Genomic DNA, 230686 nt, shown 5'->3' with positions numbered 1-230686 from the left:
AAGTGAAGGACGCTTGGCCTGTTGAGGGGTGCTCAGCGAACCGAAACGGTCACGGTTTTTATCACTCATAGCGGCGTCCTACCTTTCGAATGGGGGTTCCGTCATCGTATGTACGCCAGTCCTCTGGCAGAATCGCATCGAGAACGTCGTCAATAGTAATAGCGCCGACCAGGCGGTTAGCGTCGTTCACAACGGGGAGCAGAGTGAGGTCGTAGGTCGCCAAAATACGGGAGATTTCTTCCATCGACGACATATCTGAGACCGGCTCAATGGAGCTATCCAAGAGCGTGCCTACCTGAACGGACGGCGGAACGCGCAACAGTTGCTGCATGTGAACCATGCCCAAATATTTACCGGTGGGTGTCTCTAGCGGAGGACGCGCTACCAGAACCGCCGCAGCCATCGCCGGCGAGATTTCTTCTTGACGAATATGCGCCAGCGCCTCAGCTACGGTAGCCTCGGGTGGCAGGATGATGGGGACTGGGTTCATCAGTGAACCAGCAGTACCTTCCTCATATTCCAGAAGGCGTCGGACGTCGTCTGCCTCTTCGGGCTCCATGAGCTTGAGCAACTCTTCGCGCTGGTTGTCCGTCAGCTCGTTCAGAAGGTCGGCAGCATCGTCGGGTTCCATCTCTTCAAGCACCTGAGCCGCGCGTTCAACGTCAAGGTTCGACAGAATCTCAACCTGATCGTCTTCAGGCAGCTCCTGCATAACGTCTGCCAGACGCTCGTCTTGAAGTTCTTGCGCAATTTCAATCATGCGCTTGTCATTCATCTCGTGCAGAGCGTCCGCAAGGTCTGCTGCCTGGGTATCTTCGTGATTAGCCACGAAGGATGTTGCCGCCTGCGGCTCATGGTCGGTAGAGACAATTGCCTCGTGCCAGTCAATAATCATGGACTCTTTACGGCGACGCATCAGACCGGTGTGGCCGTTGCCTCGAGAAACAAAGAGCTCAGAAATAATCCAGTCACCGTTGCGACGCTGTTCCATCGCTACGTCCTCGATAATTGCCTCTTCAGAACCGTCCGTCATTTTGACGCGACGATCAAAAAGTTCAGCCACAACCAGCGCCTCAGAACCGCGCTGTTCAAATCGGCGCAGGTTCACCAGACCTGTCGAAATCACCTGGGTGGAATCAATTGAAGTAATGCGTGTCATTGGCACAAAAATACGTTTTTTGCCCAGCACCTCAATAACGATGCCGACCACAACGGGTTCTTTGCCAATAGAAGGCAAAGAACTAGAGACGGACGCTGCCGAACCAAAATTACGTTTGAGCACGACAACATCGCGTAATCGACCCAGGCGGTCGCCCATCGGGTCAAAAACGTCGAGGCCTAGAAGGCGGGCAATAAAAATCTTATTTGGTGCACTACTCACATCTATAAGACTAGGGGCAAGCAGTCACAAAATACAGTTGAGTTACAGAGTTTGTGGGGCAATACACCCGGTTAAACCTCCGCTGTTTTCACCGGTGGCGATAACGTGAGGTTTCTCCTGTGACAAAGAGCAAAAGTCCTGAAAAATAGAGGGCATGGAACAAGTTCACATCGAAAACGTAGCACTGAATGGAAATAGCATTCCGGACGGCCAGAAAATCGGTACTTTCAAGAACCGTGATGAGATCAATCAGGCTGTAGCTCGCCTGTCTGAAGCTGGCGTGCCGGTGCAAGGTCTCTTTATTGTGGGAAACAATATTCGCCAGGTTGAGTTGATTGCTGGCAAAATGACCTACCCTAAAGCCGCAATCTCAGGGGCTGTCTCAGGTGCTGTTTTCGGTGGTTTCATTTCGGTGATTATGGCACTTGTTACCAATACTTCATTCTTGGCAAATGCTCTGACCGCTATTCCGCTGGGTATAGCATTTTGGATGCTGTCAGGCGTTTTATCGGTCTCCCGCAACAAGAGCCGCGGATCCATTGTTACCCGCCCGCAGATGATTGCTGACTCCTATGACCTCATGGCGGTTGGTCCCATTGCGCACCAGGCACGTCAAGTACTGGGGGTGCCCGGATTCGGTGCACCTCAGCAGTTCAACTCGCAACACAGCGGCGGTCAAAACTACGGTGCACCCCATCACCCTGCGGGTCAGCCAAGCCAGTCGCACCAGCAGCCCAATGGTCCGGGATATCCTCAGTGGCAGCGTCCTACCAACTCGCCAGCACAGCCTTCACCGCATCACCAGCCTGAACCCTGGAATGCCAGCCCGCAAAATGACCAGCACGCGGCAGAACAGCACGGCTCGTATGTGGCTCCTGAGCAGTCCCAGCCTCGCGAAGAAACTCGCCAGAGCGCCGAATTCGCCCCTCCCACAGCGCAAGAAGGCAGCGCCTCTAAGTTCGGTTTACGCGTGAATAACCCCGCAGAATACGAGGCAATGATTCGTCAGGCACCGACTTCACCCGAAACAAACCCCGCTGTTGAAGCTGTACGCAATGAAAAGCCTTTGCAAAAGTACGGTAAGCGTATAGAAGACCCCGCAGAATACGAGGCAACTATTCGCAAGCCCGAGGAAAATCAAAACTAAGACTTTCCACTCATAGATAAAGGTGGCGTCCTTTCCAGTTCAAGGAAAGGACGCCACCTTTATATAAGGCGAACCTACCGCAGGTTATTTGAGGATGTCAGCCATCCACGCCTCAACATCCTCAACGGTGCGAGGTAGCGCAGCCGAGAGGTTCTCATTGCCGTCTTCAGTAATCAGAACATCGTCCTCAATACGCACGCCGATGCCGCGATATTCTTCAGGAATGCCGAGATCTTCTTCCTTGAAGTACAAACCGGGCTCAATGGTGAAAACCATGCCGGGTTCAATCACACCATCGATGTAGAGCTCTCGCTTAGCCTGTGCACAGTCATGCACATCCAAGCCGAGATGATGCGAGGTACCGTGAGGCATCCAGCGGCGATGCTGACCGCCCTGCTCAGACAAAGAAACCTCAGCAGAGACAGGCAACAGATCCCACTCTTCAAGGCGAGCCGCCAGAACTTCCATAGCGGCCTGGTGAACATCGCGGAACTTATTGCCCGGCACTGCCACCTTGAAGGCCGCATCCGCAGCCTCAAGAACAGCGTTATAAACCTTCGCCTGAACCTCTGAATACTTACCGTTGACAGGCAAAGTTCGGGTGATATCGGCGGTGTAAAGCGAATCATCCTCAACACCGGCATCCACCAGAATCAACTTGCCCTCATCGACAGTGCCGGTGTTATGAATCCAGTGCAGAATCGTTGCGTTATTACCGCAAGCCGCAATGGTGTCATAGCCCAAGTCGTTTCCCTCTGCACGTGCCTGCGCAAAAAATGCGCCTTCAACGATGCGCTCGCCGCGGCGGTGCGCGGTTGCCCGGGGGAATGACTCCACAATCTTTTCAAAACCAGCAATGGTGGATGCGACGGAGCGGCGCAGGTTTGCAAGCTCAACCTCGTCCTTAACCAGACGGATTTCGCTCAGTGCTTCGGTGAGCTCACCGTCGAGATTGTCGGACTGTTCCAAATCTACGCCGGTGTTGTAACGCGAAGTATCAATAAGGGCATCGACGTTGAGATCCACGTTGCGGACCAGGCGGATGCGAAGGCCGCCTAGAGCCTCGTTGCCTGCGTTCTTGGTGACAGCGACTTCGAGTTCAGCTAAATCAGCGGTTTTGATGCCGTATTCAGCTTCGATGCCGGCAAGCGTGGGGCGCGGACCAATCCAGAATTCGCCGTAGCGGGGGTCAGCATAAAACTTTTCGCTTTCGCGTCCTGCCAGCGGTGTAAAGTACAGGGTTGCCTTGTGATGCGAGCCGTTATCGCCTGTTCCCTCGTCAACGGGATCCAGCACGAGTACGGCGTCGGGCTCATGGTCTACACCTAAACCAGTGAGGTGCGCGAATGCTGAGTGCGGGCGAAAACGGTAGTCGGTGTCGTTAGAACGAACCTTGAGCGGGCCGGCAGGAATCACCAGACGCTCACCTGCAAAACGCTGGGAAAGAGCAGCGCGACGCTTCGCCGCAAAATCTGCAACCTCTGCGCGTTCGGGCAGGGTTGAATCGGCAGGCGCCCAGTTTGATGCCATGAAATCTTTGAAAGCCTGCGATGTAGGAGGTTGCGAACGGTTATTGACGCGTTCTTCAATATTTTGAGGGGTAGTTTCTTCAGTCATGCTCTCCACTGTACGACCTTGGGCGCGACTGTGCTAGCTACGCCCAACGTTCACTGGCTTTATGTGCCTCACCGGATGCGCGCCCACCATAAACTCCTCTGATTGGCTAAAGTGGAGCTATGGCATACGATCTTCACCTGCATTCTGTGCTATCGGATGGCACACAAACCGTGGATGAGCTTGTCCGCGAGGTTGCGGCTACGGGGCTCACAGGCTTTGCATTGACCGACCATGACACCACGGTGGGGTGGGCTCGCGCCCAAGAGCTTGCTGGTGAGCTTGAACTGGATTTCTTGCCGGGGATGGAGGTCTCGTGTGCAACGGCCGGGCTAAGTGTGCATCTGTTGTCGTACTGTCACGACCCGCGCAATGAGGCGCTGGTGGCTGAAATCGCTAAAGCCCGCGATTCTAGGATCACCCGTGCGCAGAAAATGGTGGAGCTGATTAGCCGTGATTACCCCATCACGTGGGAATCTGTTCAACAATGGGTGGGGGAAGGCGCGACCGTGGGGCGTCCGCATATTGCCGATGCCCTGGTCGAAGCAGGTGTTGTTGCTACTCGATCCGATGCCTTTGCTTCTTTACTGACTCCTCACGGCGGCTACTATGTTCCTCATTACGCAGTGCACCCGGTGGACGCGGTGCGTTTAGTGCGCGATGCCGGGGGAGTTCCGGTGATGGCCCACCCCAGGGCCCGATCTCGTGGAAAAGTTGCATCTGTAGAGCTCATTGAAGAAATGATTGATGCGGGTCTTGCCGGACTGGAAATCTATCATCGCGATAATTCTCCGGAAGATCGAAACGTGTTGCTGGAGATCGCGCGTCAGCATGATTTGTTGGTGACTGGTTCTTCTGATTACCACGGAACCGGTAAACCCAATGTCTTGGGTGAGAACACGACGAATGCGCAGGCAATTCAGAGAATACGCGAGCTGTCGACACGTAATAGACGCGAGGTAAATTCTTAGATCGTTAATAACAATGGTCTGGCGGAATCCTATAAATTTCGCCAGACCATTAACCATTTTACCGTACTACGGTTACTAACTTTTCTGAGACAAAGGTAGTTTTTCCAGAGCTTGTTCAGCTAACCGTTGCTGTTTGGCTCGCTTGCGTTCAGCCCGTTCTTTGCGTCGGGCTTCAAGAACAGCAGTCTCGGCTTCGATGCGTTTTTCAATAGCGCGAGCAGACTTGTGCTTGTCATAGACCGCACTGACGTTCTCACCCATCTCGGTGAGGAGCTTCGCTTTACGCACTCCCACGGTATTCAACCGTTTTTTCATGACCTTGATAGCGGGCGGGTTCTGATCGATACACACAAAACGTCGTCCCAGCTCTGCTGCCGCTGCACCAGTGGTGCCAGAACCGGCAAAGAAATCTAGTACCCAATCGCCCTCACGAGTAGAAGCTGCAATCATACGGCGCAACAGGCCCAGCGGCTTCTGAGTCGGATAACCCGTCTTTTCTTTACCGGTGGGGGAGACAATCGTATGCCACCACACGTCAGTAGGTAGCTTTCCACGAGCAGCTTTTTCAGCCGTGACCAGGCCCGGAGCCATGTACGGCTCACGGTCTACCTCATCGGTATTGAAATAATACTGATCGGGATTCTTCACGTAGACCAAGATATTGTCGTGCTTGGTCGGCCAACGTTTAGTCGACTTAGCACCAAAGTCATAGGCCCACACGATCTCGTTCAAAAAGCACTCGCGTCCAAAAATCATGTCGCACATGACCTTTGCGTAGTGCACTTCTCGCCAATCAAGGTGAAGATACAGGGTTCCATCTTCTGCCAACAGACGATGAGCCTCACGAATACGCGGCTCCAAAAAAGCCCAGTAATCCTCAAAAGTATCTGAATAACTCGACAGCTGAGCGAGCACCGAAGAATACGATTTTCCCGCGAAACCAACCCGGTCGCCCTCACCCTCTTCTACAGGTTTAGTGGTGAGGGTGCGACGGGTCTGAACCTTACCGGTATTAAACGGCGGGTCAATATAAATCATGGTGAAGGACGCGTCTGGAAGCTCGGCGAGGTACGCCAAGTTGTCAGCTTGAACCACCATGCAGTGGCCATCAACATCGAAACGAGTCAACAACGAATCCTATTCGGTCTCGGTGGCAGGCTTACGGCGGCGACGGCGTCGGCGGGCACCGTTTTCAGTTTTCTCTACAGACTTGGTACGTTCAGGCTTGCCCTCCCCACCGCGAGTGCGACGACGCGAAGAAGCTGATGATGAAGACTTGTGCTCAGCACTCTCGCGGTGCTCAGATGTCTGGGTGTTGTCACCGTTTTCGCCTGAACGGGTGCGACGACGGTTGCGAGAGGGACGCTCGCTTGAACGTGAGCTCTTATCGCGTGAACCGCGACCGCCTGTACGACCACCCGAGCGTGAATCACGGTTGGAATCGCGTCCGCCGCGTCCTTCGATGTCTTTACGCTGTGATCCAATGCCTTCGAGCGTCTGCTCTTCCTGAGGCAACTTACCCTTGGTGCCCTTGGGAATATCCAGGTCAGTGAACAGATGAGGAGATGAAGAATAGGTCTCAACCGGCTCAGGAACATTGAGCTCAAGTTCCTGGTTGATGAACTTCCAGCGCGGTACGTCTTCCCAATCAACGAAGGTTACTGCGGTACCCTTGTTCGCAGCGCGACCGGTACGGCCGATGCGGTGCGTGTAGGTTTTTTCGTCCTCAGGCATCTGGTAGTTGATGACGTGGGTGACGTCGTCAACGTCGATACCGCGGGCAGCCACATCCGTAGCTACCAAAATATCAATCTTAGAATCGCGGAAAGCCTTCAGCGCCTTTTCACGCGCACTCTGATTCAAATCGCCGTGCAAAGCAGCAGCCGCGAAACCGCGATTAATGAGCTCTTCAGACAGCTTTGCCGCACTGCGCTTAGTTTTGGTGAAGATGATGGTGCGCCCGCGTCCTTCTGCACGCAAAATACGCCCCACCATTTCATCTTTATCCAAAGGATGCGCGCGGTAGATGACCTGACGGATAGAAGCCTTGGTCTTTGAATCGTCGCCGGGTGCTTCTGCACGAATGTGCATGGGCTTATTCATATAACGGCGCGACATGGTGAGTACCGGGCTGGGCATAGTTGCCGAGAACAGCATCGTTTGGCGTACCTCAGGCAAAGCCGCCAACAGCTTTTCAACATCGGGCAAAAAGCCCAAGTCAAGCATTTCGTCGGCTTCATCAAGAACCACAATCTTCACCTGAGACAGGTTCAAATGGTGCTGACGGTGCAAATCAATCAACCGGCCGGGCGTGCCCACAATAATTTCAACGCCCTTTTCAAGAGCTTTGACCTGCGGATCGTAGGGAGTACCGCCGTAGAGAGTCTCAATACGAGCGTTACGCTGCTTAGCAGCTGCCTTCAGATCAGCACCCACCTGAACACACAGCTCACGGGTAGGCACCACAATCAAAGCCTGAGGAGCACCCGGAGACTTTAGCTTTGCCCAGCTTTCATCATCGCGTCCTACAACACGCTGGATAGCGGGAAGACCGAAACCCAGAGTCTTACCGGTACCGGTCTTAGCCTGACCAATAATGTCATGACCATCCAGTGCAACAGGCAAAGTCAGCGCCTGAATAGGAAAAGGGGTAGTAATGCCCTTTTCAGCGAGGGCAGCGGCGATATCTTCGCGCACCCCGTAATCAACAAAAGTCTTATTTTCTTCCGACACGTCGAAATTCCTTAGAAATGATAAATAGCGCTCTACAGCGCACAATACATACGAGGAAGCCGATCGCGGAAAATGCGTGATGGGCTCGTTATGAGCGAACACATCAAAATGTCTTTGGTGTAAATAATCTTAGAAACGACCGGGCAACCACATCAAGAGACTTCACTAGTCTATACGTTTCACCGAACAAAGAGCCAAAACCCCGGTAAAAATCACGCTGAAAAGTAGACAAAAACCGGTGGTGAGCGTAAAACTATTGACGCTCACCACCGGTTTAAAACCGAATATGTGAAATTCTATTCAGCGAAGCCGAAGCCAATACGACGCTTGTTCTCAGCGCCGAGCTCAACGTAACCAATCTGAGCCGCAGGAACCAGAGTCACTGAACCCTTGCTGTCGGTCAGTTCAAGGACGCCGCCTTCTGAAAGTGTCTGAGCTACCTGAGCCTTGATGGTCTCTGAAGACTCTTGGCTTTCAATAACAATTTCACGCTGAACGTGCTGAACGCCAATTTTGATATCCATCGGAAGTGTACCTTTCTGATGTATTGGATGTCGAGAGACAACGTACACTGTGAATCAGTCTACAGTTATCGGTTCGGCGGTGTATCGCCGCATCTCTAACAGAGAACAGAAAAACTTTTACATCCAGTCTTCGTCAATAATTGAGACGCCACCCCAGGCAAGCTTGAACACGAGTTTGCCAACCTGATCAAGTTCGGCGGGGCTCATGCCGCTTTGCAACGCGTGCTGGGTAGCACTCAGCGCCATGCCCGAGAGAGTGCGGGAGAGCAGAATCGCCTGTTCCTGCGCAAGACCGGCATTCGGTCCGAGAATATCTGCAATATGCTGCGCAATGGAGCGGTACAGTTCTTCGACGCGGTCTTGAACCATGAGATCACCGTGCACATCTGACTCAAAAATCAGACGGTAGCCCTGAGGATTTGAACGAGTGAAGTCGAAGAAAGCCACCAGCATGCCCTCAACACGGTCACGGTTCACTTCGGTTTCATACAGCGGAGATGTCACAGCAGAAACAAAATCTGAAATCTGCTCATCCAAAACCGCCAGATAAAGATCCTGTTTGCCGGTGAAATGCTGGTACAGCACGGGCTTTGAAACCTGAGCTTCTTCTGCCACATGTTCCATAGTGGTCACATGGTAGCCCTGCGACGAGAACACACGAAGAGCGCTAGCAAGCAACTGCTTGCGGCGAAGTGCCTTAGGTAGACGAACGGTGCCGCTACCTTCCTTAGAAGAAGTGCGGCGCGGTTTACGAGTTTTTGCTTCAGCCATTTTTAATATCCTGGTCTAGATGTAAATACATGCAAGATCAGCAGGAATTCGTTACACAGCGGGGGTTTGTTTAACGTCCTACCAACGAAGTCGCTAAGAAGCGTTACGCTTCTGCTCAGAGACTTGGGGCTGCTGAACATCAATGCCGTAGAGAGCATCGAGTGCAGCAATATAATCTGCTGTGCGACCTTCTTGAGCTAGCTCACGCGCGCGTACTGTTGGGGTGTGAAGCAAAGACTTCACCATGCGACGCATTGCAAACTCCACCTGTTCTGCGGCGGCGCCGCAACCAAACTGACCGCGAACTTTTTGCAGTTCGGTTTCAAGAACAGACATTGTGTGTGCTCGGAGAGCAACGATAGCAGCATCCACGTTTCTCGCCTTTTCTTTTTGCGCAAAGTCTGCGCTGGCGGCGTTAACGATGGTGCGTGCCGTTTCTACTGATTCCGCTGTTTCCTCGGGGGCAGCCAATCGGACAGACTCCAGGGTGATGAGGTCTATCTCTGGCATGTCAGCCACAGCGGGATCAAAATCTCGGGTGAGGGCAAGGTCTAGAATGACGCGCTTGCCCGCAGGAATTTCGTTGGGGTGCAGGGGAGTGGAACCTCCCGAGCAACCAATGATGACATCAGCTTTTTCCATGGCCGGATGTAGCTGATCAAGAGGAACAGGGGAGCCGCCGCGTTTTTCGGTGAACGTTTCTGCGCGGTTTGAACGGGAATACACATAAATTTCGGTGCATCCTCGATCGCGTAGAGCTGCCATCGTGGCGCCCGCGTATGCACCGGTGCCGAAGACCAGAGCGGTGCGGTGTGCCCAATCGCTGTCAGAAACTTCGTCAGCCAAATCAAGAGCCACGGAGACAACCGAGCGTCCACGTGAACCCAGGGCAGTTTGCTGACCCACCTGACGAGCGGTGTGCGCGCCCCTGTCGAAAAGTCGTACCAGATTACCCGTAGCGTAGCCATCGTCTTGAGCGGTTGAAATAGCGCGTCGTACCTGACCGGTAATTTCGCGCTCACCGACAACAGCCGATTCCAGGCCGGATGCCACCGTAAAGAGGTGGTGCGCGGCTCTGTCATCGATAAATGTTTCAAAGCTGGTAGCTACAACCGACAAAGAAAGCGATGACGTGCGAGCAATATAATCAAATATCTTTTCGCTGATAGTTGCTACCTGAGTAGCAATAAATTGCTCGGTTGAAGAAGGTGGGGTGGTTACCTCAACGTAAAGTTCAAGACGGTTGCACGTTGATAAGACCACAGATCCATCAATATTTTCTTCACGCAAATATTCAGGTAGACCAATAACACCGTTGCTCAACTGGGCAACGGTTTCTAAGTCAACTGACTGGTGCGATGCTACAAGGGTAAATATTGTCATGAAAATTTAGGTTCTTATTTCGAGAACTCATCAACAGTATCAAATATTTTGGGTTCTGCCCTATTAGATAGCTAATACAGGGAATGCTGTACCCATAAGAGGGAGCGAGGTGGGGTGCAGATTGCTAAAAATAGTGAAGGAATAAGGGGATTCTTACGTGCTCTGCGGGTAGCTATCGTATGTAGATGCTAGGGATCGATTTATCGGGAGTGTAAAGTCCTTCGCAAACACAGCGGCGGCAAACAGTCCTTCTCTCCCGGTTCGCTTCGCTCCCAGGACGATTCATGCCAGACCCAGCCAGTTTGCCGCCCGTTGTTTTTGCCGCCCGATTGTCACCGAGAGAAGTCTTTAAGACCGTTTGCAAAAAGAGCAACGGGCGAGTGCACTGCTTGTCCCTGAGGTGATTCGCCCTTTGTAAGCATAAGACATTGATGATGAAAGTGCCGTTAATTTGTGAGATAAGAGCGTCTGAAGCATTACCTAAATTTTTGTCAGGACGCATGTATGAAGGGTCCGAAAACCTGCGAGGCAGGGGACAAAACGCCATGCCGGTACTTTCGGTGACACTGTGTCTGCAAACTTCAGCTCATTAATTGGCACAATGGTGAATATGCCTAATTCTTTAAACCAGCGTCCGCTACTGACGGATGCACATCTCTCACTGCTTTCACCGCAGCATCCACTGCGCGCGGCGAACACCGCGGATTCCGCAATGTTGCAAGCTCTGACGGGGCGCGCCTCCGCACACACACCCGTGTGGTTTATGCGTCAGGCAGGACGCTCGCTACCTGAGTACCGTAAGGTACGCGAAGGTATTCCGATGCTGGACTCCTGCCTGAACCCTGAATTGGCTGCTGAAATTACGGTACAGCCCGTGCGCCGTCACCAGGTGGATGCCGGAATTTTCTTCTCGGACATTGTGGTACCGATGAAGCTTGCCGGCGTCAACGTTGATATCGTGCCCGGTCGTGGCCCCGTGCTTGATGTGGCAATCGATAGCATGAGCGATATCGATAAGTTACCTGAACTTGAAGACTCTGCTCTTGATGTTATCCGCGAAGCTGTGTCTAACACCGTCGAGCAGCTTGGGTCTACCCCGCTTATTGGCTTTGCAGGCGCTCCCTTTACCGTCGCGGCCTACATGGTAGAAGGCGGCCCCTCACGCGATCACCTCAAACCGCGCACCATGATGCACGCGAACCCTGAGGCGTGGGCAAAACTAGCCGCGTGGGCTGCTCGTACCTCAGGCCAGTTCCTGCGTGCTCAGATTGAAGCTGGCGCATCAGCAGTTCAGCTCTTTGATTCCTGGGCAGGTTCTTTAGGTGAGGCCGACTACCGCCGATTTGTGCAGGAGCACTCAGCAACCGCGCTGTCGATGGTCGAAGAATTCGGTGTTCCCCGCATCCACTTTGGAACAGGCACCGCGGAACTTCTACCCGCAATGCATGAGGCTGGCGCCGACGTCATGGGCGTTGACTACCGACTGAGCCTCTCCGAAGCTAACCGTCGACTGGGCGGCGGCATCCCTCTTCAGGGCAACATCGACCCCGCGCTGCTTGCCTCGGGAAGTGAAGCCCTGTTCGCGCACGTCGACCAGGTGCTTGAGTCAGCTCAGGCAGCTCCGACTCACATCGCTAATCTCGGTCACGGCGTACCGCCGAGCACCGACCCTCAGGTTCTCACCGATCTCGTTTCATACATCCATACGAACACAAAGAAGTAAGAATCATGGCAGTTTCACCCGCTTCATCATCAACCGAACAAAGTGTGCTCGTCGTAGGTGGCGGCATCGCCGGTTTGCTCTCTGCTCGCATGCTGGCACGCAAGGGCTTTAAAGTCACCGTTGTTGAGGGGCGAGCGCACTTAGGTGGTGCGGTGGGCTCCCACCAGCTTGCGGGTATGGTGCTGGATGCCGGTGCTGAATCTTTTGCAACGCGCTCTACGGTTGTCTCTGATTTGCTACAGGAGCTGGGGCTCAAAGATAAAATTGTGTTGCCGAATAGCTTGGGTTCCTGGCTGTATCTTCCCACGGGAGCTAAGCCTTCGCCCAGCACCGGTTTGATGGGTATTCCCGGTAGCTTTGATGATCCCGCCTTGAAAGCTACCCTGAGCGCCAGTGGTATTGCTCGCGCTCGCATGGATAAGTTTTTGACAGCATCCGTGGGAGCGAAGGCTAAAACGCTGGGTGAGCTGGTACGGGCACGTATGGGTCAACAGGTGCTGGATAATCTGGTAGCGCCTGTAGTTTCAGGTGTTCACTCGGTGCACCCCGATAAGCTCGATGTTGATGTTGTGACTCCTGGCCTCAAGGACGCAATGCTGCGCCTGGGTTCTTTGGCTGCAGCGGCGGGCTCCATTCGTAAAGCGGCTCCCGCGGGGTCTGCCGTTGCGGGTATCGAGGGTGGCATGAACCAGCTGTCTGAGGCTTTGGTGCAAGATTTGCAGCGCATGCACGTGCGCATCATGACGGGGTTCAACGTTATTGCTGTAGACCGTGATCCCGTGACAGGGGAGTGGACCTTAATCCAGCGCCGCTCGGATGTGGGGGCGCGTCCTATCGCTATCTCAGCACCCAATCTCGTCATGGCAACAGACGGTCCCACCGCTGTGCGTATTTTGGGCTCGCACCTTCCCGCACACGCGGTGCCCTCCATCAAGGCCGGGCCCGAAATTGCTTTGGTCTCACTGGTCGTTGATAAGCCTGAACTTGATCGCGCACCGCGCGGCACCGGCCTGCTCATTTCAGATCAGGTGACGAACGTTCGCGCAAAAGCCCTAACCCACGCATCGGCAAAATGGCAGTGGGTTGCCGACAAACTGGGCGAAGGACGCCACGTTGTCCGCCTGTCGTACGGCCGCTCCAGCGACGCCAACTCGCCGCTGAGCGAGGTAGCCTTGCACGATGATCAGCTCATTACGCTGGCACTGCACGATGCCTCAAAGCTGCTGGGCACTAATATCTCTCCCAAACAACTGGTGGACGCCGACGTTGTGCGTTGGCAGGGCGCGATGCCCGCGCCTAAAGCCGGTCATAAAGAAAAGATCGTTGCCTTTAGACAGTCACTGGACCAGCTAGAGGGGGTCTGCGCCGTTGGAGCATGGCTTTCGGGCACCGGACTTGTAGCGGTTACCAAAGACACTCACGCTGTCATCGAAGCATACGCCGATGAACTGTTGAACCACCACTAAAGACTTGCTGGTTGAGAACAACCGGCACACTATTAGCCCTGCACCGCAAAACGGTGCCCGGCAAACTCACGCACAAGCTGTGAAATGAAAGGAATTATTCACATGGCACACCACGGCAAGCCCGAAGAGCACGCACACGAAACCGCTGGCGGTTCACACCCCGCGTATTCTCACAGCGCACACGGACGTCCCGCTATGCCCACCGCCAAGGACGCTCACGGCAAGATCCAGGGGCAGCGCCCCGGTGAGGTAGCGGAGGGTGACAGCCAGTTCCACTACGCTCTTTACACCGTTTTTGCCCGCGAAGGCGCACCGAGTGCTACCGCTAACTCAGCAGAAGCAACTGCAGAGCTCAACGCTGTGGTCGAAAATTTGAAGTCTCGCGGAGTCACCGTTCGTGGCTTCTACGATGTTTCAGCAATGCGCAATGACGCTGATGTTATGGTGTGGGTTCACGGCGAAAAGCCTGAGGAACTTCAGGCAGCAATCCGCGATATCCGCCGTACCGATGCTTTCTTCGGCACCAAGATTGTGTGGTCAACAATGGGCGTGCACCGCGATGCTGAATTCTCAGCCGGTCACACTCCCTCCTTCGCTAAGGGTATTGACCCCGAGAAATGGGTCTGCGTTTACCCCTTCGTTCGTTCATACGACTGGTACACCATCAACCCCGAAAAGCGCCGCGAGATTATGAAGAATCACGGTATGAAAGGCATCGACTTCCCCGAGGTGTTGCCCAACACCATCGCAACCTTCGGCCTGAACGACTACGAGTGGCTCATTGCTCTTGAAGCTCCCGAACTCGTTCTGCTCGTTGATCTCATGCGTTCATTCCGCAACACCGAAGCGCGCCTCTACGTTCGTGATGAGCTGCCCTTCTACACCGGTCGCCGCATCGAAGCTGGCGAGGTCGCAAAGGTACTTGCCTAAATGACTGCAACCGTACCTAACGACGTTCGACCCAACCGCACTGACCCTCACAACACCGCGTCTAACGGACCTGCTGTGCTTGATGAGAACAGCGCACCGGATTTTCACGGCGAAGAAAACCTTGAGCGTGCGCGTTCACAGGCACCTGAGGATTACGACCTCGTGATTCTGTCATCGTTTGGCGGTCCTGAAGGTCAAGACGACGTGATTCCCTTTTTGCGCAATGTCACCGCAGGACGCGGGATCCCCGATGAGCGCTTAGAAGAAGTCGCTACTCACTACCGTGCTAACGGCGGTGTCTCACCGATTAACGAGCAGAACCGTGCCCTACTGGCAGCTCTGCGCGAAGCCCTTGAGACGCGCGGGCCCAACGTGCCTATCACCTGGGCTAACCGTAACTGGGAGCCCTACGTCAACGACGTGGTGCAAAAGGCATATGACGACGGCGCCCGCAAAATTCTGGTGCTGGCAACTAGCGCTTACCCTGGCTACTCATCGTGCCGTCAGTACCGTGAAGACTACGGTATGGCACTTGAGAAGCTCGGGTTAGAAGGCAAACTTCAGATCGATAAGGTGCGTCAGTTCTGGGATGCCCCCGGTTTTATCAAGTCATTTGTGGATGGCCTGGTGGACGGTCTGACTGAGGTGCGTTCCGGCATTGCCTCTGCAGAAAAAACAGCGGCTGGCAATGGACGCGTTCGCATCATGTTCTGCACACACTCGGTACCCACTAGCGCAGCGAATGAGGCTGGCCCCCGCGGGGTAGACTACGAAGGCGGTAGCGCCTATGTAGAGAAGCACCTTCAGGCTGCTCGCGCTGTACTGGCAGGTGTAGAAGCGGTTGATCCCGCTTTGTTGGATAACGTTGATTGGGAGCTGGTCTACCAGTCACGTTCAGGCCCGCCCAGCATGCCCTGGCTTGAACCAGACGTTAACGATGCCCTTGAAAAGCTTGAGGGTGAGGTTGACGGTATTGTACTGGTGCCTCTGGGCTTTGTCTCTGACCACATGGAGGTCAAGTGGGATCTGGACACCGAGGCTCTTGACACCTGCAAGAACCTGGGATTCATCGCCACGCGTACTCCCACCCCGGGTGTGCACCCCGAATACATCGAGTCCTTGCGTCAGCTCATTGCCGAACGCGTAAGCTCAACGGCAAGTTCTCAAGACCCTGCTGAGCTCGAACAAAACCGCGATTCCGTGTGCGGATCCCGCGGTTGGTTTGATGCCTGCAACCCCGATTGCTGCAAGTCAGCGCGGGCTAAGGTCGACCGTCCCGTGATCGCTAACTATCAGGGCGACGACGCTCAGGCAGGTGCTCGCTCATGAGCAAGTACCTGCTAGGCACCCGCGGATCAGCGCTGGCTCTCACCCAGTCAGGCATGGCAGGGGCACTCGTTGCAGAAGCCGGGGACTTCGACGTCGAGCTCAAAACAGTGAAAACTGAAGGGGACGTGCTCACCGGCCCGCTCTCGCAAATGGGCGGTACCGGCGTGTTCGCCGCAACCTTGCGTATGCGCATCCTTGATAGCACCGTCGACTTTGCGGTTCATTCACTCAAAGACCTACCCACCATGCCCGCTGAAGGCTTGGTCGTAGCCGCTATTCCCGAGAGGGAAGACCCTCGCGACGCCCTGTGCGCTCGCGATGGCCTGACCTTAGAGCAACTTCCTGAAGGTGCTCGCGTGGGAACCGGCTCGCCGCGTCGTGCCGCGCAGATCCTTGCTCTTCGCCCCGATATTGAGATTGTTGATATTCGCGGCAACGTGGGAACTCGCCTGGCGCGCGTGAAAGGTCTTGAAGAACACGGAATCGCAGCGCACGGTTTGCACGGTGAGAAAAAGCTGGGTGCCATTACCGGCGACTGCGATGCCGTTGTGCTGGCTGCGTCCGGCTTGATTCGTTTGGGCAAAGAGGACGCGATTACCGAGTACCTAGCGTGCGATAAGGTACTGCCCGCTCCGGGGCAGGGGGCTTTAGCCCTTGAGACCCGCTCCACTGAGTTCGGTGCTGAAGGCGATCAGCCCAGTGAACTGGCGAGGGCTCTGGTTGCCGTTGACCACCTTGAAACCCGTTTGGCGGTCACCGCTGAACGTGCGCTTTTGCGTCGTTTAGAGGCTGGATGCGCCGCCCCGGTAGGCGCTTACGGGCGAATTCAAGATGGTTCTTTGGTGCTCGATACTCTGGTCGCGCATCCGAATGGTACGCGCACCCTGCGTCATCAGGATTCAACGTCGGATATGAGCGTTGAAGCTGCCTACGAACTCGGCGTGCGAGTTGCTGAGGCACTGTTAGACCAGGGCGCCGCAGAGTTGGCTGGTCTAACCCTGTGACCTGTACAGACCGCAGGGTTCTTATCACCCGCACGCATGGGGCAGCTGGTGTGTTCGCGCAAGAACTTGCCAGCTGCTCTGGTCGGTTAGCGCCTGTGGAGCTTATCTATGCGCCTGTTCATGAGGCTGAGCTTTATCAAGGGGCGAAGGCTGAGCGTGAGGCATTTTTAGGTAAAAACTTTCGTTGGGTCACCTTTACCAGCGCTAACGGCGTTCTCGCAGCTGAGGCTGTTTTGCATCAACCGCTGAGTCAATTTTTAGCGTCGTTAAAAGTAGCTTGCGTGGGCAAAGCTACGGCTCGTGCACTGGAAGGCAGGGGAGTGAAAGTAGACTTCACACCCACAGTTTCCGATGCCGCCCACCTGGCGAGTGAATTGCCAGAGACAGCTGCTGATCACGCGAACCGTGCTGTACTGTGCGTTCAAGGAACGAACGCTCGGGCAACCCTTACGAAGGGGCTCACCTCAGCGGGGTGGGAGGTTACTCCGTGGAATGTCTACACCATGAGCCCGTACCCCTGCCAGAACCCGCTGAACACTCGGGAAGCAGACGCTGAACTTACCAATGTGCGGATTGACCAGGCCGTTGAAGAACTGCCGTCGGTAAGAGCAGTGGTCGCAACAGCTCCCTCCCTGCTAACCGGGCTTTACGAAAGTTGGCGTTTAGCGCAAAAGGAGCCCGACACCGAGTTTCCGCTGGTCATCGCCATTGGCGCAACCACTGCCCGCACCGCTGAGCAACTGGGACTACGCGTCGTGCAATCTCCTACACCTTCGCCCAGCGATCTAGCGCAGACAACCATTGACAGTATTGAAAAGGAAGACAACGCATCATGAAAAATCTTGATTTAGCTTTTCGACCGCGCCGCGCGCGTACCACCGATGCTATGCGAGCACTGACTGCCCAGACTTCGCTGGAACCTCGCAACATGATTCAGGTTCTCTTTGTGCGAGATGGCATTGATGCCCCGGTAGCCATCGAATCTATGCCCGGACAGTATCAGCACACCCTAGACAGCCTCAAATACGAGGTACGTCAAGCTATCGATGCAGGTATTGCGTGCGTTGACCTCTTTGGCGTGCCGCGCGATGAAGACAAGGACGATGAAGGTTCAGTAGCGTGGGCTGAGGACGGTATTCTCAACCGCGGTATTCGTGCTCTTCGCGAAGAATTCGGCAACGAGATTGTCATCATGGCAGATACCTGCTTGGATGAATTTACTTCTCACGGTCACTGTGGCCCGCTGGTCACCGATGAGTGGGGCAACGAGGTTGTTGACAACGATCGCGCTGTGGAATCTTACTGCAAGATGGCTGTTTCACAGGCGAAAGCAGGTGCGCATACTGTGAGCCCCTCGGGCATGATGGACGGTCAGGTCGGCGCAATCCGTGCGGCTCTTGATGATGCCGGATATCCCGATGTTTCTATCATGGCGTATTCTGCAAAATACGCATCAGCGTTCTTTGGTCCTTTCCGTGACGCCGTCGGTTCAACCTTTAAAGGCGATCGCAAGACGTACCAGCAGGACCCCGCTCAGCGCCGAGAGGCACTGTTGGAAGCTCAGCTGGATATTGAAGAGGGTGCTGACTTTGTGATGGTCAAACCCGCCATGGCCTACCTTGATATCGTGCGTGAACTTGCCGTTGTATCACCGGTTCCCGTCGCCGCTTACCAGGTCTCTGGCGAATACGCGATGATCGAAGCAGCAGCAGCTAAAGGCTGGATTGACCGTGAGCGCATTGTCACGGAATCGCTGATGGGCATTCGCCGCGCCGGCGCCGATATCATCTTGACCTACTACGCGACCGAAGTTGCTACCTGGCTGAACCAAACCAAGTAAGCTGACAACACCACTGTTTTCACCGTCGAAAGAAGATAACACATGACTCATAACGAAGAGCTTTTTGAACGTTCTCGTCGCGTAATCCCCGGCGGCGTGAACTCCCCCGTGCGTGCATTCAACTCTGTGGGCGGCACTCCCGCGTTCATGGTGGATGCCGAAGGCGCCTACCTGCGCGATGCTGACGGTAAAGAGTACGTTGATCTCGTGGGGTCTTGGGGACCTGCGATTTTGGGTCATAAGGACGCTCGCGTCATTGATGCTGTACACACCGCAGCTGATCACGGGCTATCCTTTGGTACCTCAACAGAATCTGAAACTCGTTTAGCTGAGCTGGTCATCGAGCGTATTAACGCTGTTACTCCCGGGGCTATCGACCAGGTTCGTATGGTCTCAACCGGCACCGAAGCCACCATGACGGCAGTGCGCCTGGCACGCGGTTATACGTCCCGCGACAAAATCATCAAGTTCGCTGGCTGCTATCACGGACACGTGGACGCCCTGCTCTCAGAAGCGGGCTCAGGCGTAGCTACCCTGGCACTGCCGGGTTCCGCAGGCGTCACCGCCGCAACTGCAGGGGAGACCATCGTCCTGCCCTATAACGACAAGGACGCCCTGCGCGCAGCTTTTGAAACCTACCCCGGTGAAATCGCAGCGGTCATCACTGAATCAGCGCCCTGCAACATGGGTGTTGTCACCCCTCACGAGGGATTCAACAAAACCATTCGCGAGCTCACTACCGCAAACGGTGCCCTCATGATTTTCGATGAAGTTCTTACGGGCTTCCGCGTCTCATCTGCAGGTTACTGGGGCTTTGCATCACCCAACGACGGCGGCTGGGTTCCCGACCTCTTCGCTTTCGGTAAGGTCATTGGCGGCGGTATGCCCATCGCTGCGCTCGCCGGAAAGCGCGAGATCATGGAATACCTCGCTCCCACCGGACCCGTCTACCAGGCTGGTACTCTCTCGGGTAACCCCATCTCTATGGCAGCGGGCATCGCCACCCTCACAGCCGCAGATGCTGCGGCGTACCAGCATATCGATGAACGCTCAGCTCAACTCCAGAAGGCTTTGACTGAAGCATTCAACGATGCCGGAGTGGACCACTCCATCCACACGGCTGGCAACCTCTTCTCGGTGGCTTTCGGTACCTCTGCCAACGGTGTTCACAACTACGATGACATCAAGGCAAGCGAGACCTTCCGCTACAACGCGTTCTTCCACTCCATGATGGAATCAGGCGTCTATCTGCCGCCGAGCGCGTTTGAGGCATGGTTCCTCTCCGCCGCTCACGATGATGCTGCGATGGATCGCATCATCTCGGCTCTTCCTGCAGCGGCTCAAGCAGCGGCATCAGCCACCGCATAAGCGTCACGACTCATCAGACAGGGCACCTGAAATTTTCAGGTGCCCCGTTGCTGTTTATAGATTTGTGCGCCATAGCGGTGTTGCGGCGAGGGCTGTAGATTACCGCGATTTTCTGTCTTTTACCGCTCTAACAGCTGAGCAAGCGTCTCTAAATCTGCAGCCACAGCACGACAATCGGCGGCGAACTGTTCATCGCTCATCTCTAGCTGTCGCACCGTAAAGATGATTTCAGAACCCTGCGGATGCGGTATGACGCGCATTGGGTTGTAGAAAGTTGCGCCGTTCTCGGTGATGACCTCGTGGTCTAGCACCCCAGAACTGTTGGTCTGCACAAAGCGTACCTGCACGCGTCCAAAAGGAGCCTGCGCAAAATACCTTCCGTTATCCTCAGTCACAGTTGAAGTCGCCAACCCCGCGGCCCAGAGCGGCAGGGTGAACGGATTACGCACATAGTCATACACCTTCTGCGGGGAGGTTCCGATGATGCGTGAAATATGTTGAGAGACCACGGCTGGTTGTTCCTAACGCATGTGTTGATCGGCTCTGAGAGAGCCAAGCTTTTGTGTATCGCGATCGTACAGCCAGTTTTTATCCATCATCAAACGAGCTGCGGCAAGTCCCATACCGATGGCGGCGAACACCAATATCACTTGCACCATTCCTGCGAGCGCCGAGGTGACATCGCCGTTACTAAAGTGAGCCATCGACATATAAAACAGCACGCCTGGAACCATGGTGACCACCGCGGGCACAGAGAGTGAAACGCGGGAGATTTGACGGTGATGAAGCGGCGCAATAACTTCTGCCAGCAAACCGGCGACAAACGCAGCAATAGCAACGGACAATTGGGGTGCTAAACCGGCATCCGTCAGCCACACGCGTGCGGGGTTAACCAGTGCAGCGATAACTCCTGCCCACGTGCAGGCCAGCGGAGTTGCATTGAACAGCATGGCAAAACCGACGGCGGCACAGAAGGACGCGATGATTTGCAAAGCTACGAGCGCAAGCACCGGAAGCCCCAAATCAGGGGCAGTTGATAGCGGCACATCAAAAAGAAAGGACAGGAGCCAAATCGCGAAGGACGCACTCATCAGCATCAGCACCACGTACGTTAGGCGCGAGAGCCCTGCTGAGATATCCATTCGCGCTAAATCCAGCATCCCGGTGACCAGCGGAAAACCCGGCACCAGAAACAGAACCGAAGAAATGAAGCCCACCATATGGTCGGCAGAAATAAGCCCAGCGGAGCTGAACCCCGTCATCACGGCGATATATAAACCGGCGGAGAGCACCCCGCACAGAATCCACACCGCCATATGGTTAATGTGCCGGTGAAGTAGCTGAGAGCGAAGAAACTGACCTGCGCAGGCGGCAAAAAACACCACGGTACACTCCAGCAAACCACCGCGGTTCATGAACGCAAAAGCCGCACACGCTATACCGGCAATCAAGGCCAAAAGCCACGGCGCATACAGCTTGGGCAACGCCTCAATACGGTCGAGAGTGCGGTTTGCAACCGCCGGCGAAATCTGAGAAGGCAAAGCAGAAACAAACTCGCCTAAAGCATCGATGCGATGCGCATTGATTCCCACGGCGCGCTGTTCGGAAATTTCAGTGCGGTAAAAACCCTTGGCATAGGACGTCGTAGAGATTTCAGTGAATGATACCTGCGCATGATGCTCGGTGAGTCCAACAGCACGAGCCAACCGAGCCATCGACGACTTCACTCGGTACGCGCTCGCGCCCGATGCCATCAGCATCATACCCAGGCGCATCACCACCGCAGACTGTTGAACGAGTTCCTCATGTTGTAGGCGAGAAGAGCCCAGAGTGATACTGCGGGTAAAATCATCCATCGCTATCTATCCTGAGTGTCGAGATACGAAAACAAGAAAATATCGGCCGCAGAATAACCTGCGACCGATACGTGAATCTGAGCTATCGAACAGGCCAGGTGCCGTCTATATCTGCCTGCTTTCCAATACGATCAAAGTACGCCTGAAGGTCAGCTGCTTGTTCCGCTGCCCAGCCAATCTGCGCATTGTGCAAGGTGACCGCGTCCTGCTCAAGTTCATCGGGGTACTCAAGGCTCATCGCGGTGAGAACACGTTCAGCGGCAATAGCATCTGCGGTTGATGAGTGCGCATTATCAAGCTCGACATTGTATTCTTGCGCCAGTACTTCTAAGGTGCGCTTGCCCTTTTTGAACTTATGTACCTGCTTGTTAATAACCAGCGGGTCAAGAACAGGGAAGGCGGTGAGCGGCGGAAAACCGTAACGAGAAAGCTCGTAGTGCATGACCGAAAAATCGTAAGCGGCGTTGAAAGCAATCACAGGCACACCATCAGCAAACAGACCGCCGAGCGCCATAGCAACTTCGTAGGCGACCTGCTGGCCGGGCTTACCGTTAGCCTTTGCGTATTCGGTGGTAATGCCGTGAACCTTAGAAGCTTCTTCGGGGATTTCTACGCCCGGATCTGCCAGCCACTCAGCCTGACGGATAACCTCACCTTCAGCATCCACCAGAATAAGGGATGCGGTGACGATTCGAGCGGTGCGCACGTCGATGCCGGTGGTCTCTAGGTCAAAGGTGGCGCGGGGTAGTTCAGTCCATGAAGTCATGTTCTAAGAGTACAACGCGGGGCAACTGTGGGCGAGTACATGCGAAAAGATGCTGTTTTGAGAAGGTGTCTTCACGAGAAGTTTTAAGTCACGGATGGTTGAGCAGACTATACTTATAAAGCGTACTTATTGTTGGAAGGGGGAAAGCATGGCTCAAAAATTTAGTAGCGGCTACTCGCATGGAAGGGGCAGCCGAGAAGAACAAATCATGCAAGCTATCAACTGGGGTTTGGAGTTTGCGGCTTCACGCAATCAGTCGAGTTCACATCGTAAAAAATCAAAGTTATCGCAGGCACTGTTTATCGCGCAGCAGGTCAACAAATTCAAAAATGGTTCAACGCGTGGCACGGGGTTTAGACGCGGTAAATCAGCGGACTACCATCAGGGGTACGACCGCGGTTTCCAAGACGGTATGCGCCAAGCCGGTGGATCGCGTCCGGGGTACTCCAAGCCAACCGGTGGGTTCTTTGGCGGATTCGGGCAGGGCAGTGCCCAGCAACAGAATCCCTACAGTCAAACGCATCACGGGTACAACCCCTCTAACGAGCACCAGCGTGGCACCTCATCGCAGAGCGCCGGCCTGTACGCGGCTGAACAGTTAGCCCGTCACTTGCCCACAGTGCTCAAAATGATGAAGAAAAAATAAAGCCGAGAGATCTCAAAAACGTTCTTATTTTGTCAGTGGGTGCTGAAAGAATAAGAACATGAGCACTTCTTTGCACAACACGATGGACGCCGCTAACCGCTTGAAAGAGGTGAGCGGTGTTCATTTTATTGCCGGAGCACCGGGCACGGGAAAGACGCGCGCGCTGATTGAACGAGCCGCGCAATTCATTGAATCCGGTGGTAATCCTGCGCGACTGCTAGTGCTCACCCCCTCGCGTGCTAGTGCAACTCGCGTCCGCGAAGAACTGACAGCCCGCGTGAACACCACCATGTCTTCAGCTCCGGTGCGCGCATGGCAGGCATACGCCTTTGATGTTCTACGCCGCGCTCATATTCTGGAGCTCCTACCGGGTCTAGAGTTTGCACCCAAATTGCTCTCAGGCCCTGAACAAGATGTGATGATCCGCGAACTTCTTGAGGGTCACAGGCAAAGCGGGTTTGGCCCTCACTGGCCTACGGACTTAAGTGAGGCTTTGCCAACCAACGGTTTTCGCCATGAGATTCGCGATTTCTTTGACCGTATGGCCGAGTACAATCTGGACGCGGGCGCCGTCCAAGAACTAGCCAGCCGGTATCAGCACCCTGAATGGGCAGCAGCTGCGCAACTTTACACGGAATACCGACAAATTCGTCGTTTGCGCGCCCCCAACGCCTTTGACCCTGCGGCACTCATCCACGAAGCCGCCCGGGTCTTTGTGGCTAACCCCGAGTTTTTAGCTGACGAACGCGCTGCATTTGACCTGATTCTAATTGATGATTTGCAAGAGGCAAGCCCGTCGATCTACAGGCTACTCAGTATTGTGTGCGGCCACCAGCTTTCCCTTGTTCTCGCTCAAACAGCGCAGAACATGACGGTGGACGCCGACGCCCTCGCGCAAGCTTTTACCGTTGAACCCACCGTGTATATGACCGCCTGCACTGACACCGTGGTCCAAGGTTTCCGCGGCGCGCGCCCCGACATGATTGCCCGCGTCCGCGATATTTTCACCGAGGTGAATGTTCACAAGCTCAAGACCTCGTATCGAATGAACGCTGAAATCGCGGGTGCCTGGTCTGCATTCGCTCACCGCATTCCACCTGCTGTAGCTGGTTTGGACGCCCCGCGCGTCCTTGAACAACCTGAAGAAACTGAACTGATACAGCAAGAACTTTTGCCACTGGGCGATGACCACGAGCTACTAGATCTTGAAAAATCAGCGGGAAATGACCTAGCTGTTGAAGCACTAACCGTTGATAGCCCGCAGCACGAAGGTGCCTTGCTGGCTCAGATGATTCTCGAAGACCGCCTCCACCGCGGTAGAAGCTACCGCCGCAGCGCCATTATCGTGCGTAACGGTGCCGATATCTCTCGTCTCAAGCGTGTACTAGACGCCCAGGGAATCCCCGTTGAAGTATCGGCTGCCGAGACTCCTGTGCGTGATGAACCTGCGGTACGTCCCTTCTTAGATGCCCTAGCGCTTATCATTAATGCCGCTGCTTCTCAGCCTGAGGATGATGCGGACGGCGCACTCACTATGAATACAGAGGGGAGCGCCGCGCACGATACCGAGGCTGATACCGCCGCTGAGAACGCGCAACCTTCATCGTCCTACGCCCTGGGCTATGAAAACGCCGTCGCGTTGCTGTCCTCGCGCTTGGGTGGAGCATCCACCATGGACATCCGTAACCTCAGGCAGCTGCTGCGCGGGCAAGAACTTCGTGCCGGTGGCAGCCGGAGCTCAGAAACCTTGCTAGTGGAGTGTCTGACTAACCTTCCTATGATTCCTCGCGGACGCGACGGCGCCGCCGCCCGGCGTGTAGCGAAAGTTCTGTCGGCGGGCACAGAGGCACTTCATGTTCCCGGGGCTACCGCCGAAACTGTGCTCTGGGCTTTGTGGGATGCCAGCGGCCTGGCTGAGATGTGGCGAGAAATTTCTGCAGAAGACAGCACCGCAGGCCAACGAGCACACCGCGATTTGGACGCCATGATCGGTCTGTTCGAGGCAGCCACCCGCTATGTTGACCAGATGCCAGGGGCTACGGCTGCGCAGTTCTTGGAGTACATTGATTCGCAAGATTTGCCCATGGATACCCTGGCAACCCGTTCGACGGCGCAGGACGCTGTGGCTTTGTTGACCCCGGCAACGGCAGCTGGACGCACATGGGACATTGTGTACGTTGCAGGTCTTCAAGACGGCGTGTGGCCCAACACGACAATTCGCGGTTCTTTGCTGAGCACTCAAGAGTTAATCGATACCGTTGAATTTGGTGGGGACATTGCCCGCACCATGACTATTTCTCAGCGGATTCGCGATACCCGATACGATGAATACCGCATGTTCTCCACCGCGATTTCTCGTGCTGAATACAGACTGGTGTGCACAGCGGCGTCCTCAGCAGACGATATGCCCTCAGAGCTGATAGATATTGTGGCACCTGCAGTGGGCGAAAAACGCGTCAATACTGAAGTTCGACGCCCGCTGACCCTGCGTGCCCTGGTGGCTGAGTTGCGTCAATGGGTCGCTGAAGAGGACCGCAACCCGGTGCGTGCCCATCACGCTGCTGTTTTGCTCAACCGCCTCAATAACCCGGAACAAACAGCCGGGGTAGAGGTTCCCGGTGCGCACCCGGCAAGCTGGTGGGGCCTGTTACCGCTCTCCTCAAGCGGGCCCATCTTCACCCGCGAAGAACGAGTGAGAATCTCACCGTCGCGCGTTGAAACAATTCACCGTTCGCCACTGGATTGGTTTGTTCAAGCCGCGCGCGCAGAAGCTCTCACTGACGTCTCACGCTCCATCGGCTCGCTGGTACACGCTATCGCTGAAGATCTACCGCAGGGCACTGAAGCGGAGCTCCTTGCTGAACTGCGTACCCGCTTTGAAACCCTCCATCTGCCCGATACCTGGGAAACTCAGCAACAGTTTGACCGCGCTCAAGAGATGATGCGTCGCTTCGCATCCTACGTGCAAGAACTCTCGACCAACGGACGCGAGCTCGTCGGCGTAGAAGGCTCCTTTAGCGTGATTGTTCCCGGACCAGCAAAAGACGCTATTTTGTCTGGACGCGTGGACCGCCTTGAGGTCGACCAGGCGGGTAAATTTGTGATCATTGACTTGAAAACTGGAAAGAGCAAACCCACCAAGAAAGACCTCGAGGTGCACCCGCAGCTGGCTGCTTACCAGGTAGCTCTCGAAGCCGGTGCTGGCCAGCAAATGAACGACGATATTGAGGCGATCCACGAAGGAAAAGACCACCCCTATATCGCCGAGGATGAAATGCCCGAGCTGGTAGGTTTGCACGAAATGACCGGTGGAGCGTGGCTCATTCAACTGGGCGATAAGAGCACCAAGGTCGATACCTTCAGCCAGAAACAAGAACCGCTGAACCCAGACACCGGGCAGTGGGCGATTGAGCTCATTAACCGTGCCGCCGAGCTGATCTCGCACGATACTTATCAGGCCCGTCATACTGCCGATGGAGGCTTTAGCATCGGCTGTAAGCTACCAGAAATCTGTCCCTTGTGCGCTCGCGGCCGTCAAGTAACGCAGTAGGGGAAAGAGAAAGAAAAATGACTAACGAGAGAATTCTGAGCCCCGAAGATATTGCTGATGTACTGGGCAGGCACCGTCCAACGCCTGAACAGTCGCAGATTATTTCTCTGCCGCTGAAACCTCGCCTGGTAGTTGCCGGTGCGGGTTCGGGCAAAACTGCCACCATGGTTGATCGCGTGGTGTGGTTGGTTGCTAATGGCTACGTTCGCGCTGATGAGGTGCTGGGCGTGACCTTTACCCGTAAGGCTGCCGGTGAATTGCGTGAGCGTATGCGTAGCGGGCTTGAGACTTTGCGGGCTAAAGGGCTGATGCGCGTGGCAGAGGGTGCGGAACACGAGGTGACGTCCACTGATCCGGTCGTGAGCACCTATCATTCCTACGCGAACACTCTGGTGCAAAACTACGGGTTGCGTATTGGCATTGAGCAAGACGCGCAGATGCTGGGACAAACCCAGTCGTGGCAGCTGGTGGCGCAACTGGTGGAATTCTATGAGGGCGAATTGCCCGAGAAAGCTATGGCGAAGTCTACGCTTATTTCTGCGGTGATGAAGCTAGCCGGTGACTGCTCAGAGCACCTGGTATCTACCGAGCACGTGCGTGAATTCTGTCTACAGCAACAAACTATATTAAAGAACCTGGAGAAGCCCGGTGCGGTTTCTAAACGTAACGGTGTGGCACAAAATATTCAGGCACGGCTGGTCGTAGCAGATTTAGTGGAGCGTTACGTCCGTCTGAAAAAGAGTATGCAGGTACTGGACTACGGTGACCTCATTGCCAACGCTGCTCGCATCGCCCGTGATGTACCGCAGGCAGCAGCCGCAGAACGAGACCGTTTCAAAGTGGTGCTACTCGATGAATTCCAAGACACTTCTCATGCTCAGATGAAGCTGTTCTCTGACCTCTTTGGCGCTACTCAACGAGCCGTTGATGCTGAACGACGCGCCGAACACCCCGTCATGGCGGTGGGCGATCCCAAGCAGTCTATCTACGGTTTTCGCGGAGCATCGGACGGTCAGCTCTTTAGCTTCTACGATTTCTTTCCAACTGATGACACTACACCCAGCTACCTGAGCGTTGCTTGGCGTAACGACACCTCAATTTTGGCAGCCGCTAACCGTGTAGCTGAACCGCTGAAAGAACCTGCTAAGTGGGTACGCGCGTCCAACACTATCGATTTACCTGACCTGAAAGCACGACCCAAGCCAGGCACCGGTCAGGTACTGGTGGGAACATACATCAGCGAAGAAACCGAGGCCGACGCTATCGCCACCTTGATTGCTGAACGTCGCGCGCCCTTTGCTGACAAACCGCTTCATCAGATGCCCACCATGGCGGTACTTACCCGCGCTAAATCGAGCATGGAGCCACTGCGTCAAGCCTTCGAACGCGCCGACATCCCTTACCAGGTAGTGGGGCTCGGAGGTCTTCTCGATACGCCCGAGATCGTTGATCTTGTCTCTATCATGCACGTGCTCTCTGATCCGGGACGATCCGATGCCCTCATGCGTATTCTCTCGGGCGCTCGCTGGCGTATTGGTGCCTCAGACCTGCTGGTGCTGGCTGAGTGGGCCCGGTTCTTAGAAAAACGACGCGAACTTTTAGTGCGCGAAGGCATTGAACTTGATATCGCTGCCATGGGCGAAGGCCTAGACCTCGAAGAGCTCTACACCGTTGCCACTCAAAGCGCGCAGAGCGCAGAAGAGCTCGTAGCTGAGCACTCGAGATCTAAGGCTGCCGCTTCACGCGTTAGAGATGAGCACACGCGTCGTCAAGCCCGCGAAAAATGGGCAAGTATTACAGCGGCTGCAGAGTCTGATATTGCAGATAACTCGTCATTGATTGAGGCAGTTGAAAACCTCCCACCGCAGGGCTGGGTATCACCGGCATCCGGACGTTCGTTCACCGATACCGGGTATGCGCGTCTGTCGCGTATCGCCTACGAGCTTGCCTACCTCCGAGAGTTTATGGCTGATGATCTCAATACCTTGATGTACCGCATCGAAGAGACAACGCTCATGGATATCGAGGTTGCCGCGAAATCGCCGGTGAACTCGCAGACTGCGCGCCGACACTTGGATGCTTTCCACGATGTCGCGTCCTCGTATCTTGTGAGTGCACCGCGCATTAACGCCACTCTTCTGGCCGGACGCGACGGCGTGGCAACGAGCGCGGATAGCGAAGGTGAGCAGGTGCAGTTCTCGCTCAATACGTCCTCGGCATCTGCTAACGGTGTGAGCGGTTTTCTTGCCTGGTGCGAGCAGGCAGCACAACAGGAAAACGGCCTTGAAACTGCGGGGGAAGAACCCCGTCACGATGCCGTTCAGATTCTGACCGTGCACGCATCGAAGGGGCTGGAATGGGATCATGTGTATATCCCGGCGATGTCCACGGGTAAATTTCCCTCCACAAAAGATAATCGGTGGACTCAAAACGCTGAGTCATTGCCGTGGGCCTTGCGCGGGGATCACAACTATCTGCCGCCGTGGGAAGCAACGCCAGGAACTTTGCGGGAGCTGGACGAAGAACTTGCCCTCTTCAAAGAACAAGCTGACGAGCACGCTCTAGGCGAAGAACGCCGTCTTGCCTATGTGGGGTTCACCCGCGCGCGTTCATTGCTAGTGCTCAGCGCAAGTAGCTGGATTGGCTCTACTCAAAAACCAGCTGAAACGTCCATATTCTTGCAGGAGCAGTTAGAGATCGCTGACTCTGAGAACGCTGAGGCCCCGGAGCTCATCGCCTACGCTACGCCCGAAGAAATCGGCGAAGAAAACCCGCAACGCGCAGCCATCACCACTGCACTGTGGCCGTTTGATCCTCTCGATGGTCCGGTGACACGTACTTGGGATTCCCAGGAAGACTTAGATGCAGCCGGTGCTGAGGCCGCGTTAGAGGGGCGGAACGTTGAACATTCAGCTCCTGCTCCTCATGATCCAGCCCTGCATTTTGCGCTCTCGCGTCGTGCCCGTTTAGAGCGAGCCGCGCACAACGTTTTTAGGGGAGGCTTAGAAGGCGGAGAACCGCAACCAGATAGCGACGATCCGCTGGACTACGTTCGCGATGAATCTGCTGAACAGGTAGCGGCGTGGCGTGATGAAACTGAGCTGTTGCTCAGTATCCTCAATGCTCCACAGCGTGAAAAAACTGTGGAGTTACCAGGCCATATGAGTGCTTCTCAACTGGTGTCGCTGAGCTCATCCCCCAAAGACGTTATTGAGCAGCTGAGGCGTCCTATGCCGATGCGCCCCACTTTGAGCGCACGGCAGGGTACAGCTTTTCACCTGTGGATTGAAAACCATTATGAGAGCGCCGCCATGCTTGATTTCGGGGAGGATATTTACGCCGATGACGAGGTTGAGGAGTCGCTTCAGCTAGAAATGCTCAAGAACAATTTCTTGGGCAGCCGTTGGGCTCACCTCACCCCGTGGGCCGTGGAGTACCCGATTGAAACTCCGGTTGACGGTATTTCGGTGCGCGGACGCGTGGACGCGATTTTCAAACATCAGCTAGAGAACGGTGAGGTTGAATGGGAGCTGGTGGACTGGAAGTCTGGACGCGTACCTACCGATAGTGAACTCAAGCATCGTGAAGTTCAGTTGGCTGTGTACCGTCTGGGGTTCTCGCGGCTGATGGATGTTCCGCTGGAGAACATTCGGGCGACCTTCTACTATGTGGCCCACGATTATGAGCATTCACCGGAGGACGTTCGCTTGGCTGATGAGAAGAAACTGACGCAACTGATCAAGAAGGCGCGTAGGCTCGGCGCATCCTAGAGCGAGTGCTTGCACCATCGCTGAGTCGGCGATTGTTAACAAAAAGGATGCTGGTGTGCACCTAGATGGTGGCCACCAGCATCCTTTCAGAGATCAACAGAAGCTCAGGTGCGCAGGGGTTTTAGACGCTTATGAATAAGTCTCTATGCCCTTACCGAACCGCCTGCTGGATCGTGGTGAGAATCTGTTGCGTCCAAAGTTTTTCGTTGCTGAGGTTGTGAAATCTGAGCGATATCGTCGAGCAGAGAGCTCTTGGGACGTGACGCGGAGGACGTCGTGCCCGCATCGGAATCAGCCTTTACTGAATCGGCGGAAGGCTGAGTCTTAGAGCCCTCAGCCTGAACTTCAACAGCGTTTGAGGCATCCTCAGCCGGTTTGCGCTCAGCGGCACCGGTTGACGGATTCCACGTGATGGTGGGGTCAGTATCGGGAATGTCAGAATCATCGACGGCAGCCGGTAGCGGCTGTTCAATTTTGAGCTCACCGGCATCGTACAAATCGCGTTCGAGCCCCTGAAGCATGCCAATGCCCTCAGCGATCATGCCGTCATCATCCAGCTCAATACCGCGAATCAGCCACTGCGCCAGCGCGAACTCTGCATAGAGATTCGCGCGACGCTGCAGGTTGCGATCAGGACGCTGCGGCATCTGCTCCGAATACACGTCAATGACCTTGTCTCCGAAACCTTGATCTGAGCAGGCGAGCAACCACGAGAAATCCACAGCGGGATCACCCACACAGACCTCAGACCATCCAGTAACTTCGCTGACCTTTTTCTTATCGATAACCAGATTGTCTTCGTTCAAATCGCCGTGAATTACGCGAGTGCGGAAAGACCACATCTCATCATCGTTGAGCATATCCGTCCAGCGTTTGAGCAGGGCGGTGGGTACCTTGCCGGTTTCGCGCGCGCGGGTCAAATCAGTGCGGCGACGTTCGCGTAACTCTTGCGCAGAATAGACCGGCAAATCAGCTTCATCAATGATGGTCTCGGGCATCACGTGGATGGTAGCAATAAGCCTGCCGAGCGCAGTGGCTAAATCTTCGGTGCCGGGTTTTGCCATCGCCGAGATTTCTGCGAGATCGTCGATGTCGTAGTGTTCACCGGGAATATGAGTGTAGATAAAGGTTTGCATACCGTTCAGCGGCACAGTACCCACGATGGTGGGTAGCTGGAACGGCAGACGAGCGCGCAAACCAGCAGAGAATGACTGCAAAATAACGTGCTCCGATTCAAGGCGCACACTAGCTTCAGGGTGGCGCGGCGAACGCACACGCCAACGCTTATTGGCGGAGTCGATGATAATTGCCGAATCGAAATCGGCAACGTCGTCGGCTGAAGGCAGGGCGGCTACGGGGTAGAGCCCCGGCACGCCTGCAGATACAAGAGCGGCAAGTTGAAGCGGAGTAACAGTCACCCTTTAAGGGTACTAGAGATAAACACCCACATGAATCGGCTGAAAGCATACGCACCGTTTTTTATGGGTTTTCTCGGCAGAACCCAAAAGAATGCATGTTTATGATGGAGGGAGTATTCGTCACAAAAAGGTTGAGACATGAATTTTTCACCGCTGGGCGCAACGCCCCTCTCAGGAACAATGATGCGCCGGTTCGATGAGCTACGCAACCGGGACGACTTTCTATCGCACCTGGTAGAAGCTGTTGCAGGAAAGACCCCGGATGCGGCTATTTACCCCTGGAGTGAAACCCCCGTGGTGATTGCGGTTCAGGGGGAGTGCATTCTCATGCAACGCAATGCCGCCGGACGCGTCGTGCCTCAAGAGCTCCAGCTAGAGCAGCTCAACCTTGAGGCGTTGCGCACCCCCGTCACCGACCAGCCCAGCACGTCCTCACTCATCTACAGCGGTGAACTCGTAGTGGACACCCTAGACTCTGCCCGCCCGGTCTTAGCAATTATCGGAGACCACGAGAGCCTGCTGAGCCACGAATGCTGGACCGAACTCAAGGATGCTCAGCGGGCGTCATCACTGGCTGATATAGAGAACACACCGGCCCTGGTGCACCTCAGAACTTTCGCTCCGCTCAGTTTTGACGTGCTGGCGGAGAACCGCGTTGAACGCGCTTGGGGAGATATTCTCAGCGCAACCATCGCGTTGAACAACTGGCATCAACGCGCGTCCTTTGACCCCGCAACCGGCCAGCCCACCCGCATCATCAAATCAGGGTGGGCACGATTGACGCCGGAAGGACGCGAAATTTTTCCGCGCACAGATCCGGCGGTTATTACCGTGGTCAGCGCAACTTTCGACGGCGAAGAACGCATACTTTTAGGTAACGCTCAAGCTTGGGGTAAGAACCGGTTCTCAACCTTTGCTGGCTTTGTTGAGGTTGGCGAATCCCTGGAAAATACTGTGGAGCGAGAACTTTTTGAAGAAGCCGGTGTGCGGGTTGAAGCCATGCAGTACATGGGCTCTCAGCCCTGGCCGTTCCCTCGCTCGCTGATGCTGGGATATAGCGCGGTCGCCGCTAACCCTCATGAGGTTCAGGCCGATGGTGAAGAAATCGCAGAAATCCGCTGGTTCACCCGCGATGAGTTGCGCACCGCTTGCGCAAGTGGAGAAATCAGCGTGCCGCAACGCAGCTCCATCTCCCGTAAGCTCATCGAACACTGGGTTGGGTGCCCCTTACCCGTGGAATAACCAGAGGTAAGCCCTCCTGTCGGGTGCTCTCACGCCTGAACCCCCATACAAGACTATGAGTTTTCGCACGCCCCACACCCGTGCGAAAAGCACTAAACTAAATGGGCAACGTTTGAAACTCGTAAGGGGCGCATATGTCACAGCAGGTAACCACCGCTTTACCCACCGCAGGCGCTCCCAGCCCAGAACAAATCCTTGAGGGCCTTGACCCGGAGCAGCGACGCGTCGCCACCGAACTTGATGGGCCTATGTGTGTTTTAGCGGGCGCGGGCACCGGTAAAACCCGCGCAATCACGCATCGTATTGCCTACGGTATTGCCATCGGACGCTACGTTCCCCAACGAGTTCTTGCATTGACTTTTACCACGCGTGCAGCTGACGAGATGCGCGTGCGTCTACGCCAGCTCGGCGCCGTTGGCGTGCAAGCACGAACCTTCCACTCGGCGGCACTGCGTCAGCTTCAGTACTTCTGGCCCCAAGCTGTGGGCGGCACACCGCCCACCATCATCCCCCACAAAGCACAACTCATCACCGAGGCAGCCAACCGTCTGCGCCTGTCAACAGACCGCGCTACTATTCGAGATCTTGCCGGCGAAATTGAGTGGGCAAAAGTCAAAATGCTCACCCCCGATACCCTGATGCCGCATCTAGCTGACCGCGCGCTACCTAACGACATCACGCCCATCAACATGGTGCGTCTCTACCGCACTTACGAAGAACTCAAAGACGAACGACACATCATCGACTTTGAAGATGTACTCATGCTGACAGTGGGCATCTTAGAAGAAGACGAAACCATTGCCGCCGCCGTTCGCGCTCAGTACCGTCACTTTGTGGTTGATGAATACCAGGACGTTTCACCTCTTCAACAACGTCTGCTCAACGTATGGATGGGCGGACGCGATGACGTCTGCGTTGTGGGCGATGCGTCGCAGACCATTTACTCATTTACCGGCGCAACCAGTCGGTTTCTCATGGACTTCAAACGTCGCCACCGTAACGCCAACGTGGTCAAACTCGTGCGCGACTACCGCTCCACTCACACCGTGGTAGAGCTCGCTAACAACCTACTCAAAGCGCGCAAGCCCGGCAAAGATTCAACACCCGGCGCATGGGCTCAGCCCCTCGAACTAGTCTCGCAACGAGGTAAAGGGCCGGACGCTGACTGGATTGAGGCAGCAGACGACGAAGACGAAGCGCACCGCATCGCCCGAGACATTAAAGAACTCATCCACCACAATGAAATTCCCGCATCAGAGATTGCCGTACTGTTTAGAACCAACGCGCAGTCGGCAGTACTGGAACAAGCACTCTCAGAAATCGGTGTGCACTACCAGCTGCGCGGTGCCGAGCAGTTCTTTGCCCGTCCCGAGGTTCGTAACGCAATGACCTTGCTGCGCAATTCAGCCAACGCCCAAACAGACGAAAAAACCCCGCAACTAGTACGCGATGTCCTCAAATCTTTGGGATACTCCGATCAAGCTCCCGCATCTAGCGGCGCAGTACGCGCAAAATGGGAGTCACTCGCGGCCCTGGTCTCCATGGCGGATTCGCTCAACGCCACCCGCGAAAAAGAACGCGCCCAAGCACGCGAAAACAACGCCAGCGAACTCCCTCAAGTCTTTAGCCTGCACGAATTCGCAGCCCACCTCGCCCAGCGTCTTCAAAACCAAGATGCACCCAGCATGGACGGCATCACGTTAGCATCGCTGCACTCCGCTAAAGGCCTGGAATGGGACGCGGTCTACCTCTGCGGACTCAACGAAGGGCTGATGCCTATCTCCTTCGCCAAAACAAGCGACGAAATCGATGAAGAACGCCGCCTGCTCTACGTAGGCATCACCCGCGCACGCAAATACATCACCTTCTCGTGGTCGCTATCGCGCACCCCCGGAGGCCGCGCCAACCGCAAACGCTCGCGCTTCTTAGATACCCTTGCACCCAAGAATATGTACAGGTAGGGCAACAGATGCCGCGAAAAACTGCTTCTCGCACCGGTACACCTCGCACTAGGAACACGAGAACTGAGTGGTGGGATGCCACAGCTGAGCATCCTGCCGTTGAAATTGTGCGTTCATCGCGTCGTACCAAGACAGTTAGCGGAGCCATGAACCCCGATGGCAGTCTGCGGCTACTCGTGCCAGCATCCTCTACCAAGCACGATATTGAAGAATATCTTCAGCAACTGGCACCCAGAATTATGGCGCGAGCGCAACAGCAAGGGCAACGCAAACGCAAGTTCTCCAGCGATGCCTATCTGGTCGAACGCGCTCAATACCTTATTGACACATATCTGCCCGAAACCAGCCTGCCCGATGAAATTCGCTGGGTCACCAACCAAAATACCCGCTGGGGTTCGGCAACCCCGGCGACCTCGCGCATCCGCATCTCTCATATGATCCAGGGCGCACCCGAGTACGTGGTGGACTACGTGCTACACCACGAACTCTGCCACTTTATGCACCTGGACCACGGGCCGCAGTTCAAAGCCCTCGAAAAACGCTACCCTCACCTTGAAAAAGCGCAAGGATTCTTGGACGGTGTGAGTTTTCAGCACCGTCAAGAGAGCTAGCGGTGTTTTGCAGAAAGACTCAGATTCTCTTGCTAGATAAGAAGAGCATCTAAATACACAAATGCCGGGAACACCCGTGAAGGGGATGTTCCCGGCATTTGTATGCACCAATATTTGCACTGGAATAAAAAGCTTGAAAAGATGCGCCGTCGCCAGCAGTCCCTCTCACGGATTCGCGCTGGGGCGCTCACCGTGATTCACGCCAGACCCGATGCCAGCTGGCGACTTGCGCATCTTATCAATCTAAGAGCAACTCATCATAATCTCAGTCACTTTTTATTTTTCTTGAGGACCGTCCTCAGGCTTTTCTTCGCCTGAGTCCTCGTCAGTCTTTTTCTCATCGGAGCTGCCCTCCGCGGGCTCGTCATATCCGCCTGCCAGAAGTTTCTCAAGCGCTGCATCGAACTCATCATCGGATGCGTTGAGGAATTCGCTGCGTTCTTCGAATGCTTGAGCGTTATCCATTTCTTCGCTGGTGGGCAGATTTTCGGGTGCTTCCCAGAGTCCATCGCGTGCTACTGCGCCGTGTTCTGATTCGTAGGTGCGCCAGAAATCGGTTGCTTCACGGAACTTTCGGGGTTGCACTTTGAGGCCCAGTAGGCCCTGGAAAACGTGCTGAACGGGGCCGCCGGATGCGCGTCGTCGAGCCATTGCTTCGCTCATGCGTGATGAACTGGGCAGGTTCTTGGTTGCTTGTTCGGTGACCACTGTTGCCCAGCCATCAATGAGCGCTAGCAGGTTTTCGATGCGATCGAGCGCTAGTTGCTGGTCCTCGGTATGCTGGGGTTCGAACATTTCGGCACCGAAGATTTCTTGCAGGTTTTCGGGATTAAGTGAATCAAGGTCAATCTCAACTGCCTGCGATTGGATGCGTTCGATGTCTACGTGGATACCGCGGGCAAAGCGCTTGATGAGGCTCATGATGTCTTCGCGTAGCCAGGGGTTTGCCTTGTGCAGACGAACGAGGGCAGCTTCACGAACAGCCAGGTAGAGCATGACTTCCTGGGCTGGGATTTCTAGATCGTCGGTGAAGGACTTGATGGCGTCGGGTAGTAGCGCGCTGCGTCCTGAGATCAGTGGGATGCCGATGTCGTTGGTAGAGAGAACTTCTTGCGCTAGCTGGGCAACTCCTGAGCCGACCTGCATGCCAAACATCATGGAGCCGATACCGCCGAGCAGATTACCGCCACCGAGCATTCCCTTCATTTCTTCGGGGATCTGCTGCTGAATGGACTCGTTCATAGCGTTGGTGGTCTCTTCAGCGACGGGGCTTGCGATTTCGGTCCAGGTGTCGAATGAGTTCTCTACCCATTCTGAGCGTGACCAGCTTTCGGTGGCGTAGTCGGGGCGTGAGAATTCAACGACGGGGTCAAGCCACAAATCTGCTAGTTGAGATGCGTCGCGTACCGCTGATTTCTGGTTGGCGGTGACTGAAGGATCGTTTTTAGCTGCAACAGTCTGACGCGCGTGCTGGCGAGCCATATCCCAGTTGACGCTACCGTCCTCACCCTGCCCGTTCATCATATTGGTGAACTGGGAAAAGATGCCTTGGAGCATTGAGGGATCGAGCGGGATTCCCATGCCGCGCAAGTCATCAGCGTTGAAGTTTGCGCCGCCGTTTTGGCTGAGTTTTTTGAAGAATTCTTCGAACGGGTCTTGGCCGTTTTCACCGAAGGGGTTGTTAGACATTGTGCACCTTTCGTTGCCTTACCAAAACAGGCTTACTGTCTCTACGTTACAGATTTTTGCTGGGAGTTGCGTAAGTGTTTAGCGCACAGCCGAGAAGAACCGGTTCCAAAGTGGTTCTTGTGACGGTGCTGGGCGGGTAGTGCCGTTATCAGCGTCTTTGCATGTTTTCGCGGTACTCTAGTACGCATGCACAGTGAGCGTCCTTCTTCTATTTCTTTTGCATCCGAGAATCAGTCCAAGCGAGCCCACAATTTGCGGCGCGCAAATCGTTCGCGTCGCCCGTGGACGCTTGCTCGCGCTTGCGGTTTTGGTACGGCGTTGTTGGCGCTTGGCTCGTTTGTGATTCCGGTGCAGTACATTACTGAGCAGCCCGGGCCTACCTTCAACACCATCGGTGAATATGACGGCAAGCAACTGATTACTATTGAGGGGGAGAAATCTTACCCGGTCGAGGGACAGCTAGATATGACCACCGTATCTGTTGCGGGCGGGCCTAATACCGATGTGAATTCGCTGTATGTGCTGGCGAATTTCTTTGATAAGGCATCCAACGTGGTGCCGAGCGCGCTGATGTATGCTCCCACCACGTCTTCTGACGAGGTGAGCGCACAAAACGCTGCCGATATGACAGATTCCCAGCAAAATGCTGAGGCAGCTGCATTGACGTATCTCAAGAAGGATTTCACTGAGAAACTTGTGGTTGCAGATTTGGCTGATGACAGTGCCAGCGCAGACAAGATTCAAGAAAACGACGTTGTTACCGCTATCAACGGTGAAAAACTTGAGCATTATGATCAGCTGAACAAACTGGTTGATGAATCAGACGGTAAAGAGATCACAGTAACGGTGGAACGCGATGGTAAGGAACACAACGTCGCAGTAACTCCTCGTTATAACGAAGATTCTCAAAAGTATCTGCTGGGGCTCTACATCAAGAAGGACTACACGTTCCCGTTTACCGTAAATTACGGACTTGAAGAGGTCGGTGGTCCAAGCGCAGGCATGATGTTTGCCTTGGGCATTATCGATGAGCTCAATGAAGTGAACATGACCGGTGGCAAGCATTTTGCGGGAACAGGTACCATCGATAGCGCCGGAAACGTTGGTGCTATCGGCGGGGCGCCGCAGAAACTGACCGGTGCTCAAGACGCCGGTGCCCAAATCTTCTTGCTACCTGCCGATAATTGTGCGGATATTGCCGAACGAATCCCCGAAGGCCTGACTGTTATTCCTGTGAAGACTCTGGATGAGGCAGCTCAAACAGTGCAGCAGATAGGGGAGGGCAGTAAAGATCCCTCAGACTTCGCATCCTGCCCGGCCCCGTAAGTCTGAATATTGACCGAACGTCAAAGATTTGGGGCTTAAAACCGCTTAACAAGGTCATCTCGCCTTATATCTGCAGGCGTGAGCTGGCACAATAGATAGTAATAATTTTTTCAAAATCGCACATTTTGAAATTCAAGCAGTGCCTGCCTACAAGGCATAAGGCAACGACATTACTATCGATGAGGAAAACGTGATAAACGGACCATCCAGCGTGCGGCCCGCCCCATCAGGTAAGCGCAAAAATAACACCCTCACGCTCACTCTTATCATCGTGGGCATTCTCATTGCACTCTTTGTGTTCGCCACCCAGGTGTACACCGAGGTGCTCTGGTTCAACCAGCTCGGTTTCGGCAACGTCTTTGTAACCGAGAACCTAGTGAAAATCGTGCTGTTTTGCGTGGGTACTTTGCTGATTGCCCTGCCACTGTGGGCTAGTATCCGGTACGCTCTTAAACATGCAGATCCGCAGGCGCAGACGACATCGCGTCCGCGTACTACTCACCAGCGTCCACAGCAGTTCGATGCTCAGGGTAACCCCATTCCGCAGCGTCCGCAGGATCCTTTTGTGGAACTGCAGGATATGTTCAACCAGAACCTTAACCGTTACCGCAAAGCCGGTGATTCCCTGAGCAAGACGTTGACGTGGGTTGTGCCGCTTATTGTGGGCGTGTTCTTAGCGTCTTCGTTGATGACTCAATGGAAAACTGTTCTGCTGTTTTTCAACGGCGTAGATTTCGGTCAGACCGACCCCGAGTTCAACAAAGATATCGGCTTTTACGTTTTTAATCTGCCGTTCTGGAACTTGCTCACAGGCTTTTTGAGCTCAGCAATCGTGATCTCAGCTATCGGCGCTATTGTGGTCCACTACTTCAACGGCGGCATCAAGGTACTCGACCGCGGTGTTGAAACCACTCGGCACTTCAAGCGTCATATTGCTGTTTTGATCGCCTTGTTTATCGTGGTGCGCGGCGTGCGCTATTGGCTTGAACGCTACACCGCGATTCAGAGCCAGTCCGGACGCTGGGCCGGTGCTATGTACACGGACGTCAACGCTATTATTCCCACGCGTGCAATCTTAGCGATTGCCGCTGTGCTGGTAGCCGCCTTGTTTATCTACGCAGCTGTCTCTCATCAGTGGCGCCTGCCTCTGATCGGCACCGCAGTCTTGCTGATAACCAGCCTTGTGGTAGGCGGTATCTACCCGTGGATTGTTCAGCGTTTTCAGGTCACCCCTAACGAGCAGGCCTACGAGAACGAGTACATTCAACGCAACATCGATATGACGCGTGCTGCCTACGGTCTCGATAAAATCGAAACTAGCGATTACGACGCGACTACCAACGCCGCATCCGGCGCGTTGAAAGGTCAGTCAGAGACCGTTTCAAACATTCGTTTGCTTGACCCGAACGTAGTGTCAGATGCTTTTGCGCAGCTTCAGCAGTTCCGACCCTACTACCGTTTTGAAGATAACCTGGCAGTTGACCGCTATGAGATTGACGGCGAGGTCCAAGATACCGTTTTGGCTGCCCGTGAGCTCAATCCCCAGCAAAACGCTGACTCATCGTGGCTGAATCAGCACGTGGTTTATACTCACGGCTACGGTGTTATTGCGGCCTCCGGTAACCAGGTTGAATCAGATGGCAAGCCGAAGTTCACTCAGTCGGGTATTACTGCGACCGGTGATATCTCTAAGGACTACGAGCCGCGCATCTATTTTGGCCAGTCTTCACCGGACTACTCCATTGTCGGTGGCGGCGAGGGAGACGAAGCTCTTGAGCTTGACCGCCCTCAAACTGCAGGTGATGAGAAGGGCGATGCCAAGTACACCTTCACCGGTAACGGTGGCCCTAGCATCGGTAATGCTCTGAGTCGTCTGGCGTACGCTATCAAGTTCCAGTCCACTGATATCTTGCTATCGGACGTCGTGCGAGATAACTCGCAGATTCTCTACAACCGCAATCCGTCAGAACGCGTTGAGAAGGTAGCGCCCTATCTGACCGTTGATGGTAACCCCTACCCGGCAATTGTTGACGGTCAGGTGCAGTGGATTGTGGACGCCTACACCACCTCTGACCAGTACCCCTATTCTGAGAATTCACAGCTGGATGCGGCTACTTCAGACTCAGAGACCGCAGCGGGTGTGGCGCAGGCACTGCCGCAGGATGAGGTCAACTACATCCGTAACTCGGTGAAGGCTACGGTCAATGCGTATGACGGTTCTGTCACCTTGTACGCGTGGGATGAAGAGGACCCCGTACTGCAGGCATGGCAAAAGGTATTCCCGAATAATCTGAAGAGCTACAAAGAAATGAGCTCCGAACTGCTGGATCACGTGCGCTATCCGCAGGATATGTTCAAGGTGCAGCGCGAGATGCTTAACACGCATCACGTGACTGACGCGAACAGCCTCTACGCAGGCGACGACGTGTGGGCAACTCCTAACGATCCCACCGTTGAGTCTGAGACTCCTCAGCCTTTGCCGCCGTACTACCTCTCATTACAGATGCCCGATGAAAAGAAGGCAGCGTTCTCGCTGACCACCTCGTTTATTCCGCAGCAGTCAGATTCCAACACGCGTAACGTGATGTATGGTTTCTTGGCGGCGAACGGCGATGCGGGTACCGGTAAGGATGGTGAACGTAGCGCGGACTACGGCAAGCTCAAGCTGTTAGAGATGCCACGTTCATCGGTTGTTCCTGGTCCCGGCCAGGCGCAGAATAACTTCAACTCTGATGCCGATGTGTCGACGGAACTTAACCTCTTACGTCGCGGTGCGTCCACTGTGATCAACGGTAATCTGTTGACCTTGCCCGTGGGTGACGGCATTTTGTATGTGCAACCTGTCTATGTGCAGTCATCCGGCGATTCTGCTTACCCGACCTTGCGTCGTGTGCTGGTCAGCTTTGGCGATAAGGTGGGCTTTGCTCCTACCTTGGATGAGGCGCTGAATGAGGTCTTCGGTGGAGATTCCGGGGCAAATGTAGCCGCTGACTCCGGAGTTGATGAGAAGAAGGCAGCTGCTGAGACCGGCACGGAGTCGGTTGATGAGAATAAGTCTGACTCTAATGATTCAGCTTCTTCTGCTGATACGCGTAGCCTGCAGCAGGCACTCGATGACGCTAATACTGCAATGAAGGACGCCGACGCTGCGATGAAGAAGGGCGACTGGGCTGCCTACGGCGAAGCTCAGAAACGACTTCAAGAAGCGTTGGATCGTGCTATCGAGGCTGACGGCGCGAACAAGTAGTTTACTCGCATCAAGTCAGCGTCATTGACCCCCTGCCGTACTGTTCTGTGCGGCAGGGGTTTTACTTGGGATGCGGTAGGGGAGTTCCTCAAAGAGCCTCTGGTTATCTACGCCCAATCGTGCTTATAATTGTGTTTTGAGTCTCAAACGGGCAAATTGGTTTGCAATGACTGTTTAAGGTGTGTAAAGTAAATATCAACGCCGCGGGGTGGAGCAGTTCGGTAGCTCGCCGGGCTCATAACCCGGAGGTCGCAGGTTCAAATCCTGCCCCCGCAACGATAAAGAAAAAGACCCAGTTCTTCGGAACTGGGTCTTTTTGCTTATCCACAATTAGCTGCGAGAAAGTTACCCGGTTTCCGCGCCACATCCACCAAAACCAGGGCATGAAGCGCGGAACCGGGTAATTTTTTATCTACTTAGTCTCGCACCTGTACAAGATCTCGATACACGGTCGGCTCAGAGACCCCCAAGCGCTTAGCGGCTGCCGTGATGCCACCCTTGAGAATAAAGAAACCCATATCCTCCAGGTCTTTTACAACAGCAAGTCGCTCTTCCTTCTGCATACGCTCTGGCGGAATACTTTGCTTTGACAGTGCCGTATTCAGCATTGAATCGATGAGGTTCTGAATATTGGAGCGCAGGCTTTCTGTAATGACTTCTTTCCCGTTTTCACCCACAGGAGCCGTTGGCGCCGCCGCCGCGGGAGCAGCCACCGGTAAGCCCTCGTCCGGAGCTGGAGGCTGCACGCTATCTACAAAATGCGAAACAACAGCGTCGGCATGGGCAGGGAGCGGCGTCCCCGGGTAGCCACCAAAGGCGTCAAATTTATCGGGAAGGGTTGTTTCTGAGCCACCCAACATTCCCGCGGCAACATCGCGCAGGTGAATCCACTCTGAAATATCAACGTTGATGCAGAGCATCCCCCGCATGACATCATTTTCATCGCGCAAGAAATAACTGGACGAGCGGCATACGCGACCTTCTGCATTGACCGCACGGTAGCCTGTCATCATGGGTACGTGGGCGGTGTTGCCCTGCTGCATAAACCAGAGGGCAAAATCTGTGACGGGGCCACCAATTTCACGACCGCTGATGTGGCTATTGGCGATGGCAATGATGGAGCGGTCAGGCACATCAAGATCATGCAGCACAATCTCAACGTTTGGTCTTAACGATTGGCCCAGAAAATCAACGAGAGGAATGTAGCGCTCAATAAACCTGCTGGTGTTTTCAACTGGTGTAGCCACATTTGCCTTCATTCTGCCGTGTGTTATGCAACTCATAAAATTTCATTTATTATGACACAAACTTTTTATAAGAATGGGGTGCATCCGCTTAGAATCAAGCGAAGCGCCCCCTAACTATGTACAGGTATTAGTTAACCGCAGGGAGCTACCTTGGGCTTGATAACGGAAGCTAAGCCGCCCAGCGAGGTCTCTCGGTACTTGCAATTCATATCTTTACCGGTCAGGTACATGGTTTCGATGACCTTATCCAACGAGACACTGGGCGTGGTTTCACGCTGTAGTGCCATGTTAGCTGCATTGATAGCCTCAACCGATGCCACACCGTTACGCTCGATACAGGGAACCTGTACCTGCCCAAGAACCGGGTCACAGGTAAGACCCAAGTTGTGTTCCATGCCGATCTCAGATGCAACGCAGACCTGCTCGGGTGTTGCTCCAAGAAGCTGGGCTAAACCGCCGGCCGCCATTGAGCACGCAACACCGATTTCACCCTGGCAACCAACTTCAGCTACTGAAATCGATGCATTCATCTTGTAGAGCGATGCAATCTGGTTACAAGCAAGAATGTAATCGGTCAGTATCTTCTCATCAACAGGAGCCACAAACTTGTCGTAGTAGTGCAGAACCGCTGGAACCACACCGCACGCACCGTTCGTGGGAGCTGTGACCACGCGTCCGCATGATGCGTTTTCTTCAGAAACCGAAAATGCGAACATATTGATCCAGCTCAGCACACTCATAGCATCGGTGGTCTCTTGAGCTTCTAAGCGACGACGCAGGGCTGCTGCGCGACGCGGAAGCAAAAGGTTACCGGGCAATGGCCTATCAGAGTGAGAGCCGCGTTCTACACCTGCGTGCCAGACTTCCCACACCTTATGGATATGAGCGCGAATCTCGTCCTCGCTTCGCACTGCTGTTTCATTAGCCCAGCCGAGCTCTGGAAGAGTGAGATTGTGCTTTTCGCACAGTTCCAGCATCTCTTCTGCATTGCTGAAATCGTAGGGGACCTCAGCCCCGCTCTCGCCGCGCTTTGCGAAGTTCTCTTGATCTACGATGAAGCCGCCACCGATGGAATAGTAGGTTTTGTGAAGAACCTCTGTCTCACCGTTGAAAGCGATGATGCACATACCGTTTTCGTGCATGGGCAAACATTCATCGCAGAAGAAGAATCCGCTGTCGCGGGGAAAATCAACAGGATGGGTGCCAGCCAACATGAGTCTTTCGCTGGAGCGAACCTCCGCCATGAACGAATCGATAGCGTCAGTGTCAACGGTTTCTGGAACCTCACCGGCGAGGCCGAGCAAAATAGCTTTGTCAGTTGCGTGGCCGATGCCGGTGAGGGATAGGGAGCCGTACACGTTCGCTTGAACACGAGTCACTTGCTCCAGTTTGTTTTCTTCGATGAGCTGATCGACAAAAGCTTTACCTGCTTTCATGGGGCCAAGCGTATGCGAGCTGGAGGGGCCAATGCCGATCTTGAACATATCAAAGATACTGATAAACATTTTTCATAGTCCTTGCCATGAGAATGCGCGAATAATATTCGCTAATAAATCATCGTTTAGAAGGCCTGAACGATGCTGTAGATAATGGTGGCTAGTGCAACTAGTCCCATGAAGAAGACGAAGTAGTTTGAGGCCTTACCCTTGTACTTCTGAAGTGCGGGCACCGTATGAATTGCCCACATCGGCATGAGGAAGAGCAGAATTGCGATGGTCGGGCCGCACAGGGTCTCAATCATGCCCAGAATTGAGGGGTCAGCCCATGCGACGAGCCAAGCGGTGATCAGCATGAAGAGCAAGGTTGCGGTTGAGAGCTTCTTGCTGTGTCCGATGGAGCGCTTGCCGCCTGCGTTTGCCCCCTTGATAACGAGGCCTTCGAAGCCTTCAGCTGCACCGAGGTAGTGGCCGAGGAATGACTTTGCAACAGCAATCATTGCGATGACGGGAGCAATCCACTGAATGATGGGGTTGTCGAAGTGGTTTGCGAGGTAAGAGAGGATGGTGACGTTCTGCGCTTTTGCTTCAGCCATATCTGCGGGGCTGAGTGCCAGCGCACAGGAGAAGACGAAGAACATTACAACGATGACCATCAGGCCTTCTGCGCGGCGCAGAATCTGACCGGTTTTTGCATCTGCGTGTTCGCCGTACTTTTGGCGGCGGTCAACGGCAAAGGAGGAAATCATGGGTGAGTGGTTGAACGAGAACACCATCACGGGAACAAGTAGCATGAGCGTGACAGCGAGTGAATGGCCGGACGCTTGTGCGGCTACCGCGGGGTCGAAGGTCTGGAAGATCGCACCGTTCCAGCTGGGGATGAGGTAGAGCGCTAGAAGAACCAGTACCGCGATGAAGGGGTAGACCAGGTATGACATGACGCGAACGATGATGTCTTTACCCATGCGAACAATCAAAATCAGGCCGCCCACGAGAATGAGTGACATGAGCCAACGGGGGAGCGGGGTGATACCCAGCTGGTGTTCTAAGAATGAGTTGACGGTGTTGGTGATGGTGACCGAGTAGACCAGCAGAATGGGGTAGACCGAGAGGAAGTACAGGACGTTGATGAAAGCGCCCGCTTTGATGCCAAAGTGTTCGGTGACGGTTTCGGTGAGGTCTGAATCCGCTGTTTTTCCTGACAGTACAAATCGGGTGAGGCCGCGGTGTGCCCAGTAGGTCATGGGGAAGGCGATGACCGCCATGATGATCAGCGGGATAATGCCGCCGATGCCTGCGTTAATGGGGAGGAAGAGGACGCCGGCGCCGATTGCTGTGCCGAAAAGGCTCAAGGTCCAAAGAGTGTCTGTTTTATTCCAACGGGGAACTGCACTGTGTGCTTCGGAATCTTGGGTTGCTGGTGACTGACCAGCGCGAGTAGATGCGCCTGATATGCGGTGTGAGCGCTTGGGTGACTCAGCGGTGAGTGCCATTTTTCTCTCCAGTTGTGGTGAAGTAACGGCCGAAGTCAGTGGGAGTTGGAATCCTCTGTAGGGTGAAAAATTTTTATCAGTGTCCGCGGGGTATTGCGGGATGATAAATTTTTCTCTCACTCGTGGATGCTGCGCTGCGGCAGATTTTCCTGATTTCCCGGTTCTTCGGAAGATGTAATCCATGTTACACGCTTAAAATCTGAAAATATATAAGAAATTATCAATCTGATAAATAATTTATTATCAAGTTGTGAAACTTAGGGTCAGAGCCTTACATGCGCCGCTTCTTGTGGCAATCTATCCCGCTAAAGACAGCATCAAAAACCGAGCAGTTACTGGCAAACCGGGTGAGTGCCTGCGCACAAAAACCAGACACACGCGTCCTCACACCGCAAAACATGGAAGAATAGAGCAAAACTTTTTATCAGTCACCAAACGCGCACGAACAGGGGATAGGGCATGAAACCGCTCGTCATGGGTATTGCCGGTGGTACCGGATCGGGAAAAACCACTTTAACGCAGGCAATCGTAGAATCTTTCGAAGGCCAAGTAGCTGTTGTCTACCACGACAACTACTACAAGCGAAACGATGGGCTAACCTATGAAGAACGCGAACTGCTGAACTACGATGCGCCAGAGGCCTTCGACAACGAACTGATGACCGCCCAGCTCGACGAGCTAATCTCCGGACAAGCCATTGAGACCCCGGTCTACGACTACACCGTGCACAACCGTAGCGAAGAAACCATTCCAGTTCAGCCCCGACCCATCATTATCGTCGAAGGCATCCTCATTTTCGCCGAATCTGAGATTCGCGAACGTTGCGATATCAAAATCTTTGTTGATACCGATGCCGATGTACGCATTCTTCGCCGTATGCGCCGCGATGTTGTGGAGCGCAAACGCACCATTGAGTCAGTACAAAATCAGTACCTTGCCACCGTCAAACCCATGCACGAATTGCACGTGGAGCCTTCAAAACGTTTTGCTGACATCATCATCCCAGAAGGCAAGAACATGGTAGCGCTGGATATGCTGATCCACCGTATTCACCGTCAGCTTGAACTGGGGCAAAACCCCACACCGACTGTCTAACCCACTGTCACAGCGCCGAAAATAAACCAGGCTAAGCTGACACAAGAAAAGGTCCCGCATCCTTAGATATCAAGGATGCGGGACCTTTCAGCTTCTTGGCCCTTATGCGGAAAACCAGACGCTATGCGTTCTTGTTCTTCAACGCTGCAAGGCGAGCATCAAGCTCTGACTGCTTGCCGAGCTCTTCAAGCTCGTTGAACTGAGCATCGAGTGAGGACGCTGCGAGCTCCTGCTGGCCGCGAACCTTCGCTTCTTCACGGCGAACCTTCTCTTCGAAGCGTGAAACTTCGCTGGTGGGGTCCATAACGTCGAACGACTTGAGAGCGTCGTTGACCTGAAGCTGAGCGGATGCTGACTTCTGACGAGCGTTGAGCTCATCGCGCTTGTTGGCGAGCTCAGTGAGCTTCTCATGCATCTTGTTCAGGCCGTCCTTGAGCTTTTCAACAACCTCGGTCTGAGCAGCAATCTGAGGTTCTGCTGCCTTAGCTTCGCTTTCAGCCTGAATCTGGCGTCCTAGAGCGACCTTTGCCAAGTTATCGAACTTGTCAGCATTTGCGGTATCGCCAGCGGAACGGAACTCATCAGCCTTATTGGATGCAGCGAGAGCCTTTGAACCCCATTCCTCAGCTTCGCGGAGATCCTCGGCGTGATCTTCCTCGAGCATACGAAGGTTGCCGATGGTCTGAGCCACAGCCTGCTCTGCTTCTGCAATGTTATTGGTGTAGTCGCGAACCATCTGATCCAGCATCTTCTGCGGATCTTCAGCGGAATCCAACAGTGCGTTGATATTCGCCTTGGTCAGCTGAGCAATACGACCAAAAATTGACTGCTTTACCATGAATTACCTTTACCTTTCGAGGTGAAGCTTCAAGCTGGATGCTTGGTGAGCTACATATATCTATTTTCTCACGGCGCCCTGACGTTGGGTAGGGAGGTTTTTGTGTGAAGGCTGAAAATCTGTGCGCTCTGCGCTGAATTTTCAGCGCAGGACGCAAGAGTACGCCGGACTTAGAAGTTGCCGCCTGCTCCGCCGCCATCGCCCCAGCCGCCATCGCCCCAGCCGCCGCCACCAAAGTCGCCACCGCCGAAACCTCCGCCGCCGAAGGAGCCTCCGCCACCCCAGCCGCCGCCGAATCCGCCGTGATTGCCTCCGTTGAGGATTCCGCCGAGCAAAATACCGCCGAGCATCGCCGAGTTGAAGTCAACGCCGCGTCCGCCACCGCCGCCGTAACGGTTGAAATCATCAACATCGTTCTGAGCGATGCGCTGCGCTTCGCTGGCAAGACGGATGGCGTCGTTAGCGTGCGACAAGGCGGTAACCGCGTCGGTGTTTTGAAGGGCCTGTGCGTCCTGAAGATGGCGTTCTGCTTCTCGCAAACGAGTACGCGCATCCTGGCGTACTCCACCGCGTCGAGCCCATACATAATCGCTAGCAGTTGAAACCTGAGCCTGCGCCGAGATCAATGCGTGTTGCAGGTTCTGACGCGCTGCATTTTGTTGGTCGTTGACTTCACGCACGGTGCCCAAGGCACGGTCAAGGTCGCTGCGAACAGCCTGTAAGCGCTCTGTGAGAGCCAGCGGGTCGGATTTACCGTTGGCGCTGGAGGCTCTAATCTCATCAAGAACCGCATTGACGCCAGCAGCAGCGGATGCGAGCTCAGCCGTATTGCCGCCGTGTCGGGAATATTCCTGAGCCTGAGCAACGTCGCGAGCTGCAACCAACAAAGCCTGATTGAGTGACTCTTGAGCCTGAGCCAATTCGATTTTGAGGTTGCGAATAGCGTTGAGCAAGCCCTGAGCCTGATCTTCTGCTTCCTCTGCCGCGCGCAATTTGATAATCGCCTCGGAGCGATTGGTATCTACTAGTGTGCGTGCTTCGGCCAACGTGGTACGGGCAAAATTCAAACGTCTGTGTGCCTGATCGATATTGTCAGAAACATGCTCTGAAGCGCTCGGCGCGTAATCGCGCTGCAACTGATCCAACGTTTGCTGCGCTTCTGGGAACGATGCCTCAACGTTTGCAATAGTTTGCTCAGCATGGTCAATGGCAGCAGGGGCATTCTGCTCCAGCTTGCGCAAAGCAGAAAAATTCTCATTTTGTTCATTGAGTGATTTCTGAGCGTCCTGCGAGCGCGCAATAATCTCGCCCAGCCAAGCGCGCTGATCCTGCTCGGTGTCGGGAATATCGTCGTCTAACTGTTTCTGAAGTTGGAACGAACGTTGAATGTGCTGCTTTGCTTCTGCAATAGCCGTAACGAACGGCGCCACCTGCTCTTCGCCGTACTGTGCACGAGCAAACTCAATTTCTTGCTCTGAGTGGGCAATTGCGTCATCGGTTTGAATCAGCAAAGCTCCGGCTTGCTTTCGTAGATCTTCAAGGGGCGGGAGAGGAGCGCCGTTAGCGTACGGCTGACTGTTGCCTTGTTGCGGTGCGTAAGATTTCTTTTTGCGACGCCCGCGAGTTGCAAGGTAAGCACCGCCAGCGGCTACCGCACCAACACCAACCAGTGTTGCTACGCCGGTGCCAACTCCGCCGTCTGAGGAGTTATTAGCAGAAGAGGACGAAGTGCCAGAAAGCTTGGCATCAATTCCTTCGATGGCTGCCTCAGCAGCACCTGCATAGTCGGAGCTACGCAGCTTGGGGAAGATGTAATTGTTGTAGATTTCTTCTTGCTGGGTTTGAGAAAGGACGCCGTTGCCACCTGCAGTGAAGTACGCCTGGCGGTCCTGAGTTGCAATGACAAGTACAGCGTCATTGGTACCCAGGTTATTGAGTTTGGCAAACTGGTCGGCCCACTGCTGAGAGTTGGTAGGGCTTTCAAAAGAATCTACTGTTACAATAAAAAGATTAACGTGCTCATTTGTGGCCAGCTGATCAATATCGCTTTGCAGGGTAGAGGTGTCACCAAGCGCTTTTGTGGTGTCGAGGATGCGCACACCCGGATCTAAATCCATGGGCGCCTCAGCGAACGCGGCGGTGGGCAAGGCCATCAGACCGAGCGCAGCCAAAGAGGCAAAGAGCGTACGATGCGAAGACTTGGGCGTCATGAAATGTCCTTACTGTCTAACTGCCGTGAGACGTGAGTACTCGAGAGCGGAGCGTCGTTTTAAATCATTGTAGGTGTCGGAGGGAACATCGAACAGGTGCGGCTAGCGGGTTCGCGGCAGGCACAACAAAAAATGTGGGTCAAACGTAACGAATACTTTCAGTGAACTTTCAGAATTGGTTCACGATTAGCACAGAACCGCAAGGCATAGTAGGTGCTAAGTAAAACTTTGACATGCACGCACGAAAGCGAGTTGTGATGACTAACAACCCCTGGGGACAGTCCCGCGACAACAACCCCGAATTCCAGCAGAATCCACCGGCCGGTGCTGGATCGTATCACCAGAACTCTTCACAGTGGGGTGCTCCCGGGGCAGATGCAGATGCAACTATTCCGCTTCAGGGACATCACACGGAGAACTCCCAGCAGGCATACAACCATCAGGCGTCCGGAAGCTATAGCTCCGCTCAGGGGCAAGCGTCCAACCCCTATGGCTACCCGCAGCAGGGCGCTTACGACAATTCTCACGGCTACTATGCGCAGCCTGGGCAAGAGCAGTACCCCGTAACTCACGAGAACCCGCGTAAAAAGCACACCACCCGATTGCTGCTCACCTCAGCAGCGCTCGCTGCTTTAATCGGTGGTGGCGTGGGCGGATGCGCCGCAACACTCGGTTCGCACGGCGGCAACGCCTCAACCGTTTCAAGCGGCACCACCATCGTGAACAACACCGATTCGGTCAACACCGTCACCGCGGCAGCTGAGAAGGCGACGCCATCGGTGGTCACTATTTCAGTTGCTGGTTCTGGTGCATCAGGCTCTGGCTCTGGCATTGTGTTTGACGATCAGGGGCATATTCTCACCAACACTCACGTGGTGACTCTTGACGGGTCAGCTGCCAACGCTGATGTTGAGGTGAAACTTTCTGATGGCACCGTTAAGAAGGCATCCATCGTTGGTACTGACCCCACCAGTGACCTCGCGGTGGTAAAAATTGATCCCTCAGGACTGAACCTGACTCCGGCTACCTTAGGAGATTCTGACAAGCTCAACGTGGGCGATATCGCTGTGGCTATTGGCGCGCCGCTGGGTCTGGATGGCACCGTGACGGACGGTATTATTTCAACGCTCTCCCGCACTATAGAAGTCGCATCCAGCGCAGCACCTGAAGGCGATCAAGAGACCAGCGGTTCTCAGAATTCGCAGCAGGATTCCCCTTTCCAGTTCGAGTTGCCCGGCCAATCCCAACAACAGCAGGCTCAGAATACTATCTCTTTGAACGTGCTTCAGACAGATGCTGCGGTGAACCCCGGTAACTCGGGCGGTGCGCTGGTGAACTCCCAGGGTGAGGTAATCGGCGTTAACGTTGCTATTGCGTCAGCTGGTTCTAGCTCATCCTCAAGCGAGGGTAGCACCGGCAACATTGGCGTTGGTTTCTCCATTCCGATTAACTACGCCCAGCGTATCGCTCAAGAAATTATTCGAAACGGTAGTGCATCACACGGCTACCTTGGCGCATCCGTTAGCAGCTCACCGGCAAACAACGATTCAAGCCAGAGCTTTGGCGACGGCGCTGTTATTCAGTCCACTGTTTCAGGTGAAGCCGCTGAAAAGGCCGGCCTAAAGGAAGGCGACGTCATCGTAGAGTTCAACGGAAAGAAAATTTCCGAGGCGAATGAACTCACCGCCGCTGTACGTCAGGCTGCCCCCGGCGACACCGTGAAGGCTAAAGTCCAGCGAGGAAACAGTACTGAGGAAGTTGAGATAACGCTCGGTAATTCTGACAACGCCAATAACTAATAAGGTTCGGCAAAAGCGCTGAGCTCACTAACAATGTCCCCGTAGCTGATGAGCTACGGGGACACTGTTAGTGTTACAGCGAACCTCCGGCAAAACCGTGTTGACGCCAGGCCTCGTACACCGCGATAGAGGCGGAATTGGCGAGGTTGAGGGAACGGCGGCCCTCAAGCATCGGAATCTTCACGCGCTCGGTAATATGAGCATCATTCTGCACCTCTGGCGGCAAGCCCACAGATTCAGGGCCAAACATCAACACGTCGCCTTCTTGATAGTCGATATCCGCAAAACTGGTGGTTGCCGTGGTGGAGAAAGCAAAAACTCGTGCCGGCATGAGGGCGTCCCACGCGTCTTCAAGAGTTTTATGAACTGTCATGACAGCTAGGTCATGGTAGTCCAGCCCGGCACGACGCAGATGCGCGGATTCAAAGTTAAAACCAAGAGGTTCGACCAAGTGCAATTCGGCACCGGTGATAGCTGCTAGACGAATAGCATTACCGGTATTGCCGGGAATTTCGGGAGTATAGAAAAGAATTTTGAACACGTAGGTAAGTTTAGTGCTCCAAAGCTGAAAACGCCCAGTACGCACTGAGACCTAGGGGATAGCCAACGGTTATTAAGTTCGTGGCATATCTCATGCGCATAAACACTGCGTGCACCGTAGAATAGTTCTCGCCCCTCGTCCCTAAATATTTGATGCGTAAAGGAATAATCGTGGCTCGTATCTACCTTGATCACGCGGCAACCACCGACACCTTGCCTGAGGCTGTTGATGCTGTTGTTGCTCAAATGCGAGCCGGTGGTAACCCTTCATCGCTACACTCTGCGGGACGTCGTGCGCGGTCTACCGTTGAAATGGCGCGTGAGAGAATTGCGCGTGTTGCCGGATGCGACAGCGCTGAGATCATTTTCACATCGGGCGGCACCGAAGCGGATAACTTAGCTATTAAGGGGCTGTACTGGAAGCGACGCGAAGCTAACCCTGCTGCCCGCAAAATTCTCGTGTCTTCTATTGAGCACCATGCAGTGGGCGACGCCGTTGAATGGCTTGAAAAATATGAGGACGCGACGGCGGTCTGGTTGCCGGTTGACGAGTTCGGCGTCGTGGACCTTGAGACACTACGCGCCGAGGTCTCCTCTGACCCCGAATCTGTAGCGCTGGTGACGGTGATGTGGGCAAATAATGAAGTCGGGAGCATCCAGCCTATTGCTGAAATCGCTGCAATCGCTCAAGAATTTGATATTCCAATGCATACCGATGCTGTTCAGGCATTCGGCGCTATTCCGGTGAATTTCCGTGAATCCGGCGTGACCACGATGGCGATTTCCGGCCACAAAATCGGAGGACCTATGGGCGTTGGTGCGCTGATTGCCACGCGTTCTGCGGCCATGATGCCTGTATTGCACGGCGGCGGGCAGGAACGTTCGGTGCGTTCGGGCACTATCGATGCGGCGTCCATCGCTGGTTTTGCCGCTGCAGCTACCAGCGCGGGGGAGAATCTCGCTGAAGAGTCAACCCGGATCGCTCAGCTTCGAAATACCGTGGTAGAGCGAGTACAGCAGCTGATTCCCCAGGCCACTTTGCGAGGCCCCCACCCCGAGAGTAACGAAGAGCTTGGTTCAATGCCGTGGCGTCGATTGCCCAATAATGCTCACTTCACCTTTGAAGGGTGCGAGGGAGATTCTTTGCTGTTCCTGCTAGATATGGCTGGTATTGAAAGCTCCACCGGCTCGGCATGCAACGCCGGGGTGCCGCGTCCTTCACATGTTTTGCTAGCAATGGGACTCGACGAGGTGACCGCGCGTGGTGCGCAACGCTTCACGCTGGGGCACAGCACCACTGCAGAAGATATTGAAGCTTTGATCAAGGCTTTGCCCGCGGCGTTTGAACAGGCCCAAAAAGCAGGCCTTGCAGCGCATACACCCGACGCCGCCTTGTGGCACTAACGCAATTTTTACGTATTTACTGATGATGTGTGCACGCGGATGCGTGATGAAGGATAGAAAATTATGAAGATTCTTGCTGCGATGAGTGGCGGCGTGGATTCAGCTGTAGCTGCCGCACGTGCGGTTGAAGCTGGTCACGATGTTGTTGGCGTTCATTTGGCGCTGTCTCGTATGCCCGGTACTTTGCGTACCGGTAGCCGTGGTTGCTGTACTATCGAGGATTCCATGGATGCGCGTCGCGTGTGCGATCAGCTCGGCATTCCCTTCTACGTGTGGGATTTCTCCGAGCGATTCAAAGAGGATGTTGTGGATGACTTTATCTCTGAATACGAGCACGGTCGCACCCCCAACCCTTGTATGCGATGCAACGAAAAGATCAAGTTTGCTGCGCTTCTTGAAAAGGCAGTGGCTTTGGGTTTTGACGCGGTGGTTACCGGTCACTACGCCAAAGTGATTACGAATGAAAACGGTAATCGTGAGTTGCACCGTGCAGCTGACTGGGCGAAGGACCAGTCGTATGTACTCGGTGTTCTGACTCATGAGCAGCTCAAGCATGCGTGGTTCCCCCTAGCTGATACTCCGTCTAAGGCTGAGGTGCGTGCTGAGGCTGAACGCCGCGGCTTCTCTGTGGCTAAGAAACCTGACTCCTACGATATTTGCTTTATTCCTGAGGGTGATACCCGCGAGTGGCTGGCTGAGCATATTGAGATGAACATCGGCGATATCAAAGACACTGAAGGCAACGTGCTCGGTCAGCACGAGGGCTCACAGGCATTTACCGTCGGTCAGCGTAAGGGGCTGAAAATTGGTCACCCGGCTCCCGATGGTAAGCCCCGCTTTGTGCTGGAGATCAGACCCAAGAGCAACGAAGTTATTGTAGGATCCAAGGAACTTCTTGCCGTTGAAGAAATCCGCGGCATCCGCTGCACGTGGGCGGGTGAACCCGTTGCTCAGTTCGCTGAATTCATCCAGCGCCCGGCTGAGGTTGGCGCAGCGAGTGCTGACATTGATATCACCTCTCAGGTGCGTGCCCACGCAGACCCTGTACTGTCTTCCGCGCATCTTGAATGGGTCAGCGACGATGAATCAAACGATGAAAACGCTCTGCGCCTTGAAATCGTCGTGCGTCTGAAAGAGGGGCTGCGAGGAGTAGCACCGGGGCAAACCCTCGTCATGTACCAGGACACCCGCGTCCTTGGGCAGGCAACGATCAACCGCGCGTACTCACTCGACCGCGCAGACGTCTAAAACCAACACAACACCTGTCTAAATGGTGGGCAAGCTATGAGACCCATTTCGCGAAGTGGGTCTCATAGCTTTTAGACTAGGTATATGACTTCAGCCGAAAACCCCCAAGACGTACAGGCACACCAAGAATTCGATGCAGAAGCGAGTTCTTTGCGTGGAACAGTAGATGAAGCCGTGTTGCAAGAGCTTTACTCTATTCGTCAGAGTATTGATAATTTGGATGCCGCTTTGGTGCATGTGCTCGCTGAGCGTTTTAGGGCTACTAAACGCGTGGGCTATCTCAAAGCAGAGCATAATCTTCCCTCTGGCGATCCTGATCGTGAAGCTGCCCAGATTGAGCGACTGCGCTCGCTTGCTGAGGTAGCTCATCTTGACCCCGAGTTCGCTGAAAAAATTTTGAACTTTATTATTTCTGAGGTGATTCGTCACCACGAAAGAATTGCTGAGCAGACACGAGAGAGCTAGCGTTGTGAACCGTCGCGTGGCCGATAGCTACAAGATTTTAGATGAAAACGAGCGGGCGTTGCTTGCCGATTTGCGCGCGCAAGCTTTGGAGCACGACATTAATTTTGAGCCAAAGTTTTTTGTTCAGGCAACTGCTTTAGGCAGGTGGCCCGGTGAAGACGCCGTGGACGCGGTAACCCGTGTTCGCGGGGAGTTAGGCGATCCGCATCTTTCGTACCTTCCGGAACTTTCGCAACGCGGTTTTCAAGCCACTACTCTGGCACGAACCATTGCAACGTTCGAGGGACTTGAAGCCGACGGAACATCAGCCGGCTGGCGTATTAATTCCGGCTTTTCGCAAGAAAGCCAGTGGGCGCGTCATACCTTTGCTTCTGACATTAATGTTCTAGCCGATGTTATTGGTAAAGAAAGCGCCAAGCCGCGTGAGCTGAAGATCCAGTTTGTGGGTCCGCTGAGTCTAAGCGCTCAGCTTTATCTGACGAACGGTGAGAGAGTGTTGAGCGATGTCGGCGCTCGCCGCGATGTGCGTGATTCATTGATTGCTGGTTTAGAAGATCAGCTCAAATCGCTCCGTGAGGCGGCTCCCGGCGCCAAACTCATTGTGCAGTTTGATGAACTGGATATGGTGAGTATTCTAGAGGGCACTATCGCCACATCAAGTGGCTATCGCACCTTGCGCGCATTGCGTCCTCACGAGGTTCACGAAAACTTTGATGTACTGACTCAAGCAGTGCGTCAGCAGAACGCTCAGCCTGTTATCAACGTGGGGCAACAGGTCGTTCCGGTTTCTTTCCTCCAGCCATTTGAGGCGGTTGCTCAGAGCGTCCAAGGTTACAAAGACTCCGACTGGGAAAAGATCGCGGCTCTAGTTGAAGCCGGCCAGCGTCTGTGGCTGGCAACCGTGAATCCTCACGCCAAACAATCGGTGAGGACGCTTGTTGATTCAATTTTTGGGCCGTGGCGACGCGTCGGCTTACCGGCGGCTCAGCTGTCGCAGATTAGCCTCACTGAATCCGCGTCCCTAGAACATTGCAGTCCAGCTCATGCCACAGCGGTGTTGGCCCACCTGACAGAAACCGCCACAGCGCTGTCTGAAACCGCGCAAAATTCTGAGTAAATGCACTAACCACCGGCAAAACACGTAATATAAAGAGTCAGATATTTTTTGCTCACGCGAGGAGGAGCATGAACGCAACGATTCTAGTTGTTGACGACGATGACGCTTTGGCAGAAATGGTTGGCATCGTCCTGTCTCAAGAAGGCTACGAAAGCGTATTTTGTACCGCTGGAGATCAAGCTGTAGAAGCATTTGAACAGCATCAACCCGAATTGGTTTTGCTTGATTTGATGCTGCCCGGTATGAACGGTATCGAGGTCTGCACTGAGTTGCGCAAGGTCACTGAAGTTCCGATTATCATGCTCACCGCTAAGTCCGATACCGAGGACGTCGTAAAGGGACTCGAAGCAGGGGCAGACGACTATATCGCTAAGCCTTTCAAACCTGCTGAGTTGCTTGCTCGCATTCGCGCTCGTTTGCGTCCGCGCGAAGACAAGAATAGCGAAATCATCAATATTGGTGGTCTCACTATTGATCTTTCGGGCCACAGCGTTACCCGTAACGGCGCCCTCATCGCGTTGACACCGCTTGAATATGATCTTCTGGTGAACATGGCCCGTCAGCCCGGCCAGGTTTTCTCGCGCGAAGCTCTGCTTGATAACGTCTGGGGCTACGGCAAAACCGTTGATTCTCGCCTGGTTAATGTCCACGTTCAGCGTCTTCGCGCAAAGATTGAGCAGGATCCCGAAAACCCTGAAATCATTTTGACGGTTCGCGGCGTCGGCTACAAAGCTGCTCCCGCTAACATCCGATAGTTCAGATGGCTGAAGAATCTCTTACACCCTCACCGACATCGCAACGCTGGTATAAATCACCGATTAAACAACTGGCGTGGCGATGGCAGCATTCCCTGCAGTTTCGCGCTGTGGCGATGGCAATCATTTTGCTCATGATTACCTTCGTTGTGGTGGGAACCTTCCTCTCTAGCCAGATTGCGTCATCGCTCTTTAACGGTCGGCTTGACCAGGCACTTGAGGAATCCTCAGCAGGGTTTACGAACGTGCAAAGTGTTATTGATTCTTCAGACGCGATTGATCGCACAGAGATTGAGTCGGATGTTCGTAGATTCTTGACGGTGCTTGAGACAGGTAGCACCGACTCTCAAAGACAGTGGATGCTGATACCGACTGAACCTGATAATTCTCAGAGTTTTATTCAACAACAGGCCCAATTTTCGTGGGCTAACCCCGATGATATACCAGAGGATCTGGTGCATACCGTCGCCGGGCAAGACGGTATTTATTGGCAATCTGCGCAGATGCCTGTTCAAGAAAACGGTAGTCCAGTTCCTGTGGTTGTCGTGGGCACTCGCATCAACATACCGCAGAGCCCCGAATACGGGCTGTTTCTCGTCTATGACCTCTCCAGTTCGCAACAGATCGCTCAGTACATCAGCCTGGTGCTGTGGCTTGGGTTCGCCATTATGCTACTGGTCGTTGTCTCTATCGTGTGGCTGATTACCCGTTCCGTGATTCGTCCTATCAGTCTGACAGCTGTTACTGCAGAAAAGCTGGCCGCGGGGGATCTCAATCAGCGCGTTAATGTTCAGGGGCTTAATGAGACGTCGCGACTCGGTGTTTCCTTCAATAAAATGGCTGATAGCTTGCAGGAACAGATTTCGCGTCTTGAGACTCTCTCTACGATGCAGCAGCGTTTTGTCTCTGATGTTTCGCATGAGTTGCGCACTCCGTTGACGACGGTTCGTATGGCAGCTGAACTTCTTCATGATGCTCGCGATGGTCTTGACCCTCTTCACCGACGTTCTACCGAGCTGCTGTATAACCAGGTCGATCGTTTTGATACCTTGCTTGCTGATTTGCTTGAGATTTCTCGTTTCGACGCGGGGTCAGCAACCCTGGATCTTGTGCCCGCTGATATTTTGACAGTGCTGAATGAAATCATTGATTCCGCTCAGCCTCATTTGGAGCGCGTGGGAGCACCCTTAGAAGTCCATACGGATATCGCTGAGCTCACCGTAGAGATGGACCACCGACGCATCGAGCGCGTCCTGCGTAACCTTATTTTCAACGCGATTGAGCACAGCGAGGGGCGTCCCATCGACGTCTATGTTGCTGCCAGCGATACCGCGGTGGGTGTAGCTGTTCGCGACCACGGTGTGGGGCTATCACCGGATGCTATTGACCATGTCTTTGACCGTTTTTGGCGTGCTGACCCTTCGCGCAAACGTACTTTGGGCGGTACCGGTCTGGGACTTTCAATTTCTGCAGAGGACGTGCATCTGCACAGAGGTACCCTTGAGGCCTGGGGACGCCCTGGTGAAGGTGCTTGCTTCAGAATGACTATTCCTTTGACCCAGGGAGCAGAATTGGGGGAGTCCCCGGTACTGCTGAGCGGTGAGCCCGATGTGAAGTATTTCGAGTTGGAGGCGCCGTCCACCGCATCGACTTCGATTCCGATTATCATGACAAGTGCTTCACCTATCGCTGAGGATGAAAAGTAGCCATGGCAAAGTTATCTCGTCTAACAGTTATCACCGTCAGTTCTGTAGCACTTTTGGCGTTGAACGCGTGTGCCGGCATTCCCACCAGCGGTTCCGTTAACCATTATGCGGATCCGCGCGCCACAGCATCCTCTACGAGTGAGAGCATCGAGATTGACGGCCCCGCTGGCGGTGCTTCACCTGAAGAGATTATTCGCGGCTTTTTAAACGCAGGAGTTGGCGTTCGCGATGACTATAAGGTCGCACGAGAATTTTTGACGGACGATTACGCTCAAAGTTGGGCACCAGATGATCACACCGTGGTTTATTCTGATCAGCCAAGCATCACTAATAGTTCTGGCGATAGCTATAAAGTGAGTGTGCCTGCAACTTCTGAGATTGATGACCGCGGCATTGCTACTTCTTTCAACGCCAATGAAACAAAAAACTTAGAGTTTGAGCTCAAACGCGTGGACGGCAACTGGCGTATTAGCTCAGCTCCGGGAGAAATAGTTCTTCAACAGAACCAGTTTGATCAGGTGTACAACCCGTTTACCCTGTATTTCTTTGACCCGACTTATTCGTATGCGGTGCCGGATGTACGCTGGTTTGCCGATCGCGATACTGTTGCTACCTCTTTGATTCGAGTTCTTTTGCAGGGGCCTGCACCGTATCTTAAGGACGCGGTGGTCTCGGCAGTGCCGGAGGGAACCAAGCTGACGCGTAACTCGGTGCCGGTTGACGGCGGTACCGCTGATATTGACATTTCTGGTGATGGAATTAGCAATAACCTCTCACAACTGACCATTGAGCGCATTAACGCGCAGATGAATGAGACTCTGACTTCGCTGGCAAATATTAATTCTGTGAAGCTTTTGTTGAATGGTCAGGCGGTGCAGACAGGCACCTTGTCTGAGGCAAATCCCATCGTTGATCCCTCGGTGCCTGATTCTGTGATTGGCACCGAAGACGGCTCACTCGTTACTCGCTCGCAAATTGACGATCCTGCTAGCCAGAGTACTGTTTATACGCCGCAGGGAGCGAATGCTACCTTGCCTGCTATGGGTATTGCGCGCGGTATTTACAGCTACCTGAGCGAAGATCGCAAGAACATGTGGCTGGTGCGTAATGGCGAAGCACAGCAGATCCTAACGGGTAACGATCTTTCCCAGCCAAGTTTTGATTACCTGCACTGGGCATGGGTAGCTCACGATAATTCAACGATCTCAGTTGTATCTTCGACCGCTGAAAATCCGGAGCCTGAAGATCTTGAGGTGCCGTGGCTCAACGGGTACTCCGTCCACTCAATTAACATCTCGCGAGGTGGCTCTCGCGCGGTGTTGACGGGAACCGATGGAACCTACTCGTACGTGTGGGTCTCTGGGGTGATCCGCGGCAAAGATGGTAAACCCACCGGACTTCAAGAACCTGTACGTATCGGTACCTCAATCATCCCTGATTATGCTGACTTCACCTCTGATCAGGAGATTGTGGTTGCTAATTATGAAGAAGGAACAGCGGAGATTGTTTCACTTTCTGGCATTAGTCGTTCCCTGGAACCTCTCAAGGGGCTGACAAAGCTTACCGTGGGTGGTGGCGACAACCAGATTATGGCTGAAACTAAAGATTCAACGCTGTATCGCCTCACCTCATCCGGGTGGACGCGCGTTGAGAGCAGTATGCACGATTTCAACTATTCAGGCTAGGGAATAGGTCGGCGTTATCCACAGACACACGATGTCCACAGTTTCCGGGTAACTCCAAGAAGCTACAAAAAATGCATCACTATATCTGATATGAACTTTTCAAGTATCAGAAAGAGTGTGTGGCAGATAGCGGAGCTTGCTGTACCTCAAACGTGTGCCAGCTGTCGCACCTATGGAATAGAGCTGTATAACAACAATGGCTTGTGTCCGGCTTGCTCACAGTTGGTAAGAATGAGCCTGCTAAATGTGCATGTACCTCACCTGCGTGTTCCTTTGAACAATGTGGTTGCAGCCGGGGTCTATGAACATGAGTTAGCCCGGACTGTCCTCGCCTTCAAGAACAAGGGCAGATACGATCAGCACAGGGTTCTTGGGGGAGGACTGGCTCGGTCGATACAACTTATCCTTGAAGCACATGAAAACCCGTCAATGTGCGTCCTTGTACCGGTTCCATCGTCCTCAAAGAACACGAAAAAACGAGGTTATTCCCCGGCTGAAGTGCTGGCCCAAACTGCCCATAGAGACCTCAAGCTGCAGGGTATTAACATCACCCGTGTTATCCCCGCTGTGTCGGTAGGTCGAAAGGTATCCCAGGCCAGCGGACAGAAAAATCTTGGCGCGCAAGCCCGCTGGGCACGCATCCATCGCAGCATGGTTCCGGCGACCTTACCGAGCATGTACCTGGGGTTCTCTATCGACCTACGCGATACCCCTTGCATCGTCTGCGACGACGTAGTTACTACAGGTGCATCAATGGCCGAAACCGGGCGAGTTTTAGCGGAGATGGGTGCACGCGTTATCGGCTATGCGAGCGTGGCTGCAGTGCCCCGCCGAAGTGAGCTTCTCCCAAAGCAGCTAGAGAACAAGAACTGCTGAGTACGCTGTGCAGGAGCAACAGACTTCAAGCAACAAACAATATGCTGAGCTAGAAAATAACGAGTGATTTTTGCCCGCTTGTCACCATTTTCCAACACTTCTGCAGTCAAGAACAAATATGTCGGCTACTAGGTGAAACAAACAAAAATGTGATGTAACACATGATTTTTGGTGCTTGAAAGGGCTACAGTTGAACTACGGAGCAAGAAACTCCCGGACATGAACCGCTTCATGGTCCTCGCCGCTAATGCTTTGGAGGCAATCGTGGAACTGAACATCTACGGACGCAACGTCAAAGTAACTGACCGACTGCATGAATACGTTGAAAGCAAGGCTGAAAAGTTTGAGCAACTCGGCGATCACGTATCTGACATCGAAGTCAAATTCACCAAAGACGGACGCACCGGCCCTAACACCATCCGAGTTGAAATCACCGTAACCGGCCGTGGTCCCGTTCTTCGCGCTGAATCAGTAGGCTCAGATAAATATTCAGTCTTTGACGATACTTACGGCAAGCTACTTGAACGCCTTCGCCGAGCCCGCGACCGCCGCAAAGACCAGCGTCATGGTGGACGCGCCCCCGTATCAGTTTCAGAGGCAACAGGGTCAAAGCCAATTGTCGGTGACCAGACCTCCGTCACCGAAATTCACTACGACGATGTACCGCTTGAAGAAGCAGCATTCGATAACCAATACGCACTGACCGATGAGGTTCAATCGCCCATCGAAATCCGCCGTAAGACCTTCCCCGCGGTCAAGCTCACCGCCGAAGAAGCTGTCGATCACATGGAACTCGTTGGCCACGATTTCTTCATCTACATTGATGCTGAAACCGGAGCGCCCAGCGCAGTCTACCGCCGTAAGGGATGGACCTACGGTGTTATCTCACTCGGTGAAGAAACCGCATAAAAATTAGACCCCTCACACCAAAGGACGCCGCCGAAAAAATTCGACGGCGTCCTTCATCTTTATACCTCACCTGCACATATTTGTGTGCTGACAGCTATATTTTTATTTATTTTTTGCACGCGTGATTTACAATGAGTTGTTAGTCTGCGTGCAAGTAACGCACTATATTTCACCGTCTTCAACCTCAAGGAGCACAAGTCGTGGCATCTTTCTTGGAAAAACTACTCCGCGCCGGAGACAAGAAAGTCCTCAAACAGCTTCGCACCTATACCGATGCTATTAATTCGCTCGAAGACAGCATGGTAGAACTTACGGATGCTGATTTGCGTGCAGAAACCGATAAGTTCCGCGCTCGCATTGAAGACGGCGAATCACTTGATACTTTGCTTCCCGAAGCTTTCGCCGTGGTTCGTGAGGCCTCAAAGCGTACCTTGGGCAAGCGCCACTACGATGTTCAGCTGATGGGCGGCGCCGCTCTGCATCTGGGCAACATCGCTGAAATGAAAACCGGTGAGGGCAAAACCCTGGTGGCAACTGCACCGGCATACCTCAATGCACTCAGCGGTAAGGGCGTTCACGTGGTGACTGTGAACGATTATCTTGCTGAATACCAGGCAAACCTCATGGGACGCGTCTACCGTTTCTTGGGTCTTGAAAGCGGCGTTATTCTCTCTAACCAGAACCCTGAGTTGCGTCGCCAGCAGTACCTAGCAGATATCACCTACGGTACGAACAATGAATTTGGCTTTGACTACCTCCGCGACAACATGGCGTGGGCGCTCGAGGAGCAGGTTCAGCGCGGTCACAACTTCGCTATCGTCGATGAGGTCGACTCAATTCTCATTGACGAAGCCCGTACCCCGCTCATTATCTCAGGTCCCGCATCCGGCGAAGCCAACCGCTGGTACGGTGAATTTGCGCGCATGGCTCAAAGCCTCAAGGTCGATGAAGACTACGAAGTCGACGAGAAAAAGCGCACCATCGGCGTTCTCGAATCCGGCATCGATAAGGTAGAAGACCACCTCGGTATTCGAAACCTTTACGAATCCGTCAACACTCCTCTAATCGGCTTCTTGAACAATTCGATCAAGGCTAAGGAACTGTTCAAGAACAACAAAGATTACGTGGTCGTCAATGGTGAGGTGCATATCGTTGATGAGCACACCGGCCGTATTTTGCCCGGTCGACGTTACAACGAAGGCATCCACCAGGCTATCGAGGCTAAAGAAGGCGTCGAAGTAAAGCCTGAAAACCAGACCATGGCTACCGTTACCCTGCAGAACTACTTCCGTATGTACGACAAGCTCTCGGGTATGACCGGTACCGCCGAAACTGAAGCTGCTGAGTTCATGAACACCTACGAGCTCGGTGTTGTTCCGATTCCGACTAATAAGGGCGTTCAGCGTACTGATCAGTCCGATAAGGTCTACAAGAACGAAATTGCTAAGTTCCGCGCTGTTGTTGAAGACATCAAGGAACGCAACGAAAAGGGTCAGCCTATTCTGGTGGGTACCACCAGCGTTGAAAAGAGCGAATACCTCTCTAAGCTGCTTGTTAAAGAAGGCGTCCGCCACGAAGTTTTGAACGCTAAGAACAACGAACGCGAGGCTGCAATCGTTGCTCAGGCAGGCCGTAAGGGCGCAGTTACTGTTGCTACCAACATGGCAGGACGCGGTACCGACATTATGCTCGGCGGCAACGCAGAGTTCAATGCGGTAGAGAAGATGGAGACCTTAGGTCTTGATCCCAACCGAACCCCTGAAGAATACGAGCAGAAGTGGCCTGCAATTCTTGAACAGTGCGAGGCAGAGGTTGAGGCTGAACACAACGAGGTTGTAGAACTCGGTGGTCTCTATGTTCTCGGTACTGAGCGCCACGAGTCACGCCGTATCGATAATCAGCTTCGCGGTCGCTCCGGCCGTCAGGGCGATCCCGGCGAATCTCGTTTTTACCTGTCATTGACTGACGATTTGATGCGCCTGTTCAACGGTCAAGCAGCAGGTCGCCTGATGGCAGGTGCCCCCGACGACACCGCGTTGGACTCCAAGTTAGTCTCACGCGTCATTGCATCTGCTCAGGGACAGGTTGAGGCTCGCAACGCTGAGCAGCGTAAGAACATCCTCAAATACGATGATGTTCTAAACCGTCAGCGCGAGGCGATGTACAAAGACCGTGCTGAAATTTTGCACGGTGCAGATATTCAGGAACAGATTCAAAAGTTCATTGATGAGGTTGTAGTCTCAACCATCGTTGAACACACCGCCGGTCACCCTGAGGATTGGGATCTCGAGAAGCTGTGGGATGTTCTGAAGCCGATCTATCCCGTGTCAATCACTATTGACGACATGATTGAAGAAGCTGGGGATCGAACCAAGCTCACTCAGGAGATGCTGATTACTGAGTTGCTCACTGATGCGAAGTACATCTATGAGGAACGAGAAAACAAGGTCGGCTCTGAAGCGATGCGTGAGATTGAGCGCCGCGTGTTGCTCTCCGTTATCGGACGTCGTTGGCCTGAGCACCTGTACGAGATGGACTACCTCAAGGAAGGTATCGGCCTGCGTGCAATGGCTCAGCGCGATCCCTTGGTTGAATACCAGCGTGAGGGCTACTCCATGTATCAGTCCATGATGGAAGCTATTCGTGAAGAGACCGTTGGCTACCTGTATAACTTGGATCTTTCAAAGCAGCGTACTACTTCTTCAAGCATCAAGATGAACCTGCCTCCGCAGCCTAAATTCTTGAAGTATTCAGCGCCTTCTGAAGACGGCGGCACTGACGTGCGAGTACAGGAAAATAAGTAGCTTTTAGAAAGCAATAGCCGGGGTGACACACTGATTTCAGTGTGTCACCCCGGCTATTTTGTTTAAGCAATCTCGATTTCGACAACCTTCCACATAGCGCGGATTTTTTGGACTCGGAAAGCAAGTGCACGGACTCTGTATCCGTCCTCAACAATGACGCAGGCCTCGATAGTTGACTCATTAATTTGCTGAGCGTGTGCCCTGCGAACTTTAGGCCGGGTGAGGTCTTGCGTAAATGGATTATGCTGATGCTCATTTTGTGCCTTGGCAATCAGCACTCGGCGAGTGAGATCTGCGCGGCGCTTGATTTTCATGAGGCATTCGGATGAGAACCATTTTGCAATCTGTTGAGCTCCACGTTTTCCTGCAAAGATTTCTAGAACGGCTATTGATAAACCGCTGCACATGGTTTCAACCGACTGACAGAGTGAAGATGCTTCTTCAAGCGGTATGCCGCTTGAGGGGGTGATGACAGATGGGTTGGCTTGTTTGAATGACTGCCTTAACAGCATGTAGTGTTCGGCTGAAACTGCATAGGGCTTGTGTTCGCGAGGTGCTGGGGAGTTCATGATGATTATCTTTCTTGCGTTGCGGGGATAAGAAGTTGTTGGCCGGGCCGTATCAAAGTGTCTATGGAATCTAGCTGGAATTCGTTGAGCTGGTATATCTCATTTACAAACTCCATGATTTGTGCATCCGTGGAATCGGTAGGTAAATAGTGTTCTGCAATAGTCCAAAGTGAATCTCCGGCTACGACGGTGTGAAGCCCACTTGAATTAGCATCACCTGCATCTAGAGGTTCTCTAGGGGTCACGGTGAAGAATGGATTGATGGATGGGTCTGTCTGATTGGTGTATGTTTTGACATCGACTTCTTGTATTGAAAGACCGGTGTCATAGAAGAACGAAGTGAGATCTTTATCTGCGGTCGAATCGGCTGGTGCTGTGAAAAACGATGATATGGAGTTCTTTTGCGCGGAGCTCAGGGACGAATCATGTTCAACAAAATCGGTGAGGTGTTGCGCTGACGATTGTTCAACTGCGGTTGCTGGTGCTATGGACGTAACAACTGGTGCAGCATAAATGCTAAGACCGATGGACCCGATAGCCAGCTTCTTCAAAACCTTTGGCATCCAGCGAGGGATTGAAACTGCTTTTCCTGAAGCTTTCTGGTAGGCGGACAACACCGCCACAGTTACAAACCCGAATAACCACCAGCACAGAATTAAGGCGCTACTGATGGTAACTACCATAATGATGGTGCGTTCAATCGGTGATAAGTATTCGGCAAGCGTCAAGAGCAAAAAACAGAGCGCAAGCGCCACGCTGGCTACCAGCGGCGTGAGAAGAGCTGCCACCCACGCTTCATAATCCTGATGATTGCGATTATTTTCGCTCATTGCGTCCCTAAACGTTTCATTTGATGTCATTTGATAATGTTTAGAGTATCTATCTTTTGTTTGAGAAAGTAAAGCTTTTTTCCAAATATTTAGTATCGGTGGGGTCTGATGGGTGAGGCTTATGGCGCGAGAGTACCCTGAGGGTATGGCAAATTTAGACAGAATTTTTAGAGATTATGAAGTGCAGCTGAACGCTGCCAAGATGCGGGAAATGGAGCAGGACGCGCAAGAGGTGAGGCGGCACGAGTTTTCCAGGGTGCAGCACATGGATCGATTCGCTGCGCAAATTGGGGAGCTGATTACCTGCTTTACCGTCGATTCGCAACGGCTCATCGGTGTTTTGGATGGCATCGGTCAAGGCTGGATACAGCTAAATACTCGTGCTGAGTCCCTGGTGATTCCTTTGACCGCTATTGACTTTTGGGAAGGCGGAAACAAATTCTCACACGTAGATGCCTCATCAGTGAATCGAAAGCTGTCTTTTGCGTTTGCGTTGAGAGCGCTTTCCCGTGCGCGAGCGCACGTGAGGTTTTACCACGTATCCGGTTCTATGAGCGAAGGCGTGATTGAGCGGGTAGGTGCTGATTTTGTTGAAGTATCTGTTCGAGGAGAAGACGAAAAAGGCAGGACTCAAAGGGGGATGAGAGTCCTGCCGTTATCGTCGGTTATTGCTGTTGGTTCTTAGTCTTTAGGCATTTTGCCGTTCTTTCGCAATTGACTGTTGGGTCTTTGCGTACGCCTCAGAGATGTATTCTTCGAGCTTGATTTTCTCAACTCGCCATTGGTTGCGGCCACCAATCTGTATTCCCTGCAATTCTCCTGATTTAACAAGCTGACGCGTTTGGGAAAGGGTGATATTTAAGATTTCTGAGACTTCTGGAAGGGTGAGGAATCGAGGTTCTGCCACGGTGGCTCCTTAGAACGGGGGAGTGGTACTGTTCTTCATCATTGCACGGTTTGTCGGTCGTGTGGTGGATATTTTCACCTTTTCCGCAGTTTTGTGTCGTTTGATGAAGTTTAATGATTGTCGATGTGACTTGGCTATTTGTTGTGTGGGTCATTCTGTGAGGGTGCATTAGCTTGTAATTTGGTGTGTCCTGACTGAAAATTGCCGTGAGTTAGCTTATTGCTGGCTTCATAGTTGACACACACCGGGTGACACCGGATTACCTCGCAGGAATATCACATGGCATCGAAAAAATCTGACGCGACCGCTGTTAGTGCTCGTTTTCAGCGTCCAGGCTTTAAAGACCCCCGCCTACTCATTGGCCTTCTGCTGATAGCAGTCTCAATTGTTGCTGTTATTGGGATTTTGAGGCTGGGCAATAAAACTGCGCCTTATTACAAAGCGAACCACGATATCAGCGTGGGCGAAAAAATCTCTGCTGATGATTATTCCCTGATTGACGTTCGATTAGCCGATGCTGAAAATCTTTATGTTTCGGAGCAACAGGGTATTCCCGAAGGAGCTGTTGCTACCTCACGCATTGCAAGCGGACAGCTGCTTCCTTCTGCTGCAGTATCTACCCAAAATACGGATGGACGCCGATTAGCAACGGTTACCGTAGACAGTGCCTATGCATCCACCCTGACGGCGGGAACTCAGGTAGATGTCTGGGTATCAGCCAAGCAGGACGGGGCCGGCAATAGCTTTGCCGATCCCACCGTGGTGATGGAAGGTGCTGAGATTTCTAAGATTAGTAACGAAGAGACTCTCATGGGTGGAACAGGTAAATCTGCGGTGCAGTTGCTGGTCAGCGAAGATGCACTGGGCACAATTCTGCGCGCTATCAACAACGAAGAAAAAATCAACCTTGTTCCTACTGACTTTTCACAGAAAGGTTAGTTCGTGAATATTCCAGTTGTTGTCTATGCCGACCACGCTAACCGTTTCATTAGCGATATTGAAGCTCAGCGCGGTGAAGTGAGCGTTGCTCGACATGTTCATGATATTTCTGAAGTGTACGGATTGGGTCAGACAGGCATCGTGCGTGCAGCTCTGCTAGTTTCTGACTTTCAAGAGTTCCTCAGCGCATCCTTTGTCGCGCAACTCAAGGATGTTGACGTTGCTGTTGTCGCTGTGTGCGACCCCGGCGAAGAAATTGAAATCTCAGGTGTCTATTGCATCAGCTCCTTGGCTGAACCGGATGAGGTTATTCAAGCGATTTCTTATGCTGTGGCGCATATCGATGACATTCCAGCATCCTCTGCAACCCATGCCCTTGAACCTGAAGATACTCTGTCTGCCTCAGAAAGCGGCACTGATGATGACCGCGGTCGTGTGATTACTGTATGGGGTAGTGGCGGAGCGCCGGGACGCACCACTGTTTCTACAAATCTGGCAACATCGCTGGCTCAGCAGGGGTACTCCGTTGTCCTAGTAGACGCAGATACTTACGGACCTTCCGTTGCAATTTCTCTTGGTCTTATTGATGAATACTCTGGCTTGTCGCAGGTCTGTCATCTGGCGGACCACGCTGAGTTAGATGAGGAAAACTACGAGAACTTAAAGAGCACAATTGCTGTCGGTAACACCTACTTGGATGTTCTCAGTGGACTGACGCGTCCTGACCGTTGGGCTGAGATAAGGGAAAAACCGTTGGCTGATGTGCTGACGTTTCTCAAAGCACGATATGACGCTGTGGTGATTGATACCGGGTTTAGCGTAGAGGCTGATGAGGAACTTAGTTTTGACGGGGTGGCGCCTCGGCGAAACGGGGCAACGCTGACTGCTATCGAAATGGCCGATGCCGTGGTGCTGATCGGCGCTGCTGATGTCGTGGGTTTTCCCCGACTAGTGCGTGCTTATGAGGAACTCACCCGCAGTCATGTTGAACTTTTGCCTCAAGCAGAGGTCTTTGTGTGGCTCAATAAGGTGCGCTCCGAGATCACCGGTGGACGTTCAGAAGAAGAACTTGAGCGCGCATGGCAACGTTTTGGTCCCGGCCAGGAACTGAACGGTTTTGTTCCCTATGCCCGTGCAGAGCTGGATAAAGCAATTTCAGCAGGAAAAACAATGATTGAGTTTTCACCGGGGCATGAGCTCTCAACTGCATTCGAGAAAATGGCGCAGACAGCAATCGGTAAAGAGAGAAAACCCAATGCACACCAACAGCACGAAACGTCTCCCACTCAATCAACGCGTTTTTCGTTGAGGGGAACTTTTCCTGGGAAGAAGCGATAAATCGACTCCTGGGCAGTACACACGGTATGCTCAAATTATTCTGCCTGTCACGAGCTGGAGTTGCGCTGTTGTTTACTAAGCCTATTTTTGAAGCCGCCGAATACGGCCCAGGAGACACCGAATGGTTACACTTGCTGGTGGGGGATTGGCAGATTATTGCTGACACCGCTCACGGTGATCTCGTTCTGTGGTTGCCTACCCAGTTTGAGTCTACTGTCATGCATTTGCGTGATTATCCGGTTGGCCCGACGCAAGACAGTAACTTCACGGCGGTGGCGCAAGTACGCCCCTCTACAGTGCATACCCTGTTTTATAAGGACCTTATCAATCAGCAGATGAAGCCCCAGCTACGTGCAATTGCGCACCGCGTGTGGAAGACCCAACAAACCGAAAGGTTCGCTGACTCCGAGACTATTGCCGGGCTAGACATGCAGACAACTGCTGTACCTCTGATTCGAAACGGTCGCACCTTAGCTGTTCTTACTCTGCACTCAGAAACCGTCAAGCCACGCCAGCGTACTCACGTAGAACTTGTCTACCGAGAGCTCGCAGACGAACTGCTGAGGATGACGAGCAGAGGAATCTGGCCAGAATTTTCTGCGCCCGTTGGGTCTTCGCGAGGTAACCCGCGAGTGAGCGATGGTCTGATTACTGTAGATGCCGAAGGTAACGTTACTTTCGCATCGCCCAACGCGGTTTCCATTTATAAACGCCTGGGGTTTGAAGAAGACCTAGAAACCCACAGCCTTACATCCATTACCCGAGATTTGCTTCCTCAAGGCGATCAAGTTGATGAAACCCTTCCGCTCGTGTTGGCAGGGAGAATGCCGTGGCGCTCTGAGATCCGCACACATACAGTGAGTGTTACTTTCAGGGCTATACCGCTTCGTCGCGCAACAGCACTGGGTGAGGAACGTTTTGGCGCCATTATTCTTTGTCGCGATGTCACTGAGCTGCGACGTCGTGAAATGGAATTAATGACTAAGGACGCGACGATTCGTGAAATCCACCACCGCGTCAAAAATAATCTTCAAACCGTCTCAGCTCTGTTGCGGCTTCAAGCACGTCGAATGGAAAGTGATGAGGCGCGTCAGGGGCTTGAACAGGCGATGCGACGAGTTGCAACAATTGCCACCGTCCATGAAGCTTTATCGCAGGGTCTCACCCAAAACGTAAATTTTGATGGTTTGATTGAGCGGCAATTTCATTTGGCAGCTGAACTGGCTTCTCCCGGACAGCACGTTCGTACCGTCCTAACCGGCGAATTTGGTGCGTTGCCCAGTAAATTTGCTACCCCCTTAGCACTGGTTATCAATGAGGTTGTAGCCAATGCGGTTGAGCACGGACTTGGCACCGAAACCGGCACCGTTACCATGGATGCTCATCGCTCAGTTAATTCGAGAGCAGAGCAAACATTGACCGTCACAATCACTGACGACGGCCGTGGCATGGGAGTTAAGAAAATTGAGTCATCGGGTGTTGGTACATACTCATCCTCTGGAGATGGATTGGGCATGCAAATTGTACGGACGCTGGTGGCAAGCGAACTCAACGGATCAATCCGTTGGGAAGATAATGAACCGCGAGGTACAAAAGTAATCATCGATGCGATCCTGGTCGGGGCGCATACTTAAAATAAATGGCGGTAGTTGGCTAATCCAACTACCGCCATTTCATATGTAATGTTATGAAGCGCGACGGGCGCGTGCTGCGCGGCGTTTCATCGCGCGGCGTTCCTCTTCGCTCATTCCACCCCATACACCGGAGTCTTGTCCGGTTTCGATTGCCCACTGCAAACAGGTGTCCATGACCGTGCAGTTACGGCAAACCGTTTTTGCTTCTTCAATCTGCAAAAGGGCAGGACCGGTGTTTCCTACAGGAAAAAACAGTTCGGGATCCTTTTCCAGGCAAGCAGCACGGCTACGCCAATCCATGAGCACGCTCTCCTCATAAACTAATACTTGAACGACATCACATGCGATAAAAGTGATGCACCAATAAATCAGGCCCCTGGAAAACCGGGGCCGGATTGAACCTAAATAACTTTCGCATGTAAGCAGAGAGTAAACAAGGGGTTTATAGTCGAAAACTCTTCATGAACCCTGAGTTATGTATCACACGAGGAATGTATTGCTGTTATCAGTAGAAATTTGTGGGCGTAATTGCTGTTGATAAAACTCATGGTCTAAGAGCAAACACGTTAAGCTAATGGGAGCTTCATATATCATCAGAATAAATTTCACCCGGTGTTGTGGCGAGAAAGTTACTTATAAACAAGATGGAAAGGCATTAGCTGTGCGGTTACCAGCTCCAGTCAAAGTTATTTTGTCGTTGATGGCACTTGAGGTTCTAGCGGTGCTCGCTATCGCTGTTTTGATGGTCGTCAGCGCTGCTCATACCCCTGGTGAGTCGGTAACATCAGCTATTTTATTAGCCGTCGCTTTCGTCCTCATTGCAGGAGCTTTGGCAGTAGCAATGGCGGGGATGCGAAAAGGACGCTTGTTCTCTCGAGCATTAACGCTTATTTGGCAGGTCTTTGGCGTCATTATTGGCACTCAGACAGCCTTGGGTGGACAACCCGGAATCGGCATCCCGGTAGTGGTTGTATCGGGTGCTGCATTGCTTTTGCTCTTTTCGACTCCGGTCATGAATCACCTGCGTATCAATAGCAATCTTCCGCCTCTGGGACAGGACCGCTAATAGGCGTGCACTTTGCCACTTGAAAGGCACGGGCTGATGCGGACTCTATATAAATCGCTCGTCCTGCAGGTAAAGCCCCATCGGTCTTGAGGGTCAGCGGTAGATCTCCCATCGTGAAAATTTCAAGATCGGAGGCGGTTGCCGGTTGCAGAACAATTCCTTTGCTTGTTCCTGCAAGCTTTGAAAGCAGAGGCGAGCTGTGCCATCTCTTCCACGATGTGAAAGCTATAAAAACATGCTGAAATAAGGCGCTCGCGTTGATGACAACGTTTTGGCATTGGGCATCTAACACTTGCAAATTATCAATCAAAAGTGCTTTTTGTTCGCTCTGTGGCACACTAGAGAGCACCTGTTTAAGGGCTGTTGCGCTAGGTACTTTACACCCGTCTACGGTGATGAATTCTTGATGCGGATTAAGGGCTATGAGCGCGCTGAGAGCAGAGGTTTTCCCGATGATTTTTTGCCTGCGATACAGAAGAACTTAGAGCCTTCATTTCGAATATAGACAGGTTTGGAGTGGCTATCTATTCCTAGGAGAAAATCATGGGGGTTTGCAGGTACCGTTCGCGGAATGTCTTGATCAAAGATTACAATAGGTAGCTGATTGAGCACGGCTGATAAAGGACACAGCTGGTCGGCTTTTTGAACCGTTAAGACGGCATTGCTTCTGGGGTCGTTTTGAAGTTTTTCTCGCACAATTTCGCCTAGCATTTTCCATTGATGAGGAAGCGGTGGTATTTCAGTGCGCGGTTTAAGTATTGAGAGATCCTGAGTGTAAGAACTTTCATGTATTGCTGTATTCGAAACGGCGGTAGCAAATTTACCTCTGAGCGATAGATGGGAAGACGTCACCACGCTGATTCCTGAACGATGTCCGTCCTGAAGTAGCTGAAGGAGCTTGAGCTGGAGATCCGGCGACCGCATCGTTTCTTCTAGCAGGACGTCTAGCCCGTCAATGATGATTCCGGCGGGAAGAGTATTTTTCGTGAGTAGATAATCGATAATTTCGTGCAGGAAATCAATATCCTGTAGGCCTAATATGCAGTGTGTAACAGGGCTAGCTGCTTTGAGTTGCCGATAGAAATTTCCATCCGCGGTGAAAATGGTGCACGCCGTATCTGAGTGAGACCACTGCTGCACGATGGAAAGTTCAACGGACTGACGGAGAGCACTATCAGCTACGAGATGAAGAGATCCGTGCGTAGTTGGCTCCCAGATGAGGTTCTCTATGAATCCGGCAGCAGGATTTTCGTGCAGACCTAAATACAGCTGGCCTGCATAAAGCTGGTTCTGCTCAGGCTGCAAAGGTGCAACAAGCGGCGCCGGAATAAGATTCTGTGAGCCGTGCTCTGCAATACCTCGGGTGTAGGCTGCAACGATGCGCTGAAGCACCTGGTCTTCATGTTCATCTGAGCGAGCAATTTTTGGCACCTCAGATTTCGTCCTGAGGTTAGTCAGACTGACGGCATCATTATTCAGCTGTGGTACCTGATCAATCAGGGGAGCCTGAAAAGCCACCGGACTGGCTTCTGGAGTTTTAATATAGCCGGCACCCGGGGTAGAAGCTGAGATCGAGGATGCTGCCGGGCCACCAATAAGATTGTGTGAATCTTGTTCGCTGGATACTCGCAGTGCGATAGTCGTTGCAATATTTGCCCGAATATCTTGCGAGACAGCGCCCTGCGGTCTCTGGGTGGCGAGCACCAGGTGAACTCCGAGTGAGCGTCCAATAGTTGCCACTTTCAGAAGTTCCGTCATAGCTTCTGGCATAGATTCAACCAGCATTTTGAATTCATCGACAACGATAAAAATCTCGCTGAACTCCAACGGCTCCTGTGTCTTTCGTCGGATGCTGACGTAGTCACGGTATGAACTGATGCCAAGAGCCGCAAAAAGGGATTCGCGGCGTTTAAGGTTGGCAGTGAGGAAAGCTAGAGCACGCTTGACAGCTGCGATATCAAAATCGCTGAGAAGCCCCAGAGAATGAGGGAGCTCATTTAGCGGCCCTAAACCTGCGGAGCCTTTGAAATCAATCAGAAGGAATGAACAGCGACGCGGTGAATATTGTGCCGCTAAGGATAGGATGATGGATCTCAACAACTGGGATTTTCCGGCACCGGTCGTACCGCCGAGTAAGAAATGCGGACCGTGGAGCGTAGCGTTCAGGCTCTCGCATCCTAAACCGATGTGCAGGTTGAGCTCGTTCTGATAGTAGGTTTCATGCCAGCGTTGCTGCCGTGTCTCTGTTGCCAGGTCTCGCAAGGACGAGAAACGGTGTGGACGACCGTGAGGGCTGAGGTCTGAGCCATGAGCGAGCGTGCCTGAAGATTGAGTTGCTGTGTGTAGCGCGGTTTGAAATGCGGAGGTGCTGATGCCGTCTGCACATACCTCTAAGGTACGGTCTACGGACAGCCCCGGTACTAAAACTTCTTCATGCTCATGAATCTGCTGAATTTGGATGTATCGATGATTCGCCTGTAAAGAAATAATGATGTCAGTGGCGGGCTCAATGCGGTGCTCTAGTGTGTTTGAAGCAATTCTAAAGACGGACTGCTGGGCCGATTTTTTCAAGGTGCGTGCTGATGCATGCCAGATGATATCTGCCTGACTTTCGTGCTGGTGTGTCGGCAGAATTTCGACATTTCGCAAACCGTAAAGGCTGTGGAGCTTCGGGTTTTGCTGAACTAATGTCTCATCGATTGCAATGGAATACTTTGTTGTACAGATGATTTGCATGAGGATGCTGCGCTGTACGGCCTCATCGACGTTGATGAGGTAGGTGAGCCCCTGGTGCAGAGGTAGGAGGCAGAGGATGTCATGTTGCTGGGGAATCGTGTAGCGGTCGATATTGCGGCCACGAATGTTAGCTGGACGATGATGTAAACCGAGCGAAAAGTATTGCTGCGGTGCAGAACCTAGAGACTGAGCTATCGCTCCTAAAGAAGGGTACGCGCTGATGTGGTCTTGCTCCTTAGCGGACGCTTGTGCAAGCGCCTGGCGCGTTTTTCTGCTGCTGCCTCCCTGCGCAATCAAGTGAGTGCCCATCACCACAGTGGTAACCAGACTCATCACCATAAAAAGCCAGTTGTGTGTTAGCCATGAGACGATGATTCCGGCGAGCAAGGGTACACTGATCATGACGAGGGTCAACGTAAGACTGCGCGGCGGGTTGAGATCGAGCTGCACCGGGGCAACTGAGACGGTTGGTGAAGGCTGAGGGCCTTTCGTAGAAATGATGAGCGTAGTAGCACCAACGGTGAAGTGTTCGTTGGCTGTTACCTGTTCAAATTTCTGGCCAGTCTGCCACTGGAAGCCCGATTCGAGAACATGCAGATACCCGCGACGCGGTTCCAGTGCATCATCTGCGATAGTGAGATCGCATTGGAATTTGCCAAGAGAGTATACGCCACGATGGAGGGGGTAGCGGGTACCGGCATCCGGGCCATGTAAAACCTCTAAAGACGCAATTTCTGAGTGATGGTTAGAGGCGGCTGAGGGGATGCGAGATATTTCAGCTCCGTCTGTCAGCGGCGCGAGCCCTACAGTGCATTGATCAAGTGGAGTGTCTTGCACCCACCATTGAGAGCGGCGACCAAATACATCATCGAGCAGTGCGCACAGTTTGCCGCCGGGGCTAGCGTCAGCAGCCTCAAATTCAAATGGCTCCCAAATACCACGGGTGATCTCTACGAAAATCCTCAGTTTCATAGCTCTATACGACGCGAAGATGAGGTGAGTTGCAAGAGGCGGCCTGTGAGTCTGTGGATAACTCACGCTATCTGATAGAGGGTACAGGTTGTGTGTCCACAATCGAGCTCTAAAACCGGGAATTTTTGTCATAAATACGTCATACGGATTGCGGCTCTTCTCGTGCTCAGGACATCCGCCAACCATAGAGTTCTCTAAGAATCACATCGAAATGCGCGGCATCAAGTGATATCGATTCAAAAATTCCGGTAGTTTTATAGGTACACATAAATGTGCACTTATTGATATAAGTTCCCTTACTAAGCCGTTGCGTACACGCAGCGGTTCAACGGAAGACTTCACACGCAAAGTGTGTGGCACATCCACAATCAGCAGGAGACTCTTGTGAACGCAGATCTGGTAATTGTCGGCTCGGGCCTGTTTGGTCTGACTATTGCAGAACAGGCAGCAACCGAGCTTGGACTGAAAGTTGCCATCATCGATCGTCGTCATCACATTGGTGGTAACGCATACAGCAAGTTCGAAGAAAACACTGGCATCGAGGTTCACCAGTACGGTGCTCACCTCTTCCACACCTCAAACGAGCGCGTATGGGAATACGTTAACCGCTTTACTGAGTTCACCAACTACGTACACCGCGTCTACACCCGTCATAATGACATCGTGTACCCCATGCCTATCAACTTGGGTACCATCAACCAGTTCTTCAACGCGGCATACTCACCTGCAGAAGCTAAGGCACTCATTCAGGATCAGGCTGGCGAGCTGGCAGGAACCAACCCTAAGAACCTGAACGATAAGGGCATCTCACTAATTGGCCGCCCTCTTTACGAAGCTTTCATCAAGAACTACACCGCTAAGCAGTGGCAGACTGACCCCTCAGAACTGCCCGCATCCATTATTTCCCGTCTTCCGGTTCGCTATAACTACGACAACCGCTACTTCAACGACAAGTACGAAGGTCTGCCCTTAGACGGTTATGCAGCGTGGCTTGAGCGTATGGCTGCTCATCCGAACATTGAAGTTCACCTCAACACTGACTTCTTCGAAGAAGGTCACGAGTTCTCACGTTCAAAGGTTATCGGCCAGGCACCGGTTATTTACACCGGCCCCATCGACCGTTACTTCGACTACGCTGAGGGGGACCTCTCATGGCGCACCATCGATCTGGAAGAAGAGATTCTTCCCATCGAAGACTTCCAGGGCACTTCCGTCATGAACTACGCTGACGCAAACGTACCCTACACTCGCATCCACGAGTTCCGTCACTTCCACCCCGAGCGCACCTACACTAAGGACGCGACCGTTATTCACCGTGAGTTCTCACGCTTTGCAGAACACGGCGATGAGCCTTACTACCCGATTAATACCTCCGCTGACCGCGAGAAGATCCTTAAGTACCGTGAGCTTGCTGCAGGCGAGAACCAGGTTCTGTTCGGTGGACGCTTGGGTAACTACAAGTACTTCGATATGCACATGGCAATCGGTGCGGCTTTGTCGATGTTTGACAACAAGATCAAGCCTCACTTCACCGGTGGAAACAAGATTGTTTCCGGCGGCATCGACGAATAATTTTCTAAAGGATTGTAAAAACTTATGTCAGTTACAACAACTGTCGATACTTCTACTTTGCGTACCTTGCAGCGCGTCATTTTGCCTGATGCTGTTCAGACCGATGTCATTCCGCTGTACGTGGATGCTGGTGCTGCGACCGGTGTACAGTTGCCGACGCGTGAAGATGGCGATTCTTCAAAGACTTTTGCTCAAGCTGCTGCGGCTCAGGAACAGTCGAAGGCCAGCTCAAGTCAACCGGCAGATGCAGGCGATGTTTTGGGACGTCGTTCAACTCAGGTAGCGCAGGGCAAGTCTTTGTCTTTTGGTACCTACTTCAACGCGTTTCCTGCTTCCTACTGGCGTCGTTGGACTGAGCTGCGCACTGTCTACCTCAGCGTGAAAACTGAGGGCGAGGGCATGATTGTGGTGTACAAGTCTAATGCTCGCGGTGTTATTCAGCGCGTTGACGCCAATGTTGTGTCAGGTCGCCAGGAGTCAGTTTTTGAACTTACTTTAAACCCGTTTGGTGATGGTGGCTGGTACTGGTTCGATTTGGACGCTTCTCGCGGGGATCTTGAACTGGTTGAGGCTAACTGGCTGGGCGATATTACTCCTCGAACCGGTGATGCTGGCGGTAAGGCAACTGTTCAGATTACTACTATGAACAAGGTGTCATACTGCATCGATAACATCCGTGTTTTGGGCGAGAATATCGATGTTTTTGATTCTGTCAAGGAGCTTCTGATCGTTGATCAGGGCACCGATAAGGTTCAGGATCACCCTGATTTTGAAGAGGTTGTAGCTCCTCTGGCCGGAAAGTTCCGCATCATCAACCAGGGTAACCTGGGTGGTTCTGGCGGTTTTGCCCGCGGTATGTATGAGTCTGTGAACAACGGCAGCGATTACGTGCTGTTGTTGGACGACGACGTGGTTGTTGAGCCTGAGTCGATTTTGCGCCTTATCACCTTCGCGGACTACTGCAAGAACCCCACCATTGTGGGTGGTCACATGTTCGACATGTACGACCGCACTGTTCTTCACGCATTCGGTGAAGTCGTCAATCCGTGGCGTACTTTCTACGATCGTCCGCACGATGACATGAGCTTGGGTCACGACTTGGGTCGCTCAAACCTGCGCAATACTCACTGGTTGCATCGCCGTGTAGACGTTGACTATAACGGTTGGTGGATGTGCCTCATTCCGACTGAGGTCATCAACAAGATTGGTCTGTCTTTGCCGCTGTTCCTCAAGTGGGACGATGCTGAGTACGGTCTACGCGCTAAAGAAGCGGGCATCGCAACGGTTTCATTCCCCGGTGCCGGTCTTTGGCACGTTTCCTGGACCGATAAGGACGACTCCGTTGGCTGGCAGGCTTATTTCCACGAACGTAACCGCCTGATTACCGCATTAATCCACTCACCGTTCGAAAAGGGCGGTTCAGTCATGCGTGAATCACTGTTCTTGGACGTCAAGCACGCTCTCAGCATGCAGTACTACACCGAAGAAGGACGCCTGATGGCGCTTGAAGACCTTCTGTCGGGTCCTGAGCATCTGCACGAGTCATTGAGTGAGCGTCTGCCTGTTATTCGTGGCAAGGCGAAGAACTACATTGACGCTCAGCTGAAAAGCGATATCGATGCCTACCCTGCGCCCAAGAGCAAGAAGCCCCCGTTCAAGGGGCGTCGCAACTTCTCACCACCGTCCTACGGCAAGCTTTTGCCCTGGGCAGCTAAGACTGTTGGACGTCAGGCATTCGTGCCCGTTGACGAACAGGCTCAGCAAAACCCGCAGATTCAGCTGTCTTACCAGGAAAACCGTTGGTGGACTGTGTCGCGCTTTGATTCATTGCTCGTGACCAACGCTGAGGGTACCGGTGTTTTCTGGTACAAGCGCGATCCTAAGGAGCTTCGTTCAAAGCTAGCTAAGGCAGCGTCATTGCACGCCAAGCTATTCAAAGACTGGGCAAAGCTCCGCGCACAGTACCGCAATGCAGCGCAGGATGTCGCGTCCTACGAGGCCTGGAAGAATACTTTCGATAAGCATACGGAGTCAGAACTTACTCGATGAGTGATTTAGCGAATCGAGAGTTTTCAGCCCCCGGTCGTGGCCGGGGGCTGAAAGACGCTCTCAATAACAGGTATCTACTGAAGCTGCTGGTTGATAAGGAAATCCAGGTTCGTTACCGAGGCTCAGTGCTGGGTATCGTCTGGTCTTACATCAAGCCCGCAGTTCAGTTTCTGGTGTTCTACTTGGCACTGGGTATTTTTTTGGGTCTTGAAAAGGGTCTGCATAACTACTCGGTGTACTTGTTTTCGGGCATCATCGTCATCAACTTCTTCTCGGAGTGCTTTAGCAACGGCGCCCGCGCTTTTGTGGTGAACGGTGCGTTGATTAAGAAAATTTATCTGCCGAGGCAGTTGTTTTCTCTGTCGACAATTTGGGTGGGTATTATTCACTTCCTCCCTCAGATTTTGGTGCTGATTGTTGCCTGCCTTTTTGTAGGGTGGACGCCTGATCTTAAGCAGATTGCCGCGATTATTGTTGGCATTCTGCTGATTATGCTCTTCGGCTTGGCTGCCGGCATGATTTTCGGTGTTGCAAACGTCTTCTTCCGAGATTCTGAGAATCTTGTGGATATGTTCTTGATGATGGCAACCTGGCTGTCACCTGTGATGTATTCATGGACCATGGTGGCGCGAGAGGTTAAGTTCCCCTACATTGAGCAGATTTATATGTCTAATCCGCTGAGTGTGGCGGTAGAGCTTTTCCATTATGCATTTTGGCAGCCAACGTTGAGCCCCGAGCAGCAGCTCGGTTTGCTGAATGAAGGTAACTGGCATATGTTCCCGCACCTTTTGACGGTGTGGGTGCCTATCGCTTTTGCCGTATCTCTCGTGTTGTTGCTGATTAGCAACTTCTTCTTCCGCAAATTTGAAGGCAACTTCGCTCAGGAGCTCTAATCATGAAACTGGATATTTTTGATTTACCCCCAGTCTCACCTGATGCTCCTGACGTTATTCGCGTGGAGAATTTGGTGAAGCGTTTTGTGTTGCGCCATACCCGTTCCATGAAGGAAGCTTTTATCTGGCTCATCAAGGGGCGTAAAGGTGATTTGAGCGAGAAGTTCAACGCGTTGAACGGCGTTTCTATGAACATTCGTGAGGGCGAGCGTGTTGCGTTGCTGGGCTATAATGGCTCGGGCAAATCAACCATGCTCAAACTCATCTCCGGTGTTATGCAACCGGACGGCGGTAGCGTCCTGACGCGCGGTCGTATTGCTGGTCTGATTGAGGTGGGCGCGGGTTTTCATCCGGACCTCACCGGTCGCGACAACGTCTACCTGAACGCTGCAATCCTTGGTATGTCCAAGGAACAGACCGATGCATTGTTCGATGAAATCGTTGCTTTCTCTGAAATTGGTGACTTTATCGATACCGAGGTGAAGTTCTATTCATCCGGTATGTACTTGCGCTTGGCGTTTGCTGTAGCGATTCACACTGACCCTGAGATTTTCTTGGTGGATGAGATTCTGGCGGTGGGCGATGAGCCTTTCCAGAAGAAGTGTCTGAAGAAAATCAAGGAGCTGTGTGCCACCGGTAAAACTCTTGTGGTAGTTAGCCATGACCTTGATCTGGTGTCACAGATTTGCGATCGCGGCGTTGTGCTTGAAAAAGGCAATGTGAAGTTTGACGGTAAGGCTATGGAGGCGGTTGACGTGATGCGTGATCAGCCTCTTGGCACCACTTTGAAGCATCGCAATGAGGGCGACCTTTTGGTTGCTCAGCAGAAGCTTGAGACCCTTGCTATCAATAAGCGTGATCTTGAGTCTGCGATTGCAGCTGGTTCTTCTGAACCTGTAACTGTTGCGTTGCTGGGCATTGCTGATGAGACTCAGGCTGAGCTTGATGCGATGTCGAACCCGCAGAAGCTGGAGATCGTGAATTCTGAGATTGAGCGACTTACCATGAAGAAGGCTCGTTTGACCTCTGAGATTCAGAAGTACCAGTAAGTTAAATCAGTAAGCCCCGTAGGGCAAGTACAGCTTACTCAAGAGCGGTGCAGGACGTACCAACGTCCTGCACCGCTCTTTTTTGTATCTGTGGCGCAGTGGCTCAAAGCGGGATATTTCTAAATGTTACGTAGGTCATGCAGATATGTGGACACAGCGACCCGGTAGGAAGAGGCGTTAAGTTACTGAAAAGTACCGATAGGTCAAACGTCTGTTACCTTGCGGTAGTTAAAGTTTGTAAATCACTAAATGGGTTACATCGGCCAAGTTATCCACAGGCAAGAAATTGGGCGATTGAAATCTTGAGAGATTGTCGACTATCTTCAGAAATCACCAGGTTGCATAACGCAACGGGGGAACCACTTCGCGAACCACACATCAAGAAAGGGGTAGCCTTGGCTACTACACAAGAAGCCCGTCAAGGTTACCGCCTTGTTGAAAACGAGGTGCGTGAGCTCATCCGTCAAAGTGGTATCGACCCGCTGACTGATACCGAACAGGCAAAGAAGCTTATCGATACAGCACTTGCCGACTATGAAAAAAGAATGATCAAGGGCGCCCTGCCGCTGATCGATAACTTGGTGAACGCTCAGCGTTGGCTGATCGACTCTATCTGTGGTTTTGGCGAGCTCCAGCAGTATCTTGACGATCCCACCGTTGAAGAAATTTGGATTAACTCTCCTCACGAAGTTTTTGTTGCGCGAGCAGGGGAGTCAGAACTCACAGGGCTTTCACTCACCCACGAGCAGGTGCGTTACCTGGTGGAGCGTATGCTCAAATCTTCTGGCCGTCGCCTGGACCTCTCAAGCCCCTTCGTAGACGCGTCTCTACCTGATGGGTCTCGCCTTCACGTAGTAATCCCTGACGTCACCCGTAAGCACTGGTCGGTCAACATTCGTAAATTCATTGCCCGTGCCCGTCGACTTGATGACCTGGTAACCCTTGGTTCTTTGAGCAAAGAAGCGGCAACATTTTTGGACGCGGCAGTGGCAAGCGGTCTGAATATTCTTGTTTCCGGCGCTACCCAAGCCGGAAAGACAACCATGTTGAACTGTTTATCAGCATCAATTGGCGCTCGTGAACGTGTGGTGACCTGTGAAGAAATTTTTGAGTTGAATGTACCGCTACGCGATGTCGTTGGAATGCAGTGCCGACAGCCCAACCTTGAAGGCAAGGGTGAAATCCCACTGCGTCGGTTGGTCAAAGAAGCTTTGCGTATGCGCCCCGACCGTATGCTGATCGGTGAGGTTCGTGAAGCAGAATCTCTAGACATGCTGATTGCTCTGAATTCTGGACTGCCCGGAATGGGAACCATCCACGCAAACTCAGCGCGAGATGCCATCACCAAGATTTGCACCCTGCCCTTGTTAGCGGGCGAGAATATTTCATCGAGCTTCGTTGTGCCGACCGTCGCTTCTTGTTTCGATCTCGTGGTTCACTGCCAAAGAGACCGCAGGGGGCGTCGCCGCGTGCTTGAGATCGTTGCTCTGGGCAACCGCGTGGAAAACAATGTCATCGAGACTTCAACGGTTTTCCAGCTGGAATCAGGGCAGCTGACATGTGTGGCATCAGAATTACCCGCTGCATATAAGTTTGAACGCACCGGTTACCGAGCAGACGCAGTGTTGCCTTCGCTGACCTCTGAGGTGTTGAAATGATTGCCCTTGTTGGATTATTGACGGGGTTAGGTACTTTCTTAGTGTGGTGGTCTTTCTGGCCGTTGACCACGCGAGAGAAGAAGCCGAAAAATACATCACCAACTCTGGCATTGCTTCAACAAGCAGGGGTTGAGAGGGTTAGCCCGTCCTTGTTCTACGCCATGTCTGTGATGTGCGGAGTCATTATTGCCCTGCTGACTTTGGCTGCGACAGGTCTCTATAATCTTGCGTTGCTCCTGTTTCTCGTGGGAATCATCCTGCCACGGCTGATTATTGGGTGGCGCGCAAACAAGCGTCAGGCGCAGATTCGTGAGCTGTGGCCAGATGTCGTTGATCATCTTCGCTCAGCTATCCGTGCAGGTCTTTCACTCCCAGAAGCTCTCATGCAGTTGCAGTATCGCGGGCCTGAACCCCTGCGTCCGGCTTTTGAGGTTTTCTCCCGCGATTATCGGGCAAGCGGTGAATTTGTGTCTTCCCTGAACCGTTTGAAAGACCGACTTTCCGATCCCACCGCAGATAACATCATCGAAGCTCTCAAGGTAACTCGTGAAGTGGGCGGTACAGATCTTGGACGGTTGCTAGGTACCTTGAGTGAGTTCCTTCGAGAGAGCGCGAGAACCCGCTCAGAGCTTGAAGCGCGCCAGTCATGGACAGTGAACGCGGCGCGTCTAGCTTCTTTTGCGCCGTGGCTCATTCTTTGTCTGATGGCAACACAACCGGGAACTGTACAAATCTATAACTCTTTTGCCGGCTTTGTGGTCATGCTAGGCGGTCTTACTGTCACCATCTTCGCGTACGTGCTCATGTTAAAACTCGGTGCATTACCGCAAGAGAAACGAGTGCTGGCATGAACTGGACCATCATTATTGGGCTGATTCTGGCAAGCGGTCTATGGCTGGTTTTTCAAAGTGTGAAGGCCGTTCGAACCCTGAACTTCAGTGACCGAATCGCACCATATATGCGGTCGTCAGAATTGCAGGCATCTCTTTTAGAAGAGACTAAAACTAACCCCAAAGGTATGTGGGATGGGTTCTATGAGCTGTTATTGCCGTTCATTACAGATGCCGTCTCTAAGCTGAACAAAACATCAGCTAATACGCATCTGCTAGAGAAGCGGCTAGAACAGGCGAATCTACCTAAGACCACCGCTGATTACCGCGCGGAACAAGTGGTGTGGGGCTTTATCGCCTTCATAGCTTCTGTGGCTTTATTGGGTCTGGCAGCGATACAGGGGCGAGTCTCCGTCGCAGGAGCATTGATTTTGTCAGTAGCTTGCGCTGTTACCGGTTTCTTGGCTCGAGATTACTGGCTGACTCAGACCATCAAAAAACGTGAGAAGCAGATGCTGACCGAGTTCCCTGCGCTCGCTGAATTGATGGCTTTATCGGTGACTGCCGGTGAGTCTGCTGTTGCAGCATTGGAGCGTGTGTGCAGAGTTTCCTCCGGTGAGCTCTCTACCGAGTTCAATAAGATTCTGGCTCAAACAAGAGCCGGTGATGGTCTTGTTCCTGCCTTACAAGAATTTTCGCAGCGTACATCTGTTGCAGCGCTTGCAAGATTCGTAGATGGCATCGTTGTCGCTATTGAACGCGGCACGCCGCTCTCGGACGTCCTCAGGGCTCAAGCTCAAGATGTTCGTGATGCTGCTAAACGAGAACTCATGGAAGCCGCCGGCAAGAAAGAGATTGCCATGATGGTCCCCGTCGTATTTTTTATTCTTCCACTCACAGTGGTTTTTGCGATTTTCCCCGGAATTTCGCTGTTACAGATCAATCTGTGACGTCTACACACATCCATTATCGAAAGGTAAATAACCATGAAAATCCTTCTGATGCTTCAGGTATTCGTAGCCCGTTTCTTCGCTTTCTTGGCTACGGATGATGATAGCGAGCGCGGCGATGTTCCCGGCTGGGTCATGATTACCATGATGACAGCGATCCTTGTAGCTGCCTTGCTGGTCGTTGCTCAGGATGCGCTGGTGGCAATGTTCCAGAACGCTATGGCTAAGGTGAGCGGCTAGTTCTGTGGTTAATCCATCGAAATCCTCGAATTCGGCAGAAGCGGGTAACGCCACTGCCGAATTTGTGATGGTGATTGGGCTGGTTGTTCTGCTGTTTGCGGGTGTATTGCAGGTAGCTTTTGTGCTGTATACCCGCAATATGATGGTGGACGCGGCGGCCTCCGGCGCTAGGTATGGGACTTTGCTTGATAGGAGTTATGAGGATGGTGCTGTGAGAACCCGTCAGTTACTTGATGACAATCTGCCGGTGGGTGGAACGACCGAGGTGAGTTATCAGGTCGTGAACCACGGCGGCGTCCAGATGCTTGAGATGCGGGTTAATGCTCCTTTGCCTATTATTGGCCCGTTTGGGGTTCCACATACTTTGACGGTGAGTGGTCATGCAGCTTTGCAGCGATAACACATCCAGTGCTCAACAGCTCAGCGGAGAGCAAGCGCGATGCGGAGAAGATGCGGAGGCTGGCAATGCCATGATTGAGTTCGTGGTGCTGGGGTTGATGCTTATGATTCCCACGGTTTATTTTTTGCTGGCAGTATTTCAGGTCCAGTCCGCCGCGTTGGCAGCCAATGCTGCAAGTCAGCAGGCGGTGCAGTTAGTTGCATCCACTCCGCGAGATCAGATTACCTCGCAAGGCTTGACTGGGGCTGCGCAACTTGCCGCCGCAGATTTCAAGGTTGCTCCCGAAAATATGTCAGTGAGTATGAGCTGTGATGGTGGCTGTTCTGATCAGTCGCCCATTCGTGTAGATGTAACGGTGCAAGCTACCTTGCCGGTGATTCCGTGGATAGCTCCGGGCGGTTTTGCTGAACTTCATTCCTCTGCGACCAGCTGGGGAGGCAAATACAGATGATCGTTAAACTCACTCAAAAGCTCCCCGCAGATGAGCCAAAAGACCAGGGCAGTATTTTATTGCTGCTTATTGGACTGTGCGCGATTCTTTTGCTGGTTGCTTCCGTTGTTACAGGTGTTACCGGCGTCTATCTCGAAAAACAAAAGTTGCAGGCGCTGGCTGATCAGACCGCATCCTCTGCCGTGCAGAATTTTGCCGGGCTGCAAGGGGAGCGCGGCAAGCGTCCAACCCCTGTACTCACGAGCGAAAAGGTTTCAGGTACATCGCAGGAATTCCTCGCTCAAACTGGTGCCTACGCAGAATTCGACGGTCTTCAGCTGGTAGCGCCCACCGGCATTTCTGATACGTCAACCGCTCAGGTGGGCTTAGCCGCAGTTGCTCATCCACCGCTGGTATCCTTTATCGTGCCCAACGGGGTGCCTATCAGCGTTGAAAGTAGCGCTCGCATCACCGTCAACCAGTAAGCGTTACTCTCTCGCGCTCACAGCGTAAAAACCGGTAGTTTGAGGGCGCTCACGCCTGAAAGCTCGCATAGTTCAGCATTTATCCGATAGGGTTAATAGTCATGGCTTCTATCGATTTTTCCGCTGAAATTAAGACCTTACGTTCCACCTATTCATCTATTGAAGAGGTGTCGAATGTTGATGCCATCAAGGCATCCATAGCGGAACTTTCTGAGGCTGCCAACGCGCCAGACCTATGGGATAACCCCGATCAAGCTCAGAAAGTTACCTCACAGCTTTCGCGCCAGCAAAGCGAACTGGAACGGTTAGAAACACTCAAGTCACGCATCGATGACCTTGAGGTTATGGTGGAGCTCGCTGATGCTGAGGACGCCCCTGAAATGCTGACCGAAGCTGAAGTTGAGCTTCGCGATATCAGCAAAGTGCTGGCAGAACTTGAAATTGTCACCTTGCTCTCGGGCGAATACGATCAGCGCGAAGCTGTGGTGACCATCCGTTCGGGTGCTGGCGGCGTGGACGCGGCTGATTTTGCGGAGACCCTACTGCGCATGTACTTGCGGTGGGCTGAGAAAAATAACTACCCAACCCAGGTACTTGATACGTCCTATGCTGAAGAAGCCGGTATTAAGTCAGCGACTTTTGAGGTACAGGCCCCTTACGCTTTTGGGCGGCTCTCCATTGAAGCGGGTACCCACCGACTGGTGCGCATTTCGCCTTTCAACAGCCAAGGTAAACGCATGACGTCCTTTGCTGCTGTCGAAGTCATTCCTCTGATTGAAGGAACGGAAGCAATCGAAATCCCCGAATCGGAGCTTAAAGTTGATGTTTTCCGCTCATCGGGGCCCGGCGGTCAGTCCGTCAACACCACCGACTCTGCCGTTAGAATGACGCACATTCCCACCGGCATCGTGGTCTCCATGCAGAACGAAAAATCGCAGATTCAAAACCGCGCAGCTGCTTTACGCGTTTTGCAATCGCGCCTATTGTTGCTGCGTAAGGAGCAAGAGGACGCAAAGAAAAAAGAGCTTGCGGGCGATGTGAAAGCCTCGTGGGGAGACCAGATGCGCTCCTACGTGCTCAACCCTTACCAGATGGTTAAAGACCTGCGAACCAACTACGAAGAAGGCAACCCGCAATCGGTGTTTGACGGGGCTCTAGATGGTTTTATTGATGCCGGTATTCGCTGGCGAGCAGCTTCTCGCAACGAAGCGTAGAGACAGAATTTAGAAGGAAAAGATGGCACAGAAGAAAAAAGCGGGCACAAAAGACCCGAATAATCACATCATCGCTCAAAATAAGAAGGCACGCCACAACTACAATATCGTAGACACGTGGGAAGCTGGCTTAGTATTAATGGGGACAGAGGTTAAATCGCTACGAGATGGCGGGGCCTCTATAACCGACGGATTTTGCCAAACCTATAACGGTGAACTGTGGCTTGAAGGCATTCATATCGCCGAGTACGGACGCGGCTCGTGGACAAACCACGCAGCCAGGCGCCGTCGCAAGCTACTGATGCACCGCACTGAAATTAATAAGATTGACCAAAAGCTGAGGGAAAGCGGCTACACCGTTGTTCCCCTCAAACTCTACTTTTCTAATGGTCGAGCAAAAGTTGAAATCGCTCTTGCCACCGGTAAGCGCGACTACGACAAACGCCAAGCATTGCGTGAGCGTCAAGATAACCTCGAAGCGCGAAGAGCAATGCGGTATAAAAACCTGGGCTAGTCCGAGGCGAAACTAAGGAGAGAATAATGTCTCAAGATAACACCCCGAACAGCAACTCAAACTCACCGTACGGTTCATACGGTGACACTTCTGCAAACCGTGACTCAGCGTCATACAACAACGCAGGCTACAGCAACAATAGCGGTAGCTCAGTTGTAGCAGGTTCGCAGGATTCCGCGTACACCAACCAGAACCACTACGCACAGAACAACACCGCTTACACCAACGACGGTTACAACAATAACTACGCCCAGGCGCCGGCTTACAACGGCAACCACAACGATCAGTACGTAATGCACAACCGCAAGCCCAAGGGCCGCGGTTTGGCTATTGCGTCACTGGTTCTCGGTATCCTGGGTCTGTTGACCTTCTGGGTATTGGGTTTCGGTGGCCTGCTGGGTCTCATCGGTCTGATTCTGGGTATCGTAGCAATCGTTAAGCTCAAGAAGTCCCACGGCTCGAAGGGCTTGGCTATCGCAGGTATCATCACCAGCATCCTGGCAACCTTGCTGGGTGCAGGTATGCTTGTTCTGAGTATCATTGCCGGTGGCGCTGGTCTCGATGCTTACAATGCTTGCCAGGATCACCTCAACGACCAGGCTGCTTTGGAGCAGTGCATGAACGACCACGTCAACAACAACATGGGTAAGTAGTCTTTAGCGACTGACAATGCTCATGCCCTCGCATCCTCTTGAAAAATAGGGGAGGCGGGGGTATATTTATATCTCAACGCCTTAATGGCCCGGCGCTCTATCTTAGGTAAGAGTACAGCTGATAACTTTTTGGCGTATGTTCTTTGAGAACTAAATATTGGGGATGATCGGTTTCGACGATGCGGGTTGAGACAGGGGAAGCGTGCCGAGGATGCAGAGTTATCTCGTAAACGCTCTCTGTAAAAAAATAAGTGCAGAATCTAAGCGCACTGACTTCGCTCTCGCTGCCTAAGCGCGACTAGCGAATCTGCTGGCCTGAGCTCGCCTTTAGCTCAGTTACCAGTATCAGTTTAAAAGGCCACTGCTTTCTATCTTCGTCGTAGGGATAGAAGGAACACTTATACGAATAGGTTCGGCAGCATGTGTGTTTGTGCAAATGCTGGAGCCGAAAATTAACCGTTACGCAAACTGCGCACGGAGAAGACCTGACGAGGTCGCATCGGACCGGGGTTCGATTCCCCGCATCTCCACTTTTCTTACCTCGGTGTGGTTCAGCTGAATCGCACCGAGGTATTTTTGTAGGTGTGAATAATGAGTTAAACTGTCGCCCGTGGGGGTGCGGTGCTTGGGGGACGAAGTTATGACTGCTCGAATTGATGAGGTTTTGCTGTCTGTGCTCAGCGACGAAATTGCTGATGCAAACCGATTTTGTGGTTTTTGATGATCCTGACGGTGCGTTGCTTCGCTTCAGTCTTGATGCTGTTCGAGAGACCAGCAATGGTGTGTATGTAGCGTCCCGTAGTTTTTCTCAGGCGGTGTCTGCCCAGCGGGTTTCCCACCAGGAGGCAGCATCCAACGTGCTGGTTGCCGGTATGGATAATCCACTATACCTGCCAGATTTCTTTGCAGAGAATTTTACGGATGAGACTCGTACTGTTATTGCGCTAGGTCGTCTGCCTAAATCTTTGGCGGAGCTGGATTATATTGCCCACTGTCTGTCTCAGGTGAAAGGCACTGCTACGTTCGTTGCTGTGGGGAATACCAAGCACATGACCAAGTCCCAGAACCACGTGCTCAGTCAGCATTTTGCAGAAGTTTATGCGAGCCGCGGGCAAGGTAAGTTCCGCTGCCTAATAGCTCGAAATACTGAAAAGACAAGTGCGCAAACCAGTACATACCAGCCCGCTGAAAACGAAGGACGCTACGGCGTCGGAGGCGTCTTCTGCTCGGCTAGTCGCGATCACGGCGGCACTCTTTTGGCTGAAACCGTTATACCTTATCTGATAACCGGTGGGCGCGTCCTTGACCTTGGTTGCGGCAACGGTCAAGTCTCATTTGACCTCCTTACAGCGGTACCGGGAATTAAGTGCATAGCTACCGATATTTCGGCGGACGCGGTGGTGTCGGCGCGAATGACGCTGCATGAGCATGTAGAGAACAACATGGCGCAGGTAATCTGGGACGATGCGGCCCGTTCTCTTGATGACTCATCGGTAGATACTGTGGTTCTCAACCCGCCTTTCCACGAGGGTACGAGGGTTGACGCGTCCCTATACGAGGAACTGGTGAAAGCGGCGCATCGAGTACTCAAACCGGGAGGAAATCTCTTTCTCGTACATAATTCTCACCTGCGCTATCGCGGGCTGCTCGATAAAAACTTTGCAACTGTAGAACAGCTAGCCCGTAACTCGAAATTTACGGTTTTGCGGGCGACCACAGCGTCAGCAAAGTAGTTCTGTAGGAGCTTGTCGCTGCCTTATCGCTCCGAGCACACCCAAAAGTAGGTGCGGGTTATCGCGTCCTACACCCCTAGCCCTGTAGGCTAGTGAACATCAGATAGCTTCAAATCTTTAGAAGGATCATAGATGTCGACCCAGCCTCAACTGCAACCTCAGATGGCTCCTGTTCAGCATCCCTACGATATGACAACACCGGGCGAACCTGCAGGCTATCGCATACCGGCACAGTACCGCCGCCCTCTCGGTGAGTTTCCTCGCGATAAACGAAGGGCAGGCTGGTTTTACGCCTTTGCATCGGTCACCTCGCTCATCCTGACCATATTCATGCCGCTAACAGGACTCAGCGGAATCTTCGGACTCACCGCCATACCGTCGGTCGCAGCTGTGGTGCTCGGTATCGTTGCTCTGGTCAAACTCGGTCGATACCCTCAGACAATATACGCAGGCAAAACCAAGGTGTGTGCCTGGGTTGGCATCATTGGTGGGGTGTTAGGCACTCTCATCGCCCTGTCGCTTACGGTACTTTTTATCACCATTGATTTCTAACGCAAAAATGGCGGGTGTACTCACCAAGTACACCCGCCATTTTTGTCTTTTACACGGTTTAGTTAGCTGTTTGATGTTCCGATGCGACGCAGAACAGTATCATGCAGGTGACCATTAGATGCTAGAGCGTTAGCACCAAAGGGGCCTTCTTCACCGTCCAATGAGGTGAAGCGTCCGCCTGCCTCAGTCACAATGGGTACCAACGCGGCCATATCGTGCAGAGCCAATTCAGGTTCTGCCGCAAAATCAACAGCCCCCTCAGCAACCATGCAATACGACCAGAAATCGCCGTAGGCGCGAGTACGCCAAACATCGTCGGTCAGCTGAATAAACTCATCACGCTTACCCAGTTCCTTCCAACCCGAAAGAGAAGAATATGAGAAAGAGGCATCGCTGAGGTTAGTAACATCTGACACCGAGATGCGTTTTGCATTAGCCAGCGAACGGCCGGTATACGCGCCTGTTCCTTCAGCCGCCCACCAGCGTCGTTGAAGAGCGGGAGCAGAAACAACACCCACAACTGGCTTACCGTTATCAACAAGAGCAATCAAGGTGGCCCACACCGGCACACCGCGCACAAAGTTCTTGGTACCGTCAATGGGATCAATAATCCACTGGCGCGGTGAAGCACCGGTTGCCCCGAATTCTTCGCCCACAATGGCATCACGGGTACGGACGCGGGAGAGCTGCGAACGCACCAGCTGCTCGGCTTCTTTATCCGCTTCGGTAACAGGGGTGAGATCAGGTTTAGTCTCAACCGTAAAATCTTGTTTTTGAAAGCGGGTCAGGGTGAGCCTATCCACGGCATCGGCAATAATGTGAGCCAAGCGGAGGTCTTCGGTGTACTGGCTAGATGATTTCATGGTTACTTTTCGTGTGTGAGTAAAGGTCTGTTACAGAACGATACCGAGTTCTTTTTCAGAATCAGCATCGGTTTCGGTAGATACGTTCAAAAGTTTTTGAAGCGATTCGAGGCGAGCTTGCCCGGAGTCTCCAGCTTGACCGCTGTTGACGTAGGCGATGATGCCGCATCCGGCAGAGGCAGGGGAGTGCTCGCAACCCTTGGGGCAATCCGCTGAACCGGGAGCAAGGTCCTCGAACGAGGCAACGATAGTCTCCGGTTCAATGTGCGCTAAGCCAAAGGAGCGGATGCCCGGTGTATCAATAATCCAAGTACCGGCAGTTCGCTCAGCAGGACGCACAGCGAGAGCAGAAGAGGACGTGTGGCGTCCTCGCCCCGTATGGGCATTGACATGGCTCGTGGCACGGTCAGCGCCCGTTAGAGCATTGACCAGGGTCGATTTACCAACGCCCGAATGCCCGAGCAAAACAGAAACCTGCCCCTGTAGGTGCTCACTTACCTGCTCCACCAGCGAAGCATCTAAACCCTGAGCATTCTCTTCACTCGGCGCTAAACCGTCGAGAGATTTAGAGAGCACAATCTGAAGACCGGTATTGGCATAGTAATCAAGAAGCTCTTGGGGATGCTTGAGATCCGTTTTGGTAATACACAAGACCGGGGTAATACCGGCATCAAAGGCAGCTGCGATTGAACGGTCAATAAAGCCCGTTCGCGGCTCGGGATTCTGAGCTGCCACCACAATCACGAGCTGATCAGCATTAGCAACAACAACGCGTTCCACCGGGTCAGTATCGTCAGCGCTACGACGCAGCAATGACGTACGCTCCTGAATGGTGACAAGACGCGCCAGAGTATCGGGCTTACCTGAGGTATCACCGACTAGCCCCACGATATCGCCGGGAACCACCGGCGTCCTGCGCAAATCTTTAGCTCGTACCGCTGTGACAGTGCGCTCGCTATCGGTGTTCTCATCGAGAACAGCAGTGTAACGGCCGCGGTCAACGGTGATAATTCGTCCGAGCTCCGCTTTATCGTACGAAGGACGGTCTTTGGTACGAGGACGTGAGCCTTTTTTATTGGGGCGGACGCGAACGTCGCTTTCATCCCAGCTTCGTCGCATTAGTCAGCCTTACCTGTTGATGAAAAGTTCTCTAGCATGGTTTCCCATAAGCCGGTGAAATTCGGCAGGGTCTTTGCGGTCGTTGCAACGTTCTCAACGATAACGTTGTCAACAGCGAGCCCAATAATAGCTGCGGCTGTGGCCATACGGTGGTCAGCGTAGGTACTGAACCTACCACCGTGCTGGACAGGGCCGAGGATGCGGATCCCATCCTCGATTTCCTCTGCACGAGCCCCCAACTTGTTGAACTCGGTGGTGAGCGCAACTAGTCGGTCAGTTTCATGCCCACGCAAATGCGCAATGCCGCGTAGAGTCGAAGGTTGCGGACTCAATGCGCACAGCGCCGCAACGGTGGGCGCCAACTCGCCGGCTTCTGACAAATCTAGGTCAATTTCAGGTAACGCTGAAAGATTGCCTTCAGCCGGACCTGTCATGGTCAACCCCTCAGCAGTAAGTTCCACCGAGGCACCAAACAGAGGCAAAATCTTCTTCCAATGATCCCCACCCTGAGTGGTTTTAGCAGGCCATAACGGGACATTGACACGAGAACCTGTGACTACAGCGGCGGCAAGGAAAGGGCCTGCATTTGAAAGGTCGGGTTCAACAGTTACTTCAAAACCCTCAAAGGTTTGCGGTTTAATAATCCAACGATTCGGCTGAGAGTCATCGACCTCAATACCTACCGAGCGCAAGACATCAACCGTCATTTCGATATGCGGCATCGAAGGAATGGACGCACCAACATGTTGCAGATCCAGACCGTTATTAAAGGAACTGGCAACCAGCAACAGCGCCGAGACGAACTGAGACGAACCCGAAGCGTCAATTTCTAGCTCACGAGCAGCTATTGATCCGCTAGCAGAGACAGTGAACGGTAACGCACCGCGGGCGTCATCTTCGACCAAAATACCCAACGAACGCAGGGCATCGATGACCGGTCCCATAGGGCGAACACGAGCATGCGCGTCCCCGTCAAAATGGATATCACCTGAGACCAGCGCAGCAACAGGTGGCACAAAACGCATCACCGTTCCTGCCAAACCAACGTCCACGCTAACACTGCCGAGATTAGCGGCACGGTTCAACGGCGTTACTCGAAGATCAGGACCGAAGACCGAACCAGTCTTAATTTCTTCAAACTGTGCGCCCAAAGAAGTCAGCGCAGAAATCATCAGCGCAGAATCGCGAGAGTGAAGAGGTGCATGGATTACTGAAGGCGAGGACGCTAACGCTGCCAACAGCAGATAGCGGTTAGTCAGCGACTTCGAACCGGGCACAGCAACGGTTGCATGACCGCCGCGTGCTACAAATCGCGGTGCCAACCAGTCGCCGGGCATCAGCGCAACCTCTGCAGAACCCAAAATACAAACCTCACTTCTCATCACGTGCATCAACGTAACGCTGTCTTTAGTTATCACGCCTATTTTACGCTGGCACAAGGCATACAAAAAGCTCCGCGCCGAGCCGGCCAAATAAGAAAAATCCTAAATACCGTCTCAGCGCGGAGCCAACTCTCTCAAGAGTCAAAGATTAGCTATGGAAAAGGTTATCTGCCTTATCCAGAACATCTGAAGAAATCTGCTCAGACTTCTTAGCAACCTTGTCGCTCAGCTTGCTTGCACGCCAAGCAAGTGAAGGGCTACCGTCGGTGTCAACCGAAGCAATAGCGATAGCACCAAGAAGCGATGAATTCTTCACTAGGTTGTTGACGCGAGCTGACTTCTGTTCCTTGCTGTCATGCTCGGTTGCCATGAACTCGAGGTAAGCATTAACAGCACCGGTCGCAAGCAAAACGGTTGATGACAAACGGGGGAGCTTGCCCAACGCAAACAGTGAACCTGCAGCCACCTGTGAACCGGCAAGAGCCTGGCCAACCAAACGCTCCTGACCCTTCAAAACTGACAGGTAAGGTGAAGTGGAAGCTGCAAGCGAAACAGCCTTTTCAAGGTGAGCTGCAGAAGCGGGGTCCTTCAAACGATCAACGCCTGAGAGAATAAAGCTAGATGCAAGCGCGGGACGCGCGAGACGACGTACTACTGACATAAAACACTCCTAAGTGTCGATGGTCGGGGATCATAACGAGAAAATCCCCTCTACCCACCATCATAAGCTTGCTGGCAGTATTCGACTAAAAATAATCGCGATTTCAGCGAAGATTTCTTGAGTACTCAGCCTCAAGAAAGGTGGGGTGTCTTATGAAAAGAATGGTTTGTCTAACACGATGCCTCACCCGGGAATAAACCCGCATGCCGTAGGGTTGAACCTAACAGATGTTTCACGCATCCTCACATTCAACAACCTGTGAGTACAAGGCTCTACCATCGGGAAAGAGCAAAAGGAAAGCCAATGACAGCACCCACCGTTGCCAAGCACGAGACACCGGTAGATCTAGCCACGGAAACAACCGAACAACGCAAAATTCGTTTTGAAAAGGACGCGATGCAGTACGTTGATCAGCTCTACGCAGCTGCTCTGCGCATGGCACGCAACCCCACCGATGCTGAGGACCTCGTGCAAGAGGCATACGCGAAAGCGTATTCCTCATTCCACCTGTACACGCCGAGTACTAACCTCAAAGCGTGGTTGTACAGAATTCTCACGAACACGTACATCAACCTCTATCGTAAGCGCCAGCGCGAGCCCCAGCAGTCTCACACCGACTCTGTCGAAGACTGGCAGCTAGCCCAAGCAAGTCAGCACGACTCATCGGGGCTGAAATCCGCTGAAATGATGGCGTTGGATAATCTACCCGACACCGACATCAAACGTGCCCTTCAAGAAATCCCCGAAGATTTTCGTATGGCCGTTTACTACTCAGATGTTGAAGGGTTCTCCTACAAAGAAATTTCAGACATCATGGGCAGCCCCATCGGCACCGTTATGTCTCGACTACACCGAGGACGCAAGCTACTGCGCGACTCCCTTGCTGACTACGCCCGCGAACGCGGCATCACCACCAACAACTCGCAGAAAGGATAACCTGCAATGACCGATTCATCAGATAAATCGCAGAACTGCTGCGAGCAAGAAATCAACAAAATCTATGAGTACCTTGATGGTGCCGTCAGCAAAGAAGACGTTGAAACCTTCAAAAAACATCTGGGAGAGTGCACCGACTGCACACAGGAACACGACCTTGAAGTCATGATTCGCGAAGCTATCAAACGCTCCTGTTGTGAAAAAGCACCCCAAGAACTTAAAGACAAAATTCGTATCAGCATCGACGAAATCAAAAAATAAAGCATAGGCGAAGCTCATTTGCCTGTTAAAAACCAGGCGCCGGTTAGACTCTAAAGAATCTAACCGGCGCCTGAAAAGTATTCAAGGTACCTTATGCGTTGGGGCGCTTACCGTGGTTTGCGCCGCCCTTACGACGGTCCTTGCGCTTACGACCGCGCTTGCTCATGAGAGCCTCCTTCTACAAATTACGGTTCTACCGCAACCCAAAAGACGGGTTACAACCGAATGTACTGCTGCGGCAGAAATGAGCCACAGCACTGCCGTCCATTTTCGCACAAATAACAGGTGAATGCACCTTTAACCGTGCACAAAAAACAGCGGGACGGCTCACACCGAACCCTAGACAGGCTCAGGCAGGTTCAACCAGGAGTACCAGCCGCGGTGCAAAACAAGCCACGCCATCAGACCGTAGCCTGACTGGCCGGGACGTCCGTCATTAGCTGCCAAGTCATTGCGCCACTGCTCGTGATGCAACAGCGGGTTGAATGTATCAACATAGACATGGTTTCGGCGAGTCACAACATCAGCGTAAGCCGCTGACAAATCAGCGATACGGCGGTTGCGTTCAGCGTCCAGTGTCGGGGGAGGACCAACGACCAAGACCTTCACATTGTTCTGCGAGGCCATATCGACCATGTTCGCAAGGTTCAAACGTGAACGAGCGCTGGTGATATCCAAATCAACATCCAAAGTTGAAGGTGCAATCACTAGGCGGTTATCAGCACCCTGCGAAAAACGACGAGCCGCCTCTTCAAACCAGCGGCTATTCAACAGTTCGCTACCTTCGCCCGGTGCCGCCAAATTGTAAGCTGCAACCGATGCGATATTCTGCGGGGTGCGTGCCATGACGCGGCCGAACCAACCCAGGGCGCGGGGATCTCCAACGCCTGAGAGCAGCTCATCACCCACTGCTACAATTCGAATGTTTCGCTGATCCACGAGAACCTTTTCTGTTGTTGACTGAAATGCGCACTTTCACGTGCCCACTTTTACTCTTACATACAGAATACAAGGCACGCGCGTTATCGTGCCAAACCTAGTACATATTTACTCAAGTTCGTGAACTCTATGAAGCTGTATCTGCTGTACAAAATGCCCCGTACCGTCAAAGACGACAGTACGGGGCATTTTGTGAGTAGCTTCTAAGCTAGAGTTTAGCGGTCAAACGCCTCAGCCAAGATGTTGTCCAATTCAGCCTGGTGGCGACGTCCGGTACCGGCAGCCGGTGAAGCTGAAGCGGGACGTGATACCAAGCTCATCTTGTAACCAACATGGGGCAGAAGGTTGAGAGCCATAAAGGGCCACTGGCCCTGGTTAGCAGGCTCATCCTGTGCCCAGATCAACTCTGCGTTGGGGTACTGGGCAATCTGCTCCTTGATTTCTTCAAGAGGCAAGGGGTAGAGCTGCTCGACACGAACAATTGCAGTCTTGGTGTCCTTGCGCTTGATGCGCTCAGCCTCCAAGTCGTAGTAGAGACGACCGGAGACCAGGATCAAGCGGTCTACCTCTGAAGCATTCAGGTTGCCCTGATCCTCGATAACAGGCTTGAAGCTGCCGGTGGTGAAGTCCTCAACCGATGACGCTGCTGCCTTGAGACGCAGAAGCTGCTTGGGAGTGAACAGAACCATGGGCTTGTGAGGACGCGAGTGAGCGTGCTTGCGCAACAGGTGGAAGTGCGATGCCGGGGTGGAGGGCATAGCAACAGTCATGTTGTTCTCTGCACACAGTTGCAAGTAACGCTCGATGCGAGCTGATGAGTGGTCAGGGCCCTGACCCTCAAAGCCGTGAGGAAGCATCATAACCAGTGATGAACGCTGTGCCCACTTCTGCTCTGCTGAAGAGATGAACTCATCGATGATGGTCTGAGCGCCGTTAGCGAAGTCGCCGAACTGAGCTTCCCAAACAACCAGTGAGTCAGGGCGCTCGACGGAGTAACCGTACTCGAAGCCAAGCACGCCGTACTCAGACAGCAGTGAGTTGTAGATGCTGAACTTACCCTGATCTTCGCTCAGGTGAGCCAGCGGGGTCCATTCTTCGTCAGTCAAACGGTCGTGCAGGACAGAGTGGCGCTGTACGAAAGTGCCGCGCTGAACGTCCTGACCTGACATACGCACGTCGATACCCTCCAGCAACAAGGAACCGAAAGCAGCGAGCTCGCCGAAGCCCCAGTTAATACCGCCCTCAGTTGCCATTGCGGTGCGCTGTTCCAAAAGCTTCTTGAGTTTCTTGTGAACAGTGAAGCCCTCGGGAACAGCCGCAAATGAATCGCCGATGCGCTTGAGAGTATCGGCCGAAATTGCGGTTGAACCGGCTTCCTGAACTGAATCCTCTGACTGCTGAGCAGCCGGACGCTCGATGTTAGCAACAGCCGCAGCATCAGCGGTGACCAGGGGAGCAGACGATGACTGGGCCTCGTGGGTCTCAGTGAAGATCTGCTCCAGACGTGACTGGTAGTCCTTGAGTACGCGCTCTGCTTCTTCCTGGGTGATATCGCCGCGTCCTACCAAAGACTCGGTGTAAATCTTGCGGGTTGAAGGCAACTCTTCAATCATGTTGTACATCTTGGGCTGGGTCATCGAAGGATCATCCGCCTCGTTGTGACCGCGGCGACGGTAGCACAGCAGGTCGATCACGATGTCCTTGTTGAATCGCTGGCGGTACTCGAATGCCAGGTGACCTGCACGAACAACTGCCTCGGGATCATCTGCGTTGACGTGGAAGATCGGTGCCTGAATAGCACGAGCCGAGTCAGTGCAGTAGGTCGATGAACGGCCATCTGACGGGGTGGTGGTGAAGCCCACCTGGTTGTTGACGATCACGTGAACGGTGCCGCCAACCTTGTAGCCCTCAAGCTGTGACATTTGCAAGGTTTCAAAGACAATGCCCTGACCAGCGAACGCTGCGTCGCCGTGAACGAGAATCGGCAGAATCGGGTAGTCCTTAGCGCCGGTACCTGCAAGGTTATCCTGCTTAGCGCGGGCAATACCTTCGAGCACGGGGTCAGCGGCTTCAAGATGCGAGGGGTTAGCAGCCAGGTAAACCTGGGTCTGGTTACCGTTATCTGAGGTGAACGTGCCCTCGGTACCCAAGTGGTACTTCACATCGCCCGAACCACCGGTGATGCGCGGATCCATCTCGCCTTCGAACTCGCGGAAGATCTGTGCGTATGACTTGCCCGCAATGTTGGTCAGAACATTCAGACGACCGCGGTGAGCCATACCGATAGCAACACCAGACATGCCATCATCAGCAGCTTCAGAAATGATGTAGTCGAGCAAGGGAATCAAGGATTCTCCGCCCTCGAGCGAGAAGCGCTTCTGACCGAGGTACTTGGTCTGCAAGAAAGTCTCGAAAGCTTCTGCAGCGTTGAGCTTACCCAGTACACGGAACTGCTCCTCGCGGCTGGGCTTGGAGTAACCGTGCTCCAGCTGATTCTGGAACCACTGACGCTCGACGGGGTTTTCAATGTGCATGTACTCGACGCTGACGGTCTGGCAGTAGGCCTCGCGGAGCAATTCAAGAATCGCGCGCAACTGCAAGGTGTCCTTCTCACCGAAGCCGCCGGTAGGCCAGTAACGATCCAAATCCCACAGAGTCAAACCGTAGTTCTCAATGCGCAGATCCGGGTGGGTGAGCATCTCATAGCCCAGCGGATTGGTCTGTGCAATCAAATGACCGCGAACACGGTAAGCGTGAATGAGCTGCTGGATGCGAGCAACCTTTGAAACCTCAGTTGCGGGGTCAACCTGGTTGTCCTTAGCCCAGCGAACGGGCTCAAAGGGAACGCGAAGAGCTTCAAAAATCTCATCGTAGAAGCCCTCGTTACCCAGCAAGTAGCCTTCAATAATCTTCAAGAACTCACCGGATCCTGCACCCTGAATGACACGGTGGTCATAGGTTGAGGTAAGGGTGAGAATCTTTGAAACGCCAGCGCGAGCAATAGTCTTATCGGATGCGCCGCGGTACTCTGCCGGGTAGTCCAAAGCACCTGCCCCAATGATGGCGGCCTGGCCCTTTGAGAGGCGGGGGACCGAGTGGACGGTACCAATACCACCGGGGTTGGTTAGTGAGACAGTGGTGCCACGGAAGTCCTCAACAGTGAGCTTGCCATCGCGTCCGCGCTTTACGATGTCATCGTATGCCTCCCAGAACTCTGCGAAGGAGAGCTCTTCAGCGCCCTTAATGTTGGGAACAACCAGGTTGCGGGTTCCATCGGGACGGGGAAGGTCAATAGCCAAACCGAAGTTGACGTGAGCGGGCTGAACAGCGGCGGGACGACCCTTCTCATCTTCACCAAAGGTAACGTTCATAGACGGGAAATTCGCAAGGGCGCGAATAATGGCGTAACCGATGATGTGAGTGAACGAAATCTTGCCGCCGCGAGTACGAGCCAAATAATTATTAATCGCGGTGCGGTTATCGATGAGAACCTTGGCGGGAATTGCGCGAACAGTGGTCGCGGTAGGAACAGTCAGTGACTCTTCCATAGTGGTTACAACTGCCTTTGCGGGACCGCGCAAGGTAGAAATTGTTTCTTTCTTTTCTTCTGCAGGTTCCTGAGAAGGTGCCACGGTCGCCTCTTTTTTCTTCAGTTTCTCTTCGGTTTTAGACACAGTACCGCTTGCCTTTTTGACCTGTTCACCCTCATCGGTAGGCGCAACTGGGCGGGGTTCTGCCTGAGCCGGTGCGGTTTCTATGACCTTGTTGGGATCAGGGTGATGATCTTCTTTTTTCTCTGCCGGTGCAGGTTTCTCTGAAGACTGTGCGGATGCTGAGCTGCCGGACTTCTTCAGTTCTGCTTCGAACAATGGCCACCAAGACTGCTCAACTGATGATTTATCGTTCTGGTACTTTTCAAATAGTTCATCAATGAACCACTCGTTACCAGCAAATTCTTCTGGCCAGCGACTTTCTGACTGGTTTGGCACGTTTAGCCTCTTCCATTCGATGTGGGGTTTGAACGCCGTCGAGTTGCTTGGTTTCGAACCATGCCTCGGAAGGTATCTGGGTATCCAAGCGAACGGGTCAGCTTCGTCTCTTGAGACCAGTCTAATAACCCAAGAGCTATATGACGAAAGGCACCGAGGCATAAAGAAACATTATTTCGCGCAGAAAAATAAGTTTCAGGCAGGGGAGTTCAGGTCAAAGAGCAACAAACCACACGATACCCATGCTTATTTGTGGGTTTGACCCTGTAAAACAATTGGTTTTGAGTGGGTTTACCTATTTTTGTGTCTGGAAAAAAATTCTAAAATATTAACTGCCGTGACACGCAAAGGTCTTTCACGTACTGAACTGGCTCAGAATAAACCCCACCTTTACGCCCCTGGCAAACACACGCATCCGTAACGAACCTTGCAGAACAAATACTAGGAATAGCACTCACTCTTTGACTAAAATTGGGGCATTATGGACGACTCTTTTAGTTGCCGCCCACACCAGCATCATGCGCTCAGCGCAGATGCCAGAGTCACTGGATATCCGGCTCCCGTTTTTACATCACATTCGTGCCCTCGCAACAGGGGGATTCGCTAAATGGAATGGCTTCTTCTTCTCGTTGGTATTTTGCTGATTTTTGGCACTGGATTCTTCGTTGCAATGGAATTCGCACTGGTTGCTTTGGACCAGTCAGCTGTCCAGCAAAAAATTGACAATGGCGATACCAAGGGAGTTGCGGTTTTAAAATGTCTCAAGACATTGTCAACCCAGCTGTCCTCGTGCCAGTTGGGTATTACCATCACAACCCTGCTCACCGGTTACACCTTGGACGTTGCACTCCAGGCTCTAGTGGTTGACTCAGTATCTAGCTGGGGTCTTCCTGAATCGGCTGCCCGCATCCTTATCTTGATTTTCTCAATGGGTGTAGCCACCGTCTTATCTATGGTGCTTGGTGAGCTGATTCCCAAAAATATGGCGATTGCTGTCTCTTACCCCACTGCACGTGCCCTGGCACCTTATCACCTGATGTTCACCAAAATTATGAACCCGCTGGTGCGCACCATGAACGGGGGAGCCAACAAAATTTTGCATCTCTTTGGGTTGGAGGCGAAAGAAGAGCTTTCTGGTGCTCGCACTCCCGAAGAGCTTTCATCGATGGTTCGTCGATCAGCCGTTGAAGGCACCTTGGATTCAGATACCGCACGGTTTGTGGATAAGACACTTTCCTTTGCAGAGCTGACAGCTGTAGACGTGATGACCCCGCGCCGCCAGGCAATTATGCTTGAAGACACCGCTTCGGTTGCGGACGTCGTTGAGATGGCGCGTACCACCGGTCACTCGCGTTTTCCTCTCTATCGCGAAGACCAGGACAACGTTGTTGGCGTCGTCCATCTGAAAAAAGCTATCGGTGTTCCTGAAGATGTGCGCCCTAATCTAGAAGCTGGTGCGCTGATGGAAGACGTATTGCGTGTTCCCGAAACGGTGCACCTTGACTCCTTGCTGTTGCAGCTGCGCGAGGGTGCCTTGCAGCTGGCTATCGTTCTCGATGAGTACGGTGGCACTGCGGGTATGACCACTCTTGAAGACCTCGTCGAAGAAATCGTTGGCGAAGTTTCTGACGAGCACGACTCAGGTAACGTAGAAGAACGCCCCCTGCACATGGGTAACGAAGACTGGATGTTCTCCGGTCTTCTGCGCCCCGATGAAATCTCTGATTACATCGATGAGCTGGATATTGAAGAGAACCCTGCCTTTGAGACCATGGGTGGTTTCATGATGTACGCGTTAGGACGCGTGCCTGAGGTAGGCGACACCGTACCTGTAGAAGGCGGAACACTGCGCATCGAAAGTATGGAGCAGCGTCGTGTCGACCGAATCCGCTTTATTCCCACCCCTGAAGCTAGTTCAACACGAGAAGGGAGCGTGCGCGCATGAATGACTGGTTAGCACTTGGTCTTTTGGTTGTTTTGTTGGCGGGTAATGCTTTCTTCGTGGGAGCTGAGTTCGCGATTATGTCGACCAGACGCTCACAGATCGAGCCTCTGGCGGAAGCCGGTAACAAGCGGGCGAAGACGGCACTGTTTGCGATTGAACACGTATCTTTGATGCTGGCTACCTGCCAGATGGGTATTACTGTTTGCTCGCTGCTGATTTTGAATGTTTCAGAGCCGGCTTTGAAACACCTCATGGCTGGCCCGCTAGAAGCCATCGGTATTCCTTACGAAATCGTGGCGACTCTCAGCTTTGTGATTGCCCTGATTATCGTGACCTATCTGCACGTTATTTTCGGTGAGATGGTGCCCAAGAACGCGTCTGTTTCGCTGACCGATAAGGGTATCGCTCTCTGGTTTGCACCGCCGCTGGTATTCTTCTCGCGTCTGCTCAAGCCCATCCTCGTGTTCTTGAACTGGTTGGCGAACCATGCTTTGCACGCTTTGAAAATTGAGCCTAAGGATGAAGTTTCATCGACCTTTACCCTGGATGAGCTTCAGAATATCGTGAAGCATTCCACTGAAGAAGGCACCGTTGAAGATGAAACAGGTGTGCTTTCTGGTGCTTTGGAGTTTAGCTCTAAAAAGGTGGAAGAGATCATGGTGGAGTGCGAAAAGGTGGTCACCCTTGACTTCCCGTGCACCCCCAACGATATTGAGCATGCTTGTGCACAGACCGGCTATTCCCGTTTTGTGATGCAGGATGCGGCGGACGGTACCTATATGGGCTACGTTCACGTCAAGGACATGCTTGCATACGTTGGTTCTCGTGGCGATGAAAATATCCCGTGGGGACGCCTGCGTCCGATGGCGATTCTTCGCCCGGATGTGGAGATTGACGAAGCGCTTGCAGCTATGCAGCGTAACCGGGCGCATCTTTCGCATGTGGTCTCTGCCGACGGTGTCAGCTTGGGTGTTCTCTTCCTGGAGGACATTCTGGAACAGCTGGTGGGCGAAATCAAAGACACCACGCAGGAGCACGTTCGTAGGCGTGAAGCCGCGAACAGGGTGTAAGGCTCACTGAGAAAAGTCTAGGGAAGGGTCGATGCTGGAATACCGGCGTCGACTCTTCCGTTGTATTCAGTGTGTTCTGAAGTACGCAGGCTTATATTGCAAAAAGGTTGCGGGAGCAAGTAAGCTCTATTTGAAAATGATTCGCGTTTAGAAAGTTCTAAAAATGTCCAAGTTGCTCAATAATGTAGCCCTGTTTTCCGTAGCAGCCCTTGCACTTGCTGGTTGTTCAGCGGGGGATAGCAACGCATCCGGATCATCGGATGACAGCCTGAAGATTGTAGCTACTACGGACGTCTACGGCGATATCGCCAAGCAGGTGGTCGGAGATAAGGCTGAAGTTACCTCCATTATCAACTCCACCAGTCAGGACCCCCACTCATACGAATCAACCCCCAACGACCGTCTGACCATTAAGGACGCTGACGTTGTAGTGTACAACGGAGCGGGATACGACGTTTTCGCTGAAGAGATGGTGGGGCAGGATAACCCCGACCAGAAGGGCGTCAACGCCGTTAAGCTCTCCGGCATGATCTCTGATGATGAGTACAACGAGCTGTACGAAGAGCACAGCCAAGCTCATCAGGAAGGCGAGCATACCGCGCACGACCACGAATTCAACGAGCACATGTGGTACGACCTTGAAACCATGAAAAAAGTAGCTGATCAGGTAGCTACCGATATGGGTGAGCTCGACACCGAGAACGCTCAAGCTTACAAAAAGTCTGCAGAAGAGTTTGACCAGAAGCTTGATACCATCAAAGCATCTGCCAAAGATTCTGGTGCTCAAGACAAAAAGTTTGTGACCACCGAGCCTGTACCCAACTACCTGCTGGAAACCGCGGGTATGCAAAACGTAACCCCCGAAAACTTTGTGGCAGCTATTGACTCGGACTCTGACGTAGCACCGCTGACCATGCAAGAAATCAAAGATCTGATCACTGCTGGAAACCTCGATTTGGTTGCCTACAACGAGCAGACCGAAACCAGTCAGACCAAAGAAATTCGTGATACCGCTGAGAATTCATCTGTGGCCACCGAATCATTCACAGAAACCCTGCCCGAAGGCAAAGACTACGTTCAGTGGATGACCGACAATGTAGAAAACGTGAAGAAGGCAGTAGCCTAGAACCTATGACACATGTGCAGCACGCGCCCGCGTCCATCGAAATAGCTAACGGTGCGCTATCCTTCGGTCAGCGCGACCTCTGGCAAGACCTCAACCTTCGAGTCGAACAGGGCGAGTACTTTGCAGTGCTCGGACCTAACGGCTCAGGAAAGTCAACATTTTTGAAGGTTGTTCTGGGTCTCACCCACATGAACAGTGGTCAGATTTCGGTGCTTGGCGCGCCTGCACGTGCCGGTAACCCCGGCGTGGGGTATGTGCCTCAGCAAAAAAGCATTAGTCAAAATACACCCATGCGAGCTCGAGACCTCGTGGGGTTAGGCATCGACGGACACAAGTGGGGGATTCGTCTCAACACGAGATCGTACCGGTCAAAGGTTGATGAACTCTTAGAAGCTGTCGGCGCAACTGAATACGCTAATGTACCCGTTGGTCTCTTATCGGGTGGTGAGCAGCAGCGTCTACGTATTGCTCAGGCCCTGGCAAACGATCCGCAAATTCTACTTGCCGATGAAGCCCTGCTCTCGCTGGATCTACACCACCAATACGCTGTCTCTGATCTGATTCACCAGTACAACAAGCGACATAACGCAACCGTTGTCTTCGTGACCCATGAAATTAATCCAATCATCGATCACGTAGATCGTGTGCTCTACCTAGCAAATGGACGCTTTACCGTGGGCACAGTTGAGCAAGTGATGACCTCTGAGGTGCTGAGCGATTTGTATCAAACCCATGTTGAAGTCATACGATCCAACGGACGCTACATCGTAGTTGGCGGCGATCAAAACGCTGAACACGAAATGCGCCAGGGGCTAGAGCACGCGCTTCCTGCAGACCCAGCGAAAGGACATCACTAATTGAACTCTCTTGTACTTGGAGTAACGGCTAGTGATCTGCTCAGTCGCATCTTTGTATTTGACCGCTACGGCGAGCTCGTTGACCTGCTGAGCCAGTCTATTTGGGCCGGTGCTGTCCTGGGCGTTATCGGTGGCTTTGTGGGAATGTTCATTATGATGCGCGACCACGCGTTCGCTGTGCACGGCATCGCTGAAATTTCTTTTGCCGGCGCGGCTTTGTTCTTGTTGCTAGGTTTCAACGTGGTGACAGGCTCGTTGGTGGGATCGATCGTTGCGGCTCTCTTGATTGGTCTTTTGGGTGTGCAACGCGCTGAGTCTAACTCAGTCATCGGCGTGCTCATGCCCTTCGGGTTAGGTTTGGGTATTCTCTTTCTGTCGCTCTATGAAGGACGCAGTGCCAACAAGTTCTCCCTGCTCACCGGCCAGATTGTCTCAATTAGTGACTCGCAGCTGAGCACCATGATGATTGGTGCGGTGGTGATTATCGCGGCTTTGGTAGCTCTGTGGCGTCCCCTCACGTTCGCCTCTGTAGACCCTGACGTGGCTCGCGCTAAAGGTGTGCCGCTGGGCTTCCTGTCCCTAGCATTTATGGTCATTCTCGGCATTGCCGTCGCGCTGTCAGTACAGGTTGTCGGCTCGCTTTTGGTACTTGCCCTACTCGTCACCCCGGCTGCATCCGCACTGCAGGTGACCGCGTCCCCACTCAAAGCACTCATCTTCTCAGTAATTTTTGCTGAACTTGCAATCGTCGGTGGCATTATGCTGGCGTTGGCAGGCACGCTGCCCATCAGCCCCTACGTCACCACTATCTCATTCATTATCTACATTATCTGCCGCATCACCGGTGGCTACAAACGCCGCAACAGCGCATCGGGACGTCATCTTGGTGCCGTCAAAGTGGCGTCCTAGAAACATAAAGAATGGGGGCGGTGACATTGAGTCATCGCCCCCATTATTTGCTGTTTTAGACCTAATGGGCTGCTTCTGAACATTCCTTACACAGACCGGTAATCTCTACTACGTGTGAGAGATCAGTAAACCCGTACTTCGCCGCAATAGAATGAGCCCACTCCTCAATAGCAGGAGCCTCAAGCTCTACCGCCTTGCCACAATTGCGGCACAGCAAGTGGTGGTGATGATGCTCTGCCTCGCACCTGCGATAAATGGACTCACCATCTTCAGTACGAATAACATCCACCTCATTGTTAGCCGCCATGGACTGCAAAATACGGTAAGTAGTTGCTAGAGAGACTGACTCGTTACGAGATGCCATGAGCTGGTGAAGTTCCTGAGCGCTCATGAAATCATCGAGATCAGCGAGGGTCGCATTGACGATGCGACGTTGCTTAGTATTGCGGATTTCAGGCTTACCATCTGACTTAGTTTGAGGCATAGCATCGTCCTTAGCGGTAGAAAATCTTTTTCTCAGTAAACTTTACCGGAGCGAGAAATATTCCGCAGACTCTCTCACCTCTCGGCGAATTGTTGAAGAAATAAGCCAGCTTGTTGCCGCAAGTCAGGTGAATTTACTGACACCGTGGACTAGGGTTGAGGTATGAAACTTACAAAATACACTCACTCATGTGTTCGTCTTGAAAATGAAGGCAAAACGTTGGTTCTTGACCCCGGTGGATTCTCTGAAGTTGAGAAGGCACTGGACGGCGCAGATTATATTTTCATCACCCACGTGCATCCTGATCACTTTGATTCTGAGCGTGTTATCGCATTTTCGAAGGAAAACCCCGAAGTTCCTCTTTACGCACCTCAGGCTGTTATCGATGAGGTTTCCAAGGAACTTCCCGAGGCTAAAGTCCAGCTGGCTGAGGCTAAAGAAACCATTGAGCTAGAAGGTTTTACCCTGAAGACCTACGGTAGTCAGCACGCACTGATTCACCCGTTGGTACCCACTATCGATAACGTTGGTGTTTTGGTCAACGACAATGTGTTCCACCCCGGAGATTCATTCACCGTGCCTCACGGAATCCAGGCAAAGACCCTGCTCGCTCCCATCCACGCACCGTGGAACAAAATGAGCGAAGTCATCGACTTTGTGATTTCAGTTCGCGCGCCTCAGGTGTACCCGATTCACGACTCGCTCTTGGCCGACAACGGTCGAAACCTCATCGAAACTCAGGTCACCAACCTCACCGTGGACTACGGAGTCACCTACACCCACCTTGACCCCGAAGAAAGTGTTGAGCTTTAAACTTGAGCGGAGGAAGACATGTCCACTGTATTCACCAAAATCATTGAAGGCGAAATCCCCGGACGCTTTGTGTGGAGGGACGAGAAAGCTGTTGTTTTCTTGACCATCGAGCCTTTGGCGCAGGGCCACGTACTCGTGGTGCCTCGCCAGGAAATCGAGCACTGGGTAGATATGCCCGCAGACCTTTCAGCCCACGTCTTTGATGTGGCGCACAAGGTGGGTAACGCTATCAACAACGTCTGGAATCCCACTAAGGTGGGCGTCGAAATTGTCGGCTTGGACGTCCCACACGTTCACGTTCATGTATTCCCGGCCAACGACTTCCAAACCTTCAACTTCGCTAACGCAGATTCAAACCCCGACTCAGCCGTTATGGATGAATCAGCGGAAAAGATTCGCGTAGCATTGCGGGATGCTGGCTTCGGAGAGTTCGTTCCTGAAAGCTAGAGCGTGAGCTGAATGTTTTGCGTCGCGGGATGCTGATGGTCAACTGGCTCGGGGCTGGCGTTTAAGGGAAGTTGACCATCAGCATTCTCGCAGACGCGTTGTAACCACCATTTCTAGAAAAATCCGGTGCCGTTGACATCAACGACACCGGATTTTTGTTACCCCTGCAGAGTAGAGAATCTAGCCCTTCTTCAGCGCCTCTACAGCTTCGCGCAGTGCCTTAGAGATGCGCTTTTCGGACACGGTATAAGCGGTACCTAACTCTTGGGCGAAGAAGCTCACGCGCAACTCTTCAATCATCCACTCCACACGCTCAAGATCGCGAGAGGGCGATGTTCCCGTTGGCAACGATTTGATAGCCGCATCGTAGGCGTCCTCAAGATCTTGAACAATCAGCATCTGCTGGTTATCGCGGTTGACGTTGGCGCCCACCAGCTTTTCAATGCGGGACTGCATTGCTTTGAGGTAGCGCGGCATATGCACCAGCTGGTCGTAGCCTGTTTGCGCCACGAAACCGGGGTAAACCAGGTTATCTAGTTGTCCCTTCATATCGCTCATGGCGTGTACAACAGCCAGCGATGAAGATTTCTTGATCATCTTGCGTACTTTGCCGGCCTCGCTGAGAATTTCGGCCACGAGCTTGGTGACGTCGAAGACGGTATCAATGAGATTGGCACGGACTGTGTTGAACAGCGCATCGAACTCACCCTTGGTAAAGGGCGCGGACGCGGGCGTCAGTTTATCGACGGCAGCCACTGTGCAGTCGGTGATGAGCTGGTCGACTGAGCCGTGCGGGTTCTGGGTGAAGACGATTTTCTCTTTGTTGTTGAGATGATCGCTCACGTAGCGCACGGGGGAGGGAACCTGCAACTGCAAGAGGCGAATAACACCGCTACGCTGAGCCCGGTCTTGCTCGTGTGTTGAGGTGAAGATGCGAATGCCCACCGATTTGCCTTCATCTACCAGAGCGGGATAGCCCGATACCGCCTGGGTTGCGATAGTGCGCTCAATCTTGCGGGGCAGATCCTCCTGAGGCCATTCGGTGAGGCCGCTACGCTCTACAACACCGTGCGACGCTGGTTGCGCGGATGAGGGAACAGAGGACTGCTTCTTGCCGGACTGACCGGGTTTGCCGGTATTCTTACCCGGTTTTTGAATAGCTGACTTACCGCCCATCATCGCTGCCAAAGCATCGGGGGATGCCCCTAACGATGCCGCCAGCGCAGAACGAATCTCGGTGTGTAGCTTGCCCTGAAGCTCTTTCAGGTCTTTGCCCTCACCGAGAATCTTGTTCTGCGGGTTGCGTACCTGGAAAGTGAAGCGCAGGTGAGCGGGGACAGCGTCCCAGTTGAAGACCTGCGGGTCTACAACATGGCCGCGTAGGCGTCGCAGGGTTAAAGCCAGAGCTTCTTCAATCGAAGTTTCAAGTGGGGAGAATTCCTCGCTCATCGCGGCTACTGCTTGGCGTGCAACATCCGGTGCTGGAACAAAATTCTTGCGAATCTGCTTAGGCATGGACTTGATCAGCGCGGTCACAAGTTCTTCGCGAAGGCCAGGAATCAGCCATTTAAAGGGCTCAGGTTCGAGCTGGTTGAGAAAGAGAATCGGCACCTGTACCGCGATACCGTCTGTTTGTGCCTCATGAGAACGCACGCCGCCCACCGATACACTCGGCGCGTATTCGTACCGCAGATCAAGAACCAGCTCGCCATTGGGGCTGTGCTGGGTCCAGGTGCGGGGAAACTGCGACTCATCGTAGTCAGCAGCGTCCTCATCAATGAGATTTTCGAGATCAAAATCGAGAAGGTGCTCGTTGCGGGTTCGTTCGTCCTTCCACCATTTATCAAAATGGCGTTCAGAGACGATATCAGCGGGAATGCGCGCATCGTAGAAGTCGAAGAGCGTTTGGTCATCGACGCGTAAGTCACGACGACGCAAGCGTGCTTCAAGTTCTTCGACGGCGGCGAGCGCTTTTTGGTTGCGTTTGAAGAAGTGATGACGCGTGTTCCAGTCGCCTTCAACGAGGGCTGCCCGAATGAACATTTCGCGGGCAGTTACTGGGTCGATGCGCCAGTACTGCACACGGCGGTCGGCAATAATGGGCACTCCGTAGAGGGTGACTTTCTCGTGTGCCATGACGGCGCCGAGCTTGGACGACCAATGTGGCTCTGAGTACTGACGCTTCACCAGGTGAGAGCCGACTTCTTCAACCCACTCGGGTTTGATGTCGGCATTGACGCGCGCCCACAGGCGACTGGTTTCCACGAGCTCCGCTGAAACGACCCAGTCAGGACGCTTCTTGAACAGTGCCGAGCCGGGGAAAATCGCAAAACGGGTACCGCGAGCGCCCAGGTATTCATTGGGGTTGCGTTCGTCTTTCAGACCAATATGGGAGAGCAGGCCAGAGAGCAGTGACTTATGGATTTCGTCCTGGTGGTCAGCGGGGGAGATATCGCGTCCACCGCTCACGTTCACGCCGGCGCCGCGTCCCATCTCACGCAGCTGCGCAAACAGATCCTGCCATTCACGAACGCGCAAAAAGTTGATGAACTCGCGGTGGCACATCTTGCGGAACTGACTCGAAGACAGCTCGTCCTGCTTTTCGTTGAGGAAGTTCCACAGTAGCAGGAAGCTCATAAAGTCTGAGGTTTCATCGGTGTAGCGTTTGTGGAGCTCATCGGCTTCGCCGCGTTTTTCGGCAGGACGCTCGCGCGGGTCTTGGACGGTCAGCGCCGCTGCGAGCACCATCATTTCTTTGGCGCATCCGCGTTTATTGGCTTCAACAATCATGCGGGCAAGACGCGGGTCAACCGGTAGCGACGCCATGGCACGTCCGACTGCGGACAGAGGTGAGTTTCCACGACGATTGTGACCGTGCGAATGCTTGCGCTCGCGTAGGGCACCCAGTTCACGCAAGAGGTTAACGCCGTCGTTAATAGCACGCTGCTCAGGCGGCTCAACAAACGGGAACTTCTCAATATCACCGGGCGCACGAACCACACCGATAGAGGTCATTTGCAAAATAACAGCAGCAAGATTGGTGCGCAGAATTTCGGGGTCGGTGAATTCGGGGCGTGATGCGAAATCATCTTCGGAATATAAGCGAATAGCAATACCGTCAGAGGTACGGCCAGCGCGTCCAGAACGCTGATTAGCGCTCGCCTGCGAAATGCGTTCAATCGGCAGGCGCTGCACCTTGGTGCGAGCTGAATAACGCGAGATGCGGGCAGTACCCGTATCAATCACATACTTGATGCCGGGCACCGTCAGCGATGTTTCAGCAACGTTGGTTGCCAACACGATGCGCGGCTTCCCCGAAGGTCGGAAGACGCGGTGCTGCTCTGCCATGGACAGACGGGCATAGAGCGGCAGAATTTCATAGTTTCCGAAACGACGCGACGACGTCACCAGCGAACGCAAAGCGTCCTCAGCATCGCGAATTTCGCGCTCACCCGAGAAGAAAATGAGGATGTCACCAGGCTCTTCTTCTGAGAGCTCGCGAACGGCGTCCAAAATGCCGTCGATAGGGTCGCGGTCATCATCGTCTAATCCGTCGCCCGCGTCGTCGGCGTCCTCGCCGCCGTCGCCTGTGCGTGGATCAGACAGCGGGCGGTAGCGAATTTCCACCGGGTAAGTGCGACCGGAGACCTCAATGATCGGCGGGGCATCATCGGGTAGAAGCTGCTCAGCAACTTCCTTCTCTTCGGGAGAGAGTGAATCATCAACGATGCCTTCACCGGGCACGAAAGAAGGCGCAAAATGTCGGGCAAAACGCTCGGGGTCAATGGTCGCCGAGGTGATAATGACTTTGAGATCGGGACGCTTGGGCAACAGACGCTTCAGATAACCCAGAATAAAGTCGATGTTAAGTGAACGTTCGTGAGCCTCATCGATGATGATGGTGGAGTACTTCTTGAGCTCGCGGTCGTTGGCGATTTCAGCCAGCAAAATACCGTCTGTCATCAGCTTGATCGCTGAGTTTTCTGAGACTTCAGAGGTAAAGCGTACTTGGTAACCCACAGTGTTACCAAGTTTCTCGCCCAACTCCTCGGCGATGCGCTCAGCGACGCTTCGGGCTGCCAGACGACGGGGCTGGGTATGACCAATCAAGCCGTTGTCCGCCAAGCCCAGCTGCAGGCACATCTTGGGAATCTGGGTGGTCTTACCCGAGCCGGTTTCACCCGCGATGATAACCACCTGGTTGTCTCGAATGGCGTCCATGATGTCATCACGGCGCGCTGAAACGGGTAGCGACTCAGGGTAGGTAATCTCATCGAGATTGAGCGTGACGACCGGCTTTTCAAAACGGGCTGGCTGCTTGTTGCCGCGCCGCTGACCACCAGGATTGCGGGGCATACGACGCTTGTTGCTGGAGGTGCGCTTGCCGCGCTCGCCGGACGGCGCGTCCGTATTGGCGCGCTGTTCTTTGGCGCCGGGCTGCGGTTCAGAACGACGCGTGGGTGCGGCGTGCATTGCGGATGCGACTGAGGCTAAAGAAGGCTTAGAAGAATTAGACATACTGCACACTATTTTAGTGCGAGCAGGTCAAATTTGACTATGAGCCACAGCGCGGGCGCAGAACGTGAGAAGATTCTTAGAACACAGGGTAGAGAGGGCGAAGACATGACTGATTTTCTTCTGACCATGTGGAATGAACGTCACGCGCAAGGACTTCTAGACGCTTACGTTCAGAATCCTGATATCCATCGTCAAATGGATGAACTGGTCTCTGCCGAAGATGCGCGTCGCCTTATTGCCGAACAGTATGCGATGTCTGCAGAACGAGCTGTGTGGTGCGTTCAAGCTAACAGGCAACCGGTAGGGGCTATCGGCGTGACGTACTCCGGGATATCCGATTCAGGTTTCGATTGGGGATGGGTGTTTTATTGGAACGTGCCACCCTTACGCGGTTCAGGCATTATGAAACACCTTGTCAAGCAGGTGTGTGACTGGGCTTTAGGGAATACCGAGCTCGGCACTAGTGATTTAATGACTGCTGATATATCGGAGCTTGTAGCTCAACCGAGTCCTTGCTTGCGCAGACTTGAACTGGGATATCGGGCTAATAACCCTACCTCAGCATCTGTCGCTCAATTCGCCGGTTTCAGCGTTGAAGGGTGCGAGCGTGAAAAGTTTCTGGTAGATGGAACGCCTGTAGACGTCATTACAGCCGGCCGCTTAGCGACTGGCCCTACACGTGTCGCGCGCAATGGCGGATTACACCATATTGAGCTATGGGTTTCAGATTTTTCTCACGATCTTCCTGCGTGGACCTGGCTATTTCGACAACTAGGGTGGAGGGTTTTAGATAACTGGACCAACGGGGTCTCTTTCCAAGACCCGATAAGCTCTACCTACTGCGTCCTCGAACAATCACCTGATGTGCAAGCGTGTCATAACCGTATGAACGCAGGTCTAAACCATATAGCGTTTAGGGTTCGTGAGAAGGATATGTTGGACCGAGTCCGCTCTGATGCCCGTCAACACGGTTGGGAAGAGCTGTTTGGGCAGAGTTACCCTCATGCAGGAGGTTCGCAACATATGGCTCTCTACCTTGAGAACTCCCAGGGGTTTGAAGTCGAGATAGTGGCGGACTAAAGCCCTACCTGCACGATCGACCACGCAACAATCTGCTGTAGCAGCAGGGGATTCGCGTAAATCGCGGGATCGCCGTGTTCTGCGTCCTCTACTAATTTCAATTGCGTCTCGATGCCGTGTTTCTCTAGTGCTGTAAATGCTTTGGATGATTGATTCCACGGAACCAAAGAATCTGCAGTACCGTGTACGAAGAATAGGGGCGCGTGCTGGTGTGTGCCGCTTGGGCTTGCCAGCTGAGCATAGTCAATAGGATGCGCGGTAGCCCACGCCTGCTCAGCATCAGAACCACGGGGCGCAGGGTAAGCACTGCCCAAAAGTAGCTTTTCAGCGTCTCCATCTTCTGGGTGTTCGCCGCTAAAACCGCAAGCTACTCGGTCATCAAAAATCGTGCGCAAATCACTGACCCCGTAGATGCTAATCGCAGCTTGAATATCTGACAAAGTATCAGGAGCCGCACCTTCTAAATACGCATCTTTCAAGTGGCCTGTACCAGCCAAGAGTTGAGCCAAGTGCCCGCCGGCTGAGCCACCAGCAACGACGATGCGGGACGCATCAATGCCTAGCTCTAAAGCGTGTTCTTTGAAGTACCTAACGGCGGCTTTCACATCGTGCAACTGTGCGGGAAACTGAGCGATGTCAGAGAGACGATAATTGATCGAGGCAACCGCAAAGCCAGCTGCAGTAAATGCGATGCGGAGTTTATGCGCACCGGACAGTGAATTTTCCGCGCTACTTTTATCACCGTAACGCCACGCTCCTCCGTGAATATAAATCATGAGAGGTGCCCGTTCAGTACCGTGCAAGGATGCTTGCGGCGGGTAGAAATCGAAGGCATGACTGACGTCGTTGTTAGGTGTGTAGAAACCGGTGAGCGGTGTCATTAGAAGGGCTCGCTCCAATCAACGGGGGTAGTGGTTCAATCAGCAAGAATCTCAGGATTCATGAGACCACCATCATATTCAAAAAGGACGCGTACATGCGGCTGTTATGAGCCGAGATCCTGTTTTGTCGCCGAAATCCTGATTTATACCAGGATTTCGGCGACAAAACAGGATCTCGAGGGTTAGCGCGTGGCCAAGAAAAAATCCCAGCACAGAAAAATCTGTACTGGGATGTTATGTGCCCCCGAAAGGAATCGAACCTTCGACACCAGGTACCGGAAACCTGTGCTCTATCCACTGAGCTACGGGGGCCTATATTTATTTTAGTTTTGCCGGTGGTAGCTCAGCGGATGGCAAAGCTGGCGCTTTGTTCTACGCCTTGATTTTTGTTTCCTCGCTTGCTCGGAAAATCAATGCGTAGCTGAGCTACGAGTGTAGCCGCCACACCTACCGGTATAACACCCCGCCATACTACCAGATGAGGAGGGCAAGTGACCAAGTCTTGCCCTGTTTCAGCTGTTATCAAAGGGCGATGTGCGGGTAGACTGAGGGTATGACTCCCGAAGAATTATCACTCGCAATTGAAAATAGTTTGAATGAAGCGCTGGCTGAAGGTCAGCTTGAACTTGTTGAGGGCGCTGATCGCCCGCAGGTTAAGGTTGAGCGTCCTAAGAACCGTGACCACGGTGACTGGGCTACCAACATTGCTTTGCAGCTGTCTAAGAAGGTCGGTAAGAACCCGCGTGAGGTAGCGACTATTCTCTCCGAGCGCATTCAGCAGATTGATGGCGTGACGAAGGTTGATATCGCAGGTCCTGGCTTCTTGAATATTGTTCTGGATGCGGCTGCTGCTGGCGAACTGGCAAAGACTATTGTGGAGGCTGGTAAGTCTTTCGGCACGACAACCGAGCTTGAGGGCAAGACCATCAACCTCGAATTTGTGTCTGCTAACCCCACCGGCCCCATTCACTTGGGCGGTACCCGCTGGGCAGCTGTTGGCGACTCGCTGGCACGCGTCCTTGAGGCTTCAGGCGCGAATGTTGTGCGTGAGTACTACTTCAACGATCATGGTGGCCAGATTGACCGTTTCGCTCGTTCGTTGCTGGCTCGTGCTAAGAACGAGGCTGCGCCTGAGGACGGTTACGGTGGAGAGTATATCACCGACATCGCTAACCGTGTGCTTGAGGCTAATCCCGGTGCCCTGGAGTCTGAGGACCCTCAGGAAGTTTTCCGCGCTGCCGGTGTTGAGTTCATGTTCGGTGATATTAAGAAGTCACTGCACGAATTCGGCGTTGATTTTGATGTTTACTTCCACGAGAATTCACTGTTCGAAAACGGCAAGGTCGAAGAACTCCTTGAGAAGCTGAAGGAGTCAGAGAACCTTTACTTCAAGGATGGCGCATGGTGGCTGAAGTCAACTGACTTTGGTGATGATAAGGACCGTGTTGTTATCAAGTCAGATGGTAACGCTGCCTACATCGCTGGCGATATTGCGTACTTCCAAGATAAGACCAAGCGTCCTGAAAACCCTGCTGACTTGGCTATTTACATGCTGGGTGCTGACCACCACGGTTACGTTGCGCGTTTGAAGGCGGCAGCTGCTGCTCTCGGTGATGATCCCGATATGGTTGAGGTCATGATCGGCCAGATGGTGAACTTGGTCAAGGACGGTAAGCCCGTCCGCATGTCAAAGCGTGCAGGTACCGTTGTGACCATGGAAGACCTCGTCGACATTGTGGGCGTTGACGCGGCGCGTTACTCACTGACCCGTTACTCGGTTGATTCAAACATCGATATCGACCTTGACGTGCTCACCAAGCAGTCCAACGAGAACCCTGTCTTCTACGTGCAGTACGCTCACGCTCGTACCTGTGCTGTTGCTCGAAACGCTGCGACCGCTGGCGTTGAACGTACAGCTTTTGACGCGTCCTTGCTTGACTCGGACGCTGACTCAGAGCTGTTGGCTGTTCTCGGCCAGTACCCGAATGCGGTGAAAGAAGCGACTAACTTCCGCGAACCTCACCGTGTAGCTCGCTACCTCGAAACTCTGGCTGGTGCCTACCACCGCTGGTATGGTAACTCCCGCGTTGCACCGCAGGACGAAGAAGAGGTCTCGGATCTGCACCGTACCCGCCTGTGGCTCAATGACGCTACTCGCCAGGTACTCGCTAACGGACTGGGTCTGGTTGGCGTGACTGCTCCGGAGAAGATGTAAATGGGTGCAGAAGCAGCTTTATACAAGCCTGAGTGGCTGACCTACCCAGAAAACCCCGCTGAGCTAGATCGCCGCATTTGGACGCAGTCCTTTGACCGCGCCGATAACGGTGAGCTCACCGTGGACGGCGTTCGTGTCAGCCAGTTGGCGGAAAAATTCGGCACCCCCGAGTATGTCTTTTCTGAAGACACCTTCCGTGCCCGCGCTCGCGAGTTTTGCACTGCTTTCGAGGACGCTTTTTCAGCCCACGGTGCCGAGGTTTCGGTCTACTACGCGGGCAAGGCTTTCTTGACAACGGCGGTAGCTGCTTGGGCGAAAGAAGAAGGTCTCAATATTGATACTGCATCCGGCGGCGAGCTGGGCATAGCACTTCGTGCCGGAGTGCCGGGGGATCGCATCGCTCTTCACGGCAATAACAAGTCGGTGGCTGAGATTCGTCGTGCTCTGGAAAATAAGGTTGGACGCATCGTTGCTGACTCGGTGCCCGAGGTACAGTTGATTGCCCAGGTGGCAGCTGAGATGGGTGCCGTTGCTCCTATCATGCTTCGTCTGACACCCGGCGTGCACGCGTCCACTCACGACTTCATTGCTACAGCGCATGAGGATCAAAAATTCGGTCAGTCGCTGGTGGAGGGTACGAGCGGTCTTTCAGGTCTGTCATTGGAAGAACTATTTGAGCTAGGCCTGGACGCCGATGATTGCTATGCGGCAATTTCCGTAGCTATTGCTCATCGCGAGCAGTCCCTGGACCTGCGCGGTTTACACTGCCATATTGGTTCTCAGATTTTTGAGGCTGATGGTTTTGGTAAGGCAGCTGAGAAGGTGCTGACTTTCATGCACGAGATGAATCAGCGCTTTGGTATTACTATGCCTGAGATTGATTTGGGCGGCGGCTACGGTATTGGTTACACCGAAGAGGATCATCCTCGCGGTTCTGCAGATGTGGCTACTTCGTTAGCTGATATGGTTTCGAAGACTTGCGCAAATTTGGGTATGGATATTCCTCACCTGTCATTTGAGCCCGGTCGTTCCATTGCCGGCCCCTCGGGCATCACTCTCTACACAGTAGGAACTATCAAGAACGTTTCTATTGAGGATGAAAACGGTGATACCCGCGTACGTCGCTACGTGTCGGTCGATGGCGGTATGAGCGATAACGCGCGTCCGGTTCTTTACGAATCTGACTACACTGCAACACTGGCTAACCGTACACCCGCCGGAGAGCAGGTTCTCTCACGCGTGGTGGGTAAGCACTGCGAGTCCGGCGACATTGTGGTTCGCTACGTTTATTTGCCCGAAGATTTGCAGGCGGGCGATATTCTAGCGGTTCCCGCCACCGGTGCGTACTGCTTTGCGCTGAGCTCTAACTACAACTACCTGACGAAGCCGGGCGTTGTAACAACCAGCGCAGATAAAGCACCTCGAGAAATCGTTCGACGCGAAACCGAAGAGGATATGCTTCGCCGCGATATGGGCCTTGTCTAACCGCCTGTTCATCTCACAGTTTAGAATGTGAGCTCAACATACGGTAATGCGTGTAATACTGCACCATAATGTAGTGGGTAAAGCTTTTAAAAAGTTTTGCCCACTACAGTTGTATATCAGCGAAATATTCAACATTTTTTATCTAATCACGGGAGTGATGCATGAATAATCAGGCCATCAAGGTAGCCCTTTTGGGAGCCGGAAATGTGGGTTCGCAAGTAGCTCGCATGCTGCTGCAGGATGCCGAGACTTTGGCGCAGCGAATTGGTGCGCCTGTTGAGCTGATTGGTATTGCTGTTCGCGATACCTCAGCTAAGCGTCACTTTGAGGTTGATGCATCGTTATACACCACCGATGCTGATGCGTTGATTGACGCTGCTGATGTCGTGATTGAGCTGACCGGCGGTATTGAACCGGCTCGCACCCGTATATTGCGAGCGTTGACCGGCGGAAAATCTGTTGTCTCAGGGAATAAGGCTTTGCTTGCTAAGCACGGCATGGAGTTGCAGGCGGCTGCCAAAAAGACCGGTGCTCAACTTTCTTATGAAGCGGCAGTGGCAGGTGCTATCCCGATTATTCGCCCGCTGCGCGACTCGCTGGCAGGCGATAATGTCACGCGTGTTCTGGGCATTATGAACGGCACCACCAACTACATTCTTGATCAGATGGATACCACCGGTGCTCAGTTTGAGGATGCGCTCGCTGAGGCCCAGCGTTTGGGCTATGCCGAGGCTGATCCCACTGCCGATGTTGAGGGTCACGATGCTGCTTCTAAAGCGGCTATTGTTGCCTCCCTTGCATTCCATTCTGAATTCACTATTGACGATGTTCATATTGAGGGCATTACATCTGTGACAGCAGATGATGTTGAGGCCGCGGTTGCTGATGGCTTTGTTATCAAGTTACTTGCAGTGTGTGAACGCGATGGTGATGGCGTGAACATTCGAGTCAATCCAACCTTGGTTCCTCGTAAGCATCCGTTGGCATCTGTTCACGATGCTTTCAACGCTGTTTTTGTACAGGCAGATAACGCCGGTGAACTCATGTTCTACGGTCCCGGTGCAGGTGGCGCACCCACCGCATCGGCAGTGCTGGGTGACTTTGTGTCGATTGCCCGCCGCATGGTTCTGGGTGGTCCCGGTATTCCCGAATCGTCGCACGCCTCTTTGCAGGCAACCGCGATGAAGTACGTGGTGTCTCGCTACTCGGTAGGTCTTGAGGTCGAGGACAAGATTGGTGTGCTGGCGAACATTACTCGCATTTTTGCAGAGCACTCGGTGTCCATTCAGACCATCCGTCAGAACCACTTATCTGGCGATGAAGAAAACAGCATCAGCTCTATTCGCATCGTGACTCACCGAGCTACTGATGCCGACCTCACGAAGTGTATGGCAGTGGTGGATGCGCTCGATACCGTGCGGGAGATTACCAGCGTCATTCGCGTTGAGGGCGAGTAACCCTCTCATCCGTTTTTGATCCTTATTAGTTATTTTTGTAAGAAACGAGGCACCCCATGGCGCATGTGTGGCAGGGCGTAGTTAATGAATACCGAGATCGCCTTCCTTTCGGCGATGATGTTGAGGCTGTAACTCTGGGCGAGGGTGGCACCCCGCTTATTTACGCTCCGGCGTTGAGCGCTCATACCCGGAACAAGGTCTACATCAAGTTTGAGGGCATGAACCCTACCGGATCTTTCAAGGATCGCGGTATGACCAGTGCAATTACTGCGGCTAAAGCTGAAGGTGCTCAGGCTGTTGTCTGCGCTTCAACCGGTAATACCTCAGCTTCTGCTGCAGCGTATGCAACCCAAGCTGGTTTGCGCTGTGCTGTATTGGTGCCTGAAGGCAAGATCGCTTTGGGCAAGCTTTCTCAGGCTATTGCACACGGAGCTGACCTTCTACAGGTTAACGGCAACTTTGATAACTGCCTTGAAATTGCGCGCAAACTGGCCGATAACTATCCCGTGTTCCTGGTGAACTCGGTTAATCCTTACCGTATCGAGGGTCAGAAAACCGGTTCTTTTGAGGTCGTTGACACTTTGGGCGATGCCCCCGATTACCACCTGCTTCCCGTGGGCAATGCCGGTAACATCACCGCTTACTGGAAGGGTTACAAAGAATACTCAGAGAAGTGGGAGGACCGCGACGGTAACGTGCTAGAACCCGTAGCAACCAAGCGTCCTAAGATGTGGGGATTCCAGGCTGCAGGCGCAGCTCCCATTGTTTTGGGTCACCCCGTTGATGAGCCAGAAACCATTGCAACGGCAATTCGTATCGGTAATCCTGCGTCTTGGGCTCAGGCTGAAGCTGCTCGCGACGAGTCAGGTGGCTTGATTGACTCTGTGACTGACGAGGAAATCCTTGAAGCTCATCGCTGGCTCTCGTCGAAAGAAGGTGTGTTCTGCGAACCCGCCTCAGCTGCGGGCGTTGCTGGTCTGCTGAAGAAGTTTGAGGCTGGCGAGGCTCCTCAGGATTCAACCATCGTGATTACCGTGACCGGTCACGGACTCAAAGACCCGCAGTGGGCTTTGAAGAATGCTGATGGTTCTGATATTCAGCCCACCAAGGTAGACTTCGATGTTGTGTCGGTAGCGGATGCGCTCGGACTGGCATAAACAGTGCTGAGGGAAAGTGCGCGACCGCCTTTGCGTCAGGTCACGCGCTTTCCCTTTTTTGCTTAAACTCAAGGTTATCTCTGGCTCAAATTTTAAAGGTTTTCCCATGACTATTCCTATGATTGACGGTTCTAACGAGGCTCAGTACACCCCAGATATTATTCCGGTGGGCACCTCCGTAACCGTGCACGTGCCGGCATCTAGCGCTAATCTTGGCCCCGGCTATGACTCTCTGGGTGTGTCTTTGGCGTATTTTGATGAGTTGACGATTACTCGTATTGAAGAAGGTCTTGAGTTTGAGCTGTCGGGGGAGGGTGCCGATGAGGTTCCTCAGGACGCCTCGCATTTGGTGGTAAAGGCGATGCAAACCGCGTGGAAGGCTATTGGCCTCTTCGAGCTCCCTACTTTACGCATCACGGCGCATAATCGCATTCCGCATTCACGTGGCATGGGATCTTCAGCTTCAGCTATCGTTGCAGGTGTTGCTGCCGCAAATGCACTGCTCCCTGAAGAAGTTCGTCTGAGCGAGGACGCTGTTTTGCAGATTTGCTCCGGCATGGAGGGGCATCCTGACAATGTGGCTCCGTCGCTGTATGGAAACCTTGTCATTTCTTATGGTGATAATGAGGGGTGGCATTCTCTGCCGGTAGCAGTACACCCTGACATCAAGCCCGTTGTGGCTATTCCTGATTATGAGGTGCCCACTAAAGTCGCGCGAGGGCTGATTCCCGAGACCGTCCCACACCGCGATGCAGCTGCAAACTCAGGACGCGCGGCCCTCCTGAGCCAGGCGTTGAGCAGTTATCCCGAATACCTGTTTGCAGCCACCCAAGATCTGCTTCACCAGTCTTACCGTGCCACCGCAATGAAGCCCAGCGCATCCCTGGTAGCGGTGCTTCGCGGCCACGGATACCCGGCAGTTATCTCGGGTGCTGGCCCCACCGTTATGGTATTTGCACGTGGTCAAGAAGAGCGTGAAAACGTTATTTCCACCATCGAGCACTTCAGCCAAACATCACCAGCATCCATCTTTGATCAGCGAAAGCTGGTGTGGCGTGTGCTACCTGTCGAAATCGACACCAAAGGTGTTATAGTTACACGAGAAGAAAACGCATCCGCCAAATAAATTGGCACGTTGACTTCAGCTGTTATTGAGCAACTTCTGATGTTGCTCACGCAAGATTTACTTCTTCTGAAAGTAGTAAATCATCAACAGCGCACCGTGCAAAATGTTTTGAGTGTTAGAGCATAGCCGTGCGAACATCTAGAACACTTGTCTTTAGTTTTCCTTTAGCTCATCGCGCGCATACAAATCCCTGTGACGGCACCCGATTTACTCGTTGAATCTGGATGTTCATGCCAATAGTTTCAGGCATCGTTGTGAACCAGCTCTTGGTGAACTTTCTTGAACCTGAGAAAGACTGCTAACGCTGTGGGCGGGAAACTCATCGCATCATTGCACCGGCACGCATCTGTACGCGTTGCCCACCAACCGACCATTCCAGGGAAGGACCATTCGTGGCAGAATCCACCGACCAGAACACTGGTGCGGACACCACCGAAAACAAGACCCCTAGCCTGAGCACCCTGAAACTTGCTCAGCTGCAGTCTCTCGCATCGCAACTTGGCATCGTTGGCGCCCGCCGCATGCGCAAGTCAGATTTGGTAGAGGCTATTACCGCTCACCAGCGTGGCTCATCTGTGGCTGATCGCCCGGAGGCTACCGCTAGCACCGAAGCTAGCGAGAACTCCTCGAAGCCCGCTCGTAAGCGTTCCACGCGTAAAACTGCTGCTGATAAAGCGCAGAGTGAATCAGCGCAGGACAATGGCGAGCAGGTTGCTACTGAAGCAGCAGCTCCCGAGGCTCAGAGCGAGCAGACTGAACAGGCAGAAAAGCCCGCTCGCAAACGTCGTAACCGTCGTGCAAGCTCAACCGGCAACACAGTAGAAGCTACTTCTGAAACTTCAGAAAACACTGCGAATACCCAGGCCGAAGACAACAAGCAGAACGCTGAGTCCTCAGAAGAAAACTCTTCAGAGAACACTAACCGTCGCACTCGTTCACGTTCAGACAGTCGTCGCAAGAAGACTGACGATTCAGCTAACGAGGCCGCAGAATCATCGCAGTCAGAGGCTAAGAAGGACGACGCCTCCAACGACGAATCAGCGCCTAACGAAAACGCTGAAAAGAGCGAGCGTCACGACAAGAACGAACGCAGCGATAAGAACGAGCGCAACGAGCGTCGTAACCGCCGTGAGCGCAACAACCGTGATGATCGTAATAACGACCGTCGCGAGCGCAACAACGATGACAAGAGCGAGAAGAACGAAAAGTCTGATCGCAACGATAAGTCGGAGCGTAACAACCGCGATAACAACGGCCCCGATGACGATGATCGCCGCAACCGCCGTAACCGCAACCGTCGTGACCGCAACCAGGAACGTCGCGAGCGTCGTAACCGTCGCAATGACAACGACGAGCCCGAGATTACCGAGGACGATGTTCTTGTACCTGTAGCGGGTATCTTGGACGTCCTGGACAACTACGCTTTCGTGCGTACTTCAGGCTGGCTGCCCGGCCCCAACGATGTCTATGTATCACTGGCTCAGGTCAAGCGCTACGGCCTGCGTAAGGGCGATGCTGTAGTGGGTGCTATTCGCGCACCTCGCGATGGTGATAACCAGAACAACAGTCGCCAGAAGTTCAACGCTTTGGTTCAGCTGACCTCAATCAACGGTTTGAGCCCTGAAGAGTCAAAGACTCGTCGCGATTTCGCAAAGCTGACCCCCTTGTACCCCAAGGAGCGACTGCGTCTGGAAACCGAGCCTAAGAAGATTGGTACTCGCGTGGTTGACCTCGTGGCTCCCATTGGTAAGGGTCAGCGCGGTCTGATTGTCTCACCTCCTAAGGCAGGTAAGACTCTGATGCTGCAGTCAATCGCAAACGCTATCACCACCAACAACCCCGAGGTTCACCTCATGATGGTTTTGGTCGATGAGCGTCCTGAAGAAGTGACCGACATGAAGCGCACCGTCAAGGGCGAAGTTATTGCTTCGACCTTTGACCGTCCCGCAGAAGATCACACCACTGTTGCTGAACTGGCTATCGAGCGCGCTAAGCGTCTGGTAGAGCAGGGTCACGACGTTGTTGTTCTGCTGGATTCTATGACCCGCTTGGGACGTGCTTACAACCTCGCGGCACCGGCATCAGGACGCATCCTCTCCGGTGGTGTGGACTCAGCAGCTCTGTACCCGCCCAAGAAGTTCTTCGGCGCAGCTCGCAACATCGAAGAAGGCGGCTCGCTCACCATTTTGGCAACCGCTCTGGTTGAGACCGGCTCAAAGATGGATGAGGTCATCTTCGAAGAGTTCAAGGGCACCGGCAACATGGAGCTTCGCCTCTCACGCCAGTTGGCTGACAAGCGAATCTTCCCCGCAGTCGACGTTAACGCATCGGGTACCCGTCGCGAAGAGAACCTGCTGTCTTCTGAAGAAGTCAAGATTATGTGGGGTCTTCGCCGAGTTCTGGCGGGCATGGAGCAGGAGCAGGCACTGAACCTGCTGACTACCAAGCTCCGTGACACCGGCTCAAACGTAGAATTCTTGCTCTCTGTGCAGAAGTCACAGTTCAAGGGCTACAACGACTAGCAGCTTGATGTGCACCGCGGAACATCACCGCGGTGCTCATTAGCGTCAGTCCACAAATTTTTTTTGAGCGCGCCGTGGTACAAGGCTCGGTGCGCTGACTCAGATAAAAGAAGGCATAAAATGTTTGATTCAATTCAGACTCTGCTTGATGAACACGCTGATATTCAGCAGCAGCTGGCAGACCCCGCGGTTCACGCTGACCAGGGAAAAGCTCGCAAGCTGGGACGTCGTTACTCAGAACTCAACGGTATTGTTGAGGCGCATAAGCGTTACGAAGGTCTTAAAGGCGACCTCGAAGCAGCGAAAGAAATGGCGGACGAGGATCCCGAGTTCGCAGCTGAAGTTGAAGAGATCGAAGCTCAGATTCCCGAGGCAGAAGAGAAACTCCGTCGCTTGTTAATTCCTCGCGACCCGGATGATGGCCGTAACGTCATTCTCGAAGTTAAGGGCGGCGAAGGTGGCGACGAAGCTTCCTTGTTCGCTGGCGACCTTTTGCGTATGTACACCCGTTACGCTGAAACTAAGGGTTGGAAGACCGAGATTATCGAGTCGAACATGACCGATGTCGGCGGTTACAAGGACGTTCAGGTTGCAATTAAGGGTAACTCCAACGATCCCGCCGAGGGCGTTTGGGCTCACCTGAAGTACGAAGGTGGCGTGCATCGTGTGCAGCGCGTTCCCGCGACCGAGTCACAGGGCCGCATCCACACCTCAGCGGCTGGCGTTCTTGTCTTCCCCGAAGTTGATGAACCCGACGAAATCGAGATCAACCAGAACGATCTGAAGATTGACGTCTACCGTTCATCCGGTCCCGGCGGTCAGTCTGTGAACACCACCGACTCCGCTGTCCGTATTACCCACCTGCCCACCGGCATCGTGGTAGCAATGCAGAACGAGAAGTCACAGTTGCAGAACCGCGAAGCTGCAATGCGAGTTCTTCGCGCCCGTCTGCTCGCCCACCAGCAGGAGCAGATTGACGCTGAAAACGCAGCGCACCGAGCATCTCAGGTGCGTACTATGGATCGTTCAGAACGTATTCGTACCTATAACTATCCTGAAAACCGCATCGCTGATCACCGCACCGGCTACAAGGCATACAACCTTGACGCTGTGATTGACGGTGCTCTTGACCCGGTGATCCAGTCCGCGATTGAGATGGACGAAGCTCACCGACTCGAGGCTCTGGGCCAGGAGAAATAAGAGCTCGTGAGCGATTTTGTGTATCAGCCCGGTGAAGAGCTTGATTCAGCCCTTCACCGGGCTGGCGCGTATCTTCAGAGCGCCGGTATTGATTCTGGTTTGGTGGATGCACAGTTGATCGCTGCGCATCTTGTGTCGAGTGAGTTGGGGGAGGACGTCTCTCGTGGACGCATCCAGTCCATGGCTCTTACAGGTACTGCTGTTCCTGCTGGTTTTGCTGAACTGGTCAGCGAACGCGGCGCGAGGGTGCCGCTACAGCACTTGACGGGACAGGCATACTTCAGGCATTTGACGCTAAGAGTGGGGCCCGGCGTCTTTACCCCGCGTCCTGAGACTGAACTGCTGGTTGATCATGTCCTGGACTATATGCGATTCCGTAGCCTGGAAAATCCGGTCGTTGTTGATTTATGTACAGGATCCGGCGCAATCGCTGCCTCTGTAGCAACTGAAATACCTGGTTCTCAGGTGTTCGCTGTTGAACTGAGCGAGGATGCTTGTGCTTGGGCAGCGCTGAATCTTGAGCCTGTGGGTGTTCAGCTGGTTCAGGGGGATGCGACTGATGCTCTTGAGCATCTGGTCGGTGAAGTTGATGTGGTGGTGACGAACCCTCCCTACATTCCAAATGGGGCTGTGCCTAAAGACCCCGAGGTGCGCGATCACGATCCGCACTTGGCGCTTTTTGGCGGTAGCGAAGACGGGATGAAGATACCTTCAGCTATTGCGGATCGGGCTTATCAGTTACTGAAACCCGGTGGGTTTGCCATAATGGAACACGCAGAAACGCAACGTGAGCTTGCTGCCTCCCTCTTCAAGAATCTCGGGTTTACCGGTGTGCAATCGATTGATGATTTAGCGGGTAAACCGAGACACACTGCCGGCCGCAAACCCTTGGGATAAGCTGAAAGAGATTTGGCTTCCTTAATTTTCGTGGAAGAATGGAAATCGTGACTGCAACTATTTTTTCTGTTGAGACTTCTGAAGAACGCGCCGAGGCACTGTCAGCGGCAGCTACTGCCGTGCAGGGTGGCAGGGTCATTGTCGTACCCACGGATACTGTTTACGGCATTGCAGCCGATGCTTTTTCAGCCGGTGGCGTTCGCGCCTTGCTGGCTGCTAAGGGACGCTCTCGTCAAATGCCTCCTCCTGTTTTGATCTATGATCCTTCGGTATTGCCCGGGCTGGCTGATCGCATCTCGTCCGATGCGCAGGCATTGGCCGATGCTTTTTGGCCCGGTGCCTTGACTCTGATTTGTCATGCTCAGCCCTCGTTGACCTGGGATCTTGGCGAGACCAAGGGCACCGTAGCTTTGCGTGTACCCGATGATGAGCTCACTATTGAGTTGCTGCGTCAGACCGGGCCGCTGGCGGTCTCATCAGCTAATAAGACCGGACGTACTGCCGCTACTACCGCTGAAGAAGCAAACAGCCAATTGGGTGAGAACGTCAACCTCATCATCGACGGTGGTATGCGTCCACGCAACCGCGCTGAAGGCACAGCGGCTCAAGATGTTGCACCTTCCACCATTATTGACTGCACCGGCGATGTCCCGGTAGTAGTGCGAGAAGGTGCTATCTCGCTAGCAGAAATTCGTTCCGTTGCTCCCAGCGTTATGACGCGTGATGAATGGGAGGAGCAAAAGCGACAGGCAGCCCAGTCCTCACTTCAAAATGCTGGTGGTAGCGTTGCCGCATCCTCGGTTGAGCAGTCACAGGCAGGTGAAACTGAGAGCAAAGATTCAGGCTCACCCCATGACGACGCGGTAGAACCTATCAAGCCTGCCCGTCAGGCGGCACCAGTGTCAGCGGGTAGTCCCCTCAATGGTCTGGTCACCGCTTCAGGGGCTCAAACACAAGCTATTGATCAGCTGCGCACCGAGGGCGCGCACTTTGTCGATACCAAACGAGTCTCAGATCAGACAAAACCTCTGTCAGTGTCTGACGCACGCGCTTTAGTTTTCGGCGAAGACTAAGAATTCCTGGCCGACACAAAAATACGGGGCGTTATCGCTAGATGCGATAACGCCCCGTATTTTTTATAAATTTTTCATTATTTGCTGTACTTTTTATCCTGCTTTTTGCCAAGAGCAGTATGGGCATCGCGCAAAACTTCGCTGACTCGAGAGGTCGGAACCAAAGAGTTGGCGCGCGTCCACGAGTCATCTTGGTCTTGCCCAAACCACATCAGCTCTACTCGGCGTACCGGTGCCTGAAAACGGTCACCACAGGCGCGTGACACGGCGTAGCCGGTTGAGACCGCAACCTTGCAGAGAGCAGCCGGAAGGCGGAGCGGAAAACGGCGCCCTGCGTCCATGAGCACGCTAGAGGTGGTAGCGCCTTCCCACGGTTGCAAAACGATGGGCGGTAGCTCACCCTGGAACTGGCCAATCATGACGGTGAATTCTGCCAGTGCATAGTTTGAGGTAATCGGTGACTTGCGATCACCAGAAGCTACGGAAGCCAGGGGAGAGGACGCGATTTTCGCAAAAGCTTCGGTGGTACGACGGCCACGGCCCATTACAGAAGTTGCGCGAATAATACACAGCTCTAGTGCATGGTGAGCTGAAACCTGAACAGGTGCAGCAGCTGGAGCGGCAGGAAACTGTGACTGCTCAGAGCCGGGCGCTACACCAGCAGCTGCGGTCTCCTGAATAAAAGCACGCAAGTAGAGTAGCGCTTCTTCACCCAAAGCCTTAGAGAAAGAGTACTCAGAGAAGGGATCGGTGCGAGGGGACGCATCCAACGTTTTAGTATTACCCTGCACCGCTGCCGAACTCATGTGGATCAGTCGCTTAACACCTGTACGCTGAGCCGCGATAGCGATAACAGCCGGCAAAAGAGCGTTCGCGCCGATGAGTGGAGCGGCATCTTGCTGAGAAGGAGCCGCAAGACCGGAAGCATTCACAATAACTTCAGCACCGGCAAAAGAATCCGCTAAATTATCGATAATCGATTCAAGGTTGCGAGCCTCTTTGACGAGTTGCTGCACATTCGTGGTGTGGGTTGCAAGACGAGGTGCTTCGATAGGATCAGCATCGATACCCTCGGCACGTAAACGGGCAAGAATGGAAGACCCCACAAAACCGCTCGCACCGATAACTTTCCAGGAGGAAGAACTCATAGGGTAGGTAGCTCCTTAGATTGTGGCATTACGATATAAAACGCGATACCTTGAATACTTACCTTCAACTCTTGCACATAATGAGGGCAAAACCACGAAGATTTGTCCGGTGTACTCCACGGAAATCTGAGATTTAGACAGAATCTATTCAGACAGTTTGGGTAGACTTGCTACAGCTAATAAATACTGGCTCACCAAAGCACAATTCTTGAACCACGTTGAGCGCAGCAGCTTCACAGCATGTAGCTACTGTCAGAAGATCCAGAAAGGTATTGGGTAACCTATGCAGAACCATTCACAGGTATTAGTGGATTCGTATGCACATGAACTACCTGTGTTGCATGATCGTGTGGTTGCCGTCGTCGTCACCTACAACCGTCTAGAGCTTCTCAAGAAGACCATTTCTGGCATTATTGAAGCTCAGCGCGTGCCCGATACCGTGGTGATTGTTAATAACGCTTCGACCGATGAGACCGCTCAGTACTTGGCAGAGTTAGATCTCCCCGTAGCGGTAGATATTATCAACCTATCCAAGAATACGGGCGGTGCCGGTGGTTTTACTGTTGGTATTGATCGCGCGCTCACTCAACACCGCGCTGATTTAGTGTGGGTTATGGACGATGACACCGAACCTACTGACAACACATTGGCGGAATCTCTTGCGGCGTGGGAGAACTATTCACCTGTACGCCTGCAACGTCCTGCGGTGGTCGCATCCAAAGTAGTGTGGGATGACGGCACCGACCACCCCATGAACACGCCGCGAACGATGATTGGGGCTGGGGCTGAAAAACATACACAAGCTAACGCGATTAACGCTCGCCCTATTCGATCTGGCTCCTTTGTTTCTTTATTGATGGACGCTTCAGTGATGCGTCAATACGGTCTGCCCATTGCAGAGTTCTTTATCTGGAACGATGATTTTGAATATTCAACGCGTCTGATTCACCACCGCGACGGTATTTCAACTGATCAATCGGTGGCGTGGCATCATACTAAAAACGCAGGGAACACGAATTCTGATCCCGGCCCTCGTTTTTATAATGATGTGCGTAATAAGCTATGGGTCTTTACCCGTCGCCGTACTCTGGCCTCATGGGAGAAGGTTCTCTACGGCGGTTCAACTGCCCGACTGTGGGTCACCACCTTGCTCAATACCGCCGAGAAGAGAACCTACGCGGGCTACCTTCTACAGGGGCTTAAGGATGCGGCGCGGAACTTTAGAGACAACACGGCGTTTTTGCAGGGCGTCTATGAACCTCAGCTACCGCTGACAGCTCATCATCTAGAGCCGGTTGAGCAGAAGTTTTCGCTTCTCATGAGCGTTTATTCCGGTGACACTGCGCATCACCTACAGCAAGCTTTGATGTCAAGTATTGATGAGCAGACAGTACGACCAGATGAGCTGGTACTTGTCGTGGACGGTGAAATTTCACGCGAGCTAGCAGAAGAAATTGAGCGCTGGAAGTCTCGTTCAACCGCCGGTGAAATCTGCCCTATGACCGTGGTGACTTTGCCCTACAACGCGGGGTTAGCGGCAGCATTGAACGAGGGCCTTCGTTACTGCTCCTACGATATTGTGGCACGAGCAGATGCCGACGATATCTCGTTGCCCGCCCGTTTTGAACAGCAGATTCCTGTGATAGCAGCTGGCGACTTGGCAGTACTAGGTTCTGCGATGGTTGAATTCGATGGGAAATCCGATGCCCCGGAAACTTCGCGAGAAGCACTAACGGGTAGTGAAAAACTGAAAAAAGTCTTGATGACTCGTAACCCCATCATGCACCCCACCGTGGTTTTGCGTAAATCAGCAGTGGACGCCGTGGGCGGTTATGAGCATGTTACCGGAGCGGAAGATTACTGGCTGTGGGCTCGGCTCACCCAGCGCGGGTACCGCATGGACAACCTGACGGTTCCCCTCGTGAAGTACCGTGTCGGTGAAGGGGCCTACCAGCGTCGCGGTGGGGCACAAGCCCTCTCAAAAGATATAGAAATCCAGCACCGCTTATACACGGGCGAGTTTATTTCTGCGCCTCAGCTGGTTAAAAATATGGTAGTTAGAGTGGGATATCGAGCTATGCCTGTTGAGCTACGCAAGAACTTGTACCGAAAGCTCATCGGTCAAAACAAGAACGCTGTCACGGTATTTCGTAAAGGAAAATAACGGTGCCTGAAAACGTAAACACCACAACAGTTCCCGTCGTGAATACGGGATATGAACGTAAAAACTGGTGGAAGTATGTTCAGGTTCTGCTTGACTCAGTAGCTTGGATGGTTGCTCTGCCTATTGGCTTTGCCTTGCGCTACGGTGGGCATCTGGGAGCAATTAGCCCTAGCGGAATCCTCATTGTCATCGTGACGGCTATTGCTTTGCAGATTGGTATTGGCGCTGCCTGCGGTTTGTATCGAGGACGCTACAGCTACGGTTCTTTTGCCGAGGGTAAGATTCTCTACCCGGTGACCGTTGTGGTAACGGTTCTGATGCTGGGAATTTTGCTGATGTTTGCGTGGCATATTGATGTGCCTCGCTCGGTCATTCTAATCGCCTTCCCCTTTGCGCTGCTGTTGATGATGGTTCTGCGCTATATCAAGCGTATTATCGAGGACTTCACCAACCGTCCCAGCTACGAACATTCTGAACCGGTGATTGTGTACGGTGCAGGTTTTGTAGGACGTGCACTGGTGTCCAATTTGATGTCGGATACTAACGGCACCTACCGTCCCGTAGCTATTGTCGATGATGATCCTTCATTGCGAAATGCCCGCATCCAGTCAGTGTCAGTGTTGGGTACCGGAGCTGATTTGCCGTCGCTGGTCAAGCGTTACCACGCGACCAAAGTGTTCGTGGCGATGACCGATATTCGTGACACCAAATTTTCGCGAATCCGTCAGTCCATGCGCGAGCTTGGCGTAGATGTCTATCGGGTAAAAAACATTCTGTCCAATATCTCTGGTCTCAACGAAGATAACGTGAAAGATATCAATCGTCACGTCATTGAGGGTATTCGCGGCAAGATTGACTATCAGATTAAAGATGAGGACATCCGTTCGTACATCACCGGTAAGCGAGTGTTGGTGACTGGCGCGGGGGGATCGATTGGTTCTGAGCTGTGCCGTCAGATTGTTGATTACAATCCGTCAGAACTCATGATGCTGGATCGTGATGAAACTCTTTTGATGGATACCCGTTACACCATTTGGGGCGATTCTAATCTGAACGATCCGTCAGTAATCTTGGCTGATATTCGTGATCAGGACGCCTTGCATAAAGTTTTTTCTGAACGTAAACCTGAGGTTGTATTTCACGCGGCTGCACTCAAGCATGTGACCGCTCTTGAGGCATACCCCGAAGAAGCGTGGAAAACCAATACCTTGGGAACTCGAAATGTTCTTCAGGCTGCATCTGAAGTAGAGGTTGAAGTTTTCGTGAATGTTTCAACCGATAAAGCTGCAGACCCCACTACCGCTTTAGGTCAGTCAAAACTGACTGCTGAGATGTTGACCAGTTGGTTTGGCGATCAAACGGGCAAGCGCTATGTATCGGTGCGATTTGGCAACGTGTTTGGCTCTCGAGGTTCGATCAAGCCGCTGTTCACCCGTCAGATTATGGATGGCGGTCCGATTACGGTCACCGATATGGAGGCTACCCGCTACTTCATGCTTATTCCGGATGCTTGTTTGCTGGTGATGACGGCAGGGGCGATCGGTGCTCCTGGTGAGGTGATGGTCCTTGACATGGGCGAACCCGTCAAAATTTATAACGTTGCTGAAAATCTGATTCGTACTTACGAACGCTATGACGTGGAAATTAAGGTCACCGGATTAAGAGCCGGTGAAAAACTCGATGAGGTGTTGTTCGGGCAGAGCGAGGACTTTGAAGTAAGTGATCGTAACCCGTTTATTTCTCACACTCATGCTGAGCCGAAGAGCCCGGCATCCTTGGATTACTCAGCATGGTACGAGAACTACCTTGATCATCGCACCTACACCGTGAAGAAGTAGGGGAGTATAACATGAACTTTTCACTGGTTTTCCCTGCGCTGTGCGCCGGTGTTCTGGGGTTGCTGTTGCCATTTGCTGTGCGACCTCTTCTCCACCGCTGGAACTTAGTTGATTTGCCAACCGCTCGTTCATCTCATAGTGAGCCGGCCTTTCGCGGCATGGGATTAGCTACTGCTATCGCGGTAGCTGCTACGTATTTTGTGTCGTTGTTGCTGGGGCTGATCGCTGTTGACCGTTCAGTAGCACTGGTAGTGCTTGCTGGGGCTGTGCTTGCTGGCATCCTGGGTTGGTTTGAGGATTTGCGAGGCGTGGGCATTCTCAAACGCTTCAGCGTCCAGTTGCTCATTGGCATTGCGGTGACCGTAGCTCTGACCTTCATTTTGAATACGGCTATCTGGTGGATTCCGGTAGGTGTATTTGCCATTGCTGCCTACATCAATGTGGCTAACTTTATGGATGGCGTCAACGGCATTTCGGGTTTGCACGGCTTGATGGTTGGCGTTTTTTACGCTTATGCAGGTGTGCAGACAGATACCCAGTGGTTGATGGTGGGTGGCGCGGCACTGGCCGCAGGATACACAGCTTTCTTACCCTGGAATGTCCGAACGGGTAAAAACGTATTTTTGGGGGACGCTGGTTCTTACTTCCTGGGTGGAGCTATCGCTTGCATGGCAGTTGGTGCATTCTTAGCAGGTATCTACGTAGAGTACATTCTCTCTCCGGTGTTGATTTATTTGGCAGATACCGGTTTTACGCTTCTCAAGCGCATGCTGCGAGGCGAGCAATGGTACAAACCGCATCGCACCCATGTGTATCAGCAACTCACTGACTATGGTGTTTCGCATATTGGGAGTGCCCTCATCGTCAACGGCGTATCTGCACTGGTCTCCGTCATTACGATCGTTGCCTTGCCGTTCCAGACTCAGCAAGCTGTCTGGGCGGGGCTTGCGGTCGTTCTAATCATCGCAGGCTACCTGTCGTTACCTACTTTTTTGAGGAAAGTGACGCGACGTGAGCGTTAGCGGTTCAGCGGCTTCTATCGGCTCTGGAATATCGTGGAAAAATATTTTTCTCAACGTGAGTAAGTATTTAGGGGCAGTCACCCTGCTAGGGCTAGCGATCGGCGGAGTTACTAGGGGATACGAAGGTTCCTTGGCATTTTTGGCGGGTTCACTTTTAATCTATCTATGCTTTAGTATTGGTATTGTTGTAGTCTCCATTACAGAACGTCGTTCTATGGCGAATGCAGCACGCGCTCTAGTAGCAACCTATGTAGTAAAGGTGTTCGTTTTGGGAATCGCTCTGTTAGGGTTTTCTTGGCCATCAGCTATTAAAAACGGTTGGATGCTTGCTGGAGCTATTTGTGCCGTGACAGTTTGGCTTGTCGTGGAAATGATAACCATCATGAAAATGAGAATTTTGTACTTTGATGACCATGACGGTTCAGCCGCGAAGCATTTGGGAGATTAGACGTGACTCGTTCACATTACCAGGATGCAGACAAAGTTAAACTTCGTACCACGGGGGAGCTGGTCTCTGGCGGCGGATTATCCGGTGCAATCATGACACTTCTCTATGTCATAATCGGCATTGCTTTCTGGAGTTTGGTAGGCTTTGGGCTTGACAAGCTTTTTGGAACCACATGGATTGTTTGGGTAGGGGCACTTATTGGTGCTTTTGGCGGGTTTTATCTTGTCTATTACTACATGTCGCAGAGCAGTTCAGATCATAAACGCTGATTTTTATTGGCCATACACATCAAACTTTGACAATACGACGTTGTCTGCAATGGATGCAGTCAACTACAGCGTACGCACACTGCAAGAAAGGAACTTGCCTTGATTTCAAACGGGCTAGTTGTCGCAGCGGGGTATACCGCGCCCACTGTAGAAGAAATGCATCTTCCCGACTTCTTCCAAATCGGTTCGTTTGGCTTTGGCAAGCAGATGCTTCTTGTTCTGCTTTCAGTTGTCATCGTGAGCTGGTTCTTCCTCGCCGCTGGTCGCAAGCGGGCGATGGTGCCTTCACGCACCCAGTTCTTGGCTGAGTCAGGTTATCTGTTCACACGTAACTCATTGGGTAAGCAGTTGATTGGTGTTCACCACTTCAAGCCATTTGTGCCTTTACTATTCACCTCTTTCTTCTTTGTTTTGGTGAACAACCTGTACGGCTCAATTCCTCTGGTTCAGTTGCCGTCCTTCTCTCACGCAGGTAGCGCATACGCAATCGCAATTATTGCGTTTTTGGTGTGGGTTGGCGTTGGCATCAAGCGCAAGGGGCTGGGTGCCTTCTTCAAGGACCTGACCATGCCTCCCGGCGTGCCCCCGGTTCTATACATCATCCTCGTCCCGATCGAACTGCTGTCTAACCTCATCATTCGTCCCGTTACTCACGCATTGCGTCTGTTCGCGACCATGTTCGGTGGTCACTTGGCAATGATGGTTGCAGCCTCACTCGTTGCTTACATGGCAACTCAGCTCGGTGGTATCGCCGCTGTTGGAGCTATTGCTCCTACCGCTTTGGGTCTGTTCCTCTTCTTCCTAGAGTTGATGATTCAGGTTATCCAGGCTTACATCTTTACCCTTCTGCTTGCTGTATACCTTCAGGGTTCAGTTTCAGAAGGTCACTAATAAAATTTTCTTGCGGAACCCCGCAACGAATAAAGCAACTCGCATCTAGGCGAGTGTTATATACCCTCATAAAAGCTCCGTTCAAGCACACACATCCCGTACGTTTGAACGCTGTTGAAAGGAAACACAATGGAAATCACCGGTTCACTGAGTGCTATTGGTTACGGTCTCGCTTCAATCGGTGGCGGTATCGGCGTAGGTCTGATCTTCGCTGCATACATGACCAGCGTTGCACGCCAGCCCGAATCACAGCGCACCCTGCAGCCGATGCTGTTCATGGGCTTCGCGGTTGTTGAAGCTTTGGCTATTCTCGGCCTCGTGCTTGCATTCATCAAGTAGCCTAAACGCCAATCACTGACCGTACTTACTAGAGAACAGGAAAATTCCCTATGTCATATCTGATGGCAGCTGAGGAGGGTCACACCAACCCCCTGCTCCCGAATATCTGGGAAATCGCCATTACCGCCATTGGGTTCCTGATCCTCCTTTTCATCGTCACCAAGTACGTTGTCCCGATGTTCGAATCGATCTATCAGGACCGTAAAGAAGCAATTGAGGGTGGTCTTGCCAAGGCTGAAAAGGCTCAGGCAGAGGCAGCCGCGGCTCGCGCAGAGTACAACCAGCAGCTCGAAAGTGCTCGTCTGGAAGCTCAGAAGATTCGCGAAGAAGCACGTGCAGAAGGCGAAGCTATTCTCGCCGACTACAAGCAGCGTGCAACTGTCGAGGCTACTCGCATCACCGACAACGCTCAGAAGACAATCGAAGCAGAGCGCTCAGCAGCTCTCATCTCACTTCGCAGTGAGGTAGGAACCCTGGCAACTGCGCTGGCTGGCAAGATTGTTGGCGAGTCACTCAACGATGATGAGCGATCAAACCGCGTGGTCGATCGTTTTCTTGCTGACCTTGAAACCGAGCAGCGAAATGCAGGTGCTACTCGGTAATGACAGGAGTATCGACTGAATCACTGAAGAAGGTGGAAGAGGTTCTGCACACTAACGTAGACCAGAACCCCACCCAACTTGCAGAAGAGCTGTTTGCTGTGGTTGACCTTGTTGACCGCGACGGCAGTCTGCGCCGCGCTCTGATTGATTCTTCCCGCGAGCCTGCAGCACGCGCTGGAATCGTCAAGGCTTTGTTCACCGGTAAAGTCTCTGAATCAACCTTCAACGTAGTCTCAGCTGCTGCTGAACAGCGTTGGAGCGAAGAGAGAGACTTTGCTGATGCACTGGAAAACGTAGCGGTTGTAGCAGCGGCAGCTGGTGCAGAAGCTCGTGGTGGCGCTGATGCACTTGAAGCAGTGGTCAACGAACTATTGACCTTTATCAATATTGTTGATTCTTCTGCAGAGGCTCAGGCGGCCCTTTCCGATGGCCGAGCAAGTAATGAAGCAAAGCAGAAGCTTGCAGTTTCACTCGGTGGCGTAAACCCCACTGCTGAAGGCAAGCTCTTGCTCGAACGTGCAGGCGCACATTCACGCGGTACCACCGCATCGCGCCTTGCACAAAAGTTCGTGGAAATCATCGTCAAGCGCCAGAACCGTTGGATTGCACGCGTTACCGCTGCACGTCCGCTGTCTGACGCTCAGATTCTGAAACTCCAGAATTCTTTGAACCGCGTCTACAACCGCAACCTGAAACTCGATATCACTATCGATCCTTCAGTTATTGGTGGTTTGCGTGTTCAGGTAGGGGACGAGGTTGTAGACGGTACCGTCTCAAACCGCCTTTCAGATCTGGATCGAGCAGTCGCGTAACACCCAACGGGTGACCTCTGTGCAGGCAGACGGTGATTTAGAAGATACAACTCGTTTGTTCTTCACGAAAAAGTCAATGGGTGACTGTTTTCGTGAAAAACACACAAGCAAGATTCGGTTCTAACTGATGTATATCGGTACAGAACCACAAATTAGGAGAGCAGGGACACAAGATGGCCGATTTGACCATCAACGCCGATGACGTCCGTAATGCGCTGAATGAGTTCGCGGCGTCTTACGAACCCGGCAACGTAGAACGTGTTGAGGTGGGTCGCGTAGCAACCGCGTCCGACGGCATCGCACGTGTCGAGGGACTTCCCTCAGTAATGGCTAATGAGCTGCTTCGCTTTGAAGACGGCACTTTGGGCCTTGCACAAAACTTGGATACCCGCGAAATCGGTGTCATCATCTTGGGTGACTTCACCGGTATCGAAGAGGGCCAGGCAGTTCACCGCACCGGTGAGGTTCTGTCTGTTCCTGTGGGTGATGAATTCCTTGGTCGTGTAGTTGATCCCCTGGGTCAGCCCATTGACGACCTCGGTCCCATCAACGCTGAAGGCCGCCGCGCACTGGAGCTCCAGGCACCTGACGTTACCATGCGTAAGTCAGTTCACGAACCTTTGCAGACCGGTCTCAAGGCTATCGACGCAATGATTCCGATTGGTCGTGGTCAGCGCCAGCTCATCATTGGTGACCGCCAGACCGGTAAGACCGCTATCGCTGTTGACGCAATTCTGAACCAGAAAGCTAACTGGGAATCGGGCGACGTCAACAAGCAGGTTCGTTGCATCTACGTGGCGGTTGGCCAGAAGGCATCAACCATCGCATCAGTTCGCTCAACCCTTGAGGCACAGGGCGCACTTGAATACACCACCATTGTTGCATCACCCGCATCAGATGCTGCTGGCTTCAAGTACTTGGCACCCTACACCGGTTCAGCAATCGGTCAGCACTGGATGTACGGCGGCAAGCACGTTCTGATCATCTTTGACGATTTGTCAAAGCAGGCAGAAGCTTACCGTGCAGTGTCACTTCTTCTTCGCCGCCCGCCGGGACGCGAAGCTTACCCCGGTGACGTCTTCTACTTGCACTCACGCCTTCTTGAGCGTTGTGCAAAGCTGTCAGACGAACTCGGGGCAGGTTCAATGACCGGCTTCCCGATCATTGAAACCAAGGCTAACGACGTTTCAGCCTTCATTCCGACCAACGTTATTTCAATTACTGACGGTCAGATCTTCTTGCAGTCAGACCTCTTCAACGCTAACCAGCGTCCCGCAGTTGACGTGGGTGTCTCGGTGTCACGCGTTGGTGGTGCTGCGCAGACAAAGGCAATGAAGAAGGTTTCAGGTACCCTCAAGCTTGAGCTCGCTCAGTACCGTTCAATGGAAGCATTCGCAATGTTTGCATCTGACTTGGACGACGCTTCAAAGCAGCAGCTCACTCGTGGTGCTCGTTTGATGGAACTTCTACGTCAGCCGCAGTACACCCCGTACGCAGTTGAAGAGCAGGTTGTTTCAATCTGGGCGGGTACCAACGGCCACCTGGATCACTTGGAAGTTTCAGACGTTTTGCGTTTCGAATCTGAGTTCATTGACTACCTGCGTCGTAGCACCTCAGTTCTCGATAGCATCGGTGCTTCAGGCAAGCTTGAAGACGACACTCTGGCAGCTCTTAAGGACGCTGTTGAGGTTGTCAAGCGTGACTTCCGTTCAGAGGGTTCAAGCCACTTGGTTGCAGCTGGTCATGAAGAATTCCAGCCTGCTTCTGACTCTGACGTGTCACAGGAAACCATCGGTTAGCGATTATTGATCATGTAATTTGTGGCTCATCGTCACGGTGAGCCACAAACTACACCGGATCAGAAAGGAAGCTTCATGGGAGCCCAGATTAGGGTTTACCGTCAAAAGATTGCTTCGACATCGTCTATGAAGAAAATCTTCAAGGCGATGGAGATGATCGCGACCTCACGTATTAACAAGGCTCGTAAAAGTGCAGATGCAGCTAGCCCCTACGCAGATGCGTTGACTAAGGCTGTAACTGCTATTGCGACACAGAACTCAATTTCGCATCCGCTCATCAACCGCAGTGCGAACTCGCGTCGCTCAGCTGTCTTGGTTTTGGCATCTGACCGCGGTCTTGCAGGTTCATACTCGGCATCAGTTTTGAAAAAGACTGAATCCTTGATTGAGAAGTTGCGTTCCGAGGGTCGCGAGGTGCAGCTGTACCTCGTAGGTCGCAAGGCAAAGTCATACTTTGATTTCCGTGAACGTTCATACGAACGCGCATGGGAGGGCAATACTGATAACCCCAATATTGATATGGCCGTAGAGATCCGCGATGCACTGCTTGATGCATACTCGCGTCCCTACGAGCAGGGCGGCGTTGACGATTTGCACATCGTGTACACCGAGTTCGTATCAATGGTTACTCAGGAAACCACGATTTTGCGCCTGTTGCCTTTGGCCGTTGCTGAGGCACGCGATTTTGGTGAGCAGATTGTTCCTGGCCAGCAGCTTGAGGACGACCAGTTCACCCAGAATTCTGCCTTCGAATTCGAGCCTAGCCCGCAAGAAGTTCTTGATGAACTCTTGCCCCGTTACATCGCTTCACGACTGTACGCATGTCTGCTTGAAGCAGCAGCGTCTGAGTTGGCATCTCGCCAGCGTGCAATGAAGTCTGCTGGCGATAACGCCGACGAGCTCATCAAGAAGTACAAGCGATTGATGAACAACGCTCGTCAGGCTGCGATTACTCAGGAGCTTTCGGAAATTGTTAGTGGCGCGGACGCCCTCGCCTCCTAAGCATTTTTAGGAAAATTGCTTCAACCAAATCTTCAATCTTAACCAGGTAAGTGAGAAAAATGACTGCCACTTTGAATGAATCGGCTACTCAGCCGACTGGCGGCGCTACCGGTCGTATTGCCCGAGTTATCGGACCTGTGATCGACGTAGAATTCCCCGCCGGTCAGGTTCCGGACATCTACAACGCGCTCACCACTGACCTCACAGTCAACGGTGAAACCCGCAAGATCACCTTCGAAACCGCACAGCACCTCGGTGACTCAATCGTTCGCGCGATTTCACTGCAGGCAACTGACGGTCTTGTTCGTGGTCAGCTTATTCAGGACACAGGCGCACCCATCACCGTTCCCGTTGGTGACGCTGTCAAGGGTCACCTCTTCAACGTTCTCGGTGACGCGCTGGATGTTTCAAACGATGAAATCAAGGCTGATACCTACTGGCCTATCCACCGCTCAGCTCCCGGCTTCGCTGAACTTGAGGGTTCAACCGAAATGCTGGAGACCGGCATCAAGTCCATCGACCTTCTGACCCCCTACATCAAGGGCGGTAAGATTGGTCTGTTCGGTGGTGCAGGCGTTGGTAAGACCGTTTTGATTCAGGAAATGATTACCCGTGTTGCTCGTAACTTCGGTGGTACCTCAGTGTTCACCGGCGTGGGCGAGCGTACCCGTGAAGGTAACGACCTCTGGGTTGAAATGGAAGAAGCGGGCGTTCTTAAAGACACCGCCCTTGTGTTCGGCCAGATGGATGAACCCCCTGGAACTCGTCTTCGCGTAGCGTTGACCGGTTTGACCATGGCGGAGTACTTCCGCGACGTTCAGAACCAGGACGTTCTGCTCTTCATCGACAACATCTTCCGCTTTACCCAGGCAGGTTCAGAGGTTTCAACCCTTCTTGGCCGTATGCCTTCCGCTGTGGGTTACCAGCCTAACCTTGCAGACGAAATGGGTCTGTTGCAGGAACGTATTACCTCAACTCGCGGTCACTCCATTACCTCGATGCAGGCAATTTACGTTCCCGCGGATGACTACACCGACCCGGCACCTGCAACCACCTTCGCGCACTTGGATGCAACCACCGAGCTTTCACGTGATATCGCATCACGTGGTTTGTACCCGGCGATTGACCCCTTGACTTCAACCTCACGTATTCTTGACCCCCAGTACATTGGTCAGGAACACTACGACACCGCAATCAAGGTTCGCGCAATCCTTCAGGAAAACAAGGAACTCCAGGACATCATCGCGATTCTTGGCGTTGACGAGCTTTCTGAAGAGCAGAAGGTTGTTGTTTCTCGTGCGCGTCGTATCGAGCAGTTCCTTTCACAGAACACCTACACTGCAAAGCAGTTCACCGGTGTTGAGGGTTCAACTGTTCCGCTCAAGGACACCATCGAGTCATTCCAGATGATTTGCAACGGCGATGTGGACCACATCCCCGAGCAGGCGTTCTTCAACATTGGTGGCATGGACGATGTTATGCGCCAGTACGAAGAACTCAAGGCTAAGACTGGAGCTAAGTAATCATGGCGCTCAAGGTAGAGGTCGTATCCCGCGAATCAGTCGTGTGGGTAGGCGAAGCTAAGTATGTTCGAGCACGCACCCGTAACGGTGATATCGGCATCATGGCAGGCCACATTCCTACCTGCGCGCTGCTTGCTGAAGACGGCGAACTCTTGATCCAACCCGTCAGCGGTGAAAAGGTGACGACTCGTTTGCACGAAGGTTTTTTGACCGTCTCTAACGATCGCGTTACCATCGCAGCTAAGCACGCTAAGATCTAATCTTAGAAGTCTTTATCAAAGCGCCCACTTTCTGCGTGAAGGTGGGCGCTTTGCTATACCTGGGGATTTGAAAACTATACTGAAATATCGTGAGCTTAGAAATGATGACCCTAGAAGAACCGCCGCTGCTTTCTGATGAGAAGCAAACTATACTTGGGTTTCTCGCTTATCAGCAGCAAGTATTTTTCAACAAACTCGTCCGTGCTGATGGAAGTGTACTCTCTGATCGCGACCTTAACTGCCGGGTCAAGCCGTCCAGCTTGACGCTCAAGTCTTTGATAGCTCATCTGTGGTGGGTGGAGGACTATTGGCGTGAAGAGAGAGTTCAAGGCAGAGACAAGATGCCGCAATGGAGCCACCTTGATTTCACGCAGGATGCAGATGCTGAGTTTCATTGGGCGTTAGAACAAGACACTGAAAGCCTTGTGACAGGGCTTTTAGAATCGTGTAAAAAGACACATGAGCTACTGTCTACCCGAAATTGGGACGATAAAATTTTAGCTGCTGAAGGCGAAATCGTGAATATCCGGTGGGTGGCTGTGCACCTCGTGGAGGAGTGGGCACGTCACCTGGGACACGCAGACTTTTTACGTGAGGCTATCGACGGTTCTGTTGGTGATGAACGCCAGTAGGCGCACCCGTGCTGGAGAGTTCACCAAAACGCGCAACTAACACCCAGCTCCGGCGCTGTATTTAGAACAGGCGTGCCTCTACATCGTCTACACCGCGCATCGCATCGTAGTCTAGCGAGACACAACGAATACCGCGGTCTTCTGCGAGTGTGCGTGCCTGCGGCTTAATGCGCTGTGCTGCGAAAATTCCCTTGACCGGACGCAAGAGGGGATCGCGATTGAGAAGTTCCAAGTAACGGGTGAGCTGCTCAACGCCGTCAATATCACCCACACGTTTGAGCTCGATCGCAACCGTAGCACCATTGACATCGCGCGCCAGAATATCGACAGGGCCGATGGCAGTGGGATATTCGCGTCGTACTAACTGATGGCCGGTGCCGAGGATTTCAATCTGTTCAGCTAACAGACGCTGCAAATCAGCTTCGACACCGTCTTTGATGAGACCGGGATCAATACCCAGCTCATGTGCAGAATCATGTTCTTTATCGTAGATGCGAATTACTAAACGGTCATCGGTTTTAGCTGCTTGAACCGTCCACAGCTCTTTGACATCGGCATCCATATCTTCGCCGATGGTAGTGCCCTCGAATTCCTCGCGCGGTGCGATATGCAAGCGCGCAGGAGGGCTCATCCAGTTGAGAGGCTTATAGGAGCCGCCATCTGAGTGGATGAGCACTGAGCCGTCGTTCTTGACCATGAGCAAGCGCTTGGCGCGGGGCAAATGGGCACGAAGTCGACCTTCATAATCTACTGAGCAAGTTGCAATTACTAAACGCACCGTACAACCTTAGCGCATCGTGTTTGTGGTTTCTATGCCGCAATGATCAGCTGATGCGTGAGATGCATAATGCCGCAGGAACTGTAAGTATGCGAAGATTGGTTGTATGGGCAAGAAAAATAATCGAACGCGCACCCCCTCAAATTTGAGCAAGTGGCAGAAACCGCGTCCTGCATCAGGACGCGATATTTCGCGTATTCTTGACCCCACTCCGCGCATCGAATCGGCGGCCGATGGCGACTGGTTTGTTGTCTATATCGCGTCCGTCAATGCCCTCAAGACCTACAAATGCCCCGGCTGTCACCGGCAGATTAAGCCAGGGGTTGCCCATCTCGTGGCGTGGCAGGATGACCATATGTTTGGACGAGAGCGAGCCATTGAAGAACGTCGCCACTGGCATCAAAAATGCTGGCAGACACGGCGTCCTTACTAAAGCACATCCTTAAAATAAAAGGCGGGCTACCTTCTCTAGCGAAAGTAGCCCGCCTTTTTCTGACCGGAATTTTATTTTTTATCTTGTACGGGGATAAAGACCTCACGTACCAAAATGAGAAGGGACGCGGCCACCGGAATAGCAATCAGAGCACCCAACACGCCCCACAGTGCGCCACCCGCAGCGACTGCAATGATGGCAAGACCACCGGGAACTGCAACGGTTTTAGACATGATGCGCGGTGAAATAAGGTAGGCCTCGAGCTGCAGATAAATTAGGTGGCAGATAGCGAAGATGAGAGCTGTTTTCCAGCTCACCAGCAGGCACAGAGTGGAAACGAGAATCAGAGCTGAGATGGGACCGACCAAAGGAATGAAGGTCAAAATCAGCACAAAAAGAGCTAGCAAAAGCGGAAACGGTGCCCCGATAATGAGCATGACAATCAACGCGTAGGTGGCATTGAGAAAAGCGACAAGAGCCTGACCAGCCACGTACTGGCCCACAGAATGAGTAATTTTTTCCGTCAGATCGCGCACCCGATGACGTTTGGAGGCCGGTGCCAAACGCACACCCCAGTTTTTAATAATGGGAAGGGACGCTAAGAAATAGATGGACAAAATGAGCACCACAATGGTGCCGGTGGTGAGCTCAGCCAGGGTTGTTCCTGCTGTCACCAGACCGTTGAAAAAGCCGCTGACGGTTGAAGAATCCTGCGTCATATGTGCAAACGCGTCCTGAACTTCATTATCAACCGACGCGCGAATACTGAACTGCCGGTCAAGGTTTTTGAAAAAATCAGAGTTGAGAAAATCTTCAAAAGCTGCAGGAAAACTATTGATGAACGAAACTGCCTGACGGCCAATCATCGGGATAATCAGGGTGAAAAAGGCTACGACAACGCCCACAAACGCAAGGATGACGGCCGTAACACCGGCCCCGCGGGGAAGGCCCCAGGACTCAAATTTACGAACAGCGGGATCAAGTCCTAAAGCGATGAAAACCGCACCAGTAATCCACCCACCGAGGGCTCCTATATTCATGAGGATATAGAAAACAAGTAGCGCAAATCCCACACCGGCCGTAGCCCAAAAGCCAAAGTATAGGGGATTAGCGATAGTGCTTGATGCAGAATAGTTAGCTGATTGGTTCTGACCCGACCACGGTACTACCTTGTCTGCTGAAGTAGGTTGTGGGGTCGTCTCACTGTCTTCAAACTTTTCGGTAAACCTGGGTTCCGGGGCACGAGTTGCAGCCGCACGCTGCTCTTGTCCGCGCTTAAAAGTAGCGCGAAGCATTTGTTGAGCGTGAGTAAAAGGGCGTTTCTCTGACATGAACCTGAACTTTTCTGCGCAGTGTGTTGACTATCTGTAGTTATTCTAATTCAGCCAGCGGCGTGAGAGGCACTGTCTTAAATCCAATCCCTTTTACAATGGCGGTAAGAGAAAAAGAATGTGAGGAGCTTTTCATGACAAACCCCGGTGTTCCAACCCCTTCAGAAGAAAACATTCCTGCGTCAGTTCGAGGCGCGATGGACTTATCACAGACTGTTTCTGCGCAGACGCCTTCCTCTGAGTCTCAAGCATCTGCACCCTCAGAACCTAGCTGGCGCTTTGACGTTGAAAGCGCAGAAGATTTTCAAAAGTACGTGCAACTCTCCAGCCAGGGTGCAGTCATCTTTGTGATGTGGGCTGACCACTCACCGGCATCCAAAGACACTCTGGCCACCTTAGAACGCATTATCAATACCGCAGGCGGCAACCTCTTGCTTGCGGCGGTCGATACCAACAAGCATCCTGAAATTGGTCAGGCCTTCCAAATTCAGGGCGTTCCCGCCGCTGTAGCTGTAACTAACGGTCAGCCTGCTCCCATGTTTAATTCGCAGGTGACCGAAGAACAGATGCTCCAGGTGTTGCAGCAGGTGCTTCAAGTAGCTGCTCAGCAACAGCTGCCCGGCGGATTCGAGCCGAATGTTGCGGATGAAGACGAAAAGCCTCTTCCGCCGCTGCACCAAAAAGCGGTGGACGCAATTGACGCTGGCGATTACGAAGGTGCTCGCGTAGCTTATCAACAGGCGCTCAACGAAAATCCAGGTGATAAGGACGCGAAAATCGGGCTGGCTCAGGTGGGCCTGCTTGAGCGCGTGAGCGGTTTAAATCTGGCAGATGAGCGTCAAAAAGCTGCGGCTGACTCAACCGATGTCCAAGCGGCATTGAACGTTGCCGATCTGGATGTCACCGGAGGTCATGTTGAGGATGCGTTCAACCGATTGATTTCTTTGTTCAAGGTGGTAGATGCTGATACCAAGAATGTTGTGCGTCAGCGACTGCTCGACTTGTTTGAGGTGGTGGGTTCGGCAGATCCTCGCGTCACAAAGGCTCGTGCCGATTTGATGATGGCTATTTTCTAAGAGCCGAATAGGTCTCAAGGGGGTGAAGTCACTTGTTGCGGTTTCGCCTCCTTTTTCATCCCCTGGAATGAGGTGGATGTCACTATTTATGGGTTAGTGTGAAACTATGACACAACCACATCACTTTCAAGAACCACATGATAACTTGCCGCTGACAGGGAGAGACGAAGCTCGTAGCAGAAGCTACACCAACCATGATAAGCAAGCGTCCCCTGTGCCGGTCGAACAAGAAAGTGCCGCCGCCCATGAGCAGGCTCCGGTGCAACCTGAGACCGTACCGGTGGGCGAAGCCGCATTAGAGATTAGCGGACTCGTCAAAGTATTTGATGACAAAGTAGCTGTGAACGGCATCAACCTGTTTGTTCCCCGCGGCTCATTTTTCGGACTTGTTGGCCGAAACGGTGCCGGCAAGACCACTACGCTGTCGATGGCAACCGGGATGCTGCCTCCTACCGAAGGCACCGTGCGCATAGCCGGTGTCGATGTGTGGAGTCAGCCATTGGATGCAAAACGTAAAGTTGGCGTGTTGCCCGATGGTGTTTTCCTCTTTGACCGCCTCACCGGCGAACAATTGATTACGTATGCTGGCCGGTTGCACGGTTTGGATGAGAAGACGGTTGCTTCTCGCACCGCTGATCTTCTGCGTGCGATGGATTTACAGGATGCTGCCGGTCGCATCGTGGCGGACTATTCAGCCGGTATGACCAAGAAAGTTGCTCTGGCAGCAGCGATGATACACGCGCCGTCTTTGCTCGTGCTCGATGAGCCTTTTGAGGCTGTTGACCCGGTGTCGGCGTCGAATATTCAGGACATACTCAAAGCATTTGTTGCTCGCGGTGGAACAGTGATTCTCTCATCGCATGTCATGGATCTAGTGCAGCGTTTGTGCGATCATGTGGCGATTATGAATGACGGACGCTTGTTGGCCGCTGGAACTACCGGGGAAGTTCGTGGCGGGCTGAGCTTAGAAGAGCGGTTTATCTCTTTGGTTGGCGGGCGACACGAAGGTGGTGAGGGTCTTTCATGGTTGCAGTCCTTGTAAAGCTAAAATGGGCGTACTTTAAAGCTGGTTTCCGGAAAAATCCGTGGGCGTGGGTTGGCATCATCTTTGGCGCGCTTTACGCTTTGGGCGGCCTAGTGGGTTTTTCTTTTGTCGCCGTGATGCTGAGCGGTAATCCCGATGCTGTCTTTACTTTTTTGGTGGGGGCCGGTGCCGTCATCAGCCTTTTGTGGTGGGTCGTGCCCTTGGTGGTCTCAGGTGCCGATGCCACGCTTGACCCCGGCCGGCTGGTGGCTTATCCGATTCGCACCAAGGACCTTCAGCTTGGCCAATTTATTGGTGCGTTCATCGGTTTGCCGGGCATCATCACGCTATTGTTTATGCTCGCAATGGTCTTGAGTCTTTTGCATGCACCACTGGCGATTTTGGGCTTTTTATCGGCTTTCGTGTTGGCCTGCGTAACTACGATTGCTGTTTCGCGATTTATTACCGTGGTGAGCTTGAGATTGCGGTCTAACCGCCGATCTTCGCAGCTCATGAACACTCTCGCTTTTCTACTGCTGATTGCGGCCGGACCACTTCTGGGATTCGCAAGCACCGGTTTGGTAGCGCTCTGGGAGCGAGCACCGTGGATTGTCGATGCGGTGAGCTTCACTCCGCTAGCGTCCTTCTGGGGTATTCCCGCTCACCTCGTGAAAGGGCAGTGGGGTGGTGCTTCGCTGTGCCTGATGCTTTCCGTTATCTACGCTACGGTGGCGTGGTGGCTGTGGCATCGTCACCTTGCCAAGACTATGCGTAACGTGAGCGCATACGCAGGGAACGTAGCAACCAAATCTGTAAAAACGGGAGATCTTGGGTTGCTCGGTAAATTCCCCGCCACCCCGCGCGGCGCTATTGCAGCCAGAACAGTTCTCACCATCCTCAAAGATCCTAGGGCAAGCTTTATGGTGGTGATGATTCCAGCGTTCTACATCACTTTCGCCATGATGAATTCGGCTATTTACGTGAATGGGGAGAGCGGCGGAACAAACTTCTTTCTCGTTGTCTTTCTCCCGGCGATGGCAGGCTATCTATTTGCATACCTGGTCTCGTATGATAATTCGGCCTTTTCAATGCACGTTCTTGCACCGCTGCGCGGTATCGATGACCGCATCGGCCGTGCAACCGGCGTCCTGGTTGTGATGTTCCCCATCATTGTGCTGGGTACCTTGCTGATGGCGTTTGTGAGCGGGGAATACGCGTCATTGCCGATCATGATGGGGCTATCGGTGATGATGCTTCTCAACGGCATTGGTTTGGGTGCATACATGGATATGGTGATTACTTTGCCAACGCCACCGCCGGGAACCAGCCCCTGGAAAACTCAGCGTAATCCGGACGGTTTTTCTAAGGGAATTGCTCGTGCCGGCTACATGCTGGTCTTGCTGGCCACTAGCATTCCCGGTCTAGTGTTTTGGGGCGTCCAAGAATTCACCAGTAATTCTCTGTGGGGTTGGGTTGGGGCGGTTGCCTGCTTAGTCATCGGCTGTGCCAGCATCATGCTCGGTTTACGCGCTGGTGCTCATCGGTACGATGCGAAGGCCACAGAAACATTGCAACGTGTTACTAGAGCCGCGTAGCGAGAAAGCTGACGATGATAGAGGTTGTGGACTAGAATAAAAACCCATTGATTGAATATTCAAGGAGCGCACAGATGTCATCAATTCCCGGTGTTGAGGATCCGTTTGCACCGACTACCTCTGGCGGTACGGCTGTTCTAGAACGTGAAGAAACTCAGGCAGCTGAACCCGGCGATCACGAACGTTTTTCGCACTACGTCCGCAAAGAAAAAATCATGGAATCAGCGCTGACGGGTGAGCCCGTGCGTGCCTTGTGCGGCAAGATCTGGACTCCCGGGCGAGATCCTGAGAAGTTTCCTGTTTGCCCGCAGTGCAAAGAAGTCTATGAAGGTTTAGCTCCTGGCAAGGACGACGAAAACTAATACATGAGGGTGTCTACTGTGCGGTAGACACCCTCATGTGTTCTAAAAGAGAAGTAACTTATTCAGCGGATTTCATTTCATCTTCGGTGACCCACTTGTGGTTTTTCATGGTCATGCCGTCCGACTCGTAATCAACCATGTAAACGGTCTGGTCGGTAACGCCGCTGATGGTTGCCTCAGCACCTTCCATGCCCTCCATATGATCAGCGGTGATGGTCGCTGTATCGCCAACCTTCAGCGGCTCAGAAGACGGTACGTCAAGCTCTTCTTGTACGACCCACTTATGGTTGGTGACGCGCTCGCCACCGGTAGTGGGGGTGTAGTCCACTTGGTAGACGGTGGTGTCGTATGCCCCAACCACTGTAGCGGGCGCGTCCTTCATGCCGTCCATGTGGTCAGTGGTGAGAGTGACTTTGGAACCCACCGGAAAAGTCGGATTGCTGGCCTCCTGGATACCCTCAGGCGCGGGCCCACCATCCATCGGATGAGCCATGTCGTGGTGAGAATGGTCCATTGCTGAGGCTGAGGTGGACGGTGAATTTTCGCTCGTGGGAGAGGATGCGTTAGTGCAGGCTGCGAGCGTGAGAGCTAGGAGGGCGGATGCGGGCACTGCCAAAAGACGCGGTGAAAACTTCATGGTTGACTCCAATCATTGAAATACCCCCTAGGGGTATTAATCACTGTAGCGTGACAGCGCCGGGCCGCAAAACAAAAATTTAAAATATTAAGTAAACGTGCACGCGACATTAAGGCATGCTACTGACGTCACCGGTGCAAACAATGTGATTATTTAGCTATCTGCTGCACTGTGCTTTTACCACCGCGCACGGCTAGAATCTTAAAGCTTGAACATGCGCGGTGATCTCACCTCGCGCATCAATAACATCGTCAATGGAGGATTTTATGAGCGGTCACGAACAGCCCACCCTATTTGGTGCAGGTGCAGATCTTCCTCCGGCGTTTCCTGAACGCGCAGCATGGGGTACCGCGCCAAAGCTGCGTGCCTGGCAGCAAGAGGCTATGGAGAAGTACTTTGCCACCAACCCGCGGGACTTCATGGCTGTGGCGACTCCCGGTGCAGGTAAAACTACCTTTGCATTGACCGTGGCAAAAGAACTCTTTAATCGTGGCACCATCAACCGTATGACGGTGGTTGCGCCTACCGATCACCTCAAACGTCAGTGGGCCGATGCCGCAGCGCGCGTCGGTATTTCCATTGATCCCAACTTCAAAAACTCAGATGGCTCACACGGTCGCGAATACCAGGGGGTGGCACTGACCTACGCTCAGGTTGCCAACAAACCGCTTCTTCACCGCGCTCGTACCGAAAACGGCAGGACGCTGGTGATTATGGACGAGATTCACCACGCCGGCGATGCATTGAGTTGGGGCGACGGTCTGCGCGAAGCTTTTGAGCCCGCGCATCGACGTCTTGCCCTGACGGGTACCCCTTTCCGCTCTGATACCGCGGCGATTCCTTTTGTGCAATATGAGGAAGATAAGGACGGCATCCGTCGTTCTAAGTCAGATTATTCGTATGGTTACGGCCCGGCTCTTAAGGACCATGTGGTTCGCCCCGTCATTTTTATGGCGTATTCCGGGCAGATGCGTTGGCGTACCTCAGCCGGCGAAGAAATGGCGGCGAACCTTGGCGAAGGCTTTACCAAAGATGTCACCGCTCAAGCGTGGCGCACTGCTTTAGACCCTCAAGGTCAGTGGATTCCCACCGTTTTGTCGGCTGCCGACAAGCGCCTGAGCGAAGTTCGTAAGACGGTGCCCGATGCCGGTGCGCTGATTATTGCTACCGACCACGCGGATGCGAAAGCCTACGCCGCGCAGCTTCAGGCAATTACAGGTGAGAAGCCCGCGGTCATTCTTTCTGACGATAAAGAAGCATCAAATAATATCGATAAGTTCTCTGAAGGTACCTCGCGCTGGATGGTTGCGGTGCGCATGGTGTCAGAAGGTGTTGACGTTCCGCGTCTAGCAGTAGGCGTTTACGCAACCTCAACATCTACGCCGCTGTTTTTCGCGCAGGCTATCGGACGTTTTGTGCGAGCCCGTAAACGCGGCGAAACCGCGTCGGTATTTTTGCCGTCCGTTCCACAGCTGATGATGCTTGCCAACGAGATGGAAGAAGAACGCGACCACGCGCTCGACCGTAAATCCCCGGCAGATGAGATGCCGCAAGACCCGCTCAATGAAGGCCTCGATGACCACCTCATTGACGAGGCAAATAAAGAAGAGGTCGCATCTGATCAGCTAACCCGCGGTAAGTTTGAAGCTATCGGCTCTCAAGCATCCTTCCACGGTGTGCTTTTTGATGGTTCAGAGTTTTCAATGGGCGGAATGGATGAGCACACCGATGAAGACCAAGACTTTTTGGGTATTCCCGGACTCCTCGACGCCGATCAGGTAGGTACTTTGCTACGCGCACGTCAACAGGAATACGCGTCCAAGCGTCCCGCATCGACACGAGCTCAGGAACCCAGTGTTGTTGACCATAGACAGCTGAAGAACCTGCGCAACCAGCTAGCTAAAAACGTATCAGCCTGGGCAGCCAAAACAGGCAAACCGCACGGGTCAATTCACAACGAACTGCGTCGCATCTGCGGCGGTCCCGCTGTGCCCCAGGCCAATGCGGAGCAGTTGCAGGCGCGCTTGGATAAACTGCAAGACTGGTTCTTGGGTCGAAAATAAAGACGAGAACACTCTAAAGGTGAGGTGCTTGATATAGCCACACACGGCTATATCAAGCACCTCACCTTTTGTAGTGGTACAGCCTACAGAACCTCTAAGGCTTCAACACCGGCGTCCTCAAAGTCTTCAAGCGCGGTGTCGAAACCTTCCTCAGATACTGGTGCAGTAAGATCGGTGAGCACGCGGGTCTCGTATCCGGCATCTACCGCATCCAGCGCCGTGGCTCGAACACAGAAATCGGTGGCGATACCGACAACATCAACATCGGTAATCTCCTGCTTCTGCAACCAGTCATCCAGCGACACCTTCGGGGTCTCTGGTGCTACCGGCGCATTTGCGTCGCGTTCACCGGTCATCACGGTATCTTCTGGCGCCAGCAGGCCTTCAAACCCCGAATACGCGGCTTCGAACTCGCCTTTACGGAAGTAAGCGGTGATGTAGTCAGTATCTAAGTCTTCGTGAAGCTCAGCCCCAAAAGATTCAGCTTTGCAGTGTACCGGCCAGGAATTCTTGTAGTCCGGTGTCTCGCTAAAGTGCTCGCCCGGGTCTACATGCCAGTCCTGCGTTGCAACGATTGCCTCGTACTCCGTGTGGTGGTTTTCAACGTACTCACTGATGAGCGCAGCAACTTCAGCTCCCGCCTCGGTTGCAAGCGATCCACCTTCACAAAAATCGTTCTGGACGTCAACGATAATAAGTGCCTTGGGCATTAAAAATCCTTCGACTAGTTGGTCTGTTCTTTGACAATAAATTCGCTAGGAATCACGGGTTCACCCGCTGACAGCCTGGACGCATTGCGCGGTAATTCGCGAATCGATTGAGCGTGTCGTGTGGACGCTGCGCGCACACCTTCGGCACCCGTGAAGCCGGGCTGTAGCTCACCATTGATTACGAAATCTACGAGCAGTTCACGATCATTAGAATCAGCGGGGGCGGTAACGTCAACACCGATGAGTTCTGCGATTGCTACGCCGGAATCATTGATTCGGCGGACGGCGTTCTTGCGGCCACCCACAGAAGACTTGTTCTTAGATGCTTTAGCAACGGGCTCCATGACGCCTTCGCTGTTTTCACGTGCCACGATCTTGTAGACCATCGAGGACGTCGGCGCACCCGAACCGGTGACCAATTTAGTACCGACGCCGTACGAGTCAACAGGGGCGGCCGCAAGCGAGGCAATCGCGTATTCATCAAGATCGCTAGTCACAGTGATTTTGGTTTTCTGATTGCCCAGGGAGTCAAGAAGTTCACGAACCCACATCGCTTGTGCCACGAGATCACCGGAGTCCAGGCGCACAGCCCCGAGCTGATCACCGGCAAGTTCAACCGCAAGTCGCACTGCTTTTTCGACATCGTAGGTGTCAACGAGCAAGGTGGTGTCAAGACCCAGTGAATCCAACTGAGCGCGGAAAGCGTCCTCTTCGGTATCGTGCAAAAGAGTGAAGGCGTGGGCGCTGGTGCCGATAGTGTGCAGACCATAGCGCAATCCAGCTTCAAGATTAGAGGTTGAGGTGAAACCGGCGATAACAGCGGCGCGTGCTGCGGCGACTGCTGCTTCTTCGTGAGCGCGTCGTGAGCCCATTTCTAGGCAAGGACGCGTGCCCGCTGCAATGCTCATGCGTGAGGCCGCCGATGCCACCGCTGAATCGTAGTTCAAGATGGACAGCAGATACGTTTCTAAAATGACAGCTTCGGCAAAGGTTCCTTCGATTTGCAGCACGGGGGAGTGCGGGAAGAAAATCTCACCTTCGGCGTAGCCGTAGATATTGCCGGTGAACTTGAAGTTTCTCAGGTACTCAATAGTTTCTTCATTGACTACCTTGCGCTCGGCCAGAAAATTCAGCTCACGCTCGGAAAACTTGAAATTCTGGAGTCCTTCAAGAAACCGTCCGGTGCCGGCAAGCACACCATAGCGGCGTCCTGCGGGGAGGGAGCGGGTAAATACTTCGAAAACACAGGTGCGATGCGCAGCGCCCGACTGTAGGGCGGCTTGCAACATGGTGAGTTCGTAGTGATCTGTCATTAATGCTGTTGATAAAGCCACGGGTCCATTTTAGTGGTTTTGGCTGGCCAACTGCTAAAAGTTCACCCCTGTGTTCGTTCGTGGCATGACGCGACTTCATGAAAAAGTAGCGCATAGCCAATCACTTTGGCTATGAGATAAACCGGTGACCCCTTGCTGATACTGACAGGTAGTTTAGGATAGAGAAGTTAGCGCACATAAGTGACACGGTGTACCTAAATGCCGTGGAAAGGATTGACTGTGGCTTGTTCTACCGCGGTTCTGTCAGTGGCAGAGCCCGAAGCGATGACGCTTCCGTCCATTGATTCCGATGAATCTGTGGCACCAGATACTCCGTGGAAAGTGATTGTGTGGAACGATCCTGTCAACCTGATGAGCTACGTGACGTACGTGTTTCGCTCTCACTTTGGCTTCAGCGCTGAAAAAGCTCAGAAACTGATGCTTGCGGTACACGAAGAAGGCAAAGCAGTAGTTTTCGTGGGTTCCCGTGAAGAAGCGGAACAGCATACCTCAGCTATGCACGGTTGGGGCTTGTGGGCAACATTTGAAAGAGTGCAGGAGAACTAAATGGCTGAAGGCTTTAGAAAAACACCGGCGGGGTACGTAGCGCATTTTGACCCTGAAGAAATCAAACTTCTCACCAAACTTTTTGACGACGTTGCGCTCACTCTTGAGCCTGAAGAGTCAGACAGTGTCGATGAATTTGAGCGCATGTTGGGAATCAAGACGGATGCGCGTCCGCCCTCAGATAACGCAGTTTTACGTATGCTTCCCATCGCGAGCGACGACCCCGAGGTTGCCGATGAATTCCGAAAATTCACTGAACTGAACCTGCGCGAGCAAAAAATGTCAGCTTTAGCTCTGGCATCTATGGACGTTCAGAACCAGCGGGTTGTGCTGAACGAAGAACACGCCCATGCGTGGGCAAGTGCCCTCAACGATGTGCGTCTGACGCTGGGCGCTCGTCTCAACCTAGCCACCGATGAGGATTCCGCTCGCATCGAACGCCTGTACTCTGAACCTGAATCCGTGGAAGATATCGCAGGCTACATGGGCCTGTTGTACAACTTCACCACCTGGCTTCAAGACACCCTCATGACGGCGATGCTTGAATCATTAGAGAACTAATTTTTAGCCCCGCGCAGCACTTCACCACGGTGCGTAATAATCGGGCATGAACGCCGCCATAACGCGTGATAACGCCCTCATTTACCTGTTTAGTTATCGCTACAACAGCAATCTTGGCAGCATCAGACTACTGTTCGAAGGTAATTATGAATTCGACTGACACACCGCACACCGTAGCCTCCGCTTGGGGGTCTCAGGTGCCTGCGCATCCGACGCCCTCTGCTCCCATCGGAATCTTTGATTCTGGTGTGGGTGGTTTGACGGTGGCGCGCGCAATTATGGATCAGTTGCCACATGAACAAATTATCTATGTGGGGGATACCGCTCATGGGCCCTACGGTCCGTTGCGAATTGCAGAGGTTCGAGCTCACGCGCTACGAATCATGGACGAGCTGGTGGATTCTGGTGTCAAGCTGTTAGTGATTGCCTGTAATACCGCATCCGCGGCTGTTCTGAGGGACGCCCGCGAGCGCTATACCCGTACTTACGGCATCCCGGTGGTTGAGGTTATTCAGCCTGCTGCCCGTCGTGCTGTTGCTGCCACTCGCAATCGCAAAGTTGGTGTGATTGCAACTGAAGCTACAGTGACGTCGCGTGCCTACGAAGATACCTTTGCTATTGCCAGCGATATTGAAATTATCTCTGTGCCTTGCCCGCGATTTGTCGAATTTGTTGAAAAAGGCATCACTACCGGCCCCGAGCTTCTTGAGACTGCTCAAGAGTACCTGCAACCGCTCAAGGATGCTGGCGTTGACACCGTGGTTCTGGGGTGCACCCACTACCCGCTGCTGACCGGTGTTATCTCGTACATTATGGGCGATGACGTGACCCTCGTATCTTCGTCAGAAGAATCTGCAAAAGACGTTTTTAAAGCTTTGGTTCGCCACGGGATGGAAAGAAACTCCGAGCTTGAAACTCACCACGAATTTTTGGCAACAGGCGAAACTGAGACCTTCCAGCGGTTGGCTCACCGTTTTCTAGGTCCTGAGGTTGCAACCGTGCGTCACACTAACTCTGTGGCTGAGCGTTACCCTACCGGTTCTCTTGCTGTAGTGCCCCCTGCTGCCCATACACCCACTATCACTATCGATCCGTCCGTAGATTCAACTCGCGGATAATCGAGTATTTTCACTGAAAAGGGAAGCTCTATGCGTTTGACTGTCATCGGCAATTCGGGTTCCTTTCCGGGCCCGGATTCACCCGCATCTTGCTACATGGTTTCGGCAACGGATTCTGCCGGTAAGACCTGGCGCATCATTTTAGATATGGGCAACGGTGCTTTGGGGGTTCTGCAACGTCACGTCAAACTTGAGGATATTGACGCGATTTTGGTGTCGCATTTGCATCCTGATCATTGCATTGACCTTTCGGGTGTGCATGTGGCGGTGAAGTGGGATCCTCGCGGATGGAGCAAGGGACCTATCCCGCTGTACGGACCGTCGGACTTGCACGATTATTTGCGCCATTCTCATGGGCAATACGATGAAATTGGCATGAGCACCGAATTCGATTTTCACAGTTGGATGCACCATGAAATGGTGAAAATTGGTCCTCTCACTATTACTCCGTTTGAGGTTCTGCATCCGACGAAGGAGCCTTACGCCCTGCGTATTGAATGTGATGTTGCTGGAAAGCATACAGTGCTGACCTACTCCGGTGATACTGACTACTGCGCGGGTGTTGTTGAGGCAGCGCACAACGCTGATTTGTTCTTGTGTGAGGCGGCTTATCAGGAGGGACGCGACGACGCGTTGCGCGGCATCCATTTGACCGGTAAGCGTGCCGGGGACGTTGCCCGGGAAGCTCATGCTCGAAATCTTTTGCTCACCCACCTGCCTGTTTGGAATGATCCGCAGGAAATTCTGGCAGAAGCTCGTAGTGCTTTCGATGGTTCCGTTGAATTAGCGGAGGTATCTGCAAGCTACGAGGTGCAACCGCCTCGCGTCTCAGAGCTGCACCCGCCCACGACAACGCTCAACGTTGTGCAACGTCATTCTTAAATTCTTTGATTACTTGTTCTACGCACTAGGAGATAACTATGAGCGAAACCACTGTAACCCGTGCCGACGGACGCGCTACCGATCAGCTGCGCGAAGTAAAAATTACTCGCGGTTGGTCACAGAATGCTGAAGGCTCGGCTCTCATCGAATTCGGAAACACCCGTGTGCTGTGCACCGCGTCGTTCACCGAAGGCGTGCCGCGCTGGCTCAAGGGGCAAGGCACCGGCTGGGTCACTGCTGAATACGCGATGCTGCCTCGCGCTACGGGTACTCGTTCATCACGCGAGTCCGTCAAAGGAAAAATTGGTGGACGCACCCACGAAATTTCTCGTCTGATTGGTCGCTCGCTCCGCGCCATCATTGATACCAAGGCATTGGGCGAGAACACTATTGTTCTTGACTGCGATGTTCTTCAAGCAGATGGCGGCACCCGCACTGCGGCAATTACCGGTGCCTATGTTGCCTTAGCAGAAGCTATCGAGTGGGCTAAGAACGAAAAGATTCTTCCTCAAAACGCTAAGGCACTGACAGGTTCTGTCTCTGCTATTTCGGTGGGCATTATCGACGGTGTGCCCATGCTTGATCTTCCGTATGTTGAAGATGTTCGCGCTGAGACCGACATGAACGTTGTCGTTACCGGTGACGGTAAGTTCGTTGAAGTTCAGGGCACTGCAGAGGGCGCACCTTTCGACCGCGATGAACTCAACTCCTTACTCGACCTTGCCCTGGTTGGCACCAAAGAGCTAACCCGCATCCAGAACGAAACCTTGGAGAGCTAAAGAATGCAGCCCCGCGTCGTATTAGCAACCCATAATCAGGGTAAGCTTCGCGAACTTCGTGAAATTTTACGAGGTCAGATTGAAGGTTTGGACGTCGATGCTCAGGTGGTTAGCGCCGCAGACGTTGATGTGCCAGATGTGGTTGAGGACGGCATTACGTTCGCCGAAAATTCCCTGCTCAAGGCACGCGCTGCAGCTCACCATACAGGGCTGATTGCTATCGCTGATGATTCTGGACTAGCTGTTGATGTGCTCAACGGAGCCCCCGGTATTTTCTCGGCTCGCTGGGCGGGAGCGCACGGCGATGACACCGCTAACCTCAACCTTCTTTTGACGCAGCTCTCTGATATCGCTGATGAACACCGCGGCGCACGATTTATGTGTGCAGCATCCATGGCGACTCCGACGGGCGAAACGGCCGTCGAGCACGGTGAGCTGCCGGGGACGCTTCTGCGCGAACCGCGCGGCGAAGGGGGATTTGGGTATGATCCCATCCTGGTACCTGCCGCACTTACTGGTGAGCTGGCTGGTAAGTCCTGTGCAGAGATTGACCCCGAAATTAAAAATTCGATGAGTCATCGAGCTGAAGCATTTAAAGCACTGATTCCGCATCTTCGCCGAGCTCTTGATGTAGAGTAACACGTATCACAGATAGAGCATTGAAAAGGGTGAAATAGCCAATGGTTGCGCACCTGGAGCAAATGAGGTCTATGGCCGTGGTCAAAGCGGTCATGACTCAGGCCGGCGTCAATGTCGCCCTCGACCGCTGGGACGTCCGTCATTCGGGCTCAGCACACATCATTATCAACATGGGAAACCAGTTGAGTGTGCGCGTCGCCAAAACGGACAAAACCGCGTTTATGGTGGCACGACGCACCGAGATTCTCCGGCGTCTTCCGACCGATTTACCCTACGAAGTGCCGCGTCCTATCACCCGCGTCATTACTCGCAACGGCCACACGGCGGTCGGTACCACCTGGATTAAAGGTGAGCCTCGGAAGCCGGGGCCAGCGCCAGAAAAAGCGCTCGCCACCCTAGTCAACAGTCTCAAAAAGATTGACACCACAGGCTGGGAGCCCTACCTCGATGACCCTCACGCGCACTGGGGTGGTACAGACTGGGTTCGTACCCTGAGACAGGACGTGGTTCCGCTCTTGCTTAAAACTAACCAGAAAATTGCTCACGCGGTCATCGATAGCGTGCTAGAACTTGATCCGGTAGAACCGGTGCTAGTACACGGTGATTTAGCGGGACATAACATCTTGTGGCAGGGGGATCGCCTAGCGGGTGTGATTGATTGGGACCATGCAACGATAGCTGACCCCGCTTTCGACCTGGCCGCATTGGGTAACTGGTACGACTGGGAGAGCCTACGAAAAGCTGCGACCGAAGAAGAAATCACTCGAGCGAAGATTGTTTCTAGGCTCCTGGCGTTGCAAGCGGTTGCATATACCGTTCACAGCGGTATGGGCGGAGCGATTTTGCGTCTTGCTGTGGAGCGCGCCGATAACTGGCTCATGGATCATAAGCACGAAATTATGGGGCAGTAAGACACCTCTAAAATAAGAAGCCGGTGCACGAATTCTTCGTGCACCGGCTTTCGTGTTAAGCGATACCGAGCTGTTTGCGCCAGTTGGCTGACAGAAGATCAATCGCTTCGTGGGCTTGCTCTGAAACGTTAGAAATAGCGGTCATTGGTGTGGGGTATGCCGCCGCTAACAAGATAGCAACCAGATGATAGAGCAACTGCTGGTCGTTGCCGGTGAGAGCTGCATCTATTTCAGAGACATCAGAGAGGAATTCGTTGAAAATATCCTCTGGAGTTGAAGTTTCAGCTATTGTGCGTTCAACATGCAGTAGCAGATAAAGAGCAGCAGCAAGCATCTGAGAGGCGGTGCGGGCGTCCTCGAATTTTTGACGCAGATGCTCAACGGTCAGCGGCTCATTGCGGGCTGCCAGAGCTTGATCAACCAGAGCAAGAACCGACGTTGCTTGTGCGGCGAAATCAGCATTCGAGTAGTTAGCCAGCCAGTCGCGCAGTTCTCGAACCGCAAATTCCACGGAAGCATCCGACGTAGCTGACGCCATGGAACGAACGAGCAATGCAACACACATGGCAGAGAGCACCGTGCGAGAATCACCGTGAGTAAGAGCGCAGGTATGAGAGCTGAGCTTGGTTACTGTTTGATAATCCTCAACGGGTAGGAGACCAAAAGCGGTGCTCCAGATGAGCACACTGGGGGAGTTGACGTGCCTGACCGATGATTTAGACAGTAGTTGCATCTGACCTGTATTAAGAATATCTACGACCGATGCCTCTTGATGCGCGCTGGAAGACATCAACGGCAAGGCATCGATGGGACGGTCTAGAGCGAACGGGACATTATCTGATACCGGTGCCCCCGTCGTACGTAGCCAGCGGGTGAACGCAAGCCAAATGCAGGCGAACTCGTCTGCCGCAGCGCCTTCATTGTTCCACTCTAGAACTTCGCTAATCCCATCAAGGGTATACAGGAGAAGTTGCGAAGACGCTGGTGCGATAGATGATCCCGCAGGAGGAGCAGTCAGGGCAGCAGCGAGTACTGCATCCACGGTGGTGATATAGCGTGGGTTTGTTGCATCGGGCGCTAGAAAACGATCAGTCATATTTTTATCTTACCGGGGTGAAACTCAGCCAGTCGTGAGTCATATATAGTTTCTCGCCCGCGCTTTGAGCCGATGCTCAGTACACTGGAATTATGCGTATTCTTCACACCTCTGATTGGCATTTAGGCAGAACTTTTCACGGAACCTCACTGCACGAGCTGTGCAAAGAGTTCGTGCAAGAGCTGGTTGAATTGGTTTCTACCGAGCATATTGATGCCGTGCTGATTAGCGGTGATGTGTATGATCAGGCGCAACCTCGCCCCGACACGGTGTCGCTGTTTTCTCATGCTTTGAGTGCAATAGTGGATGCCGGCGCCGCCGTAGTTGCCACCAGCGGCAACCATGACTCTGCGCTCCGTCTAGGTTTCGCATCCGATCTTTTACGCAAAGCTGAGGTGTATTTTCTGACCGATGCTAGCCGGCTGGCTGAGCCCGTGGAACTGACGAAAGACGGGGTAACGGTTGCGGTGTTTGGTATTCCTTACCTGGAGCCGCGTGCTTTTGCAGGGCGTTGGGATGTGCCGGCGCAACACACCGCGGTCTTGAGCCGCGCTATGCAGCAGGTAGGGGAGCACCTCACCGAACATACGTACACGGCTAGCATCGCTATGGCACACTGTTTCGCCTCGTCAGCACAGGTTCCTGAGGTTTCTGATTCTGAACGAAATATTAGTGTTGGAGGGCTTGAAACCGTACCTGCATCCGTTTTTGAAACTGTAGATTATGCCGCGCTGGGGCATCTTCACGGCAAGCAGAAAATCACTGAAACTGTGCGTTATTCAGGTTCCCCTCTAGCTTTTTCATTCTCTGAAGCTTTCCACCGTAAGGGCGCATGGATGATCGATGTAGATCACAGCGGTATACGAGATATCCGGGAGCACCTGTGGCAGACCAAACTTGAGCTCATCAAACTTCGTGGCACCCTCGATGAGGTGCTGAGCGCTCCGGAAGCTGTACTGTCGCCCGACGCCATGTTCAGCATTACGCTCACCGACGCCAAGCGTCCGCCCCACGCCCTTGAAAAACTCAAGGAATCCTTTGCAAATGTCTCAGAACTTTATTTTGAGCCCTGTGGCGCAGAACAAACCCAACGTGTAGCTCCTGCGAGAGTCTCTCCCAGTAAACCGATCAATGAGGTATGCGATGATTTCTTTGAATACGTGCTGGGCAATGAACTGACACCGACCGAACACAGCTATATGCAGCAGGTACTTGCACACGTCGAAAGTGAGAGTGTTTCTCGATGATTATTCACCAACTCACCCTCAATGCTTACGGGCCATTCGCCGGCAAAGAGACGCTAAACTTTGATGTCCTCAACGATGCCGGACTCTTCTTACTCAACGGTCCAACAGGTGCCGGTAAATCTTCAATTCTCGATGCGCTGTGCTACGCGCTCTACGGCACCACATCCACCGGACGTCCGGACCTGCGCTCGCACTTTGCTGCAGAGAATGAGGTTCCATGGGTAGAGCTTGAATGTACCATTAGCGGGGTTCGCTACCGTATTTACCGTAGCCCAGAGTGGATGCGTCCCTCTACGCGCTCCAAATACGGGGCAGTGAAAGAACACGCTAAAACCCAGCTGGACCGCTGGGAAGACGGCGAATGGGTCTCTATTTCAAGTCGGAACGATGAAGCCGGTGCCTACATCGAGCAAACGATCGGTCTCAAACGCGAACAATTTGTGCAGGTTATTCTTCTGCCGCAAGGAGAGTTCGCTAAATTCTTGAACTCAAGCTCTACTGAGCGCGAAGGACTACTCAAGAAGCTCTTCGGCTCCTACGAATACGAGCAGATCCAGGCAGAACTCATGGCGCGCGCCCTAGCTGCCAAAAACCGTGCAGAAACCTCTCTTCGTCAACTGGAGGAGCTAGAGAGTCAGCTTGACGATGCGTTCTCGCGTGCTCGCATCCGCGAAGCTCAGGAGTTTTTGGACGCTCACTCTGCCGAAGATACTGAGACGCCAGTAGAGCCTGCGGACCAGTCTCTACAAGAGCTCCCCGAAGAAACTGACCACCCCCAAGAGGCAGAAAATCTGCCTGCCTTTGTGACAAAGCACCGTGCCTACCTCTTAGAGGTCAATGATTCTATCGATGCGCTGTCGACTGTGCGCTCGGGGCTTGACCAACAGCTTCCGGAAGCTCGCCAGAAGCATCGTCAGTTCGCTGACCGAGCCAAAGACTGGGATACCTACCACCTTTTACTCGCGCGCAAAGAAGAGCTGGGCCAGCAAAGTGAGAACATCGAACAGCTTAAAGTCCGCGCACAACGGGCTGAGCAAGCGGCAGAAATCCACGCCTACATCGAAACTGCCACCGCTGCGCACCAAGACGCGGATGCGGCGCAAGATGACCATCAAAGGACGCGCACTAGCGCGGCAGAGCGTCTAAGGCGCATCGTAGAAGCAGCAGAGCCGCAACATCCTGAAGCCACCCTCAAAACCGTCTCTGCCGAGAAACTTGATGAGGAAACCCTGCAACAACCGCTCACCAAGCTAGAAGCACTGGTCACTGCAGAACAGCAAAGGGCCGAAACACAGAAAAACCTTGCAAAACTCAGGGCTGAGGCAGAACGCCGTCGTGTGCAGTGGAATCAAGAAGACGTACAGCTGAAAGATGCCCAAGAGCAACGCGATAGCATCAGTCAAGAGCTCGAAGCTTTAGAACATATTGCTGTGGAGCTAGAACGCGCTCTCACCACCGAGAAAACTTCAGCCCGCATTGTTGAGCTTTCACAATCCCTCGAGCGCGCTACCCAACAGCGCGAACAACGAAAGAGCGCCTTACACGATGCTGAACGCACAAGAACCCAACGCGCGCAGGTCGCTGAGCAACTGCAACGCGACAGATACGCGCAGGCTGCCTTCACCCTAGCTCAGCAACTGAACGACGAACACCCCTGCCCAGTCTGCGGCTCTCAAGAGCACCCGCGTCCTGCCACTGTCAAAGGCGGTGAGCGAGTAGTCGAACAACATGATATCGACACCGCGCTAGAGCTTCGTCAACAAGCAGAAAGCACTGTACAAAAAGCCTTGCAAGCGGTAGCAGAAAGCACCGCCGAGGTGCAGGCACTTACAGAGCAAGGGGCCGTAGAGCTCGCGACTGCGCAGCAACAGCATCAGCATAATCAGCAACAGGTAAGAGAGCTGAAGACACAAAACGCACGTGCACAGCAACTGCGAACCCAGCGTCAAAGCATCGAATTGCAGATTCAAACCCTCACCCAGACCCTTCAAGAGCTCAACGACCAGCTCAAGACACTGGAAGGCAGCGTACAAGCCGACCAACACCGTGAAAAGCACCTCAGCGAGCAGCTAGAGCACAAGCAACAAGAACACACCAGCTTTTCTGAAAGACTGGCGAACATGCGCGCACTGACGAAAGATATCGCCCAGCTTCACGCACATCATCAAGCGGTAGAAAGTGCTCACATCCGACTGCGAACTGCACAGGAGAACCTATCGCAGGCCATTGAGAAATCAGCGCTCGATAGTGCCGAAGAGGCAAAAGCAGCCTTCCTGCCATCTCACAACCGTGTTCAGATGCGCGAGGAGATTCAGAACTACGACGCCGCGTGGGCTCGACTACTAGGACAACTCGAGACCGAGACCATGCACAACATCGCCCAACGAATTGAGAATCAAGAAACTCGCCCCACGGCAGAAGACATTGAAGATGCTGCGCGCCGCGTAGAACATCTCGAAACCGCCAAAGAAGAATCCGTCTCTTTGAGCTCTTCCCTTGACGGAACCCGCCAGAGTCTTGAAAGTATCCAGCAACGCTACACCCAGCAAATGGATGAGTCTCAGACCATCGTGCAGTCCGCACAAACCTGGCGTCACCTGGCTGATACCGCCAACGGAACAGACGCCGACAACCAGCTTAAAATGACGCTCACCACCTACGTGCTGGCAGCGCAGCTACAAGATGTAGCCACCAGCGCATCACTGCACTTGAACGCCATGACACACGGACGCTACACCCTCGAATACAGCACAGAACGCGAGAAAGGACGTGGCTCTAAAAAGTCGGGCTTGGGCATCGTTGTAAAGGACGCTTGGCACGACAAAGTGCGCCCCACCAAATCTCTTTCCGGTGGCGAAACCTTCATGGCATCGCTGGCACTGGCACTGGGAATGGCAGAAGTGGTACAACATAGAAACGGCGGGATCTCCATCGATACCCTGTTCGTTGATGAGGGATTCGGCTCTCTCGATGACTCCACTCTCGAAGAAGTCATGGGAACGCTCGATTCTTTACGCGAAAATGGTAGGGTTATCGGGCTAATTAGCCACGTTTCAGAAATGAAGAACCGCATCACCACCCAAGTTCAGGTGCGTCGTTCGCCGGAGGGATCTCACATTGTCGCCCCTTAGAAAAACCATTGTGCCCCAGGAGATTGAAACGAACCCTCCTGTCAGGAGCAGATGGAAATACTCCATCAGGTACACCATGAGCCGTTTACAGGTGATAGTACGTACCCTCGGCATACAGTTTCTGCTGTTTGTGGTGCTCATGCGACTCGCCCCATCTGTGCTCTCACTGTCCCTTCTGATATTGATGGCATCAGAAACGGGGGAGGTCACGCTCGGTGGGTATGCCGCCGGCATCGCGGCGCTCTCGTTTGCCGTCATGATGCCTCTCTACAGTGCCGTGGCGCGAAAATTCGGGCATACTCCCGTTCTGGTGACGACAGGCATCCTCAATATCCCCATGATGGCGATTTTGCTGTGGCAATTTCTGCAATTCAGTAACAAAGCTTTTCAACAGGGCATTGTGGGTGTTCTAGTTGCTGCCGCGCTCGCCGGTGCAACTACACCTCCCATGGCTGCAATGATGCGGTCGTATTGGAGCCGGGAGTACGCAACCAGCAAGGATCGCAAGATGCTGAATTCTGCCATTGCGCTAGAGTCGATGCTTGAGGTTTTGGCATTGCCACTTGCTGCGGTTCTAACCGGTGCTATCTCTCTTTTTGCGAGTCCGCTCTACGCTGTGCTCGCGCTGATTGCGATTAATATGCTTGGCGTTCTTTTTGCTATTTCGCGCATCAATAAGCCTCTTTTTATGCCCATACATTCATCGAGGTTGAGCAAGTTTGACGGTGATGCCGTGCACGGCGACCATCGCGGTTTTATCTGGCTGCCGTTGCTGGGAGCCGTGTGTATCGGTGCGATTATCGGGGCCACTCAGTCATCGCTGGCAGCTTATACCCTCAATGCGGATGACGTTGAAACTGTAGGATTCTATATCGGGGCAATGGGTCTATCCAGTGCTACGGTCGGAGCTTTGTTACTGGCTGGACGCGTGCGCATTGCGGGCTGGCAGTCGTGGCTGTTGAGCGCGGTGGCTTTGATTGCGTTGACCATGATGCTGTCGATTCCGGTCACGAATTTTGGTGTAGCTCTGGCACTGTTAGCGTTGGGTGCAGGTATTGGAGCGGCTACGGTGTGCATGGAGTCTGTCACCACCGCAATTTCAGCCCGAGGTTATCTGGAGCTTGCCCTTACCTTTTCGCAGTCCACCTTGACGGTGGGCTTAGCGATTGGCCTGGTGTGGGGAGCTCTCGTGGGTGAGGGATTTGGGTTTCAAGCCGCTATGTTGATCCCCCTCATCGCCGCCACCATCTTTTTTATCGTCGGACACTTCTACGGCTACCTCTGGCGTCGTACTTATGAAGTAAACCTGAGAAACTTCGTGTAGATACTGAACCTTATCTAGATAGGCTCAAGGGGCGGATGCCGTTTGCATCCACCCCTTGAGCTTTTAACAGTGAACCTGACCTTAGTGGCCTCGAGCGATCCATTCGTCCAGGTCGGGAGCCTCAAGACCGATTCCGGTGGTATCACCGTGTCCCGTGAGAACAGCGGTGGACTCGGGAAGAGTCAGAAGGTTTGCCTTGATGGACTCGATAATCGTGTCAAAGCTGCTGAATGAGCGTCCTGTAGCGCCGGGGCCACCCTGAAAGAGGGTGTCGCCACTGAAAACTACACCCTCACTGTTGTCCCAGCTCAACTCGGGCGCGTAATAGCACACAGAACCGGGGGAGTGACCGGGAGTTTCAAGAGCTGTCAGCGTCGTCGAACCGATGGTAATCTGCTGACCGTCTTCAACATCGTGGTCGAAATCCCAGTGAGGATACACCATTTCCCACAGCACGCGATCCTTGGAATTGAGGTACACCGGAGCATCAAATCGTTCCGCTGCTTCTTTTGCGCTACCAATGTGATCATCGTGAGCATGAGTCAAAACAATTTTCTCGACGGTTCGACCGTTCACAGTGCGTGAGATTTTATCAACGTCGTGGGCGGGGTCAACAATAATCACTGACTCATCGTTGCCAATAATCCACACGTTGTTATCAACATCCCACGTACCACCATCCAACGAAAAAGTACCGCTGGTGACAACTCGTTCAATACGTTCTGCCATGATAAGTCCTTTCAGCAAGACGGTCCGAGAATTAGAACTCTACAACTGAACGCAGAACCTTACCGGTCTTCATGGTTTCAAAAGCGCTTTCCACGTCTTCAAGAGCGATGCGTTCGGTCACGAAAGCATCGAGGTCGAGGTTACCCAGCTGATAGTGCTGAACGAACATCGGGAAGTCGCGGGTGGGCAGAGTATCGCCGTACCACGACGACTTGATGGAGCCACCGTGGCCAAAGAGTTCATCAAGAGGTACTTCGAGGGTGGCTCCGGGAGCGGGAACGCCCACGAGGACGACGCGTCCCGCCAGATCACGAGCCTCGAAGGCCTGCTTGAAGGTATCGGCTACGCCTACTGCATCGATAACCAAGTCTGCGCCGAAACCGTCGGTGAGCTCGCGGATTGCTTCAACCGCGTCCTTCTTCTTGGAGTTCACAGTGTGGGTCGCTCCGAGCGAGCGTGCGCGTTCGAGCTTCTGCTCATCGACGTCTACCGCGATTACCTTGGTTGCTCCACCGAGTTTTGCGCCGGCGATAGCGGCGGTACCAACACCGCCACAGCCAATCACAGCAACTGACTCACCTCGCTGCACCTCACCGGTGTTGAGAGCTGCACCAATGCCTGCGGTAACGCCACAACCCAACAGGCCAACTGCAGCATACTGGTCGTCTTCAAGCTCTGCTTCGATCTTGGTGCACTGACCAGCCGCTACCAGAGTCTTTTCAGCAAATGAACCGATGCCGAGGGCTGCCTCAAGTTCGGTGCCGTCTTCAAGCGTCATTTTCTGGGTAGCGTTGTGAGTGTTGAAGCAGTACTGTAGCTGACCCTTCTTGCAGGCACGGCACTCGCCGCAGACTGCGCGCCAGTTCAAGATAACTTTGTCGCCCACTTCAACGTTGGTGACGCCTTCACCGATTTCTTCCACAATACCTGCTGATTCGTGACCGAGCAGGTACGGGTAGTTATCACCCACGCCGCCTTCAACGTAGTGCTCATCGGTTTGGCAAACACCGCAGGTCAGAACCTTTACAAGAGCTTCGCCCGGACCTGGGCTGGGGACGTTAATAGTCGTTACGCTGACATCGCCTTTTTTGAGGGAGACGACTGCTCGAACCTTGTGCATCGTGTACTTCCTTACGTTCATTGTCTAAGTGTCCAACACGTATCATGTGCTTATCTTCTACCCTAGTCGAGCAAACCGTCAGTCCCAAACATTGAGCGGATTACCCTGTATGACGAGTAAAAAATTTTACGGCGGTGGAGCGTGCTAAGCCCGAGGTCAAAACTGAGATATGGTCACGACCGGGTACCGCTAGCTTTTCGCATATTTGGTGGCTGGCAGTGATTGCTGTGACGAGTTCATCTGTATCCTGCGCTAACTCATCAAATTCTCCTGAAATGAGCAGCACGGGAGCATTGATAGTATCGTTGCCCGGTTCAAAATTATCAGCGGTCAGCTGAGCAAATCGCAAAAGATTATCCTGAGGCACTGCAGTGTGCGCAAGGACGCGATCGAAAAGTCGTGCGGGATGATGGGCAGACGCCTGACCTGTTGCAATTTCGTGGGCGGCAGCATCCATATGATTAGTAGCACCGAGACCGATGAGAACTGCGCTGGTTAGCTGCTGATCGGGGGTAGCTAAGAGCTCCCAGATCACCCTGGCACCGAACGAAAACCCGAGGCCCATGACAGGTGGACTCAGCTGAGGTATTTGGGCAGAAAGCTGACCGATAAAAGCCTTTAGTAATGAGTCATCAGAAACCTGACTGCCAGCATTCGCAGTGTGTAAAGGGAGGGGTACCGCATACACAGCGAACCCTGCCGCATTGAGTTTTTTGATCCAGCCAGGTTTCACCCAACTCTGCTCGGTAGAGCCGCCAAAGCCGTGAATCGCAAGAACCGTGGCACGAGTCGTGGCATCCGGTTCAAAGAGCTGAGCGTTGAGTAGGGGCATCATCGTCATCCTTTTGCTGAATAAACATCACCGCTCATAATATCCGCACCAGGTCTTAATCTTTGACTCTCTCATACTCATAAACTCTCATATACGGTGAAAAACCATCGCACGACTGTGGGGAACCGATTCTTACTACTTCTTGCCCCACGAAAAATAATTCAGCAAGAGTTAAAAGACAAGGGCCCGGTACAGCGGAACCGAGCCCTCGATTTATAGCTAAAAACTAGCTCAAATCAATATCGTTGATGTTCTTGCTCTTTGAAGCGGTCTTTTGCATATTCATTCCTGAATCATTGCTCAGGCGAATTTCTTTGCCTTCTTCAACCAGCTTGTCGAGCTTCTCAAGATTCTTGACAGCCATGGTGTCATCACGGGGTTCAATCTGAATGTTTTCTTCAGCAACAATACCAGCATGCAACTCACGAGCTCGCTGGATCTCAGCATCCAACTGAGCACCGAACAGAAGAACATTGTTCATAATCCAAATCAGCATCAGCAAGATGATGACGCCACCGATGGCACCGTAGGTCTTGTTGTAGTTGCCAAAGTTAGAAACGTAGAAAGTGAATGCTGCGCCGGAGACACCCATCATAATCAGCGCAAAGACAGCGCCGGGTGAAATCCAACGGAAATTGGGTTGCTTCACGTTCGGGGTCGCGTAGTACAAAATCGCAATCAGAACGATAGCAATCAGCAGAAGAACGAACCAACGAACATACGTCCAAATCGCTGCGAAACCGCTAAGGTCTACACCGGTGAAGTCACCCACCACGTTCAATACGTTCTCAGATGTCAGAAGAAGTAACATCATCAGAACCATGATGACAACCATAATGGTAGTAATCACCAGGTTGATGAGGCGCAATTTCCAGAGCGGGCGTCCTTCAACCACATCGTAAATGCGGTTCATTGCGCGACCAAACGCACCGATGTAACCGGACGCGGTCCACAGGGCACCCACGATACCGGTAACCAACGCTAAACCGGCAGCGCTGGATGCGGTGAGCTCGGTAATTGGCCCGCGAACTACTGACAGAACGTCTGACGGTGCGTAGTCTGACAGGAAGCTGATGATAGCGTCAGTTGTTTGTTTGCCCTGACCGAAAACACCAAGGAGCGAAACCATCGCAAGGAGCATCGGCACAGCTGACAGCACGGTGAAGTAGGTCAGTGCGGCTGCGAGGTCGGTGCAACCATCTGCAAGAAACTCGCGAAGCGAGCGCTTGAAAATGTAAATCCAGCTTGGCTTACCCAACTTTGTGAGTTTTTGAGGCTTCTCAGACGAGTCCGGTTTAGAACCGCGTTCAGCTCTTTGGACCGTCAGTTCTTCTAGAGACATACATTTCTCTCTTTGTGTGTACGGTAATGGTGATTACTTCAAGGATATCCAGTGTACTGGGTATTCTGAGATAACTTCAGAACGTGCCTTTCAAATACGACAGTGGGACAACCGCCACACGGCGATTGTCCCACTGTCGTATGAGAGGTTAGTTGTTGATGCCCAGTACCTGAGCGGTGTGCGCCATAACCTCATCCGCCAGTTCGGGGTTATCGTTGAGGGTCACGCCGTAGGCGGGAATCAATTCTTTCAAGCGGGGTTCCCACTCAGCTTGCTGATTGGGGAAGCACTGCTTGAGGAGCTTGATCATAATCGGTGCCGCGGTGGATGCGCCGGGGGACGCACCGAGCAGAGCTGAGATTGAACCGTCTGCGCTACTGATCAGCTCGGTACCGAACTGAAGAATGCCGCCCTTTTGCGGGTCTTTCTTCATAACCTGGACGCGCTGACCTGCAGTAATCAGTTCCCACTCGTCGCCGTTAGCTTCGGGGTAGTACTCGTGCAGTGATTCAATATGCTGTTCGCGCTTTTTGAGCAGCTCGGTGATGAGGTACTTGGTGAGCGACATATTAGCCAGCCCGGCGCGAGCCATCGGGTAGATGTTGTCGGGGCGCAATGAAAGCGGCAAGTCCAAGAGTGATCCCTGTTTGAGGAAGTTGGTCTTGAAACCGGCGTAGGGACCAAACAGAAGCGAACGCTGACCATTCACGTAGCGGGTGTCCAGGTGCGGTACTGACATGGGCGGAGCACCTACTGATGCCTGACCGTAGACCTTAGCGTTGTGCTGCTGCGCGGTTTCTTGGTTGGTGTTTCGCAGGAACAAACCTGAAACGGGGAATCCGCCGTACCCCTTGCCCTCGGGAATACCGGACTTTTGCAAAAGGGACAGTGCGCCGCCACCTGCGCCGAGGAAGACAAACTTAGCGCGAATGGTTTTGTTGTGTTCTGAATTCAGGCGATTCTTGACCTTGAGATTCCAGCTCTTGTCTGATTCCTGGGTGAGGTTGGTGACCTGCTGGCCGTATTCAACCTGAACACCGTTTGCCTGAAGGTAATCGAGCATCTGCTGGGTGAGATCGCCGAAATCAACGTCGGTGCCTTCAGGGGAGTAAGTGGCAGCCACGCGTCCGGCTGCACGACCGTTCATGGTGAGCGGTGCCCACTGAGCAATCTGGTCACGGTCTTCGCTGAATTGCATGCGCTCAAACAGCTTGTTTGCTGCAAGAGCTCCGTAGCGCTTTGCCATGTAGTCACTGTGAGCGTCTCCGAAGACCAGTGACATGTGGGGCACGGGGTTAATGAAGGACGCGTTGTTCAGCTTGCCTTCTTCTACGAGTGAGGCCCACAGCTGACGGGTAACCTGGAACTGCTCGTTGATGCCCAGCGCCTTTGCCGGGTCTACAGTGCCGTCTTTACCCATGGGCGCGTAGTTCAACTCGCAGAGTGCGGAGTGACCTGTACCTGCGTTGTTCCAGGGGTTAGATGATTCCTGAGCAGCTTCATCAAGACGCTCAAGAATGGTGATGTTCCATGATGGCTCAACCTCTTTCAAAAGCACACCGAGGGTGGCGCTCATGATGCCCGCGCCAACGAGGACTACGTCTGTATTTTCAGTCCGTGTCACTGTGAGAACTCCATTTGTTGTGGCAGTAAAACCGCTGTTGTGGTCTTACTGCAATTAATAAAAGTATCGTTCTTATTTACAGTAGCGCGTCTGTGTGCGATGCGCATAACACGTCAAGCGGAGTTCGCGGAAGATGACATAAAAATAAGTATTCTTTTGAAGCAGACCGTTATTTTTGAACATCAGCATGCGCGATGTCATCGATTCCTGTTGACGTTACTGAGTAGCTTGTAACGTTTTTCCCCAGTGCAACGGAGCTAACCGCGTATGCGATGGGAACTGCTACGGTGTGTTCCATCAGGTGGTAGCTGGCATCTTTGAATGCTTCGCGTCTTTCATTAAGGTTATCCAGTGCATCTGCTTTTTGAATCAGCTCTATGACATCAGAAAACGGCATAATAGTGCCGTCTTTAACCTTGGATGATGCGTCCAAGGCTGAAAGGGCTTTTGCCGAGATGAGCGTGGGGGCTAGTACTCGCCATATGAAAGCGTTGGGGTCTCTGTAGGAGCCTGTGAAACCGTGTAGGGAGAGGCCTCGTTTGGTGCCGGTGGCGTTGACCTTATCCAAATAGCCATCTGACCACTTAATCGGAACGGGTTTGATAGTAAAACCGGCGCGGGTCAAATCCGCAGCGATGCTGGAATACACAACTTCTGGTTTTTCCATGGACGTGAGCGAGACGTCGGTGGGGTAGTAGAACTCAACCTCTTCGCCTGAATATGAGGATGCTTTGAGGAGTTCTTTGGCGCGGTCTTGATCATGTTTGGTCAGGGTCTCGATGCCCTCTGCTCGCGACATGAAAAGCGGGGGAATATAGTCAACTGCGGTGTTGCTGCCCTCGGGAAAAATCGCGTGTACCAATGCGGAAGCATCGACTGCGTGGGTTACTGCCAGTCGTACATTTGGGTCAGCAAATACGGGATGTTCCAAGTTGATGCCAACGTAGGTCAGAGCATACGGGTCACGGGTGCGGGTTTGATAACCGGACCGAGCCAGCGGCACATAATCTTCTCGACCCACCTGGTCATAAACGTCCAGCTCATCCGATGTGAGCTTATAAAAACGCAACTCGGAGCTTTTGATGGTGATAAATTCAATAGAATCGAGTGGAACCTCGTTGCCCCAATACGACTCAAATCGAGAAAGTTTGACAGTGTCATTCTCTGTGGATTGCACGGTAAATGGGCCGGTGCCAATCGGGGAAGAGCTGAGTGTCCCATCCGCGCCGATGATGCCAGTGGAACAAACAGCGAACGCCGGTTGAGCAAGGGCTGAGAGAAAAGAGGTACTGGGACGCGAGAGCTCAATGATAAACGAGCTGCCCTGTGCTTTGTAGGAGCTGATAAGGGGCTCTAAAACCTCTGATTTATTTTCGGTGCCGAAGAACGTAAGGTACCAGGCATGCGAAGAGAGATCGGAGGTATGAGCTAGCTTTTCAAATCGTTCGAAATTTTTGCGGACTGTCTCAGAATCCAAGGTCGAACCGTCATGAAATTTTACGTCGTTTCGGAGGGTAAAAGTGTAGGTGAGCTGATCATCCGAAATCGTCCAGTCCGTGGCAAGGGCTGGCTCAGGCTGGCCGGTAGAAAGGTTGGCTGCAACTAATCCTTCAATCACCTGGGCATTGATGCGCGCGGTTTCTAGGCTAGAGCTGGTGGCTACGTCTAAAGAAGTAACGGACGCTGCTTGGGCGAACCGTAGAGTTTTAGAATCTTGCTGGCTATTGGAGGCTGATGCGCTGTCTGTGTGAGATTCGGCGGAGCAGGAGGCAAGGGAAAATCCTGATGCCACAGCCAACGTAAGTTTTGCGAGGGTGCGACGTGAAAACTGCGAAGAGGCCATCGGTAAACCTTCTAATAATCCGAACTCAACTATATCGTCGTTGATACAACTAAAGCCCAGAAAAAATCTGGGCTTTAGTGCGCGAGGAGGGACTTGAACCCTCACGCCGTAAGGCACAGGAACCTAAATCCTGCGTGTCTGCCAATTTCACCACTCGCGCTTGTCGAATATGAAAAACAACGTTTTGAATATTACAACAGTTTGCGCGTTGATGCTAATCGGCGCGATGAGTTTAGCTATCGATGCCCAAATCTCGGCGGAGTTTGGCAACATGTCCAGTTGCGCGAACGTTGTATTGAGCAAGCGTTACTTTGCCTTCTTCATCGAGCACAATAGTTGAGCGGATGAGACCAACGTAGGTTTTGCCGTAGTTCTTTTTCTCTCCCCAAGCGCCATATGCTTCAGCTACTGTATGGTCTGCATCAGATAACAGTGGGAAGTTGAGAGATTCTTTATCTTCGAACTTCTGGATTGCTTGCTGGGCATCGGGAGAGATGCCGATGACTGAATAGCCTTCCGCAGTGAGTGATGAGAGATTGTCGCGGAAATCGCAGGCTTGTTTGGTGCATCCCGGGGTGGATGCCTTGGGGTAGAAATAAACGATAGTTTTCTTTCCACGAAAATCGCTGAGCGTGATCGTCTCGTCGGCTGAATTTTGGAGTGAAAAATCTGGCGCTACATCGCCAACAGAGAGTTTATGAGACACGTTGCTTGTACCTTTCTTTGGTGACAAAGTTAGACAATCAAACTAATATCACCGCTTATTATCGGCTTTTTGGCCCAACAATGCTACATCGATGGTAAGGGCTACCTATTTTATAAGTTGAGAGCCTCTAAAAACACTTATAATAGCTGTATGCCTGATATTGGTAAGTGGTCTATTAATCGTTTATTGTCAACCGCCGCTCGAATGCTTGAACATAGCTGGAACGCTCAGCTCAAGGATTTAGGGCTTACTCACGCGGGTGTAACCGCACTCGGTGTGATTTCTCAAAATGGTGAGATTTCGCAGGTTAAGGTTGCTCAGATTGTCGGTGTTCAAGCGCAGACAATGGGTAAAACCTTGGCTCGTCTGGAGTCTCACGGTCATATTGCTCGCATCCGCAGTTCAGCGGATCGTCGTAGTTATTTGCTAACTATTACGGATGCTGGTGAGGATGCTTTGATGCATGCTCAGCAGGTCGATGAGACTTTGTCGCAGCTTGGTCAGCTGGCTAACCCCCAGTTCCATGAAATGCTTATTGATGTAATTCATGAACTGTCTACCCATGAGGGTGGTAAGGAGATCTTCCATTCAGCAGTGGAAGGCAACATGGTTCCCAGCCCTGAAAAAGTTAATACTGTTGAGGTCGATGAAGAAATTGACCAGTCTAAGCCGCTGACGGCTGTTATTGAGGTTCTCTCCCCGGAGGACTCTCGAGAAAATTAATCCCCATGTCTCCCCGGGTGCATCGCCAAGCGTGATGCACCCTTTATCTTTACCCAAAAAATTACGCTGAAAGTGTGCTTGGTTACAAAGGGCGGTTTCGATTTGCATACCCATTTGAGACCCTCTATAGTTATACATGTCTTCACGGCGAACATGAAATGTTTGAAGCGATAGATATGCACCTCTAGCTCAATTGGCAGAGCAATTGACTCTTAATCAATGGGTTGTGGGTTCAAGTCCCACGGGGTGTACAAGCTAAAGGCTGGTTCTCATTGAGAGCCAGCCTTTTTTATTTATCTCGGGTCCGATGCTGAGGCTGTGGGGTTTTCTCTCGAGTTATCTACAGTCTTGTCGGTTCCTTGCCTTTGTTGCTTTTTGCGCAGGGTTATATTTCAGGCAAGGGGAGAGCCTGAAGGTCGGCAAAATTGTGAATAGCGTTACAAATAGCTGTTTTGGCTTGCATGCTGCTTTAGATGTGCGTATAGTATTTATTCGTTGCTTCAGGAAGTAACTAAGCACCTCTAGCTCAATTGGCAGAGCAATTGACTCTTAATCAATGGGTTGTGGGTTCAAGTCCCACGGGGTGTACATACAAGAAAAGGTCGGTTTCAGATGAAACCGACCTTTTTGTTTTAACTCTTAATCCCGGTAGAAGATTTAAGGGCAGGGTCTATCGTGGCGCTATGCGACTTCTTCTAATAGGTGGGAGTTATTGATGAAATTGAAAAAATCGTCGAGGTCGAAGCTCTGATCAAGTTGTCCCTGGCCGTGGTCACTCTTGAAGGTGTGAACGGGGATAAAGCTTAAGTCAAAGACACTGCCGTTAGTGAGTGAAATTTTGAGCTGCGTAGCATCAACAGTGCTCATCGAGGCAATAGTGGTGTTATCTATTGAAGTAGGAGCACCACCGCTTGTGATTTCGGGTGTCTGAATAGGGATAATGACCATTTCTCGAGGCATCTCGCGGTAGCCCACCAAAAAAAGCTCCTGATCGGCTGATTGGTGCTGAGCCACATCGGGATTTTGGTAAATGGCAGAACCTGTGGCAAGAACAAGGTTGTAGGCGCCGTAATTGATGATTTGTTCATCGAATACGGTGTGTAGCAGTGTAGCAATCTGATTGCTCTCTAAATGTTCCTTGTTCATGTGACCCAGTTTACCGAGCGAGGTTGAGAGTATCGACAGTATGAACTGATGTTTCTCTGTGGGAAGAGGCGCGCTCAATAATCAGAAACAAAGCTGGAAACTTGAGTCTGACGTCCTAAAATGAAATCTTGTAATGTGAGATAGCTTTGACAGTGTCCCACCGCACAGAGAATACTGGACAGCATGAAACAGCACCGTATTGAAGCCGTTGAAATTCTTCTAGTGATTGTGCCATAGGGCGCGCTACCTAGAACTATTTTTTGTGTTCACATGACGATGCGCCCTTCGCTTTACATTAGCGGAGGGTTTTTTTGTAAGTTTTGCACGTCAAACACACGGGTCGATTCGAGCAACTGTTCCTTATCAACGCACACCAGGAACAACAGGTTAGAAAATAAGGACGTGACATGACTACGGGAAACCCTATAACCCCCGCGGCAGTAGCCAATAAGACTGGCGACCGTCGTAGTCTTGATGCACAGCAGAAAACATCAACGACTGAGAGGATGACTGGCTCTCAAGCTATTGTGCGTTCTCTTGAAGAACTCGGCGTGACGACTGTCTTCGGTTTGCCAGGTGGAGCTATTTTGCCCACCTATGACCCGCTGCTGGACTCAACCGCTATTAACCACATCTTGGTGCGCCACGAGCAGGGAGCAGGGCACGCAGCTCAGGGCTACGCTATCTCTACGGGAGAGGTCGGCGTTTGCATCGCGACTTCTGGGCCCGGTGCGACTAATCTGTTGACTCCTTTGGCAGATGCCAACATGGATTCTGTGCCGATGGTTGCAATTACCGGTCAGGTTTCATCAAAGGTTATTGGTACCGATGCTTTCCAAGAGGCTGACATTGTTGGTATGACGATGCCAATTACCAAACATTCCTTCATGGTGCGTGATGCGCAAGAGATCCCGCGTTGCATCGCAACAGCCTTCCACATTGCTTCTACTGGCCGTCCCGGCCCCGTCCTTGTCGATATCACCAAGGACGCACAGCAGGGAATGATGGATTTTTCGTGGCCACCAACCACTGATGTACGCGGTTATCACCCCGTCACCCGCGGTCACTCAAAGCAAATCCGCGAGGCCGCAAAACTCATCGCTCAGGCAGAGCGTCCTGTGTTGTATGTGGGCGGTGGCATGGTACGTGCAGGAGCGGCTGATGAACTGCGCCAGCTGGCAGAGATTACCGGTGCCCCCGTTGTAACAACCCTCACCGCGCGCGGTACTTTCCCCGACTCACACCCGCAGAACCTGGGTATGCCGGGTATGCATGGAACTGTGCCTGCAGTGACGGCTATGCAGAAATCAGATCTGTTGGTGACTTTAGGCGCACGATTTGATGACCGGGTGACCGGCGTGGTCGATACCTTTGCACCAGATGCAAAGATTATTCACATTGACGTTGACCCCGCAGAAATCTCAAAGATCCGTTACGCTGATGTGCCTATCGTGGGCGATCTCAAATATGTTTTGCCCGAGCTCAATCAGATTCTCCGCACTGAATTTTCTGAGGGGTTGCAGGATCTTGAACCGTGGTGGAACAAGCTCAACAGCTGGATTAAGAATTTCCCGCTGGGTTATACCGCAACTCCCGATGGGCTGGGGCAGCCGCAACACGTGATCGAGCGTCTGAGCGCTTTGACCGGCCCGGATGCCTACTATGTAGCAGGCGTTGGCCAGCACCAGATGTGGTCTGCTCACTTTATCGAGCATGAAAAACCGCGTCACTGGATTAATTCAGCTGGTCTGGGCACCATGGGTTATTCCGTTCCTGCCGCGATGGGCGTCAAGGCTGCGCATCCCGAAGACGTTGTATGGGCAATCGATGGCGATGGTTGCTTCCAGATGACCAACCAGGAATTGGCGACCTGCGTGCAAAACAACATTCCCATCAAGGTTGCGATTATCAATAACTCATCATTGGGTATGGTGCGTCAGTGGCAGACTCTCTTCTACGATGGTCGCTACTCCAACACTCATCTGAATACCGGTCACGGTACCGCGCGCATCCCTGATTTTGTGAAGTTGGCAGAAGCCTATGGTGCTGTTGCTCTGCGTTGCGAAAATGACGACGACGTTGATGACGTCATCAAGCAGGCTCTGGAGATCAACGATCGCGTGGTTGTTATTGACTTCACCGTGAGCCCTGATTCCATGGTGTGGCCGATGGTGCCGGCAGGTATTTCCAACGACCTCATCCAAATCGCTAAAGACACTTCACCCGATTTCGACCGAGAGGACTAAGGCCGATGAGCAGTCATACACTCTCCGTATTAGTAGAAGACAAGCCGGGTGTGCTCGCACGCGTCTCAGGTCTTTTCGCCCGCCGTATGTTCAATATTGACTCACTGGCCGTGGGTCATACTGAAGTTCCAGGAATTTCGCGTATTACTGTAGTGGTCGATGCCGATGGAATCTTGCTGGAACAGGTTACAAAGCAGCTCAATAAGCTGGTGCATGTTCTAAAGATTGTTGAACTTCCTCAAGAATCCTCCGTTCAGCGTGATCACATCATGATTAAGGTTCGCGCGGACGCGGCAACTCGACTTCAGGTTACCCAGGCAGCTGACTTGTTCCGCGCAGCGGTGGTTGACGTGTCTACTGAATCCGTTGTCATTGAGGCAACTGGTTCGGCTGAGAAGCTGAATGCTTTCTTGGATGTTCTTGAGCCGTTTGGTGTGCGTGAAATTGTACGTGCGGGAACCATCGGACTGGGACGCGGACCGCGTTCGATGAGCGAGAAGACCCTTCGAAACTAAAAATATTTCACGATGTGACTACAAAAAGTTCAAAATATAAGACGAGTATTTATAAAAACGCGTAAACATCGTGAACCTAATACCATTAGAAACAGGTAGCACATACCCGTTCGATCTATTTCAAGGAGATCATTTTCATGGCAGCAAAGATTTTCTATAACGACGACGCTGATTTGGCGAACATCTCAGAGCGTTCCGTTGCAATCATCGGTTACGGCTCACAGGGTCACGCGCATGCGCTCAACCTGCGCGACTCAGGCGTCGACGTTCGCATCGGCTTGGCTGAAGGCTCAAAGTCACGCGCAAAGGCAGAAGCTGAAGGCCTGCGTGTACTTTCAGTAGCTGATGCAGTTGAGGAAGCTGATCTGATTATGATCCTGGTTCCGGATCAGGTTCAGGCTGAGGTTTACAAGAACGAGATCGCTCCTCACCTCAACGAAGGCGATGCTCTTTTCTTCGCGCACGGCTTCAACATCCGTTTCGGCTTCATTGAAGCTCCCGCAGGCGTAGACGTGGCAATGGTTGCACCCAAGGGTCCCGGTCACACCGTGCGCCGTGAATTTGAGGCTGGACGCGGCGTCCCCGCCATCGTTGCTGTAGAAAAGAACGAGTCAGGTAAGGCTCTCGAGCTGGCACTGGCATACGCTAAGGGCTTGGGCGCAACTCGTGCAGGCGCTATCGAGACTACCTTCACCGAAGAAACTGAAACCGACCTGTTCGGCGAGCAGGCAGTTCTTTGCGGCGGTACCTCACAGCTGGTTCAGTACGGTTTTGAGGTTCTCACCGAAGCTGGCTACCAGCCCGAAATCGCATACTTTGAGGTACTGCACGAACTCAAGCTGATTGTTGACCTGATGATTGAAGGCGGCATTGCTAAGCAGCGTTGGTCAATCTCCGACACCGCTGAATACGGCGATTACGTTTCAGGACCCCGTGTAATCTCACCCGAGGTCAAGGAAAACATGAAGGCTGTTCTGTCAGATATTCAGGACGGTACCTTCGCAAAGCGCTTTATGGAAGATCAGGCTGCAGGTGCACCTGAATTCAAGGAACTGCGTTCAAAAGGTGAATCACACCCCATCGAAACCACCGGTCGCGAACTTCGCAAGCTCTTTTCATGGAACAAGGTAAGCGACGACTACACTGAAGGTAGCGTAGCTCGCTAAACTCAGCGACAGCGTAATTTTTAGTGGCAGCCGGTCATTTGAGCATTCAGATGACCGGCTGTCTGTATATAAAGCGCGTAATATCGTGTTAATGGTGTGCAGACACCACCACAATTTTCAGAGGGTGTGCATTGGCCGTAAATGGTGAACCGATGCAAAACCCACGGTCTATATCGTGAATGTGTGGTTGACGTTCGTGAGGTTGATTTTTATGAGATACCTGCTCGTCAACGCATCGTTTCGAACTTTTACAGAAGAATTCTTATAAGGAACACTCTCGTGACTGAAAAACCAGTAGTACTTCTTGCAGAACAGCTTTCACCGGCAACGGTGGATGCATTAGGACCCGATTTTGAGATTCGTCAGACCGACGGTTCTGACCGGGATCAGCTATTGACGGCAATCACTGATGTTGATGCTATCTTGGTGCGATCTGCCACGCAGGTTGATGCTGAGGCTATTGGCGCAGCATCCAAATTGAAGGTTATTGCTCGCGCAGGTGTGGGTTTGGATAACGTTGATATCAAAGCCGCTACCGTTGCGGGCGTCATGGTCGTCAATGCGCCAACCTCCAACATTATTTCGGCAGCGGAGCTCACTGTAGGTCATATTCTCGGGCTTGCTCGTAACATCTCGGCTGCAGATGCATCTATGAAAGCAGGGGAGTGGAAGCGCGCTGAATACTCTGGCACTGAACTGTACGAAAAGACAATCGGCATCATTGGTCTGGGACGAATTGGTGCTTTAGTAGCGGAGCGTTTGCGTGCATTTGGCACCGATATCATTGCTTATGACCCCTTTGTCACTTCGGTACGTGCCTCGCAGCTTGGCGCTCAGCTCGTTGATCTTGATGAGCTTCTTGAGCGCAGTGACTTCGTGACTATCCATATGCCGCGTACGCCTGACACCATGGGAATGCTCAACGCTGAATCATTCAAGAAGATGAAGAATACCGCGTGCGTAGTCAACGTTGCTCGTGGTGGTCTCATCGATGAGGCAGATCTTGATGTTGCTCTACGAGCGGGAGAAATCGCTGGTGCAGCTGTTGACGTTTTTGTGAAAGAACCTGCAAAAAATGTTCCCTTCGTGGGATTGAAAAATGTTGTTGCTACTCCTCACCTGGGCGCATCAACTACTGAGGCTCAAGAGAAGGCCGGCATCGCAGTTGCTCGCTCTGTTCGTCTGGCTCTAGAAGGCGACCTTGTGCCGGATGCGGTGAACATCGCGGGCGGATCTATCGATAAGGACGTTCGCCCTGGTGTTCCTTTGGCTGAAAAGCTCGGTCGCATTTTGACTGCGTTGAGCAAAGATGAAGCATTGACCCGTGTTGAAGTGAAGGTCGCTGGCGAAATTGCGACCAAGGACGTTACCTCGTTGAAGCTTTCTGCCTTGAAAGGCGTTTTCACGGATGTTGTCTCTGACAAGGTCTCGTACGTGAATGCCCCGGTTATTGCTGAACAGCGCGGCGTCAAAGTTGATCTTGAGACTACCGCCGAAACCGAGTACTTCAGAAACGAAACGATTGTCACCGGAACACTTTCCACCGGCGAAAATATCGTAGTGGGCGGCACCGTCACTGGGCCGAAACACATTCTGAAACTCACCAATATCAACGGCTACGACTTTGAAACTCCCATTACCGACTACATGCTGGTATTAGAGTACGAAGATCGCCCGGGAATGATTGCCGCGATGGGCACCTTGCTAGGTACCGCGTCCATCAACATTGCAGGAATGCAGGTATCGCGCGACGAAAATACCAATCGCGCTGTCTCGGTTCTTGCTCTTGACTCAGCAGCCCCTGCAGAAGTCATTGAATCAATCAAGAAGGTAGTGAGCGCTTCCCGCGCCGCCCATATCAACCTCGCTGACTAGCAAGAGATAGGCGGCTGAATTTCTCACGGAGTTCAGCCGCTCTTTTTGTATTCACAAATTCAATGAACCATACAAGACACGGTAAAGTTAGAACTATGACTTCACAGCCGTACTACATCACCACCGCAATTGCTTACCCCAACGGTGACCCTCACATCGGTCACGCTTATGAACACATTGCAACGGACGTCATGGCGCGATTTAAGCGTCTTGACGGATACGACGTTCGCTTTCTGACCGGTACCGATGAGCACGGCCAGAAAATGCAGACCACCGCTCAGAAGCTGGGCATGAGCGCTAAAGAACTAGCAGATCAGAACGCTGCGAGGTTCAAAGCAATGGACGATGCCCTCGAGATTTCCTATGACCGCTACATTCGTACCACAGACGCAGACCACTACACCGCGTCACAAGAGATGTGGAAGCGTATGGAAGAAGCCGGCGATATCTACCTCGATAAGTACGAAGGCTGGTACTCAGTACGCGATGAGGCCTTCTACGCTGAAGACGAGACCGAGGTACGCGACGGTATTCGTTATTCCGTCACTACCGGCACCGAGGTGGAATGGACCGAAGAAGAATCTTACTTCTTCCGCCTCTCCAAGTACGCTGATCGTTTGAAAGAACTGTACGCCACCGAAGGGCTCATCTACCCCGAGTCACGCCGTAACGAGCTTGCCGGATTTATGAAAGACGGACTCAACGATCTTTCAATTTCCCGCACCAGCTTTGACTGGGGCGTACCTGTGCCCGGCAACGACAAGCACGTGATGTACGTGTGGGTGGACGCGCTCACCAACTACCTCACCGGCATCGGGTTCCCCGATACTGACGGTGAAATGTTCACTAAATACTGGCCAGCGAACTACCACGTCATTGGTAAGGACATTTCACGCTTCCACGCTATTTACTGGCCCGCTTTCTTGTGGTCAGCAGGACTAGAACTACCCAGGCGCGTCTTTGCCCACGGCTTCTTGCTAGTTGATGGCGAAAAAATGTCGAAGTCAGTGGGTAACGTCGTTGACCCCTCTGACTTGGTCTCCACCTTCGGTCTGGACCCGTTGCGTTTCTTCCTGCTTCGCGAAGTGACTTTTGGTCAAGACGGATCCTACTCGGCAGAAGCAATCAAAAACCGCATCAACTCAGATCTCGCTAACGATCTTGGTAATCTGGCGCAGCGCTCGCTCTCAATGGTTGCTAAAAACTGTGAGGGCAAGGTTCCCGAGTTTGGTGAGTTCACTGCTGAAGACCGCGCCATGCTCGATGCAGCGTACAGCTTGTATGAGCCCGTGCGAGCAGATTTCGATGAGCTTGCTTTCCACAAGGCTTTAGAGCGCATCTGGCATGTGGTCGCTGATGCTAACCGCTATTTCACTGCTCAAGAACCGTGGAAACTTCGCAAGACCGATGAAAATCGCATGAAGACCGTTCTGTACGTAACGGCTGAGGTGATTCGTGTGGTTGCTACACTCGTGCAGCCGGTGATGCCCGGTTCGATGGCTAAAATGCTAGATCTGCTGGCCGTATCCCCGGATGCGCGTCAGTTCGCTCAGCTGAACAAGTCTCTTGTTCCCGGAACGGAGCTTCCTGCTCCTTCAGGCATCTTCCCGCGTTATGAAGAGCCTAAAAACTAAATAACCTTTAAAAACGGGTGGGGCTGGTCAACTATGTTGACCAGCCCCACCCGTTATGAAGTAGCTTATGCCCAACCTAGGTAGCTCACTCGGGCTGCCATCATCTGCGCTAGGACTAGGTAGCCCCAACCATTGAGGTGGAAAAAGTCATCAGCATAGAGCGAGCGGGGTACGTTACCGTCCTCGTAATCTTTACGGTCATCGGGGGAGTTCCAAACATCTGATCCCTGAAGATCGCCGTAGCGCAACCACGATTCTTGGGACTTTTCGCGTAACCAGTCCATGGTGTCTAGAAAACGATCACCGTAGGTCTCAGCTGCCCATGCGTTATATGCAGAAACCTGCTTGAGGTTTTCAGAGTCTTTAGCTTGTTTGCCCGCAGGGAAGTGCCCCATGACTAGCGTTGTTTTGGGAGCCATATCAAAGGCAGCTTTGGTGTCTTTTTTCAGCTGATCCAGTTGATTGAGATTATTTCTGCCGATTTGGATGATGTGGTTTGACGCCCGAGACATCATTTCTTGACGCGAATAAAATTCTGAGGCCGCACCAGCAGGCGCATATCGCTCTTCGCCATCAACGGAACGGGTGAAGTAATAGGCACCTTCTGATTCTTTGATTGCGGTGAGGGTTCCAGGAATGTCTTGCACGTAACCGGGGAAGATTGTGTTTTGGTTCCAGGTTGAAGTGGTTGAAGAGTCGAGCGTGACCTTCACTGTTCCTGAAGCCGGAATTTTGTTATCGGGAAAAGCTAAGCGGTAGCGGGCATCGCCAACACCGCGACGAGCCAAGATATTAGACGAGGTCTCACCGCCGCGTCCGAAATTGAAAATATCGATCCCTAAAAGGGTCTTGAGTGAAGTTTCAAGTTTTGCATCGAGTCCCGCGGGCACACCTTGGGTTACATGGGCGTTTTCGATGGTGGAGCTTCCCCACAGCGCTAGCGAGAAACCCCGAGGGCTGGGGTATTTAAAAGTGGGTGTTTCTACGGCGGCTTCGGTCGCTGTAGCCACGGTAGTTGTAGCTGCTGCCATGCCGACACCGGTGGCCAGAGCACCGAACATGAGGGAGCGGCGAGAAGGGGAAAAAGTTGTCTCAGTTGCGTTTGAGGAGTGAGGCATAAACCAGCTTTGTCTCTTGTGGGGTGTGAGATAGTCGAATTTCTAAACCAGTTATCTAGTGTAGTGTGTTAGGGCGTATCAGGTACGAGTTTTTTGGTTGGAGTTTTACGGTAAGAATGGTCACTTCTAAAAGTTCTTGGGCGGCTGTTGTAGCTATCGGCATTCTTGCAGTCTCGGGTTGTTCATCTGCACCCGAAAATCTAAATGATCTAGAAGCGGCTACAAAAACTAACCAGAAACATATCGACAAATTTAAGAGCTGGGTATTACCTTCTGAGGACGCTGAAAAGGCGCGCGCAAAATTCGCCCAGCGTTGCGTAGAAAAGCGCGGTGGCACCTATCTGCCTCAGATTCAACCGCATTCTATCGACCAAATTTTGGGTACGAACCTGACAGTAGATGACGCCGAAGATCACGGCTATCAGCTGGCTAAAGACGCTGATCGCACTCCTTTGGATAGCTCTGACAAGGCTGGCCAGAAAGCCTATTTCGGTGATGCGAAAAACGGCACCGCATCCGCCACTTTGCTTGAATATTCATCGGGTGATATCCCCACCGATGGGTGTATGGCCGAGAGCTTGAACTACATCTACGGAAGCGTAGAAGACGGTTTGAAAGCGGCCGAATTGGCGCCATCTTTCGTGCATTCTGTGCGAGATAAGGTGCTAGAAGATGATGAATACACCAAGCTTCAAGAAAAATGGTCGCAGTGTATGAACGATGCAGGATACCCGAACCTGACGGATACGAATAGTGCTGTAACCGCTGCCAACAATTTTCAGCTGGATGAGCAGAAAAGACAGGCGACTGCTGATGCTCAGTGTCGTGAGGATATAAGTTTCAACCAGTCGGTCAATGACTTGGCAGGTAAATATTATGAAAGCGCGTACAAACGAGTAAAGAATGTAGGTTCTGAGCTCGAGAGAATTCATGAGACCGCGTCGAAGAGAGTCGAAGAGGATAAAAACGATCCGAAGTCTTCAGCGCCTGTTGCGAGCCAACCCAGTGCGAGTAATTCATAAACCGATGCTCTTGTCGCACGAATAAACATCTCTATGCGGTGGATGCTGATGAAATAGCATCAACCGTTTCTGGTGAATGTGTTCATCATCTGGGACGCCGACGCTAAGTCTGGGTGAAACTCTGTGTGCAGTATTACGGTTTAAACATGAGTAAGACCCGTTCATTAAATTTAGCAGTAATTCCCGGCGACGGTATCGGCCCCGAAGTAGTGGCACAGGCACTTCGAGTGTTGCAGACCGTTGCGTCCTCATCTGATATTGACCTCGCGCAGCGTGAATACCCTCTGGGAGCTGACCACTGGCGTGCGACGGGGGAGACTCTCACCGAGGACACCATACACGCGCTTCGTCAGCACGATGCTATTTTGTTTGGCGCAGTAGGCGCTGATCCTCGTTCAACTGATATTCCATCCGGTCTAATCGAACGCGAAATGCTGTTGAAACTTCGGTTCTCATTCGACCACTACATTAACCTGCGCCCCTCCAAACTCTTGCCCGGGGCGACCTCACCGTTGAGCAACCCCGGTGAGATTGATTTTGTGGTGGTGCGTGAGGGCACTGAAGGCCCCTATGTAGGTAATGGCGGACGACTGCGTGCAGATACCGACCAAGAAATCGCAACTGAGGTGTCGCTGAACACCGCCCACGGCGTTGAGCGCCTAGTGCGATATGCCTTTGAACTGGCTCAAACGCGTCGTAAAAAGCTTACTTTAATTCACAAAACCAACGTTTTGGTGAATGCCGGAAAACTGTATTCACGCTACTTCAATGCGATTGCCGCAGAATACCCGGATGTCCAAACCGATTACCTGCACATTGACGCGGCAACTATCTTTATGACAACGGACCCCGCCCGATTTGATGTCATTGTAACCGATAACCTGTTCGGCGACATCATTACTGATCAGGCTGGTGCTATTACCGGCGGTATCGGATACGCCGCATCCGGAAATATCAATGCTTCGGGTGAGTTCCCCTCCATGTTTGAACCTGTTCACGGCTCTGCACCGGATATCGCGGGACAAAACATCGCTAACCCCACCGCAGCGATTTTGGCGGTTGCGCTACTGCTTAAGCACCGTGGTTTTGAGGCTGAAGGCGCGAAAATTGAGCAGGCCGTTGAAAAAGATCTCGCTCAGCACATTGGTGAAACTCGCAGCACCGATGCTACCGGTGACGACATCATTGCAGTTTTGACCGGTGAAAAATAGCGCTCAATACTTATTCATACTTTGGTTTTGACGTATCGGTAATCTGCTGACCACGAGTAGGGTGGTAGTAATACCAACGTTCAATTTGTTAGAAAAGGTAAGTCGTAATCATGACGGTTTCATTCCGAAAAGAACCCAATCCTAATCCCGCATCAAAAGAACAGCTAGAAGAAATCTTTGCGAACCCCGGTTTCGGTAACTTTTTCTCGGACCACATGGTCACTATTGACTGGAAGGGTACCTACGAAGACGGGGGAGAGTGGAAGAACGCGCGCGTCCACGCCTATGGGCCTCTTACTCTCGACCCTGCTGCGGCTGTCTTCCACTATGGACAAGAAATCTTCGAAGGTATTAAGGCCTACCGTCACAGCGACGGCTCAGTGTGGACCTTCCGCATCGAAGAAAACGCTAAGCGTCTGAACCGTTCAGCTGAGCGATTGGCATTACCCCAACTTCCTGAAGAAACCTTTATTGAAGCTGTCAAAGAACTCGTTAGCATCGATGAGCACTGGGTACCTTCAGGCGAGGGCGAGGCCTACTACATTCGTCCTTTCATGATTGCGACAGAAGCGTACTTGGGCGTGCGTCCTTCACACGAAGTGAGCTTCATGGTGATTGGCTCTCCCGTCGGTAACTACTTCGGTACCCCAAAGCCGGTAGATATTTGGCTGTCAGAAAATTACGCTCGTGCAGGCGTCGGTGGTACAGGTGCCGCAAAGTGCGGTGGCAACTATGCAGCATCCATGATTGCTCAGCTAGAAGGCGAAAAGCACGGGTGTCAGCAGGTCATCTTTAAGGATTCTAACCGCGAAGAAGCTATCGAAGAGCTCGGTGGCATGAACGTTTTCTTTGTCTACGGCAAAGAAAACAAAATCGTTACCCCCGAATTGACCGGCACCATTCTTGAAGGCGTTACCCGTAAGTCAATTCTGCAACTCGCCAAAGATCGCGGTATGAGCGTTGAAGAGCGAGCTATTACTCTGACGCAGTGGCGCGAAGGCGTGGCAACTGGCGATATCACCGAAGTGTTTGCGTGCGGTACCGCTGCTGTTATTCAGCCCATTGGTAAGCTCAAGTCGGCTGAATTTGAGATTCCTAATGCTGCCGGCGACGGTGAAAACGGTGAGGTTACCATGGCAATCCGTGATGAGCTGGTTGGCATTCAAACCGGTGCTGTTGAAGATCGTCACGGCTGGTTGACCAAACTGGTCTAATCTTTAAACGCAAGGGGCTGCGGAGAATCATCTCTGCAGCCCCTTTTTGGTGTGAACTTTGCCCGAAAACAGTGAAAACAAGCTCATCAATGGTGGGGTTGGCTGAACTTTAGGTAGCCTAGAGAGTATGCGTATTGCTCGATTTACTGTAGATAATGAACTCTACTTCGGTGTTGTAGAAGGGGAGCAGGGTGAAGAAACTCTCACTGCTCTTTCCGGTGATCCTTTTTACGGTGGCGTCCAGCCTACCGATAAGAAGTTTTCGATTGAAGATGTGCGTCTTTTATCGCCGATTATTCCTCGTTCCAAGGTGATTGGTGCTGCTCGTAACTGGCACGATCATGCATCAGAACTGGGCAACGAAACACCCACGTCACCCCAGTTTTTCCTGAAGCCAAACACCGCAGTCGTTGGGCCTAACGATCCCGTGACTTTGCCGGAATGGTCTGAGGACATTTCTTACGAGGGCGAGCTCGCCGTCGTGATTGGCCGCATTGCAAAGTCGGTACCGGTCGAGCGAGTTCCCGAAATCATTTTCGGTTACACCGTTGCCAACGACCTCACTGCCCGCGATGCCCAGAAGTCAGACCTTCAGTGGACGCGTGCTAAAGGGTTTGATGGCGCCTGCCCGCTGGGTCCGTGGATCCAAACGGAGTTGCAGACCGATGATCTTTCTATTCAGACCTGGGTAGATGGCGATTTGAAGCAAGACGGTACTACCGCAGATATGGTTTTCTCCGTTGCAGAAGTCGTAGCTGCCGCATCTGAGATGTTCACACTTTTGCCCGGTGACGTTATTCTTACCGGCACCCCCGCTGGTGTAGGACGCGTGGATGAAGGCTCCGAAGTCGAAATTGAAGTTGAGGGCATTGGTGCTCTCGTCAATACCTTCCGTCGCTAATTTTTTTGTAAACCTCTAAACGTAGAGAGAAACACAACATTACAATGACTGATTATTCACTGAAGTTGAATGACCCCAGCGAGACTCGCGTGCGTTTTTGCCCGTCACCGACTGGCACCCCGCACGTGGGTATGATTCGCACCGCCCTCTTTAACTGGGCTTATGCTAAGCACACCGGCGGCAAGTTGGTTTTCCGTATCGAAGATACCGATGCGGCGCGTGACTCAGAAGAGTCCTTCAACCAGGTGCTAGACTCACTGCACTGGTTGGGTATTTACTGGGATGAAGGCGTTGGCGTGGGTGGCCCTCATGAGCCTTACCGTCAGTCGCAACGTGGCGATATCTACCAGGACGTCATTCAGAAGTTGGTAGATGGCGGCTATGTGTATGAGGATTTTTCAACTCCGGCCGAGGTCGAAGAACGTCATAAAGCGAAGGGCGAAGACCCCAAGCTGGGCTACGATAACTTTGACCGCGATCTGACCGAGGAGCAGAAGGCCGCTTACCGTGCTGAGGGACGCGAGCCCGTGTTGCGCTTGCGCATGCCTGATGAAGACATCACCTTCACCGACCTGGTGCGCGGTGAAATCACCTTCAAGGCTGGCTCTACCCCCGACTTCGTCGTCGTTCGTGCCAATGGTAAGCCCCTCTATACCTTGGTTAACCCCGTGGATGATGCGTTGATGGGCATCACCCATGTTCTGCGCGGCGAGGACCTACTCTCATCTACTCCGCGTCAGATTGCTCTCTACCGTGCCCTGATTGAGGTTGGCGTTGCCAAGTTCATCCCCGAGTTCGGTCACCTGCCCTACGTCATGGGTCAGGGTAATAAGAAGCTTTCTAAGCGTGATCCCGAGTCCAACCTCTTCCTTCTGCAGGAGCAGGGCTTTATTAAGGAAGGTTTGGACAACTACCTGGCATTGTTGGGCTGGTCGCTTTCACATGATCAGGACATCTTCACTCTTGATGAGATGGTTAAGCACTTTGATATCAAGGACGTTCTGGCAAACCCCGCGCGTTTTGATGTGAAGAAGGCAGAGGCAATCAACGGCACTCATGTGCGTATGCTTGAAGCAAATGATTTCCGTGACCGACTGGTGTGGTATCTGAACCGAGCTGGCATTGTTGAGGGCAACTCTTTTGAAGATCTGACTGAACGCGAGCAGAAGATCCTCACCGAAGGTGCACCGCTTGTGCAAGAACGCATGCAGCTTTTGGGCGAAGCTCCTGCTTTGCTGGGCTTCCTCTTCAAGAGCGATGACGAGATTGTTATTGCTGACGATGCACGTAAGCAGCTGAAAGAATCTGCACCTCAGGTTCTGCAGGCGGCTATCGATGTGCTTGAGCCGCTCGATGACTTTACTGCTGAGCCTATTCAGAATGCTCTGCGTGGGGCAATTGTTGATGGTCTTGAAATCAAGCCTCGACTAGCATTCGGTCCAATTCGAACCGCTATGTCCGGTGCGAAGGTTTCACCGCCTTTGTTCGAGTCGATGGAGATTTTGGGCAAGGAATCTTCGTTGAACCGCCTGCGTTCGCTGTTGAAGGACGTGCAGGGCTAAGCTAGAAGGCCTGGAAGCAGAGCGCTGAAAATCGGGGGAGTTCCGCTGCATCCACTGTGAGCGTTAAAACGCGAAAGTGGGTGGTGGTGACTCCTCCGATTTTTGTTATCTACATTAAGTTTATGAGTCAGTCGATGAATGCTCACCGGGGTGTATGTGTTGCTTGAGCCACTCTTGTTAGCGTGAAATGAGGGTTTCATCAGGCGCATAAAATATTTTTAGAAAATTTTTCCTGCTCATAATCCGCACGAATTCAAGGAACTTAGTATCTGAATCCAGATATTGTGAGCTAGCTCTACAGATTTTGATTTGCACGGGTTTAAAACCTCGTATAGAGTTATTACTCGTTGCGGCGATGACAACGAAGAAATTCGGAAGTCAGAGCAAAACATTGGGATATGGTGTAATTGGCAACACTACGGTTTCTGGTACCGTCATTCTAGGTTCGAGTCCTGGTATCCCAGCGAACAACTTGATTGTTGTTTCGGCCCCATCGTATAGCGGCCTAGTACTCCGCCCTCTCACGGCGGCAACACCGGTTCGAATCCGGTTGGGGTCACAGGCTCAAAAATCTCCTTCAGGAAACTGAGGGAGCTTTTTGTTTATCTCAAGAAAAACAATTGTCTCATTAGAGTTGCATATCACACCTTGTTGATTTGTGGTTCACAGATCATGCTTGGTAAGCTTTTACTCGTTGCTTTGAGCAACATACGGCCCCATCGTATAGCGGCCTAGTACTCCGCCCTCTCACGGCGGCAACACCGGTTCGAATCCGGTTGGGGTCACAGGCTCAAAAAGCTCCTTCAGGAAACTAAAGGAGCTTTTCTTGTTTAACCCCTCAAATGGTACGTATACGTGCGAAAATAGGGGAGTGCAGAAAGATTCAAATAACTTCACTCCGCAAGAATTCGAGGATGACGCGACGATGAGCGACCGACTCGCATCCGTCGACGACTCGGCGGTAGAAGAAACTAAAGTTTTAGACAATAGCTCAACGCTGAGCGGCGCAGTGCGCTTCACGGACGATGAGCCTACCGTTTCTTGGGAAGCTCAGGTAGCGCAAGCCCCCGCGTCCACGAGTGTTCAAGAGCATCTTGAGCAGGCACAGGAAACCACCGAAGACCTTCAGCAGGTTCGCACTGCAAACGCAATTTTGAAGGATCTCTCGTTCCCTCTACAAACCGCCTCTGTGGATGCTCAGAGAGCTCAGCAGCGCAAAACGGTAGCGCAACTTGATGACTACGTGTTGCCTAAGCTGGCATCCGTAGATTCACCGCTCACCGTAGTTGTCGGCGGTTCAACCGGCGCGGGCAAATCGACGCTGGTCAATACCTTAATCGGTAAACCCGTGACGCGCTCTGGAGCGATTCGCCCCACCACGCGTCAGCCTGTTCTTTTGCACCGCCCAGAGGACGCAGCATCCTACGCCCCAGAGCGCATTTTGCCGCACCTGGTAAGGGTTCACGCTGAGAACGGTAAACTGCCCGGTGCTGACCCGCATACAGGCGTAGACCAGCTGATTATGATGCCTGAAGAAGCTATTCCGTCGGGTATCGCATTGATTGATGCCCCAGATATCGACTCTATTTCTGAGGAGAATCGCAGACTTGCCAAGCAGCTTCTGTCAGCCGCTGATTTGTGGCTGTTCGTGACGACTGCAAACCGCTATGCAGATGCTGTGCCGTGGGAACTTCTCAATGAGGCCGCGAACCGCGATATCACCGTGGCAGTGGTTCTTAATCGTGTGCCAGAAGGTAGCGAAGATGAAATCGAAGAAGATCTGCGCCGTATGTTGGAAGAAGCGGGGATTCAAGCAGCCTTCCTTCTGACCGTCAGTGAGCAGGAACGCGATGAGCAGGGACTGATTTCATCGGCCGCTGTGCTTCCTCTTATCTATTGGCTGAGAGAGTTGGGGGCAGATTCCGCTCAGCGCTCAGCTATTGCCAAGAAGACGCTGGAAGGCGCACTCCGCTCAATTGCCGCTCAGACCAATACCCTGTATGAGGGTCAACAGGCGCAGTACGCAACGGCTGACCACCTCAAAAATGCCGTGTATTCGGCATATGACGAGGCCTTTCACACCATCCACGCATCGACCCAAGACGGCGCTCTACTGCGTGGAGAAGTGCTCTCACGCTGGCAGGATTTCGTAGGCACCGGCGAATTCTTCCGTAGCCTAGAAAGCGGTATCGGACGTCTGCGTGACCGCGTAGCAAGCATCCTGAAGGGCCAGCCCTCTCAGGCAGCGCCGGTTGAAGAGGCTCTTGAAGTGGGGCTTCACGCTGTCATTCTTGAAGAAGCTGCTAAAGCTGCTGAAGTTTCACAACGACGTTGGCTGGATGAACCTGCAGGTCGTGCCCTACTCAATGGCGAAGACCTAGGACGCATCCACGAAGGTTTTTCTGCCGATGTAGCTGATAGCATCCGTGCATGGCAGCAGGACATCATGGACCTCATCCAGCGAGAGGGAGCAGATAAGCGCCAGAAGGCACGTTTTATGTCGCTGGGCGTGAATGCAACCGCTGTTGTACTGATGGTGGCGGTCTTTTCGATGACCGGCGGTTTGACCGGTATTGAAGTGGGTATCGCCGGAGGATCTGGTATCGTCGGCCAGCGATTGCTCGAAGCGATTTTCGGTGAGGACGCTGTTCGTCGTATGGCTCACGAAGCTCGTGAGAATCTGGATACCCGTATCTCAGAGTTGCTCGCAGAACACCAGCTGCGCTTTATCGAACTTGTAGATTCTGTGGGCCTTGGTCCCGAACCGGAGCTGGTGCACTCAGCATCTCAAAACCTTGAAGTCGTTAGCCAGTCCATGAGCAAAGGAGCATAATGGCCCGCTTGGATAAAGACAGCTCACTCACTGCTCTTTCCCGAAAAGTCGAAGGCGTACACGCCGCCTGGGAACTGGGTCAGGGTCGCGTAGATCCTCAGGTACTTGAAGACGTCCAGCGCATTTTGGAGCGCACTTCCTCTCGTCGTGAGCTCTCTGCAGAACACACTGTGATTGGGTTCTTTGGCGCTACCGGCTCTGGTAAATCCACCCTTTTCAACGCGGTCGTTGGCAAGGAACTTGCCCGTTCGGCGACGCGCCGTCCTACGACGTCGACTGCTCAGGCAGCGGTCTGGGGAGAAGCTGGCAGTCAGGAGCTTTTGGACTGGTTGCAGGTCAAAAATGCAACCGTCATGGACGAAAGCGCTGAGGACGCCGTGGAAGCTCTCAACAGCGCTCAGGTGCCCGTAAAAACTGGTATTTGGAACAAGGTCAAGTCTTCGGTAGGACGCGGCTCAACCGTGACGGCGCACGGCGGGCTGATTCTGCTGGATTTGCCGGATTTTGACTCCATCGAAGCGTCCAACCGTGCCATTGTTGAGCGCATGGTATCGATGGTCGATGTGCTGGTGTGGGTTGTAGACCCGCAGAAGTACGCTGACGCTGTGATTCACGATGATTTCATTGCCCCTCTCTCCCAACATGGGGGAGTGATGCTTGCAGTGCTCAATCAGGCCGACCGGCTCGAGGAAGCTGAAATTCCGCATGTGCTGGATTCGCTGAAACTCCTTCTTGCTCAGGACGGTCTGAGCGGATCTTTGCTCGCACAGCCTTTAGCGGTGTCAGCCCGCACGGGTTACAACATCAATCGTTTGCGAGAGGTGCTGGGGCGAGTTGCCGTCGAAAAATCAGCTGCGGTTTCTCGCATCGCCGCTGATATTGACAGTGCTCGTGAAAATCTACAGCATCACGACGGTGGCGGTATGCCTGACGGAATTACCGGCACCAGCACCAGAACCCTGGAAAACAAGTTGTATTCAGCTTCCGGTGCACCGCAGGTTGTCAAAGCTGCCGGGGATACCTATAAGTTGCATGCGGCGCAGAGCACCGGATGGATTCCTACCCGCTGGTTGCTATCCATGCGTAAAGACCCGTTGAAGCGACTTCATCTTCACCAGGATCACGACGGCGAGCCCATTTCAAAGTCATCTCTGCCACCGCAAAGTGCCGGTCAGAAAGCTAACATGAGTTCGGCGTTGCGTGGTTTTGCATCAATGAGCTCAGAGGGTACAGGCGAGCCGTGGAGTCACAGTATTCGACAGGCAGCCCGTAGCCGCGAAGATGAGCTTCCCAATGCATTGGAACGCGCTATCGCAACCACCCATTACAGAGCCGAGAAAAAACAGTGGTGGTGGCACCTGTTCAACGCTATTCAGTGGATTGGAATCATTGGAGCGTTGGTGGGGCTTTTGTGGCTTACCGGTCTTTTTGTCGCGCAGTACTTTCAGATTCAATTACCTGAGCCTCCCACGGTTGAGGGGTTCCCGTTGCCGGTGCCTACGCTCTTAGTGGTGACTGGGCTGCTGTTGGGCGTTGTGATCGCAATGCTTGGCCGCTTGGTCACTGCAGTGGGCCACCGCATGTACGCTAAGAAGATTCAGCGACAAATTTTCGCCAATATTTCTGAAGTCGCGCAAAACTACGTGGTGCACCCCGTGCGTGAAGAACTAGACCGACGAGAGCGCTTTGTCGAGGCTCTAGACTCAGCGCGGGACTAAACACAAAAATTGCGGTCGCATCACATGATGCGACCGCAATTTTTTGTTAAAAACTACTCAAGGTGAGTTAGTTACGCAGGGCTTCGGTGAGCTGTGATGCTGCATCGCAGACAACCTCGGCGTAGAGACGGCCTGGCTGGCGCGTCAGTCGTTCAATAGGCCCTGAAATTGATACCGCTGCGATGACTTTGCCGGAGGGGCTTCTGACGGGGGCTGATACCGATGCGGTGCCGCGTTCGCGTTCGCCGATAGACTGAGCCCAGCCGCGTCGGCGGACCGCTGCGAGCATGGTTGCTGAGAATCGCGCGTTGCGTAGTCCTTCAACCAGGCGTGAGTGGTCTTCCCATGCCACGAGGATTTGTGCGGCAGATCCTGCTTTCATGGACAGCTGGGTTCCCACAGGAATGGTGTCGCGCAAACCGATAGGTCGTTCGGCTGACGCTACGCACACGCGCCAGTCACCTTGACGGCGGAAGACCTGCGCACTTTCGCCTGCAACATTGCGCAGATTATTGAGAATAGGACCGGAGGCTGCGATGAGTCGATCTTCTCCGGCAGCTGAAGCTAACTCGCCCATGCGAGGTCCGAGCATAAAGCGTCCTTGTATGTCGCGGGCTACGAACCGGTGATGCGCCAGGGCGACTGCCAAGCGGTGAGCGGTAGGACGCGCTAAGCCGGTAGCTTTTACCAACTGCGAGAGAGTGGCGGGGCCGGCTTCTAAGCAGTCCAAAATATATGCGGCTTTGTCGAGCACACCAACGCCTGATGAACGCATGGTGGGGGTATCTTCAAGCTCGCCTGGACCAGGAGCTACCTGTTGCGCAGACAGCGGGGCTGATAAATCTGATGATTGAGCTGGGGAATGCTGATATGGACGTGTGTTCATGACACCATGATGAAGTCTCATATTGTGATATGCAAGTTCAATCTATGGAAACACGTAATAAAACGGTTCAAAATAGTAATGAAAGAACCCCATCACACTGGAGGAAAACATGGCTGGTGACATTACCCATGCACCTCGCACCCTGGCTGAAAAAGTCTGGGACGCGCACACCGTCGTACGCGGAGAGGATGGCAAGCCCGACCTTCTCTACATCGATTTGCACCTGGTGCACGAAGTAACTTCACCTCAGGCATTTGAAGGCCTGCGCCTTGAAGGACGTCCCCTTCGCCGTGTTGATCTCACCATCGCAACCGAAGATCACAACACACCTACCCAAGATATTTTCTCGACCATCGCTGACATCACCTCGCGTACACAGATTGAGACTCTGCGCAAAAACGCTGAAGAGTTTGACGTTCGTATTCATTCACTGGGCGATTCTGAACAGGGCATTGTTCACGTTGTAGGTCCTCAGCTGGGCTTGACCATGCCGGGCATGACGGTGGTGTGCGGTGACTCGCATACCTCCACCCACGGCGCTTTTGGCGCGCTCGCATTCGGTATCGGCACCTCTGAAGTAGAGCACGTGATGGCTACCCAGACTTTGCCTCTTGCCCCCTTTAAAACCATGGCTATTAACGTTGATGGCACCCTTAAACCGGGAGTTACGGCAAAGGATATTATCCTCGCCGTGATTGCAAAAATCGGTACCGGTGGTGGTCAAGGCTATGTTCTTGAGTATCGCGGCTCTGCAATTGAGTCTCTGTCAATGGAAGGCCGTATGACCATATGCAACATGTCCATTGAGGCAGGTGCACGTGCCGGCATGGTGGCTCCCGATGAAACTACTTTCGAATACGTTAAAGGACGCGACCACGCGCCCAAGGGTGAACTGTGGGACGAGGCAGTTGAGTATTGGAAGTCGCTGAAGACAGATGATGGCGCAACCTATGATGCTGAAGTTTTTATTGACGCTAATGAGCTGGAGCCTTTCGTAACTTGGGGTACTAACCCCGGCCAAGGTGTGCCCCTGTCGCAGGCGGTGCCTGCCCCCGAAGATTTCGATGATGAAAGCTCGCAGAAGGCAGCATCTCGCGCTCTTGAGTACATGGACCTCACTGCTGGTACTCCCATGAAGGAAATCCCCGTGGATGTTGTCTTCTTGGGTTCGTGCACCAACTCGCGTCTTGAAGATTTGCGAGCTGCGGCAGAAATCGTCAAGGGCAAAAAAGCTGCCGATGGTGTACGCATGATGGTTGTCCCGGGCTCTCAGAAAGTGCGCGCTGCCGCTGAAGCTGAAGGCCTGGATCAAATCTTCAAGGATTTCGGTGCAGACTGGCGCTTTGCCGGTTGCTCCATGTGCTTGGGAATGAACCCCGACCAGTTGGCACCGGGCGAGCGATGCGCTTCCACTTCAAACCGTAACTTCGAAGGTCGCCAGGGTAAGGGCGGACGCACGCACCTGGTATCACCGCTGGTAGCTGCGGCAACTGCCATTCGCGGCACCCTGTCGTCACCGGCAGACCTGTAAAACTTCTCAAGAACGTAGACAAGGATTCCCGCACTTATGGAACCTATTAAAAAGCACACGGGCATTGGCGTACCGTTGCGTCAGTCCAACGTAGACACCGATCAGATTATCCCCGCTGTTTACTTAAAGCGCGTCACCAAGACAGGCTTTGAGGATGCCCTGTTCGCCGGATGGCGCAAAGATGAGAACTTTATTTTGAATCAAGAGCCGTATAACCGCGGTTCTGTGCTGGTTGCAGGCCCCGATTTCGGCACCGGTTCTTCTCGTGAGCACGCTGTGTGGGCTCTGAAGGACTATGGATTTCGCGTCGTAATTTCTGCACGATTTGCAGACATCTTCCGAGGTAACTCAGGAAAGCAGGGACTGGTTGCGGCGCAGGTTGCTCAAGATGATATTGAACTGATCTGGAAAGAACTGGAGAACAACCCCGGTACTGAAATTACCGTTGATCTTGAATCAAAGACTGTTGAGTGCGGCTCCTTGACCGTGCCCTTTGAGATTGATGAATACGTGCGCTGGCGACTGATGGAGGGGCTCGATGATATTGGGCTCACTCTGCAACATGAGGATGCGATTGCCGACTTTGAATCAAAGCGTCCAGCGTGGCTTCCTCGCACACAATAAACCGGTGCGATAATTGGCAATGTGCCGCTCCTTCGTTATTCAGTAACGGGGGAGCGGCATTGCTATAAAAACTAGAGGATGCGTGTTTGCTACTAGGTGAATAGACTAGGGCGAATTTCTCATTGTGGGATGCTCTCATAAAGCTTTTGAGTAAACTATGCTTATATTGCTACGCTTTGTGACCTCTCAAAATTAAATAGAAAGGTCACATAGTTTTTTCTAGATTTTGTACCTGTGACACAGTAAGTTCAAAGCTATAACCACAGGACACATCAACGATTGGATTTACATGACCAGCGCACTTCGTATTGAAGGTGGAACCCCACTGACCGGTGAGGTCAACGTTCGCGGAGCTAAAAACTTGGTTCCCAAAGCTATGGTTGCAGCTTTGCTGGGCTCAACCCCTTCAGTTTTGCGCAACGTACCTGAAATTAAAGACGTTCAGGTAGTGACCTCTTTGGTAGAACTGCACGGCGTTGCAGTTGATCTCGACAAAGAGACCGGCGACCTTCGCATGGATCCCAGCAACGTATCCGTAGCGCAGCACGCAGATATTGACGCGCACGCTGGCGATTCACGCATCCCGATTCTTTTGTGCGGCCCCTTGCTGCACACCATCGGTGAGGCTTTCATTCCTGACCTCGGTGGTTGCCGCATCGGTGATCGCCCGATCAACTACCACCTGCGCGTCCTTGAGGAATTCGGTGCACAGGTAGAGAAGTTGCCCACCGGTATCTCCATGAAGGCACCGGCAGGCGGCCTGAAGGGTGCATCCATCACTCTGCCTTACCCCTCCGTTGGTGCAACCGAGCAGGTTCTGCTGGCTGCAACCATGGCAGATGGCAAGACCGAGCTCAAGAACGCCGCCATCGAACCCGAGATCATGGACCTCATCGCAATCTTGCAGAAGATGGGCGCTATCATCACCGTTGAGACCGACCGCCAGATTATCATCGAAGGCGTTTCAGAACTCAAGGGTTACCAGCACGTCGCTCTTCCTGACCGCAATGAATCAGCGTCATGGGCGTCAGCTGCACTTGCAACCGGCGGTGACATCTTTGTTCGCAACGCTTCACAGAAGGACATGAGCACCTTCATCAACGTATACCGTAAGCTCGGTGGCGGTCTGGATATCCGCGAAGACGGTATTCGCTTCTACCACCCCGGTGGCGATTTGAATCCCTTGTTCGTTGAGACCAATGTTCACCCCGGATTTATGACCGACTGGCAGCAGCCCCTCGTGGTAGCGATGACTCAGGCTCAGGGTGTATCAGTGGTACACGAGACCGTGTACGAAAACCGTTTTGGCTTCACCGACGCTCTCGTTCGCATGGGCGCAACTGTTCAGTTGCACCGCGACTGCCTCGGCCCGACTCCGTGCCGCTTCGGTCACAAGAACTTCAAGCACTCCGCGATTATCACCGGTAAGAGCCAGTTGCACGGCACTGATATTCACGTGCCTGATCTGCGCGGTGGCTTCTCCCACATCATCGCAGCGCTCACTGCTGAAGGAACCTCAAACGTCACCGGCGTACAGGTTATTTCACGCGGCTATGAGCACTTTGTTGAGAAGCTTGAATCGCTCGGCGCTAACTTTGAGGTCGTGAAGTAACCTTCATGAACACTCAGCCAGCAAAGAAGAAGCAGCTTCCTGAACTCAAACCCACAGCGTGGGGTAATGCAGTGTACAAGATCGCGGGTAATACCCTACGCCCCTTGTACAACCTGGTGATTGATATCGAATTTCGCGGTATTGAAAAGCTGCCTGAAGGCGGTTGCATTGTGGTAGCTAACCACATCAGCGAAGTTGATCCGATTACTGTGGCTTACCCGCTGTTTAAAGAGGGAAAACTGCCTCGCTTTCTGGCCAAAGAGTCTTTGTTCCACGCACCCGTGTTGGGCTGGCTCATGCGCACTATCGCGCATGTGCCGGTCTCACGCGGGTCCGTGGATGCGCGCAAGTCTCTTGAAACTGCCCGCAACATTGTTGAAGCGGGCGGTTCAATCATCATTTACCCCGAAGGTACTTTGACTACAGACCCCGATCAGTGGCCTATGGTAGGACGCACCGGTGCGGCTCGGTTGGCTCTGGCTACCGGTGCTCCCGTTGTGCCTATTGCTCACTGGGGTGATCAGCAGTTTATGCCGCCTCACAGCAAACCCCGCTTTGGTAAGCGGCATAAAGTTGTTGTTGAAGTCGGGGACCCCATCGATTTTTCTGATCTGGTGACAGAGCAAAAGGCAGAGCGTTACTCACGCTCCGAGCTGATGGCCGTTACGGATCGCATGATGGATGCTGTCACTGCTGTTCTCGCAGATATCCGCGGGGAGAAAGCACCTGAAGGACGCTGGAATCCAAGCACCGGCGTCCGCGAGATTGCTCGTACTGAAAGCTAGGGGTTATCTCGTGCAAAATATCGCGCATAAAGTAGCTATTGTAGGTGCCGGCAGCTGGGGTACAGCCTTTGCGAAAATCGTGGCAGACACTGTTGAAACGCATGGCGCATCAACGGGCGTTGTGCTGTGGGGGCGCAATGCCGACGCTATGAGCGCGATGGCTGACACTAGAATCAATGAGCGGTATTTTCCCGGCGTAGTTTTGTCTCAAAGCATCGAATATACGGCTGATATTCAACATGCTCTGGCAGGTGCTGACATTGTTGTTCTTGCTGTTCCAGCCCAGTCACTAAGAGAGAACCTGCTGAAGTGGGGCAGCTTTCTAGAACCCCATGCCATTTTGGTTTCCCTCGCAAAAGGCCTTGAGCGAGGAACCGGCTATCGTATGTCTGAAGTCATTCAAGAGGTACTGACTCAGGTGTCGCCTGTGAACAGCAACGATATTTCAGGGCGAATCTGTGTGCTCTCTGGCCCCAACCTGGCTAAAGAAATTATTCAAGAAGAACCCACGGCATCAGTGGTTGCCGCATCGTCTGAGCAAACCGCTGAAAAAGTAGCCGCTATCTGCGCTAACAGCTACTTCCGTCCCTATACCAACACCGATATCGTCGGTGTAGAAATAGGTGGCCTGGTAAAAAACGTGATCGCTTTGTGCGTTGGTATTTGCGAAGGCAAAGACTACGGCGACAATTCCAAAGCATCCGTTATGACGCGTGGATTAGCCGAAACCACTCGTCTGGCACTTGCGCTTGGAGGAAAACTCGAGACGATGAGCGGTCTTGCCGGAATGGGCGATTTGATTGCAACCTGCTCATCACCGCTGTCTCGCAATCATATGGCGGGTAAGCATCTTGCCCAAGGCGTGAGCCCTGAAGATCTGGGCACCGTGATGACTCAAACGGCTGAATCTGTAAAAACCGCACCGGTGGTGGCCGAACTTGCTCAACGTCACGGCATCGAAATGCCCATTACCGAAGCCGTAGTAGCGGTTCTTCAGAATAGAATTACTGTTGATGAACTCGCGCCGAAGCTTTTGGGACGCGCTCTCAAATCAGAATCGGCTCACCTCTCACGTTCTTAGAAAGAGAGCTCAAGATTTATATGACTCACGCTGTTGATTCAAAGCCAACGGTCGCGCTTTTGTGCGGTGGACGCTCCTCAGAGCATTCCATCTCACTGATTACTGCTTGCGGTGTGCTCGGTGCTATTGACCACGAGAAATACAATGTGGTGACCATCGGTATCACTCGTGATGGAAAATGGTATCTCACCGATGAGAACCAGCTCAAAGATCTCACCACGCAAGAAGCGCTAGCAACCTTCCCTGAAGGCGGCCAGCAGGTCTTCTTGCCGCTGGGTGCAGGTGATAACCGCTTGCGACTGGTCAACGAAAACGATGAGCTAGAATACGGTGAGCCCATCGACGTCGTCTTTCCCCTGCTACATGGCCCGTTCGGCGAGGACGGTACCTTGCAGGGCTTGCTCGAAATGGCAGACCTCAAATATGTCGGTTGCGGTGTTACATCCTCAGCGGTAGCCATGGATAAGCACTTTATGAAGGTTGCTTTTGAGGCAGCAGGTCTTGAAGTCGGTCCCTACGAAGTTATCACGATGCGTCAGTGGGCAACCGATGCGCAGGGCGCTCGCGAGCGCATCGAAAAGTTGGGCTACCCGGTTTTCGTCAAGCCAGCCCGTGCAGGGTCGTCTTTCGGTATCACCAAGGTTGACTCGGCGGATCAGCTCGATGCAGCTATCGAAGAGGCTCACCGTTTTGACCCCAAGCTAGTTATTGAAGCGGGGATCGTAGGACGCGAAATTGAGTGCGCTGTACTTGATACCGCTGACAACGGTCGTCCGCGCGCATCCTACCCCGGCGAAATCGTAGTGCAGGACGTTGAACATAGTTTCTACGACTTCGAAGCGAAGTATGTTTCTAAGACATCCGCAACCACTCAGTGTCCGGCAGATTTGCCTGAGAGTGTCACCGAAAAAATGCGCGAACTGGCTGTTGAAGCGTTCTTGGCGGTCGATGGTGAGGGGCTGTCACGTGCTGACTTCTTCTACACTGAGGACGGACGCCTGGTGATTAATGAGGTGAACACTTTACCTGGCTTCACTCCGATTTCGATGTACAAGACGATGTGGGAGAACTCAGGTATTCAGTACCCGGATTTGATTGATGAGCTGATTACACTGGCTCTCAAGCGTCCTTTGGGTCTGCGCTAAGCTTTAGACATCGTATAAAAGGGAGGGCTCACTGCCAAAGTGAGCCCTCCCTTTTGTGTGCCTCAATATAAGGTTATTAGCTATGCCTGCGTGTCATCCATGTTCAAGCATTGTTGGCTCTGGTCAATCTGCTGTACCGCTGAATTAATTCCGCTCAGGAGCGTTGAGGATGGCACCTGGTCGGCGTTGAACGTTACTTGAATGGCTGGGGTTCTACCGAAGGTGGTAGCCGTCCAGGTGCCGGTCGCTGACTGCTCTGGAGAAACCCCTTGAGAATCAGCGTCTTCAGTCGGTTTGATGATCCAATCAACACCGTTGACTTCGGCACAGACATCTGTGACAGGTTGCTCAATGCTGACGCCGCATTTGACCACGATAGCGGTAGGGTCACCCCACGCTGAGGTTCCCTGCGCAGTGGTTTCGCGTTGTTTGAAACCAGCTAATTCATCGGGCATAGCAATCATGGCTTTGGCGCAATCAGGGTTAGCAGCATCCGGAGCGGCGTCAAGGTTTACAGAACTTGAGCAAGCAGTCAGAAGCAGACCGAAAGCACCCATACTTACAATTCGTTTAAGACCCACAGCATTCACCCCTCTATCCTAATACGAGATGAAGAAGGGGACCGACAAGGTTGGTTGAGGTGGTTCTGCTCATTGAGAGAAAAGAACGATGCGGGTATGCTAAACCAGTAATTCGTCAGGACGAAAGAGGTCTCTTCAGGTATGCGTAGTCTTAACCGAAGCTCTCTGGTAGCGGTAGCAGCGGGTTCTGTAGCTGCTGTAGCTGCTGTTGCATGCGGGGCGGGTGCATGGGCCGATCCTATTCAGCAGGGAGAGCAACTGGATTCTCCAGTGCTCGTACAGGAATCTGCGACGCCTGTTTCTCCGCAACCTTCTTCGACTGTTCTTGCCACACCGGTTGTTCCTACACCCGCAGAAGTGCCTACTTCTCAGCCCAGTACTGTCGCTCCTGCCGAATCTCCGGTGCCAGCTCCCTCCGTCACTGAGCCGGTGCCGAGTTCATCTGCCGGTGAGCCGACACCAACTTCTCCCGTTGACGAATCGCAGTCACCAGCTCCCTCTGACATTCCAACAGCTGCGCCTACCGTGAACCCGACTCCTGCTCCTACTGCGGAGTCGACAGATGTGCCCGGGGAAGAAACTCAGCTACCGGTTCCTGAAGAAAGCGATGAAGCCACGCAGACTCCAGTTCCTGACATAACCGGTGCTACAGCGGATCACCACCCGAGGGTTTCACCGAGTCCGGTAACTCCCGAACCCACTGAACACACTGTTGAGCCAGTGGCTCCGACTCCTACTATTGAGGCTACACACAATGAGCCGGTTCAGCCGGTTTCACCTGATTCGGTGGTTCCTCAACCAGCACCGTCCGTTGCACCAGAGCAACCGAGTAGCCCCAATGCGTCATTGCCGGTACCTGCCCCGAACGTTCCTCAAAATGACGTGAATCCAGCGCAGGTAGTTGCTCCGCGGTTCAGTATTCAGTCCTCACCGACTCACCAAGAAGCACCTGCACAACAGGTGCCCAGCTCAGAGCAGCTTCCTCAATCTGCTCACATTATTGAACAGGCCAATCGACCCTTGATGACATTCGGTGTGCAAAGCAAACCGGATGCACGCAACGACAAAACAGGTAATACTGTAGGTTCAACGCTAGGCTCAATTTTTCACGGCTCAGGAAGTTTGCAAGAAGGACAGATTCCCGGAGCGGCTGAATGGGTTAGTAGTTACTTGGATGCCACCGAACCTAAAGAACGTGGCCGACTAACTGCGGGCTCAAACTTTGGCGTAAACGGGGCTAAGGACACCAAGAGCGTAGCTGGCGGGTCTAATACTTACGGCAACGTGATGCGCGGCGAAAGTCTAATTTCTGGGTCTTTGCCTCTTGCCGCATTTAGTGCCCTTGCCCTTACCAGCATCGCTGTGATTATCCGAATCTTTATCGCTACCAATCGAAAGTCGTAGTCATGCCATCTGTTGACCGTGTTGAATCTAGTTCAGAGTCTGAGGTGCTGGCACGGTTCACGCCCACTTTATTGCAGCGGCAGCAATCGGTGCGTCAGGCTGGTTTCTCACACCTCATCGTGGGCCCTGGTGACGATGCCGCTGTGCTGGATTTACGCGGGGGACAGACAGTTGTTACCACTGACACGCAGGTGGAAAACCAAGACTTTCGTTGGCGGTGGCCCAGCGGGCTCACTACCACCGGGTATGACATTGGGTGGAAGGCCACCACACAAAATCTAGCTGATGTGGCGGCTATGGGTGCTCAGCCTGTCTCAATGGTGGTCTCTATTTCTTGCCCGAAATCATCCCCGGTGCAGTTTTTTGAAGATTTTGCTCAAGGAATGGTGGATGCCTGTGCCGCTCTTGGTGCTGAGGCCTGCACCGTCGCTGGTGGTGACCTTGGAACGTCCACGGAGCTTTCAGTAACCGTTACTGCACTGGGGCTGACGCCTCAGCCCGTTTTACGATCGGGGGCGCATGCGGGCGATCAGGTAGCTATTGCAGGAGCACTCGGCACAGCTGCTGCCGGGTTAGCGCTACTGGAAACTGAACAGTTACCCGATCTTGAAGAACCCGCCCTTGCGTGCATTGCTGCCCAGCAGCGTCCTCAATCACCGCTGAAAGCTGGCGAGAAAGCTCGACTAGCCGGAGCAACAGCGATGCTTGATGTATCTGATGGTCCGCTGAAAGATGCCTCGAGAATAGCCGATGCCTCTGGCATTACTATCGACTTTGAGACTGAAAGCCTGCGCCGGTTTATCACGCCCTTAGAGAATACTGCTTCTTTGCTCAGCAACTCACCGGAACATCTGGCTTTAGAATGGGTATTGACCGGCGGAGAAAATCATGGATTGCTTGCAACATTTCCTGCCGATGCTGAACTGCCAACTGAGTTCACCCGCATCGGCACGTGTCGCGAAAAACTAGATTCTGCCGTTACCGTTGATGGAGTATCTGTGGAGTCGAAAGGGTGGGACCATTTTGGACAGTCTATGGTGGAGGACCTGGCTGACTAGCGCGGAACAAGTTCTGTCTGATCGCGCGCAAGGTCTCAATGCTCTAAACCTTTTCCCGGTGCCCGATTCTGACACGGGTTCTAATATGGCGGGAACTCTAGCCCGTATTCGTGAGAGCCGCGAAAATAGTAGCTTCGCTGATTTCGCAGAGAGTGCTATGAACAACGCCCGTGGCAATTCAGGCACACTATTGAGTGTGTGGCTCAACAGTTTGGCTCCGTTTGTGCATGACGATGCACAATCAGCAGTCCGTTGTGTTGAAGGATTCGCTGCAGCTGCAAGGGTTGCTGAGAAGTCTTTATCGACTCCTGTCGAGGGCACAATGCTAACGGTGATGAAAGCTATCGGCAGTGTAAAGAATCTAGATGATGCCCGCGATTGCGCTGAACAGACAGTGCGAGAAACTACTTCAATACTTCCGGCATTAAGCGAAACCAATGTTGTGGATGCTGGTGCGCTGGGCTTTCTGTATGTCATCGATGCGTTAGCCCAAGTAGCCGGGCAACCGTCGCGGGCAGCTCGATACGATGCAGAATTTCTCACCGCACATCTGGCAGTAAAACATCGTCAGTCTCACGCGTCCAAAGACTCCGGTGTAGAAGTGATGGCAACTGTGACCGCAGATCTTCTGACCATGAGCACTTTGCGTAACTCTTTAGAAGCCATGGGAGATTCCTTGAGCATCGCGCGGGTAGGTAACGGTGAACCTGCGCGCTGGGCGGTACACGTGCACGTAACGACAGAAGAAGCCGCCATCTCTGCTCTTCAGGCAGCAGGTGAAGTCGAAAACCTACGTACTACCTCGTTGGGTCACTAATGTCAGACGAAACTACACCCGATACTGATTTTGAAACGCTTTTTGACCTGCCCGATACCGCGCGGTTAGAGAAGACGCCTCAGAGAACCCAGGACGCTCGCTCTATCAAGCGTGCTGAGTCTTCACATAAGAAACAGCCCGAGGTGACTCAACCTGATCTCTTAGCTGTTGCGCAGGAAATAACTCAGAGCAGCCCACATGAGCCCAAGAAACAGGCGACAGCGCGCCAAAAAACGCGTAAGCCTCGCCAGAGCAGTACCTCAAAAAACTCTAAAACCAAGGCTTCACAGAAGATTCAGGCCACTTCCAAGACAAAGACAAAATCCCGCAAACCAGCGCCATCAACGCGTCAGAAACAAAAACTCAGCCCCGAACAACAAGAAATAGCTAACAAGGTCAAAGAGGCGAAAGAACACTACAGCGAGGAAAACCGCCTCGAAAATGAGCCGCTCAAAAACTATCTTCACCATGCAACAGCTAAAAGCATAGCCACTCACCTGGGTATCTCCACTGTGGGGGAATTTCTAGAATATTACCCCCGCAAGTATTTACCTCGCGGTGAGCTCACCAGCTTTTCAGAGCTGGTCGAAGGTCAAGACGCGACCCTGCTAGCTAAAGTGCTCAGCGTCAGCACCAGAAACATGCACTCGCGTAGGGGATCGATCACCGAAATCACCATCACAGACCAGCTGGATGAAACCGACTCGACCCCCAGCACCGGTGGGTTTGGAGTGCAACCCGGGCGAGCCAACCAGGCGCATCCGCGCATTGCAGGCAACGCCTCAGGATACGCTGACACGTACGGCGCATTCCCCGGCTTTGAGCCGACGCTAGGCAGCTGGCAAGGTGGGGGATTCATCCGCAATCAGTCAACCATGACGCTGTCTTTTTTCAACGCTTGGACAGCGGCACGAGAAATCCATGCAGGCGATCATGTGATGTTCTCAGGAAAAGTGGGTGCCTACCGCGGTGAACTCACGCTGACAAACCCGCATTACGCAGTACTTGCCGGGGACGAAGACCTGACCGGCGCGTCCTCGCACGCTATCGAGCGCGCTAAAAATCGCGCCACGGCTCCCATTCCTGTCTATAAGGCTCCAGCCAAGTTACCCACCGACAGAATTGCAACTGCAATGGAGCAGGTACTTGACCGCGCCAAGTTATCAGAACTTGAAGATCCGCTGCCGGTCTCTGTTCGTCGTGCCCGCAAAATCCCATCACTAGCGTGGACGTATCGCGCTCTGCACACTCCCGATACCGAAGAAACGTGGCGCGCCGCTCACTACGCTTTGCGTTTTAGGGAAGCGTTTATCTTGCAGATCGCTCTTGCGAAGACTCGCGCTGCCCGTGCAGCACACGACACTGTTGCTCGCCCCGCAACCGCCAACGGGTACGCTAAGAAACTTCTACAGCTTCTGCCTTACAACCTCACCGAAGGTCAGTACAGAGTTGGGGAGCAGATTGCCCACGATCTCGCATCCTCCACTCCGATGAACCGGTTGCTGCAAGGTGATGTTGGGTCAGGTAAAACCGTTGTAGCTTTGCGTGCCATGCTCCAGGTGGCTGATAATCACGCGCAATCAGCGATGCTAGCCCCCACCGAGGTTTTGGCGGAGCAACACTATAATTCCGTGTGCGCTATTTTGGGTGACCTCTTGGTGAGCGAGAAGAATCCGCACGGTATTCATGTGGTTCTGCTCAAAGCCTCACTGCCTGCTCGCGAGAAAAAACAGGTGTTAGCTGATATGGCATCGGGTGCTGCCCATATCGTTATCGGTACCCACGCCCTCTTAGCGCATAATGTGCAATTTGCTGATCTCGGCATGGTCGTGGTGGACGAACAGCATCGTTTTGGTGTGGAACAGCGCGATGCCTTGCGCGGACCGAACGGAGCATTGCCCCACCGACTCGTCATGACAGCAACCCCCATTCCGCGTACCGTTGCTATGACCGTTTTTGGTGACCTTGACACCTCAGTACTTGATCAGCTTCCTGCCGGACGCCAGAAAATCACTACGCATGTGGTGCCTCTTGCCGAAAAACCAGCGTGGCGCGATAGGCTCTGGCAGCGCGCACGTGAAGAGGTAGACGCCGGTCACCAGGTCTACGTGGTTGTGCCCAAAATTGGTCAGGATGATTCTTCGGTCGGCGATGACGGCAGCACTTTGCTGGGTACGGATTCTCAGGAGAAATCACGAGATCCGCTCACTTCGGTCAGCTCTATGTTTGAAGAGCTGACATCGGTGGATGCTTTGGCAGGAACTCGCATCGAGGTTCTGCACGGCAAAATGGATACGTCGGCTAAATCCGATGTAATGTCTCGTTTTGATGCCGGTGACATTGATATTTTGGTGTCGACTACTGTCATTGAGGTGGGCGTGAACGTTCCTAACGCTACGCTCATGATTATTATGGACGCTGACCGGTTTGGCATTTCTGGTCTTCATCAGCTTCGCGGTCGTATTGGTCGTGGAACCTTGCCCGGTACCTGCCTGCTCGTGACTAAGCAGAACTCCGATGGTATTTCCAGAGAGAGGCTCGCAGCGTTGGCTTCTACCACCGATGGTTTTGAGCTTTCAAAGATCGACTTAGAGCAAAGACGCGAGGGGGATATCTTGGGTGCTGCTCAGTCCGGTAAGAAGACTACGCTCAAGTTGTTACGAGCTTTGACGGATGCTTCTCTCATTGCAAAAGCCCGTGAAGATGCCAGAGCGCTCGTTGAAAAGGATCCAACGCTTGCTCGCCATCCAGATATTGCCCGGACATTGGAACGCGCGCTAGATGCTGATTCTGAGGCATTTTTGGGCCGCGGTTAGAATGATGGAATACGTTCACGAGAGGATTGTGTTTTGAGCCGAATTATTGCAGGTATTGCCGGTGGTCAACGTTTAGCTAATGTTCCGGGTGACAACACGCGTCCAACGACAGACCGCGTGAAAGAGGCTCTTTTTTCTCGGTTGGATGCGTACGAGGTGCTTGAAGATGCTCGAGTGCTCGATTTGTTTGGTGGCTCGGGAGCTTTAGGCTGTGAGGCTTTATCGCGCGGTGCCACCCATGTTGATTTTGTGGATCATTATCCCAAAGCTATTACGGCGATTGAGAAGAACGCAGCATTGCTGGGTAAGTCGGTGAGTGGTACGTCAAAGGTTCACAAGATGACCGCCGCATCGTTCACGGAGCACTACACGGGGGCACCCTTCGACGTGGTTTTTATTGATCCGCCGTATGCCGTCTCTAACGACGATATCTATTTACTGTTGGAAAAACTAACTGCCCATGTGGTGGAGGGTAGCGTGATTGTTCTTGAACGATCCACTCGCAGCGAAGAACCTTTACTTCCGCAAGGGCTAGAGCGGTTTGCGACTAAGCAGTATGGCGAGACAACGCTGTGGTACGTCGAACCTGTAGAGCCAGAAAATTCTTGAGAATAAAAAACCGGTAGTAGATCAGATGCGTACCACCGGTTTTTCTGATGACAATTTAGTTTTTGCTCGCTTTAGCGCGAATTAAATCAAGGGCTAAGACTGTGCCAAAAATCGCCAAACGAACCTCTGGCGGCGCACCGGGGTCGAGCTCAATGTTGTACCTGCTGCGTCCCATCAACCCTTTGCCCATTCCAGCCCATGCACGTGAAACGGCCGCGGCACGATGGGTGCCCGCCAGGACATCGAAGTCGAACTTTAGCGGCGACCCCTGCAACGTCAAAATAAGCCCCTGCGCCATTTCAACGGTGACCTTTGTTGAGAACAAAGCAATATTTTGCACCACCGAAGCTAGGCGCTCGCCGTTACCGCTGTAAATCTCAAAGCGGTCGCGTCCAAACGTTATTTCGCCGTTTAATTTGAGGTAGACCAGACCGTCAGCGCCGATGAGATCGAAATTTCGGCTGCCCATGACCATACGCGAGAGACCATCGCCTTGAGTGACAAAATCACCTAAGACTTGCTCTGCGCTGTTCTGGATCTGAAAATCATTGCTCATGAAACCGCTCGTTTGTTGGAAAATAAGCGAGTTTTCTGTCAGAAGTGCGGGAAGGTTGTAGTGTTCATTCATGGTTTAACCCTAACGTACTTTGTAGATGTGCATCACAAATCAATGGTTTAAGTCTGCTAGGGCTAGCTAAGAGTCTTCAAACGATCAACCGCTGCATCAAGCACTTCAGGCCGCTTACAAAAGGCGAACCTGACCCAGGTCGATACCGCCGGTTTATAGTTCTTCGTCGCAAAGGCCGTGAGCGGAACAACCGCTACGCCTGCTTCACGCGGCAACACGGTGGCTAGCTCTACCGCGTCCTTAGCACCCATCTTTTCGAGTAGATCGGTGGCATCGGCAACGGCGAAGAAAGTGCCCTGCGGTTTTTGCATCTTCCAGGCAGTGTTATCTAAACCGTGCAACAGAATATCGCGTTGTTGCTGGTAAGCGACTTTCAGCCCGTCATAGAAGGATGCGGGTGAGTTTAGTGCCGCCGCGGCGCCTACTTGTAGGGGAGCAGCTGCTGAATGCGAAAAATATCCTTTGACAATTTTCAGGGCTGAAATGAGATGCTGTGGCCCGGTCACCCAGCCGATTCTCCAGCCGGTTGCTGAACAGGTTTTAGAGATGGCAGATACAAACAGCGTTCGGTCTTTAGCTTCTGGAATCAGAAAAATTGGCGAGAACTTTTGGTGATCAAAAGTGAGATGCTCGTAGACCCCATCTTGAAGAATCAGCGCGTCGTGCTCAGCAGTCAGCTGGGCTATTTTATGTTTCGTCTGAGGCGAGAAAACAGTGCCGGTGGGGTTGTGAGGGTCGTTGAAAATCACCATGCGAGTGCGCTGTGAAAAGGCATTTTCCAATGCATCCAAGTCGGGATCGAACGTCGGTGGCACAAGCGGCACCGTTTTTATCACTGCACCGGCCTGGGCGATGGCTGCGGGGTAGATGTCATAGAAAGGTTCAAAAACTATGACTTCATCACCGGGCCGCACGAAAGCGGCAACGGCGGAAGCGATGGCTTCTGACGCGCCTGCCGTGATAAGAACGCAGTCGGTTGATAGTGAATCGTTGTAAAAGCGATGCTGATGGGTGGCAACGGCTTTGCGCAAAGCCTCATCCCCGGCGATGGTTGCGTATTGATTTTTCCCCTCTGCAATAGCGTCCTGTGCCGCCTGAAGCATCGCTGAGGGGCCATCGGTATCTGGAAAGCCCTGCCCTAAATTGATGGCATCGTATTGATGAGCCAGCGCAGACATTTCTTCAAAGATAGTTGAGGTCTGTTGCCCAGTTTCACTCAGCAGGCCGGTGGCGCGGCCTACGTGTTCGTACGGGAAAATCATAAGGGGACTCCTCACGCCAAGACATGTACATTATTGAAGAACTTTGCAACACTTGCCGGCTGCTGCCTTCTGGGATTTTTAAGGCACTGTTAGTCTTATTATCATGCAATTAGTTGTTTGCCCCGGTTCTTTCGACCCCATTCACAATGGGCACGTTGAAATTATTACCCGCGCCGCCAAGATCTACGGTTCAGTGCTCGTAGCTGTAGCCCATAACTCTGCCAAAAAATACCGATTCTCGCTCGAGGAGCGGGTTGCAATGGCGCAAGAAACTTTTGAGTATCTTGACGGCGTGCGCGTTGAAGCCATGCCTCAGGATGCGTTGCTAGCGGACTATGTGCGCGCGCAGGGTTCTACATTGATGATCAAGGGCCTGCGCAATAGCCAAGACTTTGAATATGAAGCTCCCATGGCAAGCATGAACCGTCATATCTCCGGTGTTGAAACTAGCTTCTTGGTAGGTGACACCAAATGGACTCACCTGTCATCCACCATCGTCAAAGAAGTAGCATCCTACGACGGCAATATCACCGCATTTGTGCCGCGGTCTGTACAGCGAGCATTTGGGCAACTCAACTAAGTAATGCGCACAGGCAGTGGTAATGACACCGCATATCACTAGGATGAGGTTAACCCCACACCACCTAGCGTTGCACTGCATAAATTAACGTGGAATGCTTGTAGTGCTCACTTTTTATATCTAAAATAGTGGGTTGGTTATAAAATTCGTCAGGAGTTCGTCATTAATCGAAAAAATTCATCGCCCCTGAAGGTATCGGTGCGAGAACTGAGCCATCGACCTGGGACAATGGAAACCCTCGATGAAGTTGTACCCGCGCCAAAAGATTTTGGCAATGCTCTCATCGGAGCGGAAGAAGGTACCGACATTGACCTCAATGTCCGACTGGAATCCGTTGTAGATGGTATTCTGGTATCTGGCGTTGCCTCCGTGGATGTACACGGAGAATGTAGCCGTTGCCTTGATTCAATCGACTATGAATTATCAGCCGATGTTCAAGAGCTCTTCGTCTTTGAGAAGGCCCCTGAAGGTGGCCCTGAAGATGAAATTGATGAGCAGTACGCAGTAGAGGACGAAGAAATCGACCTTGAACCAGTATTGCGGGACGCAGTGATTCTACAGCTGCCGTTCCAGCCCGTTTGTCGGGAAACCTGCTTGGGCTTGTGTTCAGAGTGCGGCTTCCGCCTTGAAGATGACCCCGAGCATCACCATGAGGTGCTTGATTCTCGTTGGAACGCCCTAGCCGGGTTGTTCAATGAGGGTGATAAGAACTTATAAGTTATTAAGAGAGAAAAGAGATAGCTGTGGCTGTTCCCAAGCGGAAAATGTCCCGTGCTAACACCCGCGCACGTCGTTCACAGTGGAAGGCATCAGTGCCTCAGCTGGTAAAGACCGTTGAAAACGGTCGCGTGACCTACAGCCTGCCTCACCAGGCTAAGGTTGTTACCGATTCAACCGGTAACGCGCTGTTCTATGAGTACAAGGGCCGCAAGGTCGCTGACGCTTAATCTTTGCGTCAATGACTGACTCTAACAATAGAGCTTTTTTGAAACGTCTCGGTGTCTATATCGACACCGAGACGTTTGTGCTTGCGCTAACTCACCGTTCATACTCCTTTGAAAACGGGGAAATCCCGCACAATGAGCGTCTAGAGTTCTTGGGGGATTCCGTACTGTCTTTGGCCGTCGCCGAAGAGCTGTACCGCCGTTTTCCGGCCGTCCCTGAACGCGAACTTGTGTCACGACATCACGCGGTCGTATCAACTCGTACCCTCGCTCAAATTGCGCGCTCGCTGGAGCTTGGCCCTCATATTCGTTTAGGTAAAGGCGAAAAGCGAAGCGGCGGAGCTGATAAAGATTCAATTTTGGCAGATACTCTCGAAGCTATTTTTGGTGCTGTGTATATGAGCGCCGGACGCGAGCCTGCTCGTGAGTTGGTTCTTCGTCTCACCGGAGATCTGCTGGACGATGAATACGTTTTGGGTGCCGGTGCTGACTGGAAGACCAAGGTGCAGGAGCTTGCCGCATCTTTGTCCAAGGGTGAACCCTCGTACCGTATTACCGGCGTTGGTCCCGACCACGCGCGTCGTTACACAGCCGTACTGGTTATCGACGGTGAGGACATCGTTGCCAGCGGTGGTGAAAGCACTAATAAAAAAGAAGCAGAACGCGAAGCTGCACATCGCGGCTATAAAATTTTGACGCAGGACTAAAAACTTAGCGTCGGGCGGTACAGTTGATGTACCGCCCATTTATTTTTAAAAAAGGTTGTGAGCATGCCCGAATTGCCCGAAGTTGAAACTGTTCGAGCCGGAATCGTTGAGCGTGCCTTAGGTGCTGAAATTGAGAGTGTGGTAGTTCATGATATCCGCTCCATCAGAAGATATGCTGGCGATGCTCACCAGTTTGTAGAAGAGCTCACGGGGGCCGTTATTGTTGATGCTGCCCGACGCGGTAAGTACTTATGGTTGGTGCTTGCACCACGCCACTGTGCGGCAGGTGGAATAGAAAAGATTTCTGATCTTTCACAGATTCCGCCGGCGCTAGTTATTCACTTGGGAATGAGCGGTCAAGTTTTGTTCAAAGACTCTACTTTCGCTGCCGACAAGCACCTGAAGATTACGCTCGGCTTGAAACTCAACGACGGGTCAGCCACGGAACTTAGATTCATTGATCAACGAATTTTTGGCGGTATGTTTTTAGATGAGTGGGTGCACACCACAGATGCGGCGGGGGAGCTTATACCCTCAGCGTCAAGATCTAATCTTGGGCTACCAGTGGTTCCGCGTGCAGTATCGCATATTGCTCGTGATCCCCTTGATCCCAACTTTTCGTATGCAGACTTCCGAACCAAGCTACGTAAAACATCCAGCGGTATTAAGCGACTGCTATTAGATCAATCGGTGATTTCTGGTGTTGGAAATATCTATGCTGATGAGGCTCTATGGCGGGCTAAGCTACATTACAATAAGCCAGCGAAATCGTTGACCGCTGCGCAAAGTAGGACGCTGGTTGATGCGGTCTCAGACGTTATGCAGCAAGCGCTGGTAGCAGGTGGTACGAGCTTTGATGCGCTATACGTCAACGTGAACGGCCAATCGGGTTATTTTGACCGGTCTCTTCACGCTTACGGTCAAGCGGGCAAGCCCTGCGTGCGTTGTTTAGAGGCCGGTAAAACGTCGATAATCGTTCGCGAACCCTTTATGAACCGTAGTTCTTATCGTTGTCCGCGATGCCAGAGAGCACCGCGTCAAGCTCCATAAAGTCAAATAAAGAATAATAAAACTGTGGGTCGGAAAACCGGTAAGGCGTCCGACCCACAGTTATACAAAATGCTCTTTGAGCAGATTATCGCGTGTAACGTCCCGTGTAGAACTGACGCAGGCGTTCGTAACCTTCTTCAATAGAAACGCCAGGCGTCCAATTGAGAAGCTCGCGGGTTTTACGCTGATCAAACCAGTGCGCAGTCGATAGCTGTTCCGCCAAAAAGGCTGTCATGGGCGGTTCATCCTCGCCGGGTTTAATCTCCCAAGCCTTTTCGATGACTTTTCCTGCCGCATAAGCTAGTTTTGCCGGAATGCTCTTGGACGGTGCCTGAACACCAGCAGCTTCGGCAAAGCCAGTAAGCAGCTCAGCGACGGTACGCGGCTGACCATTGGTGACTACCAATGGTTGTCCGTGAATATGCTCAATGCGTTCGTACCCGGCAACAACAGCGTCCACAGCGTTATCGATGTAGACAGTATCAATGAGTCCGGTGCCACCATCAAGAAGTGGCAGACGCCCGGCGGCGCTACGCTCAATCAGACGTTCTACCAACTGGGTATCACCGGGACCCCAGATAAGATGCGGACGCAAAACGCCAACGCGGAAGTCTGCAGCATCAGATTCTAGAGCTAGTTGCTCAGCGTACGCTTTAGACCGTGCGTAATTGCCGCGGGCGTGTTCAGGGCTAGCAGCGGTGTTGCCTTCACCCACCAATGAGGAACCTGCGTGAGCAACAGACGGTGAAGAGACGTAAATAAACTTCTTCACACCGTGTTGTTTAGCGGTCTCAATCACGGTGCGTGTTCCCACGATATTTGCTTCAACGTAATCGTCCCACGCGCCAGAAACCGATACCTTAGCCGCGATATGGATGATTCCGTCAACGTCCTGCATAGCGCTGTCAACGGTTGCAGCATCAGATACAGAGCCGCGAACCTGGCTAACGCGGGATACTACAGAGGCAGGAAGCAGCGACTCTAGCTGAGCGTCCGAGCGTTGAAGCACACGAACCTGATAACCGTCGCGCAACAGCTTGAGAGCTACTTCGCGGCCGAGCATACCTGATGCGCCGGTCACCAACACGCGTTCATTGCGTTCTTTCGCGAATGAATTCTCGCTCAGCGGATGCTGTGAAAAAGCAGTCATTACTTCAACTTCGCTTTCTTACCGGTCAAGGTTTTCTCTGCCCACTGCGCAAGAGCGGGGCGATCAATCTTTGAGTTGTGACGGACATCGGTAGGGTGCTCATCAACGACGAGCACAGCGGATAGTTCAATACCGGTCGTCGATAGAACATGCTGACGGATGCGCTGTGTCAGGCCGAACGGGGCCTGGCCGGCCTTGGTCTTTTCAACAGTCTCGATGACCGCAACCGGGGTTGCTACTGATACGGGACCAACGCTCACAACAGCAGCGCGCTTGACGCCTTCGACTTCTTCAGTAGCTAGCTCGGCAGCGACGGGAGTGAGAACACCGGCTGACGTCACCATCACGTGAGTCAGGCGTCCTTCTACCCACAGGCGTCCTGAAGCATCGAAATGACCGATATCACCGGTGCGGTGCCAGCCGGGGTTCTGAATAGAAACTTCTTCTGTAACCCACAAGGTATCGTAACGGTCTTTCACGTGCGGGGCACTGACCATAATCTCGCCGGTAATACCGGCCTCGGTGGTCGGGGTTCCTGTGGCTTCACCGCGAGAATCCAGGGGAGCCACAAGAATCTGAGCACCGTATACAGGGGTTCCAACGCATACACCATTGCCAGCACCGGGCACTGAGGTCTCAGCATCTTGTTGGGCTTCACGAATACTCTGGAAATCAACATCGGTTACCGGTAGAGCCTCAGTCATGCCGTAAGGGGTATGCAATGATGCGTTGGGCAAAATTGCGCTGACCTTCTCTAGCAGAGGCATGGGAATGGGCGCGCCTGCTGAAAGCAACAGGTCTATGTTCTTCAAGGCTGAGCGTTGCTCTTTGTTCAGATTAGAAGACGTAGCCACCACGTTCACTAGTGCAGCGGGAGATGCAAAGATTGCGGTTGCTTGGATAGCATGAGCTGCCGATGCGAGCGCCGAAGCAGAGAGCGTTTTGGGCTTGGTGACATCCATCTTCGGAGTGACGGAGGTACAACCCAACGCTGGCCCGAGCAGAGCAAACGGAGCGAAGCCTGCGACTAGACCGGTGCCAGCAGTAAGGGAATAGGTGTTTTTGATGGTGTCGCGCATTCCTGCCATCTGACGATGCGTGTATACAACACCCTTTGCCGGTCCCGTAGAGCCGGAGGTGTAGAGGACTGCTGCATCGGCGTCAGGATCAACCTGCTCAATCTCAAACATCGCGGTCGGCGCAAAATCTGTAACCGAAGCAATAGCACCAAGAGCCTTCAATGCAGGTGCGGGAAGCTTATCGGCGCTGATGCGCTTGCCAGGCCAGCCCAAGGTCTTTGCCGCGACCAGCGCGGTTTTGATGCCCACAATGTAGTCCGGTTGAGCACCTTTGAGTGCACGGGTGAGTCCCTTAGCTCCCAAACCGGTATCGGCAACGACGATCACAGCGCCGATTTTCAGGCATGCGTAGAGCAAAGCTGTCAGTTTAGATCCGGGAGGAACCATCAGATTGATGCGGTCGCCACGTTTCACGCCCAGCTGGGTAAGACCGTAAGCGATGCGGTTGACCTCAGCGGCTAGGTCAGCCCAGCTGAGACGAGCAACCGCGGAACTGCCGTCGCCACCCATATCAATGACAGCGAGGCTTGAGTCGTTGGATCGCGAGAATAGCTCGGCAATCATGGGGGAGTACTCGGTGGTGAGTCCCTGATGCAGCCGTGCGCGTTCTTCGGTGTGCAACTGACGTGCGGTTTTTTCGTTCACAAAATTCTGGGTGAGCCAGTTGAGTGCAGGAGTAGCAATATCTTCATCTTCAGCTACAAGGTGCGAGGCGTTTTCATAGCGGTGAACCTGGGCCTGCGGCATACGGCGCATAAGATCCATCATGTATTTGCGCTGGAACACCGGGTCTTTAGTGCCCCATTGGAAGAAAGCGGGAACGTTGAGTTCTTTGATGCCTTCAGCAATACGCACCATGTGCGGGTGGGAGGCGGTTTCGGGGCCGAAGGGAATATCTCCGACAAAATTCTGGATGGCAGCGCGACGCTCTTCAGTTTTGTAGGGAGCTCGATAGGTTGCTCGAATATCAGAATCGAGACCACCCTGCACAAGACCTAGCGTGACGTCCAAGAACGCAGTGGTCTTTGAGGTGGCAACAGGATGGACCTTAGGAGCCAGGGCCAAACGTAAGGCTGAGGGCAGATTCTCACGGTGATCGTGAAAGACGCCGGTGTTGGTGAGCATGACGCCGTTGACGAGCTCGCGGTGCTCAAGCGCCCAACCCAGTGAGATCAGCCCACCCCAGTCATGCGCCATGGTCACTACAGGTTTGTCGGTTGAATTCAGGCCTACCGCAGCAGAAAAATCTGAGAGGTCGCGGACGCGGTCAGCTAAGCTGCGAACGGTTCCCGTTCGTTCTGAAAAGCCCATATCGATCTGATCAACTGCAATCACGCGCCAGGGGTGCTCCGCTTGGGTTGCTGCTGAAAGAACGGAGCGCCACAGATAAGACCACGTGGGATTACCGTGCACACAAAAAACAGTGCCCACGTAATCGCGTGAACCGAGTGCATCAATATTATCGAGGTAATGCCACGTGCGGGTGGTGCCAGCCTTCTCAACGGGCGCAGTGGATGCCACCTCAAGAGTTTTCGACCAGAGGGGGTCTACTCCGGGCCAAGTGGCAGGATCAAAAGTTACGGTTGCCATCAAAATACTTTCTTAACGGTAGAAGGACGCGCTTTTGACGGCGCGTCCTTAGTGAGAAAACTTGATTACCAAATAATTTCCATGAGAGCGGTGTTCAAACCGGAGCCAACACCGAGGCACAGGATGCGATCGCCCTTGGAATACCCCGCAGCTTCTTCTGCTAGCGTCATCGGGAGTGCAGCGGACGCCACGTTACCCCAGACAGGGAAGGTCAGCGGAAGTTTACTGCGGTCCAAATCAACGGCTTCAATAATGGCGTTGGTGTGCGCGTTTGAAACCTGGTGGGTCACGATGGAGTCCATGTTTGACCAGTCCCAGCCGTTTTCCTGAGCTTCCTTCCATGCTTCAGCAACCAGTTGCAGACCGTGCTTCAACAGACCGGCAGCATCGGTATTCATGCCCTGATCAGCCTCACCACCAATGCACAAATCGCGGTGTTCAGTACCTGCGCGAGAAACAGTGCCGACAATCTTATGAGCATCGGGATGCAAATCGGTAGGACCAATAATTGCCGCCGCAGCACCAGAACCCAAAGTGAGTGAAGCAAACTGGGCAAGAACATCGTCACGGGTAGTTTCAGGGTTATTCAGGATGCGCAAAGCGGTACGGTGCCACGGTGAAGGGTCTTCCCCAGAAACGATCAGAGCATACTTGATAGCGCCAGCATCAATCATTGAAGAAGCCACGGTAATGGCGTTCACAAAGCCTAGGCATGCGTTGGTGATATCGAAATCTAGAGCGTGACGCGGCAGTCCCAAACGGTCATGAATACCCACTGCAACTGCAGGCTCAAGGTTGTCACGAGTGACCGAAGCATTGATAATCAGACCAATCTGATCTTTGTCGATACCCGCACGCGCAATAGCTTTTTCAGCAGCCGCTACAACGCCGTTTTCAAAGTGCATACCCTCGGGCCATGCGCGACGCTCTTTAATGCCCGCCAAGCGTTCAAGTAGGCCTTTGGGAAGTCCCAAACGCTTATAGGTGTCAGACAGCTCATCTTCGAAGTATGAAGAGGGCACCACCTTCGAGGGGATTTCATTTGCAATTGAAATCAGCGATGCGTTCGCGTGTCGAATATCTGAGTTTCTGGTCAATCTATTGGAGCTTTCGTACCTGGAATATCGGTGTTCACTTCTCGTCTAATGAGTGAACAGAATAAGAATGTATGCACATCTGGCAGTACACAATTACCTAAGATTCTAATACTTTAGTCAAAGCCTACTGGGTATTTCACTGATGGGGCAATATCACAGTGTTTTGTATTGCTACGTGGTCATTGATGTGACACTTGCAGGAGCCGTAATCGACAGAGCGAGTTAGCGACCTGCGGTACTCTGGGTACTACTTGCTTATTGATACCGATTGGGGAAGTTCTTTCGTGCACCTGACCTCGCTCACCATTCGCGGATTCAAATCATTCGCATCTGCAACTACCTTCACTTTTGACCGGGGCATGAGTGCGATTGTTGGCCCTAACGGTTCGGGCAAATCAAACGTTGTGGACGCGCTTTCCTGGGTGCTGGGTGAGCAAGGCACCAAAAATTTGCGTGGCGGTTCGATGCAGGACGTAATCTTCGCGGGTGCCGGCCAGCGCTCTGCTTTGGGACGCGCGAAAGTGAGTGTCACTTTCGATAACTCAGATGGAGAACTCGATGCTCCGTATTCAGAGGTGGAGATTTCTCGCACCATGTTCCGGACAGGTGGCTCTGAGTACGAAATTAACGGCGAACCAGCCCGCCTAGCTGATATTCAAGAACTGCTGTCAGGAGCAGGTTTAGGTAAAAACCTTCATGTTTTGGTCGGGCAGGGGCAACTCGATCAACTGCTCTACGCCTCGGCAGAACAGCGACGCGTCCTACTTGAAGAAGCTGCAGGAATTAACAGACACCGTCGTCGCCAGGATAAAACCGCGCGCAAACTAGAGTCCATGCGCGAAAACCTCACTCGCGTCGAAGATCTAGTCAAAGAACTCGAGCACCAGCTAGAACCTTTAAGTGAACAAGCAGAATCAGCACGCGAAGCCTCCAAAATTCAGGCAGGAATCCGTGAACTGCAATCTGTACAACTTGCAGTTGACATCAAAAATCTTTCTCAGGACATCGAGAGAATTTCGGAGCAACAGGCACAAGCCCACGATGTTTTTGAACAGCTAACGGCTGAGGACAAAACTGCTCAAGAAAACAGCGGCGTCTTTAGAAAAACGTTCTCTGAAGCGCAAGAGATAGAACGTTCCATTGAGAACAGACTGCAAAAAATCTCAGCTTTAGAATCTCAAATCGCAGGACTTATTGATTTAGCCCATGAACGCTCAACGCGCTCAGAAATTGATATCACGCCTTATCAGCGGGCGCTGGCGAGCGCTCGCGCACGTGTGAATCAAGCGCAGCAGGACGCTTCGGATCTGAGTGCACACAAAGTACTCGTAGCTGAGCAAGTCTTTGTCGCGGGTATAAAGCAGCAGGTCGCGGCGGAAGATTATGACAAAGCGTCTCAAGCAGTGCGTAGTGTTCACAAGCAGATTCAGGCAGAGCGTCAACGCAAGGCGGAGCTTACAGAGGAACTAGCTGCTCACCGGGCACGCGCAACGCGAGCGGAGGCAGAGGCTCAAGAACGCGGTCAAGAACTAGATGAAATTATCGAATTGAAGTCTAATGCGACCGCGATTCTTCAAGAACACCGCTCAGCTCTCCAGGACGCTAAAAATAAGGTTCGTCAAACGCAAGAGCAGCATGAGAGCGTTCAAAAGCGCCGTTCATCTGCGCGTCAGAATCTTGAGAGGGCTCGCACTGAGCATGCAAAAATCACTACTTTAGAGGCGACCCACATCGCTGAAAAAGCTACCCTTCACCGTGCCCTAGCTAGTAAAGCATCGCAGGACGCCCCGGCTAAAGCGCAGCAGCTTTTCAAACGATTCAGCGTCGAAGACGGGTGGGATGAGGCTGTTGCCGTAGCTTTAGGCGATATTGCCGAAGCCTATGTGGTCGAACGTCAGACAGTACGTACCGCCGGAAAAGTCACAGAGGTATCTGTCGTCTTCAGCCCTTCGGCGCATTCTTCGCTACCTGATTGTGCAGAGAAAAACGTCAGGCCAATTCTTGAGGTCATTGACGCCGACGCAGATGCCGAGCCTATTGTTCGCGCTGCACTGGGGTACTATGTTGTGACAGAAAATATCGAGGACGCTCATTCCTTCGTGGAGAAAAACACCGGATTCGTGGCGGTTACCCGTGCAGGTGTCAGAATCAGCAACTGGTCGGTGATTTACCCCCGTGCTGCTAGCTCTGCGGTGCAACTGCAGCACGATTTTGAAAAGGTGTCTCAGCAACTGGAGAACATTCAGCGTCGGGTGCTGGAATCGAGTGAAACAGTGCAGGCCGCCGAGAAAACTCTGGCTGACGCTCGCACCGAGGAAAAAGAAGTGCTTCGCCACCTCGGCGCGGCACGAGGTGAAGCTGAAAAATTACACCGCGAGACTGCCGCCTTCGAATCGCGTCTGGCGACTCTTGAAAGCCACATTAAGCGGCAGAGTCATTTGGTAGAGACTGCCCAGCAGCGCGTAAAGGACGCTCAGCGAGAGCTGAAAACAACACTCGATTTGATCGGTCAGCAGCGACCTGTCGACCGCGATATAAGCGCACTTGAAAAGCGTCAAAACCAGGTTCAGCAACGAGTCAACCGCGTCCAGTCTGTGCTTGATGCCGCTACCAGTCGCGCGCAAGCATCCGAAGAAAGTCTCACACGCGCCAAAAAGGGTCTCCAAACGAGTAACCAAGAGCTGAATCAAGCTCTAGGTGAGTTCAACCGGGCGTTGCAGCGTCAAGAGCTCGGTGAGCAGAGGGCGCACAAAGCCCGGGTGGCTAAAAAGAAAGCTATCCTGCTTCAACAAGCGTTAAAAACAGCTCACAAACATGAAGAAGATGCGCTGGTACACGCGCAAAAGAAACTAGCAGACCTAGCCAAACAACAAGAACGCAAAACTTCCGAAAAGACTATCCTACAAGCCCAGCTATCATCGCTCTCAACGCAGGTTTCAGAGTACAAAATTCAACACGCTCGCCTAGAAACCAGGTATGAAGACCTGAGCCAGAAATCCTTAGAGATTTCAGGTAAAACAGCCAGCCAGCTCGTTGAACGCTATGAAGAGCACCTTGAAAACTATGACAGCGACCAGACTCTGCTGACCCTTGAAAAGCTGACTCAACAGTTACAGAATCTAGGGGCGGTAAACCCCCTGGCGCTTGAGGAGTATGAAGCCCTTCAAGAACGCCACAGGTTCATGAACGAGCAGTTAAATGACCTCAAATCATCACGTGCTGATCTGCGTGCCATTATGAAGGACGTCAATACGCATATTGCCACGCTCTTTGAATCTGTTTTCACCGAGGTTAAAAACAATTACGAGGTGATTTTTCCGCGTCTTTTCCCAGGAGGCGAAGGCACCCTCGTCCTCACCGACCCCACCAACTTACTAGACACAGGCATCGAAGTTCACGCGCGTCCAGCAGGTAAAAAGGTCAAGCGTCTATCGTTGCTGTCTGGTGGCGAGAGGTCGCTGGCATCGTTGGCGCTTTTAATTGCAATCTTTATGGCTCGTCCCGCCCCGTTTTATGTGCTGGATGAGGTTGAGGCAGCTCTTGATGACCGCAATCTTTCACGCCTGTTGGATATCCTCAAGGAGCTTTCACAGCAATCACAGCTGGTGATGGTGACGCATAAAACCCGCACGATGGAAGCTGCGGAAGTCCTCTACGGAATCGCTATGCACGACGGCGTCAGCACTGTAGTTAGCCAGAGAATCGAACAGCTCAGAGAACTGCTGGCATAGCTGTACCGCCCTTAGCCCTAAGTTTTATTTTAAAAAAGTGCCCCAAGAACACCTTGGGGCACTTTTTAGTGAGATGAGGACGCTTAGCGGCCGGTATATTCTTCGTCCGCCAGATCAGCGGGGTAGCTAGGGCGCATGGCGGGTAACCAGAGTACCGACGTCAAAATCATGAGCGCACCCGATACACCAAATGCCCAGCCGAAGCCCGCCGCATCGGCGATAGCGCCGGCTAAGATTGGACCAACAATCTGCCCAACATCAGAAAACATCTGAGAGGACGCCAGCACCGAACCGCCGGAGCGCTTGTTGCCGATAATATCCGCAATGGACGCCTGCATCGCGGGCGCCAAAATGCCGGTGCCGATACCGGTGACCACAGACAGGCCAACAAACCAGATCGGATGCGAAGCGAAGCCAAAGAAAATTGTGCTGATACCAGCAATGATGAGCCCGGCAAATACAAAGGGGCGACGTCCGGAACGGTCACTAAATTTTCCGGCAATATTCTGTGCAAACGCGTTACCTACGGCGTATGCAGCCATCGCAAAACCCGCCAAGAAAGCGGCCTGGTTATCAACGTTGACGCCTTCGCCAGAGACCATCGTCATGACTGAAATAGCTGCCAAAGGAATCAGCGAGACACGAATGCCCAAGGCAACCCAGCCAACAGCAAAGTTACCTGCGAGCGCTGCCCGATAGTTACTGAATTTTAAAGCATTCCGGAAGGTGAGCGGTGGGTTCACCTGCGCACGCATCATGGTGGTGGTCATGCCGGTATCTTTGAGTCGCAAAAACAGTACGGCGGATGCGGCAAAGAGCAAAACGGCGTATGCGACAAAGGGTACTCGCATGCCCAGGGGTGTAGCCAACGCACCCGCGACAGGACCCAAAATGTTACCCAGCAAAAATGATGTTGCGTAGTAACCGCTGACGCGTCCGCGAATAGTCGGGGGAGAGAGACGAACCAGCAAACCCATTGCTGAAACCGAGAACATGACTGATCCGACGCCGCCAAAGGCTCTGGCTGCGAGCAAAAACCAGATGTTAGGCGCAAAGGCTGTGGCAAGAGAGCCAACAGCAACAATCAAAAGTCCTGCGATGTAGACGGGACGTTCCGTGAACTTTTCAATAAGCTTGCCAGCGCCGGGAGCGAAGAGCAGACGGGTAAAGGCAAAAATCGAGATAACAACACCGGCAATTGCGGTGCCCACATTGAAGCTTGTGGCATAGCGGGGGAGAACCGGTGCGATGAGACCAAACCCGAGTGCAATAAGGAATGATGCAACAATCATTACCTTGATCTGCTCGGGGACTTTTGGTTTTTCTACTGACGGGGGAGCCGTTGCCTCTTCTGAAGCGATAACCGGCAGTAGCCCGGTTTCGGGTGCGATTGAGTTGATAACTCCCGTTTTGGGGTCTTGTTCATAGCCTGACATAGTGACAATCTGTGTGGGTTCGTTACGTATCTTCTGACATCTTTTAACATTCAAGTATGTAAAAAATATTCCTCAAGTAAAGCGGGGTTTATTTATAAGGGTCTCAAGTCCTGCGTCGATCTTTGCCCATTCCTAATGGAGGGGTTGCAGTAAGCGAGCTTACGTTTTGTCTCTGATCTCAGTTGTGATGAGCTCACGGCTAGAAAACCCACATGCCAAAACTAATTTGTGGCAAGCTAGAGAACATGAATGATACTTTGACGCTTATTTTGTACATTGTGCTTGGCGTCGCTGTTTTGGTGGGTTTGGCTACTGTGCTGATGCGCGGTCCCAAGGCCCCTCCAGGCGGCTACTCAAGCACCCGAGATGCTAATGATCCTGCTGACGGTAAGCCTTCGGTAGATTCACCTGCTCCGGTAGCTGGGCGTCTGGTTCGACTGCGAGAACGCTTGGCTCGTTCCAACAATATGCTGGGCAAGGGGCTTTTAGCGCTACTTTCTCGCGACAAAATCGATCAGGACGTCTGGGACGAGGTCGAAGAAACCTTGCTCATGGCTGACCTCGGTTCAGAGCCGTCCATGCGTCTTGTGGAGGCTTTGCAATCTCGAGTCCGTGTAGAAGGAACCGAAGACCCGGCACACGTGAAGCAGATGTTGCGTGAGGAACTTTTGAAGGTTGTTAACCCCGACCTTGACCGTTCTTTGAAGCTCGATGGTGCTGACGGTAATCCCGGCGTTGTTTTGGTGGTTGGCGTCAACGGCGTAGGTAAAACTACGACCGTTGGCAAACTGGCACGCGTCATGGTCGCTGAAGATAAGCAGCTGTTGCTCGGTGCAGCAGATACCTTCCGTGCGGCGGCAGCTGATCAGCTACAGACCTGGGGCAACCGTGTTGGTGTTGAAACCGTCCGTAGCGAGAAGGACGGTGCTGATCCCGCGTCCGTGGCCTTCGAAACTATCAAGGAAGGTAAACAGCGTGGTGTTGATACCGTCATGATTGATACCGCAGGACGCTTGCAGAACAAGGCTGGTCTTATGGATCAGCTGGGCAAGATTAAGCGTGTTGTCGAAAAAGAAGCACCCGTTACCGAAGTTCTGTTGGTAATTGATGCGACGACCGGCCAGAACGGTATGGTACAGGCAAAGGTTTTCGCTGAAGTTGTCGATATTACCGGTATTGTTCTGACCAAGCTTGATGGAACAGCGAAGGGCGGCATCGTGGTTGCCATTCAGGAAACTCTGGGCGTTCCGGTCAAACTCGTTGGCTTGGGTGAGGGCCCGGATGATTTGGCTCCGTTTGATGCTGAAGGTTTTGTGGACGCACTTATTGACTAGATCAATAGCTGTTTGATTCACCTACCTGTGCAAGGGGTGGCACTTCTTTTGAAGTGCCACCCCTTTTTGTGTTTGCGGTGCAATAAGTCAGCGGTAACTGGTGCTGGCGTAACGTATTTCTAACCTCTGTAACACCGCTGAAACGTGCTGATACACAACTGCAACACTGAACATGCATCAGTAACCTGAGCGTTACGTACCGGCGTAGAAACCGAAACACTGCTCCCGTTGAATAGAGACATCACATACGCACTACAACGAAAACGGGGATGATATGGAACTGTCTGCCGAGAACGTGTGGAGTATTGTTGCATCGGCAATGGTGCTATTGATGACGCCTGGTCTTGCTTTTTTCTATAGCGGAATGACCCGCGCCAAAGCCGCATTGAACATGATGATGATGTCTTTTATCGCGATGGGATTGGTCGGGGTTATCTGGGTGCTGTGGGGTTATTCTATGAGCATCGAACCGGCGCTGATTCCTGAAATTGTGGGTTCGCCTTTTTCTAATTTCGGGGTGATGCAACTGCTCCATGATTCGCCTGAACAACTATTGACGGTGGGTTTTAGCTCAACCTTCGCCATTATTGCTGTGGCCATTATTTCTGGGTCTGTAGCTGATCGCGCTAAATTTAGTGCCTGGATAGCATTTGTTCCATTGTGGATTACTTTGGTGTACTGTCCGCTTGCGTTTATGGTGTGGGGTGGTGGGCTCTTCTCAGATGAAGGTCTTATCGGCTCGGTATTTGGTGAAGCTATTGATTTTGCGGGCGGTTTGGTCATTCACATTAACGCGGGTGTTGCGGGTTTGGTTCTCGCGGTGATTCTTGGTGCACGTCAGGGGTTCGGCAAAGATCCTAACCATCGACCGCACAACTTACCGTTCGTGATGCTTGGTGCGGCTGTGCTGTGGTTTGGATGGTTCGGCTTCAACGCGGGTGCAGCAGATAGCGTAGTGCAGACCGGTCTGATTTGGACTAATACCTTAGTAACACCCGGGGCCGCAATGCTGGGTTGGACAGCGCTCGAACGTTTCCGCGATGGTCATGCGACCTCGCTGGGCGGCGCATCCGGTATCGTGGCGGGATTAGTGGCAATTACTCCTGCATGCGCAAATATTGCCCCAATTTGGGCAATCGTGCTGGGGCTGATATCCGGTGTAGCTTCGGCGTACGCGGTGGGTGTGAAGTACAAGTGGGGTTACGATGATTCCCTGGATGTTGTGGGCGTACACCTTGTATCTGGAATTATTGGCACCTTAGCGCTGGGCTTTGTTGCTACCCCAGACACTGGACAAGCTGGACTTTTCTACGGCGGGGGTTTTGGATTGTTAGTAACCCAGACGGTAGCTACTATTCTTTCGATGATTTTCTCGGCTGTCATGACGCTTGCGATTGCGTACCTGGTTCATCGCACCATTGGATTCCGCGTGAGTGAAAAGCAGGAAATTCAAGGAATTGATTTGGCGCAGCACGCTGAAACAGCCTATTCATTTGTACCCGGTACGTCGGGTAATTTTTTGAAGAGTCTAGGGGAGTAGCCCATGAAACTGATCACCGCTTTGATTCAGCCAGAAAAATTTCAGGAAATTCATGCTGAGCTGGAGGCCTTCGGGGTTTCGGGCATGACAGTGACTGAAGCATCTGGTTATGGAAAACAACGTGGCCATGTTGAGGTCTATCGCGGTCAGGAGTTCACCGTGAGTCTGCTTCCAAAGGTTCGGTTGGAAATCGTGACCACCGAGCAGAGGGCTCAGGATATTGTTGAAATCATTATTGCAGCAGCAAATACAGGTTTACCGGGCGACGGAAAGATCTGGATTTCAACAGTTGATGAGGTGATTAGAATCCGTACGGGGGAGCGAGGTAGCGCAGCCCTTTAGGTGCTGATTCTTCTGGTGCAAGGACGCGGGTGCTGAGGCGCTCGCGTCCTTTTGCGTTGAAATAGGGGATGAAGGGGTAGCTGAAATTTTGTGTCTAAAGTGTTTAGATAGAAGAGTAAAAACTTTACTCGTAAAATAAATAAGGGGTGTTATGATGGCAAGTTATTCAATGGTGAACGCGTCGATTGATGATTTTGAGGCTATATCGTCGCTCTTGCAAGCAGCCAAAAGAGGGGGACTTGCCCCATCTCAACGTATCAAGCTGGGCTACGTGCAAGGAGATATGTCCTTGGGGCTCGTACGGCGACGGTTTGAACGGGGGGGGGGGGGGGGGGCCGCGCGC

192 protein-coding genes, 8 tRNA genes and 1 other RNA gene (1 of these 201 cut by a window edge) are annotated in these 230686 nt (G+C 52.8%); 140 read left to right on the top strand and 61 right to left on the bottom strand.

Annotated elements, in window-relative coordinates; genetic code table 11:
- Together HF984_RS01000 and HF984_RS00995 are read right to left on the bottom strand one after the other, a co-directional pair.
- A protein-coding gene (locus HF984_RS01000) for a DUF1003 domain-containing protein (RefSeq protein ID WP_168613810.1) crosses the window boundary here: on the bottom strand, positions 1-69 show its beginning. 546 nt of this gene lie to the left of the window's left edge; only the first 69 of its 615 coding nucleotides appear in the window; it begins with the start codon at positions 67-69; its stop codon lies off the left edge, out of view.
- Positions 62-1381: a magnesium transporter MgtE N-terminal domain-containing protein gene (locus HF984_RS00995; RefSeq protein WP_168613809.1), complete on the bottom strand. Its 1320-nt coding sequence runs from the start codon at positions 1379-1381 to the stop codon at positions 62-64. Before HF984_RS00995 ends, HF984_RS01000 begins: the two co-directional genes overlap by 8 nt.
- A 154-nt stretch (positions 1382-1535) precedes the next feature.
- On the opposite strand from HF984_RS00995, the gene HF984_RS00990 reads away from it, so the two are divergent.
- Positions 1536-2528: a YflT domain-containing protein gene (locus tag HF984_RS00990; protein WP_168613808.1), complete on the top strand. Its 993-nt coding sequence runs from the start codon at positions 1536-1538 to the stop codon at positions 2526-2528.
- Positions 2529-2612: 84 nt separating this feature from the next.
- Here the strand turns inward: HF984_RS00990 and HF984_RS00985 are convergent, their stop codons facing one another.
- The gene (locus tag HF984_RS00985; protein ID WP_168613807.1) at positions 2613-4145 is read right to left on the bottom strand and encodes an aminopeptidase P family protein; all 1533 of its coding nucleotides are present in this window, start codon (positions 4143-4145) and stop codon (positions 2613-2615) included.
- Between the two features lie 119 nt (positions 4146-4264).
- Between HF984_RS00985 and HF984_RS00980 the strand changes: the two genes are divergently transcribed.
- On the top strand, positions 4265-5113 hold the full coding sequence (locus HF984_RS00980) for a PHP domain-containing protein (RefSeq protein ID WP_168613806.1): 849 nt from the start codon (positions 4265-4267) through the stop codon (positions 5111-5113).
- Positions 5114-5188: 75 nt separating this feature from the next.
- Here the strand turns inward: HF984_RS00980 and HF984_RS00975 are convergent, their stop codons facing one another.
- The 5 genes from HF984_RS00975 to HF984_RS00955 all read right to left on the bottom strand — a co-directional run bounded on the left by HF984_RS00975 (position 5189) and on the right by HF984_RS00955 (position 10524).
- Positions 5189-6211 carry a DNA-methyltransferase gene (locus tag HF984_RS00975; RefSeq protein ID WP_168613854.1) on the bottom strand — a complete coding sequence of 341 codons (1023 nt, stop codon included), beginning with the start codon at positions 6209-6211 and terminating at the stop codon, positions 5189-5191.
- Between the two features lie 39 nt (positions 6212-6250).
- Positions 6251-7846 (bottom strand): DEAD/DEAH box helicase, encoded by a 1596-nt coding sequence (locus HF984_RS00970; protein ID WP_343947418.1) that lies wholly within the window; start codon positions 7844-7846, stop codon positions 6251-6253.
- A gap of 296 nt (positions 7847-8142) precedes the next feature.
- Positions 8143-8370, bottom strand: coding sequence for a DUF3107 domain-containing protein (locus tag HF984_RS00965; protein ID WP_168613805.1), 228 nt, complete (start codon positions 8368-8370; stop codon positions 8143-8145).
- A 117-nt stretch (positions 8371-8487) separates the two neighbouring features.
- A complete protein-coding gene (locus tag HF984_RS00960) occupies positions 8488-9141 on the bottom strand; it encodes a TetR/AcrR family transcriptional regulator (protein ID WP_168613804.1) in 654 nt (217 codons plus the stop codon).
- Between the two features lie 93 nt (positions 9142-9234).
- Entirely contained in the window at positions 9235-10524 is a 1290-nt protein-coding gene (locus HF984_RS00955; RefSeq protein ID WP_168613803.1) for a glutamyl-tRNA reductase, read from the bottom strand.
- Positions 10525-11134: 610 nt separating this feature from the next.
- On the opposite strand from HF984_RS00955, the gene hemE reads away from it, so the two are divergent.
- The 8 genes from hemE to hemL all read left to right on the top strand — a co-directional run bounded on the left by hemE (position 11135) and on the right by hemL (position 20184).
- Positions 11135-12247 carry a uroporphyrinogen decarboxylase gene (gene hemE, locus HF984_RS00950; protein ID WP_228008182.1) on the top strand — a complete coding sequence of 371 codons (1113 nt, stop codon included), beginning with the start codon at positions 11135-11137 and terminating at the stop codon, positions 12245-12247.
- Positions 12248-12252: 5 nt separating this feature from the next.
- On the top strand, positions 12253-13713 hold the full coding sequence (gene hemG / locus HF984_RS00945; RefSeq protein WP_168613802.1) for a protoporphyrinogen oxidase: 1461 nt from the start codon (positions 12253-12255) through the stop codon (positions 13711-13713).
- A gap of 102 nt (positions 13714-13815) precedes the next feature.
- On the top strand, positions 13816-14643 hold the full coding sequence (gene hemQ, locus HF984_RS00940) for a hydrogen peroxide-dependent heme synthase (RefSeq protein WP_247596384.1): 828 nt from the start codon (positions 13816-13818) through the stop codon (positions 14641-14643).
- Positions 14644-15972: a ferrochelatase gene (locus HF984_RS00935; protein ID WP_168613801.1), complete on the top strand. Its 1329-nt coding sequence runs from the start codon at positions 14644-14646 to the stop codon at positions 15970-15972. It abuts the gene before it with no gap.
- Positions 15969-16976, top strand: a complete 1008-nt coding sequence (hemC, locus tag HF984_RS00930) for a hydroxymethylbilane synthase (protein ID WP_168613800.1) — start codon at positions 15969-15971, stop codon at positions 16974-16976. The genes HF984_RS00935 and hemC overlap by 4 nt, the downstream gene beginning before the upstream one ends.
- Positions 16977-17026: 50 nt before the next feature.
- Positions 17027-17812, top strand: a complete 786-nt coding sequence (locus HF984_RS00925) for a uroporphyrinogen-III synthase (protein WP_168613799.1) — start codon at positions 17027-17029, stop codon at positions 17810-17812.
- Positions 17809-18816 (top strand): porphobilinogen synthase, encoded by a 1008-nt coding sequence (gene hemB, locus HF984_RS00920; protein WP_168613798.1) that lies wholly within the window; start codon positions 17809-17811, stop codon positions 18814-18816. The genes HF984_RS00925 and hemB overlap by 4 nt, the downstream gene beginning before the upstream one ends.
- A gap of 42 nt (positions 18817-18858) precedes the next feature.
- A complete protein-coding gene (gene hemL / locus HF984_RS00915; protein ID WP_168613797.1) occupies positions 18859-20184 on the top strand; it encodes a glutamate-1-semialdehyde 2,1-aminomutase in 1326 nt (441 codons plus the stop codon).
- Positions 20185-20303: 119 nt separating this feature from the next.
- Here the strand turns inward: hemL and HF984_RS00910 are convergent, their stop codons facing one another.
- From HF984_RS00910 to HF984_RS00900, 3 genes are all read right to left on the bottom strand, one after another.
- Positions 20304-20693 (bottom strand): SRPBCC family protein, encoded by a 390-nt coding sequence (locus HF984_RS00910; protein WP_168613796.1) that lies wholly within the window; start codon positions 20691-20693, stop codon positions 20304-20306.
- A 12-nt stretch (positions 20694-20705) separates the two neighbouring features.
- A complete protein-coding gene (locus HF984_RS00905; RefSeq protein ID WP_168613795.1) occupies positions 20706-22040 on the bottom strand; it encodes a threonine/serine exporter family protein in 1335 nt (444 codons plus the stop codon).
- Positions 22041-22122: 82 nt separating this feature from the next.
- Positions 22123-22806 (bottom strand): 3'-5' exonuclease, encoded by a 684-nt coding sequence (locus HF984_RS00900; RefSeq protein ID WP_168613794.1) that lies wholly within the window; start codon positions 22804-22806, stop codon positions 22123-22125.
- A 148-nt stretch (positions 22807-22954) separates the two neighbouring features.
- Here HF984_RS00900 and HF984_RS00895 point away from each other — a divergent pair, with 148 nt between their 5' ends.
- From HF984_RS00895 to HF984_RS00885, 3 genes are read left to right on the top strand one after another with little or no spacing between them, the layout of a single operon-like run.
- The gene (locus HF984_RS00895; protein WP_168613793.1) at positions 22955-23452 is read left to right on the top strand and encodes a hypothetical protein; all 498 of its coding nucleotides are present in this window, start codon (positions 22955-22957) and stop codon (positions 23450-23452) included.
- A gap of 58 nt (positions 23453-23510) precedes the next feature.
- The gene (locus tag HF984_RS00890) at positions 23511-27002 is read left to right on the top strand and encodes an ATP-dependent helicase (RefSeq protein ID WP_247596383.1); all 3492 of its coding nucleotides are present in this window, start codon (positions 23511-23513) and stop codon (positions 27000-27002) included.
- Between the two features lie 17 nt (positions 27003-27019).
- Positions 27020-30772: an ATP-dependent helicase gene (locus HF984_RS00885; protein ID WP_168613792.1), complete on the top strand. Its 3753-nt coding sequence runs from the start codon at positions 27020-27022 to the stop codon at positions 30770-30772.
- A gap of 143 nt (positions 30773-30915) precedes the next feature.
- Here the strand turns inward: HF984_RS00885 and HF984_RS00880 are convergent, their stop codons facing one another.
- Positions 30916-32190 (bottom strand): phosphotransferase, encoded by a 1275-nt coding sequence (locus tag HF984_RS00880; RefSeq protein ID WP_168613791.1) that lies wholly within the window; start codon positions 32188-32190, stop codon positions 30916-30918.
- Positions 32191-32328: 138 nt separating this feature from the next.
- On the opposite strand from HF984_RS00880, the gene nudC reads away from it, so the two are divergent.
- From nudC to HF984_RS00865, 3 genes are all read left to right on the top strand, one after another.
- On the top strand, positions 32329-33432 hold the full coding sequence (gene nudC / locus HF984_RS00875; protein ID WP_168613790.1) for an NAD(+) diphosphatase: 1104 nt from the start codon (positions 32329-32331) through the stop codon (positions 33430-33432).
- A 134-nt stretch (positions 33433-33566) separates the two neighbouring features.
- Complete coding sequence (locus tag HF984_RS00870) at positions 33567-35393, top strand: ATP-dependent helicase (protein WP_168613789.1); 1827 nt, start codon at positions 33567-33569, stop codon at positions 35391-35393.
- 8 nt (positions 35394-35401) lie between these two features.
- On the top strand, positions 35402-36004 hold the full coding sequence (locus HF984_RS00865; protein WP_168613788.1) for a M48 metallopeptidase family protein: 603 nt from the start codon (positions 35402-35404) through the stop codon (positions 36002-36004).
- Positions 36005-36280: 276 nt separating this feature from the next.
- Here HF984_RS00865 and HF984_RS00860 read toward each other — a convergent pair whose 3' ends face one another.
- Entirely contained in the window at positions 36281-37693 is a 1413-nt protein-coding gene (locus HF984_RS00860) for a zinc-dependent metalloprotease (RefSeq protein ID WP_168613787.1), read from the bottom strand.
- A 186-nt stretch (positions 37694-37879) separates the two neighbouring features.
- On the opposite strand from HF984_RS00860, the gene HF984_RS00855 reads away from it, so the two are divergent.
- The 3 genes from HF984_RS00855 (at position 37880) to HF984_RS00845 (ending at position 42542) form a co-directional block, all read left to right on the top strand.
- Positions 37880-39019 (top strand): YlbL family protein, encoded by a 1140-nt coding sequence (locus tag HF984_RS00855; protein WP_168613786.1) that lies wholly within the window; start codon positions 37880-37882, stop codon positions 39017-39019.
- A 211-nt stretch (positions 39020-39230) separates the two neighbouring features.
- Entirely contained in the window at positions 39231-42266 is a 3036-nt protein-coding gene (locus HF984_RS00850) for a UPF0182 family membrane protein (RefSeq protein WP_168613785.1), read from the top strand.
- A gap of 202 nt (positions 42267-42468) precedes the next feature.
- Positions 42469-42542, top strand: a tRNA-Met gene (locus HF984_RS00845).
- Positions 42543-42682: 140 nt separating this feature from the next.
- Here the strand turns inward: HF984_RS00845 and HF984_RS00840 are convergent.
- The 3 genes from HF984_RS00840 to HF984_RS00830 all read right to left on the bottom strand — a co-directional run bounded on the left by HF984_RS00840 (position 42683) and on the right by HF984_RS00830 (position 46442).
- Positions 42683-43513 carry a helix-turn-helix transcriptional regulator gene (locus HF984_RS00840; RefSeq protein WP_210729479.1) on the bottom strand — a complete coding sequence of 277 codons (831 nt, stop codon included), beginning with the start codon at positions 43511-43513 and terminating at the stop codon, positions 42683-42685.
- A 131-nt stretch (positions 43514-43644) separates the two neighbouring features.
- Complete coding sequence (locus HF984_RS00835; RefSeq protein ID WP_168613784.1) at positions 43645-45018, bottom strand: L-serine ammonia-lyase; 1374 nt, start codon at positions 45016-45018, stop codon at positions 43645-43647.
- A gap of 56 nt (positions 45019-45074) precedes the next feature.
- Positions 45075-46442: a serine/threonine transporter gene (locus HF984_RS00830; RefSeq protein WP_168613783.1), complete on the bottom strand. Its 1368-nt coding sequence runs from the start codon at positions 46440-46442 to the stop codon at positions 45075-45077.
- Between the two features lie 459 nt (positions 46443-46901).
- Here HF984_RS00830 and udk point away from each other — a divergent pair, with 459 nt between their 5' ends.
- Positions 46902-47537, top strand: coding sequence for a uridine kinase (gene udk, locus HF984_RS00825; protein WP_168613782.1), 636 nt, complete (start codon positions 46902-46904; stop codon positions 47535-47537).
- 121 nt (positions 47538-47658) lie between these two features.
- Here udk and HF984_RS00820 read toward each other — a convergent pair whose 3' ends face one another.
- Complete coding sequence (locus HF984_RS00820) at positions 47659-48375, bottom strand: PspA/IM30 family protein (protein WP_168613781.1); 717 nt, start codon at positions 48373-48375, stop codon at positions 47659-47661.
- Positions 48376-48545: 170 nt separating this feature from the next.
- Complete coding sequence (locus HF984_RS00815) at positions 48546-50585, bottom strand: TPM domain-containing protein (RefSeq protein ID WP_168613780.1); 2040 nt, start codon at positions 50583-50585, stop codon at positions 48546-48548.
- A 257-nt stretch (positions 50586-50842) separates the two neighbouring features.
- Here HF984_RS00815 and HF984_RS00810 point away from each other — a divergent pair, with 257 nt between their 5' ends.
- On the top strand, positions 50843-52384 hold the full coding sequence (locus HF984_RS00810; RefSeq protein ID WP_247596382.1) for a S1C family serine protease: 1542 nt from the start codon (positions 50843-50845) through the stop codon (positions 52382-52384).
- Between the two features lie 73 nt (positions 52385-52457).
- On the opposite strand, the gene HF984_RS00805 is transcribed toward HF984_RS00810, so the two are convergent.
- Positions 52458-52925, bottom strand: a complete 468-nt coding sequence (locus HF984_RS00805; RefSeq protein WP_168613778.1) for a TrmH family RNA methyltransferase — start codon at positions 52923-52925, stop codon at positions 52458-52460.
- 152 nt (positions 52926-53077) lie between these two features.
- Between HF984_RS00805 and HF984_RS00800 the strand changes: the two genes are divergently transcribed.
- The 10 genes from HF984_RS00800 to secA all read left to right on the top strand — a co-directional run bounded on the left by HF984_RS00800 (position 53078) and on the right by secA (position 65893).
- Positions 53078-54328, top strand: coding sequence for a cysteine desulfurase family protein (locus tag HF984_RS00800; protein ID WP_168613777.1), 1251 nt, complete (start codon positions 53078-53080; stop codon positions 54326-54328).
- 63 nt (positions 54329-54391) lie between these two features.
- Positions 54392-55576: a tRNA 2-thiouridine(34) synthase MnmA gene (gene mnmA / locus HF984_RS00795; RefSeq protein ID WP_168613776.1), complete on the top strand. Its 1185-nt coding sequence runs from the start codon at positions 54392-54394 to the stop codon at positions 55574-55576.
- Positions 55577-55660: 84 nt separating this feature from the next.
- Positions 55661-56041 carry a chorismate mutase gene (locus HF984_RS00790; protein ID WP_168613775.1) on the top strand — a complete coding sequence of 127 codons (381 nt, stop codon included), beginning with the start codon at positions 55661-55663 and terminating at the stop codon, positions 56039-56041.
- A gap of 4 nt (positions 56042-56045) precedes the next feature.
- Complete coding sequence (locus tag HF984_RS00785) at positions 56046-57158, top strand: uroporphyrinogen decarboxylase/cobalamine-independent methonine synthase family protein (protein ID WP_168613774.1); 1113 nt, start codon at positions 56046-56048, stop codon at positions 57156-57158.
- Positions 57159-57226: 68 nt separating this feature from the next.
- Positions 57227-57913 (top strand): MtrAB system response regulator MtrA, encoded by a 687-nt coding sequence (gene mtrA, locus HF984_RS00780; RefSeq protein ID WP_168613773.1) that lies wholly within the window; start codon positions 57227-57229, stop codon positions 57911-57913.
- Between the two features lie 5 nt (positions 57914-57918).
- Positions 57919-59619: an MtrAB system histidine kinase MtrB gene (mtrB, locus tag HF984_RS00775; RefSeq protein WP_168613772.1), complete on the top strand. Its 1701-nt coding sequence runs from the start codon at positions 57919-57921 to the stop codon at positions 59617-59619.
- A gap of 2 nt (positions 59620-59621) precedes the next feature.
- Positions 59622-61304 carry an LpqB family beta-propeller domain-containing protein gene (locus HF984_RS00770; RefSeq protein WP_168613771.1) on the top strand — a complete coding sequence of 561 codons (1683 nt, stop codon included), beginning with the start codon at positions 59622-59624 and terminating at the stop codon, positions 61302-61304.
- 231 nt (positions 61305-61535) lie between these two features.
- Entirely contained in the window at positions 61536-62180 is a 645-nt protein-coding gene (locus tag HF984_RS00765; RefSeq protein WP_168613770.1) for a ComF family protein, read from the top strand.
- A 219-nt stretch (positions 62181-62399) separates the two neighbouring features.
- Positions 62400-63089 (top strand): ribosome hibernation-promoting factor, HPF/YfiA family, encoded by a 690-nt coding sequence (gene hpf / locus HF984_RS00760; RefSeq protein WP_247596381.1) that lies wholly within the window; start codon positions 62400-62402, stop codon positions 63087-63089.
- Positions 63090-63289: 200 nt separating this feature from the next.
- Positions 63290-65893 carry a preprotein translocase subunit SecA gene (gene secA / locus HF984_RS00755; RefSeq protein ID WP_168613769.1) on the top strand — a complete coding sequence of 868 codons (2604 nt, stop codon included), beginning with the start codon at positions 63290-63292 and terminating at the stop codon, positions 65891-65893.
- 62 nt (positions 65894-65955) lie between these two features.
- Here the strand turns inward: secA and HF984_RS00750 are convergent, their stop codons facing one another.
- Positions 65956-66462, bottom strand: coding sequence for an Rv3235 family protein (locus tag HF984_RS00750; RefSeq protein WP_168613768.1), 507 nt, complete (start codon positions 66460-66462; stop codon positions 65956-65958).
- A gap of 5 nt (positions 66463-66467) precedes the next feature.
- A complete protein-coding gene (locus HF984_RS00745; protein WP_168613767.1) occupies positions 66468-67292 on the bottom strand; it encodes a LysM peptidoglycan-binding domain-containing protein in 825 nt (274 codons plus the stop codon).
- Positions 67293-67557: 265 nt separating this feature from the next.
- Here HF984_RS00745 and HF984_RS00740 point away from each other — a divergent pair, with 265 nt between their 5' ends.
- Positions 67558-67977 (top strand): hypothetical protein, encoded by a 420-nt coding sequence (locus tag HF984_RS00740; protein ID WP_168613766.1) that lies wholly within the window; start codon positions 67558-67560, stop codon positions 67975-67977.
- Between the two features lie 3 nt (positions 67978-67980).
- Here the strand turns inward: HF984_RS00740 and HF984_RS00735 are convergent, their stop codons facing one another.
- Positions 67981-68199: a helix-turn-helix domain-containing protein gene (locus tag HF984_RS00735; RefSeq protein WP_168613765.1), complete on the bottom strand. Its 219-nt coding sequence runs from the start codon at positions 68197-68199 to the stop codon at positions 67981-67983.
- Positions 68200-68478: 279 nt separating this feature from the next.
- On the opposite strand from HF984_RS00735, the gene HF984_RS00730 reads away from it, so the two are divergent.
- The 3 genes from HF984_RS00730 to HF984_RS00720 are packed head-to-tail and all read left to right on the top strand — an operon-like array spanning position 68479 to position 72110.
- A complete protein-coding gene (locus HF984_RS00730) occupies positions 68479-69138 on the top strand; it encodes an SAF domain-containing protein (protein ID WP_168613764.1) in 660 nt (219 codons plus the stop codon).
- A 3-nt stretch (positions 69139-69141) separates the two neighbouring features.
- Positions 69142-70476, top strand: a complete 1335-nt coding sequence (locus HF984_RS00725; protein ID WP_168613763.1) for a nucleotide-binding protein — start codon at positions 69142-69144, stop codon at positions 70474-70476.
- 26 nt (positions 70477-70502) lie between these two features.
- Positions 70503-72110, top strand: a complete 1608-nt coding sequence (locus HF984_RS00720) for a sensor histidine kinase (RefSeq protein ID WP_168613762.1) — start codon at positions 70503-70505, stop codon at positions 72108-72110.
- 51 nt (positions 72111-72161) lie between these two features.
- On the opposite strand, the gene HF984_RS00715 is transcribed toward HF984_RS00720, so the two are convergent.
- Positions 72162-72410 carry a WhiB family transcriptional regulator gene (locus HF984_RS00715; protein ID WP_168613761.1) on the bottom strand — a complete coding sequence of 83 codons (249 nt, stop codon included), beginning with the start codon at positions 72408-72410 and terminating at the stop codon, positions 72162-72164.
- A 361-nt stretch (positions 72411-72771) separates the two neighbouring features.
- Between HF984_RS00715 and HF984_RS00710 the strand changes: the two genes are divergently transcribed.
- Positions 72772-73176: a hypothetical protein gene (locus HF984_RS00710; RefSeq protein WP_168613760.1), complete on the top strand. Its 405-nt coding sequence runs from the start codon at positions 72772-72774 to the stop codon at positions 73174-73176.
- On the opposite strand, the gene HF984_RS00705 is transcribed toward HF984_RS00710, so the two are convergent.
- Complete coding sequence (locus HF984_RS00705) at positions 73139-73513, bottom strand: hypothetical protein (RefSeq protein ID WP_168613759.1); 375 nt, start codon at positions 73511-73513, stop codon at positions 73139-73141. The genes HF984_RS00710 and HF984_RS00705 overlap by 38 nt on opposite strands.
- An 83-nt stretch (positions 73514-73596) precedes the next feature.
- Positions 73597-76884 (bottom strand): FtsK/SpoIIIE domain-containing protein, encoded by a 3288-nt coding sequence (locus tag HF984_RS00700; protein WP_168613758.1) that lies wholly within the window; start codon positions 76882-76884, stop codon positions 73597-73599.
- A gap of 384 nt (positions 76885-77268) precedes the next feature.
- Between HF984_RS00700 and glf the strand changes: the two genes are divergently transcribed.
- The 17 genes from glf (at position 77269) to HF984_RS00615 (ending at position 92106) form a co-directional block, all read left to right on the top strand.
- Complete coding sequence (gene glf / locus HF984_RS00695) at positions 77269-78456, top strand: UDP-galactopyranose mutase (protein ID WP_168613757.1); 1188 nt, start codon at positions 77269-77271, stop codon at positions 78454-78456.
- A gap of 24 nt (positions 78457-78480) precedes the next feature.
- Positions 78481-80505, top strand: a complete 2025-nt coding sequence (locus HF984_RS00690; protein WP_168613756.1) for a glycosyltransferase — start codon at positions 78481-78483, stop codon at positions 80503-80505.
- Positions 80502-81398 (top strand): ABC transporter permease, encoded by an 897-nt coding sequence (locus HF984_RS00685; RefSeq protein WP_168613755.1) that lies wholly within the window; start codon positions 80502-80504, stop codon positions 81396-81398. The genes HF984_RS00690 and HF984_RS00685 overlap by 4 nt, the downstream gene beginning before the upstream one ends.
- A gap of 2 nt (positions 81399-81400) precedes the next feature.
- The gene (locus HF984_RS00680) at positions 81401-82447 is read left to right on the top strand and encodes an ABC transporter ATP-binding protein (RefSeq protein ID WP_247596380.1); all 1047 of its coding nucleotides are present in this window, start codon (positions 81401-81403) and stop codon (positions 82445-82447) included.
- Between the two features lie 395 nt (positions 82448-82842).
- Positions 82843-84105 (top strand): TadA family conjugal transfer-associated ATPase, encoded by a 1263-nt coding sequence (locus HF984_RS00675; RefSeq protein ID WP_247596379.1) that lies wholly within the window; start codon positions 82843-82845, stop codon positions 84103-84105.
- Positions 84102-84956 carry a type II secretion system F family protein gene (locus tag HF984_RS00670; RefSeq protein WP_168613753.1) on the top strand — a complete coding sequence of 285 codons (855 nt, stop codon included), beginning with the start codon at positions 84102-84104 and terminating at the stop codon, positions 84954-84956. Before HF984_RS00675 ends, HF984_RS00670 begins: the two co-directional genes overlap by 4 nt.
- Positions 84953-85885, top strand: coding sequence for a type II secretion system F family protein (locus tag HF984_RS00665; protein WP_168613752.1), 933 nt, complete (start codon positions 84953-84955; stop codon positions 85883-85885). Before HF984_RS00670 ends, HF984_RS00665 begins: the two co-directional genes overlap by 4 nt.
- 51 nt (positions 85886-85936) lie before the next feature.
- Positions 85937-86125 (top strand): hypothetical protein, encoded by a 189-nt coding sequence (locus HF984_RS00660; RefSeq protein ID WP_228008231.1) that lies wholly within the window; start codon positions 85937-85939, stop codon positions 86123-86125.
- 4 nt (positions 86126-86129) lie between these two features.
- A complete protein-coding gene (locus HF984_RS00655; protein WP_168613750.1) occupies positions 86130-86525 on the top strand; it encodes a TadE/TadG family type IV pilus assembly protein in 396 nt (131 codons plus the stop codon).
- Positions 86506-86976: a pilus assembly protein TadE gene (locus HF984_RS00650; protein WP_168613749.1), complete on the top strand. Its 471-nt coding sequence runs from the start codon at positions 86506-86508 to the stop codon at positions 86974-86976. The genes HF984_RS00655 and HF984_RS00650 overlap by 20 nt, the downstream gene beginning before the upstream one ends.
- Positions 86973-87440, top strand: a complete 468-nt coding sequence (locus HF984_RS00645; protein WP_168613748.1) for a pilus assembly protein TadG-related protein — start codon at positions 86973-86975, stop codon at positions 87438-87440. Before HF984_RS00650 ends, HF984_RS00645 begins: the two co-directional genes overlap by 4 nt.
- Before the next feature lie 101 nt (positions 87441-87541).
- On the top strand, positions 87542-88654 hold the full coding sequence (gene prfB / locus HF984_RS00640) for a peptide chain release factor 2 (RefSeq protein ID WP_168613747.1): 1113 nt from the start codon (positions 87542-87544) through the stop codon (positions 88652-88654).
- A 22-nt stretch (positions 88655-88676) separates the two neighbouring features.
- Positions 88677-89168 (top strand): SsrA-binding protein SmpB, encoded by a 492-nt coding sequence (gene smpB / locus HF984_RS00635; protein WP_168613746.1) that lies wholly within the window; start codon positions 88677-88679, stop codon positions 89166-89168.
- A gap of 26 nt (positions 89169-89194) precedes the next feature.
- Entirely contained in the window at positions 89195-89821 is a 627-nt protein-coding gene (locus tag HF984_RS00630) for a DUF4190 domain-containing protein (RefSeq protein ID WP_168613745.1), read from the top strand.
- 159 nt (positions 89822-89980) lie between these two features.
- Positions 89981-90354, top strand: a transfer-messenger RNA (tmRNA) gene (ssrA, locus tag HF984_RS00625).
- Positions 90355-90516: 162 nt separating this feature from the next.
- The gene (locus HF984_RS00620; RefSeq protein ID WP_168613744.1) at positions 90517-91554 is read left to right on the top strand and encodes a class I SAM-dependent methyltransferase; all 1038 of its coding nucleotides are present in this window, start codon (positions 90517-90519) and stop codon (positions 91552-91554) included.
- A 132-nt stretch (positions 91555-91686) separates the two neighbouring features.
- Positions 91687-92106: a hypothetical protein gene (locus tag HF984_RS00615; RefSeq protein WP_168613743.1), complete on the top strand. Its 420-nt coding sequence runs from the start codon at positions 91687-91689 to the stop codon at positions 92104-92106.
- Positions 92107-92168: 62 nt separating this feature from the next.
- On the opposite strand, the gene hisN is transcribed toward HF984_RS00615, so the two are convergent.
- The 4 genes from hisN to HF984_RS00595 all read right to left on the bottom strand — a co-directional run bounded on the left by hisN (position 92169) and on the right by HF984_RS00595 (position 96131).
- Entirely contained in the window at positions 92169-92969 is an 801-nt protein-coding gene (gene hisN / locus HF984_RS00610) for a histidinol-phosphatase (protein WP_168613742.1), read from the bottom strand.
- Positions 92970-92999: 30 nt separating this feature from the next.
- Positions 93000-94088, bottom strand: coding sequence for a ribosome small subunit-dependent GTPase A (rsgA, locus tag HF984_RS00605; protein ID WP_168613741.1), 1089 nt, complete (start codon positions 94086-94088; stop codon positions 93000-93002).
- Positions 94088-95449 (bottom strand): 3-phosphoshikimate 1-carboxyvinyltransferase, encoded by a 1362-nt coding sequence (aroA, locus tag HF984_RS00600; RefSeq protein WP_343947415.1) that lies wholly within the window; start codon positions 95447-95449, stop codon positions 94088-94090. The genes rsgA and aroA overlap by 1 nt, the downstream gene beginning before the upstream one ends.
- A 169-nt stretch (positions 95450-95618) precedes the next feature.
- Positions 95619-96131 (bottom strand): DoxX family membrane protein, encoded by a 513-nt coding sequence (locus HF984_RS00595; RefSeq protein ID WP_168613739.1) that lies wholly within the window; start codon positions 96129-96131, stop codon positions 95619-95621.
- Between the two features lie 303 nt (positions 96132-96434).
- Here HF984_RS00595 and HF984_RS00590 point away from each other — a divergent pair, with 303 nt between their 5' ends.
- Both HF984_RS00590 and rsrA read left to right on the top strand, forming a co-directional pair.
- The gene (locus tag HF984_RS00590) at positions 96435-97067 is read left to right on the top strand and encodes a sigma-70 family RNA polymerase sigma factor (RefSeq protein WP_168613738.1); all 633 of its coding nucleotides are present in this window, start codon (positions 96435-96437) and stop codon (positions 97065-97067) included.
- Positions 97068-97073: 6 nt separating this feature from the next.
- Complete coding sequence (rsrA, locus tag HF984_RS00585) at positions 97074-97328, top strand: mycothiol system anti-sigma-R factor (RefSeq protein ID WP_168613737.1); 255 nt, start codon at positions 97074-97076, stop codon at positions 97326-97328.
- Between the two features lie 91 nt (positions 97329-97419).
- On the opposite strand, the gene HF984_RS11895 is transcribed toward rsrA, so the two are convergent.
- From HF984_RS11895 to HF984_RS00575, 3 genes are all read right to left on the bottom strand, one after another.
- On the bottom strand, positions 97420-97494 hold the full coding sequence (locus tag HF984_RS11895) for a 50S ribosomal protein bL37 (RefSeq protein WP_095343185.1): 75 nt from the start codon (positions 97492-97494) through the stop codon (positions 97420-97422).
- A 173-nt stretch (positions 97495-97667) separates the two neighbouring features.
- Positions 97668-98267, bottom strand: a complete 600-nt coding sequence (locus tag HF984_RS00580; protein WP_168613736.1) for a GDSL-type esterase/lipase family protein — start codon at positions 98265-98267, stop codon at positions 97668-97670.
- A 215-nt stretch (positions 98268-98482) separates the two neighbouring features.
- Positions 98483-102256 (bottom strand): multifunctional oxoglutarate decarboxylase/oxoglutarate dehydrogenase thiamine pyrophosphate-binding subunit/dihydrolipoyllysine-residue succinyltransferase subunit, encoded by a 3774-nt coding sequence (locus tag HF984_RS00575; RefSeq protein WP_343947414.1) that lies wholly within the window; start codon positions 102254-102256, stop codon positions 98483-98485.
- A gap of 607 nt (positions 102257-102863) precedes the next feature.
- Between HF984_RS00575 and HF984_RS00570 the strand changes: the two genes are divergently transcribed.
- The 5 genes from HF984_RS00570 to HF984_RS00550 all read left to right on the top strand — a co-directional run bounded on the left by HF984_RS00570 (position 102864) and on the right by HF984_RS00550 (position 108163).
- Positions 102864-104201 carry a hemolysin family protein gene (locus HF984_RS00570; RefSeq protein ID WP_168613734.1) on the top strand — a complete coding sequence of 446 codons (1338 nt, stop codon included), beginning with the start codon at positions 102864-102866 and terminating at the stop codon, positions 104199-104201.
- Positions 104198-105271 (top strand): hemolysin family protein, encoded by a 1074-nt coding sequence (locus HF984_RS00565; RefSeq protein ID WP_168613733.1) that lies wholly within the window; start codon positions 104198-104200, stop codon positions 105269-105271. Before HF984_RS00570 ends, HF984_RS00565 begins: the two co-directional genes overlap by 4 nt.
- Before the next feature lie 163 nt (positions 105272-105434).
- Positions 105435-106397 (top strand): metal ABC transporter substrate-binding protein, encoded by a 963-nt coding sequence (locus HF984_RS00560; protein ID WP_168613732.1) that lies wholly within the window; start codon positions 105435-105437, stop codon positions 106395-106397.
- 5 nt (positions 106398-106402) lie between these two features.
- Positions 106403-107254 (top strand): metal ABC transporter ATP-binding protein, encoded by an 852-nt coding sequence (locus HF984_RS00555; protein WP_168613731.1) that lies wholly within the window; start codon positions 106403-106405, stop codon positions 107252-107254.
- Positions 107255-108163: a metal ABC transporter permease gene (locus HF984_RS00550; protein WP_168613730.1), complete on the top strand. Its 909-nt coding sequence runs from the start codon at positions 107255-107257 to the stop codon at positions 108161-108163. It abuts the gene before it with no gap.
- A 61-nt stretch (positions 108164-108224) separates the two neighbouring features.
- On the opposite strand, the gene HF984_RS00545 is transcribed toward HF984_RS00550, so the two are convergent.
- Entirely contained in the window at positions 108225-108647 is a 423-nt protein-coding gene (locus HF984_RS00545) for a Fur family transcriptional regulator (protein ID WP_168613729.1), read from the bottom strand.
- Between the two features lie 162 nt (positions 108648-108809).
- On the opposite strand from HF984_RS00545, the gene HF984_RS00540 reads away from it, so the two are divergent.
- Together HF984_RS00540 and HF984_RS00535 are read left to right on the top strand one after the other, a co-directional pair.
- Positions 108810-109460: an MBL fold metallo-hydrolase gene (locus HF984_RS00540; protein ID WP_168613728.1), complete on the top strand. Its 651-nt coding sequence runs from the start codon at positions 108810-108812 to the stop codon at positions 109458-109460.
- Positions 109461-109478: 18 nt separating this feature from the next.
- Positions 109479-109907: an HIT family protein gene (locus HF984_RS00535; RefSeq protein WP_168613727.1), complete on the top strand. Its 429-nt coding sequence runs from the start codon at positions 109479-109481 to the stop codon at positions 109905-109907.
- 180 nt (positions 109908-110087) lie between these two features.
- Here HF984_RS00535 and hrpA read toward each other — a convergent pair whose 3' ends face one another.
- The gene (gene hrpA / locus HF984_RS00530; protein ID WP_168613726.1) at positions 110088-114425 is read right to left on the bottom strand and encodes an ATP-dependent RNA helicase HrpA; all 4338 of its coding nucleotides are present in this window, start codon (positions 114423-114425) and stop codon (positions 110088-110090) included.
- 39 nt (positions 114426-114464) lie between these two features.
- On the opposite strand from hrpA, the gene HF984_RS00525 reads away from it, so the two are divergent.
- Positions 114465-115505, top strand: a complete 1041-nt coding sequence (locus HF984_RS00525) for a GNAT family N-acetyltransferase (protein WP_168613725.1) — start codon at positions 114465-114467, stop codon at positions 115503-115505.
- Here HF984_RS00525 and HF984_RS00520 read toward each other — a convergent pair.
- Positions 115502-116386 (bottom strand): alpha/beta hydrolase, encoded by an 885-nt coding sequence (locus tag HF984_RS00520; RefSeq protein WP_168613724.1) that lies wholly within the window; start codon positions 116384-116386, stop codon positions 115502-115504. The two genes, HF984_RS00525 and HF984_RS00520, sit on opposite strands and share 4 nt — an antisense overlap.
- A gap of 239 nt (positions 116387-116625) precedes the next feature.
- Positions 116626-116698, bottom strand: a tRNA-Arg gene (locus HF984_RS00515).
- Between the two features lie 241 nt (positions 116699-116939).
- On the opposite strand from HF984_RS00515, the gene argS reads away from it, so the two are divergent.
- From argS to HF984_RS00470, 9 genes are all read left to right on the top strand, one after another.
- Positions 116940-118601 (top strand): arginine--tRNA ligase, encoded by a 1662-nt coding sequence (gene argS, locus HF984_RS00510; protein ID WP_168613723.1) that lies wholly within the window; start codon positions 116940-116942, stop codon positions 118599-118601.
- Positions 118602-120086 carry a diaminopimelate decarboxylase family protein gene (locus HF984_RS00505; RefSeq protein WP_168613722.1) on the top strand — a complete coding sequence of 495 codons (1485 nt, stop codon included), beginning with the start codon at positions 118602-118604 and terminating at the stop codon, positions 120084-120086.
- A gap of 161 nt (positions 120087-120247) precedes the next feature.
- The gene (locus tag HF984_RS00500; RefSeq protein WP_168613721.1) at positions 120248-121543 is read left to right on the top strand and encodes a homoserine dehydrogenase; all 1296 of its coding nucleotides are present in this window, start codon (positions 120248-120250) and stop codon (positions 121541-121543) included.
- A 56-nt stretch (positions 121544-121599) separates the two neighbouring features.
- Positions 121600-122700, top strand: a complete 1101-nt coding sequence (thrC, locus tag HF984_RS00495) for a threonine synthase (RefSeq protein WP_168613720.1) — start codon at positions 121600-121602, stop codon at positions 122698-122700.
- Between the two features lie 106 nt (positions 122701-122806).
- Complete coding sequence (gene thrB / locus HF984_RS00490; protein ID WP_247596378.1) at positions 122807-123826, top strand: homoserine kinase; 1020 nt, start codon at positions 122807-122809, stop codon at positions 123824-123826.
- A 392-nt stretch (positions 123827-124218) separates the two neighbouring features.
- Positions 124219-126348 (top strand): transcription termination factor Rho, encoded by a 2130-nt coding sequence (rho, locus tag HF984_RS00485; protein WP_168613719.1) that lies wholly within the window; start codon positions 124219-124221, stop codon positions 126346-126348.
- 120 nt (positions 126349-126468) lie between these two features.
- On the top strand, positions 126469-127548 hold the full coding sequence (gene prfA, locus HF984_RS00480) for a peptide chain release factor 1 (protein WP_168613718.1): 1080 nt from the start codon (positions 126469-126471) through the stop codon (positions 127546-127548).
- 6 nt (positions 127549-127554) lie between these two features.
- Positions 127555-128445, top strand: a complete 891-nt coding sequence (gene prmC, locus HF984_RS00475; protein WP_168613717.1) for a peptide chain release factor N(5)-glutamine methyltransferase — start codon at positions 127555-127557, stop codon at positions 128443-128445.
- 47 nt (positions 128446-128492) lie between these two features.
- Entirely contained in the window at positions 128493-129518 is a 1026-nt protein-coding gene (locus HF984_RS00470) for an L-threonylcarbamoyladenylate synthase (protein WP_228008193.1), read from the top strand.
- A 77-nt stretch (positions 129519-129595) separates the two neighbouring features.
- On the opposite strand, the gene HF984_RS00465 is transcribed toward HF984_RS00470, so the two are convergent.
- The gene (locus HF984_RS00465; protein WP_168613715.1) at positions 129596-130666 is read right to left on the bottom strand and encodes an NAD-dependent epimerase/dehydratase family protein; all 1071 of its coding nucleotides are present in this window, start codon (positions 130664-130666) and stop codon (positions 129596-129598) included.
- 283 nt (positions 130667-130949) lie between these two features.
- On the opposite strand from HF984_RS00465, the gene HF984_RS00460 reads away from it, so the two are divergent.
- From HF984_RS00460 to HF984_RS00395, 14 genes are all read left to right on the top strand, one after another.
- Positions 130950-132830 (top strand): glycosyltransferase, encoded by a 1881-nt coding sequence (locus HF984_RS00460; protein WP_168613714.1) that lies wholly within the window; start codon positions 130950-130952, stop codon positions 132828-132830.
- Positions 132831-132832: 2 nt separating this feature from the next.
- Complete coding sequence (locus HF984_RS00455) at positions 132833-134668, top strand: polysaccharide biosynthesis protein (protein WP_343947411.1); 1836 nt, start codon at positions 132833-132835, stop codon at positions 134666-134668.
- Between the two features lie 11 nt (positions 134669-134679).
- Positions 134680-135690: an MraY family glycosyltransferase gene (locus tag HF984_RS00450; protein ID WP_168613713.1), complete on the top strand. Its 1011-nt coding sequence runs from the start codon at positions 134680-134682 to the stop codon at positions 135688-135690.
- A complete protein-coding gene (locus HF984_RS00445) occupies positions 135680-136138 on the top strand; it encodes a hypothetical protein (protein ID WP_168613712.1) in 459 nt (152 codons plus the stop codon). The genes HF984_RS00450 and HF984_RS00445 overlap by 11 nt, the downstream gene beginning before the upstream one ends.
- Before the next feature lie 2 nt (positions 136139-136140).
- Positions 136141-136407: a hypothetical protein gene (locus HF984_RS00440; protein WP_168613711.1), complete on the top strand. Its 267-nt coding sequence runs from the start codon at positions 136141-136143 to the stop codon at positions 136405-136407.
- A gap of 99 nt (positions 136408-136506) precedes the next feature.
- Positions 136507-137298 carry a F0F1 ATP synthase subunit A gene (atpB, locus tag HF984_RS00435; protein WP_168613710.1) on the top strand — a complete coding sequence of 264 codons (792 nt, stop codon included), beginning with the start codon at positions 136507-136509 and terminating at the stop codon, positions 137296-137298.
- A gap of 129 nt (positions 137299-137427) precedes the next feature.
- The gene (gene atpE, locus HF984_RS00430; RefSeq protein ID WP_168613709.1) at positions 137428-137637 is read left to right on the top strand and encodes an ATP synthase F0 subunit C; all 210 of its coding nucleotides are present in this window, start codon (positions 137428-137430) and stop codon (positions 137635-137637) included.
- Positions 137638-137687: 50 nt separating this feature from the next.
- Positions 137688-138239 (top strand): F0F1 ATP synthase subunit B, encoded by a 552-nt coding sequence (locus HF984_RS00425; protein WP_168613708.1) that lies wholly within the window; start codon positions 137688-137690, stop codon positions 138237-138239.
- Positions 138239-139051, top strand: a complete 813-nt coding sequence (locus HF984_RS00420) for a F0F1 ATP synthase subunit delta (protein ID WP_168613707.1) — start codon at positions 138239-138241, stop codon at positions 139049-139051. Before HF984_RS00425 ends, HF984_RS00420 begins: the two co-directional genes overlap by 1 nt.
- A 173-nt stretch (positions 139052-139224) precedes the next feature.
- Positions 139225-140850, top strand: a complete 1626-nt coding sequence (gene atpA, locus HF984_RS00415) for a F0F1 ATP synthase subunit alpha (protein WP_168613706.1) — start codon at positions 139225-139227, stop codon at positions 140848-140850.
- A gap of 75 nt (positions 140851-140925) precedes the next feature.
- Positions 140926-141852: a F0F1 ATP synthase subunit gamma gene (locus HF984_RS00410; RefSeq protein ID WP_168613705.1), complete on the top strand. Its 927-nt coding sequence runs from the start codon at positions 140926-140928 to the stop codon at positions 141850-141852.
- A gap of 59 nt (positions 141853-141911) precedes the next feature.
- On the top strand, positions 141912-143375 hold the full coding sequence (gene atpD, locus HF984_RS00405) for a F0F1 ATP synthase subunit beta (RefSeq protein WP_168613704.1): 1464 nt from the start codon (positions 141912-141914) through the stop codon (positions 143373-143375).
- A gap of 2 nt (positions 143376-143377) precedes the next feature.
- The gene (locus HF984_RS00400) at positions 143378-143635 is read left to right on the top strand and encodes a F0F1 ATP synthase subunit epsilon (RefSeq protein WP_168613703.1); all 258 of its coding nucleotides are present in this window, start codon (positions 143378-143380) and stop codon (positions 143633-143635) included.
- Between the two features lie 89 nt (positions 143636-143724).
- Positions 143725-144267, top strand: a complete 543-nt coding sequence (locus HF984_RS00395) for a mycothiol transferase (RefSeq protein WP_168613702.1) — start codon at positions 143725-143727, stop codon at positions 144265-144267.
- A gap of 61 nt (positions 144268-144328) precedes the next feature.
- Here the strand turns inward: HF984_RS00395 and nucS are convergent, their stop codons facing one another.
- On the bottom strand, positions 144329-145045 hold the full coding sequence (nucS, locus tag HF984_RS00390) for an endonuclease NucS (RefSeq protein WP_168613701.1): 717 nt from the start codon (positions 145043-145045) through the stop codon (positions 144329-144331).
- 106 nt (positions 145046-145151) lie between these two features.
- On the opposite strand from nucS, the gene HF984_RS00385 reads away from it, so the two are divergent.
- On the top strand, positions 145152-145478 hold the full coding sequence (locus tag HF984_RS00385) for an ATP/GTP-binding protein (RefSeq protein ID WP_168613700.1): 327 nt from the start codon (positions 145152-145154) through the stop codon (positions 145476-145478).
- A gap of 71 nt (positions 145479-145549) precedes the next feature.
- On the opposite strand, the gene HF984_RS00380 is transcribed toward HF984_RS00385, so the two are convergent.
- Positions 145550-146809 carry an AI-2E family transporter gene (locus tag HF984_RS00380; protein WP_247596377.1) on the bottom strand — a complete coding sequence of 420 codons (1260 nt, stop codon included), beginning with the start codon at positions 146807-146809 and terminating at the stop codon, positions 145550-145552.
- A gap of 134 nt (positions 146810-146943) precedes the next feature.
- Between HF984_RS00380 and HF984_RS00375 the strand changes: the two genes are divergently transcribed.
- The 4 genes from HF984_RS00375 (at position 146944) to HF984_RS00360 (ending at position 150866) form a co-directional block, all read left to right on the top strand.
- A complete protein-coding gene (locus HF984_RS00375; protein ID WP_168613699.1) occupies positions 146944-147885 on the top strand; it encodes a tetratricopeptide repeat protein in 942 nt (313 codons plus the stop codon).
- Positions 147886-147991: 106 nt separating this feature from the next.
- Entirely contained in the window at positions 147992-148927 is a 936-nt protein-coding gene (locus tag HF984_RS00370; protein ID WP_168613698.1) for an ABC transporter ATP-binding protein, read from the top strand.
- Positions 148909-150504 (top strand): hypothetical protein, encoded by a 1596-nt coding sequence (locus HF984_RS00365; RefSeq protein ID WP_168613697.1) that lies wholly within the window; start codon positions 148909-148911, stop codon positions 150502-150504. The genes HF984_RS00370 and HF984_RS00365 overlap by 19 nt, the downstream gene beginning before the upstream one ends.
- Before the next feature lie 74 nt (positions 150505-150578).
- Entirely contained in the window at positions 150579-150866 is a 288-nt protein-coding gene (locus tag HF984_RS00360) for a DUF3039 domain-containing protein (RefSeq protein WP_168613696.1), read from the top strand.
- Between the two features lie 58 nt (positions 150867-150924).
- On the opposite strand, the gene HF984_RS00355 is transcribed toward HF984_RS00360, so the two are convergent.
- On the bottom strand, positions 150925-151503 hold the full coding sequence (locus tag HF984_RS00355; RefSeq protein ID WP_168613695.1) for a YdhK family protein: 579 nt from the start codon (positions 151501-151503) through the stop codon (positions 150925-150927).
- A 266-nt stretch (positions 151504-151769) separates the two neighbouring features.
- Here HF984_RS00355 and HF984_RS00350 point away from each other — a divergent pair, with 266 nt between their 5' ends.
- Complete coding sequence (locus tag HF984_RS00350) at positions 151770-153566, top strand: DEAD/DEAH box helicase (protein WP_168613694.1); 1797 nt, start codon at positions 151770-151772, stop codon at positions 153564-153566.
- Positions 153567-153649: 83 nt separating this feature from the next.
- On the opposite strand, the gene HF984_RS00345 is transcribed toward HF984_RS00350, so the two are convergent.
- Both HF984_RS00345 and HF984_RS00340 read right to left on the bottom strand, forming a co-directional pair.
- Positions 153650-154276 (bottom strand): isochorismatase family protein, encoded by a 627-nt coding sequence (locus HF984_RS00345; RefSeq protein WP_168613693.1) that lies wholly within the window; start codon positions 154274-154276, stop codon positions 153650-153652.
- Between the two features lie 14 nt (positions 154277-154290).
- Positions 154291-155610: a nicotinate phosphoribosyltransferase gene (locus HF984_RS00340; RefSeq protein ID WP_343947410.1), complete on the bottom strand. Its 1320-nt coding sequence runs from the start codon at positions 155608-155610 to the stop codon at positions 154291-154293.
- Positions 155611-155874: 264 nt separating this feature from the next.
- Between HF984_RS00340 and clpS the strand changes: the two genes are divergently transcribed.
- The 7 genes from clpS to HF984_RS00305 all read left to right on the top strand — a co-directional run bounded on the left by clpS (position 155875) and on the right by HF984_RS00305 (position 161046).
- Positions 155875-156156 carry an ATP-dependent Clp protease adapter ClpS gene (gene clpS / locus HF984_RS00335; RefSeq protein ID WP_168613844.1) on the top strand — a complete coding sequence of 94 codons (282 nt, stop codon included), beginning with the start codon at positions 155875-155877 and terminating at the stop codon, positions 156154-156156.
- On the top strand, positions 156157-156717 hold the full coding sequence (locus HF984_RS00330; RefSeq protein WP_168613691.1) for a DUF2017 domain-containing protein: 561 nt from the start codon (positions 156157-156159) through the stop codon (positions 156715-156717).
- A 146-nt stretch (positions 156718-156863) separates the two neighbouring features.
- On the top strand, positions 156864-157835 hold the full coding sequence (gene murI, locus HF984_RS00325; RefSeq protein WP_168613690.1) for a glutamate racemase: 972 nt from the start codon (positions 156864-156866) through the stop codon (positions 157833-157835).
- 30 nt (positions 157836-157865) lie between these two features.
- Positions 157866-158717 (top strand): MBL fold metallo-hydrolase, encoded by an 852-nt coding sequence (locus HF984_RS00320; RefSeq protein WP_168613689.1) that lies wholly within the window; start codon positions 157866-157868, stop codon positions 158715-158717.
- A 38-nt stretch (positions 158718-158755) separates the two neighbouring features.
- Positions 158756-159496 carry a ribonuclease PH gene (gene rph, locus HF984_RS00315; protein WP_168613688.1) on the top strand — a complete coding sequence of 247 codons (741 nt, stop codon included), beginning with the start codon at positions 158756-158758 and terminating at the stop codon, positions 159494-159496.
- 3 nt (positions 159497-159499) lie between these two features.
- Positions 159500-160135 (top strand): RdgB/HAM1 family non-canonical purine NTP pyrophosphatase, encoded by a 636-nt coding sequence (rdgB, locus tag HF984_RS00310; protein WP_168613687.1) that lies wholly within the window; start codon positions 159500-159502, stop codon positions 160133-160135.
- Between the two features lie 71 nt (positions 160136-160206).
- A complete protein-coding gene (locus HF984_RS00305) occupies positions 160207-161046 on the top strand; it encodes a phosphotransferase (protein WP_168613686.1) in 840 nt (279 codons plus the stop codon).
- A 55-nt stretch (positions 161047-161101) separates the two neighbouring features.
- On the opposite strand, the gene HF984_RS00300 is transcribed toward HF984_RS00305, so the two are convergent.
- Positions 161102-162142, bottom strand: a complete 1041-nt coding sequence (locus tag HF984_RS00300; RefSeq protein WP_168613685.1) for an ADP-ribosylglycohydrolase family protein — start codon at positions 162140-162142, stop codon at positions 161102-161104.
- A 92-nt stretch (positions 162143-162234) separates the two neighbouring features.
- On the opposite strand from HF984_RS00300, the gene HF984_RS00295 reads away from it, so the two are divergent.
- The 3 genes from HF984_RS00295 to HF984_RS00285 all read left to right on the top strand — a co-directional run bounded on the left by HF984_RS00295 (position 162235) and on the right by HF984_RS00285 (position 167844).
- Positions 162235-163389, top strand: coding sequence for a metallophosphoesterase family protein (locus HF984_RS00295; RefSeq protein WP_168613684.1), 1155 nt, complete (start codon positions 162235-162237; stop codon positions 163387-163389).
- Positions 163386-166520 carry an AAA family ATPase gene (locus HF984_RS00290; RefSeq protein WP_168613683.1) on the top strand — a complete coding sequence of 1045 codons (3135 nt, stop codon included), beginning with the start codon at positions 163386-163388 and terminating at the stop codon, positions 166518-166520. The genes HF984_RS00295 and HF984_RS00290 overlap by 4 nt, the downstream gene beginning before the upstream one ends.
- 76 nt (positions 166521-166596) lie before the next feature.
- Positions 166597-167844, top strand: coding sequence for a hypothetical protein (locus tag HF984_RS00285; protein ID WP_168613682.1), 1248 nt, complete (start codon positions 166597-166599; stop codon positions 167842-167844).
- Positions 167845-167925: 81 nt separating this feature from the next.
- Here HF984_RS00285 and HF984_RS00280 read toward each other — a convergent pair whose 3' ends face one another.
- From HF984_RS00280 to bcp, 8 genes are all read right to left on the bottom strand, one after another.
- Positions 167926-168573 (bottom strand): MBL fold metallo-hydrolase, encoded by a 648-nt coding sequence (locus HF984_RS00280; protein ID WP_168613681.1) that lies wholly within the window; start codon positions 168571-168573, stop codon positions 167926-167928.
- Between the two features lie 31 nt (positions 168574-168604).
- Positions 168605-169693 (bottom strand): S-(hydroxymethyl)mycothiol dehydrogenase, encoded by a 1089-nt coding sequence (locus HF984_RS00275; RefSeq protein WP_168613680.1) that lies wholly within the window; start codon positions 169691-169693, stop codon positions 168605-168607.
- Positions 169694-169793: 100 nt separating this feature from the next.
- Complete coding sequence (locus HF984_RS00270; protein ID WP_168613679.1) at positions 169794-170528, bottom strand: alpha/beta hydrolase; 735 nt, start codon at positions 170526-170528, stop codon at positions 169794-169796.
- A gap of 223 nt (positions 170529-170751) precedes the next feature.
- The gene (locus HF984_RS00265; protein WP_168613678.1) at positions 170752-171867 is read right to left on the bottom strand and encodes a YihY/virulence factor BrkB family protein; all 1116 of its coding nucleotides are present in this window, start codon (positions 171865-171867) and stop codon (positions 170752-170754) included.
- Between the two features lie 148 nt (positions 171868-172015).
- Positions 172016-173491 carry a malate:quinone oxidoreductase gene (locus tag HF984_RS00260; protein ID WP_168613677.1) on the bottom strand — a complete coding sequence of 492 codons (1476 nt, stop codon included), beginning with the start codon at positions 173489-173491 and terminating at the stop codon, positions 172016-172018.
- 169 nt (positions 173492-173660) lie between these two features.
- A complete protein-coding gene (locus tag HF984_RS00255) occupies positions 173661-175334 on the bottom strand; it encodes an ABC transporter substrate-binding protein (RefSeq protein WP_168613676.1) in 1674 nt (557 codons plus the stop codon).
- 78 nt (positions 175335-175412) lie between these two features.
- Positions 175413-175494: transfer RNA gene (locus HF984_RS00250), tRNA-Leu, on the bottom strand.
- Between the two features lie 72 nt (positions 175495-175566).
- Entirely contained in the window at positions 175567-176040 is a 474-nt protein-coding gene (gene bcp / locus HF984_RS00245; protein WP_168613675.1) for a thioredoxin-dependent thiol peroxidase, read from the bottom strand.
- Between the two features lie 150 nt (positions 176041-176190).
- Here bcp and HF984_RS00240 point away from each other — a divergent pair, with 150 nt between their 5' ends.
- The 3 genes from HF984_RS00240 to HF984_RS00230 all read left to right on the top strand — a co-directional run bounded on the left by HF984_RS00240 (position 176191) and on the right by HF984_RS00230 (position 177351).
- Positions 176191-176763, top strand: coding sequence for a MarR family winged helix-turn-helix transcriptional regulator (locus tag HF984_RS00240; protein ID WP_168613674.1), 573 nt, complete (start codon positions 176191-176193; stop codon positions 176761-176763).
- Positions 176764-176941: 178 nt separating this feature from the next.
- Positions 176942-177014 (top strand) — tRNA-Lys (locus HF984_RS00235).
- 264 nt (positions 177015-177278) lie between these two features.
- Positions 177279-177351 (top strand) — tRNA-Lys (locus HF984_RS00230).
- A gap of 93 nt (positions 177352-177444) precedes the next feature.
- Here HF984_RS00230 and HF984_RS00225 read toward each other — a convergent pair.
- A complete protein-coding gene (locus HF984_RS00225; protein WP_168613673.1) occupies positions 177445-177909 on the bottom strand; it encodes a hypothetical protein in 465 nt (154 codons plus the stop codon).
- A gap of 407 nt (positions 177910-178316) precedes the next feature.
- Here HF984_RS00225 and HF984_RS00220 point away from each other — a divergent pair, with 407 nt between their 5' ends.
- The 5 genes from HF984_RS00220 (at position 178317) to metG (ending at position 185345) form a co-directional block, all read left to right on the top strand.
- A complete protein-coding gene (locus HF984_RS00220) occupies positions 178317-180155 on the top strand; it encodes an acetolactate synthase large subunit (RefSeq protein WP_168613672.1) in 1839 nt (612 codons plus the stop codon).
- Between the two features lie 5 nt (positions 180156-180160).
- Positions 180161-180670, top strand: a complete 510-nt coding sequence (gene ilvN, locus HF984_RS00215; RefSeq protein WP_168613671.1) for an acetolactate synthase small subunit — start codon at positions 180161-180163, stop codon at positions 180668-180670.
- A gap of 137 nt (positions 180671-180807) precedes the next feature.
- Entirely contained in the window at positions 180808-181836 is a 1029-nt protein-coding gene (ilvC, locus tag HF984_RS00210) for a ketol-acid reductoisomerase (protein ID WP_168613670.1), read from the top strand.
- 279 nt (positions 181837-182115) lie between these two features.
- On the top strand, positions 182116-183711 hold the full coding sequence (gene serA, locus HF984_RS00205) for a phosphoglycerate dehydrogenase (RefSeq protein ID WP_311241671.1): 1596 nt from the start codon (positions 182116-182118) through the stop codon (positions 183709-183711).
- A gap of 95 nt (positions 183712-183806) precedes the next feature.
- Complete coding sequence (gene metG / locus HF984_RS00200; RefSeq protein WP_168613668.1) at positions 183807-185345, top strand: methionine--tRNA ligase; 1539 nt, start codon at positions 183807-183809, stop codon at positions 185343-185345.
- Positions 185346-185410: 65 nt separating this feature from the next.
- Here the strand turns inward: metG and HF984_RS00195 are convergent, their stop codons facing one another.
- Positions 185411-186463 carry a hypothetical protein gene (locus HF984_RS00195; protein ID WP_168613667.1) on the bottom strand — a complete coding sequence of 351 codons (1053 nt, stop codon included), beginning with the start codon at positions 186461-186463 and terminating at the stop codon, positions 185411-185413.
- Between the two features lie 116 nt (positions 186464-186579).
- Here HF984_RS00195 and HF984_RS00190 point away from each other — a divergent pair, with 116 nt between their 5' ends.
- The 10 genes from HF984_RS00190 to HF984_RS00145 all read left to right on the top strand — a co-directional run bounded on the left by HF984_RS00190 (position 186580) and on the right by HF984_RS00145 (position 196924).
- The gene (locus HF984_RS00190; RefSeq protein ID WP_168613666.1) at positions 186580-187485 is read left to right on the top strand and encodes a hypothetical protein; all 906 of its coding nucleotides are present in this window, start codon (positions 186580-186582) and stop codon (positions 187483-187485) included.
- A 146-nt stretch (positions 187486-187631) separates the two neighbouring features.
- A complete protein-coding gene (locus HF984_RS00185) occupies positions 187632-188696 on the top strand; it encodes a 3-isopropylmalate dehydrogenase (RefSeq protein WP_168613665.1) in 1065 nt (354 codons plus the stop codon).
- Between the two features lie 110 nt (positions 188697-188806).
- Positions 188807-189910 (top strand): branched-chain amino acid aminotransferase, encoded by a 1104-nt coding sequence (locus tag HF984_RS00180; RefSeq protein WP_168613664.1) that lies wholly within the window; start codon positions 188807-188809, stop codon positions 189908-189910.
- A gap of 127 nt (positions 189911-190037) precedes the next feature.
- A complete protein-coding gene (locus tag HF984_RS00175) occupies positions 190038-190811 on the top strand; it encodes a fumarylacetoacetate hydrolase family protein (protein WP_168613663.1) in 774 nt (257 codons plus the stop codon).
- Positions 190812-190855: 44 nt separating this feature from the next.
- The gene (gltX, locus tag HF984_RS00170; RefSeq protein WP_168613662.1) at positions 190856-192373 is read left to right on the top strand and encodes a glutamate--tRNA ligase; all 1518 of its coding nucleotides are present in this window, start codon (positions 190856-190858) and stop codon (positions 192371-192373) included.
- 392 nt (positions 192374-192765) lie between these two features.
- Positions 192766-192837: transfer RNA gene (locus tag HF984_RS00165), tRNA-Gln, on the top strand.
- 22 nt (positions 192838-192859) lie between these two features.
- Positions 192860-192932, top strand: a tRNA-Glu gene (locus tag HF984_RS00160).
- 153 nt (positions 192933-193085) lie between these two features.
- A tRNA-Glu gene (locus HF984_RS00155) sits at positions 193086-193158 on the top strand.
- 41 nt (positions 193159-193199) lie between these two features.
- On the top strand, positions 193200-195206 hold the full coding sequence (locus HF984_RS00150; protein WP_247596376.1) for a dynamin family protein: 2007 nt from the start codon (positions 193200-193202) through the stop codon (positions 195204-195206).
- Positions 195206-196924 (top strand): dynamin family protein, encoded by a 1719-nt coding sequence (locus HF984_RS00145; protein WP_168613661.1) that lies wholly within the window; start codon positions 195206-195208, stop codon positions 196922-196924. The genes HF984_RS00150 and HF984_RS00145 overlap by 1 nt, the downstream gene beginning before the upstream one ends.
- Positions 196925-196991: 67 nt before the next feature.
- Here the strand turns inward: HF984_RS00145 and HF984_RS00140 are convergent, their stop codons facing one another.
- Complete coding sequence (locus HF984_RS00140; protein ID WP_168613842.1) at positions 196992-197699, bottom strand: IclR family transcriptional regulator; 708 nt, start codon at positions 197697-197699, stop codon at positions 196992-196994.
- A 220-nt stretch (positions 197700-197919) separates the two neighbouring features.
- Between HF984_RS00140 and leuC the strand changes: the two genes are divergently transcribed.
- The 6 genes from leuC (at position 197920) to HF984_RS00110 (ending at position 204588) form a co-directional block, all read left to right on the top strand.
- Positions 197920-199341, top strand: coding sequence for a 3-isopropylmalate dehydratase large subunit (leuC, locus tag HF984_RS00135; protein WP_168613660.1), 1422 nt, complete (start codon positions 197920-197922; stop codon positions 199339-199341).
- A gap of 36 nt (positions 199342-199377) precedes the next feature.
- Entirely contained in the window at positions 199378-199965 is a 588-nt protein-coding gene (gene leuD / locus HF984_RS00130; protein WP_168613659.1) for a 3-isopropylmalate dehydratase small subunit, read from the top strand.
- 289 nt (positions 199966-200254) lie between these two features.
- Entirely contained in the window at positions 200255-201577 is a 1323-nt protein-coding gene (murA, locus tag HF984_RS00125) for a UDP-N-acetylglucosamine 1-carboxyvinyltransferase (protein ID WP_168613658.1), read from the top strand.
- Between the two features lie 5 nt (positions 201578-201582).
- Entirely contained in the window at positions 201583-202362 is a 780-nt protein-coding gene (locus tag HF984_RS00120) for a lysophospholipid acyltransferase family protein (RefSeq protein ID WP_168613657.1), read from the top strand.
- A 10-nt stretch (positions 202363-202372) separates the two neighbouring features.
- Complete coding sequence (locus HF984_RS00115; protein WP_311241669.1) at positions 202373-203443, top strand: NAD(P)H-dependent glycerol-3-phosphate dehydrogenase; 1071 nt, start codon at positions 202373-202375, stop codon at positions 203441-203443.
- A 20-nt stretch (positions 203444-203463) separates the two neighbouring features.
- Positions 203464-204588 (top strand): D-alanine--D-alanine ligase family protein, encoded by a 1125-nt coding sequence (locus tag HF984_RS00110; RefSeq protein WP_168613655.1) that lies wholly within the window; start codon positions 203464-203466, stop codon positions 204586-204588.
- 80 nt (positions 204589-204668) lie between these two features.
- On the opposite strand, the gene HF984_RS00105 is transcribed toward HF984_RS00110, so the two are convergent.
- Positions 204669-205145 carry a DUF3515 domain-containing protein gene (locus HF984_RS00105; protein WP_168613654.1) on the bottom strand — a complete coding sequence of 159 codons (477 nt, stop codon included), beginning with the start codon at positions 205143-205145 and terminating at the stop codon, positions 204669-204671.
- 165 nt (positions 205146-205310) lie between these two features.
- Between HF984_RS00105 and HF984_RS00100 the strand changes: the two genes are divergently transcribed.
- Genes HF984_RS00100 through rsmD form a run of 5 tightly spaced genes read left to right on the top strand, consistent with a single transcriptional unit; the run spans position 205311 to position 211873 of the window.
- Positions 205311-206573 carry a hypothetical protein gene (locus HF984_RS00100; RefSeq protein ID WP_168613653.1) on the top strand — a complete coding sequence of 421 codons (1263 nt, stop codon included), beginning with the start codon at positions 205311-205313 and terminating at the stop codon, positions 206571-206573.
- Between the two features lie 2 nt (positions 206574-206575).
- The gene (thiL, locus tag HF984_RS00095; RefSeq protein ID WP_168613652.1) at positions 206576-207631 is read left to right on the top strand and encodes a thiamine-phosphate kinase; all 1056 of its coding nucleotides are present in this window, start codon (positions 206576-206578) and stop codon (positions 207629-207631) included.
- Positions 207561-208448, top strand: a complete 888-nt coding sequence (locus tag HF984_RS00090) for a DAK2 domain-containing protein (RefSeq protein ID WP_228008235.1) — start codon at positions 207561-207563, stop codon at positions 208446-208448. The genes thiL and HF984_RS00090 overlap by 71 nt, the downstream gene beginning before the upstream one ends.
- On the top strand, positions 208448-211264 hold the full coding sequence (locus HF984_RS00085) for an ATP-dependent DNA helicase RecG (protein ID WP_168613650.1): 2817 nt from the start codon (positions 208448-208450) through the stop codon (positions 211262-211264). Before HF984_RS00090 ends, HF984_RS00085 begins: the two co-directional genes overlap by 1 nt.
- A 33-nt stretch (positions 211265-211297) precedes the next feature.
- Positions 211298-211873 (top strand): 16S rRNA (guanine(966)-N(2))-methyltransferase RsmD, encoded by a 576-nt coding sequence (gene rsmD, locus HF984_RS00080; RefSeq protein WP_168613649.1) that lies wholly within the window; start codon positions 211298-211300, stop codon positions 211871-211873.
- A gap of 55 nt (positions 211874-211928) precedes the next feature.
- Here the strand turns inward: rsmD and HF984_RS00075 are convergent, their stop codons facing one another.
- Both HF984_RS00075 and HF984_RS00070 read right to left on the bottom strand, forming a co-directional pair.
- Entirely contained in the window at positions 211929-212501 is a 573-nt protein-coding gene (locus HF984_RS00075; protein ID WP_486374867.1) for an LURP-one-related/scramblase family protein, read from the bottom strand.
- Positions 212502-212563: 62 nt separating this feature from the next.
- Positions 212564-213763 (bottom strand): aminotransferase class I/II-fold pyridoxal phosphate-dependent enzyme, encoded by a 1200-nt coding sequence (locus tag HF984_RS00070; protein WP_168613647.1) that lies wholly within the window; start codon positions 213761-213763, stop codon positions 212564-212566.
- A gap of 103 nt (positions 213764-213866) precedes the next feature.
- On the opposite strand from HF984_RS00070, the gene coaD reads away from it, so the two are divergent.
- From coaD to mutM, 5 genes are all read left to right on the top strand, one after another.
- Positions 213867-214343, top strand: coding sequence for a pantetheine-phosphate adenylyltransferase (coaD, locus tag HF984_RS00065; protein WP_168613646.1), 477 nt, complete (start codon positions 213867-213869; stop codon positions 214341-214343).
- Positions 214344-214571: 228 nt separating this feature from the next.
- On the top strand, positions 214572-215060 hold the full coding sequence (locus HF984_RS00060; RefSeq protein WP_190725239.1) for a YceD family protein: 489 nt from the start codon (positions 214572-214574) through the stop codon (positions 215058-215060).
- A gap of 26 nt (positions 215061-215086) precedes the next feature.
- Positions 215087-215290, top strand: a complete 204-nt coding sequence (rpmF, locus tag HF984_RS00055; RefSeq protein ID WP_168613645.1) for a 50S ribosomal protein L32 — start codon at positions 215087-215089, stop codon at positions 215288-215290.
- A gap of 11 nt (positions 215291-215301) precedes the next feature.
- On the top strand, positions 215302-215994 hold the full coding sequence (gene rnc, locus HF984_RS00050; RefSeq protein WP_168613644.1) for a ribonuclease III: 693 nt from the start codon (positions 215302-215304) through the stop codon (positions 215992-215994).
- A gap of 63 nt (positions 215995-216057) precedes the next feature.
- On the top strand, positions 216058-217044 hold the full coding sequence (gene mutM / locus HF984_RS00045) for a bifunctional DNA-formamidopyrimidine glycosylase/DNA-(apurinic or apyrimidinic site) lyase (protein ID WP_168613643.1): 987 nt from the start codon (positions 216058-216060) through the stop codon (positions 217042-217044).
- An 85-nt stretch (positions 217045-217129) separates the two neighbouring features.
- On the opposite strand, the gene HF984_RS00040 is transcribed toward mutM, so the two are convergent.
- From HF984_RS00040 to HF984_RS00030, 3 genes are all read right to left on the bottom strand, one after another.
- A complete protein-coding gene (locus tag HF984_RS00040; protein WP_168613642.1) occupies positions 217130-218194 on the bottom strand; it encodes an NAD-dependent epimerase/dehydratase family protein in 1065 nt (354 codons plus the stop codon).
- Complete coding sequence (locus HF984_RS00035) at positions 218194-220863, bottom strand: alpha/beta fold hydrolase (RefSeq protein WP_168613641.1); 2670 nt, start codon at positions 220861-220863, stop codon at positions 218194-218196. Before HF984_RS00035 ends, HF984_RS00040 begins: the two co-directional genes overlap by 1 nt.
- A 65-nt stretch (positions 220864-220928) precedes the next feature.
- Positions 220929-221960, bottom strand: coding sequence for a 3-oxoacyl-ACP synthase III (locus HF984_RS00030; RefSeq protein WP_168613640.1), 1032 nt, complete (start codon positions 221958-221960; stop codon positions 220929-220931).
- Between the two features lie 284 nt (positions 221961-222244).
- Between HF984_RS00030 and smc the strand changes: the two genes are divergently transcribed.
- Positions 222245-225691, top strand: coding sequence for a chromosome segregation protein SMC (gene smc, locus HF984_RS00025; RefSeq protein WP_168613639.1), 3447 nt, complete (start codon positions 222245-222247; stop codon positions 225689-225691).
- Between the two features lie 83 nt (positions 225692-225774).
- Here the strand turns inward: smc and HF984_RS00020 are convergent, their stop codons facing one another.
- Positions 225775-227127, bottom strand: coding sequence for an MFS transporter (locus tag HF984_RS00020; RefSeq protein ID WP_168613638.1), 1353 nt, complete (start codon positions 227125-227127; stop codon positions 225775-225777).
- 245 nt (positions 227128-227372) lie between these two features.
- Between HF984_RS00020 and ftsY the strand changes: the two genes are divergently transcribed.
- The 3 genes from ftsY (at position 227373) to HF984_RS00005 (ending at position 230343) form a co-directional block, all read left to right on the top strand.
- Entirely contained in the window at positions 227373-228461 is a 1089-nt protein-coding gene (ftsY, locus tag HF984_RS00015) for a signal recognition particle-docking protein FtsY (RefSeq protein ID WP_168613637.1), read from the top strand.
- A gap of 274 nt (positions 228462-228735) precedes the next feature.
- Positions 228736-230001: an ammonium transporter gene (locus HF984_RS00010; RefSeq protein WP_168613636.1), complete on the top strand. Its 1266-nt coding sequence runs from the start codon at positions 228736-228738 to the stop codon at positions 229999-230001.
- Positions 230002-230004: 3 nt separating this feature from the next.
- Positions 230005-230343 carry a P-II family nitrogen regulator gene (locus tag HF984_RS00005; RefSeq protein ID WP_168613635.1) on the top strand — a complete coding sequence of 113 codons (339 nt, stop codon included), beginning with the start codon at positions 230005-230007 and terminating at the stop codon, positions 230341-230343.
- The last annotated feature ends 343 nt before the right edge of the window (positions 230344-230686 follow it).

Source organism: Rothia terrae (assembly GCF_012396615.1).
Taxonomy (GTDB): domain Bacteria; phylum Actinomycetota; class Actinomycetes; order Actinomycetales; family Micrococcaceae; genus Rothia; species Rothia terrae.
Note: the sequence above shows the minus strand (reverse complement) of the source record. Positions and strands in the feature narration are given on the sequence as shown.

What these genes read in the sequence shown, in the direction of transcription:
- atpD (WP_168613704.1), top strand. Translation starts at nt 141,912, where the DNA reads ATGACTGCCACTTTGAATGAATCGGCTACTCAGCCGACTGGCGGCGCT.
- HF984_RS00730 (WP_168613764.1), top strand. Translation starts at nt 68,479, where the DNA reads ATGGCATCGAAAAAATCTGACGCGACCGCTGTTAGTGCTCGTTTTCAG.
- HF984_RS00320 (WP_168613689.1), top strand. Translation starts at nt 157,866, where the DNA reads ATGCGTTTGACTGTCATCGGCAATTCGGGTTCCTTTCCGGGCCCGGAT.
- HF984_RS00615 (WP_168613743.1), top strand. Translation starts at nt 91,687, where the DNA reads ATGTCGACCCAGCCTCAACTGCAACCTCAGATGGCTCCTGTTCAGCAT.
- HF984_RS00815 (WP_168613780.1), bottom strand. Translation starts at nt 50,585, where the DNA reads ATGACGCCCAAGTCTTCGCATCGTACGCTCTTTGCCTCTTTGGCTGCG.
- thrB (WP_247596378.1), top strand. Translation starts at nt 122,807, where the DNA reads ATGACTATTCCTATGATTGACGGTTCTAACGAGGCTCAGTACACCCCA.
- coaD (WP_168613646.1), top strand. Translation starts at nt 213,867, where the DNA reads ATGCAATTAGTTGTTTGCCCCGGTTCTTTCGACCCCATTCACAATGGG.
- HF984_RS00670 (WP_168613753.1), top strand. Translation starts at nt 84,102, where the DNA reads ATGATTGCCCTTGTTGGATTATTGACGGGGTTAGGTACTTTCTTAGTG.
- HF984_RS00590 (WP_168613738.1), top strand. Translation starts at nt 96,435, where the DNA reads ATGACAGCACCCACCGTTGCCAAGCACGAGACACCGGTAGATCTAGCC.
- HF984_RS00715 (WP_168613761.1), bottom strand. Translation starts at nt 72,410, where the DNA reads ATGGATTGGCGTAGCCGTGCTGCTTGCCTGGAAAAGGATCCCGAACTG.
- HF984_RS00905 (WP_168613795.1), bottom strand. Translation starts at nt 22,040, where the DNA reads ATGGATGATTTTACCCGCAGTATCACTCTGGGCTCTTCTCGCCTACAA.
- HF984_RS00420 (WP_168613707.1), top strand. Translation starts at nt 138,239, where the DNA reads ATGACAGGAGTATCGACTGAATCACTGAAGAAGGTGGAAGAGGTTCTG.
- clpS (WP_168613844.1), top strand. Translation starts at nt 155,875, where the DNA reads ATGACGCTTCCGTCCATTGATTCCGATGAATCTGTGGCACCAGATACT.
- HF984_RS00010 (WP_168613636.1), top strand. Translation starts at nt 228,736, where the DNA reads ATGGAACTGTCTGCCGAGAACGTGTGGAGTATTGTTGCATCGGCAATG.
- HF984_RS00955 (WP_168613803.1), bottom strand. Translation starts at nt 10,524, where the DNA reads ATGACAATATTTACCCTTGTAGCATCGCACCAGTCAGTTGACTTAGAA.
- HF984_RS00280 (WP_168613681.1), bottom strand. Translation starts at nt 168,573, where the DNA reads ATGGCAGAACGTATTGAACGAGTTGTCACCAGCGGTACTTTTTCGTTG.
- HF984_RS00820 (WP_168613781.1), bottom strand. Translation starts at nt 48,375, where the DNA reads ATGGTAAAGCAGTCAATTTTTGGTCGTATTGCTCAGCTGACCAAGGCG.
- prfA (WP_168613718.1), top strand. Translation starts at nt 126,469, where the DNA reads ATGTTTGATTCAATTCAGACTCTGCTTGATGAACACGCTGATATTCAG.
- HF984_RS00975 (WP_168613854.1), bottom strand. Translation starts at nt 6,211, where the DNA reads ATGGTGGTTCAAGCTGACAACTTGGCGTACCTCGCCGAGCTTCCAGAC.
- HF984_RS00700 (WP_168613758.1), bottom strand. Translation starts at nt 76,884, where the DNA reads ATGAAACTGAGGATTTTCGTAGAGATCACCCGTGGTATTTGGGAGCCA.
- thiL (WP_168613652.1), top strand. Translation starts at nt 206,576, where the DNA reads ATGCCATCTGTTGACCGTGTTGAATCTAGTTCAGAGTCTGAGGTGCTG.
- ilvN (WP_168613671.1), top strand. Translation starts at nt 180,161, where the DNA reads ATGAGCAGTCATACACTCTCCGTATTAGTAGAAGACAAGCCGGGTGTG.
- HF984_RS00565 (WP_168613733.1), top strand. Translation starts at nt 104,198, where the DNA reads ATGAATGACTGGTTAGCACTTGGTCTTTTGGTTGTTTTGTTGGCGGGT.
- mutM (WP_168613643.1), top strand. Translation starts at nt 216,058, where the DNA reads ATGCCCGAATTGCCCGAAGTTGAAACTGTTCGAGCCGGAATCGTTGAG.
- HF984_RS00255 (WP_168613676.1), bottom strand. Translation starts at nt 175,334, where the DNA reads ATGGCCTCTTCGCAGTTTTCACGTCGCACCCTCGCAAAACTTACGTTG.
- HF984_RS00965 (WP_168613805.1), bottom strand. Translation starts at nt 8,370, where the DNA reads ATGGATATCAAAATTGGCGTTCAGCACGTTCAGCGTGAAATTGTTATT.
- HF984_RS00620 (WP_168613744.1), top strand. Translation starts at nt 90,517, where the DNA reads ATGCAAACCGATTTTGTGGTTTTTGATGATCCTGACGGTGCGTTGCTT.
- rdgB (WP_168613687.1), top strand. Translation starts at nt 159,500, where the DNA reads ATGCAGCCCCGCGTCGTATTAGCAACCCATAATCAGGGTAAGCTTCGC.
- HF984_RS00060 (WP_190725239.1), top strand. Translation starts at nt 214,572, where the DNA reads ATGGAAACCCTCGATGAAGTTGTACCCGCGCCAAAAGATTTTGGCAAT.
- HF984_RS00750 (WP_168613768.1), bottom strand. Translation starts at nt 66,462, where the DNA reads ATGAACTCCCCAGCACCTCGCGAACACAAGCCCTATGCAGTTTCAGCC.
- HF984_RS00720 (WP_168613762.1), top strand. Translation starts at nt 70,503, where the DNA reads ATGCTCAAATTATTCTGCCTGTCACGAGCTGGAGTTGCGCTGTTGTTT.
- hemE (WP_228008182.1), top strand. Translation starts at nt 11,135, where the DNA reads ATGCCTAATTCTTTAAACCAGCGTCCGCTACTGACGGATGCACATCTC.
- HF984_RS00685 (WP_168613755.1), top strand. Translation starts at nt 80,502, where the DNA reads ATGAGTGATTTAGCGAATCGAGAGTTTTCAGCCCCCGGTCGTGGCCGG.
- HF984_RS00185 (WP_168613665.1), top strand. Translation starts at nt 187,632, where the DNA reads ATGAGTAAGACCCGTTCATTAAATTTAGCAGTAATTCCCGGCGACGGT.
- HF984_RS00935 (WP_168613801.1), top strand. Translation starts at nt 14,644, where the DNA reads ATGACTGCAACCGTACCTAACGACGTTCGACCCAACCGCACTGACCCT.
- HF984_RS00195 (WP_168613667.1), bottom strand. Translation starts at nt 186,463, where the DNA reads ATGCCTCACTCCTCAAACGCAACTGAGACAACTTTTTCCCCTTCTCGC.
- HF984_RS00180 (WP_168613664.1), top strand. Translation starts at nt 188,807, where the DNA reads ATGACGGTTTCATTCCGAAAAGAACCCAATCCTAATCCCGCATCAAAA.
- HF984_RS00275 (WP_168613680.1), bottom strand. Translation starts at nt 169,693, where the DNA reads ATGCACAAGGTTCGAGCAGTCGTCTCCCTCAAAAAAGGCGATGTCAGC.
- HF984_RS00630 (WP_168613745.1), top strand. Translation starts at nt 89,195, where the DNA reads ATGTCTCAAGATAACACCCCGAACAGCAACTCAAACTCACCGTACGGT.
- atpE (WP_168613709.1), top strand. Translation starts at nt 137,428, where the DNA reads ATGGAAATCACCGGTTCACTGAGTGCTATTGGTTACGGTCTCGCTTCA.
- HF984_RS00020 (WP_168613638.1), bottom strand. Translation starts at nt 227,127, where the DNA reads ATGTCAGGCTATGAACAAGACCCCAAAACGGGAGTTATCAACTCAATC.
- HF984_RS00400 (WP_168613703.1), top strand. Translation starts at nt 143,378, where the DNA reads ATGGCGCTCAAGGTAGAGGTCGTATCCCGCGAATCAGTCGTGTGGGTA.
- mnmA (WP_168613776.1), top strand. Translation starts at nt 54,392, where the DNA reads ATGAAGATTCTTGCTGCGATGAGTGGCGGCGTGGATTCAGCTGTAGCT.
- HF984_RS00595 (WP_168613739.1), bottom strand. Translation starts at nt 96,131, where the DNA reads ATGTCAGTAGTACGTCGTCTCGCGCGTCCCGCGCTTGCATCTAGCTTT.
- nudC (WP_168613790.1), top strand. Translation starts at nt 32,329, where the DNA reads ATGAATTTTTCACCGCTGGGCGCAACGCCCCTCTCAGGAACAATGATG.
- HF984_RS00465 (WP_168613715.1), bottom strand. Translation starts at nt 130,666, where the DNA reads ATGAGTTCTTCCTCCTGGAAAGTTATCGGTGCGAGCGGTTTTGTGGGG.
- HF984_RS00240 (WP_168613674.1), top strand. Translation starts at nt 176,191, where the DNA reads ATGCCTGATATTGGTAAGTGGTCTATTAATCGTTTATTGTCAACCGCC.
- udk (WP_168613782.1), top strand. Translation starts at nt 46,902, where the DNA reads ATGAAACCGCTCGTCATGGGTATTGCCGGTGGTACCGGATCGGGAAAA.
- HF984_RS00355 (WP_168613695.1), bottom strand. Translation starts at nt 151,503, where the DNA reads ATGAAGTTTTCACCGCGTCTTTTGGCAGTGCCCGCATCCGCCCTCCTA.
- HF984_RS00525 (WP_168613725.1), top strand. Translation starts at nt 114,465, where the DNA reads ATGAGCCACAGCGCGGGCGCAGAACGTGAGAAGATTCTTAGAACACAG.
- hemL (WP_168613797.1), top strand. Translation starts at nt 18,859, where the DNA reads ATGACTCATAACGAAGAGCTTTTTGAACGTTCTCGTCGCGTAATCCCC.
- HF984_RS00085 (WP_168613650.1), top strand. Translation starts at nt 208,448, where the DNA reads ATGTCAGACGAAACTACACCCGATACTGATTTTGAAACGCTTTTTGAC.
- HF984_RS00345 (WP_168613693.1), bottom strand. Translation starts at nt 154,276, where the DNA reads ATGCCCAAGGCACTTATTATCGTTGACGTCCAGAACGATTTTTGTGAA.
- HF984_RS00690 (WP_168613756.1), top strand. Translation starts at nt 78,481, where the DNA reads ATGTCAGTTACAACAACTGTCGATACTTCTACTTTGCGTACCTTGCAG.
- gltX (WP_168613662.1), top strand. Translation starts at nt 190,856, where the DNA reads ATGACTGATTATTCACTGAAGTTGAATGACCCCAGCGAGACTCGCGTG.
- HF984_RS00295 (WP_168613684.1), top strand. Translation starts at nt 162,235, where the DNA reads ATGCGTATTCTTCACACCTCTGATTGGCATTTAGGCAGAACTTTTCAC.
- HF984_RS00290 (WP_168613683.1), top strand. Translation starts at nt 163,386, where the DNA reads ATGATTATTCACCAACTCACCCTCAATGCTTACGGGCCATTCGCCGGC.
- HF984_RS00220 (WP_168613672.1), top strand. Translation starts at nt 178,317, where the DNA reads ATGACTACGGGAAACCCTATAACCCCCGCGGCAGTAGCCAATAAGACT.
- HF984_RS00425 (WP_168613708.1), top strand. Translation starts at nt 137,688, where the DNA reads ATGTCATATCTGATGGCAGCTGAGGAGGGTCACACCAACCCCCTGCTC.
- HF984_RS00105 (WP_168613654.1), bottom strand. Translation starts at nt 205,145, where the DNA reads ATGGGTGCTTTCGGTCTGCTTCTGACTGCTTGCTCAAGTTCTGTAAAC.
- hisN (WP_168613742.1), bottom strand. Translation starts at nt 92,969, where the DNA reads ATGAAATCATCTAGCCAGTACACCGAAGACCTCCGCTTGGCTCACATT.
- HF984_RS00765 (WP_168613770.1), top strand. Translation starts at nt 61,536, where the DNA reads ATGAGCCTGCTAAATGTGCATGTACCTCACCTGCGTGTTCCTTTGAAC.
- HF984_RS00680 (WP_247596380.1), top strand. Translation starts at nt 81,401, where the DNA reads ATGAAACTGGATATTTTTGATTTACCCCCAGTCTCACCTGATGCTCCT.
- HF984_RS00265 (WP_168613678.1), bottom strand. Translation starts at nt 171,867, where the DNA reads ATGTCTCTAGAAGAACTGACGGTCCAAAGAGCTGAACGCGGTTCTAAA.
- mtrA (WP_168613773.1), top strand. Translation starts at nt 57,227, where the DNA reads ATGAACGCAACGATTCTAGTTGTTGACGACGATGACGCTTTGGCAGAA.
- HF984_RS00360 (WP_168613696.1), top strand. Translation starts at nt 150,579, where the DNA reads ATGTCATCAATTCCCGGTGTTGAGGATCCGTTTGCACCGACTACCTCT.
- metG (WP_168613668.1), top strand. Translation starts at nt 183,807, where the DNA reads ATGACTTCACAGCCGTACTACATCACCACCGCAATTGCTTACCCCAAC.
- HF984_RS00410 (WP_168613705.1), top strand. Translation starts at nt 140,926, where the DNA reads ATGGGAGCCCAGATTAGGGTTTACCGTCAAAAGATTGCTTCGACATCG.
- rph (WP_168613688.1), top strand. Translation starts at nt 158,756, where the DNA reads ATGAGCGAAACCACTGTAACCCGTGCCGACGGACGCGCTACCGATCAG.
- HF984_RS00645 (WP_168613748.1), top strand. Translation starts at nt 86,973, where the DNA reads ATGATCGTTAAACTCACTCAAAAGCTCCCCGCAGATGAGCCAAAAGAC.
- smpB (WP_168613746.1), top strand. Translation starts at nt 88,677, where the DNA reads ATGGCACAGAAGAAAAAAGCGGGCACAAAAGACCCGAATAATCACATC.
- HF984_RS00985 (WP_168613807.1), bottom strand. Translation starts at nt 4,145, where the DNA reads ATGACTGAAGAAACTACCCCTCAAAATATTGAAGAACGCGTCAATAAC.
- hrpA (WP_168613726.1), bottom strand. Translation starts at nt 114,425, where the DNA reads ATGTCTAATTCTTCTAAGCCTTCTTTAGCCTCAGTCGCATCCGCAATG.
- HF984_RS00140 (WP_168613842.1), bottom strand. Translation starts at nt 197,699, where the DNA reads ATGCGTTCATCAGGCGTTGGTGTGCTCGACAAAGCCGCATATATTTTG.
- HF984_RS00560 (WP_168613732.1), top strand. Translation starts at nt 105,435, where the DNA reads ATGTCCAAGTTGCTCAATAATGTAGCCCTGTTTTCCGTAGCAGCCCTT.
- HF984_RS00120 (WP_168613657.1), top strand. Translation starts at nt 201,583, where the DNA reads ATGAACACTCAGCCAGCAAAGAAGAAGCAGCTTCCTGAACTCAAACCC.
- HF984_RS00960 (WP_168613804.1), bottom strand. Translation starts at nt 9,141, where the DNA reads ATGGCTGAAGCAAAAACTCGTAAACCGCGCCGCACTTCTTCTAAGGAA.
- HF984_RS00070 (WP_168613647.1), bottom strand. Translation starts at nt 213,763, where the DNA reads ATGATTTTCCCGTACGAACACGTAGGCCGCGCCACCGGCCTGCTGAGT.
- HF984_RS00830 (WP_168613783.1), bottom strand. Translation starts at nt 46,442, where the DNA reads ATGGCACTCACCGCTGAGTCACCCAAGCGCTCACACCGCATATCAGGC.
- HF984_RS00040 (WP_168613642.1), bottom strand. Translation starts at nt 218,194, where the DNA reads ATGACTGCTTTTTCACAGCATCCGCTGAGCGAGAATTCATTCGCGAAA.
- HF984_RS00800 (WP_168613777.1), top strand. Translation starts at nt 53,078, where the DNA reads ATGCGTAAAGGAATAATCGTGGCTCGTATCTACCTTGATCACGCGGCA.
- HF984_RS00990 (WP_168613808.1), top strand. Translation starts at nt 1,536, where the DNA reads ATGGAACAAGTTCACATCGAAAACGTAGCACTGAATGGAAATAGCATT.
- rnc (WP_168613644.1), top strand. Translation starts at nt 215,302, where the DNA reads ATGACTGACTCTAACAATAGAGCTTTTTTGAAACGTCTCGGTGTCTAT.
- HF984_RS00175 (WP_168613663.1), top strand. Translation starts at nt 190,038, where the DNA reads ATGCGTATTGCTCGATTTACTGTAGATAATGAACTCTACTTCGGTGTT.
- HF984_RS00545 (WP_168613729.1), bottom strand. Translation starts at nt 108,647, where the DNA reads ATGCCTCAAACTAAGTCAGATGGTAAGCCTGAAATCCGCAATACTAAG.
- leuC (WP_168613660.1), top strand. Translation starts at nt 197,920, where the DNA reads ATGGCTGGTGACATTACCCATGCACCTCGCACCCTGGCTGAAAAAGTC.
- HF984_RS00890 (WP_247596383.1), top strand. Translation starts at nt 23,511, where the DNA reads ATGAGCACTTCTTTGCACAACACGATGGACGCCGCTAACCGCTTGAAA.
- HF984_RS00895 (WP_168613793.1), top strand. Translation starts at nt 22,955, where the DNA reads ATGGCTCAAAAATTTAGTAGCGGCTACTCGCATGGAAGGGGCAGCCGA.
- HF984_RS00190 (WP_168613666.1), top strand. Translation starts at nt 186,580, where the DNA reads ATGGTCACTTCTAAAAGTTCTTGGGCGGCTGTTGTAGCTATCGGCATT.
- HF984_RS00650 (WP_168613749.1), top strand. Translation starts at nt 86,506, where the DNA reads ATGCAGCTTTGCAGCGATAACACATCCAGTGCTCAACAGCTCAGCGGA.
- HF984_RS00810 (WP_247596382.1), top strand. Translation starts at nt 50,843, where the DNA reads ATGACTAACAACCCCTGGGGACAGTCCCGCGACAACAACCCCGAATTC.
- HF984_RS00075 (WP_486374867.1), bottom strand. Translation starts at nt 212,501, where the DNA reads ATGAATGAACACTACAACCTTCCCGCACTTCTGACAGAAAACTCGCTT.
- HF984_RS00535 (WP_168613727.1), top strand. Translation starts at nt 109,479, where the DNA reads ATGTCCACTGTATTCACCAAAATCATTGAAGGCGAAATCCCCGGACGC.
- HF984_RS00520 (WP_168613724.1), bottom strand. Translation starts at nt 116,386, where the DNA reads ATGACACCGCTCACCGGTTTCTACACACCTAACAACGACGTCAGTCAT.
- HF984_RS00005 (WP_168613635.1), top strand. Translation starts at nt 230,005, where the DNA reads ATGAAACTGATCACCGCTTTGATTCAGCCAGAAAAATTTCAGGAAATT.
- HF984_RS00870 (WP_168613789.1), top strand. Translation starts at nt 33,567, where the DNA reads ATGTCACAGCAGGTAACCACCGCTTTACCCACCGCAGGCGCTCCCAGC.
- HF984_RS00270 (WP_168613679.1), bottom strand. Translation starts at nt 170,528, where the DNA reads ATGATGCCCCTACTCAACGCTCAGCTCTTTGAACCGGATGCCACGACT.
- hemQ (WP_247596384.1), top strand. Translation starts at nt 13,816, where the DNA reads ATGGCACACCACGGCAAGCCCGAAGAGCACGCACACGAAACCGCTGGC.
- ftsY (WP_168613637.1), top strand. Translation starts at nt 227,373, where the DNA reads ATGAATGATACTTTGACGCTTATTTTGTACATTGTGCTTGGCGTCGCT.
- HF984_RS00385 (WP_168613700.1), top strand. Translation starts at nt 145,152, where the DNA reads ATGGGCAAGAAAAATAATCGAACGCGCACCCCCTCAAATTTGAGCAAG.
- HF984_RS00375 (WP_168613699.1), top strand. Translation starts at nt 146,944, where the DNA reads ATGACAAACCCCGGTGTTCCAACCCCTTCAGAAGAAAACATTCCTGCG.
- HF984_RS00370 (WP_168613698.1), top strand. Translation starts at nt 147,992, where the DNA reads ATGACACAACCACATCACTTTCAAGAACCACATGATAACTTGCCGCTG.
- HF984_RS00380 (WP_247596377.1), bottom strand. Translation starts at nt 146,809, where the DNA reads ATGTCAGAGAAACGCCCTTTTACTCACGCTCAACAAATGCTTCGCGCT.
- HF984_RS00570 (WP_168613734.1), top strand. Translation starts at nt 102,864, where the DNA reads ATGGAATGGCTTCTTCTTCTCGTTGGTATTTTGCTGATTTTTGGCACT.
- HF984_RS00790 (WP_168613775.1), top strand. Translation starts at nt 55,661, where the DNA reads ATGACTTCAGCCGAAAACCCCCAAGACGTACAGGCACACCAAGAATTC.
- HF984_RS00505 (WP_168613722.1), top strand. Translation starts at nt 118,602, where the DNA reads ATGGGTGCAGAAGCAGCTTTATACAAGCCTGAGTGGCTGACCTACCCA.
- murA (WP_168613658.1), top strand. Translation starts at nt 200,255, where the DNA reads ATGACCAGCGCACTTCGTATTGAAGGTGGAACCCCACTGACCGGTGAG.
- HF984_RS00555 (WP_168613731.1), top strand. Translation starts at nt 106,403, where the DNA reads ATGACACATGTGCAGCACGCGCCCGCGTCCATCGAAATAGCTAACGGT.
- rsrA (WP_168613737.1), top strand. Translation starts at nt 97,074, where the DNA reads ATGACCGATTCATCAGATAAATCGCAGAACTGCTGCGAGCAAGAAATC.
- HF984_RS00745 (WP_168613767.1), bottom strand. Translation starts at nt 67,292, where the DNA reads ATGAGCGAAAATAATCGCAATCATCAGGATTATGAAGCGTGGGTGGCA.
- thrC (WP_168613720.1), top strand. Translation starts at nt 121,600, where the DNA reads ATGGCGCATGTGTGGCAGGGCGTAGTTAATGAATACCGAGATCGCCTT.
- HF984_RS00350 (WP_168613694.1), top strand. Translation starts at nt 151,770, where the DNA reads ATGAGCGGTCACGAACAGCCCACCCTATTTGGTGCAGGTGCAGATCTT.
- HF984_RS00770 (WP_168613771.1), top strand. Translation starts at nt 59,622, where the DNA reads ATGGCAAAGTTATCTCGTCTAACAGTTATCACCGTCAGTTCTGTAGCA.
- murI (WP_168613690.1), top strand. Translation starts at nt 156,864, where the DNA reads ATGAATTCGACTGACACACCGCACACCGTAGCCTCCGCTTGGGGGTCT.
- HF984_RS00225 (WP_168613673.1), bottom strand. Translation starts at nt 177,909, where the DNA reads ATGAACAAGGAACATTTAGAGAGCAATCAGATTGCTACACTGCTACAC.
- ilvC (WP_168613670.1), top strand. Translation starts at nt 180,808, where the DNA reads ATGGCAGCAAAGATTTTCTATAACGACGACGCTGATTTGGCGAACATC.
- HF984_RS00330 (WP_168613691.1), top strand. Translation starts at nt 156,157, where the DNA reads ATGGCTGAAGGCTTTAGAAAAACACCGGCGGGGTACGTAGCGCATTTT.
- HF984_RS00365 (WP_168613697.1), top strand. Translation starts at nt 148,909, where the DNA reads ATGGTTGCAGTCCTTGTAAAGCTAAAATGGGCGTACTTTAAAGCTGGT.
- HF984_RS00285 (WP_168613682.1), top strand. Translation starts at nt 166,597, where the DNA reads ATGAGCCGTTTACAGGTGATAGTACGTACCCTCGGCATACAGTTTCTG.
- HF984_RS00855 (WP_168613786.1), top strand. Translation starts at nt 37,880, where the DNA reads ATGCACAGTGAGCGTCCTTCTTCTATTTCTTTTGCATCCGAGAATCAG.
- HF984_RS00980 (WP_168613806.1), top strand. Translation starts at nt 4,265, where the DNA reads ATGGCATACGATCTTCACCTGCATTCTGTGCTATCGGATGGCACACAA.
- rsgA (WP_168613741.1), bottom strand. Translation starts at nt 94,088, where the DNA reads ATGCGACGAAGCTGGGATGAAAGCGACGTTCGCGTCCGCCCCAATAAA.
- HF984_RS00860 (WP_168613787.1), bottom strand. Translation starts at nt 37,693, where the DNA reads ATGTCTAACAACCCCTTCGGTGAAAACGGCCAAGACCCGTTCGAAGAA.
- HF984_RS00305 (WP_168613686.1), top strand. Translation starts at nt 160,207, where the DNA reads ATGGCCGTGGTCAAAGCGGTCATGACTCAGGCCGGCGTCAATGTCGCC.
- HF984_RS00865 (WP_168613788.1), top strand. Translation starts at nt 35,402, where the DNA reads ATGCCGCGAAAAACTGCTTCTCGCACCGGTACACCTCGCACTAGGAAC.
- argS (WP_168613723.1), top strand. Translation starts at nt 116,940, where the DNA reads ATGACTCCCGAAGAATTATCACTCGCAATTGAAAATAGTTTGAATGAA.
- HF984_RS00540 (WP_168613728.1), top strand. Translation starts at nt 108,810, where the DNA reads ATGAAACTTACAAAATACACTCACTCATGTGTTCGTCTTGAAAATGAA.
- HF984_RS00900 (WP_168613794.1), bottom strand. Translation starts at nt 22,806, where the DNA reads ATGACTTCATGGACTGAACTACCCCGCGCCACCTTTGACCTAGAGACC.
- HF984_RS00885 (WP_168613792.1), top strand. Translation starts at nt 27,020, where the DNA reads ATGACTAACGAGAGAATTCTGAGCCCCGAAGATATTGCTGATGTACTG.
- HF984_RS00500 (WP_168613721.1), top strand. Translation starts at nt 120,248, where the DNA reads ATGAATAATCAGGCCATCAAGGTAGCCCTTTTGGGAGCCGGAAATGTG.
- leuD (WP_168613659.1), top strand. Translation starts at nt 199,378, where the DNA reads ATGGAACCTATTAAAAAGCACACGGGCATTGGCGTACCGTTGCGTCAG.
- HF984_RS00100 (WP_168613653.1), top strand. Translation starts at nt 205,311, where the DNA reads ATGCGTAGTCTTAACCGAAGCTCTCTGGTAGCGGTAGCAGCGGGTTCT.
- HF984_RS00090 (WP_228008235.1), top strand. Translation starts at nt 207,561, where the DNA reads ATGGAGTATCTGTGGAGTCGAAAGGGTGGGACCATTTTGGACAGTCTA.
- atpA (WP_168613706.1), top strand. Translation starts at nt 139,225, where the DNA reads ATGGCCGATTTGACCATCAACGCCGATGACGTCCGTAATGCGCTGAAT.
- prfB (WP_168613747.1), top strand. Translation starts at nt 87,542, where the DNA reads ATGGCTTCTATCGATTTTTCCGCTGAAATTAAGACCTTACGTTCCACC.
- hemB (WP_168613798.1), top strand. Translation starts at nt 17,809, where the DNA reads ATGAAAAATCTTGATTTAGCTTTTCGACCGCGCCGCGCGCGTACCACC.
- HF984_RS00300 (WP_168613685.1), bottom strand. Translation starts at nt 162,142, where the DNA reads ATGACTGATCGTTTTCTAGCGCCCGATGCAACAAACCCACGCTATATC.
- HF984_RS00660 (WP_228008231.1), top strand. Translation starts at nt 85,937, where the DNA reads ATGCTTCAGGTATTCGTAGCCCGTTTCTTCGCTTTCTTGGCTACGGAT.
- hemC (WP_168613800.1), top strand. Translation starts at nt 15,969, where the DNA reads ATGAGCAAGTACCTGCTAGGCACCCGCGGATCAGCGCTGGCTCTCACC.
- HF984_RS00835 (WP_168613784.1), bottom strand. Translation starts at nt 45,018, where the DNA reads ATGTTTATCAGTATCTTTGATATGTTCAAGATCGGCATTGGCCCCTCC.
- HF984_RS00450 (WP_168613713.1), top strand. Translation starts at nt 134,680, where the DNA reads ATGAACTTTTCACTGGTTTTCCCTGCGCTGTGCGCCGGTGTTCTGGGG.
- hpf (WP_247596381.1), top strand. Translation starts at nt 62,400, where the DNA reads ATGAACCGCTTCATGGTCCTCGCCGCTAATGCTTTGGAGGCAATCGTG.
- mtrB (WP_168613772.1), top strand. Translation starts at nt 57,919, where the DNA reads ATGGCTGAAGAATCTCTTACACCCTCACCGACATCGCAACGCTGGTAT.
- HF984_RS00665 (WP_168613752.1), top strand. Translation starts at nt 84,953, where the DNA reads ATGAACTGGACCATCATTATTGGGCTGATTCTGGCAAGCGGTCTATGG.
- HF984_RS00740 (WP_168613766.1), top strand. Translation starts at nt 67,558, where the DNA reads ATGGATCGATTCGCTGCGCAAATTGGGGAGCTGATTACCTGCTTTACC.
- HF984_RS00035 (WP_168613641.1), bottom strand. Translation starts at nt 220,863, where the DNA reads ATGGCAACCGTAACTTTTGATCCTGCCACTTGGCCCGGAGTAGACCCC.
- hemG (WP_168613802.1), top strand. Translation starts at nt 12,253, where the DNA reads ATGGCAGTTTCACCCGCTTCATCATCAACCGAACAAAGTGTGCTCGTC.
- HF984_RS00110 (WP_168613655.1), top strand. Translation starts at nt 203,464, where the DNA reads ATGACTCACGCTGTTGATTCAAAGCCAACGGTCGCGCTTTTGTGCGGT.
- HF984_RS00145 (WP_168613661.1), top strand. Translation starts at nt 195,206, where the DNA reads ATGGCCCGCTTGGATAAAGACAGCTCACTCACTGCTCTTTCCCGAAAA.
- HF984_RS00460 (WP_168613714.1), top strand. Translation starts at nt 130,950, where the DNA reads ATGCAGAACCATTCACAGGTATTAGTGGATTCGTATGCACATGAACTA.